This is a genomic window from Actinomycetota bacterium (assembly GCA_040881665.1).
Taxonomy (GTDB): Bacteria; Actinomycetota; UBA4738; order UBA4738; family HRBIN12; genus JBBDWR01.
In genome coordinates this window covers 574,391-801,585 of record JBBECT010000005.1, presented here as the reverse complement: position 1 = coordinate 801,585, position 227,195 = coordinate 574,391, and the positions used below count along the sequence as shown (strand labels likewise).

218 protein-coding genes, 2 tRNA genes, 3 pseudogenes and 1 riboswitch (2 of these 224 running past the window's edge) are annotated in these 227,195 nt (G+C 69.8%); of the genes and pseudogenes, 131 read left to right on the top strand and 92 right to left on the bottom strand.

Annotation, left to right across the window (positions count from 1 at the left end; translation table 11 throughout):
- Nucleotides 1-215: the start of an XdhC family protein gene (locus tag WEF05_09655; protein MEX1102147.1), read on the bottom strand. It extends 949 nt beyond the left edge of the window; 215 of the gene's 1,164 nt are visible here — the first part of the coding sequence; it begins with the start codon at nt 213-215; the stop codon falls past the left edge of the window.
- A 35-nt stretch (nt 216-250) separates the two neighbouring features.
- Here WEF05_09655 and WEF05_09650 point away from each other — a divergent pair, with 35 nt between their 5' ends.
- The 15 genes and pseudogenes from WEF05_09650 to WEF05_09580 all read left to right on the top strand — a co-directional run bounded on the left by WEF05_09650 (nt 251) and on the right by WEF05_09580 (nt 9,915).
- Complete coding sequence (locus tag WEF05_09650) at nt 251-736, top strand: hypothetical protein (protein MEX1102146.1); 486 nt, start codon at nt 251-253, stop codon at nt 734-736.
- Nucleotides 733-1,245: a (2Fe-2S)-binding protein gene (locus tag WEF05_09645; protein MEX1102145.1), complete on the top strand. Its 513-nt coding sequence runs from the start codon at nt 733-735 to the stop codon at nt 1,243-1,245. Before WEF05_09650 ends, WEF05_09645 begins: the two co-directional genes overlap by 4 nt.
- Nucleotides 1,242-2,066 (top strand): xanthine dehydrogenase family protein subunit M, encoded by an 825-nt coding sequence (locus WEF05_09640; protein ID MEX1102144.1) that lies wholly within the window; start codon nt 1,242-1,244, stop codon nt 2,064-2,066. The genes WEF05_09645 and WEF05_09640 overlap by 4 nt, the downstream gene beginning before the upstream one ends.
- 14 nt (nt 2,067-2,080) lie before the next feature.
- Nucleotides 2,081-2,581 carry a GNAT family N-acetyltransferase gene (locus tag WEF05_09635; protein MEX1102143.1) on the top strand — a complete coding sequence of 167 codons (501 nt, stop codon included), beginning with the start codon at nt 2,081-2,083 and terminating at the stop codon, nt 2,579-2,581.
- 239 nt (nt 2,582-2,820) lie between these two features.
- Nucleotides 2,821-3,708: a mechanosensitive ion channel family protein gene (locus WEF05_09630; GenBank protein ID MEX1102142.1), complete on the top strand. Its 888-nt coding sequence runs from the start codon at nt 2,821-2,823 to the stop codon at nt 3,706-3,708.
- A gap of 70 nt (nt 3,709-3,778) precedes the next feature.
- Nucleotides 3,779-5,050 (top strand): phosphodiester glycosidase family protein, encoded by a 1,272-nt coding sequence (locus tag WEF05_09625; protein ID MEX1102141.1) that lies wholly within the window; start codon nt 3,779-3,781, stop codon nt 5,048-5,050.
- Nucleotides 5,051-5,101: 51 nt separating this feature from the next.
- Nucleotides 5,102-6,001 carry a MoxR family ATPase gene (locus tag WEF05_09620; protein ID MEX1102140.1) on the top strand — a complete coding sequence of 300 codons (900 nt, stop codon included), beginning with the start codon at nt 5,102-5,104 and terminating at the stop codon, nt 5,999-6,001.
- Nucleotides 5,994-6,704, top strand: coding sequence for a hypothetical protein (locus WEF05_09615; GenBank protein ID MEX1102139.1), 711 nt, complete (start codon nt 5,994-5,996; stop codon nt 6,702-6,704). The genes WEF05_09620 and WEF05_09615 overlap by 8 nt, the downstream gene beginning before the upstream one ends.
- Nucleotides 6,671-7,189: pseudogene (locus WEF05_09610) on the top strand (VWA domain-containing protein). The gene WEF05_09615 and the pseudogene WEF05_09610 overlap by 34 nt, the downstream one beginning before the upstream one ends.
- Before the next feature lie 12 nt (nt 7,190-7,201).
- Nucleotides 7,202-7,498: a GNAT family N-acetyltransferase gene (locus tag WEF05_09605; protein MEX1102138.1), complete on the top strand. Its 297-nt coding sequence runs from the start codon at nt 7,202-7,204 to the stop codon at nt 7,496-7,498.
- A gap of 8 nt (nt 7,499-7,506) precedes the next feature.
- Nucleotides 7,507-7,755, top strand: coding sequence for a hypothetical protein (locus tag WEF05_09600; protein ID MEX1102137.1), 249 nt, complete (start codon nt 7,507-7,509; stop codon nt 7,753-7,755).
- Nucleotides 7,756-7,818: 63 nt separating this feature from the next.
- A complete protein-coding gene (locus WEF05_09595) occupies nt 7,819-8,262 on the top strand; it encodes a DUF6529 family protein (protein MEX1102136.1) in 444 nt (147 codons plus the stop codon).
- A gap of 1 nt (nt 8,263) precedes the next feature.
- Complete coding sequence (locus WEF05_09590) at nt 8,264-8,488, top strand: hypothetical protein (protein MEX1102135.1); 225 nt, start codon at nt 8,264-8,266, stop codon at nt 8,486-8,488.
- 51 nt (nt 8,489-8,539) lie between these two features.
- Complete coding sequence (locus WEF05_09585; GenBank protein ID MEX1102134.1) at nt 8,540-9,304, top strand: nucleotidyl transferase AbiEii/AbiGii toxin family protein; 765 nt, start codon at nt 8,540-8,542, stop codon at nt 9,302-9,304.
- Nucleotides 9,301-9,915 (top strand): type IV toxin-antitoxin system AbiEi family antitoxin domain-containing protein, encoded by a 615-nt coding sequence (locus WEF05_09580; GenBank protein ID MEX1102133.1) that lies wholly within the window; start codon nt 9,301-9,303, stop codon nt 9,913-9,915. The genes WEF05_09585 and WEF05_09580 overlap by 4 nt, the downstream gene beginning before the upstream one ends.
- A gap of 84 nt (nt 9,916-9,999) precedes the next feature.
- Here WEF05_09580 and WEF05_09575 read toward each other — a convergent pair whose 3' ends face one another.
- The 6 genes from WEF05_09575 to WEF05_09550 all read right to left on the bottom strand — a co-directional run bounded on the left by WEF05_09575 (nt 10,000) and on the right by WEF05_09550 (nt 18,808).
- Nucleotides 10,000-12,612, bottom strand: coding sequence for a phosphoenolpyruvate carboxylase (locus WEF05_09575; protein ID MEX1102132.1), 2,613 nt, complete (start codon nt 12,610-12,612; stop codon nt 10,000-10,002).
- Nucleotides 12,613-12,657: 45 nt separating this feature from the next.
- Nucleotides 12,658-13,236: a hypothetical protein gene (locus WEF05_09570; GenBank protein ID MEX1102131.1), complete on the bottom strand. Its 579-nt coding sequence runs from the start codon at nt 13,234-13,236 to the stop codon at nt 12,658-12,660.
- A 211-nt stretch (nt 13,237-13,447) separates the two neighbouring features.
- Nucleotides 13,448-14,809, bottom strand: coding sequence for a (Fe-S)-binding protein (locus WEF05_09565; protein MEX1102130.1), 1,362 nt, complete (start codon nt 14,807-14,809; stop codon nt 13,448-13,450).
- 38 nt (nt 14,810-14,847) lie between these two features.
- Nucleotides 14,848-15,927 (bottom strand): FAD-binding protein, encoded by a 1,080-nt coding sequence (locus WEF05_09560; protein MEX1102129.1) that lies wholly within the window; start codon nt 15,925-15,927, stop codon nt 14,848-14,850.
- Between the two features lie 4 nt (nt 15,928-15,931).
- The gene (locus tag WEF05_09555; protein MEX1102128.1) at nt 15,932-17,398 is read right to left on the bottom strand and encodes an FAD-linked oxidase C-terminal domain-containing protein; all 1,467 of its coding nucleotides are present in this window, start codon (nt 17,396-17,398) and stop codon (nt 15,932-15,934) included.
- A gap of 9 nt (nt 17,399-17,407) precedes the next feature.
- Nucleotides 17,408-18,808 carry a hypothetical protein gene (locus WEF05_09550; GenBank protein MEX1102127.1) on the bottom strand — a complete coding sequence of 467 codons (1,401 nt, stop codon included), beginning with the start codon at nt 18,806-18,808 and terminating at the stop codon, nt 17,408-17,410.
- Nucleotides 18,809-18,980: 172 nt separating this feature from the next.
- Here WEF05_09550 and WEF05_09545 point away from each other — a divergent pair, with 172 nt between their 5' ends.
- Nucleotides 18,981-19,724, top strand: a complete 744-nt coding sequence (locus WEF05_09545; GenBank protein MEX1102126.1) for a hypothetical protein — start codon at nt 18,981-18,983, stop codon at nt 19,722-19,724.
- A 37-nt stretch (nt 19,725-19,761) separates the two neighbouring features.
- On the opposite strand, the gene WEF05_09540 is transcribed toward WEF05_09545, so the two are convergent.
- Entirely contained in the window at nt 19,762-20,103 is a 342-nt protein-coding gene (locus tag WEF05_09540; protein MEX1102125.1) for a rhodanese-like domain-containing protein, read from the bottom strand.
- 83 nt (nt 20,104-20,186) lie between these two features.
- Here WEF05_09540 and WEF05_09535 point away from each other — a divergent pair, with 83 nt between their 5' ends.
- From WEF05_09535 to WEF05_09500, 8 genes are all read left to right on the top strand, one after another.
- On the top strand, nt 20,187-21,449 hold the full coding sequence (locus WEF05_09535; GenBank protein ID MEX1102124.1) for an MFS transporter: 1,263 nt from the start codon (nt 20,187-20,189) through the stop codon (nt 21,447-21,449).
- Between the two features lie 41 nt (nt 21,450-21,490).
- Nucleotides 21,491-22,438, top strand: a complete 948-nt coding sequence (locus WEF05_09530; protein MEX1102123.1) for a carbohydrate kinase family protein — start codon at nt 21,491-21,493, stop codon at nt 22,436-22,438.
- Between the two features lie 43 nt (nt 22,439-22,481).
- Nucleotides 22,482-23,426: a hexose kinase gene (locus tag WEF05_09525; GenBank protein MEX1102122.1), complete on the top strand. Its 945-nt coding sequence runs from the start codon at nt 22,482-22,484 to the stop codon at nt 23,424-23,426.
- 90 nt (nt 23,427-23,516) lie between these two features.
- A complete protein-coding gene (locus WEF05_09520; GenBank protein MEX1102121.1) occupies nt 23,517-23,750 on the top strand; it encodes an Lrp/AsnC ligand binding domain-containing protein in 234 nt (77 codons plus the stop codon).
- A 145-nt stretch (nt 23,751-23,895) separates the two neighbouring features.
- Nucleotides 23,896-24,315, top strand: coding sequence for a hypothetical protein (locus WEF05_09515; protein ID MEX1102120.1), 420 nt, complete (start codon nt 23,896-23,898; stop codon nt 24,313-24,315).
- 70 nt (nt 24,316-24,385) lie between these two features.
- Nucleotides 24,386-25,117 (top strand): pirin family protein, encoded by a 732-nt coding sequence (locus tag WEF05_09510; protein MEX1102119.1) that lies wholly within the window; start codon nt 24,386-24,388, stop codon nt 25,115-25,117.
- Nucleotides 25,118-25,244: 127 nt separating this feature from the next.
- Entirely contained in the window at nt 25,245-25,490 is a 246-nt protein-coding gene (locus tag WEF05_09505; protein ID MEX1102118.1) for a CopG family transcriptional regulator, read from the top strand.
- Nucleotides 25,487-25,822, top strand: coding sequence for a type II toxin-antitoxin system PemK/MazF family toxin (locus WEF05_09500; protein ID MEX1102117.1), 336 nt, complete (start codon nt 25,487-25,489; stop codon nt 25,820-25,822). Before WEF05_09505 ends, WEF05_09500 begins: the two co-directional genes overlap by 4 nt.
- A 5-nt stretch (nt 25,823-25,827) precedes the next feature.
- Here WEF05_09500 and WEF05_09495 read toward each other — a convergent pair whose 3' ends face one another.
- A complete protein-coding gene (locus WEF05_09495; GenBank protein MEX1102116.1) occupies nt 25,828-27,051 on the bottom strand; it encodes an FAD-binding oxidoreductase in 1,224 nt (407 codons plus the stop codon).
- A 75-nt stretch (nt 27,052-27,126) separates the two neighbouring features.
- On the opposite strand from WEF05_09495, the gene WEF05_09490 reads away from it, so the two are divergent.
- Nucleotides 27,127-27,888, top strand: a complete 762-nt coding sequence (locus WEF05_09490; GenBank protein MEX1102115.1) for a type II CAAX endopeptidase family protein — start codon at nt 27,127-27,129, stop codon at nt 27,886-27,888.
- Nucleotides 27,889-28,151: 263 nt separating this feature from the next.
- Nucleotides 28,152-28,721 (top strand): YbaK/EbsC family protein, encoded by a 570-nt coding sequence (locus tag WEF05_09485; protein ID MEX1102114.1) that lies wholly within the window; start codon nt 28,152-28,154, stop codon nt 28,719-28,721.
- A gap of 174 nt (nt 28,722-28,895) precedes the next feature.
- Here WEF05_09485 and WEF05_09480 read toward each other — a convergent pair whose 3' ends face one another.
- Nucleotides 28,896-30,926, bottom strand: a complete 2,031-nt coding sequence (locus WEF05_09480; GenBank protein MEX1102113.1) for a CocE/NonD family hydrolase — start codon at nt 30,924-30,926, stop codon at nt 28,896-28,898.
- Nucleotides 30,927-30,999: 73 nt separating this feature from the next.
- Nucleotides 31,000-32,610, bottom strand: coding sequence for a phospholipid carrier-dependent glycosyltransferase (locus WEF05_09475; GenBank protein MEX1102112.1), 1,611 nt, complete (start codon nt 32,608-32,610; stop codon nt 31,000-31,002).
- A gap of 35 nt (nt 32,611-32,645) precedes the next feature.
- Between WEF05_09475 and rsmI the strand changes: the two genes are divergently transcribed.
- The 8 genes from rsmI (at nt 32,646) to WEF05_09435 (ending at nt 40,678) form a co-directional block, all read left to right on the top strand.
- Entirely contained in the window at nt 32,646-33,479 is an 834-nt protein-coding gene (gene rsmI / locus WEF05_09470; protein MEX1102111.1) for a 16S rRNA (cytidine(1402)-2'-O)-methyltransferase, read from the top strand.
- Nucleotides 33,479-34,378 carry a hypothetical protein gene (locus WEF05_09465; GenBank protein ID MEX1102110.1) on the top strand — a complete coding sequence of 300 codons (900 nt, stop codon included), beginning with the start codon at nt 33,479-33,481 and terminating at the stop codon, nt 34,376-34,378. Before rsmI ends, WEF05_09465 begins: the two co-directional genes overlap by 1 nt.
- An 83-nt stretch (nt 34,379-34,461) precedes the next feature.
- Nucleotides 34,462-36,012, top strand: coding sequence for a methionine--tRNA ligase (metG, locus tag WEF05_09460; protein MEX1102109.1), 1,551 nt, complete (start codon nt 34,462-34,464; stop codon nt 36,010-36,012).
- Between the two features lie 551 nt (nt 36,013-36,563).
- Nucleotides 36,564-37,313, top strand: a complete 750-nt coding sequence (locus WEF05_09455) for a TatD family hydrolase (GenBank protein MEX1102108.1) — start codon at nt 36,564-36,566, stop codon at nt 37,311-37,313.
- 463 nt (nt 37,314-37,776) lie between these two features.
- On the top strand, nt 37,777-38,835 hold the full coding sequence (locus WEF05_09450; GenBank protein ID MEX1102107.1) for a septal ring lytic transglycosylase RlpA family protein: 1,059 nt from the start codon (nt 37,777-37,779) through the stop codon (nt 38,833-38,835).
- A gap of 28 nt (nt 38,836-38,863) precedes the next feature.
- Nucleotides 38,864-39,691 carry a 16S rRNA (adenine(1518)-N(6)/adenine(1519)-N(6))-dimethyltransferase RsmA gene (gene rsmA / locus WEF05_09445; protein ID MEX1102106.1) on the top strand — a complete coding sequence of 276 codons (828 nt, stop codon included), beginning with the start codon at nt 38,864-38,866 and terminating at the stop codon, nt 39,689-39,691.
- Nucleotides 39,688-40,593: a 4-(cytidine 5'-diphospho)-2-C-methyl-D-erythritol kinase gene (gene ispE, locus WEF05_09440; protein ID MEX1102105.1), complete on the top strand. Its 906-nt coding sequence runs from the start codon at nt 39,688-39,690 to the stop codon at nt 40,591-40,593. Before rsmA ends, ispE begins: the two co-directional genes overlap by 4 nt.
- 14 nt (nt 40,594-40,607) lie before the next feature.
- Nucleotides 40,608-40,678, top strand: a tRNA-Gln gene (locus WEF05_09435).
- A 33-nt stretch (nt 40,679-40,711) separates the two neighbouring features.
- Here the strand turns inward: WEF05_09435 and WEF05_09430 are convergent.
- Entirely contained in the window at nt 40,712-42,133 is a 1,422-nt protein-coding gene (locus WEF05_09430) for a calcium-binding protein (GenBank protein MEX1102104.1), read from the bottom strand.
- A gap of 37 nt (nt 42,134-42,170) precedes the next feature.
- The gene (locus tag WEF05_09425; protein ID MEX1102103.1) at nt 42,171-43,604 is read right to left on the bottom strand and encodes an alkaline phosphatase family protein; all 1,434 of its coding nucleotides are present in this window, start codon (nt 43,602-43,604) and stop codon (nt 42,171-42,173) included.
- 178 nt (nt 43,605-43,782) lie between these two features.
- Here WEF05_09425 and glmU point away from each other — a divergent pair, with 178 nt between their 5' ends.
- Together glmU and WEF05_09415 are read left to right on the top strand one after the other, a co-directional pair.
- Nucleotides 43,783-45,282 carry a bifunctional UDP-N-acetylglucosamine diphosphorylase/glucosamine-1-phosphate N-acetyltransferase GlmU gene (gene glmU / locus WEF05_09420; protein MEX1102102.1) on the top strand — a complete coding sequence of 500 codons (1,500 nt, stop codon included), beginning with the start codon at nt 43,783-43,785 and terminating at the stop codon, nt 45,280-45,282.
- Between the two features lie 19 nt (nt 45,283-45,301).
- Nucleotides 45,302-46,285, top strand: a complete 984-nt coding sequence (locus tag WEF05_09415; protein MEX1102101.1) for a ribose-phosphate diphosphokinase — start codon at nt 45,302-45,304, stop codon at nt 46,283-46,285.
- A 66-nt stretch (nt 46,286-46,351) separates the two neighbouring features.
- Here the strand turns inward: WEF05_09415 and WEF05_09410 are convergent, their stop codons facing one another.
- Nucleotides 46,352-46,987, bottom strand: coding sequence for a fasciclin domain-containing protein (locus WEF05_09410; GenBank protein ID MEX1102100.1), 636 nt, complete (start codon nt 46,985-46,987; stop codon nt 46,352-46,354).
- An 80-nt stretch (nt 46,988-47,067) separates the two neighbouring features.
- Nucleotides 47,068-48,666, bottom strand: coding sequence for a molybdopterin-dependent oxidoreductase (locus tag WEF05_09405; GenBank protein MEX1102099.1), 1,599 nt, complete (start codon nt 48,664-48,666; stop codon nt 47,068-47,070).
- A 164-nt stretch (nt 48,667-48,830) separates the two neighbouring features.
- On the opposite strand from WEF05_09405, the gene WEF05_09400 reads away from it, so the two are divergent.
- Both WEF05_09400 and pth read left to right on the top strand, forming a co-directional pair.
- A complete protein-coding gene (locus WEF05_09400) occupies nt 48,831-49,538 on the top strand; it encodes a 50S ribosomal protein L25/general stress protein Ctc (protein ID MEX1102098.1) in 708 nt (235 codons plus the stop codon).
- A gap of 72 nt (nt 49,539-49,610) precedes the next feature.
- The gene (gene pth, locus WEF05_09395; protein MEX1102097.1) at nt 49,611-50,204 is read left to right on the top strand and encodes an aminoacyl-tRNA hydrolase; all 594 of its coding nucleotides are present in this window, start codon (nt 49,611-49,613) and stop codon (nt 50,202-50,204) included.
- Between the two features lie 15 nt (nt 50,205-50,219).
- Here the strand turns inward: pth and WEF05_09390 are convergent, their stop codons facing one another.
- From WEF05_09390 to WEF05_09375, 4 genes are all read right to left on the bottom strand, one after another.
- Nucleotides 50,220-51,422: a serine hydrolase domain-containing protein gene (locus WEF05_09390; protein MEX1102096.1), complete on the bottom strand. Its 1,203-nt coding sequence runs from the start codon at nt 51,420-51,422 to the stop codon at nt 50,220-50,222.
- Nucleotides 51,423-51,425: 3 nt separating this feature from the next.
- Nucleotides 51,426-52,979 carry a hypothetical protein gene (locus tag WEF05_09385; protein MEX1102095.1) on the bottom strand — a complete coding sequence of 518 codons (1,554 nt, stop codon included), beginning with the start codon at nt 52,977-52,979 and terminating at the stop codon, nt 51,426-51,428.
- Nucleotides 52,980-53,081: 102 nt separating this feature from the next.
- On the bottom strand, nt 53,082-53,411 hold the full coding sequence (locus WEF05_09380; GenBank protein ID MEX1102094.1) for a multidrug efflux SMR transporter: 330 nt from the start codon (nt 53,409-53,411) through the stop codon (nt 53,082-53,084).
- Entirely contained in the window at nt 53,408-53,962 is a 555-nt protein-coding gene (locus WEF05_09375; protein ID MEX1102093.1) for a TetR/AcrR family transcriptional regulator, read from the bottom strand. The genes WEF05_09380 and WEF05_09375 overlap by 4 nt, the downstream gene beginning before the upstream one ends.
- Before the next feature lie 142 nt (nt 53,963-54,104).
- Between WEF05_09375 and WEF05_09370 the strand changes: the two genes are divergently transcribed.
- From WEF05_09370 to mazG, 4 genes are all read left to right on the top strand, one after another.
- Nucleotides 54,105-55,280 carry an ATP-binding protein gene (locus WEF05_09370; GenBank protein MEX1102092.1) on the top strand — a complete coding sequence of 392 codons (1,176 nt, stop codon included), beginning with the start codon at nt 54,105-54,107 and terminating at the stop codon, nt 55,278-55,280.
- A 119-nt stretch (nt 55,281-55,399) separates the two neighbouring features.
- On the top strand, nt 55,400-58,810 hold the full coding sequence (gene mfd / locus WEF05_09365; protein ID MEX1102091.1) for a transcription-repair coupling factor: 3,411 nt from the start codon (nt 55,400-55,402) through the stop codon (nt 58,808-58,810).
- On the top strand, nt 58,807-59,844 hold the full coding sequence (locus tag WEF05_09360; GenBank protein MEX1102090.1) for a peptidylprolyl isomerase: 1,038 nt from the start codon (nt 58,807-58,809) through the stop codon (nt 59,842-59,844). The genes mfd and WEF05_09360 overlap by 4 nt, the downstream gene beginning before the upstream one ends.
- 3 nt (nt 59,845-59,847) lie before the next feature.
- Nucleotides 59,848-60,672, top strand: coding sequence for a nucleoside triphosphate pyrophosphohydrolase (gene mazG / locus WEF05_09355; GenBank protein MEX1102089.1), 825 nt, complete (start codon nt 59,848-59,850; stop codon nt 60,670-60,672).
- Nucleotides 60,673-60,705: 33 nt separating this feature from the next.
- Here mazG and WEF05_09350 read toward each other — a convergent pair whose 3' ends face one another.
- Nucleotides 60,706-62,259 carry a glycosyltransferase gene (locus tag WEF05_09350; GenBank protein MEX1102088.1) on the bottom strand — a complete coding sequence of 518 codons (1,554 nt, stop codon included), beginning with the start codon at nt 62,257-62,259 and terminating at the stop codon, nt 60,706-60,708.
- 46 nt (nt 62,260-62,305) lie between these two features.
- Between WEF05_09350 and eno the strand changes: the two genes are divergently transcribed.
- From eno to WEF05_09325, 5 genes are read left to right on the top strand one after another with little or no spacing between them, the layout of a single operon-like run.
- A complete protein-coding gene (gene eno, locus WEF05_09345; GenBank protein ID MEX1102087.1) occupies nt 62,306-63,622 on the top strand; it encodes a phosphopyruvate hydratase in 1,317 nt (438 codons plus the stop codon).
- Nucleotides 63,619-63,954, top strand: a complete 336-nt coding sequence (locus tag WEF05_09340) for a septum formation initiator family protein (GenBank protein MEX1102086.1) — start codon at nt 63,619-63,621, stop codon at nt 63,952-63,954. The genes eno and WEF05_09340 overlap by 4 nt, the downstream gene beginning before the upstream one ends.
- 40 nt (nt 63,955-63,994) lie before the next feature.
- The gene (locus WEF05_09335) at nt 63,995-64,489 is read left to right on the top strand and encodes a S1 RNA-binding domain-containing protein (protein MEX1102085.1); all 495 of its coding nucleotides are present in this window, start codon (nt 63,995-63,997) and stop codon (nt 64,487-64,489) included.
- A 37-nt stretch (nt 64,490-64,526) separates the two neighbouring features.
- Nucleotides 64,527-65,975, top strand: coding sequence for a DUF501 domain-containing protein (locus WEF05_09330; GenBank protein ID MEX1102084.1), 1,449 nt, complete (start codon nt 64,527-64,529; stop codon nt 65,973-65,975).
- 12 nt (nt 65,976-65,987) lie between these two features.
- Complete coding sequence (locus tag WEF05_09325) at nt 65,988-66,737, top strand: peptidylprolyl isomerase (GenBank protein ID MEX1102083.1); 750 nt, start codon at nt 65,988-65,990, stop codon at nt 66,735-66,737.
- Here WEF05_09325 and WEF05_09320 read toward each other — a convergent pair whose 3' ends face one another.
- Complete coding sequence (locus WEF05_09320; GenBank protein MEX1102082.1) at nt 66,738-68,069, bottom strand: nucleotide sugar dehydrogenase; 1,332 nt, start codon at nt 68,067-68,069, stop codon at nt 66,738-66,740.
- Nucleotides 68,070-68,205: 136 nt separating this feature from the next.
- Here WEF05_09320 and WEF05_09315 point away from each other — a divergent pair, with 136 nt between their 5' ends.
- From WEF05_09315 to WEF05_09305, 3 genes and pseudogenes are all read left to right on the top strand, one after another.
- Nucleotides 68,206-69,153 carry an NAD-dependent epimerase/dehydratase family protein gene (locus tag WEF05_09315; protein MEX1102081.1) on the top strand — a complete coding sequence of 316 codons (948 nt, stop codon included), beginning with the start codon at nt 68,206-68,208 and terminating at the stop codon, nt 69,151-69,153.
- Nucleotides 69,154-69,181: 28 nt separating this feature from the next.
- Nucleotides 69,182-69,265: transfer RNA gene (locus WEF05_09310), tRNA-Leu, on the top strand.
- A gap of 112 nt (nt 69,266-69,377) precedes the next feature.
- Nucleotides 69,378-69,608 (top strand): annotated as a pseudogene (locus tag WEF05_09305) (tyrosine-type recombinase/integrase).
- Nucleotides 69,609-69,729: 121 nt separating this feature from the next.
- Here the strand turns inward: WEF05_09305 and WEF05_09300 are convergent.
- A complete protein-coding gene (locus WEF05_09300; GenBank protein ID MEX1102080.1) occupies nt 69,730-70,011 on the bottom strand; it encodes a hypothetical protein in 282 nt (93 codons plus the stop codon).
- 323 nt (nt 70,012-70,334) lie between these two features.
- Between WEF05_09300 and WEF05_09295 the strand changes: the two genes are divergently transcribed.
- On the top strand, nt 70,335-71,489 hold the full coding sequence (locus WEF05_09295; GenBank protein MEX1102079.1) for a DUF222 domain-containing protein: 1,155 nt from the start codon (nt 70,335-70,337) through the stop codon (nt 71,487-71,489).
- An 18-nt stretch (nt 71,490-71,507) separates the two neighbouring features.
- Here WEF05_09295 and typA read toward each other — a convergent pair whose 3' ends face one another.
- Nucleotides 71,508-73,334 (bottom strand): translational GTPase TypA, encoded by a 1,827-nt coding sequence (gene typA, locus WEF05_09290; protein MEX1102078.1) that lies wholly within the window; start codon nt 73,332-73,334, stop codon nt 71,508-71,510.
- Between the two features lie 125 nt (nt 73,335-73,459).
- Here typA and WEF05_09285 point away from each other — a divergent pair, with 125 nt between their 5' ends.
- A complete protein-coding gene (locus WEF05_09285; GenBank protein ID MEX1102077.1) occupies nt 73,460-74,158 on the top strand; it encodes a hypothetical protein in 699 nt (232 codons plus the stop codon).
- Between the two features lie 21 nt (nt 74,159-74,179).
- Here WEF05_09285 and WEF05_09280 read toward each other — a convergent pair whose 3' ends face one another.
- The 4 genes from WEF05_09280 to WEF05_09265 form a co-directional block, all read right to left on the bottom strand.
- Nucleotides 74,180-75,487, bottom strand: a complete 1,308-nt coding sequence (locus WEF05_09280; GenBank protein ID MEX1102076.1) for a DUF1501 domain-containing protein — start codon at nt 75,485-75,487, stop codon at nt 74,180-74,182.
- Nucleotides 75,488-75,510: 23 nt separating this feature from the next.
- Nucleotides 75,511-77,085: a DUF1800 domain-containing protein gene (locus WEF05_09275; protein ID MEX1102075.1), complete on the bottom strand. Its 1,575-nt coding sequence runs from the start codon at nt 77,083-77,085 to the stop codon at nt 75,511-75,513.
- Nucleotides 77,086-77,170: 85 nt separating this feature from the next.
- The gene (locus WEF05_09270; protein ID MEX1102074.1) at nt 77,171-77,623 is read right to left on the bottom strand and encodes a prepilin-type N-terminal cleavage/methylation domain-containing protein; all 453 of its coding nucleotides are present in this window, start codon (nt 77,621-77,623) and stop codon (nt 77,171-77,173) included.
- Between the two features lie 156 nt (nt 77,624-77,779).
- Nucleotides 77,780-78,610 (bottom strand): M15 family metallopeptidase, encoded by an 831-nt coding sequence (locus tag WEF05_09265; protein MEX1102073.1) that lies wholly within the window; start codon nt 78,608-78,610, stop codon nt 77,780-77,782.
- An 86-nt stretch (nt 78,611-78,696) separates the two neighbouring features.
- Here WEF05_09265 and WEF05_09260 point away from each other — a divergent pair, with 86 nt between their 5' ends.
- Together WEF05_09260 and WEF05_09255 are read left to right on the top strand one after the other, a co-directional pair.
- Complete coding sequence (locus tag WEF05_09260) at nt 78,697-79,710, top strand: YndJ family transporter (GenBank protein ID MEX1102072.1); 1,014 nt, start codon at nt 78,697-78,699, stop codon at nt 79,708-79,710.
- Between the two features lie 4 nt (nt 79,711-79,714).
- Nucleotides 79,715-80,617: a TIGR01777 family oxidoreductase gene (locus WEF05_09255; GenBank protein MEX1102071.1), complete on the top strand. Its 903-nt coding sequence runs from the start codon at nt 79,715-79,717 to the stop codon at nt 80,615-80,617.
- Here WEF05_09255 and WEF05_09250 read toward each other — a convergent pair.
- From WEF05_09250 to WEF05_09180, 15 genes and pseudogenes are all read right to left on the bottom strand, one after another.
- Nucleotides 80,614-81,745 (bottom strand): annotated as a pseudogene (locus tag WEF05_09250) (P1 family peptidase). The gene WEF05_09255 and the pseudogene WEF05_09250 sit on opposite strands and share 4 nt — an antisense overlap.
- An 11-nt stretch (nt 81,746-81,756) precedes the next feature.
- Nucleotides 81,757-82,581 (bottom strand): L,D-transpeptidase, encoded by an 825-nt coding sequence (locus WEF05_09245; protein MEX1102070.1) that lies wholly within the window; start codon nt 82,579-82,581, stop codon nt 81,757-81,759.
- A 196-nt stretch (nt 82,582-82,777) separates the two neighbouring features.
- On the bottom strand, nt 82,778-83,596 hold the full coding sequence (locus WEF05_09240) for a M23 family metallopeptidase (GenBank protein ID MEX1102069.1): 819 nt from the start codon (nt 83,594-83,596) through the stop codon (nt 82,778-82,780).
- Nucleotides 83,597-83,807: 211 nt separating this feature from the next.
- A complete protein-coding gene (locus tag WEF05_09235; GenBank protein MEX1102068.1) occupies nt 83,808-84,965 on the bottom strand; it encodes a PQQ-dependent sugar dehydrogenase in 1,158 nt (385 codons plus the stop codon).
- 4 nt (nt 84,966-84,969) lie between these two features.
- The gene (locus WEF05_09230; GenBank protein ID MEX1102067.1) at nt 84,970-86,277 is read right to left on the bottom strand and encodes a phosphodiester glycosidase family protein; all 1,308 of its coding nucleotides are present in this window, start codon (nt 86,275-86,277) and stop codon (nt 84,970-84,972) included.
- A gap of 138 nt (nt 86,278-86,415) precedes the next feature.
- Nucleotides 86,416-87,246, bottom strand: coding sequence for a PPK2 family polyphosphate kinase (locus tag WEF05_09225; GenBank protein ID MEX1102066.1), 831 nt, complete (start codon nt 87,244-87,246; stop codon nt 86,416-86,418).
- A 21-nt stretch (nt 87,247-87,267) separates the two neighbouring features.
- The gene (locus tag WEF05_09220; protein ID MEX1102065.1) at nt 87,268-88,557 is read right to left on the bottom strand and encodes a phosphodiester glycosidase family protein; all 1,290 of its coding nucleotides are present in this window, start codon (nt 88,555-88,557) and stop codon (nt 87,268-87,270) included.
- Between the two features lie 79 nt (nt 88,558-88,636).
- A complete protein-coding gene (gene sucD, locus WEF05_09215; protein MEX1102064.1) occupies nt 88,637-89,548 on the bottom strand; it encodes a succinate--CoA ligase subunit alpha in 912 nt (303 codons plus the stop codon).
- Complete coding sequence (gene sucC / locus WEF05_09210; protein MEX1102063.1) at nt 89,545-90,747, bottom strand: ADP-forming succinate--CoA ligase subunit beta; 1,203 nt, start codon at nt 90,745-90,747, stop codon at nt 89,545-89,547. Before sucC ends, sucD begins: the two co-directional genes overlap by 4 nt.
- A gap of 25 nt (nt 90,748-90,772) precedes the next feature.
- Nucleotides 90,773-91,732 carry a CoA ester lyase gene (locus WEF05_09205; GenBank protein ID MEX1102062.1) on the bottom strand — a complete coding sequence of 320 codons (960 nt, stop codon included), beginning with the start codon at nt 91,730-91,732 and terminating at the stop codon, nt 90,773-90,775.
- Nucleotides 91,733-91,734: 2 nt separating this feature from the next.
- Nucleotides 91,735-92,868, bottom strand: coding sequence for an aminotransferase class V-fold PLP-dependent enzyme (locus tag WEF05_09200; GenBank protein MEX1102061.1), 1,134 nt, complete (start codon nt 92,866-92,868; stop codon nt 91,735-91,737).
- Nucleotides 92,869-93,055: 187 nt separating this feature from the next.
- A complete protein-coding gene (locus tag WEF05_09195; protein ID MEX1102060.1) occupies nt 93,056-93,562 on the bottom strand; it encodes a peptidylprolyl isomerase in 507 nt (168 codons plus the stop codon).
- A gap of 82 nt (nt 93,563-93,644) precedes the next feature.
- Complete coding sequence (gene bcp / locus WEF05_09190) at nt 93,645-94,130, bottom strand: thioredoxin-dependent thiol peroxidase (protein ID MEX1102059.1); 486 nt, start codon at nt 94,128-94,130, stop codon at nt 93,645-93,647.
- Between the two features lie 11 nt (nt 94,131-94,141).
- Nucleotides 94,142-96,202: a thioredoxin domain-containing protein gene (locus WEF05_09185; GenBank protein ID MEX1102058.1), complete on the bottom strand. Its 2,061-nt coding sequence runs from the start codon at nt 96,200-96,202 to the stop codon at nt 94,142-94,144.
- Nucleotides 96,199-99,600: an AAA family ATPase gene (locus WEF05_09180; GenBank protein ID MEX1102057.1), complete on the bottom strand. Its 3,402-nt coding sequence runs from the start codon at nt 99,598-99,600 to the stop codon at nt 96,199-96,201. The genes WEF05_09185 and WEF05_09180 overlap by 4 nt, the downstream gene beginning before the upstream one ends.
- A gap of 106 nt (nt 99,601-99,706) precedes the next feature.
- Here WEF05_09180 and WEF05_09175 point away from each other — a divergent pair, with 106 nt between their 5' ends.
- From WEF05_09175 to WEF05_09160, 4 genes are all read left to right on the top strand, one after another.
- Nucleotides 99,707-100,381 carry a response regulator transcription factor gene (locus tag WEF05_09175; GenBank protein MEX1102056.1) on the top strand — a complete coding sequence of 225 codons (675 nt, stop codon included), beginning with the start codon at nt 99,707-99,709 and terminating at the stop codon, nt 100,379-100,381.
- Between the two features lie 22 nt (nt 100,382-100,403).
- Nucleotides 100,404-101,096 (top strand): response regulator transcription factor, encoded by a 693-nt coding sequence (locus WEF05_09170; protein ID MEX1102055.1) that lies wholly within the window; start codon nt 100,404-100,406, stop codon nt 101,094-101,096.
- A gap of 94 nt (nt 101,097-101,190) precedes the next feature.
- Nucleotides 101,191-101,892, top strand: a complete 702-nt coding sequence (locus WEF05_09165) for a response regulator transcription factor (protein MEX1102054.1) — start codon at nt 101,191-101,193, stop codon at nt 101,890-101,892.
- 403 nt (nt 101,893-102,295) lie between these two features.
- Complete coding sequence (locus WEF05_09160; protein MEX1102053.1) at nt 102,296-103,117, top strand: glycosyltransferase 87 family protein; 822 nt, start codon at nt 102,296-102,298, stop codon at nt 103,115-103,117.
- On the opposite strand, the gene WEF05_09155 is transcribed toward WEF05_09160, so the two are convergent.
- Nucleotides 103,082-104,572: a hypothetical protein gene (locus WEF05_09155; protein ID MEX1102052.1), complete on the bottom strand. Its 1,491-nt coding sequence runs from the start codon at nt 104,570-104,572 to the stop codon at nt 103,082-103,084. The two genes, WEF05_09160 and WEF05_09155, sit on opposite strands and share 36 nt — an antisense overlap.
- A gap of 195 nt (nt 104,573-104,767) precedes the next feature.
- Between WEF05_09155 and WEF05_09150 the strand changes: the two genes are divergently transcribed.
- The 19 genes from WEF05_09150 (at nt 104,768) to WEF05_09060 (ending at nt 124,159) form a co-directional block, all read left to right on the top strand.
- Nucleotides 104,768-104,968 (top strand): Flp family type IVb pilin, encoded by a 201-nt coding sequence (locus WEF05_09150; protein ID MEX1102051.1) that lies wholly within the window; start codon nt 104,768-104,770, stop codon nt 104,966-104,968.
- 138 nt (nt 104,969-105,106) lie between these two features.
- On the top strand, nt 105,107-105,526 hold the full coding sequence (locus WEF05_09145; GenBank protein ID MEX1102050.1) for a TadE family protein: 420 nt from the start codon (nt 105,107-105,109) through the stop codon (nt 105,524-105,526).
- Nucleotides 105,527-105,585: 59 nt separating this feature from the next.
- On the top strand, nt 105,586-106,878 hold the full coding sequence (locus tag WEF05_09140; GenBank protein ID MEX1102049.1) for a pilus assembly protein TadG-related protein: 1,293 nt from the start codon (nt 105,586-105,588) through the stop codon (nt 106,876-106,878).
- Nucleotides 106,879-106,911: 33 nt separating this feature from the next.
- Complete coding sequence (gene cpaB / locus WEF05_09135; GenBank protein ID MEX1102048.1) at nt 106,912-107,706, top strand: Flp pilus assembly protein CpaB; 795 nt, start codon at nt 106,912-106,914, stop codon at nt 107,704-107,706.
- On the top strand, nt 107,703-108,911 hold the full coding sequence (locus tag WEF05_09130; GenBank protein ID MEX1102047.1) for a hypothetical protein: 1,209 nt from the start codon (nt 107,703-107,705) through the stop codon (nt 108,909-108,911). Before cpaB ends, WEF05_09130 begins: the two co-directional genes overlap by 4 nt.
- Before the next feature lie 25 nt (nt 108,912-108,936).
- A complete protein-coding gene (locus WEF05_09125; GenBank protein MEX1102046.1) occupies nt 108,937-110,295 on the top strand; it encodes a CpaF family protein in 1,359 nt (452 codons plus the stop codon).
- Nucleotides 110,292-111,302, top strand: a complete 1,011-nt coding sequence (locus WEF05_09120; GenBank protein MEX1102045.1) for a type II secretion system F family protein — start codon at nt 110,292-110,294, stop codon at nt 111,300-111,302. Before WEF05_09125 ends, WEF05_09120 begins: the two co-directional genes overlap by 4 nt.
- On the top strand, nt 111,295-112,227 hold the full coding sequence (locus WEF05_09115) for a type II secretion system F family protein (GenBank protein MEX1102044.1): 933 nt from the start codon (nt 111,295-111,297) through the stop codon (nt 112,225-112,227). Before WEF05_09120 ends, WEF05_09115 begins: the two co-directional genes overlap by 8 nt.
- Nucleotides 112,228-112,500: 273 nt before the next feature.
- Nucleotides 112,501-113,976, top strand: coding sequence for a sugar transferase (locus WEF05_09110; protein MEX1102043.1), 1,476 nt, complete (start codon nt 112,501-112,503; stop codon nt 113,974-113,976).
- A 3-nt stretch (nt 113,977-113,979) separates the two neighbouring features.
- Complete coding sequence (locus WEF05_09105) at nt 113,980-114,429, top strand: UDP-N-acetylglucosamine--LPS N-acetylglucosamine transferase (GenBank protein ID MEX1102042.1); 450 nt, start codon at nt 113,980-113,982, stop codon at nt 114,427-114,429.
- 55 nt (nt 114,430-114,484) lie between these two features.
- Complete coding sequence (locus WEF05_09100) at nt 114,485-115,009, top strand: glycosyltransferase (GenBank protein MEX1102041.1); 525 nt, start codon at nt 114,485-114,487, stop codon at nt 115,007-115,009.
- Nucleotides 115,006-116,019 carry a sulfotransferase domain-containing protein gene (locus WEF05_09095; protein MEX1102040.1) on the top strand — a complete coding sequence of 338 codons (1,014 nt, stop codon included), beginning with the start codon at nt 115,006-115,008 and terminating at the stop codon, nt 116,017-116,019. The genes WEF05_09100 and WEF05_09095 overlap by 4 nt, the downstream gene beginning before the upstream one ends.
- A complete protein-coding gene (locus WEF05_09090; GenBank protein ID MEX1102039.1) occupies nt 116,016-116,981 on the top strand; it encodes a sulfotransferase in 966 nt (321 codons plus the stop codon). The genes WEF05_09095 and WEF05_09090 overlap by 4 nt, the downstream gene beginning before the upstream one ends.
- Nucleotides 116,978-117,901 carry a glycosyltransferase family 2 protein gene (locus WEF05_09085; protein MEX1102038.1) on the top strand — a complete coding sequence of 308 codons (924 nt, stop codon included), beginning with the start codon at nt 116,978-116,980 and terminating at the stop codon, nt 117,899-117,901. Before WEF05_09090 ends, WEF05_09085 begins: the two co-directional genes overlap by 4 nt.
- Nucleotides 117,898-119,235: an O-antigen ligase family protein gene (locus tag WEF05_09080; GenBank protein ID MEX1102037.1), complete on the top strand. Its 1,338-nt coding sequence runs from the start codon at nt 117,898-117,900 to the stop codon at nt 119,233-119,235. Before WEF05_09085 ends, WEF05_09080 begins: the two co-directional genes overlap by 4 nt.
- Nucleotides 119,232-120,476, top strand: a complete 1,245-nt coding sequence (locus WEF05_09075; protein MEX1102036.1) for a hypothetical protein — start codon at nt 119,232-119,234, stop codon at nt 120,474-120,476. The genes WEF05_09080 and WEF05_09075 overlap by 4 nt, the downstream gene beginning before the upstream one ends.
- Nucleotides 120,476-121,351 (top strand): sulfotransferase domain-containing protein, encoded by an 876-nt coding sequence (locus WEF05_09070; protein ID MEX1102035.1) that lies wholly within the window; start codon nt 120,476-120,478, stop codon nt 121,349-121,351. Before WEF05_09075 ends, WEF05_09070 begins: the two co-directional genes overlap by 1 nt.
- A gap of 7 nt (nt 121,352-121,358) precedes the next feature.
- Nucleotides 121,359-122,909 carry an oligosaccharide flippase family protein gene (locus tag WEF05_09065; GenBank protein ID MEX1102034.1) on the top strand — a complete coding sequence of 517 codons (1,551 nt, stop codon included), beginning with the start codon at nt 121,359-121,361 and terminating at the stop codon, nt 122,907-122,909.
- A complete protein-coding gene (locus WEF05_09060; protein MEX1102033.1) occupies nt 122,906-124,159 on the top strand; it encodes a hypothetical protein in 1,254 nt (417 codons plus the stop codon). Before WEF05_09065 ends, WEF05_09060 begins: the two co-directional genes overlap by 4 nt.
- A gap of 14 nt (nt 124,160-124,173) precedes the next feature.
- Here the strand turns inward: WEF05_09060 and WEF05_09055 are convergent, their stop codons facing one another.
- From WEF05_09055 to WEF05_09045, 3 genes are all read right to left on the bottom strand, one after another.
- Nucleotides 124,174-125,172: a glycosyl hydrolase gene (locus tag WEF05_09055; GenBank protein MEX1102032.1), complete on the bottom strand. Its 999-nt coding sequence runs from the start codon at nt 125,170-125,172 to the stop codon at nt 124,174-124,176.
- Between the two features lie 163 nt (nt 125,173-125,335).
- Nucleotides 125,336-126,964: a polysaccharide biosynthesis tyrosine autokinase gene (locus WEF05_09050; GenBank protein ID MEX1102031.1), complete on the bottom strand. Its 1,629-nt coding sequence runs from the start codon at nt 126,962-126,964 to the stop codon at nt 125,336-125,338.
- 219 nt (nt 126,965-127,183) lie between these two features.
- Entirely contained in the window at nt 127,184-127,378 is a 195-nt protein-coding gene (locus WEF05_09045; GenBank protein MEX1102030.1) for a hypothetical protein, read from the bottom strand.
- 150 nt (nt 127,379-127,528) lie between these two features.
- On the opposite strand from WEF05_09045, the gene WEF05_09040 reads away from it, so the two are divergent.
- On the top strand, nt 127,529-127,882 hold the full coding sequence (locus tag WEF05_09040; protein MEX1102029.1) for an LPXTG cell wall anchor domain-containing protein: 354 nt from the start codon (nt 127,529-127,531) through the stop codon (nt 127,880-127,882).
- A 119-nt stretch (nt 127,883-128,001) separates the two neighbouring features.
- On the opposite strand, the gene WEF05_09035 is transcribed toward WEF05_09040, so the two are convergent.
- A complete protein-coding gene (locus WEF05_09035) occupies nt 128,002-129,960 on the bottom strand; it encodes a DUF4012 domain-containing protein (protein MEX1102028.1) in 1,959 nt (652 codons plus the stop codon).
- Nucleotides 129,961-130,062: 102 nt separating this feature from the next.
- Here WEF05_09035 and pheA point away from each other — a divergent pair, with 102 nt between their 5' ends.
- Nucleotides 130,063-130,887, top strand: a complete 825-nt coding sequence (pheA, locus tag WEF05_09030; protein ID MEX1102027.1) for a prephenate dehydratase — start codon at nt 130,063-130,065, stop codon at nt 130,885-130,887.
- A 72-nt stretch (nt 130,888-130,959) separates the two neighbouring features.
- Complete coding sequence (locus tag WEF05_09025) at nt 130,960-132,558, top strand: PQQ-binding-like beta-propeller repeat protein (protein ID MEX1102026.1); 1,599 nt, start codon at nt 130,960-130,962, stop codon at nt 132,556-132,558.
- Between the two features lie 21 nt (nt 132,559-132,579).
- On the opposite strand, the gene WEF05_09020 is transcribed toward WEF05_09025, so the two are convergent.
- The 8 genes from WEF05_09020 to WEF05_08985 all read right to left on the bottom strand — a co-directional run bounded on the left by WEF05_09020 (nt 132,580) and on the right by WEF05_08985 (nt 138,903).
- Entirely contained in the window at nt 132,580-133,497 is a 918-nt protein-coding gene (locus WEF05_09020) for a rhomboid family intramembrane serine protease (protein MEX1102025.1), read from the bottom strand.
- 44 nt (nt 133,498-133,541) lie between these two features.
- The gene (locus tag WEF05_09015; protein ID MEX1102024.1) at nt 133,542-134,558 is read right to left on the bottom strand and encodes a hypothetical protein; all 1,017 of its coding nucleotides are present in this window, start codon (nt 134,556-134,558) and stop codon (nt 133,542-133,544) included.
- A 69-nt stretch (nt 134,559-134,627) separates the two neighbouring features.
- A complete protein-coding gene (locus WEF05_09010) occupies nt 134,628-135,071 on the bottom strand; it encodes a hypothetical protein (GenBank protein ID MEX1102023.1) in 444 nt (147 codons plus the stop codon).
- A 9-nt stretch (nt 135,072-135,080) separates the two neighbouring features.
- Nucleotides 135,081-135,647: a methylated-DNA--[protein]-cysteine S-methyltransferase gene (locus WEF05_09005; GenBank protein ID MEX1102022.1), complete on the bottom strand. Its 567-nt coding sequence runs from the start codon at nt 135,645-135,647 to the stop codon at nt 135,081-135,083.
- Complete coding sequence (locus WEF05_09000) at nt 135,632-136,417, bottom strand: SCO1664 family protein (GenBank protein MEX1102021.1); 786 nt, start codon at nt 136,415-136,417, stop codon at nt 135,632-135,634. Before WEF05_09000 ends, WEF05_09005 begins: the two co-directional genes overlap by 16 nt.
- Nucleotides 136,387-136,896: a DUF3090 domain-containing protein gene (locus WEF05_08995; protein MEX1102020.1), complete on the bottom strand. Its 510-nt coding sequence runs from the start codon at nt 136,894-136,896 to the stop codon at nt 136,387-136,389. Before WEF05_08995 ends, WEF05_09000 begins: the two co-directional genes overlap by 31 nt.
- Nucleotides 136,897-136,963: 67 nt before the next feature.
- Complete coding sequence (locus WEF05_08990) at nt 136,964-137,602, bottom strand: MSMEG_4193 family putative phosphomutase (protein ID MEX1102019.1); 639 nt, start codon at nt 137,600-137,602, stop codon at nt 136,964-136,966.
- Nucleotides 137,599-138,903, bottom strand: a complete 1,305-nt coding sequence (locus tag WEF05_08985) for an ATP-binding protein (protein MEX1102018.1) — start codon at nt 138,901-138,903, stop codon at nt 137,599-137,601. Before WEF05_08985 ends, WEF05_08990 begins: the two co-directional genes overlap by 4 nt.
- Before the next feature lie 116 nt (nt 138,904-139,019).
- Between WEF05_08985 and WEF05_08980 the strand changes: the two genes are divergently transcribed.
- From WEF05_08980 to WEF05_08935, 10 genes are all read left to right on the top strand, one after another.
- Nucleotides 139,020-140,060 (top strand): substrate-binding domain-containing protein, encoded by a 1,041-nt coding sequence (locus WEF05_08980; GenBank protein MEX1102017.1) that lies wholly within the window; start codon nt 139,020-139,022, stop codon nt 140,058-140,060.
- Nucleotides 140,061-140,146: 86 nt separating this feature from the next.
- Nucleotides 140,147-141,088, top strand: a complete 942-nt coding sequence (gene pstC / locus WEF05_08975) for a phosphate ABC transporter permease subunit PstC (protein MEX1102016.1) — start codon at nt 140,147-140,149, stop codon at nt 141,086-141,088.
- Nucleotides 141,088-142,041 (top strand): phosphate ABC transporter permease PstA, encoded by a 954-nt coding sequence (gene pstA, locus WEF05_08970; protein MEX1102015.1) that lies wholly within the window; start codon nt 141,088-141,090, stop codon nt 142,039-142,041. Before pstC ends, pstA begins: the two co-directional genes overlap by 1 nt.
- Complete coding sequence (gene pstB, locus WEF05_08965; protein ID MEX1102014.1) at nt 142,025-142,951, top strand: phosphate ABC transporter ATP-binding protein PstB; 927 nt, start codon at nt 142,025-142,027, stop codon at nt 142,949-142,951. The genes pstA and pstB overlap by 17 nt, the downstream gene beginning before the upstream one ends.
- The gene (gene phoU / locus WEF05_08960) at nt 142,951-143,643 is read left to right on the top strand and encodes a phosphate signaling complex protein PhoU (protein ID MEX1102013.1); all 693 of its coding nucleotides are present in this window, start codon (nt 142,951-142,953) and stop codon (nt 143,641-143,643) included. Before pstB ends, phoU begins: the two co-directional genes overlap by 1 nt.
- A complete protein-coding gene (locus WEF05_08955) occupies nt 143,633-144,364 on the top strand; it encodes a response regulator transcription factor (GenBank protein ID MEX1102012.1) in 732 nt (243 codons plus the stop codon). Before phoU ends, WEF05_08955 begins: the two co-directional genes overlap by 11 nt.
- Before the next feature lie 161 nt (nt 144,365-144,525).
- Nucleotides 144,526-146,709: a polyphosphate kinase 1 gene (gene ppk1, locus WEF05_08950; GenBank protein ID MEX1102011.1), complete on the top strand. Its 2,184-nt coding sequence runs from the start codon at nt 144,526-144,528 to the stop codon at nt 146,707-146,709.
- Entirely contained in the window at nt 146,706-147,644 is a 939-nt protein-coding gene (locus WEF05_08945; GenBank protein MEX1102010.1) for a CHAD domain-containing protein, read from the top strand. The genes ppk1 and WEF05_08945 overlap by 4 nt, the downstream gene beginning before the upstream one ends.
- On the top strand, nt 147,641-148,048 hold the full coding sequence (locus WEF05_08940; GenBank protein ID MEX1102009.1) for an NUDIX hydrolase: 408 nt from the start codon (nt 147,641-147,643) through the stop codon (nt 148,046-148,048). The genes WEF05_08945 and WEF05_08940 overlap by 4 nt, the downstream gene beginning before the upstream one ends.
- Complete coding sequence (locus WEF05_08935) at nt 148,045-148,518, top strand: phosphoglycerate mutase family protein (protein ID MEX1102008.1); 474 nt, start codon at nt 148,045-148,047, stop codon at nt 148,516-148,518. The genes WEF05_08940 and WEF05_08935 overlap by 4 nt, the downstream gene beginning before the upstream one ends.
- Here WEF05_08935 and WEF05_08930 read toward each other — a convergent pair.
- Nucleotides 148,491-149,315 carry a GNAT family N-acetyltransferase gene (locus WEF05_08930; GenBank protein MEX1102007.1) on the bottom strand — a complete coding sequence of 275 codons (825 nt, stop codon included), beginning with the start codon at nt 149,313-149,315 and terminating at the stop codon, nt 148,491-148,493. The genes WEF05_08935 and WEF05_08930 overlap by 28 nt on opposite strands.
- Before the next feature lie 52 nt (nt 149,316-149,367).
- On the opposite strand from WEF05_08930, the gene WEF05_08925 reads away from it, so the two are divergent.
- Together WEF05_08925 and WEF05_08920 are read left to right on the top strand one after the other, a co-directional pair.
- On the top strand, nt 149,368-150,333 hold the full coding sequence (locus WEF05_08925) for a magnesium transporter CorA family protein (GenBank protein ID MEX1102006.1): 966 nt from the start codon (nt 149,368-149,370) through the stop codon (nt 150,331-150,333).
- A 9-nt stretch (nt 150,334-150,342) separates the two neighbouring features.
- Complete coding sequence (locus tag WEF05_08920; GenBank protein MEX1102005.1) at nt 150,343-150,672, top strand: hypothetical protein; 330 nt, start codon at nt 150,343-150,345, stop codon at nt 150,670-150,672.
- Nucleotides 150,673-150,690: 18 nt separating this feature from the next.
- Here WEF05_08920 and WEF05_08915 read toward each other — a convergent pair whose 3' ends face one another.
- Nucleotides 150,691-151,143, bottom strand: coding sequence for a hypothetical protein (locus WEF05_08915; GenBank protein ID MEX1102004.1), 453 nt, complete (start codon nt 151,141-151,143; stop codon nt 150,691-150,693).
- 500 nt (nt 151,144-151,643) lie between these two features.
- Between WEF05_08915 and WEF05_08910 the strand changes: the two genes are divergently transcribed.
- Entirely contained in the window at nt 151,644-152,591 is a 948-nt protein-coding gene (locus WEF05_08910; GenBank protein MEX1102003.1) for a 4-hydroxy-3-methylbut-2-enyl diphosphate reductase, read from the top strand.
- Nucleotides 152,592-152,594: 3 nt separating this feature from the next.
- Here WEF05_08910 and WEF05_08905 read toward each other — a convergent pair whose 3' ends face one another.
- From WEF05_08905 to WEF05_08895, 3 genes are all read right to left on the bottom strand, one after another.
- The gene (locus WEF05_08905; protein ID MEX1102002.1) at nt 152,595-153,806 is read right to left on the bottom strand and encodes a TrkA C-terminal domain-containing protein; all 1,212 of its coding nucleotides are present in this window, start codon (nt 153,804-153,806) and stop codon (nt 152,595-152,597) included.
- A complete protein-coding gene (locus WEF05_08900; GenBank protein ID MEX1102001.1) occupies nt 153,799-155,034 on the bottom strand; it encodes a magnesium transporter in 1,236 nt (411 codons plus the stop codon). Before WEF05_08900 ends, WEF05_08905 begins: the two co-directional genes overlap by 8 nt.
- A gap of 141 nt (nt 155,035-155,175) precedes the next feature.
- Nucleotides 155,176-156,147 (bottom strand): Fe-S cluster assembly protein HesB, encoded by a 972-nt coding sequence (locus tag WEF05_08895; protein ID MEX1102000.1) that lies wholly within the window; start codon nt 156,145-156,147, stop codon nt 155,176-155,178.
- A 70-nt stretch (nt 156,148-156,217) separates the two neighbouring features.
- On the opposite strand from WEF05_08895, the gene WEF05_08890 reads away from it, so the two are divergent.
- A complete protein-coding gene (locus WEF05_08890) occupies nt 156,218-156,466 on the top strand; it encodes a hypothetical protein (protein MEX1101999.1) in 249 nt (82 codons plus the stop codon).
- Nucleotides 156,467-156,472: 6 nt separating this feature from the next.
- Here WEF05_08890 and gabT read toward each other — a convergent pair whose 3' ends face one another.
- Nucleotides 156,473-157,825 carry a 4-aminobutyrate--2-oxoglutarate transaminase gene (gene gabT / locus WEF05_08885; protein MEX1101998.1) on the bottom strand — a complete coding sequence of 451 codons (1,353 nt, stop codon included), beginning with the start codon at nt 157,823-157,825 and terminating at the stop codon, nt 156,473-156,475.
- Between the two features lie 284 nt (nt 157,826-158,109).
- Between gabT and WEF05_08880 the strand changes: the two genes are divergently transcribed.
- The 3 genes from WEF05_08880 to WEF05_08870 all read left to right on the top strand — a co-directional run bounded on the left by WEF05_08880 (nt 158,110) and on the right by WEF05_08870 (nt 162,743).
- Complete coding sequence (locus WEF05_08880; protein ID MEX1101997.1) at nt 158,110-159,657, top strand: PucR family transcriptional regulator ligand-binding domain-containing protein; 1,548 nt, start codon at nt 158,110-158,112, stop codon at nt 159,655-159,657.
- Nucleotides 159,658-159,855: 198 nt separating this feature from the next.
- Nucleotides 159,856-161,307, top strand: coding sequence for a gamma-aminobutyraldehyde dehydrogenase (locus WEF05_08875; GenBank protein MEX1101996.1), 1,452 nt, complete (start codon nt 159,856-159,858; stop codon nt 161,305-161,307).
- 8 nt (nt 161,308-161,315) lie between these two features.
- Nucleotides 161,316-162,743 carry an aldehyde dehydrogenase family protein gene (locus WEF05_08870; GenBank protein ID MEX1101995.1) on the top strand — a complete coding sequence of 476 codons (1,428 nt, stop codon included), beginning with the start codon at nt 161,316-161,318 and terminating at the stop codon, nt 162,741-162,743.
- A 41-nt stretch (nt 162,744-162,784) separates the two neighbouring features.
- On the opposite strand, the gene WEF05_08865 is transcribed toward WEF05_08870, so the two are convergent.
- Nucleotides 162,785-163,438 (bottom strand): DUF47 family protein, encoded by a 654-nt coding sequence (locus WEF05_08865; GenBank protein ID MEX1101994.1) that lies wholly within the window; start codon nt 163,436-163,438, stop codon nt 162,785-162,787.
- Entirely contained in the window at nt 163,435-164,400 is a 966-nt protein-coding gene (locus WEF05_08860; GenBank protein MEX1101993.1) for an inorganic phosphate transporter, read from the bottom strand. Before WEF05_08860 ends, WEF05_08865 begins: the two co-directional genes overlap by 4 nt.
- A gap of 210 nt (nt 164,401-164,610) precedes the next feature.
- Here WEF05_08860 and WEF05_08855 point away from each other — a divergent pair, with 210 nt between their 5' ends.
- From WEF05_08855 to WEF05_08840, 4 genes are all read left to right on the top strand, one after another.
- Nucleotides 164,611-165,717 carry an extracellular solute-binding protein gene (locus WEF05_08855; GenBank protein MEX1101992.1) on the top strand — a complete coding sequence of 369 codons (1,107 nt, stop codon included), beginning with the start codon at nt 164,611-164,613 and terminating at the stop codon, nt 165,715-165,717.
- A 63-nt stretch (nt 165,718-165,780) separates the two neighbouring features.
- Complete coding sequence (locus tag WEF05_08850) at nt 165,781-166,704, top strand: ABC transporter permease (protein ID MEX1101991.1); 924 nt, start codon at nt 165,781-165,783, stop codon at nt 166,702-166,704.
- Nucleotides 166,701-167,573, top strand: coding sequence for an ABC transporter permease (locus tag WEF05_08845; GenBank protein MEX1101990.1), 873 nt, complete (start codon nt 166,701-166,703; stop codon nt 167,571-167,573). Before WEF05_08850 ends, WEF05_08845 begins: the two co-directional genes overlap by 4 nt.
- A complete protein-coding gene (locus WEF05_08840) occupies nt 167,570-168,733 on the top strand; it encodes an ABC transporter ATP-binding protein (GenBank protein MEX1101989.1) in 1,164 nt (387 codons plus the stop codon). Before WEF05_08845 ends, WEF05_08840 begins: the two co-directional genes overlap by 4 nt.
- Before the next feature lie 50 nt (nt 168,734-168,783).
- Here WEF05_08840 and WEF05_08835 read toward each other — a convergent pair whose 3' ends face one another.
- Nucleotides 168,784-169,458 (bottom strand): alpha/beta fold hydrolase, encoded by a 675-nt coding sequence (locus tag WEF05_08835; protein ID MEX1101988.1) that lies wholly within the window; start codon nt 169,456-169,458, stop codon nt 168,784-168,786.
- Between WEF05_08835 and WEF05_08830 the strand changes: the two genes are divergently transcribed.
- Both WEF05_08830 and fdxA read left to right on the top strand, forming a co-directional pair.
- The gene (locus tag WEF05_08830; GenBank protein MEX1101987.1) at nt 169,457-170,428 is read left to right on the top strand and encodes an LLM class flavin-dependent oxidoreductase; all 972 of its coding nucleotides are present in this window, start codon (nt 169,457-169,459) and stop codon (nt 170,426-170,428) included. The two genes, WEF05_08835 and WEF05_08830, sit on opposite strands and share 2 nt — an antisense overlap.
- 163 nt (nt 170,429-170,591) lie before the next feature.
- Nucleotides 170,592-170,918: a ferredoxin gene (fdxA, locus tag WEF05_08825; GenBank protein ID MEX1101986.1), complete on the top strand. Its 327-nt coding sequence runs from the start codon at nt 170,592-170,594 to the stop codon at nt 170,916-170,918.
- A gap of 30 nt (nt 170,919-170,948) precedes the next feature.
- On the opposite strand, the gene WEF05_08820 is transcribed toward fdxA, so the two are convergent.
- The 3 genes from WEF05_08820 to WEF05_08810 all read right to left on the bottom strand — a co-directional run bounded on the left by WEF05_08820 (nt 170,949) and on the right by WEF05_08810 (nt 175,963).
- Nucleotides 170,949-172,898: a PAS domain-containing protein gene (locus tag WEF05_08820; protein ID MEX1101985.1), complete on the bottom strand. Its 1,950-nt coding sequence runs from the start codon at nt 172,896-172,898 to the stop codon at nt 170,949-170,951.
- Nucleotides 172,898-175,414 carry a PAS domain-containing protein gene (locus WEF05_08815; GenBank protein MEX1101984.1) on the bottom strand — a complete coding sequence of 839 codons (2,517 nt, stop codon included), beginning with the start codon at nt 175,412-175,414 and terminating at the stop codon, nt 172,898-172,900. Before WEF05_08815 ends, WEF05_08820 begins: the two co-directional genes overlap by 1 nt.
- 252 nt (nt 175,415-175,666) lie before the next feature.
- Nucleotides 175,667-175,963, bottom strand: coding sequence for an ATP-binding protein (locus tag WEF05_08810; protein MEX1101983.1), 297 nt, complete (start codon nt 175,961-175,963; stop codon nt 175,667-175,669).
- Here WEF05_08810 and WEF05_08805 point away from each other — a divergent pair.
- Nucleotides 175,921-176,376: a hypothetical protein gene (locus WEF05_08805; protein ID MEX1101982.1), complete on the top strand. Its 456-nt coding sequence runs from the start codon at nt 175,921-175,923 to the stop codon at nt 176,374-176,376. The genes WEF05_08810 and WEF05_08805 overlap by 43 nt on opposite strands.
- A 308-nt stretch (nt 176,377-176,684) precedes the next feature.
- On the opposite strand, the gene WEF05_08800 is transcribed toward WEF05_08805, so the two are convergent.
- The 3 genes from WEF05_08800 to WEF05_08790 all read right to left on the bottom strand — a co-directional run bounded on the left by WEF05_08800 (nt 176,685) and on the right by WEF05_08790 (nt 179,586).
- A complete protein-coding gene (locus WEF05_08800) occupies nt 176,685-177,824 on the bottom strand; it encodes a Coenzyme F420 hydrogenase/dehydrogenase, beta subunit C-terminal domain (protein MEX1101981.1) in 1,140 nt (379 codons plus the stop codon).
- Between the two features lie 99 nt (nt 177,825-177,923).
- Nucleotides 177,924-178,298: an iron-sulfur cluster assembly accessory protein gene (locus WEF05_08795; protein ID MEX1101980.1), complete on the bottom strand. Its 375-nt coding sequence runs from the start codon at nt 178,296-178,298 to the stop codon at nt 177,924-177,926.
- Between the two features lie 85 nt (nt 178,299-178,383).
- The gene (locus tag WEF05_08790; GenBank protein ID MEX1101979.1) at nt 178,384-179,586 is read right to left on the bottom strand and encodes a M20 family metallopeptidase; all 1,203 of its coding nucleotides are present in this window, start codon (nt 179,584-179,586) and stop codon (nt 178,384-178,386) included.
- Nucleotides 179,587-179,594: 8 nt separating this feature from the next.
- On the opposite strand from WEF05_08790, the gene WEF05_08785 reads away from it, so the two are divergent.
- Together WEF05_08785 and WEF05_08780 are read left to right on the top strand one after the other, a co-directional pair.
- Nucleotides 179,595-180,179, top strand: a complete 585-nt coding sequence (locus WEF05_08785) for a CoA pyrophosphatase (protein MEX1101978.1) — start codon at nt 179,595-179,597, stop codon at nt 180,177-180,179.
- 48 nt (nt 180,180-180,227) lie between these two features.
- Nucleotides 180,228-180,392, top strand: a complete 165-nt coding sequence (locus tag WEF05_08780) for a hypothetical protein (GenBank protein MEX1101977.1) — start codon at nt 180,228-180,230, stop codon at nt 180,390-180,392.
- Nucleotides 180,393-180,409: 17 nt separating this feature from the next.
- Here WEF05_08780 and WEF05_08775 read toward each other — a convergent pair whose 3' ends face one another.
- The 4 genes from WEF05_08775 to WEF05_08760 are packed head-to-tail and all read right to left on the bottom strand — an operon-like array spanning nt 180,410 to nt 185,029.
- Nucleotides 180,410-181,585 carry a PQQ-dependent sugar dehydrogenase gene (locus WEF05_08775; GenBank protein ID MEX1101976.1) on the bottom strand — a complete coding sequence of 392 codons (1,176 nt, stop codon included), beginning with the start codon at nt 181,583-181,585 and terminating at the stop codon, nt 180,410-180,412.
- Between the two features lie 50 nt (nt 181,586-181,635).
- Nucleotides 181,636-182,778, bottom strand: a complete 1,143-nt coding sequence (locus WEF05_08770) for a cystathionine gamma-synthase (GenBank protein ID MEX1101975.1) — start codon at nt 182,776-182,778, stop codon at nt 181,636-181,638.
- Nucleotides 182,779-182,793: 15 nt separating this feature from the next.
- A complete protein-coding gene (locus tag WEF05_08765) occupies nt 182,794-183,648 on the bottom strand; it encodes a DUF429 domain-containing protein (protein ID MEX1101974.1) in 855 nt (284 codons plus the stop codon).
- Nucleotides 183,649-183,655: 7 nt separating this feature from the next.
- Entirely contained in the window at nt 183,656-185,029 is a 1,374-nt protein-coding gene (locus WEF05_08760; protein ID MEX1101973.1) for a cystathionine beta-synthase, read from the bottom strand.
- Between the two features lie 96 nt (nt 185,030-185,125).
- Between WEF05_08760 and WEF05_08755 the strand changes: the two genes are divergently transcribed.
- Entirely contained in the window at nt 185,126-186,094 is a 969-nt protein-coding gene (locus WEF05_08755) for a response regulator (protein ID MEX1101972.1), read from the top strand.
- A 193-nt stretch (nt 186,095-186,287) separates the two neighbouring features.
- Complete coding sequence (locus tag WEF05_08750) at nt 186,288-187,298, top strand: response regulator (GenBank protein ID MEX1101971.1); 1,011 nt, start codon at nt 186,288-186,290, stop codon at nt 187,296-187,298.
- A 13-nt stretch (nt 187,299-187,311) separates the two neighbouring features.
- Here the strand turns inward: WEF05_08750 and WEF05_08745 are convergent, their stop codons facing one another.
- Nucleotides 187,312-188,481, bottom strand: a complete 1,170-nt coding sequence (locus WEF05_08745; protein ID MEX1101970.1) for a response regulator — start codon at nt 188,479-188,481, stop codon at nt 187,312-187,314.
- Nucleotides 188,478-189,692, bottom strand: coding sequence for an EAL domain-containing protein (locus WEF05_08740; GenBank protein ID MEX1101969.1), 1,215 nt, complete (start codon nt 189,690-189,692; stop codon nt 188,478-188,480). The genes WEF05_08745 and WEF05_08740 overlap by 4 nt, the downstream gene beginning before the upstream one ends.
- Nucleotides 189,693-189,930: 238 nt before the next feature.
- Between WEF05_08740 and WEF05_08735 the strand changes: the two genes are divergently transcribed.
- The 3 genes from WEF05_08735 to WEF05_08725 all read left to right on the top strand — a co-directional run bounded on the left by WEF05_08735 (nt 189,931) and on the right by WEF05_08725 (nt 194,331).
- Nucleotides 189,931-192,288, top strand: coding sequence for a PAS domain-containing protein (locus tag WEF05_08735; GenBank protein ID MEX1101968.1), 2,358 nt, complete (start codon nt 189,931-189,933; stop codon nt 192,286-192,288).
- 56 nt (nt 192,289-192,344) lie between these two features.
- Complete coding sequence (locus WEF05_08730) at nt 192,345-192,788, top strand: SRPBCC family protein (protein MEX1101967.1); 444 nt, start codon at nt 192,345-192,347, stop codon at nt 192,786-192,788.
- A gap of 52 nt (nt 192,789-192,840) precedes the next feature.
- A riboswitch (TPP riboswitch) is annotated at nt 192,841-192,930 on the top strand.
- Nucleotides 192,931-192,942: 12 nt separating this feature from the next.
- Nucleotides 192,943-194,331: a cytosine permease gene (locus WEF05_08725; GenBank protein MEX1101966.1), complete on the top strand. Its 1,389-nt coding sequence runs from the start codon at nt 192,943-192,945 to the stop codon at nt 194,329-194,331.
- On the opposite strand, the gene WEF05_08720 is transcribed toward WEF05_08725, so the two are convergent.
- Nucleotides 194,328-194,657 carry a cupin domain-containing protein gene (locus tag WEF05_08720; GenBank protein ID MEX1101965.1) on the bottom strand — a complete coding sequence of 110 codons (330 nt, stop codon included), beginning with the start codon at nt 194,655-194,657 and terminating at the stop codon, nt 194,328-194,330. The genes WEF05_08725 and WEF05_08720 overlap by 4 nt on opposite strands.
- A 115-nt stretch (nt 194,658-194,772) precedes the next feature.
- On the opposite strand from WEF05_08720, the gene WEF05_08715 reads away from it, so the two are divergent.
- On the top strand, nt 194,773-196,257 hold the full coding sequence (locus tag WEF05_08715; protein MEX1101964.1) for a leucyl aminopeptidase: 1,485 nt from the start codon (nt 194,773-194,775) through the stop codon (nt 196,255-196,257).
- Nucleotides 196,257-196,964, top strand: coding sequence for a PIG-L deacetylase family protein (locus WEF05_08710; protein MEX1101963.1), 708 nt, complete (start codon nt 196,257-196,259; stop codon nt 196,962-196,964). Before WEF05_08715 ends, WEF05_08710 begins: the two co-directional genes overlap by 1 nt.
- Nucleotides 196,965-196,987: 23 nt before the next feature.
- Here WEF05_08710 and WEF05_08705 read toward each other — a convergent pair whose 3' ends face one another.
- Complete coding sequence (locus WEF05_08705) at nt 196,988-197,794, bottom strand: methyltransferase domain-containing protein (GenBank protein MEX1101962.1); 807 nt, start codon at nt 197,792-197,794, stop codon at nt 196,988-196,990.
- 118 nt (nt 197,795-197,912) lie between these two features.
- On the opposite strand from WEF05_08705, the gene WEF05_08700 reads away from it, so the two are divergent.
- From WEF05_08700 to WEF05_08685, 4 genes are read left to right on the top strand one after another with little or no spacing between them, the layout of a single operon-like run.
- Nucleotides 197,913-198,692 (top strand): hypothetical protein, encoded by a 780-nt coding sequence (locus WEF05_08700; GenBank protein MEX1101961.1) that lies wholly within the window; start codon nt 197,913-197,915, stop codon nt 198,690-198,692.
- 14 nt (nt 198,693-198,706) lie between these two features.
- Nucleotides 198,707-199,321 carry a CPBP family glutamic-type intramembrane protease gene (locus WEF05_08695; GenBank protein ID MEX1101960.1) on the top strand — a complete coding sequence of 205 codons (615 nt, stop codon included), beginning with the start codon at nt 198,707-198,709 and terminating at the stop codon, nt 199,319-199,321.
- Entirely contained in the window at nt 199,318-200,289 is a 972-nt protein-coding gene (locus WEF05_08690) for a pyridoxamine 5'-phosphate oxidase family protein (GenBank protein ID MEX1101959.1), read from the top strand. The genes WEF05_08695 and WEF05_08690 overlap by 4 nt, the downstream gene beginning before the upstream one ends.
- Entirely contained in the window at nt 200,286-200,738 is a 453-nt protein-coding gene (locus tag WEF05_08685; protein ID MEX1101958.1) for an SRPBCC family protein, read from the top strand. Before WEF05_08690 ends, WEF05_08685 begins: the two co-directional genes overlap by 4 nt.
- A gap of 11 nt (nt 200,739-200,749) precedes the next feature.
- Here WEF05_08685 and WEF05_08680 read toward each other — a convergent pair whose 3' ends face one another.
- Nucleotides 200,750-201,058, bottom strand: a complete 309-nt coding sequence (locus WEF05_08680) for a hypothetical protein (GenBank protein ID MEX1101957.1) — start codon at nt 201,056-201,058, stop codon at nt 200,750-200,752.
- A 107-nt stretch (nt 201,059-201,165) separates the two neighbouring features.
- Here WEF05_08680 and WEF05_08675 point away from each other — a divergent pair, with 107 nt between their 5' ends.
- A complete protein-coding gene (locus tag WEF05_08675; GenBank protein ID MEX1101956.1) occupies nt 201,166-201,744 on the top strand; it encodes a phosphatase PAP2 family protein in 579 nt (192 codons plus the stop codon).
- A 44-nt stretch (nt 201,745-201,788) separates the two neighbouring features.
- Here WEF05_08675 and WEF05_08670 read toward each other — a convergent pair whose 3' ends face one another.
- The gene (locus WEF05_08670; GenBank protein ID MEX1101955.1) at nt 201,789-202,949 is read right to left on the bottom strand and encodes an Mrp/NBP35 family ATP-binding protein; all 1,161 of its coding nucleotides are present in this window, start codon (nt 202,947-202,949) and stop codon (nt 201,789-201,791) included.
- 165 nt (nt 202,950-203,114) lie between these two features.
- On the opposite strand from WEF05_08670, the gene WEF05_08665 reads away from it, so the two are divergent.
- The 3 genes from WEF05_08665 to WEF05_08655 all read left to right on the top strand — a co-directional run bounded on the left by WEF05_08665 (nt 203,115) and on the right by WEF05_08655 (nt 206,014).
- Entirely contained in the window at nt 203,115-203,798 is a 684-nt protein-coding gene (locus WEF05_08665) for a helix-turn-helix domain-containing protein (GenBank protein ID MEX1101954.1), read from the top strand.
- 134 nt (nt 203,799-203,932) lie between these two features.
- The gene (locus tag WEF05_08660; GenBank protein ID MEX1101953.1) at nt 203,933-204,556 is read left to right on the top strand and encodes a hypothetical protein; all 624 of its coding nucleotides are present in this window, start codon (nt 203,933-203,935) and stop codon (nt 204,554-204,556) included.
- 15 nt (nt 204,557-204,571) lie between these two features.
- Entirely contained in the window at nt 204,572-206,014 is a 1,443-nt protein-coding gene (locus WEF05_08655) for a PilT/PilU family type 4a pilus ATPase (GenBank protein MEX1101952.1), read from the top strand.
- Here the strand turns inward: WEF05_08655 and WEF05_08650 are convergent.
- Entirely contained in the window at nt 206,011-206,934 is a 924-nt protein-coding gene (locus WEF05_08650; protein ID MEX1101951.1) for an SPFH domain-containing protein, read from the bottom strand. The two genes, WEF05_08655 and WEF05_08650, sit on opposite strands and share 4 nt — an antisense overlap.
- Entirely contained in the window at nt 206,934-208,325 is a 1,392-nt protein-coding gene (locus WEF05_08645) for a nodulation protein NfeD (GenBank protein MEX1101950.1), read from the bottom strand. Before WEF05_08645 ends, WEF05_08650 begins: the two co-directional genes overlap by 1 nt.
- A gap of 178 nt (nt 208,326-208,503) precedes the next feature.
- Here WEF05_08645 and WEF05_08640 point away from each other — a divergent pair, with 178 nt between their 5' ends.
- Genes WEF05_08640 through WEF05_08630 form a run of 3 tightly spaced genes read left to right on the top strand, consistent with a single transcriptional unit; the run spans nt 208,504 to nt 210,896 of the window.
- Complete coding sequence (locus WEF05_08640) at nt 208,504-209,076, top strand: sigma-70 family RNA polymerase sigma factor (protein ID MEX1101949.1); 573 nt, start codon at nt 208,504-208,506, stop codon at nt 209,074-209,076.
- Nucleotides 209,073-209,840: an anti-sigma factor gene (locus WEF05_08635; protein ID MEX1101948.1), complete on the top strand. Its 768-nt coding sequence runs from the start codon at nt 209,073-209,075 to the stop codon at nt 209,838-209,840. Before WEF05_08640 ends, WEF05_08635 begins: the two co-directional genes overlap by 4 nt.
- Before the next feature lie 30 nt (nt 209,841-209,870).
- Nucleotides 209,871-210,896: an LLM class flavin-dependent oxidoreductase gene (locus WEF05_08630; protein MEX1101947.1), complete on the top strand. Its 1,026-nt coding sequence runs from the start codon at nt 209,871-209,873 to the stop codon at nt 210,894-210,896.
- Here the strand turns inward: WEF05_08630 and glpX are convergent.
- The 3 genes from glpX to pgsA form a co-directional block, all read right to left on the bottom strand.
- Nucleotides 210,884-211,894, bottom strand: a complete 1,011-nt coding sequence (gene glpX / locus WEF05_08625; protein ID MEX1101946.1) for a class II fructose-bisphosphatase — start codon at nt 211,892-211,894, stop codon at nt 210,884-210,886. The genes WEF05_08630 and glpX overlap by 13 nt on opposite strands.
- A 90-nt stretch (nt 211,895-211,984) precedes the next feature.
- Nucleotides 211,985-212,986 (bottom strand): NAD-dependent epimerase/dehydratase family protein, encoded by a 1,002-nt coding sequence (locus tag WEF05_08620; protein ID MEX1101945.1) that lies wholly within the window; start codon nt 212,984-212,986, stop codon nt 211,985-211,987.
- Nucleotides 212,983-213,594 carry a CDP-diacylglycerol--glycerol-3-phosphate 3-phosphatidyltransferase gene (gene pgsA, locus WEF05_08615; protein MEX1101944.1) on the bottom strand — a complete coding sequence of 204 codons (612 nt, stop codon included), beginning with the start codon at nt 213,592-213,594 and terminating at the stop codon, nt 212,983-212,985. Before pgsA ends, WEF05_08620 begins: the two co-directional genes overlap by 4 nt.
- Before the next feature lie 68 nt (nt 213,595-213,662).
- On the opposite strand from pgsA, the gene WEF05_08610 reads away from it, so the two are divergent.
- Together WEF05_08610 and WEF05_08605 are read left to right on the top strand one after the other, a co-directional pair.
- Nucleotides 213,663-214,484 (top strand): hypothetical protein, encoded by an 822-nt coding sequence (locus tag WEF05_08610; GenBank protein ID MEX1101943.1) that lies wholly within the window; start codon nt 213,663-213,665, stop codon nt 214,482-214,484.
- Entirely contained in the window at nt 214,481-215,542 is a 1,062-nt protein-coding gene (locus tag WEF05_08605) for an alpha-hydroxy acid oxidase (protein ID MEX1101942.1), read from the top strand. The genes WEF05_08610 and WEF05_08605 overlap by 4 nt, the downstream gene beginning before the upstream one ends.
- 77 nt (nt 215,543-215,619) lie before the next feature.
- Here the strand turns inward: WEF05_08605 and WEF05_08600 are convergent, their stop codons facing one another.
- Nucleotides 215,620-216,861: a right-handed parallel beta-helix repeat-containing protein gene (locus tag WEF05_08600; protein MEX1101941.1), complete on the bottom strand. Its 1,242-nt coding sequence runs from the start codon at nt 216,859-216,861 to the stop codon at nt 215,620-215,622.
- 369 nt (nt 216,862-217,230) lie between these two features.
- On the opposite strand from WEF05_08600, the gene WEF05_08595 reads away from it, so the two are divergent.
- From WEF05_08595 to WEF05_08585, 3 genes are read left to right on the top strand one after another with little or no spacing between them, the layout of a single operon-like run.
- The gene (locus tag WEF05_08595; protein MEX1101940.1) at nt 217,231-218,064 is read left to right on the top strand and encodes a PHP domain-containing protein; all 834 of its coding nucleotides are present in this window, start codon (nt 217,231-217,233) and stop codon (nt 218,062-218,064) included.
- Between the two features lie 59 nt (nt 218,065-218,123).
- Entirely contained in the window at nt 218,124-218,789 is a 666-nt protein-coding gene (locus tag WEF05_08590) for an HAD family hydrolase (GenBank protein ID MEX1101939.1), read from the top strand.
- Between the two features lie 31 nt (nt 218,790-218,820).
- Nucleotides 218,821-220,197, top strand: a complete 1,377-nt coding sequence (locus WEF05_08585; protein MEX1101938.1) for an NAD(P)/FAD-dependent oxidoreductase — start codon at nt 218,821-218,823, stop codon at nt 220,195-220,197.
- On the opposite strand, the gene WEF05_08580 is transcribed toward WEF05_08585, so the two are convergent.
- The 4 genes from WEF05_08580 to WEF05_08565 all read right to left on the bottom strand — a co-directional run bounded on the left by WEF05_08580 (nt 220,171) and on the right by WEF05_08565 (nt 224,456).
- A complete protein-coding gene (locus WEF05_08580) occupies nt 220,171-220,884 on the bottom strand; it encodes an adenylate/guanylate cyclase domain-containing protein (protein ID MEX1101937.1) in 714 nt (237 codons plus the stop codon). The two genes, WEF05_08585 and WEF05_08580, sit on opposite strands and share 27 nt — an antisense overlap.
- Nucleotides 220,885-220,958: 74 nt before the next feature.
- Entirely contained in the window at nt 220,959-221,417 is a 459-nt protein-coding gene (locus WEF05_08575) for a CBS domain-containing protein (GenBank protein ID MEX1101936.1), read from the bottom strand.
- 223 nt (nt 221,418-221,640) lie between these two features.
- On the bottom strand, nt 221,641-222,978 hold the full coding sequence (locus WEF05_08570; protein ID MEX1101935.1) for a metallopeptidase TldD-related protein: 1,338 nt from the start codon (nt 222,976-222,978) through the stop codon (nt 221,641-221,643).
- Complete coding sequence (locus tag WEF05_08565) at nt 222,978-224,456, bottom strand: TldD/PmbA family protein (protein MEX1101934.1); 1,479 nt, start codon at nt 224,454-224,456, stop codon at nt 222,978-222,980. Before WEF05_08565 ends, WEF05_08570 begins: the two co-directional genes overlap by 1 nt.
- A 178-nt stretch (nt 224,457-224,634) precedes the next feature.
- On the opposite strand from WEF05_08565, the gene WEF05_08560 reads away from it, so the two are divergent.
- Nucleotides 224,635-225,006, top strand: coding sequence for a cupin domain-containing protein (locus tag WEF05_08560; protein MEX1101933.1), 372 nt, complete (start codon nt 224,635-224,637; stop codon nt 225,004-225,006).
- Nucleotides 225,007-226,206 (top strand): amidohydrolase family protein, encoded by a 1,200-nt coding sequence (locus WEF05_08555; GenBank protein ID MEX1101932.1) that lies wholly within the window; start codon nt 225,007-225,009, stop codon nt 226,204-226,206. It abuts the gene before it with no gap.
- Nucleotides 226,207-226,231: 25 nt separating this feature from the next.
- Here the strand turns inward: WEF05_08555 and WEF05_08550 are convergent, their stop codons facing one another.
- Both WEF05_08550 and WEF05_08545 read right to left on the bottom strand, forming a co-directional pair.
- Nucleotides 226,232-226,501 (bottom strand): hypothetical protein, encoded by a 270-nt coding sequence (locus tag WEF05_08550; protein MEX1101931.1) that lies wholly within the window; start codon nt 226,499-226,501, stop codon nt 226,232-226,234.
- A 13-nt stretch (nt 226,502-226,514) separates the two neighbouring features.
- Nucleotides 226,515-227,195 carry the 3' portion of a PHP domain-containing protein gene (locus WEF05_08545; protein MEX1101930.1) on the bottom strand. Its footprint extends 201 nt past the window's final position, so only the last 681 of its 882 coding nucleotides appear in the window; the start codon falls outside the window, past its right edge; the stop codon is at nt 226,515-226,517.

The following is a 227,195-nucleotide window of genomic DNA, read 5'->3' as shown; positions in this document are numbered from 1 at the left end:
TCGTCGATCACGCGTCGCGCGACCTCCGCGATGTCGCCCTCGAGGCAGCCACCGGAGATGTTCCCGATCGGCGTTCCTTCCTTCGGGACGAGCAACCGCGCTCCGGGACGGCGGTAGGTCGAGCCACGGACGGCGACGATCGTGGCGAGCGCCATCGGCTCCCCACGGGCGGAGAGCTCCTCGATCGCGGCGAGCACCTCGGCGATCTCGCTCATGGAGGCGATGCTACGCGGACCGCTACGCTGAGGGTATGGAGCATGCTCCCGCCCCCCAACCCGACGCCCCTGCCGCGCCCCGACCTCGGTCGAACCGGGGGTTCTGGACCCTCGCGGGCGGGTTCCTCGTCGCGGCGATCGTCGTGGCCGTCGGGGCGGTCGTCACCCGTCCCGACCCGCTCTCCCGCGATGTCGCGACGAACCTGGATGCGGCGGCCGACGCTGCGCAGATCGTCCGCGACGAGCGAGGAACGTGGAGCGCCGCGACCCCCGAGGAGCTCGGCGTGGTCGACCTGCAGCTGCGTTTCGTCGAGGGCACGGTCGCCTCGAACGACCCGATGACGATCAGCGTCGCGGGAACCGACGGCCGATGGCTCGGCGTCGCGCGCGCGGACGACGGGGTGTGCAGGGCGATCGAGGTCGACGACACCGGCCGAACGCGCTCGGACCTGCCGCAGGTCGACCCCTGCTCGGCGAACGCCACGGCGGCGTTCCCGGGCGGAGGGGGGCTCGCTCGATGACGCGCGTCGCGGTCACCGTCAACGGGGAGCAGCGCGAGGCCGAGGTGGAGCCCCGACAGCTCCTCGTCTACTTCCTCCGGGAGGGGCTCGGTCTCACGGGGACCAACGTCGGGTGCGACACCTCCAGCTGCGGATCGTGCACGGTCCACGTCGACGACGAGGCGGTGAAGTCCTGCACGATGCTCGCGGTGCAGGCCGACGGCAGACGGGTCACGACGATCGAGGGCATGGCCGCCGGCGGGCAGCTCCACCCGATGCAGGAGGCGTTCCGTCGCAACCACGGGCTGCAGTGCGGCTATTGCACGCCGGGGATGGTCATGGCCGCGACGAGCTATCTCGAGGAGAACGCCTCGCCGAGCGAGACCGAGGTGCGCCAGGCCCTCGAGGGGAACCTCTGCCGCTGCACCGGCTATCAGAACATCGTCAAGGCCGTGCTCGACGCCGCCTCGCCCGAGCGCGTGGGGCGCGCGATCGGCGATGCGGTCAACGGCCCGGAGGGTGGCGCGTGATCCCCGCGGCGTTCGACTACGAACGGGCGGAGTCGGTCGATCACGCGATCGAGCTGCTCGGCTCCGACGAGGAGGCGAAGATCCTCGCCGGTGGTCACTCCCTGCTGCCGCTGATGAAGCTGCGGCTCGCGCAACCCTCGAAGCTCGTGGACATCTCGCGGGTCGACGGACTGTCGGAGATCTCCGACGAGGCGGACGCGATGGTGATCGGCGCACTCACACGTCATCACGACGTCGCGAACAGCGATGTGCTGCAGGCGAACTGCCCGATCGTCGCGCACACGGCGGGCGAGATCGGTGATCCGGCCGTTCGGCACGTCGGAACGATCGGCGGGTCGGTCGCCCATGCCGATCCGGCCAGCGATCTGCCGACGGTGCTGCTCGCGCTCGGCGCGACGATGGTCGTCCGCGGTCCGGGCGGCGCCTCGCGCGAGGTGGGCGCGGGAGACTTCTTCAAGGGCCTGTTCGAGCCCGATCTCGCGCCGGACGAGGTGCTCGTCCAGATCCGGGTTCCCCGGCACACGGGGGGATGGAGCTACCTCAAGTTCCACCGCCGCGCGCAGGACTGGGCGCTGGTCGGGGTCGCGGCTCTGGCCGCGAACGGTTCGGGACCGACGGTCGCGCTGACGAACATGGGCGACCGACCGCTGCGCGCGAGCGCCGTCGAGCACGCGCTGGGTGCGGGGGCCGATCCCGCGACGGCGGCGCAGCTGGCTGCCGAGGGAACGAGCCCGCCCTCGGACGCGTTCGGCTCGGCGGAGTACCGCCGGGAGCTGTCGAAGGTGCTCGTGCAGCGTGCGCTCGAACAGGCGATGGCGTAGCGAGCGGTCGGGAGATGCCCGTTCCCGCCGACATCCGTCCGCTGATCGTCGAGGACGCCGCTGCGTGCGACGCGGTCGTGGCGAGCCTGCCGTACCACTTCGGGAACGAGGACGGCCGCCGCCTGTGCGCCGAGGCGGTGCGTTCGCAGGACGGCCTCGTCGCGGTCGAGCGGGATCCGGCTGCAGGGGAAGGGGACGTCGTCGGGTTCCTCACGTTCGAGCGGCACTTCGAGGCGAGCGCGGAGATCACGTGGATGGCGGTCCGCGCGGATCGACGCCACGGCGGGGTGGGAACGGCGTTGCTCGACGAGGTGTGCGCGCGACTCGAGGCAGAGGGACGCACGCTGCTGCTGGCCTTCACGGTCTCGCCCTCGGAGCCCGACGACGAGGTGGACGGCTACGACGCGACCCGCGCGTTCTACCGGTCGCGGGGGTTCGAGACGGCGCGTGAGGTTCCCGAGCTGTGGCCCGACGACCCGGCGATCCTGTTGGTGCGGGTGCTGGGCGGCGCGTAGGCGCTCGGGCACGTGCGCGCTCCGGTCAACCGCCTGACGACATGTGGCCGGAGCATTCCGGTGGATCCAGTCAGTTCCCTTACACCGCGTCAGGGGACTGACCTGATCCCACCCCGCATAGGGCCGCGAGGTCGTCAGGGGACTGACGTGATCTGGCCACACACAGAGGCCTGAGGTCGTCAGGGGACTGACCAGCGCCTCGCCGGCCCACCCCGCGGAGAGCGTGCTTCAATACCTGCATGTTCGCCCAGCAGAACCAGACCCTCGTGGACGACGTCGAACGGCTCGTGACGAACGAGCAATGGCTCGCGATCGCGATCTCCGTCGTCGTCGCCACCGTGCTCACGATCGCCGCCCAGCTCGTCGTCCGACGTTTGCGCCGACGCATGGAGAACGTCGGCAGCGATTCCACCCGCGACCTCGCGATCCGTCGCGCCGGCACCGTCGGTCACGGTCTGTCCCGCCTGATCGTCGCCGTGATCTGGTTCCTCGCGGCCCTCATGATCCTCTCGGCGCTCGGGGTTAACCTCGCGCCGCTGCTCGCGAGCGCGGGTGTCGCCGGGGTGGCTCTCGGGTTCGGCGCGCAGTCGGTCGTCCGTGACGGGCTCACCGGCTTCTTCATCCTCGTCGAGAACCAGTTCGGCGTCGGAGACGTCGTCGCGATCGAGACCGGCAACGGACAGATCTCCGGCACCGTCGAGGAGCTGAGCATGCGCACCACCCGGGTGCGTTCCTACGACGGGACGATCCATACCGTTCCCAACGGGAACATCGTCTACGTCAGCAACCAGTCGCGGGGCTGGGCGCGTGCGATCGTCGACGTGCGCGTCGCCTACAGCGAGGACACAGACAAGCTCCGCGGTGTGCTCGAGGAGCTGTTCGGGGAGCTGCACGACGACCCCGAATTCTCCGACGCGCTCATGTCCGGACCCGAGGTGCTCGGCATCCAGGCCCTCGGGGAGACCGGCGTCGTCGTGCGGATCGTCGCCCAGACGGCGCCGAGCAGGCGCTGGGCGCTCGAGCGTCTCTTGCGCGAACGGGTCGCGACGCGCCTGGAAGAGCGGGGTGTGAAGGTCCCGACGCAGCCCTCGGCGCTCCGGACCGGCGGGGACCCGACCGCCCCTTAGCTCAAGTTCGCTAGGTCTTCCGGCCGACAACCTCTTCATGAGACGAGGGCGGGTCATCGCATCCCTGGCCGTGGCCGCCCTCGTGAGCGCGGCCCTCGTCGTTCCCGCCGGGGCCGATGACCCGGCGGCGCAAGCATCCACATCGCGCGCCCGGGTGGCCAAGTCGCGCTCGGTGACGCTCGCGCCGGGCCTCACCTTCACGACCGTGACGAAGCCCTCGATCCCCTTGAAGTACTACGTCCTCAAGGCTGAGCCACAGAAGGCTCTCTCGATCGACACCGCGATGGCGGGCACACAGTTCGGCAACTACGCGCGGCTGAGCTCGATCGGGTCAAACCACAACGCGATCGCGGGCATCAACGGAGACTTCTCCGACAGCGGCATGCCCGTGCACCCGTTCGCCGAGGACGGAACGCTGATGACCTCCGGCCTGAGCAAGGGCGCCAGCTTCGCGGTCTCTCGCGACGAGCTCGACTCCTACGTGAACAACCAGAACGTCGGCGTCGAGGGCCTCAACGTCCGGTCAGGCCGCGCGTTCGCGATCGACGAGTGGAACGCGGGCGATCCGGGCGGCAGCGACGTGTCGGCGTTCACCTCGAACGGAGGCAGCCGTCAAGACCCGCCCCGCGACGCCTGCGCGGCACGGCTGTTCCCCGACGGCGCGATGCGGTTCGGGGCCGGCGGCGTCGGACTCGTCCGCGACTACGAGGTCGATCGCGTGATCTGCGGGAGCTCGCCGGCCACCCTCGGCGGAGGGGTGCTTTTGACCGCCAGACGCGGAACGTCCGCGTCGAACAACGTGATCAACGACATGAGCGGCGGTGACCAGGTGCGGCTCACCTGGCGCGTCGCCGACTGGCGCAAGACGATGGACGTGATCGGTGGCGCTCCGCTGCTCGTCCAGAACGGACGCAAGGTCGCCGACGACGGTTGCGACTGGTACTTCTGCGACCGCAACCCGCGCTCGGGCGTCGGGGTCAAGGCCGACGGGACGGTGCTGCTGATCACCGTCGACGGACGTTCGAGCTCGTCGAAGGGCGTCACCCCGGAGGGGTTCGCGCAGATCTTCCTCGACCACGGGGCCCGCTACGCGGTGAACCTGGACGGCGGGGGTGGCGCGACGATGTGGGTGCGCGGTCGGGGGATCGTGAACCGCCCCTCCGACGGCGGGGAGCGACCGCTCACGAACGCGATCCTCGTTCTTCCCGGTAACGACAACGACGAGCCCAACCCCTCGCGCGTGGCGCGCACCATCGTCTCGAGGCGTGCCGCCGCCGACGCCGCCCGCGCCGCGATGCACGACCCCGGCTCGACCGGCGGTCTGCTCGACCTGCTCGGCTGAGCCGACGCACTCCCGCGGTTTCCGGTCCGACGCACGCGGTACGCTGGGCAGATGACGGATGGCGGAGCCGCGTTCGGGTCGGTCGAGGAGCTCACGCAGGCACTCGGGCACGAGCACTATCTCGCCGATCGGGGGCTGGCGACCGCGATCTACCTCGCGATCTCGCTCGACAAGCCGCTGCTGCTCGAGGGTGAGGCAGGGGTCGGTAAGACCGAGGTCGCCAAGGTGCTCGCTTCCATGCTCGGGCGGGACCTGATCCGCTTGCAGTGCTACGAGGGCATCGACGCGAACCAGGCGCTGTACGAATGGAACTACTCGCGTCAGCTGATCGCGGTCCGCGCGATGGACGCCGCCGATGCGACGACGCACGTCGAGGATCTGTTCGGTCCCGAGTACCTGGTGGAACGCCCGCTGCTCGCCGCGATCCGCGCCGGATCCCGCGCCGTGCTGCTCGTCGACGAGCTGGATCGTGCCGACGACGAGTTCGAGGCGTTCCTGCTCGAGATCCTGTCGGAGTTCGCCGTCACGATCCCCGAAGTGGGACGGATCGCCGCGGAGCGGCCGCCGATCGTGATCGTCACCTCGAACCGAACCCGCGAGCTCCACGACGCCTTGAAGCGCCGCTGCCTCTATCACTGGATCGACCACCCGGGTCTCGACCGCGAGGTGGAGATCGTCCGGGCCCGCGCGCCCGAGGTCGATGCCGCGCTCGCGCGCGACGTCGCCGGCGCGGTCTCGCGGCTGCGGGCGCTCGACATCGCGAAGCGCCCCGGCGTCGCGGAGACGATCGACTGGGCGAACGCGCTGACGTTCCTGGGTGCGGACCGGCTCGACGAGCAGACGGCCGAGGCGACGCTCGGCACCGTCCTGAAGGACCACGAGGATCAGGAGCTGGCCACCGCCCGCCTGTCGGAGGTGCTCGCTCCCGAGGCCGTCGCCGAGGATGGCTGACCCGGCCGACCCCGCCGCGGGCGCGTTCGCCCGGCTCGTCGGGTTCGGCCGCGACCTGCGGACGCGGGGCCTGCCCGTCGGCACCGGAAGGATCCTGATGTTCGTCCGCGCCGTGGGTGCGCTGTCGCCGGCGGGTCGCGAGGAGCTCTACTGGGCCGGTCGCGCCGCGTTGCTGGGGCGCCCGGAGGATCTCCCCGTATTCGACGAGGCGTTCGAGGGCTGGTTCCGGCCCGGTGTCGTGACCGAGATTCCGGCGGAGATGCTCCTCGCAATGCCCTCGACACCCGTCCCGGGCGATCTCGACGGGGGCGAGGATCCCGACGAGCTCCGAATGCGGTCGGGGCAGATCGCCGCGACGTCGCGCGAGGACGGGGGCGAGGACGAGGTCGACGACGACGATGATGAAGAGACGACGCTGCGGATCGTGGCGAGCGCCGAAGAGGTGCTCCAGCGACGTTCCTTCGCGGATCTTGACGAGGCCGAACGGCGGCGCATCGAGCTGTTGATCCGGCGGCTGGCAGTTCGGCTGCCGGCGCGCTCGAGCCGCCGCTACCGTCCGGCACCGAAGGGACCGCGCTTCGACGTTCGCCGCACGATCCGCCGGTCGCTCGCACCCAGGGGGAGCCGTTCGACCGGGCCCTTCGCGCGCGGGGAACCCGGAGCCGTCCGCTCGTTCTCGTTCTCGACGTGTCCGGATCGATGAGTCCGTACGCACGTGCGCTGATGCAGTTCGGCTACGCCGCGATGGCCGCGGGGCGCACGGTCGAGGTGTTCTGCTTCGGCACCCACCTCACCCGTGCGACGCGCATCCTGCGAGCGAAGGATCCCGACCGGGCGCTCCGCGAGATCGGCCGAACGGTGGAGGACTGGGAGGGCGGAACGAGGATCGGCGCCAGCCTGAAGGAGCTGCTCGACGGCTGGAGCCAGCGCGCCGCCCTGCGAGGATCGGTCGTGGTGATCTGCTCCGACGGGCTCGAGCGCGGAGACCCGCAGCTGCTCCGCGAGCAGATGGCGCGCCTGCGCCGCCTGGCGCACGAGCTCGTCTGGGTGAACCCGTTGAAGGGCAGCCCACGCTACGAACCGCTGGCGAAGGGGATGCAGGCGGCGCTCCCTTCGATCGACGTGTTCCTGCCCGGCCACAACCTCGAGAGCCTCGAAGAGCTCGCCACGGTGCTCGCAGAGCGATGACCGTTCGCCTGCGTGAGGCAACCGAGCCCGGACCACGATCGCGCGGCGGAAGTCCACGAGCTGTCCGTTGCGCCGGCTCGGTTCCGGCAGCGGATCGGGTCCCAGCTCCTTGCAGGAGTCGAAGCGGAGATCCAGGCTTCTGGTTTCTCTGCAGCCATCCTGTGGGTGCGCGAGGACGACCGCGGCGCGCAGGCGTTCTACCTGTCGAACGGGTGGACACCGGATGGGGCCGAGATGCAGCTCCGCAAGGATCGTGTGCGCACGTATCAACGATGGGGCAAGGCGCTGGAAACGGAGGCACGAGGATGACCCAGACGATGGTGGATATCGAGCGAGCATCGGCGACCCCTGCGAAGGCGAGCGGGCTCACGAGTGCGATCGCGTCGTCGGTGGGCGCGATGGCGCTCGGCGCGTTCGCTGCGGGCGCGGTGGCGATCGGGGCACTGGCGATCGGACGGCTCGCGATCAAGAAGGGCGCGATCGCCTACCTGGCGATCGAGGAGCTGGAGGTCGGCCGTCTTCGGGTGCGCGAGCTGGAGATCGACGAGGGTGACCCGCGGTCCTAGCCCGGAGCGGCATGGGACCGATCACCGCGGGGAACGACCTCGCCCGAGTGTGGAGGAGTGTCGGTGGAAGGGTTCTTCGACTCGCTGACGCAGGGCAACGTCACCCAAGTGAAGACCGTGCTCGCGTCAGTGATCATGGCGCTCGCCTTCTATCAACTGTTCCTGATGGCGATCGGGTACCGGAAGGTGAAGTCACGGCTGCTGAAGTCGGGGTCGGCCTCGTTCACCCACCGGGCGGTCGGGGACACGATCCTGGTGCTCGCGTTCCTCGTCGCGCTGATGTGTTTCACCTACTTCGACCTCGGCGACGGCGACGGCGACGAGACCCGCTTGACGATCCACGCGATCGCCGGAACAGGGACGATCGTCCTGTTCACCGTGAAGGTGATCGCGGTCCGCTGGGGCGCCAGGCTCCATCGGTTCCTGCCCCTGCTCGGCTTCACGGTGTTCGCCCTGCTCGCGGTGACGTGGTTCACGTCCGCGGGCGACGTGCTGTTCGGAGGATGAGATGACCCAACAGACACCCCCACCCGCACCCGGCGTGCCCTCGCGAACGGTCCAGGTCCTGGGTTCGCTCGCGGTCGCCGTCGTGATCGTGGCCGTGACGGTGCTGCTGGTCACGGCGCGGATCGGTGCCGATCCCGACTTCCTGGAGGACCGGAACGAGGACCGGCTCGAGCAGATCGAGGAGCAGCGCGAGGCACGCCAAGAGCTCCAGGAGGGGCAACCCTAACGATGCAGGAAGTTGCAGTTTAGCTCAATATCTGGCACCGTTAGATGCATCATGACAGAGAAGCATGATGATGCGCGGATCATCGAGTTCTTCCACCTGGCCTTCCTTCAGGTCCTTCCGCTGCGCCTGGACCAAGCTCGTTACGTCGTCAAAGGCGGCGTCAACCTCCGCTACTTCTTCGAGAGCCTTCGCTACTCACAGGATGTCGATCTCGACGCCGTGGCGATCGAGTCTTGGGCCCTCGGATCGAAGGTCGATGAGGTTCTTGCTTCCCCGGCGATCAGCCTTCTGCTCCGTAGCCGAGGCATTGTCGTGGAACAGGTGAGCAAGCCCAAGCAGACCGAGACGACACAACGCTGGAAGGTGCTGATCGCGGTGACGGGACGCCGGGTGCCGGTGCGCACCAAGATCGAGTTCAGTCACCCATCCGCGGACCCGCGCCGGATCCTGGAGGCGGTGCCTGATCGCGTGGTGGATCCGTACGGACTCCGTCCACCAACGATGTTTCACTACACGGCCGGGGCTGCCTTGGAACAGAAGGTGCGGGCTCTCGTCGGGCGCTCGCAGACGCAGGCCCGCGATGTCTTCGATCTCGAACTGCTGCTGCGCACGCACCGTGATGACATCAGCGTGGAACTGATGGATGAGGGGATCCTCGAGGTGGCCGTCGAGAGGATCTTCGAGTTGCCGGTCGACGCGTTCCGCGATCAGGTCCTGCCCTTCCTCGAGCCCGACATCGCGGCGCTCTACGACGACCCGGCCGCCTGGGAGCAGATGCGCAGGTCCGTCGCCCAACGGCTCACGGAGATCGGATGAAGGCGACGGACGCGCTCGGCGACCTGCTCACGATGCGGCGACCGATCGTCACGACGCGCGAGGCCGCTGCGCGACTCGGACTCTCCACGAGCCGCGCGAGTCAGATCCTCCGCTCACTGGAGGAGTCGGGACTTGCCCGCCGTCTCCGTCATGGCCTCTGGGTCCTGGAGAGGGACCTCGATCCGTTCAGCGTTCCGCCCTACCTGACGGCGCCCTACCCCGCGTATGTGTCCTACTGGTCCGCCCTCGCGCGCCACGGCATGATCGAGCAGATGCCCGGTCAGATCTTCGTCGCGTCGCTGGGGCGTTCGCGCCGCATCATCACGACGGTCGGCACGTATTCGGTCCATCACCTGGCACCGGAGCTCTTCGACGGCTACGAAGGCGCATCTGGCATCGGGTACCTCGCCACGCCGGAGAAGGCGCTGTTCGACTCGGTCTACCTGCGTGCCCCGCAGGGAGGTCCGATCCTGATGCCGGAGCTGGAACTTCCGGATGGATTCAAGGAAGGCAAGCTTGCGGAGTGGACCAGCCGCATCGCCCGGCCCCGCCTCCGAACGCTGGTGTCTCGCGGTCTGCACGAACTGATGGCCGGAGCCCTACACAGCTAGTCGAGCCCGGGTTGGGACTCTGGGAGAAGTCAGCTCGGCAGTTGCGGCCAACTGTCGTTCCCGTTCTCGCGAACCACGATGATCTCAGCCGGTGTTCTGCAGGCCGGCGGAGATGCCGTTGATCGTCAGGTGCACGAGCCGGCGGAGCTGCTCGTCGTCCTCACCGCGGTCGCGCGCGGCGCGGAGTTCACGCAGGAACCGCACCTGCAGGAACGACAGCGCGTCGACGTAGGGGTTGCGGAGCTCGATCGCTCGGCGGAGCACGGGCCGCGGTTCCAGCAAGGCCTCCTGCTGGGTCACGTCGAGCACCCACCGCTGCGTCCGCTCGAACTCCTCGCGGATCATCCGGGTCAGTTCCTCGTCCTCGCCAAGCTTCAGGTAGAGCTCGGCGATCGGCAGGTCGGCCTTCGCGAGGGACAGCTGGGCGTTCTCGAGCACGGACGTGAAGAACGGCCACGCCCCGTACATCTCCCGGAGCAGCGCGAGGTCGCCGATCGCCTCGAGTCCGGTGCCGAGGCCGTACCACCCGGGGAGGTTGCAGCGGTTCTGGCCCCAGGCGAACACCCACGGGATCGCGCGGAGGTGCTCCAGGTCCTCGCCGGGCGCGCGGCGGGCGGGACGGGAGCCGATCGCGAGGTCCGACAACTCGTTGACCGGTGTGACGAGCGAGAACGCCCGGGCGAAACCGGGGCGTTCGACGAGGGTGCGCCAGAATCGCTCGCTCGCCTCGCCCATCGCGCGCGCGGGTTCGTCGAAGCGGTCCTCGACGTCGGAGCCGGTGACGGCGTCGGGGGCCGAGACGGCGAGCACCGCGCTCGTGACCTGCTCGAGGTGGCGCAGCGCGATCCGGCGATTCCCGTAGCGCTCAACGACGACCTCGCCCTGTTCGGTGACCTTGAACCGGCCGTCGACCGAACCGGGGGCCTGGCCGAGGATCGCGCGCCCGGCGGGACCGCCGCCCCGTCCGAGGGCGCCGCCGCGGCCGTGGAACAGCGTCAGGGTCACGTCGTTGCGTCGCGCCCACGCCGCGAGATCGCGCTGCGCCTGGTACAAGGCGATGTTCGCCGCGAGGAAGCCGACGTCCTTGGTCGAGTCGGAATAGCCGAGCATGACCTCGACCCGCCGGCCGCGGGCGGCGAGCCACGCGGAGAACCGCTCTTCGCCGAGCAGTTCGTCGAGCACGGCGGAGGCGTTGCGCAGGTCCTCGCGCGACTCGAACAAGGGAACGACGTCGATCCGCAACGATCCGTCGGGAACCGCGAGCGCCGCGAGCTCATGCACGGCGAGCACATCATCGGCGCTGCGCGTGAAGCTCACGACGTAGCGACGACAGGCGTCCACCCCGAACCTACGCTGCAGGGCGGCCACCACGCGAAGCGTGTCGAGCACTTCCTGGGTCTGTGGCGAGGGAGCATCGGCCCTCAGTTCCCTGAGCGCCCGAGCGTGCACGGCGGCGTGGTCGCGGAGCTCGAGTGATGCGAGATGGAACCCGAACGTCTCGACCTGCCACACGAGGTGCTGCAGCTCGCCGTAGGCGAGACGGGCCGCACCACCGTCGGCGAGTGAACGCTGAACGATCCGCAGGTCGGCCAACAACGACGCGGGGCTCGTGTACCCGTCGGAGATCCCGCTGCGCGTGGGAACGAGCCGCTCGGCGGACAATGCGAGCTTGCGGCGGTGCGGCGCATCGGGGAGCTTGCGCGTCAACGACTTCGCGAGCGCGGGGAAGTCGCGAGCGTCCTCCTCGAGCGAGGTCAGCAGCTCCGGGCTCGGGGGCACGTCACGCTCGGAGGCCGACAGCTCGCGCGCGATCCGGCGCGTCGCGTTCTCGAGCCCGCGGAGCACGTGATCGGCGTGCACGTCGAGCACCCGGCGGGTGACCTCGGCGGTCACGCGCGCGTTCCCGTCGCGATCGCCGCCGATCCACGATCCCCACCGTAGGAATGCCCCGAACGCGGGCGGGCGCGTTCCCGCCGCCTCGGGTTGCAGCGCGCGGTCCAGCTCCCGGTAGAACGTGGGCGCGAGCGTGAAGATCGTCTCGTCGAACAACCACATCGCGGCGCGGACCTCGTCGAGCGGCTCCGGGCGGTCGCGGCGGAGCTGGTCGGTGTGCCACAGCGCCTCGACTTCCTCGTGCAGGTGGCGTTCGACGTCGGCCTGCTCGGCGGGCGCCAGCCGCGGATCGTCGAGCCGCTCGAGCTGGTCGGCGATCCGGCGGAGGGTCTCGACGACCGCGCGGCGCCGGGCCTCGGTCGGGTGGGCGGTCACGACGTTCGTGATCTCCAGCCGGTCGAGCAAGTCCCCGAGCGCGGCCTCGCCCAGCCTCTCGCGCAGACCCTCGATCGTCCGCTCGAGGGAGTGGCGCGGGCTCTCGCCGCGATGCGCTCGCTCGCGCAGCGTCCGCATCCGCTGGTGTTGTTCCGCGAGGTTCACGAGCTGGAAGTAGACCGTGAACGCCCGCGCCACCTGCTCGGCCCGGCCGACGTCGAGGTCCTCGATCAGCTCGAGCACGCGATCGCGCCGCTCCGCGCTGGCCACGCCGCGGAACGCGATCGCCGCCCGACGGATCCGCTCGACCTCGTCGAGCAGGTCGCGTCCGCCGGTCTCAGCGAGGACGTGTCCGAGGATCGTGCCGAGCAGACGGACCTCACGCCGAAGCGGCGCGGGGATCTCGTCCTTCGCGTGCGTGGTCGCCATGACCGCAGCGTAGCCGGGCCCTGGTCCGGAACGGAAATCCTGGGATCAGTCGATGCTGAACGTGTCGAGCACCTGATCGCAGCCCGCCAGGATCTCGGACCGCAGCGGCGGCTCGTACTGGCAGTTGATGAAGTACTGCGTCGTCCCGTCGAACACGAACACGACGCGGCTCTCCACGGGTTGTTGCTGCGGTCCGACCGCCTCGACGCCCTCGGCGACGAACGCCGGCGAGCCGTCCACGGTCCTTCGCGAAAGCTCGCCCGGCCACGAGGTGCCCGACTGCTCGACGAGTTGATCGAGCACTCCTCGGAGCTCGGGCTCGATCGTCGTCACGTTCTCCTCGTTCACCTCTTGGGTGAGGCGGTACGCGGTGACGAGCACGACGTCCGCCGTCAGCTCCTCGGTGTTCCCGTCCTCGGGGATCGGTCCGGCGCCGGTGGACCACAGTTCGTCACCGACCTGCGCGCCGACGGTCTTCTCGGAGGTCTCGACCCAATCCTTCGGATACTCGAACGCGACGCCGTTGTCCTCGTAGCTGCCCGCGCCGGCGAACAGGGCGACTGCGAGGACCACGCCGCCGATCGCCAGGACCGCGACCACCGCGCCGATGATGAGGAAGGCCATCATCGACTTGCTGCGCTTCCTCGGCGGCGGGGCCCCGATCGGACCGGTCGCCGGGGCCGGTGGCGCGTCCGCGGTCGGGGTCGGGGGAGCCGGCGGCGCTCCGCTCGGAGTGACGGGGGGCGGAGGGGGGCCCGACGGCGGATCGGGACTACGGTCCGGAGGGGTGGGATCGCTCATGTCGGCTCCCTGCTCATCGGGTGTGGGAGCCACCCTACCGACGCGCGTAGGCGCGGTCGAGCAGCTCGACCGGATGGAGGATCGAAACCGTCATCCCTCGTTCGCGGGCCGCCGCCGAAAGCTGCATCGCGCAGCCGGGATTGGCGCTCGCGACGACCGTGACGCCGGTCGCGGCGATCGCGTCGCCCTTCTCGCGTCGAAGGTCCCCGGACATCTCCGGCTCGAGCACGTTGTAGAGGCCGGCCGCGCCGCAGCAGCGGTCGTTGCCGGGGAGATCGACGATCTCGAGCCCCGGGATCGCGGCGAGGACCTCGCGTGGTTGCCGCTCGATCCCCTGCGCGCGGAGCGCGTGGCAGGCGTCGTGGTAGGCGACGCGTTCCACGTCCGGGTTGCGGTCGGGAGGCGCGAGCCGGGAGGCGGCGAGGAACTCCATCAGGTCGTGGGTGCGTCCCGCGAGCTCCTCCGCCCGCGCTCGGTCGTCGGTTCCGACCGGGAACAGGTCCGCGAGGTCCTTCAGATGGGCACCGCACCCGGCGGCGTTCACGACCAGCGCGTCGACATCGGCGAACGTGGCCAGCGTGTCGCGGGCGAGCGTTCGAGCGGTGTCGAGGCGCCCGTTGTGTGCGGGCAGGGCTCCGCAGCATCGCTGCGCTCGGGGCGCAACCACGCGCCACCCGTTGAGCGCGAGCACGCGGGCGGTCGCACGGTTGACCTCACGGAACCACTGGTCCTGGACGCAGCCGGTGAGGATCGCCACCGTTCCCCGAGGCTCGATGCCCGGCACCGGCTCCGTCGTCGCCGGAACGCGCTGGCCGCGTCGCACGCCGCGCGGAGCGAGGGCCCGGACGCGGCGGGGGAGCAGCGGTCGCACGAGCGGGGTCAGCGTCATCGCCAGCGACAGCAGCCACCGGCGCGGCAGCGCGATGTCGAGCCCGAACCACCGGAGCAGACGCGATCGGGCGGGACGATCGGGCTCGATCTGCGTGCGGGCGCGCTCCATCATCCGGCCGAACGGGACGTGCGAGGGGCACACGTCCTCGCACGCGCGGCAGACCAGGCACAGGTCCATGAAGCCGGCGAAGGTCGCGTCGGGTGACGCGAGACCTTCGTCGACCGCGCGCATCGCGGTGATCCGGCCGCGGGGAGAAGCCGACTCCTCTCCGGTGAGGCGGTAGGTCGGGCAGTGCGGCAGGCAGAGGCCGCAGGCGACGCACGCGTCGAGGTCGCCGGTCGCGGGGGCGTCGCCGGGGCGCCAATCCGACGTCGTCTGCATCTCGGGTCCGACGAACCGCGCCCCCGCGGGCAGCTCGGTGCCGAGGACGACGGCGGTCTCGACGAGGCGCTCGGTCGGGGTGGACCCGGGAACGTCGGGGGTGGCGGGGGTGGTGGGACTCATCGCGTCGATCGTCGCACAGACGCGCCCCCCACCAGCCCTCACCAGCCACCCCAGCCGCGTCCCGGCGCGAGGATCGCCTGCGGGTCGAAGGCGTTCTTCAGCCGTCGGTGCACCTGCGGCGCGGCAACGGGACCCTCGCCGAGCCCGCCGGGACCGCGCACGACGGGGGCGATGCCGCCCGCCGCCGCGACCCGCTCACGGAGTGCGGCGAGCTCCTCGGCGTCCTGCAGGCCCGCCCAGAGCAGACCGGTTCCGAGCGGCGCCGCCCATACCGTTCCGGCGCCGGGCACCAGCTCGGGAACGCGGGACGGCGCGACGGCGACCTCGGCGACGATCGGCGCCTCGTTCCATGGGCGCTCCGACGGGAACGACGGATCGCCGTCGATCACGTTCCCGTCCGCACCGCTGCTCGCGAGGACCTCGCGCACCCGCGCGGTCTGTTCGTCGAGCTCCCCGGGCCAGCCCTCCAGCCGGACCCGAACCCGCGCGGGTTCGGCCAGGACCGACACCGGGAGCGGAACGCCGTCGAGCAGCGCGGTCCCGAGCGCGATCGGCTCGACCGTCTCGGCGATCACCGTGCGGCGAGCCTTCGGGAGCGGGCGGAGCTTGAGCGCGACCTGGACGAGGACCCCGAGCGTTCCGAGCGATCCGTACAGCACGCGAGGCAGGTCGTAGCCGGTCACGTTCTTCACGGTGCGTCCGCCGCCGCGTACGAACCGTCCGTCGCCGGTCACGAGCTCGACCTCGAGCACCGTGTCGCGCAGGTGGCCGTGTCGGAGCATCCGCGGCGACAGCGCGCCCGCGGCGATCGTGCCGCCGACCGTCGCGTCGGGCGGTGCGTCGTGGGGCCACTCCTGCCCTCCTTCGGCGAGCGCCGCGTCGAGCTCGGCCAGACGCACGCCGGCCTCGACGACCGCGACCATCTCCGCCGGTTCGTAGGCGACGATCGCGTCGAGCTGGGTCGTCCACAGCTCCGCGTCGATCTCGGCCGGGTTCCCCTTGTCGATGTGGCGGCGCCCGCCGGCGACGAGCAGCCGCCGCCGGTCCGCCGCCGCACCGCGAACGGCCTCGACCACGTCGCCCTTCGACGCCGGATGCAGCAGCTCGGGTCCGCTCATCGGATCAGATCCACGACCCCTCGGGGAGCGAGGCCGCCGCCTCGGCCGCGTCGCTGCCACGGAGCACGGCGTGGTCGCCGCACCGCGCTCCCTCCGGGAGGACCTTCTGCGGGTTCATCAGCCGGCCGGGGTCGAACGCCGACCGGACGCAATCCTGCGCTGCGAGGTCGTCCGCGGTGAACACCAGCGGCATGAAGTCGCGCTTCTCGAGACCGATCCCGTGCTCACCGGAGAGCGCCCCGCCGGCATCGACACACAGGCGGACGATCTCGTCGGCCGCGCGGAGCACCTTGTCCATCGTTCCCGGGATCCGCCGGTCGAAAGAGATCAACGGATGCAGGTTCCCGTCACCGGCGTGGAAGACGTTCGTGACGATGAGCCCGTGACGTTCGACGATCTCGTACACCCCGGAGAGCACCTCGACGAGCTTCGTGCGGGGAACGACGCAGTCGTGCAGATGGTAGTGCGGCGCGATCTGGGCGACGGCTCCGAACGCACTCTTGCGTCCCTTCCACAGCAGCGCACGCTCGTCGGCGTCGGCGGCGATCCGGATCGTGCGTACGTGGTTCGCGGTCGCGGCGTCCTCGACGGCCCGCGACTGCTCGTGGACCGCCTCGTCGGTTCCGTCCACCTCGACGAGGAGGATCGCCGCGGCGTCCGTCGGATACCCGGCGTGGGCGAAGTTCTCGGCCGCGACGACGATCCCGTGATCCATCATCTCGACGGCCGCGGGCACGACGCCGCCCGCGATGATGTCGCTGACGGTGGCGGCGCAGTCTTCGACCGTCGTGAAGTCGAGCAGCATCGTGGACACCGCGGGCGGCAGCGGTGACAGCCGGACGCACACGCTCGCGACGATGCCGAGCGTTCCCTCGGAGCCGACGACCGCGCCGCGCAGGTCGTAACCCGCGGCGGCCGGTCCCTCGGAGCCGACCCGGACCAGGCCCCCGCCGGGCAGGACGACGTCGAGAGCGAGGACGTGGGCCGAGGTGACACCCGATGCGAGGCAGTGCGGGCCGCCGGCGTTCGTGTTCACGTTGCCGCCGATCGAGGAGGTCTGCTGGCTCGAGGGATCCGGCGCGTAGGTGTACCCGTGGGGCCGGAGCGCGTTCGCGAGATCGAGGTTGGCCAGGCCGGGCTCGACCCACGCGAGCCGGTCCTCGGGTCGCACCTCGAGCAGCTCGGTCATCTTGGAGGTCACGACGACGAGCGCGTCGCCGATCGGGGTCGCTCCGCCGGCGAGTCCCGTTCCCGATCCCCGGGGCACGACCGGCAGGCCGTGTTCCTCGGCGATCGTCAGGCAGCTCGCGACGTCGTCGACCGATCGCGGGAACGCCACGAGCGCGCATCCGCCTTCGACCATCGACGCGTCCCGCGCATACAGGCGGAGCGCGAGCGGGTCCGAGAGCACCTCGTCCGCGCCCAGCGCCCGTTCGAGTGCGGCACGGGCGGCTGCGACGTGGGTGTCCACGTCACGAGGCTACGCGCTGGACGGATCCTCGCGCCCGATGCGGCTGAGCACGATCTCGTAGCCACCCACGAGGGCGACGAGCACGAGCAGTCCGAGCCAGCCCAGCGGCAGGACCACGAGCAACAGCAGTCCCACGGCCACGCCCGCGAACTGCAGCACGGACAGGTGCTCACGGATCCACACACGGGTCGCCTCGTCACCCGCCCGCTCGCGCGCGCCGGTGAGCGCCTCGCCCGCGAACCTGCCCGCCTGGGCGATCCGTGCGCGGACCCAGACGGCCCACGGGTACGGACCGGTCACGAGCGCGACCAGGAGGACGACCAGCAGGAGCCACCCGATCAAGGTCGTCGCGTCGAGGAAGTCCTCGAGGAGGGTCTGGGCCGTCACGCGCACCGCAGCCCGCGCTCCCGGGTCGGCGATCCGATCCACGATCCGCTCCTCGGCGATGATCGCGAGGCGGCGCTCGATCACGATCACGGCGAGCAGCGCGGAGGCGAGCTGCACGAGCGTGCGCCGTCGCCGCCGCGACAACGCCAGCGCCCCCGCGACCGCGACGACGAAGACGATCAGCACCAGCCACAGGAGGCGCTCGGCCGTCACGATCGCATCCTGCGCCGCCTGCAGGGAGTCGTCGTCGAAGATCACGATCTCGCCGAAGTCCTCGGGGACGTCGACCCCCAACGCGGATTCGATCGTGGTGCGCATCTCGTCCGGCAGCGCGGCCTGGTCGAGCTGGGGGAGCGTGATGTCGGTGCCGACCAGGTTGGAGGCCGAGGTCTGGATCCGCTGCAAGGACGCGTTGATCACCGGCAGGAGGTTCAGGACCACACGCCCGTCGTTGGTCGAGACGACCTCGTTGTTCTCGCCGCGGAGCACCGCGACGAGCTGGTCGTGTGCGAAGCGGTTCGCCGAGACCCACAGCTGCTGGAAGGCCTCGCTGGCCAGGAGCTTCTCGACCTCGTCCTGGACGAACCCGCGGACGGCGCCCGTCAGCGGCCCCGCGAGGAACCGCGCCCTCTCGGGGAGCGCGTCGGCGAGCACCGGCTCGATGTTGAGCACCAGGAACAGCTCGCCGGTGATCCGTTCGGCGAGCTCGTGGGCGACCGCGGGATCGCTCCCGAGCGGGGTCACGATCTCGAGGTACTCCTCGGTGTCGAACGCGTTCCGGGACGCCCACACGGCCGGTCCCCCCGCGGCGAGAGCGACGGTCGCGAGGACGATCAGCACCACGACGGTGGTGCGGCGGAGCCTCCCTCCACGTCGCGCGACGTCGTCGGAGCGGTCGAGCTTGTTGCGGAGGGTGTCGCGCTCGGCGCGGAGGCGCTCCACCTCGGCTTCGAGGGCCGGATCGTCGGCCGAGGGCGCCGTCGGATCCGTCGCGTCGGGGCCGTCGTCGGGACCGTCGCTCATCTCGTCGTCCCTTCCGCATCGTGGGCTGCGCGCACCGCCGGTTCGGCGTGGCCGATCGGTTCGCGTGCTCGGGTCGAAGGCTCCCGTCCGTCCGGATCGACCCGGATCGGGCGTGCGATCTGCCGGGAGTCTATCCCGCGGTGCTTCACGGGCACGTCGTACCATCCGCCCTGTGTCGTCGCAAACGTCTGCGCCGCTTCCGTCCGAGGGGCCACCCGTCCGGGCGGCCGGGGTCGTTCGCGAGGCCCTGTCTATCTACCGGCGGCGCTTCGCGCGGGTCGCGGTCTCGGCCGTGCCCGTCTTCGCGCTGATCGGCGCGATGGGCATCGTCCTGCACGTGCTCGAGGGGGAGCACCTGGAGGACGTCGGCACCGCCGAGGTGGGGGGCGTGCTGCTGCTGGTCGTCGTGGCCGCTTTGATCCGTTCCGTCGGTTCCGTGGTGTACGCGGGCTTCCTCGAGCAGGCGGTCGGCGCGGACATCGACGACCAGCCGCTCCCCTCGATCACGGATGCGCTCCGGACGCTGCCGATCTGGCGGTTGATCGGAGCGGACGTGGTCGTGACGCTGATCGTCGCCGCGGCGACGGTGCTCGCCGTCGTTCCCGGCCTGATCGCCTTCGCGCTGCTCGGGATCGTCGGACCCGTGATCAACATCGAAGACCGTGGGGTGTTCGACGCGATCCGGCGATCGGTCGAACTGACCCGAGGACGGTTCTGGACGGCGTTCGCTCTGCTCGTACCGCTGCTCGTGGTCGAGCATGCGGCGGAGACCTGGTTCGTGCTCGCCGTCGACGGGACCCCGGTGCTGGCCGCGATCGGGTTCGGCGTGCTCATCGGACTGACCGTCGGAGCCACGCTCGGACTGATCGAGGTCGTCCTGGCGCACCGCCTGATCCGAGCGGATCGGGAGCGGTAGCGCCGGGCGGCCGCGGTGAGCGGCGGGCTCCCCGGCCCTACTTGACGGTGCCCGGCGAGCCGTCGGGTGCCGAGAAGGGGAGGCCCTCGGCCTCCCACGCCTCCATCCCGCCCTCGAGGTTGTGGGCGTCGAGCCCACGGGCCCGGAACATCATCGTGGCGAGCTCGCTCCGGTTGCCCGAGCGGCAGACCACGACGACGGGGCGGTCGGTGGACAGGTCGCCGCCGGCTCCCGCGAGGATCTGGTTGAGCGGGAGGAACCTCGCCGACTCGATCCGTCCCGCGTCCCACTCGTCCTGCTCGCGGCAGTCGACGAGCTGGATCTCGTCGAGGTGGTCGGAGACACCCTTCGGATGGGAGAGGTCTCGGTTCTCGCTCATGCGGGTTCGCCTCGTGTTCTCGCTGGTCGGACGCGGACTTGCAGGTGCAAATGCTACCAGTGGCCTCCTTGTAGGCTCCCGGCGTGTCCGACCCCTCCCGTGTTCGAACCGGCGCCGGCGCGCACGTCGGGAACGTATCCGGCGCGTCCGCGATCCACGTGCTGTTCCTCATCTTCGGCGTCGTCGCGTCGGCGTTCTTCCCGTTCTTCTCGCTGTTCCTCTCGGACCGCGGACTCACCGTCGACCAGATCGGGCTCGTCGTCTCCGCGATGGCGTTCGCCCGCGTCGTGTTCTCGCCGCTGTGGGGCCACGTCGCGGACGCCTCGCTCGGCCGGCGACGGGTGCTGCAGCTCGGGACGGGCGCGGCGGCGATCCTCGCGCTCGTGCTCTTCGTCCTCGGCGAGCAGGTGTGGGCGGTCGCAGCGGTATCGATCGCGATGGCGGGAGCGAGCTGCACGGCCGGGCCGACACTGGATGCGCTGGCGCTCGATCATCTCGGTGACGAGGGGATGGCCGACTACGGCAGGATCCGCGGGTGGGGATCGCTCACGTACGGGATCGCGAACTTCGTGTTCGGCGCGGTGCTCGAGCTGGTCGGGGTCGGCTGGTCGATGCCGTTCTACGCGATCGGGCTCGTCGCCACGGCGGTGTGGGCCTTCACGATCCCGGTCGACGCCCCCAAGCACACGTCGGGTGGCAAGCTCGGTGCGGTCGGAGATGTGTTCCGCGCGTCCCGCCGGATCGTGCCCTACCTGGCGGGGATCTTCCTCGTCGGCGTGGGGTTCGCGGCGGCGTGGAGCTTCCTCGCGCTGCGGATCGAGGGAACGGGAGGCGGACCGTTGCTCGTCGGGATCGGGGCGGGGATCGGTGGTCTCGTCGAGGTGCCGATGATGCGATGGTCCTCACGCCTGTCGCGCCGTATCGGCCTTCGGCGCGTCTACGTGAGCGGGTGCGTGATCTACGCGATCGGGTTCGTCCTCTGGGGGTTGATCGACGACCCGGTCATCATCTCGATGCTCACGGTGATCGAGGGGTTGGGGTTCGCGTTCATCTTCACGAGCGGGGTCGTGATCGTGGGCCGGCTCGTGCCGTCGTCGCTGTATGCGACCGGGCAGTCCCTGTCGCAGACGGTCTACTTCGGCATCGGCCCGATCGTCGGCGGCGCCGTCGGCGGGTTCGTCTACGGATACGTGAGCCCCACGGCGCTGTACCTGGGTGCGTCGGCACTCACGCTCGCGGGAGCCGCGATCGTGTGGGTCACGCTCACCTCACCGGCGTTCCTCGGGCCCGTTCCCGACGACGAGGCGGCCGCGGCCGCTCCCTCCGAGGGAACGGGCCACCCGTAAGGAGGCATCGCCGCGAGCGGCACGCGACTATCCTCGCGGGTGTGAACGACACGCCGGACCGTGATCTGGATGTCCTCGTGCTCGGTGATGCGCGACCCGACCTCTGGCTTCGCGGCGAGCACGCGGGCGACGTCATTTTCGATGACCGCGGCCGCGTGGTGGAACACGCCTCGCTCGAGCTCGGCGGAGGGGGCGCCGTCGCGTGCGTCGCGCTCGCGCGGCTCGGCCTGCATACAGCGTTCGTCGGCGCCGTGGGTGACGACGCCTTCGGGAGGTTCGTCCTCGAGGAGCTCGAACGCGAGGGGGTGGAGGTCGGCGGGATGCACGTCGCTCCCGATCGGGCGACCGGGGTGTCGGTCGTCCTCACGCGCGGGAGTGATCACGCGATCCTCGCGGCGCCGGGAGCCGTGGCGCAGCTGCGCGGCGAGCACGTCGATCGGAGGCTCGTGGAGCGCGCGCGGCACGTGCATGTGACGTCCTACTTCGTGCAGACCGGGTTGCAGGCCGACGTGCCGTCGTTGTTCGCGGCGGCGAAGGCGGGTGGAGCGACGACGTCGATCGATCCGAACGAGGACCCCACCGATCGATGGGAGGGGGGTCTGTTCGGCGCACTCGACCGTACGGACGTGCTGTTCCCGAACTCCTCGGAGGTCCGGCGCATCACCGGGATCGACGACGTCGACATCGGGGCGGAATCGCTCGCCGAGCACGGCACGACGATCGCCGTGAAGTTCGGGCAGGGGGGCGGCATGGTCGTGCATGCCGGCGGTTCGCTCCGCGTCGAGGCGGTATCGGTCGACGTCGTCGACCGGACCGGGGCCGGAGCGGCGTTCGACGCGGGCTACCTCTCGGGGATGCTGCGTGGCTGGTCGTCCGAGCGGTGCCTGCGGCTGGCGGTCGGGTGCGGCGGTCTGGCCGTACGCGCATCCGGGTCGACCTCGGCGCTCCCGACGATGGATCAGGCACTGGCAGCAGTGGGCGGGGCGTGAGCCGGCGACCCGGGAAGGTGTCCGCGAAGGGGCGGGTGCGCGCGTGATCGTCTGCCTGTCGGCGAACCCGTCGATCGACAAGCTCTTCGAGGTTGACCGTCTCGAGGTGAACCGGATCCACCGTCCCGCCGGGTTCGTCCAGACCGCGGGAGGGAAAGGACTCAACGTCGCCCGCGCGGCGAACGCGCTCGGCGGTGACGTGCGCGTCGTGACGCTGCTGCGCGGTCACGCGGGGAAGTGGATCGAGGAGGCCTTGGCGGCCGAGGGTGTGAAGGGTTCGTTCGTGTGGACCCACGGGGAGACCCGAGCCTCGCTGTCGGTCGCGGATCGCCGCTCGGGCAAGCTCACGGAGTTCTACGAGCACGGTTCGGAGATCCCCTCCTCTGCGTGGCCCGAGCTCGAGCAGGCGATCGCCGAGCTGTTGCCCGAGGCCGACTGGTTGACGATCTCCGGCTCCCTGCCACCGGGATCGCCCGCGGACGGATACGCACGGATCGTTGCGGAGGCGCGCGCCGCCGGCGTCAGGGTCGCCCTCGACGCCGCGGAGCAGCACCTGGCGAACGCGCTGGAAGCGCAACCCGACATCGTGAAGGTGAACCGCATCGAAGCCGCGGAGCTCGTCGGTCGCTCCACCCAGACGCGGGGAGGTTCCCTCGCCGCGGCGGAGGAGCTGCGCCGGCGCGCCGGCGGCGAGGGACATGCCGGGCTCGTCACGCGCGGCGCGAAGGGCGTGGTGCTCGTCGCGCCCGAGGGGTCCGCGCTCGAGGGAACGCTCTACGTCCGCGGTCGCTATCCCGTCGGCAGCGGCGACTCGTTCCTCGCCGGGCTCGTGGTGGGTCTCGCCGACGGTGCTGAGCTCGACGACGCGCTCCGCATGGCGCTCGGCGCTGCGTCCGCCAATGCCGAGCTCCCCGGCGCCGGCCGGCTGGACCCCTCCAGGGCGCGGGCTCTCGCCGTCGAGGCCGACGTGACCGCTCCCACGGGCTGACGCGTTCCGCGTGGCGCCCGGCGGCGAGCCCGGACTACGATGCCTTCAGGATCGTGCCGGTGCCGGTGACCGGTGCGGGAGGGGAGAGCCGTGATCGCGTCCTACATCCTGATCCAGACCGAGGTGGGCAAGGCCCATGCGGTGACGATGGCGGTCCAGGGCCTGCAGGGGATCGTCGGTGTCGACGGGGTCACCGGCCCCTACGACGTGATCGCGCGTGCGGAGTCGGCCGATCTCGACGCGCTCGCCAAGCAGGTCGTGCTCCCGATCCAGGAGGTCGAGGGCGTCACGCGCACCCTCACCTGCCCCGTGATCCAGTTCTGAGCGCGCCCGGGGGCCGGCGAGCGCGCCGCCGGTCAAGGCGCCCTCCACCTGCGTCGATGGGAAGGGGAACGGCCGCAGCGGGTCGCGCACGCGCGGCCGCGGAGGTGAGGTTCCTATGGATCGCGGACAACGAGGCGAGGTTTCGATGACGACCGTCGTCGTGCTGGCGCTCGTCGTCGGCGCGATCGCCGCCGCCGCGTTCGTGTTCATGGGGCGCACGGAGACCGATGCGGCCTCCGACGCGATCGAGGTGATCCCCGAGGCCGAGGCGGTCCAGGCGCAGGCGAACCTGGACACCGCGATGCGCGGGGCGCAGGTCTACTTCGCGGAGAACGCGTCGTTCGCGGGCTACGGCCCCGAGATCGCCACGCAGACCGCCCCCGGGCCGAGCTATACGACGGGTACACCCACCGGCGGAGGGATCGCGATCCGCGGCGTGTCGCCGACGACGATCGTGTTCGTGACCACGACCGCTTCCGGCGCTCCGATGTGCGTCGCGTCCACGGGCACCACGGTGACCCGGGGCACCCAGGACGCGCAGACCGCCGCCGGCTGCACGGGCTGACCCCGCTGCGCGCCTCCGCTCGGCCGATCCGGGTTGCGGAGCGACCGCCCGGTGCGAGAGTCTGACGGCCATGATCACGATCCGGCGCGACGGCGAGATCAGCGACGTGGAGGGTGGGTGGTTCCGCGCCCGCTGGCACTTCTCGTTCGACAGCTACTACGACCCCGCGTGGATGCAATGGGGAACCCTGCGTGTGTTCAACGACGATCGCCTGATCCCCGGTGCCGTCTGGCCGATGCATCCCCATCGAGACATCGAGGGGTTGACCTACGTCGTCGAAGGAACGTTCAAGCACGAGGACAACGTCGGTGGCGACGAGGGCATGCTTCCCGCGGGATCGGTGCAGCGGATGACGCTCGGCTCCGGCGCGTGGCACTCGGAGAAGAACGGCAGCGAGACCGAGCCGATGCGCTTCATCCAGCTGTGGATCATGCCCGACGAGCTCGGTCTGCAGCCCGGCGTCGAGCAGAAGGTGTTCACCGAAGCCGATCGCACCGACCGCTTGCTGAAGGCGATTTCGGGGTCCGGCGGCGACGCCGTGAGGATGCACCAGGACGCGAGCGTCTACGTCGCGCGCCTGAACGCAGGGACGACCGTGACGCACCGCTTCGAGCCCGACCAGGGCGCCTACCTGTACGCGATCGAGGGTTCGCTGCGTCTCGGCGACGAGGTCTTGGCCACGGGTGATGCCGCTCGGATCGGCGACGAGGACGCGATCACCCTGACCGCCGACGAGACGACCGAGCTGCTGATGGTCGAGGTCCGTCTGCGCGACGTCGACCTCGCCCTCGTTCGCCCCTGACGATCTCGCGCCGCGTGACCCGGCTCACAGCGGCGGCCGCCGCGATCGGGGGAGGATCTCTCCGACCCTTCTGTGGGACGTCCGGTGAGGGAACCATATGATGCGTCATATGCTAGACTCGCCGGGTATGGCGAGGAAGCAGGTGCTGGTGCAGCTGGACGACGAACTGGTCGTGCGGTTGGATACCTTGGCCGAGGCCGAAGGGGTCAGCCGAAGCGACCTCCTCCGCCGCGCCGCGACCGCCCTCCTGGATGCTCGCGACGAGATCGACGCCGACCGGCGACTCGTCGAGGCGTATCGACGGCAACCGCACGACCCCGAGCTGACGGACGCGTTCATGCGTGCGTCTCTCGAGGGCCTGCCGCCGTGGTGAGCACGCTCCCCGTTCGGCGCGGCGAGGTCTACTGGGCCGACCTTCCGAGCCCGGCGGGGCGCCGGCCCGTGCTCGTGCTTACGCGCGATGCGACGCTGCGGGTCCTCAACAAGGTCACCGTCGCCCCGCTGACCTCGATGATCCGCGGCCTTGACTCCGAGCTCGTGGTGGGCGGCGCCGAGGGTGTGCCGAAGCCGTCGGTGGTGAGCCTCGACAACATCCTGACGGTGCCGCGGCAGCTCCTCGACGGCGACGCCCTCGGGGCTCTCGGCGCCGAGCGGATCCCCGAGCTCGATCGCGCGTTGCGGTACGCGTTACAGATCCGGTACTGACGAGATCAGTCGTCGGGCTCGAGCGGGAAGGGCAGGGAGATGGGGTCGGCGGCGAGTGACGATCGTCCCGTCGCGTCGAAACGGTCCATGCCGTAGCGCTCGACGTCGTCGATCACCCTCGTCGTTCCCGCGATCGCCAGGTCGGCGGCGATCCGCGACACCGCCGGTCCCCACATCATCCCGTGCCCGCACGCGTTCGCGATCGTCGTTCCTTCGATCACCGCTCCGTCGGTGCGGTGCACCGGGCCGAGGATCGGCATGTGATCGGGCGTGTAGTCGATCGTCGCCGCCCATGCCTTGCGGATCCCGAGGCCGCCGGTGACGGGGACGAGCTTCGCCAGGCGGCGCTGCATCTTCCGCAGGTACAGCCAGTCGATCTCGCGCGCCTCGCCGGGCGTCTCGTCGGGGTTGCTCATCCCCCACAGCAGTCCGCCCTCGTGCAGCCGCCAGTAGATGCCGGCGCCGATGTCGAAGACCATCGGGAGCCGTTCCACCTCGAGATCCTCGTGCGGTTCGCTCACCGCGCATTGGTGGCGGGCCGCGCCCACGGGGATCGTCGCCCCGACGAGGGGGCCGACCTCGCGCCGCAGCGACGGGCCGCCGGTGAGGATCACGCGCTCGGTCGCGATCGTTCCTGCGCTCGTCCGCACGCCGGTGACCCGGTGGCGCCCCTTCCCGGCCGCGCGGGTCCGCAGCCCGAGGAACGCGGTGCGCTCGCGGAGGTCGACCTTCGCCTGTCGCATCGCGGCCGTGTAGGCGAGCACGTTCCGGGAGGGATCGATGCACCCGTCGGTGGCGACGTAGGTCCCGCCGCGATAGCCGGTGGGCGCGAGCGTCGGGTTGCGTTCGCGGACTCGGTTCGCATCGAGCCAGTCCACGTCGAGCCCGGCTGCGCGTTGCATCTCGATCCGCCGCTGCCCGCCGGCCACGTCGTCCTTGGTGACCGCGAGGATCAGGTAGCCGAGCTCGCGGAACCCGGAGTCGATACCGAACAGATCCTGCTGCTGCCGGTAGAAGGCGACGCTCTCGATGCCCAGACGCACGGTGCTCGGGGTGCCGCCCTGCTGGCGGACCACGCCCGCCGACCGACTCGAGGCGCCCTCGCCGACCAGGCCGCGTTCGAGGACCACGACCTTCTTCGCGCCGTTGCGCCGCGCGAACCAGGCGGCCCAGCCGCCGATCGTGCCGCCCCCGACGATCACGAGGTCGGCGGTCTCCTTCGTCGCCATTGCTCGTTCCCTCCCACGGGCCTCGCGGCCCCGCGGCTCTGCCGGCGGAGTGTAGTGCGGGCTTAGGCTTGCCGGGTGCGTTCGGTGCTGACCTTCGACGAGGCCGTTCCTCCCGCCCCGCTCCCGCCGCGACGGCTGGGCGAAGAGGTCCTCGTCGTGCTCGCTCTGTCGCTGCTGGCGAGCGCGGTGTTCGCGGCGATCAACCTCGTGACCGCTCCGGTGGCGGGGGTGACCGTCGCCTCGGTCAGCCAGGACGTCGTGTTCGCGCGGCAGCTGGCGAGCTTCGTGTTCGGCCTCGCTCCGGTGTGGCTCGTCCTCTACCTCGTCCGGCGCGACGGCGAGGGGGTCGGGGCGATCGGGATGGCGTGGAACCGGCCGCGGTTCGACATCGGTCTGGGGGTTGCGCTCGCCGTCGTGATCGGGGCAGCCGGGATCGGGCTCTACCTGGTTGCCGTCGAGCTCGGGGTGAACCGGTTCGTCGTTCCGGCCCCGCCGCTGGGGCACTGGTGGACGGTTCCCGTGCTCGTGCTGAATGCGGTCGAGGCGGGCCTGCTCGAGGAGACGATCGTCGCCGGGTACTTGATCACGCGGCTCCAGCAGCTCGGTGTTCGCACCCCGTGGGCGATATTCGGTTCGGCGGGGTTGCGCGCCTCGTACCACCTGTACCAGGGGTGGGGCGGATTCCTCGGGAACCTCGCGATGGGGTTGCTGCTGGGCTGGGTGTTCGCACGATGGCGCCGGACCTGGCCGTTGGTGATCGCGCACGTGCTGATCGACGTCGGTGCGGGGCTCGGCTGGATCGTGTTCCGCGACCGGTTGCCGGGTTTCGGGGGGTGAGTGCCCGGCCGGCGAACACCGCGCGGTCGCGAGGCGTGCCGGGTTCCCCACGAGCCGCAGACCGGATGCGTAGGTTCACGACGGTCCCCGATGTACGGTGCGGCGCGCCGCAACGCCCGATCGGGCGCGCACGGCGCGACCTTTGCCGCCAGATCCCGACCTTCGGCTCTGCATCGGAGTGGCGCGGACGAGTAGCATCCCGTCTCATCCGATGTGGTCGAGTCACACGGGCCCGGCGACGGGCTCAGGGGAGGGGGAGCACCATGTCGGCGCGACTGATGGAGTACCTGCAAGGTCGCGGTGTCACGTTCGTCGTGATCCCGCACCCCGACGATCCGGCCCAGCCGGATCGGGACAACCCGACGGCGTCGTCAGGGCGCCCGAGTCTGGTTGTCGCGGACGAGCGACGCGATCCGGCGCCGCGACCGACCCGGCCGCGCGGGTTCGCTCCCGACGAGGTCGTCAAGACCGAAGTGCTGGTCACCTCCCTGGGCCACGCGCTGATGGTGGTTCCCGAAACCACCGACCTCGACCTGGATCTCGCCCGCGCCGCGCTGCGCGACCCGGACGCTCGCCCGGCGGCCACGAAGGAGCTCGAGCGCTCGTTCCCCGAGTACGAGCCGGGCGCCCTTCCTCCCCTGGGGCTGTTCTTCCTCGCGCCGATGTACGTCGATCCGGCGGTCGTGCAGCGGAGCACGGTGGTGTTCCGGGCCGGGAAGCACACGCTGTCGATCGCGATGGCGACCGACGCGTTGTTCCGCGACGATCCGGTCGTGATCACACCGCTGACCGCCGCGTCGGCCGCGGCGGCATCCGACACCGAGACCGGCTGACACCTCGCTGACCGGCGTCCTTGTCGATGTCGGCGCCTGGTCCTACCCTTTGGGGTGGACGGAGGACAAGTGGCGGTGACGCCATCCCCGTCCGATACCCAAGACGCGTCCCCGGCCCGCTGCGCCGGGGACAAGCGTTTCCGGGGTCGTTTCCCCTCGCTCCTTCGGTCCGCTTCAGGCGTGGTCGCGGGGGATCCGGCGCCGCCACCGGCGGGTCCAGCGCTGCTCGCCGTTCTCGCTGACCACCAGGTCCATCTCGAGGTGGTAGGCCTCGCGGTCGCTCACGAGCTTGTGGGTCAGCTCGCTCGTCGCGGTCACCTCCGGCCACGCGATCTCGAAGCGGATGTGCCCTTCGGCCCGGGCACGGCCCGGATCGTCGTACGAAACGGCGACGTGGCCCTCGTAGATCTCGTCGACGCGGGGGCGATCGTCGGTCGCCTGCGTGACGCCGGAGCTCCCGGCCACCGCACGCGTCTCGCGCGCGAGCTGGTCGTGCTCGATGCGCCACCAGACCGCGTCGTCCCGGCCCTCCCCGTCGCCACCGCTGGCGTCGGTGCCGCCGGACGAGCCGCCGTGACGGCCGCCGACGTGCTGCTCGCGCCTGGGCTCGGCCATCGTCGGACGTTCCGAGATCGGGCTGGGTCCGTCGAGGACCGGCAGCGTCAGCATCGAGCCCACGCGGTCGATCGTGAGCGAGAGGGGCTCCGGCGGCGGCCAGGCGTTCGGCCAGTCCGTGCCGGCGAGATCGAGACGGATCCGGTGGCCCCGCTCGAAGATCCACGAGGTGACCTCGAGGGGGAACGAGATCCGATAGGGACGCCCGGGCTCGATGGGCGTGGGTTCCTCGCGCGAGTCGCGGTGCGCGAGGTTCAGCAAACCGCGCGTCACGAGTGAGGAGGTTCCGTCCGGGAACACGTCGCACAGCTTCGCGTCGAGGTAGGCGATCGGAGCCGACGAGGTGACGGTGACCTCGAGTGTCGGGTGGCCGAGGATCTCCAGCTCGTCCTCCAGCGGCTCCCAGTCGTAGACGAGCGAGAACGCTTCGTCGGCGCGCTGGTCGTCGGGCGTTCCCCACGGGAGGGCGCCGGCGCAGGAGATCCACGCGGTCCACCCGACGTCGCCCCGCACCTGCAGATCGTCGGGCCCCGTGTCGTTGCGCCCGGGCGCGCGCGCCTTCTCGAGCTCGAACTGAGTCTCGACGAGCCGCTCGAGCGGCCACCCGGGCTCGTAGCGCCACTCGCCGCGGTACTCCTTCAAGGTCGGTGACGGCCGCGTGGAACGTCTCGCGAACACGACGATCTCCGGCTCGCCGTCGATCCCGTTGTCGATGCCCTTCAGCCAGCGATCCCACCAGCGCAGATGCTCGACGACGATATCGATGTTCGGACCGGGGTCCGAGTCCTCGATCGAGGCGTGGGCCCAGGGACCCAGCAGCAGCCGCTTGGGACACGTGAGCTGTTGGATCGTGCGCAGCGAGTTGTTCCGGTACCCATCGGCCCACCCGGCGACGATCATCGTCGCCGCCTCGATCGAGTCGTAGTCGACGAGCAGCGACCCGTGCTTCCAGTAGTCGTCGAGCCGTTGGTGCTCGAGCCAGGTGATCAGCCACGGTTCGGTCTCCTGCACGCGCTGCTCCCAGACCTCGCGCCAGCCATCGCCGTAGACCGGCGGTGCGGGCGGCAGCGCGTTCATCGCGACCATGTAGGCCGGGTAGTCGATCTTGTCGAGCTGCTTCTGCGCGCCGCCGTAGTAGTGGACGTCGTCGCCGAACCGATCGTCTGTGGCGAAGATCGGGATGATCGCCTTCAACTGCGGGGGGCGGCGCATCGCGACCTGGATCGCGTTGAACCCGGAGTAGGAGGTCCCGTACATCCCGACGTCGCCGGTGCTCCAGGGCTGCTCGGCGAGCCATCGGATCACCTCGATCAGGTCGTCCTGCTCCCGCACCGGGTACTCGTCGACCGCGATGCCCTCGCTCGAGCCGGTGCCGCGGACGTCGATCCGGCAGACCGCGTAGCCGCCTTCGTCGGCGAGCCGTTCGTACTCGGGCTTGTAGCCGGAGGTGATGTCGTCCTTGCGGTAGGGAAGGGCCTCGAGGATCGCGGGCCACGGACCTGGATGAGCGGGGGCGTCGGGAAGGACGAGGTAGGCGGATAGCCGCACACCGTCGGACATGGGAATCTTGACGTGTTCGAGTGCCGGCATCAGCACAGCATCGTACCCGAGCGATCTGCGCTGAAGTCCCCCGCGATGACCGGCGGTCAGCGCACTCGTCGGGTCAGATCCAGTTGAAGTGCGCCCACGTCGTTCCGTCGAACCAGATCCGCAGCCGCCATGCCTGTTCGGTGAGTTCCCCGGCGGTCAGCACCGGCCAGAACCAGAGGAAGGTCGCGATCGCCGCGACGACGAGGAGCACGGCAACCGGCAGCAGCGGACGGATCCCGCGCTTCGCGTCGTCGGCTTCCTGCGGTTCGATCCGCCACGAGGCGAGCTCGCGGACGAGCCACACCACGGCGAGGACGAGGAACGGAGCGATCGGTGCGATGTAGAAGAGGAACTTCGGGCGCGAGATGAAGAACCACGGCAGGTACTGCACGCCGATCGCGACGAGGACGAACCCGGCGATCCAGTCGCGCGCACGGCGCCACGCGACCGCCATCGCCGGGATCGCCACGATGCTCGTCCAGAACACGACGGGGTTGCCGATCGCCATGATCTCGCGACGGACCCCCGACTCGTCGGTGTAGAAGTAGGCGACCGGGCGGGCGTTCGCGATCCATTGCCACGCGGCCGACAGGTAGCCGTGGATCGGCTGGCCCTTGTCGTCGAGTGGTTCGAGGCCACGGCTGAATCCGAGCATCTCCCGTTGCAGCGTGAACCAGCGGGAAGGGCTGAAGCCGAACTCCATGAAGTAGCCGGCGTAGGACGCGACGTAGACCAGGATCGGGACGATCGCGAACGCGAGGACGATCGTGAATCCCTCCTGCACGATCGCGCGGCGCACGGGATGGTCGGCCCACGCGCGGAACCGCCGGGTCCGCTCCCACAGCAACGAGAGCACGATGGCCGCGAGGAGCGCGAACGCCCCGGACCACTTCGTCGCGACGGCGCATGCGAGGGCGATGCCCGCCGCGAACCGCCAGGGGCGCCACAGCGGTGAGGGGACCGGTCCGGCGAACGCGGGAGCGAGCACCGGTTCCGTTCCGGGCGGGGGTGGTGGAGGTCGCCGGGGGTCGGCGCCGGTCGAGTCCCGGTCGGCATCCCAGAGATCGACGCTGCCGCCGGCGACCGGGAGGAGTCGGTCGTCGGTCGGCGGTCGGGGTCCGGACTCCTCCTCCCTCGCCGCGGCCTCCGTCCGCCGGTCGATCCACCGGCGGTCGACCACGAGCAGGAACAGCCCGAGCACGATCCAGAAGGTCAGGAGCCCGTCGAGCATCCCGATCCGCGACTGCACGAAGCTGAGGTGTTCGGTCGCCATCAGCAGGCCGGCCACCCATGCCCATGCGGCCCGACGCCACAACAGGAACGCGAGCCACGCGATCAGCATCACGGTGAGCGTTCCCGCGAACGCCGTCGCGGACCGCCAGCCGAAGGCGTCCGGACCGAAGACCCGCTGTCCGGTTCCGATCGCGAGCTTGCCCAGCGGCGGATGCACCCACGACCCCACGTCGTCGTACTTGTCGGCCCAGGCGATCTCCTGCTCGGAGGTGACGGCACACGTCTCGCGGTCGTAGCCGACGGCGAGGCAGCCGGCCTTGGAGTAGTAGACCTCGTCGAAGATCCGCCGGCCAGGGTCCCCCAGGTCGTGGAACCGGAGAGCCCCCGCCAGGATCGTGACAACCGCGATCGCGACGACGGGGTGGCCGAGGACGTGGCGCAGGCGCTGCATCGCGCACGATCGTACGCGCGTGGGACCATCGGAGGGTGAGCGGAACCCTGCATCTGGTGGGCACCCCGATCGGCAACCTCGGTGACATCGGCGAGCGGGCCCTGCAGGTCCTCGCGGCCGTCGACGTGGTCGCCGCCGAGGACACCCGCCGTACCGGACGGCTCTTGTCGCACTTCGGGATCCGGGCGCGCCTCGTGTCGTTCTTCGAGGGGAACGAGCGCGAGCGGACCGTCGAGCTGCTCGCACTCCTCCGCGAGGGGTCCGATGTCGCGGTCGTGTCCGACGCGGGCATGCCGGGGATGTCCGACCCGGGGTTCCGATTGGTGCGGGCGTGTGCCGACGACGGGATCGAGGTGCGCGTCGTTCCGGGACCCTCCGCGGTGATCGCGGCGCTCGTGGTGTCCGGATTGCCGACCGACCGGTTCGTCTTCGAGGGGTTCCCGCCCCGGAAGGCCGGCGAACGGCGGCGTCGGCTCGCCGAGCTCGCGACCGATCCGCGGACGCTCGTGTGTTTCGAGTCGCCGCACCGGGTGCGGACGCTGCTCCGTGATGCGCTCGTCGCCTTCGGCGACCGGCGCGCCGCCCTGGCCCGGGAGATCACGAAGGTCCACGAGCAGGTGCTACGCGGCCGGATCTCCGACGTGCTCTCCCAGCTCGGGTACGACGACCCGAAGGGTGAGATCGTCGTCGTGTTCGAGGGAGCGGCCGCCACCGAGGAGCCCGACCAGGACGAGCTCCTCGAGCAGGTGCGCGCGCTCGTGGAACGGGGCGAGCGCAAGCGCGCTGCGGCACAGCACGTGGCGCGCGAACGCGGGGTTTCGGCCAACGACCTCTACCGGGCGCTGCTGCAGGCCGATCAGAAGACGTGATGATCCCTCGCCCCGACCGCTCTTTCGGCGCCTCGTCGAGTCTGCCGCCACCACCTCCGGACGCGACGGCTCCGTGGGGACGGTTCTCCGCGCATCGTGCGGCCACCGGACGCGGTTCGGTTCCGCGACGGCCCGATCTGCCGCCGCGTCGCTCCCGCCTGGTGATCGCGTTCTTCACGTCGCTCGTCCTGTTGGTCGTCGCGACGGTGAGCTTCTTCGTGGTGCGCGAGATCCGCGACCACGGCGAGTACGCGTTCCTGGATCGGCAGGACGGCGTGCCGCTCGCGTGGGATCCGTGCACGCCGATCCGCTACGTCGTGAACGAGGCGCTCGCCCCCGAGGGAACAGGGGAGGACCTGTCCGAGGCGATCGCCCGGCTCGAGGAGGCGTCCGGTCTCGACTTCGTCGACGCCGGCCGCGTCGATTGGACGGTCGAGGAGTACCTGGGTTCCGGCGCCGCGATCCGGGCTGCGGACGGCGGTGTGACCTGGGCGCCGGTCCTGATCGGCTGGGAGGACTCCGCCTCGTTCCGCGACGAGCCGAACGCGTACGGGGGCGCGAACGTCCTTCCCGGAACCGGCGCCTGGCGGGACCGGTACGTGGGCGGGTTCGTCGTGATGAACGCGGACCAGTCGCTGCCGGCGGGCTTCGACAGCGACGGGAGCTGGGGTCCCGCGTTCCAGCACGAGCTGGGCCACCTCGTCGGTCTGGACCACGTCGAGTCCCGGCGCGAGGTGATGGCGCCCGCCCACTTCCCACCCTGGCCGACCGACTACGGAGAGGGCGATCGCCGGGGTCTGGCGCGGCTCGGCCGGATCGCCTGTCACGAGGGGACCCCACCGCCACCGGTCCCGTTCGCGGGAGAGGCACCGCTGTCGGATCCGGTCCCGGTCCGCTGACGGAGCGGAGGGGCGTGGCCCGCGGGCCCAGCCGCGGCGCGAGGTTCCCCGATCCGATGAGGGTGCCTCGGTAGGATGACCGGATGATGGCTTCCCCGGAGACGTTCTACGTCACGACCCCGATCTACTACCCGAACGACGTACCGCACATCGGGCACGCGTACACCTCGGTCGCCACCGACTTCGTCGCGCGCTACCACCGGATGCGGGGCGAGGATGTCTTCTTCCTGACCGGCACCGACGAGCACGGCAAGAAGGTGCCTCAGGCCGCGCAGGAACAAGGACTCGACCCACAGGAGTTCGTCGACCGGATGGAGCCACGGTGGCGCGAGGTCTGGGAACGCCTGGAGATCTCGAACGACGACTACGTCCGCACGACCGAGCCCCGGCACGAGAAGGCCGTGGTCGCGCTGCTCGAGGCGGTGCACGGCAACGGTCGCGACGACATCTACCTCGACACCTACGAGGGCCTGTACTGCGTCGCGTGCGAGGCCTACTACACCGAGGACGAGCTGGTCGACGGCCTGTGCCCGATCCACCACCGCCCCGTGGAGAGCCTCTCGGAGCAGAACTATTTCTTCCGGCTGTCGGCCTATGCGGACCGCCTCCTCGAGTACCACGCCGAGCATCCGGAGGCACTGCAGCCGGAGTCGAGGCGCAACGAGGTCCTCGCGCTGATCCGCGGGGGCCTGCGGGACTTCTCGATCTCGCGGACCTCGTTCGCCTGGGGGATCCCCCTGCCCTGGGATCCCGCGCACGTCTGCTACGTGTGGTTCGACGCGCTGACCACCTACCTGACCGGGGTCGGGTACGGCACCGACGAGAGGCGGTTCTCGCGATGGTGGCCCGCCGACGTCCACTTCATCGGCAAGGACATCCTGCGGTTCCACGCGGTCTACTGGCCGGCGATGCTGATGGCCGCGGGGCTCGAGCTCCCGCGGACGGTCTTCGCCCACGGGTTCCTCTTGGTGGGCGGGCAGAAGATGTCGAAGACGAACGCCACCGGCATCCATCCCTTCCAGCTGATCGATCACTTCGGGGCGGACGCCTACCGCTACTTCTTCCTGCGCGAGGTCTCGTTCGGGCAGGACGGGTCCTTCTCGTGGGAGGCGATGACCGATCGGTACACGGCCGACCTCGCGAACGGGCTCGGCAACCTCGCGAGTCGGGTGCTCGCGATGCTCGGCTCCTACTTCGACGGGGCCGTCCCCGAGCCGGGCGACGGCAGCGCGGCCGCGGATCTGCCCGCGGTGATCGCGGACGCCGCCCGCCGTTACGACGGGCACATGGACCGGCTCGAGCTGAACCAGGCGCTCGGAGCGGTCTGGAGCGTCGTCGACCGGGCGAACGGCTACCTCGTCGAGACCGAGCCCTGGAAGGTGGCGAAGGTGCCCGAGGCTCGCAACGAGCTCGCGGGAGTCCTCTACGCCGCCGCCGAGACCCTGCGGGTCCTCGCCGTGATGATCGCCCCCGTGATGCCCGCGACGGCCGCCCGCCTGTGGGAGCAGCTCGGGATCCCCGAGCCGATCGGCGACCAGCGCCTGCCGGCGGGAACCGAGTGGGGCGGGCTCGTTCCGGGGACGGCGACGACGAAGGGGGAGTCCCTCTTCCCTCGTCTCCCCGACGACGACTAGATCCGTCCTCTCCGTCCTCCCGTCGCGACCCGATGTCGAGGGTTCGCACGTTCCGTGAACCGTGGTCGAGGGTTCGGATCGAGACTTCTCCGCGCAGACCCCGTTCGTGGGCCGGTGTGGCCGCGATCTCCGCGGAGCAACTCTCGACCGGCACTCGATGCGGTGTTCTCATTCGTTCTTACACAGTTCTCCCCAAGGGGTCCGGGTGGTCGGGTCGAGACTTCGCACACCCACGACGAAACCTCGACCACGGTGGTTCAGGGTTGATCGAGGAACGCCTCCCAGACGTTCTCGGCGTTGCACGACGTGGGCGAACCCTCAGCCCGCATGTCCTGGGACAACGTGGCGGTTCCTGTACTGCGGCCTCAGGGTCCTCAGGGGTCGCGTTTCACGTGAAGCTCGCCCCGTGAAGTGACGGTGGACACCTTCACGTCGAGCGCTCCGGAACGCGGAAGGCTCGACGTTCGCTGCATCGAGCGGAGGTGGAGAGGGGGTAGATTCGGTGCTCGATGCGAGAGTCGAACCCTGAACCCGCGATGAACCGGGGAGCGGTGGACACCCATGCCCACCTGTTCCTCCTCGAGTCTGAACCCGGGGAAGTGGTTCAGGCGGCACTCGAGGCCGGAGTGGGCACGATCGTGTGCGTCGGCATCGATCCGGCGACCTCCCGGCGTTCCCTCGAGCTGGCCGACGCGCTCCCGGGCGTGTTCGCCACCGCCGGGCTCCATCCCCACGACGCCTCCGGGTTCGACCGCCGTGCCGGCGCGGCGATCGAGGAGCTGCTCCACGACCCCCGTGTGGTCGGGGTGGGCGAGTGCGGTCTCGACTTTTTCCGGTGGCACTCCCCGCGGGAGGACCAGGAGGCGGTGTTCCGCACCCACGTCGCCCTCAGCCGTGAGTCGGGCAAGCCGCTCGTCGTTCACTGCCGAGATGCGTGGGAGGCGACCCTCGACATCCTCCAGACCGAGCGAGCGGAGCGCGTGGTGCTCCATTGCTTCACGGGAGACGAGACGCTGGCGCGTGAATGCGTCGCGCGTGGGTTCTTCCTCTCGTTCGCCGGGAACCTCACCTATCCGAAGAACGGGTCGATGCGGACCGCCGCCGCCGAGGTCCCGTCCGACCGCCTCCTCGTGGAGACCGACTGCCCGTACCTCTCGCCGCAGTCACGGCGCGGGCGCGACAACGCTCCTGAGTTCGTCTCGCTGACGATCGAAGCGCTCGCGGAGATCCGAGGAACCAGTGTCGAGGAGATGACGAGGGTCACCGCGGAGAACGCGTTCCGTGCGTTCTCCCTTCCCTGAACGCGCGCGGATCCGCGTCGATCGCCGTCCCGTCGCGCATCCGGTGGAACGATCCGACGCGTCGAGGATCAACGCTCGGGTGCGAGGGCGGGTCGACGGTTCCACGTGGGACGCACCTTCCCCGTGCCCGACGGGTCGTGTTGGGGTCGATGGATCGGCTCCGGATGTGGGCGGCGTGCCCTCGGAGCGCGCCCGGAACCTCAGATCGCGGGTTCGAAGAGGTTTGGAACCCCCGTTCCAGGGAAGTTTGCACCCGAAGTTGAGGGTTTGATAGGGTCTCGGCCCGTTGGCCCCTTGAGGGCCCCAGAGACCACGAAGGTTCCGGTTCCGGCCACGCCGCTTCCCCCCGGAGCCTTCTTCCTAGCAGGTACTGCAGGAGGAAGGTTTGCGCGACGTAGCGACGTACCGGGTTCGGCCCGAGCGGGTCCGCAGGTTGCGGATGCGGCGGGCGACGAACCGGACCATGCTCGCGGTGGCGATCCTCGCCGCCGGCACGCTCTCCTTCTCGTTGTTCCGATCGCAGGGCATCACGCTCGTCGTGGAGGGACAGCCGCGCGCGGTCCCGACGATGAGTGGTTCGGTCGGGGAGCTCCTCGCGCAGCACGGGATCGATCCGGGCATCGCGAGCGACGTCACCCCCGAAGCGTCGACGGAACTCGCCGACGGCATGACCGTCGTGGTCGAGCTCGAAGGCGTGACCGCGGCAACGGATCCCTCGGACAGGGGGATCTGGGTGGTGGAAGGGTCGGGTGCCGAAGCGATGGAACTCATCGCCAAGCTCGCCACAGGCCCAGCCGGTTCCGGGGGCCCGGTCGGGCACTCGTCGATCTCGAGCGTGAACGTCGTGGTGCGGGGGAAGCACCGCGCCGTGGTGACGAACGCGACCGAGGTCGGCCAACTCCTCTCGGCCATGGGGATCTCGCCCGATCGTGACGACCGTGTCCTTCCACCTCCCAGCTCTCCCGTGACCGACGGCGGTACCGTGCGCTTCGCCGAGGTCGAGACCGAGACCCTCGAGGCCAGGGTCGAGGTGCCCTTCGAGACCGTCTCCCGGATCTCCTCCCACCTGTATCCGCTCGAGGAAGAGATCGCCCGCGAGGGGGTTCCAGGCGTCGCGGTGCGGGTCTTCGAAGTCAAGCTGGTTGACGGAAAGCGGGTCGGCCGGGAGCTCCTCTCGGAGGAGATCGTGCGGCAGCCGAAGGACCAGCTCCGTCTCGTCGGTCCCGAGTCGGCCGTCGACCCCGAGGGCACCGATCCCGGGGTCTACGTCCCGAGCGGGGTGCAGACGGGGGAGTCCACGTGGTACGACCCTCCGTGGTCGGGCCTGACGGCCGCCCACAAGACGCTGCCGATCGGCACGATGGTGACCGTCACGAACCTGGCCAACGGACAGAGCGTTCTCGTGAGGATCAACGACCGTGGCCCCTACGCGCCGGGACGGATCATCGACCTCTCGCCCGAGGCCTTCTCGGTCATCTCCGACCTGGGCTTCGGGGTCCTCGACGTCCGCATCAGCTGGTAGCGGGCCGGGCTCGCTCGGCCGCGCGGCCCTGCGCGACCTCGCGGAGCGCCACGGCATCCGTCCCACGAAGTCCCTCGGGCAGAACTTCCTGATCGACCCCAACCTCGCGCGCCGGATCGCGTCCCTGGCGGTCGTAGGCCCGGGGGAGCGGGTCGTGGAGGTCGGAGCCGGCCTCGGTTCCCTCACCCTCGCCCTGGCCGCCACCGGGGCCCGGGTGACCGCGATCGAGTTCGACCGCGCGCTGCTGCCCGCCCTCGAAGAGGTCACCGGCGAACTTGACAACGTCAAGATCCTCCACGCGGACGCGACCTCCCTCGACTGGAACGAGCTCCTCGGCGAGGATCGCTCGAGCCTGTGCGCGAACCTTCCCTACAACCTCGCGACCCCGCTGCTCCTCGATCTGCTCGCGGGGGTTCCCCAGCTCCGGGACTATCTCGTCATGGTCCAGCGCGAGGTCGGGGAACGCCTCGCAGCCGCCCCAGGGGAGGACGCCTTCGGCGCGGTCAGCCTGAAGGTCGCGTACCGTGCCGAGGCGTCGGTCATACGGCGGGTCCCGCCGACGGTGTTCTGGCCGCCGCCGAAGGTGGACTCGGTCCTCGTCCGCCTGACCCCGCGCCCCGCGCCTCCCGCGGAGGCGGCCGGCGTCGATCCCGGCCGCCTGCTCGCCGCGATCGACGGGGCCTTCGCCGAGAGGAGGAAGACGATGCGGAACGCGGTCCGACGGATCGCCGGGTTCGACGCCGCGCGCGCGGACGAGGTCCTCGCAGCAGCGGGCGTGCAGCCGGCGATCCGGCCCGAGCAGCTCGATCTTGCGGCGTTCGCCCGCATCGTCCGCGCCCTCGAGGAGCGCACGTGAGCGACCCTCGTCAGCGTCGCCTCGACGACGGATCGATCGTCCGCGCCGCCCCCGCGAAGCTGAACGTGTTCCTCCGCGTCCGCGGGGCGCGCGACGACGGCTACCACGACCTCGAGTCGCTCGTGCTGCCGCTCTCGCTCGCCGACACGGTGACGGTCGCCTCCGCGGACGCGCTCCGTGTGGACGTCCGCGGCGACGATGCGTTCACGAGCGCGGTCGATTCGGGCGGCATGAACCTGGCGCTCGTCGCCGCGCTCGCCCTCGGTGAGTCGTGTTCCGGCGGACCGACGGGCGCGACGATCACGATCGACAAGCGGATCCCGGTCGCCGCCGGCCTCGGCGGCGGCAGCGCCGATGCGGCGGCGGTGCTCCTTGCACTGCAGTCGCTGTGGGGATGTGGCCTCGATACCGAAGCGTTGCTGGAGATCGCGGGGCGGATCGGTTCGGACGTTCCGGCGATGGTGCTGGGCGACGCGGTCGTGATCCGGGGACGGGGCGAGCGGCTCGAACCGGTCGACGTCGTTCCCACGTGGTGGTGCGTGGTTCCGTTCGACTTCCCGACACGCTCTCCCGACGCGTACCGATGGTGGGACGATCAAGGAGGTGTCACCGGACCCGACCCGGCGCCCGCTCTGGATGCGATCCGCGAGGGCAACGTCGGCGAGCTCGGCCGGTTGCTGCACAACGATCTCGAGCCGGTGGTGGTCGCCCGCCACCCGGTGATCGGTCGGACGAAGGAAGCCTTGCTCGACGCGGGCGCGCTGGGCGCGGTGATGAGCGGGAGCGGTCCCACGGTCGTCGCCCTCGCGCGCACGGAGCTGCATGCGACGGAGCTCGCCGGTGCGTTCCCGGGCGCGATCGCGCTGTCGGCCCCGTGGTCCGGCGCGGGCTCCATGGGATGATGGCCGGCGAACGATCCGGGGTCGTCTAACGGCAAGACAGAGGCCTTTGGAGCCTTGGATGGAGGTTCGACTCCTCCCCCCGGAGCCGAGTTCCGCGCGGTGTCCTCCGATCAGCGGCTCATGGACCCGGCACCGAGGACTCGCAGTCGATCGCCTGGACCTCCCACGCGAGACACACGTCCGTGCCCGCGCCGCCGTCGAGCGCGTCCACGTTCATCGTGCCGTCGAGGAGGTCGTCACCCTCGCCCCCGACGATCGTGTCCTCGTTGAAGCCCCCGGCGAGTGCGTCGTCGCCGGAGCCGCCGTCGATCGAGTCGTTCCCGTCGTCGCCGTAGACCTGGTCGTTCCCGCCGCCCCCGAGGATCGAGTCGTCACCGGACCCACCGTGGAGGGCGTCCCTGCTCCCCCCGCCGGTGAGCACGTCCGCCCCGTGGTGGCCGAACATCGCGTCGGTTCCCGCCCCACCCGACAGCGTGTCGTCGTCCGCCGCTTGGCCGCCGGCCATCAGGAGATCGTTCCCGGCCGCGCCGACCATGGTGTCGTTCCCGTTCTTGCCGAAGAGGGCGTCCGAGCCACGCTCACCGAACAGCCGGTCCTCGTCGGCGCCGCCGTCGATCGAGTCAGCCCCCTCTCCACCGCAGATCGTGTCGGCGCCCGCTTCGCCGATCACCCGGTCGTTGCCACCGAGCGCGAGGATCACGTCGGCCTGGGCGGTCCCGGTGATCACGTCGTCCCCCTCGGTGCCCACGATCGTGGGGCGCATCCCGCGACAGCGCCGGGGCTCCGGATCGGAGGGCGCCGGCACCGGCTCGCAGTTCGCGGTCGCCTCCGTGGCGTAGCAGATGTCGGTTCCCTCGCCGCCATCGGAGCTCCCCGCATCCTGGCCGCCGTCCAGGATGTCGTCCTCCGTGCCGCCGGTGAGCGTGTCGACCCCGTCGCCCCCGTAGAGACGATCGGCGCCCGTCCCGCCGTCCAGCGTGTCGTTCTCCTCGTCGCCGATCAGGACATCCTGTCCCGCGTCCCCGCCCAGCGTGTCGTCCTCTCGCCGGGACTGGAGCACGTCCGCCCCGCCTCCGCCGAGGAGGATGTCGTTGCCTCCGCCGGTGTTGAAGGCCGCGTCGTTTCCGGGTCCGCCGAACAGCATGTCCTCACCCAGGTCGCCGCCGCCGCTCGTCATGATGTCATCGCCCGTTCCGCCGAGCTGGACGTCGGGGTGCATGACCCCGAACAGGGCGTCGACCCCCGGTCCACCGTCCATCTGATCGGCATCGCCCAGACCGACGATCGCGTCCGAACCGTCGCCGCCGCACAAGAGATCGTCGCCGTCGTACCCGATCAGCAGGTCGTTGCCGCCGAGCCCGACGATCACGTCGGGACCGTCCGTTCCGAACAGGCCGTCGTCGCCCTCGGTTCCCACGATCGTGGGAACGGCATCGAAGCATGAGGGATCGAGCCCGGCGAACGAGGGCGAACCCGTCGTCATCGTGGCAAGGATCGCCAGGACGGTGACGACGCCGGCCGCGCTCCAACGGGCGCGCACGACACTCCGACCACTCGTGCGCCCGCGTCGTTGCATCTCAGTTCGGCGGCCGGGGATCGAGGATGATCGGTGGTCGCGGCGGCTGTGTGAAGTCGAACCCCGCGGTGAGGTCGCCGAGGATGTCGACCTCCTCGCGAACGGTCGGACGGGAGTCGGGACGGCTCAGCGTGGCCGGGTCGAGCCGCTCACCACCGAGGAACCGGTCTTCGATCAACTTCAGGTACGAGTCGAACGTGTGCGTCTCGCTGTCGATGTATCCCTGCTTCGCGTAGGGACTTACGAGGAAGGCGGGCACGCGCAGCCCGTAGCCGTTCTCGTCCACCCGTGGCGGTTCGACGTGATCGTAGAAGCCGCCCCAGTCGTCCCACGTCACGAAGATCGCGGTCGACTCCCAATCGGGCCCCGACATCGCGGCGTTGATCATCCGCGTGACGTGCGCCTGGCCGGCGCGAACGCCGGTGACGGCCTGGGGGTGTTCGCTGGTCCTGTTCCCCGGGATGATCCACGACACGGGCGGCAATGTGCCCGTGCGGGCCGCGTCAAGGTACTCGTCGTGGCCGCGGATGTTCTCGAGCTGCTCGTTCTCGTTCACGGTGACGAACCCGGGCAGCGGATTCTTTCCGGCTGGGGTCTTGCCCGTATCGATCCGCGCCGCCAGTTTCTCCTCGCACCCGACGACGAAGCAGGTGCCGTTGCCCACGTAGTACGACCAGTCGACGCCCTGCTCGTGCAGCAGGTACGTGATGTCCGTCCAAGCGTAGACCGGCTCCTCGCCGTAGCTCCACTGCTCCGACGGAGCCTTCAGGTCGAGGTTCGACTCGCACGACATCGGGTCCTCGGGATCGCTGCAGAGGGCCGACCATCCCGACACGAGGAACAGGTGCGCCGGCAGGGTCCACGAGTCGGTCGGAGCGAACAGCCGGTCCTGCAGAACGAACTCGCGCGCATAGGTCCAGTAGTTCGGGACCTCGCGGTCGGTGAGGTAGGAGATCAGATCCGGTTGCCGCTTCGGCCCGACGAAGTCGTCGCATTCGGCCTCGAAGCGCTTCTCCTCGCCGGCGCACAGACGACGGCCATGGGAAGCAACCTCGATGAACCCGTCCATCGCCCCGTCGTTCACGGACGCGAGGGACGCCGGATGTGAGTGCGGGCCGCCCTGGTAGAACTGCTTGTTCGAGTGATACGGGCGAGAACATCGGTCGAGCACCGGGTCCGGGACGCACGTCTTGATGCGGCCCTGTTGGTTCACCGGGAAGCCGTCCGCGCCCGGGAACGTCCCGAAGTAGTGATCGAAGCTCCGGTTCTCCTGGACGATGAAGATCAGGTGGTCGAGTTTCTCGATCCCGGGAGGCGGATCCTCGGGAGCCCCCGCGGTCGCGGACGAGCCCCCTCCGGATCCGAGGGAAGCGGCCACGATCGCCGAGATCAGCACCGTGAGCACGATGAAGCCGGGGGGACGGCGGTTGCGCATCGCCGAAATCTATACTGGCGCTCGTCCCGTTGTGAAGGGGCAAAACGTCGATAGTTTCCGCTGGCCGGATGCCCGGTGAGTCGTCCGTGCTTGCCGCGGGAGCCTCCTGTCGGTACAAAGGGGTGCCCGGCCGGGGCCCCCACGATCCCCGTGCCGGACCGAACCGGGGACCTGACGCGTGCCGACGAACAAGCCAGCCCGCTCGCTCGCCGTGGTCGTGCTGGCCGCGGGCAAGGGCAAGCGGCTGAAGTCCAAGCTCCCGAAGGTGCTGCACCCGGTCTGCGGGCGACCCGCCCTGTGGCACGTCCTCCAGGCGGCCCGCAAGGCGCGGCCCAAGCGGATCGTGATCGTCGTCCACCACGGCGCCGACCAGGTTGCCGAGGCCGTCCGCTCGTGGAACATCACGCCCGAGCCCGTCTTCGTCGAACAGGGCGAGCCCCTCGGAACCGGCCACGCCGTGATGGTGACCAAGGACCAGGTCGACGACTGCTCCGACGTGATGGTGCTCGCCGGCGACGACCCGCTGATCGAGGGCGATCACGTCAAGGAACTGCTCGCCACCCACCGCCGGACCCGCTCGGCCGCGGCGATCATCACGACGCGTGCGGATCGCCCCACGGGCTACGGCCGCGTGATCCGGGTCGGCCACCAGCTCGTGGAGATCGTCGAGGAGTCCGACGCCGGCGAGGACATCCGCGGGATCGACGAGATCTCGACCCTGTTCTACGTGTTCCGTCGTGAGGACCTGTTCCTCGCTCTGCCGCTCGTCGGCACCCACAACCGGCAGAAGGAGTACTACCTGCCCGACACGCTCCCGATCCTGAACCACGAGCAGAAGAAGGTGTCGGTGGTCGAGTGCGACATGGGCGGGTGGAGCGGGCTCAACGACCGCGCCGGCGTCGCGCGCGTCTCGGCGATCATGCGCGAGCGGATCAACGCGCGGCTGATGGACGAGGGCGTCACGATCGTCGACCCGGCTCAGACCTACATCGACGTCGAGGTGAAGATCGGCGAGGACACGGTTGTGCGCCCCTTGACGTTCCTCGAAGGAACGACGCGGATAGGTGAGGGCTGCGAGATCGGTCCCTCGGCCCGGATCGTCGCCGGCCGGATCGACGACGGTGCCGAGGTCACCTTCTCGGTCGTCCGCGAGAGCCGGATCGGTCCGGGCGCCACCGTGGGGCCCTACGCGAGCATCCGTCCGGGAACGGTCCTCGACGCAGGTGCGAAGGTGGGCACGTTCGTCGAGGTCAAAGCCTCGAGGATCGGTCCGGACGCGAAGGTCCCGCACCTCAGCTACGTCGGCGACGCCCGGATCGGGAAGAACGCCAACGTCGGCGCGGGAACGATCACCGTGAACTACGACGGGTACGAGAAGCATCCGACGGTCGTGGGCGACGATGCGCGCGTCGGCTCCGATACGATGCTGGTGGCGCCCGTGAAGATCGGCAAGGGCGCCGCGACGGGCGCGGGATCGGCGATCACGAGGGACGTTCCCGCGGGCGCGCTCGGGGTGGAGCGTTCCGACCAGCGGAACGTCCCCGGCTACCGCTCCCGCAAGGACGCCGAGCACGATCGTGGTGTGCGCGCCGCGAAGGCCGCATCGACGGCGAAGGCCGCATCGAAGAAGAGGGGCACCACCCGGAAGAAGCAGTCCAAGGGCGAGCGAGGCAACTGACCAGGGGGAGAGCCGAACCGTGGAGATCGTGACCAAGAAGAAGCTGATGATCTTCTCCGGGACGACGCACCCGTCCCTGGCCGAGGAGATCGCCGGCCACCTCGGGGTGGAGCTGTGCGACGCGAAGCTGTCCCGGTTCGCCTCGGGGGAGATCTACTTCCGCGCGAACGAGAGCGTGCGCGGCTCCGACGTGTTCGTCGTCCAGACCCACGACGATCCGGTGAACGAGTCGATCATGGAGCAGCTGATCATGATCGACGCGCTGAAGCGGGCGAGCGCCAAGCGGATCACGGCCGTGGTCCCGTACTACGGCTACTCGCGCCAGGATCACAAGGGGATGGCCCGCGAGCCGATCAGCGCGAAGCTGATCGCCGACCTGCTGACGAAGGCGGGGTGTGACCGCGTCGTCTCGGTCGACCTGCACTCCGGTCAGATCCAGGGTTACTTCGACTTCCCGTTCGACCACCTCACGGCCCTGCCGGTCCTCACCGATTACCTGAAGAACGAGCTGATGCTCAAGCACGAGGACGACCTCGTCGTCGTCGCGCCCGACGCGGGCCGCATCAAGACCGCGGAGAAGCTGCGCAAGTACCTGTCTGCCGACCTCGCGTTCCTCTACAAGCGCCGCAGCCGCACCGAGGCCCACAAGATCGAGGAGATGGCGGTCGTCGGTGAGGTCGAGGGTCGCCCCTGCGTGCTCGTCGACGACATGATCGACACCGGGGGAACCGTCGCGAAGGGCGCGGTCGCGCTCGCCCAGCAGGGCGCCGGCCCGATCTACGCGGCCGCGACCCACGCGATCCTGTCGGGCAAGGCCGTCCAGAACCTCGAGGAGAGCCCGATCCAGGAGGTCGTCGTCACGAACACGGTGCCGATCACCGACGAGAAGACCTTCGGCAAGCTGAAGGTGCTCTCGATCGCCCCCGTGATCAGCGAAGCGATCCGCGCCGTGTTCGAGGACTCGAGCGTCTCCGAGCTCTTCCACGGCGACAACCAGGTGTGACAACGAAGGAACCCCTCGAGCCGAAGCCCGAGGGGTTCCTATCGTCGGTGCAGGTCGATCCGTCGATCACATCTCGGGCATCAGGATCCCGTCGATGATGTAGACGGTGGCGTTGCCGGTCTGCACGTTGCCGCAGATCATGTTCGCGGTGCCGTTCACGGTGAAGTCCTCGCCGCTTCCGGTCACCTCGAGGTCGTCGCCCTGCAGGGTGGTGTGGGTTCCCGCCAGGTCCTCGGGGGCGATGCGCCCCTCGATCACGTGGTAGGTCAGCACGGTGGTGAGCAGCCCCTTCGGGTCTTTCATCGCGGCCTTCAGCGTCTTCGGGTCGAGCGCCTCGAAGGCGTCGTTCGCGGGAGCGAACACCGTGATCTCCTCGGCGCTGTTCAGCGTGTCCACCAGGCCCGCCTCGTCGACGGCGGTCACGAGCGTCGACAGCGCGGGGTTGTTCGACGCGGCCGTCGCGACCGGGTCGTCCGCCATGCCGTCGAAGCTGCCCTGGCCGTCCTCGGGGACCGCGGCGCAGCCGTCGCCGAACGGCTCGGCCATCATCGGATCCATCGTCGACCCCATCGACTCTTCCATCGACGGCTCGTTGGCCGCTCCGGTGTCGGTGTCGTCGTCCCCGCTGCCGCAGGCGCCGATCACGAGCGTGCCCACCAGCAGCAATCCGACGACGCCGAACCTGTTCCGTGTGTTCCGCATCTGCATCACCTTTCCCTACCCCGTGCTTTCTCCGGATCCGGCTCCTCCCGATCCGGTGTTCCTGCTCGCCGCGTGATCGGTCAGGTGACCGTCACGACGACCGAGTGCCATCCCGTCGCCCCGTCGGGGAACGGTTCGGATCGCTCCGAGGTCTGTGTCTGTCCGTCGCCGTCGATCGCGCGAGCCTCGAGCGTGTGGTTGCCCGGGGTTGCGTCCCACGCGTAGGACCACTGCCGCCACGTGTCGATCGAGGGAACCTCGGCGAGCCGCGCCTGCTGCCAGTCGCCCTGATCGACGCGGACCTCGACTCGGTCGATCCCGACGTGCTGCGCCCACGCGACGCCGCCGATCGCGAGCGATCCGGCGGGCACCGAGGCGAGCGGGCGCGGAGTGTCGATCCGCGACATCGTTTCGATCGGCGCCTCCTCGGCCCAGCCGCGGCGCACCCAATACGGGTCGAACGCCTCGAACGTGCTCGCCTCGAGGTCGATGAGCCACTTCGTCGCCGACACGTAGCCGTACAGGCCGGGAACGACCATCCGCACCGGGAACCCGTGCTCGGGCGGGAGCGGCTCGCCGTTCATCCCGATCGCCAGCATCGCGTCGCGACCGTCGAGCACCGCGTCGACCGGCGTCCCGATCGTCATCCCGTCGATCGAGGTCGACACGAGCTGCGTCGAATCCGGCCGGATCCCCGCCTCCTCCAGCAGGTCCGCGAGGGGAGCGCCGATCCATCGGGCGTTGCCGACGTAGGGACCGCCGATCTCGTTCGACACGCACGTGAGCGTGACGTCGCGCTCGATCATCGGACGAGCGAGCAGCTGCTCGTAGGTCAGCTCGAGCGGGCGGTCGACCATGCCGTGCACCTTCAAGGTCCATTCGTCGGCCGGGAGCTTCGGCACGATCAGCGCGGTGTCGACGCGGTAGAAGTCGGTGTTGGGTGTGACGAACGGCTGCATGTCTCCGACGCCGATGTCCGACCCTGCCGGCAGCGGCCCCGCCGGACTCGACGGGGCCGGCAGCCGCACCGATGCCCGGGATGCCTCGACGTCGAACCGGCGACCGACCAACGCGCGACCCGCTCCACCGGCGAGGACCGCGACGCCGCCGACCGCGAGGCTCGTCAGCAGGAACCGCCGCCGGTCCGGGTTCGCGATCTCCCGCTGCGCGGTCGGCATCTCGGGTCCCGCAGCCGCCGCCGACGCGTCGTTGGCCTCGAGCAGTCTCGAGAGGGCGTATGCGCCCGCCGCCGCGCCGAGCACCACCGGGAGGACGTCCCACGGAGAGGCCGCCGGACGCGAGAGCGCCGAGGCGATCCCGATCGCGGCGAACACCGCGACACCCGTGTAGCCGATCGCTCGGCGACGGACCGCGCCGATCCCGAGCGCGACCGCCGCGACGGCGAGCACGAGAACGATGCCCGCGGTGAGCACGAGCTTGTCCTGTTCGCCGAAGGTGCGGATCGCGAAGGACTTCAGCCACTCGGGGGTCGCGTCGACCGCCACGCCTCCGACGGCGATCACCGGCGACGCCGACTCACCGACGAACGCGGCGATCAGCTCGGCCACGCCGAGCGCGACCGCGACGGTCAGAAACCCGATCGTCGCTCCACGTAGCGGGCGCCGCGCTCGCGCAGCCGCGCCGGCCACGTTCGGCGGAGGAGTCGTCTCTCGGTGCACGTGGTCTGATTCGCACTGCCGCCGTGGCGGGATCACTCTCGGGTCGGGACCCCCGCGGTTCGAGCGCCGCCGAGTGCCGGTGGGCTCCGTGCCTGCGCAGGTCCGTCACCTGGGGTTTCCGGTACCATGCCGCGCCGAACCCACGGACACGAGGTTGCTGAACGATGGCCGAACTGAAGCTCACCGCCGACAGGCGCGACGGAACCGGCAAGGGCGTCGCGCGCAAGCTGCGCTCGGCGGGCCGTGTGCCGGGCGTGCTCTACGGGCACGGGGTCGATCCGGTGCCGCTGTCGGTCGACGCGAAGGCCCTCTACCACGCCCTCCACACCGGAGCCGGGACGAACGTCCTGGTCGACCTCGAGGTCGCGGGTGACAAGCACCTCGCCCTGCCCCGTGAGATCCAGCAGGATCACATCAAGGGGCAGGTCGTCCACGTGGACTTCCTCGCCGTCCGTGCCGACGAGACGATCACCGTCGACGTCCCGTTCCGCGAGGAGGGCGAGGCCCCCGGCGTGAAGGAGGGCGGCGTCGTCGACCACCACATCTTCGAACTCCACCTGGAGTGCCTGCCGGCCGACGTGCCGAACGAGATCGTCGCCGACATCTCCCACCTCGCGCTCGGCGACTCGCTCAAGGTTTCCGACATCACGCCTCCCAAGGGCGTCACGATCCTCACCGACCCCGACGAGACGATCCTGGCCGTCGTCACCCCGGCCGTTCTCAAGACCGAGGCCGAGCTCGAGGTTCCCGGCGAGGAGCTCCCCGAGGGAGAGGTCGCTGCAGAAGCCGAGGCCGAGGGCGAGGCCGTACCCGAGGGCGAAGCCGTCCCCGCCGAGGGCGAGAGCGCCGAGTCGTCCGGCGACGAGAGCTGACCCGGCGCAACAGCGTCGAGCACGCACGTCTCGCGTCCCGGCTCCACGGCAGCCACCCGCTATCGTCGCGCCATGAACTCCGACCTCACCTGGCTCGTCTGCGGCCTCGGCAATCCGGGCGATCGGTACGCCCGGACGCGGCACAACCTCGGCGCGATGACGGTCGCCGAGCTCGCCTCGCGCGCCGGTGAGCGACTGAAGAAGGTTCGCTTCGTGAACGTCCACGCGGCGGACTTCACCGAGGGCCCGCATCGCGTGATCGTCGCCACCGCCGACGCCTACATGAACGAGTCGGGACCCTCCTACGCGTCGCTCGCGCGCAAGCGCGATATCGAGCCGGCGAACGTGATCGCCGTGCACGACGAGCTCGACCTCGCGTTCGGCGCGCTGAAGGTCAAGGTCGGCGGCTCCACCGCCGGTCACAACGGGTTGCGTTCCCTCGAAGGGGCGCTGCGAACGCCGGAGTTCCATCGTGTGCGTGTCGGGATCGGGCGCCCGCCCGGCCGCCAGGATCCGGGGGACTTCGTCCTGCGCCCGTTCTCGAAGGACGAGGCCGAACACGTTCCCGCGCTGGTCGACGACGCGGCGGACGCGGTCCTCTCGCTCGTGCGCGACGGGCTGGCGGCCGCCCAGGACCGGTTCAACCGCGGCGCCCTTCCCGACTGAAGGCCGAGCCGCGCCTCAGCCCTCGTCGAGCAGCAGCCCCTGGATCGTGCGCAGCGCCCGGTAGCCGGCCAGACCGCGCGGGTCACCGTTGGCAAGCACGAGTGAGCCTCGCCGATCCGCCGGGCGCAAGAACATCCGCGTCGAGACGCCCGAGTCACCGCCCGTGTGGCCGAGCACCGTGCGCCCGCGCATCGCGATCCGGTACCAGATCAGGCCCTGCCCGTATTCCAGGGAGGGAACCTGCTCACGCCGCATGTGCCTTGCCAGGTCGCGATCGAGGATCCGCACGCCGTGCGCCGACCGACCGAAGCCGACGAAGGCCGCGAGGAACCGCGCGAGCGACCGCGCGCTCGACCGGAGCTGGCCGTCCGGGTAGTCGGGGTAGCCGTACTGGCCGTAGGCGGTCCAGTCGTCCGGACCGTCCCAACGTGAGGGCATCGCGACCTTCTCGCGCCTGAGCCCGGCAAGGTGCCACGACGTCGCGCGCATACCGAGCGGATCGAAGATCCGGTCCTCACACCACGTGTCGAACGGCGTCCCCGAGGCTGCCTCGACGATGAAGCCGGCGAGCGCCACGCCCTGGTTGCAATAGCGGTAGCGCCGTCCCGGCCGAACGGGCTGGAACCATCTCCCGGACAGGTCGCCGTCGGACGTCAGGCAGCGCCGCAGGAACCCGCCGAGCGGAACGGGGGAGTCGCCCCGCGTGTAGAAGCGCGAGTACACCGACCAGTCGTCGCGCATGCTCGAGGTGTGGGTGAGCAGCTGCCGGAGCGTGATCGGATCGTTCGGATGCTCCGGGTTGCGCAACGACCACGGCAGCACGTCGTCGACGTCCGTGTCGAGGTCGACGAGTCCGTCCTGCACCGCCTGCATCGCCGCGACGCCGGTCACGGTCTTGGACACCGACGCGAGCATGAACGGCGTGTCCGGCGTTGCGCGCCGCTGCTTGTGGACGTTCGCGAATCCGAGCGCCGAGGTCCACGCGACCTCGTTCCCCCGCGTGACCGCGAAGGCCAGTCCGGGAACCCGCGCGACGTCCATCAGCTCGCGGATGCGAGCGCCCAGCCGCGGCCGCCGCGCCAGCTCGTCGTCCAGCCCGAGTGCGGTCGCCGCGCGCGTCAGCGGCAGCGCGAGCGCGACGGTTCCCGCCGTCCGCAGGACCGTGCGCCGATCGACCGGGAGGTCCGGCAGCGCTCCGATCTGGGATCGATCGCCCACCGGTCAGCCCAGCTTCGATCCGAATCGGTCACCTTGTTCGGCGGTCCCGGGCACTCCCGGCGAGTCCCGGGTCCAGGCCTTCGCTCCGACGCCTGTGAGTCCAGATCCCGATCCCAGGATCGAGACCACCGACCCGGCCCGGATCGCCCCGGTGACCGTCTCGCCTCCCGCTCCGACGACGAGGTCATCTCCCACCCCGCCGGAGAACGGGCCGCCGGTGAGATCCCACCCGAAGAAATCTCCGTCCTCAGCCTTCTCTGGGATGCCCGAACTGTCTTGATTCCACACAACCACGCTTGGATCGAGGAACACGTCTGGGTCACCCAGGCCCGAGATCACGAACACCGCCCCCGCCTGCTCGTGACCCGAGAAGCTCTCGAAGCTTGCTCCCACGATCTCGGTGGTTCCGTCCCCGTCGAAGTCCCCACCGCCGACACTGAAGCCGAACTGTTCGTACGCGCGCGCTCCGAAGCCGACCGGATTCGACGACTGCCTGAGCTCGTACTGATCATCGAAGATGCTGCCCTCGGGCCCGGCGATCCGTACGTCGATCATCCCGGCGAACTCCTTCTGCTCGACCTCAGCGCCGGGCACGCCGATCGCGAGATCCTCGTCGCCGTCGTCGTCAACGTCCCCGGCGAAGAGGTCGTGTCCGTAGCGCTGTCTTCCTCGGTCGGCACTCGGTGAGAGGAAATGGTTCCCTTCGACCTGAACGCCCGTGTCCGACCCGCGAAGCACCTGAACCGACCCGCGATCTTGACGTGCGTTGTCGTCCAGGGGGGCTCCGAAAGCGACGTCGTCGATGCCGTCACCCGTCATGTCGCCGGCCGCGACGCTCAGTCCGAAGTTGTCGCCGGGTTCGGGGGTCTCAGGGAGACCGTTCGTGGCTTGCGAGAACACGTGCGCTCCCGCACCCGTGAGGCCCTGCCCGGAGATGCCGTAGAGCACATATCCCGCTCCCGCGGCCGCCTCATTGGACACGCGCAACCCGGGCGCGCCCGCCGCGAGGTCCGACACACCGTCCCCGTTGAAGTCGCCGGCCGCGACCGAGAAACCGAGTCCAGCGAACTTCCGATCACCCGGAACTCCGGGAGAGCCGAGATGGAGCAACCCGGCGCCGTCGGTGGAGAGTCCGCTCGAGGAGCCGTAGAGGACGAGCACCGTTCCCGTGCGCCGGCTCTTCACGGCGTCGTTGGGCGTGCCGACGGCGAGGTCTCCGAATCCGTCGTCGTTGAAGTCACCGACAGTGATCCCAAGCCCGAACAGGTCGTCCGTCCCGAGCTTGCTCGGAACGCCGGGGGAGTCAAGGTTCCAGTTCTTCGCTCCTGCGACGCCGGGTCCGGCGGGCCCGCCCGGAAGGACGGTCACGCTCCCTGCGTTCTTGACACCCGCGACATCGTCATAGTTCGCGGCGATCACCAAGTCCGCGTACCCGTCACCGTCGAAGTCGCCGTCTTCGGGGGTAGCCGAGCCTCCGCCTGCGTCGGCAACTGGAGCGAGCCCGGCGAGCGCGACCAACAGGAGGGAAGTGAGGGTGACGGTTCCGCGCACTCGCATCTGGGCTCCCTTCGAGGTCGCGGGAATCTAGCATCGAGTGGTGCGAAAGTGCAACGGGCTCCCAGGACTCGGCCCAGCTGCGGGCCGTGGCGAAGGACGAACTCAGCGACCGCCTGCACCGGAGAGGTTGATCGTCAGGATGCCGACCAGGATCAGCGCGATCCCGCCGATCGCCGCGATCGGCAGCCGGTCGTCGAACAGGAACCGCCCGGCGACCGCGATGATCGCGATCCCGAACCCGCTCCAGATCGCGTAGACGACCCCCGAGGGAAGCTCACGCAGGATCAGGCCGAGCAACCAGAACGACAGCCCATAGCCCACGATCACGACGATCGAGAATCCGAGCCTCTTGAAGCCGTCGGAGGCGCGAAGGCTCAACGTCGCCGTGACCTCGGTCGCGATCGCGAACCCCAAGAGGACCCAGGGGTTCACGCCGGTTCCTCGGTCATCGCCTCGAGCCGTTGCAGCATCTTCGCACGGACCTTGGTGTCCACAGGCTCGACTCCGAGGACGTCGGCGAGCCACAAGCCGTCGGTGGCGAGCCGGGCGATCGTCGACGAGACGATGTCGACCCCCTCGGAATGGTCGGTGTCCATCCACCCGGCGCAGACCTCCCGCCAGGGTTCGAGCAGGTTCGGCCCTTCGCCGAGTGCAGCGACGAGGGCGAGCCACACGTCCGCGTCGCGGAGGGTGTCGGTTCCCGCACGTACGTACGACCGTGCGGAACGTCCGAGCGGGTTCTCGTCCGCCGCCGCGTGGGTGCGGACGGCGTGCGTGTAGTCGCCGACGAGCCGATCGACCATCGCCCGAAGCAGCGCGTCCTTCGACGGGAAGTGGTAGAGCAACCCACCCTTGCTGACCTCGGCGGCATCGGCCACCGCGTCGAGTGTCATCGCGGTGGTTCCTCGCACGCGCACGACCTCATAGGCCGCCTCCAGGATCCGAGCCCGGGACGCCGAGGATCGTCGTTCCGAAGGCGTCACTTCAGTGGTAGATGCCACCCACTAACTATACCGTCCAGACGGTATAGTCACAGAAAACTGTGCGTGGAACAGATTACTCAGCATACTGAGTAGATTTACTCAACGTGTTGAGTAAACTGTCGGGGTGATCTATCGGCGCCGCATGGTGGACCTCCTGGTGGAACGCCTGGCCGAACCGAGGCGCTTCATCCAGGTGCTGGCGGGACCTCGCCAGGTGGGGAAGACGACGATCGCGCGGCAGGCCACCCAGCAGGTTCGTGGACCGGTGCACGTTGCCTCCGCTGACGATCCGTCCGGGCGAGACCTGGCGTGGCTGCGAGCGCAGTGGACGATCGGAAGGACGATGGCCCGTGACGCGGGCGAAGACGGCGCCGTGCTGGTCCTGGACGAGGTGCAGAAGATCCCCGACTGGGCGAGCCTCGTGAAGCTGTTGTGGGACGAAGACTCCGCGTCGGAGCTGTCGCTTCGGACCGTGCTGCTCGGGTCCGCACCCCTCGTCGTCCAGCGGGGTCTCGGCGAGAGTCTGGCGGGTCGCTTCGAGCTGATCCGAGTGCCGCACTGGTCGTTCTCAGAGATGCGCGCGGCGTTCTCGTGGGACCTCGATCGGTACATGTTCTTCGGCGGGTATCCCGGGGCGGCGGATCTCGTCGACGACCGACGACGATGGTTCGCCTACATCATGGAGTCCCTCGTCGAGACCACGCTGTCCCGCGACATCCTGCTCCTGACGCGGATCGACAAGCCGGCGCTCCTGCGACAACTGTTCCAGCTCGCCTGCGCTTACTCGGGACAGATCGTTTCGTACCAGAAGCTCGTGGGCCAGTTGCAGGATGCGGGGAACACGACGACGCTCGCCCACTACCTGCGGCTCCTGGAGGGCGCAGGACTGATCGCGGGACTGCAGAAGTTCAGCGGGAGCATCGTTCGGCGACGCGGTTCGAGTCCCAAACTGGTCGCACTGAACGCCGCGCTGGTCTCGGCTCCGTCCGGCGTTTCGCTCCGTGACGCGCGGACGGACCCGGAGATGTGGGGGCGCCTGACCGAAACCGCGGTGGGAGCCCACCTGGTGAACTCAGGAGGGGGGGACGAGATCAAGGTGTCGTACTGGCGAGATCGCAATCGTGAGGTCGACCTCGTGCTCCACTCGGGGTCGCGGGTGGTCGGGCTCGAGGTGACGAGCGGTCGACGCAAGGACGCCCTACCGGGCCTGCGCGCGTTCACGGAGCGGTTCGAGGGGGCGACCACCTTGCTGGTCGGCGGCCAAGGCATCCCCGTGCAGGAGTTCCTCTCGCAGCCGGCCCGACACTGGGTCGCGTAGCACCGGTAGGGAAACAGCAGGCGTCTCTCGTAGGATGTTCTTCGGATAGGCCCGTCGCAGCTGCGGCGAGGCCTCTTCGTGGCGTTCGGGGTCGTTCGGAACGGGAGCGCACAGGCACGGTGAACCCACTGCTGGAACGGATCGCACGCTCGGAGCCGTACGAACGGCTCCTGCTCGATCGCGCCCGGCCGCTGCTGCGCCGCGCCGACGCCGGGCAGGACGCCGCGATCGCCGCCCTGGCCGTCGCGCTCGAAGCTCCCGTGCTCGCCGTGGCGCCGGGTCCGCGCGAGGCCGACGAGCTCGAGCACGGGGTGCGTGCGTTCCTCGGCGCGGATCGGGTCGAGATGCTCCCGGCGTGGGAAGCGCTCCCGAGTGAGGGGATCTCGCCGACCGCCGAAACCGTTGCCCGCCGCGCCCGTGCGGTGCACGCGCTGCGCGATGCGAAAGGACCGTTCGTCCTCGTCGCTGCGGCGCATGCGGTCCTGCAGGGGATCTCGCCGACCCTTATCGACACGCCGCCGTTGTCGATCGCCAAGGGTCAGGAGCTCGCGCCCGACGAGCTCGCCGACCGGCTCGTCGCGCTCGGCTACATCCGCGCCGACGTCGTCGAGCACCGCGGAGAGTTCGCGATCCGTGGCGGCATCGTCGACCTGTTCGCCGGCGCCGCCCGCCGGCCGGCCCGCTTCGAGTACCTCGGCGACGAGATCGAATCGATCCGCGAGTTCGTTCCCGCGACTCAGCGTTCCACGGACCTCGTCGACCTCGTCGAGGCCGGACCGGTCCGGGAGCTGCTGCAGACCGAGGAGCTCAAACGTCGCGCGGAACAGCTCGCGCCCACCCACCTCGATCGGTGGCGCGACCAGCTCACGCGGTTCGCCGACGGCCTGCAGTTCGAGGGGATGGAAGCACTCGCCCCGTTGCTCGTCCGGGATCTGCCACGTCCCGCGGACCTGCTGCCGGACGGCTCCTGGGTCGTGCTGACGAAGTCGCGCCGCACGATCGATAGAGCGGCCCAGGCGGTGCTCGAGGCCGACGCGATCGCCGAGGCGTCCGGCTGGCCCGCTGCCCCGCCGCTCGCCGATCTCGACGACGCACTCGGGGAGCGACCCCGGCTGGACCTGACCGAGTTCGCCGAAGCCGAGTCGCTCGGGTTCGAGGGATGGGGGAGCGCCGCACAGGGCAATCCGGCCGAGCTCGCCACGACCCTGCACGATCTCGCGAACGTCGGGTTCCGTGTCGTCGTCACCGCCCAGGGCCACGGGTCGCTCGAACGCTCGCGCGAGGTGTTGCACGACCGCGGTCTCGATCTGATCGAGGCGCCCGGCCCGAAGGGAGCCCAGGCGATCGACGTCGCCTCCGCCGACGGCAACGCGGTCGCCGTCGAGTGCGACCTCACCCAGGGGTTCCGCTTCGGGCCGGGCAAGCTCGCGGTCGCGACCGAGGAGGATCTGTTCGGCTCGCGCACGCACACCCGGAGCGCTCCCCGCCTCACCACCCGCCGCGCCGAGGACGTCGCGCTCGACCTCGAGCCCGGGGACCACGTCGTGCACCGCGTGCACGGGATCGGCACCTACGTCGGCATCACCCACCGGGAGATCGGCGACGCGGAGCGCGACTACCTGATCCTGGAGTACGCGCAGAACGACCGGCTGTTCGTTCCCACCGACCAGGTCGGGATGGTCGCGAAATACATCGGAGGAGAGGCGCCGCGCCTGCACCGGCTCGGCTCGTCGGACTGGGCGCGCGCGAAGGGGCGCGTGAAGCGCGCCGTCAAGGACATGGCCGGTGAGCTCGTCCGTCTCTACACCGTTCGGATGTCGGTGAAGGGTCACGCCTTCGCCCCCGACAGCCACTGGCAACAGGAGCTCGAGGAGGCGTTCGGCTTCGACGAGACGCGCGACCAGCTCACGGCGATCGACGATGTCAAGCGCGACATGGAGTCCTCCAAGCCGATGGACCGCCTGATCTGCGGCGACGTCGGGTTCGGCAAGACCGAGATCGCCGTACGCGCCGCGTTCAAGGCGGTAATGGACGGCAAGCAGGTCGCGGTCCTCGTTCCCACCACCCTGCTCGCCGAGCAGCACTACGTGACGTTCTCCGAGCGGTACGCGCCGTTCCCGGTGAAGGTCGCGATGCTGTCGCGGTTCCTGTCGAAGACCGAACAGGACGAGGTGATCGCCGGGCTCGCGTCCGGCGAGATCGACGTCGTGATCGGTACCCACCGGCTGATCGGCTCCGACGTGAGGTTCTCCGACCTCGGCCTGCTCGTGGTCGACGAGGAACAACGCTTCGGCGTTGCCCACAAGGAGCGCCTGAAGAAGCTCCGCGCGCACGTGGACGTGTTGACGATGACCGCGACCCCGATCCCGCGAACCCTCGAGATGGCGCTCACCGGGATCCGCGACATGAGCGTGGTCGACACGCCGCCGGAAGACCGTCAGCCGGTGCTGACGTTCGTCGGGCCCTACGACGAGCCGCTGGCCGTCGGCGCGATCCGCCGCGAGCTGCTGCGCGAGGGCCAGGTGTTCTGGGTCCACAACCGGATCGCGACGATCGAGCGGATCGCGGGCTTCATCCAGGAACAGGTCCCCGAAGCGCGCGTCGTCGTCGCGCACGGCCAGATGGACGAGGAGGACCTGGAACAGCGGATGGTCGCGTTCTGGGATCGCGAGGCCGACGTGCTCGTGTCCACCACGATCATCGAGAGCGGTCTGGACGTCCCGAACGCGAACACCCTGATCGTCGATCGCGCCGACCGCCTCGGCTTGGCGCAGATGTATCAGCTCCGCGGCCGCGTCGGCCGCGCGAAGGAACGCGCGTTCTCCTACTTCTTCTTCCCCCCGGTCTCCAAGCTGACCGAGGAGGCGCACGAGCGGCTCGCGACGATCTCCCAGCACACGGCGCTCGGCTCGGGCTTCAAGATCGCCCTGCGCGACCTCGAGATCCGCGGCGCCGGGAACCTCCTCGGCGCCGAACAGCACGGGCAGATCGCCGCGGTCGGCTTCGATACCTACGCCCGTCTGTTGCAGGAGTCGGTCGCCGAGATGCGTGGGGAGGAGCTCCCCGAGGAACGCGACCTGAAGGTCGAGCTGCCGGTCCGCGCGTACGTTCCGATCGGCTGGCTCGAACAGGAGTCCCTGCGTCTGGAGCTGTACCGGCGGATCGCGACCGCGCCCGACCACGACCGGCTCCACGAGGTGCGCGCCGAGGCCGAGGACCGGTTCGGCGCGCTGCCCCAGGAGGTCGCCACGCTGTTCTCGGTCGCGTCGCTGCGCCTTGCCGCCGCGCGCTTCGAGGTGGACGAGATCACCACGTATCGGGACCAGGTCCGGGTCAAGCCGTTCGCGATCCGCGACACGATGCGGCTCGACCTGCCCGAGCGGGTTCCCGAGGCGACGTTCCACGAAGTGACCCGAACGTTGAACCTCGCCCCGGAACGCGTCGCCGGCGCGGACCTGCCGTCGTGGGTCGAGGCCAAGCTCCGCGAGGCGGCGGGCGAGACCGAGGCCGTTGCTACGATGGGCGCGTGACCCCGCTCTCCGGACGCTCCCGAATGCTCGTCGCCGGCCTCGGCGCGCTCGTCATGCTGCTCACCGCATGCAACGAGGGCCGGCTCGAACCACCCGCGGCGAAGATCGACGACGCGGCGATCACCGAGAACCGGCTCGATGCGGCGATCCGGGAGTTCCGATTCCTCTCGGCGCTCAATCAGACGCCGTGCGGCCAGCCGATCGAAGGAGAGAGCCAGGCGGCCGCGTGCGCCCGCTTCACCTTGTCGAACCTGATCCAGGAGGAGCTGATCGCCTCGTACGCCCGCGAGCAACAGCTCGAGGTCGGTGCGCAGGCGATCACGGCGGCGATCGCCGAGATCGAGGGCCAGATCGGCGCCGATGCCGTCGCCGACCAGCTCGCGGCGGAGGGGCTGACCCCGGAGGACCTCCAGGCGTTCGTCGGCCGCCTGCTGCTGTTCCAGGAGGTGCAGCGCGTCATCAGCGACGAGGAGATCACCGACGCAACGATCCGCCGCTCGTACGAAGAGCGCTCCCTGGAGTTCACCCAGCTGCACGCGAAGCACATCCTCGTGGAGACCCAGCAGGAGGCCCTCGACATCGCCCGGCAGGCCACGCCGAACAGCTTCGAGGATCTCGCACGGGAGTTCTCGATCGAGCCCAACGTCGGCCAGAGCGGGGGCGATCTCGGCGAGCAGCAGGCCGCCTCGTTCGACCCGGCCTTCGCGAACGCCGCGGCCGCGCTCGAGCCCGGTGAGATCTCCGAACCGGTTCAGACCGAGTTCGGATGGCACGTGGTCCTGCTCGTCTCGGCGGACCGGGTTCCGTTCGGCCAGGTCCGCGACCAACTGCTCCAGGAGCTCGCACCGACCGTGTTCGCCGAGTGGTTCGACGCGCGGCTCCTCGACGCCGACATCGACGTCAACCCACGCTACGGGCGGATGAACCCGCAGACCCAGCTGGTGGAACCGATCCGCACGACCTCGACCTCCTCGCCGACGCCCTCCCCGGCCTCGACCGGCCCGGTCGACGTCGGCGCCCCGCCACAGGGGTAGCCGGTGGGCTCCGAGCCGACCGGCGCCCGGCTGCTCGAGCTCGTCCGCGTGATGCAACGGCTGCGTGGGCCGGACGGTTGCCCCTGGGATCACGAACAGACCCACCGGTCTCTCGGCAAGCACTTGCTCGAGGAGGCGCACGAAACCCTCGAGGCGATCGACACCGGCGACACCGGCGCGCTGCGCGACGAGCTCGGAGACCTGCTGCTGCAGGTCGTGTTCCACGCGCAGATCGCATCCGACGACGGTGCGTGGGACGTCGACGACGTGGCCGACGCAATCGTGACGAAGCTGATCCGGCGCCATCCCCACGTGTTCGGCGACGCCGAGGTGTCCGGCGCCGGCGAGGTCCTCACGAACTGGGAACAGATCAAGGCCGAGGAACGCGCCGCGGCCGTGGGCGACACCGAGATGGCACGCCAGCGCGTCGACGACGACATCCCGCCCACCTTGCCCGCGCTCGCCCGGGCGGGCAAGGTCCAGCGCCGCGCGGCAGGATCCGGCTTCGACTGGCGATCCACCGACGCCGCGATCGCCAAGCTTCGCGAGGAGCTCGACGAGCTCGAGTCGGCCGCCGACGGTGGGGATCGCGACGCAGCGGAGGCCGAGCTCGGGGACGTGCTGTTCGCCGCCGTGTCGGTCGCCCGCCGGCTCGACATCGACCCCGAAGGAGCGCTCCGCCGCTCCACCGCCCGCTTCGCCGACCGCTACGAACGGATGCGCGACCGCGCCGACGCCGAGGGAGTCGACCTCGCCGCGCTGGACGACGACGAACTGCTCGCGTACTTCCGTCCGTCACGAGACGCGGACAGATCGTCAGGCAGTTGACGCTCCTGCCCGTACAACACCCGGCCCAGATCGTCAGGCAGTTGACGCGCGCCCCGCCGCCGCCGACAGCACGCGACGCGCCGCGTGTTCCCACGTCCACTCTCGGGTGACGAACCCGCTCACCGCGCTCCGCAGGCGCGCGCGCTCACCCGGGGGCAACGCGAGCAGCGCCTCGATCCCGCTGCGGATCCGCCGCGCGGCGTCCTCGCCCGGCTCGAACGAGAACAGCCCCTCCCGGCCGACCTCGGACTCGAGCGCCTGCGCGACCTCGGCGAGGCCCGAGTGACGTGCGACCAGGGGCAGCGCACCCGCGGCCGCTCCCTCGGCGGCCACCATCGCGAACGCCTCCTTCTCGATCGAGGGAACGACGAGCACCTCGGACGCCGCGATCGCGTACGGCGCGTACCGATGGTCGAGCAGCCCGGTCATGTCGATGAGTCCCTTCACCCCAGTGGCCGAGCGAACCTCGTCGTCGGTCAGGGCGAGCGCCAGCCGCCCCTGCGATCGCAGCCAGCGGTAGCCCTCCACATCGCCGGCATCCAACGTCACGAGCAACGCCTCGATCCACTCGCGGAAGCCGCCGAATCCGACGACCAGGCCGCGCACCCGCCCCTCGAGCGGGCCGACGGACTCCACGAACGTCTCGACACCCTTCTCCGGGATCAGCTTGCCGAGCGAGGCGACGAGCGGCCCGTGGAAACCCGACAGACGTCGCAATCGTCCCGCCGCCTGCCGATCGGGAACGAACGGGTCGTACCGGGACCCGAGTGCGTCGATCGCGTCCGCGTCCCGGGCTTCGACCGCGGCACGCACCTCGGCGTCCAGATCCGTCCGGCGTCCGCGATCCGCGTCTCGGTCGCCGCCGAGCAACGTGGCCACCTCCAGCAGCGACCCCTGCCGCGGGCGCAGCATCCACCGCCGCGTGTCGACGCCCGGCGGGATCACGTGCAGCCGGTCCCCGATCCCCGGCGCCACCGCGCGGGCCCGCTCCAGCACGTCGCGCGACAGCCCGATCACCGCCCTCGCGTTCTCGAGGCCCTCGCGCGCGAGCCGCGCGTAGCGTTCCTGCAGATCGATCGCGTACACGAGGTCGCTGCCGTGCACCTTCGCCGCGTACGCGCCAGGCCCGAGCGCCCGCAGTCCGATCGGAGGGCCGGGTATCGCGTGCCCGACGATCACCACCTCGGATCCGTGCCACGCGACCGCCGCCCGAAGCGCCGCCGCGTTCGCGTCGAGGTAGCCCTCGAGCTGGTCATCGGTCAGGTCGACGAAGCGGATCGCCTCGTCGAACCCCTCGTAGGCGTCGTGGACGAACAGGGGGAGCATCCGTCCGATCCGGGGGCGCACCAGGGTCACGCGCCCGCCGCCCTCGTTCGGTGTCGTTCCCTCCACGGGCGCCAGCTCGTGCACGCCGTCCGCGTCGACCTCGCCTTGCGCGTCGACGAACCCCGCACGCTCCGGATGGCGTTCCTGGCACAGCAGCAGCACGTCGTGGCCGGCCGAACGCATCGCCTCGACGAGCTTGGCCGTATACACGTTCGATCCGCTGCCCTGCAGCAGCCACCCGTGCCACACGCAGACCTGCATGTCGGGTACCCAACCACGCGGATGCCTCCGGTACCATCAGCGCGTCATGCCCGAGATCGAGGCCCTTGCCGCACGCGAGATCCTGGACTCCCGGGGGAACCCAACCGTCGAGGTCGATGCGCTCCTCGGCGACGGTTCCTTCGGGCGCGCAGCCGTGCCTTCGGGAGCCTCGACCGGTGAGCACGAGGCCCTGGAGCTCCGCGACGGTGACACCGACCGGTTCGGCGGCAAGGGCGTCCGCACGGCGATCGGGAACGTCGAGAGCGTGATCGCTCCGGCACTCACCGGCGAAGAGGCACTCGACCAGCGCTGGATCGACCGGGTGCTGCTCGACCTGGACGGAACCCCCGACAAGTCCTCGCTCGGCGCGAACGCGCTGCTCGGTGTCTCGCTCGCCGTCGCGAAGGCTGCGGCCGAGTCCCAAGGGCTGCCGCTGTGGCGCGCGCTCGGCGGACCGAACGCGCACGTGCTCCCACTGCCGCTGATGAACGTGATCAACGGCGGCGCGCACGCCGGCAACGAGCTCGAGCTGCAGGAGTTCATGCTCGCGCCCATCGGAGCGGCCTCGTACGCGGAGGCGCTGCGGTGGGGGACCGAGGTGTTCAATGCGCTCAAGGCCCTGTTGAAGTCGAAGGGCCTGGAGACCGCGGTCGGTGACGAGGGCGGGTTCGCTCCGGAGCTGACCACCGCGCGCGAGGCTCTCGACCTGCTCGTCGACGCGATCGGCTCGGCGGGGCTCGAGCCCGCCGGCGAGATCGCGATCGCGCTCGACCCCGCCACCTCGGAGCTGTTCCGCGACGGGTCCTACCGCCTCGAGGGCGCCGACCGCACGATCGACGACATGGTCGAGTTCTGGCGTTCGATCGTCGACGACTACCCTGCGGTCGTGTCGATCGAGGATCCGCTCGACCAGGACGACTGGAGCGGCTGGGCGCACCTTACCGCCGAGATCGGCGGGCGCGTCCAGCTCGTCGGCGACGACCTGTTCGTGACGAACACCGAACGGCTCGAACGGGGGCTGCGTGAGCGCGTCGGCAACGCGATCCTCGTGAAGGTGAACCAGATCGGCACGCTCACCGAGACGCTCGACGTGATCGAGCTCGCGTCGCGCAACGGCTACGGCGTCGTCATCAGCCACCGGTCCGGCGAGACCGAGGACACGACGATCGCCGACCTCGCGGTCGCGGTGAACGCGGGCCAGATCAAGACCGGTGCTCCCTCGCGCGGCGAACGCACCGCGAAGTACAACCAGCTGCTGCGGATCGAGGAGCAACTCGGCGACGCCGCGCGTTACCTCGGCGGCGCGGCCGTCGCGCGGTCGGGCTCCCCCCGCTCGATCCCGGGAGGCGCCCCACCCGGATGAGTTCGCGCGCCCAACCACTTCCCCGTGGACGCTCCCGCCCCCGTCTGACCGCCCGGGCGGGCATCCTCTTCGCCCTGGTCCTGCTCGTGGGCGTGCTCTCGATCGTTCCGCTGCGGCAGTTCCTGGCCCAGCGGGGGGAGGTGGCGCAGCTGCAGCGCGACACCCGGATACTGCGCGAGGCGAACGCCGCCCTCGAGGACAAGATCGCCCGTCTGAACGACCCGAAGGAGCTCGAGCGTCTCGCCCGTGAGTGTCTCGGCATGGTCCGTCCCGGCGAGACCGCCTTCGTCACGGTTCCCAAGCACGGCGAGCCCGTTCCCACCGACTGTTGAGGGTCGGCCGCGACCGGATGTCCGCCCCCCGAAAGGCCGCTTGACGTGCTCCGAAGCAGGTGGGAAGGTCTCGACCGAGCACGAGCACGAGCACGAGCACGAGCACGAGCACGAGCACGAGCACGAGGACGTGCGACGAGCGCGCGTCCGCACAGCAGAAGAGGAGAGTGAGATCGCAGAACTCGAAGTCGGTGCGGTCGTGGAGGGGACCGTGCAGCGCATCACCCCGTACGGAGCGTTCCTCCAGTTCGACGGTGGCAAGGTCGGGCTCGTGCACATCTCCGAGATCGACCGCAACTACGTCCGCGACGTTCACGAGCATCTCCGCGAGGGTGACGTCGTCTCGGCCAAGGTCCAGGCGATCAAGGAAGACGGCAAGATCGATCTGTCGATCAAGGCCCTGCAGGACCCCCCGCCACAGCGCCAGCGTCGCGGTTCGGACCCGGGGTTCGAGTCGATGCTGAAGAAGTTCATGCGCAACAGCGAGGAGCGCCAGGTCGACGCGAAGCGCGCGACGGAGCACAAGCGCCGCTGACCCGGCTCTCCGCGTTCCCCGCGTCCCCACCGATCCCGTGAACGAGCTTCGCGCGAGCGATCTCGTCGCCGTCCGAGACCAGCTCGGCCGCGATCCGACGACGCCGTTCTCGGTCGTCGCGCGCTGCACCGGCGGGCATCCGCTCGTGATCCGCAATCGCGGGATCGACGCGAACGGCGACCCGTTCCCCACGCGGTACTGGCTGACGTGTCCCGACGCCGTGAAGGCGGTTGCGCGTCTGGAGTCGGGCGGTGCGATCGCCGAGCTGAACGACCGCGTCCACGACGACGAGGCGTTCGACAGGGCCCTCGAAGCGGCCCACCGCGCGTACGCCGACGAGCGTGGCGCCGAGCTCGACGGGGCGCAGGACTGGGGCGGGGTCGCGGGAACGCGCACCGGCGTGAAGTGCCTGCACGCCCACTACGCCTACCACCTGGCTGGCGGGGTCGATCCGGTCGGGACGTGGACCGCCGAGCGCGTCGAACCGATCCATCCGGACGCACCCGAGGCGCGCGTCGCGGCGATCGATCAGGGAACGAACTCGATCCGGCTCTTCGTGGCCGAGCCACGTCCGGGCGCCACCGCCCCCGGCCTCGTCGGCGAGCTCGCCCGCGACATGACGATCACCAGGCTGGGAGCGGGCGTCGACGCCACCGGCCGGCTCGACCCGGATGCCTTGCGGCGCACGGTGGACGTGCTTGCGACGTACTGTCGGCGCGCACGGGCCCTGGGTGCCCGGCGGATCCGCGTCGCCGCCACGAGCGCGGTGCGCGACGCCGAGAACCGGGACGAGTTCGCCGCCGCGGTCCGCGAGCACGCCGGCTCGGAGTTGGAGATCATCACGGGGGAACAAGAGGCCGGCTTGTCGTTCCTCGGCGCAGTACACGGCCTGCGCGAGGAGGTTCCCGACGCGGAGCCTCCATACGCCGTCCTCGACGTCGGGGGCGGCAGCACCGAGCTCGTCGTCGGCGACGCCGCACCCCGCGCGGCGATCTCGACGCAGACGGGGAGCGTCCGGCTGACCGAGCGCCACGTGCGCTCCGACCCGCCGACGGTCGACGAGATCCGCGCGATCGAAACCGACGTGGCCGAACACCTGGAGACCGCGGCCGGGTCGGTGCCCGTGGAGTCCGCGTCGACGCTGATCGTCGTCGGCGGGACCGCGACGACGCTGAAGGCGATGGAACTCGACCTTCCCCGCTACGACCCGGAGATCTTGCACCGCACCCGGCTCGATCGGGAGAGCGTCGAACACCTCCTGGAGCGTCTCGCCCGCATGACCGGCGACGAACGCGACGCGCTGCCGTTCATGGCGCCGGGGCGAGGGGACGTGATCGTGGCCGGCGCGGTGATCCTCGGATCGGTGATGCGTCGGTTCGGGTTCGCCGACGCCCTCGTCTCGGAGACCGACATCCTCGACGGCCTGGTCCTGGAGCAGCTTCCCGGTGTCGAGCCGGTTCCGCCCCGCGGTCCGGCGACCGCGTAGGATACGCAGCCGATGGGCAACAAGCGCACACGGGACCGCCAGCTTGCCAAGCAGGCAGCGCAGCGCCGGCAGCAGAGGAACATCGAGCGCCGCAAGCGCCAGGCGACGATCCTCACCGGCCTCGGCATCGGCCTGTTCGCGATCGTGATCGTGGTGCTCGCGTTCACGGTCGTAGGCGACGACGACCCCAGCCCGAGCGCCGCGTCGGCAGGCTGCCCGGATCGGACGCCGGAGAAGCCGGGCGGCGAGAAGGAGGCCTACCCCGCTCCGCCCCCGATGACGATCGATCCGACGAAGAGCTACTCCGCCACGATGGAGACGTCGATGGGCACGATCGAGCTCGATCTCCTCGCGTCCGGCGCGCCCGTGACCGTGAACAGCTTCGTGTTCCTCTCGTGCGAAGGCTTCTACGACGGGCTGACCTTCCATCGGATCGTGCCCGACTTCGTGATCCAGGGGGGCGACCCGGCCGGCGACGGGAGCGGCGGGCCCGGCTACCAGTTCGAGAACGAGCAGCCCGAGGGCGAGACCTACGACGGCGGCGGGATCCTCGCGATGGCTAACTCAGGCGTAGACACCAACGGCAGCCAGTTCTTCATCACCCTGGCGAAGAGTGATGCGCTCACGCCGGATCTGTACACGATCTTCGGGCGCGTCACGGAGGGTCAGAAGGTCGTCGACGAGATCGCGGACGTTCCCTTGAAGGGCGAGACGCCGGTCGATCCCGTCACCATCGATTCGATCACGATCACCGAGTCCTGATCAGAGGCGGACGACGTTGGGAGCGTCGAACCCGGCGGTGACGCCGCGCGTGTCGAACACCAGCCGAGCGACGTTGGTGAGCGCTCGCCAGTCGATCCCCGGGTGCTGGGTCAGGATCAACACGCAGTCCTGTTCCGCGACCACATCGTCGTCGAGGTCGACCGACCGCAGCTCGTCTCCGTTGCTGCTGATCTGCGGAACGAAGGGGTCGTGGAACGCGACATCCGCACCCTTGCGCAACAGGCGCTCGATCACCGCGAGGGAGGGGGACTCCCGCCGGTCGTCCACCCCGGGCTTGTAGGCGACCCCGACCGCCAGGATGCGCGAGCCCTTCAGCGGCTTGCCGGCATCGTTGAGCGCCTCGGCGACCCGATCGACGACGTAGGCCGGCATCCGGTTGTTGACCTCGTTCGCGTGCTCGATGAACGCGGCCCGGTACCCGAGTTGCTGACCCGCGCGCCACGACAGGTAGCTGGGATCGATCGAGATGCAGTGCCCACCCACGCCCGGTCCCGGCCAGAAGGCCATATAGCCGAACGGTTTGGTCGCAGCCGCCTCGAGGCTCTCCCAGATGTCGACCCCCAGCTCGCGTCCGATGATCGCGAGCTCGTTCACCAGCGCGATGTTGACCTGACGGAACGTGTTCTCGATCAACTTGGCCATCTCGGCCTCACGCGGCGTCGAGGTCGTCACGATCTGCTGCACGAACTGGCTGTAGAAGCTCGTCGCCATCTCGCGGCAGCGTTCGGTCACCCCGGCCACGACCTTGGGCGTGTTGTCGAGCCGGTGCGTCCGCTGTCCCGGATCGATCCGCTCGGGGGAGTAGGCGAGCGCGAAGTCCTTCCCCAGCGTGAGTCCGGACAGACGCTCGACGATCGGCCGAACGATCTCCTCGGTCGTCCCCGGGTAGGTCGTGGATTCGAGCACGACGAGTCGGCCCGGCCTCAGCGCGAGCCCGACCTGTTCCGCCGCGAGCTCCACCATCGACAGGTCGGGGGTCGAGTCCTTCAAGGGCGTGGGAACGCAGATCAACACCACGTCGGCCTCGCCCAAGGCCGACGGATCGGCGGCGAACCGTGCTTGGTCGAGGGCCGCGATCTCCGAGTCGGCGACATCGACGATCGTCGAACGGCCCGTCTCGAGCGTTCGGACCTTGTCCGCATCGGCGTCGTAGCCGACGACCGGGAAGCCCTCCCCGTGGACGGCGACGAGCAGGGGGAGGCCCACGTACCCGAGGCCGACGACGGCGACGACCGCCTCCTTCTCGCGGATCCGGGCGGCGAGCGCGTCGAGCGGGTCGGTCTCGAGGTCCTGGGGCAGGTTGGTCACCATCGTCTCCGGTATCGGCGGTGGAGGGCGGGTGCCTGAACGGCTCGCTCGATGCTATGCAGGGCACTGGGGGTGTTCAACGACCTCTCGCGGCCGAGCGTCCTTGCTCCCGGCGATCCGCGCGGCTAGCGTGCGCACGATGCGGGCCTTGATCACCGGCGGTGCCGGCTTCATCGGATCGAACCTGGCGCGGGCGCTGTCAGAGCGCGGCGACGAGGTCCGGATCTTCGACGACTTCTCGACCGGCCGCGCGGAGAACCTCGACGGACTCGACGTCGAGATCCACGAGGGAACGCTCGTCGATCCGGCCGCCGTCGGCCGCGCCGTCGCCGGGTGCGCGGTCGTGTTCCACGAGGCGGCGATCCCCAGTGTCGCCCGGTCGGTCGCCGAGCCCGTCGCGAGCCACGACGCGAACGCGACCGGCACGCTGAACGTCCTGCTCGCCGCGCGCGACGCGGACGTGCAGCGGGTCGTGTATGCGTCCTCGTCGAGCGTCTACGGGAACGCGAAGGTGCTCCCCGTTCACGAGGAGCTTCCCACCCGGCCGATCTCGCCCTACGGGGTGTCCAAGCTGGTGGGGGAACGCTACCTCGAGGCGTTCCATGCCAGCTACGGGTTGCCGACCGTCGCCCTCCGCTATTTCAACGTGTTCGGTCCCCGGCAGAACCCCCGCGCCGAGTACGCCGCCGTCGTTCCCCGGTTCATCGCCAAGACGCTGGACGACGAGGCGGTCACGATCTTCGGCGACGGGGAGCAGGTCCGCGACTTCACGTTCGTCGGCGACGTCGTCGGCGCGAACCTCGCTGCCGCCGAGGCGCCCGAGGCCGCATGGGGCGGAGCGTTCAACGTGGCCTACGGCGAGCAACACTCGATCAACGAGCTGATCGGCGCGATCCACGCCCTCGTGCCCGGCGAGCATCCCGCCCCGATCCACGACCCACCCCGCGCGGGCGACGTCCGTGCGAGCCAGGCCGATGCCAGCCTCGCGCGCGAGGTGCTCGGGTTCCGCCCCGAGGGGTCCTTCGAGGACGGCCTTCGCACGACCGTCAGCTGGTTCACCGAGCTCCACGAGGCCGGCGCGCTCTAGGGGTCACACGACCGCCTACGATGGGCGGGCCCGGGTGCCGGAATCGGTAGACGGAGGCGCCTTAAAAGCGCCGGCCCGAAAGGGCGTGCGGGTTCGAGCCCCGCCCCGGGCACGACTGGCTGGCCCTGCCACGAACTGCCTGCAACTGAACGCGCCTGATCACACGACGTTTCCAGTACGCCAGTTGACCCGATACAGCTGGACATGCGCCCGAACGCGCCCACCGTGCGCTCTCCAACGAGGAAGCGTGGAGCCGGATGCACGACTTGCGACACGGAGTGGCAACGGAGCTGCTCCGCGCAGGCGTTCCGATCCACGCGGTCTCCGCGCAGCTCGGCCACAGAGCAGGCGCACAGTCTGCCGTCAGTGCGGCCACGCTTGGGACCGTGGGTGCCGACCCTACCCCCGGGCAGTCCCCCCTGATCCTGGAGACGGCGAACAAGAGAGGAGGGTGACGAGGTAGAGACCTCGTCCACGGGCATGGGTGACATCCCGGATGCGTGCGAAGCGACTGCACGCGAAGCGCGATCAGACGACGCCGCGGCCAACGACGACTGCCCGGCGGGCGGGTCAGGGCTACCGAATGACGTTGTCCATAAGGGCGAATCCGCCGCCGGGCAGCGGAAGCCCGCACACGAAGCCGTCGCCGTTGAAGTCATACGCCTCCGCAGGATGGCCCTCTTGGGGGTCGGCCGTGATCCAGTTAGTCGGGCATCTTCCCATTGGGGGTCCCTTCGCTCCTTCTGGCGGTGCCGCCGACGCAACCCCGGGCAACAGCAGCGTCATGAACGCACCCGCGACCAAAGCAGGACCCAACCGCTTCTTCATGGTCGTCCCTCCAATCACCAGCGTCGGCATCGACAACCTGCGTTACAGAACGCACGACGCGCCGAGGGGCGCAACGTACATCTCGGTACCCTTGCGCGCAATGGGTCAGTGGATCCGTCTGTGTTGCTTCAACTTGAGGACGGTCACCCTGAACGACTCGACGATCACCGGGAACACCCCCGACGACGTGGCCAACAACTTCTGCCCGTAGGACAAGGAGCATCCGGCACGACAACGTCGCTAACGCCCCGGCCACGAGTGTTGGGTGTTCGATGCCGAACGGGAACGGCGATCTCCCTCTCGTGTGACGTGCGTCACAGACAGGGGAGAAAGCGCACGCTAGTGTCGAACACATGTTCGCTCCTGCGCAGCTCCGCTCCGTGCCCGACAACCCCGACGACGACCTGATCGCGCGCATCGATGTGGTACATGCACGCGTCGGCGCGGCCGAACGCGAGCTGCTCGAGCTGATCGCTCTGGTCGATGCCACAGACAGCTGGGAACGTCACGGCGCACGAGACACCGCCCATTGGCTCGCGATGCGGTACGGGATCTCGACTTGGAAGGCCCAGCGATGGATCCGCGCGGCGCACGCACTCGAAGACCTACCGCGAACCGCCGCCGCTCTGGCGACAGGACGGCTCGGCATGGACAAGGTCGTCGAGCTGTGCCGGTTCGCGACGCCCCGTACCGAAGTCAAGCTGATCCGCTGGGCGACCCGCGTCGCGGCATGGGCTGTCCGCTGCCGGGCCGACCGCGAGCGAGCCGTCGAGCAGACCGTGCGGGAGAACCACACCGCGCGGTCGCTGATCTGGTGGTACGAGCAGCAAGAAGGAACCTTCGCGCTGTCGGCCCATCTCCCTGCCGATCAGGGCGCTGTCGTGGTCGAGGCGATCGAGACGATGGCAGGGCGCGTCCCCGCCTTGCCGGGGGAAGACCACGACCCCACCGCGCCCGAACGTTGCGCCGACGCGCTCGTGGCGCTGTGTTCGTCCTCCCCGGCATCCGAGCCTGATCCCGTCCGCGCCAACATGGTGGTGCACGTCCGCGCCGACGATCTCGTCGGTTCCCGGGATCCGATCCGCGATGCGGCCGGCGAGCGCGCTGCTGGCGGCGAAGTCGAAGGGGGACCGGTCCTGCACCCCGAGACCGTCCGTCGGCTCGCCTGTGACGCCCGCATCCAGACCGTGATCGAGGATCGCGCGGGTGAGGTGCTCGCCGTGCGCGCGATGAGCCGTGAACCCACGACCTGGATGCTCCGTCAGCTGCAGTGGCGCGATAAGGGCTGCCGATTCCCCGGCTGCGGTGCCCGGGCGTTCACCCAGGCACACCACATCGTGTTCTGGAGCAGGGGAGGGGCGACCGAGCTGTCCAACCTGCTGCTGATCTGCTTCTTCCACCACCGCTTGGTCCACGAGCAGGGGTGGTCGATCCGCCGTGCTCCCGACGGCGAACTGACCTGGCTTCGTCCGGGCGGTGCGACCTATCGGGCGGGTCCGGCGCCGTGATCGACCGCAGAAGCTGGATCAGCTCGTCCGCCCGCGGCGTGACGCCTTCGCGCGCTCGTTCTGCCCGAGCAGAACCTTGCGCAGCCGGACGTTCACCGGCGTGACCTCGACGCTCTCGTCCTCGCGGAGGAACTCCAGCGCCTGTTCGAGCGAGAGCTCGCGCTTCGGGATCAGGCGGACGAGCTCCTCGGAGTTCGCCTGGCGCATGTTGGTCAGCTTCTTCTCCTTCGTCGGGTTCACGTCCATGTCGTCCGCGCGGGAGTTCTCGCCGACGATCATGCCTTCGTAGACGTCCTCGCCGGGGCCGACGAACATCGAGCCGCGCTCCTGGAGGTTCAGCAGGGCGAAGTTGGTCGTCGGACCGGTCCGATCGGCGATCAGCGAGCCGGTAGGGCGGGTGCGCAGGTCGCCGTGCCATGGCTCGTAGCCCTCGAACACGTGATGCAGCTGTCCGGTCCCGCGCGTCTCGGTCAGGAACTCCGTACGGAACCCGATCATCCCGCGGGCGGGGACGAGGTATTCCATCCGGATCCAGCCCGTCCCATGGTTGACCATGTTCTCCATCCGGCCCTTGCGCAACGCCAGCAGTTGCGAGACGACACCCAGGTACTCCTCGGGAGCGTCGATCGCCACGCGCTCGACCGGTTCCTGCACCGTGCCGTCGATCTCCCGTGTGACCACCTGGGGCTTGCCGACGGTGAGCTCGAAGCCTTCACGGCGCATCATCTCGACCAACACCGCGAGCTGTAGCTCGCCCCGTCCCTGCACCTCCCACAGTTCGGGTCGCTCGGTGTCGAGGACGCGGATCGAGACGTTCCCGACGACCTCCTGATCGAGCCGTCCCTTCAGCTGGCGCGCGGTGAGCTTGTCGCCGTCGGAGCCGGCCAGGGGCGAGGTGTTGATGCCGACCGTCATCGACAGGGAGGGCTCGTCGACCCGCACGATCGGGAGCGGACGCGGGTCCACCGGATCGGCCAGCGTCTCGCCGATCGTGATCTCGGGGATCCCGGCGACGGCGATGATCTCGCCCGGTCCGGCCTCCTCGGCGTCGACGCGGTCGAGGGCCTCGGTCACGTACAACTCCGTGATCTTCGCCTGATCGATGCTGCCGTCGACCCGGCACCAGGCGACCGCCTCCCCGCGACGGATCGTTCCGTTCAACACCCGGCACAGCGCCAGGCGCCCGACGTACGGGGAGGCGTCGAGGTTGGTGACCAGCGCCTGCAGCGGATGACCTTCCTCGTACGAGGGCGCGGGGATCCGCGCGAGCAGCGTCGTGAACAGCGGTTCGAGGTTCGGTTCGAGTGCGCCGGGGGTCGTTCCGCAGTGGCCCTCGCGGGCGTTCGCGAACAGGATCGGGAAGTCGATCTGGTCCTCGTCGGCGTCCAGGTCCAGGAACAGCTCCTCGACCTCGTGGACGACCTCGTCGGGCCGGGCGTCCTGACGGTCGACCTTGTTCACGACGAGTACGACCGGCAGCCGCGCCTCCAGGGCTTTGCGGAGTACGAACCGCGTCTGCGGCAGCGGTCCCTCGCTGGCGTCGACGAGCAGCAGCACGCCGTCCACCATCCGCAGGGCGCGCTCGACCTCGCCCCCGAAGTCGGCATGGCCCGGGGTATCGACGATGTTGATCTTCACGCCGCCGTGATCGACCGCCGTGTTCTTCGCGAGGATCGTGATGCCCTTCTCGCGTTCGAGGTCCATGGAGTCCATCACCCGCTTGGCGACGTCCTGGTTCTCGCGGAACGCCCCCGACTGCCACAGCATCGCGTCGACCAGGGTGGTCTTCCCATGGTCGACGTGCGCGACGATCGCGACGTTGCGGAGGTGGTCTCGGGTGGGCACGAACGGCGAGCCTACACGCCCTCGACGTGGCGCGAACGGCCCACTTGCGAGCCGGGTGCCGGGTTGGCACGGTCGAGGGGACAGATGCCCGCTCGACGGGGGGAGGTTCGACGATGAGGACGATCATGACGACGACGCAGCGAACCACAATGGCTCGCTTCGCGATCGCGGTCGTGGCGACCGCGCTCGTGGCCTGGCTCACGATCGCGATCGGCGCTCGCACGCCGGCAGGAGCGACCCACGACGGGGATGTGCTGCTCGGCCACTTCAACGCGACGAACTCGGTGACCGGCATCAGCAACCTGGATGCCGGAGAGACCGCGCTCGACGTCGATGCCGAAGGCAACGGCCCCGGCATCTTCTCGACCTCCGACAGCGGGTTCGGCATCCAGGGCGCGAGCACGACCAGCACGGGTGTGTTCGGCAGCGGCGTGAACGGCGTCCGCGGTGAGAGCATCACCGGCGACGGGATCCGCGGCGTCAGCGCGAGCGGCAACGGCGTCCAGGGGTTCACCTCCTGCTGCGGATCCAGCGGCGTGGGTGTCGCGGCGACCTCGGCGTTCGGAACCGCCCTCGAGGTCAACGGCCGTGCGACCTTCGACACCTCGGGGATCGCGACCGTGCAGGCCGGTCAGACGACCGTCGCGGTGACGACCCAGGACATCTCCGCGCCGACGTTCGTCCTCGCCACGATCCAGCAGCCTCGTCAAGGTGTCTGGGTCCGCGGCGTCGCCCTGAACAAGCCGTGCGCCGGCTGTTTCCGGATCGTGCTGAACCAGGCGCCCTCGAACAACACGAGGGTCGGCTGGCTACTCGTGAACTGACCGGCCTCGTGGGCCGGAAGGCTAAGTGACCCGCGCCTGGACCACGTTCAGCCGTTCGGACCCGAGGTCGGGGAATACGTCCGACAGCGACCCGGCGCCGCAGCGGTCCTCGAGGATCTCCGCGAGGATCCGGCGGTAGTCGGTCGTGCCGTTCAGGTCGCCGTCGATCAGGTCGTCGTCGGCGAGCCCGGGCCACTGTCCGTGGACCTGCCCGCCGCGGACCCCGCCGCCGAGCAGGAACACGAGCTGACCGAAGCCATGGTCGGTCCCGCCCGAGCCGTTCTCCTCGATCCGCCGCCCGAACTCGGTCAACGACACGAGCGTGACGCCGTCCATCTGTGTTCCGAGGTCCTGCGCGAACGCGGCGAGGGCGGTCGACAGCTCGTCGAGGTGGTCGACCATCCACCCGCCGTCCACGTCCCCCATCCCGGCGTGCATGTCCCAGTCGCCGTAGTCGACACACGCGACCTGAAGGCCGACCTGCGCCTTGATCAGTCGCGCCACATCTTTCAGAGCCCTGCCGAGATCGGTGTTCGGATAGACGGCGCCGTTGGCAGGAACGTAGGTCTGCTCCTGCAGATCGGCCGTGGTCGACATCGCCTCGAGCGCGACGTGCGCCGGCGCCGCGAGTGCCGCGCGCGCGTCCTGATACATCCGGCGCAGTGCGTGATCCCAACGGTCACGCTCGTTCTCGTCCCACGCCGCGTCGAGGCCGAAGCCGTTCACCGACCACATCGCCAGCTCGGGGCTGGGCCCGGTGAACGCGTGCGCCGGCATCGTGGAGCCCATCTGCACGCCCTGGAACGGGGTTCCCTCGCCGCGGCCGCCGAGCACGCGGTCGATCCACCCGGTGCGGGTCGAGGCGCCGGGAGCCGCGCGTTCCATCTCCTCCATCGCTTCGAAGTGGGAACGGTTCGGCTCCGCCTGGCCGACCGCGTGGACGAAGCCGAGTGTTCCGGCGTCGTACAGGGGCTTCAGCGGCGCCAGGGCCGGATGCATCCCGAAGGTCGCGTCCAGCTGCAGCAGGGCGTTCGCGGGGATCCCGACGTTCGGCCGCCGGTCGAGGTAGTCGGGGTCGGCGGCCGGAACGATCGCCTGCAATCCGTCGAACCCACCGCGCAGGGAGAGCACGACGAACACGTCGCCCGTGTAGACGGCGTCGGCGAACGCGTACCGCGTCGCGTAGGCCTCTGAGGCGATCGTCAGCGCGCCCGCGGCCCCGGCCGCCTTCAGGAACGTGCGGCGCGTGATCCCGGTGTCCTCGGGGCATCCGCAGTCCTGCGCGGTGCCCGCCGGAGCGGGCCCTTCGGTCGTCGTGGTCGCAGCCATCGTCGTGCTCCTTGTCGTCCGGGCTATCGGATCTGGTGGTAGGGGGAACCGAGTATCAATGCGACGAGCGAGGCGAACCGCCACTTCACGGCGGCGCTGTCCTTGGCGAGCGGGGTGGCATCGTTCACGTCGAGGAACTCGAGCACCGCCGACCGGTGCGCCGGCGCGAGCGTGCGGAACACCAGTCGCCGGGACAGCACGTCGACGAGCTTGCCGTGGGTCGCCGGCAGCTTCCTCGGCAGCAGATCGCGCAGCGGCGGACGGACGATCTTGTCCGGCCACCAGTGGGCGGCCAGCGCCATCGTGGCGTTCCAACGACCCACGAGCCCGCCGGCGGAGCGCCACGCGTCGGCGAAGTCCGGATAGCCGTCGGGCTGGGACCAGGCGAGAGGCGCGTGTCCGAGGCTCTCGATCATCCAGTACAGGTCCCGCAACCCGGCCTTGGAGTCGCCGGGCTTGATCCCGAGGATGCGGATCGTCGCCATCACGTCTTCGGTCGGCCGGCGGACTTTCTCGCCGATCGCGTCGGCGAACTCCGGCGACCGGAAGAGCGCCCGCAGCACCGGGGCGATCGCCGTGCCGTTGTCCAGGTAGAGCTGCGCGAGACGATCGACGAGCGCGGGCTGGGCGGTGTCGGAGACGAACCGCTCGCACAGCTTCGTGGCGATCCGGCGGGCGGTCACGGGGTGGTTCGCGAGGTAACGCAGGTAGGCGATCGCCATGTCCTGCCCGTCCGCCGCGCCGTTGGCGCGGGTGAAGTCCATCACCGTGACCGGTCCCGTGTGGTGCCAGCTCGGCTTGTAGACGAACGTGCCGTCGTCCCAGTTGACCGTGAAGCCGGTCATGATGAGCGCCGAGTGGCGCATGTGCTGCTCGGTGTAGCCCGCCTCGACGCCGACGGTGTGCAGCTCGAGCAGCTCACGGCCGTAGTTCTCGTTCGGCGACCATTTGTGCGACTCCGCGTTGTTCAGGTAGCGGAGCATCGCGGGATGCTTCGCCGAGGCGATCAGCATGTCCTCGTAGCGCCCGAGCGCATGCTTCCGGATCACGAGGCGGTCGTAGTCGTGGCGGTTGTCCCACACATTGTCGCTCGGGTTCGTGACGTTGAGCAGGTTCGACCAAAAGTCGACCATCACCTCGAACAGCTGGCGCTTGCTCCACGCCGCCCGCGCGATCGTGGCGGCGCCGAGCTCGAACATCAGGTCCCACGAGAAGTCGACCAGATCGCGGTTGACCTGCGGGATCGTCCACTTCAACCGAGGGAAGAAGCGCGCGATCAGCTCGTCGCAGGCCCGGTCGTCGATCGAGGCCGGGTTCAGCTGCCTGTCGAGCCACACGTTCCGCCCCTGTCTGCCGATCCCCTCGAGCATCCCCGGCGTGGCGCCGTAGGTCGCTCTCCGCAGCAGGTGCAGGTCCGGGTCGGCGGGAACGTAGCTCGTGTCCGCGGCGCCCGCCGGCGGTGCGGACAGGATCCCGCTCGCGACGACGGCGCCGGCCGCTCCTCCTACCGTGGCGGTTCGCAGGAACGCCCGCCGCGACAGTCGCGGCGATCCCCCTCGATCGTCGGTACGTTCCGCGAGCGCCGTCCGGTCCCCCATGGCTCCTGGTATCGGTCGCTCGGGGGAGCGAACTTGAGAAGACCGGGTGAGGCGAACGTGGTCACCCCGGGCTGCGGGGGTTGCTTCAGGCCGCGGACCAGACCTGGCTGTAGGACTGCGTGTCCGCGACGTCGCACGCCGAGCTGTCGGCGTAGGTCGTGCCGCCGTTGGGGACGTCGCGCAGGTAGTAGCACGTCCCCGACTGGCTCATCGACGACAGGAACAGGTCGTGCAGCGGAGCTCCGTGGACGTGGAGGTAGACGGGGCCCTCCGTCACGGGGATGTCGCCCGTCGCGTACGCGATCCCCGGCTCGATCGCGATGAGATCGGCGGGGTCCTCGGTGTAGAGCTGCGTCTCGGCGTAGTAGACCTTCTCGGTTGCGAACGCGTTGCGCATGTTCGCCTGCGCGCGCCGGTTCTGCGCCCGGACGCGGGCGCCGATGAACGTCGGGAGCGCGACGGCGATCAGGATGCCGATGATGAGCACGACGATCATGAGCTCGACCAGGGTGAACCCGTCCTCACGTCGCCGCTCCATGCTGTGTGTATCGGCCCGTTCCCTAACTCGCATTGAGTAGTCCGGGACGATCCGCGCCGCAGGGCCACCGCGAGTCGGTGCATCCAGGCAGGTGGCCGTGCACGGATCGCAGGAGGAGGTGCTCAGATCTACCGCACGGCGGGTAGGGCCGCGATCTCAGCTGCCGCCGGCCGAGAAGTGCATGTAGTCCTTGATCGTCGACCAGCGCCCTCCCCAGGACCAGCCGATGCGGTCGAACGAGCGGACCACGATGTCGCCCTCGCGGATCATCCCTCGTCGAGCGCGCATCCGGTTGCGGTACGCGAGCGCGGCCTTGCGAAGAACCGAGCCGTCGCCGCGCACGTAGGGGTTCTCCACAGGATTGATGTCGACCGCGAGACCGAACGCATGCTGGGACCACGAGTCCCCGTCGGTCACCGGGCGGCAGTTGAACCCGGCGGTCACGCTCCGGATGCGGTCGTAGGCGTACCGGTTCGGCCGGTACCGGGGCGGGAGCGCGATGTGCTTGATCGGGAACCGATGCCGGTAGAGCCGTCGGAACACGCCGAGGACCTCGTCCGCGACGCCACGATGCATCACGAGGGGTCCGCGCTTCGTGCTCCCGTCGAACCCGCGGTAGGTGACGCGGAGCAGACGAAGCTCGCGCGGCCCGACCGGGCATCCCGCGTGCCAGTTCGTTCCCACGATCTCCCTGCGGATCGCCCCGCGGATCGGAGCGATCGCGAATCGCGGACGCGCCGCGGGCCGAGCGTCGGTGTCGCCCGTCGAGGTGTGTGCGACGGGGGACTCGGGCTTCGCAGGGGAAGGCTCCGCAAGGGGAGGCTCCGCACGGGACGGCTCCGCCGGGGAGGGCGCCGCCGGGGAGGGCGCCGCCGGGGAGGGCGCCGCGGGGGGTGAGGTGTCGCGGGCGGCCTCCGCCGTCGTGCACGCTCCGAGCAGCAGGACCACCGCGAGCGCGTTTCCGATCGAGCGCCGGGTTCGTCGCATGCCCGTACCGACCTGGCCGCGGGGCGTGTGGTTCCCAACCCCTCTTCCGTGCTCACACCCCGTGCCCCTCAGGGTAGGGTTCCCGCGTGAGTGACGCGGCATCTCCCGGTCCGGTCGTCGCAAGCCCGCCGTCGGTGCCGGTGCTCGCGGGGGCGCTCGTGTGGTCCGTGCTCGCCCTGCTCTCCCTCGGCCCGCTCGAGGAGCGTCTCGGTCTGCTGGAAGTCGTGTTCCTGCTCGGACCGTGCGTCATCGTCCCGCTCGCGTTCGGCATGCTCGGGGATCTGCGCTCGGGAGCTCCGGGCGGGGCCGAGGCCTGGATCGCGATCGCCTACCTCTCGTGGCCCTTCGGCCTGGTCGCCCTCGTGGTGGCGATGCTCTTCGCGCCGGGGGTGCTGTCGGGGATCCTCGCCCTCGGCTGGCTCGCACCGACGGGGTTCGCCGCGCTCGCCGGCCTCTTCTGGATCGGTTCGAAGCGCTCCCTCCGGGCCTCCGTGCTCGCTCCGTCGGTGGCGCTGATCTACCTGTTCGTCGGTGCGGACTGGTTCGTCCTCTGGCGGTTCGGTCTGCAGCCGTTCGATCTGTCGGACGATATCGTGGCCCTGACCGCGACCCACTTCCACGTCGCGGGATTCGGAGGCATCGTCCTCGCGTGGCTCTTGGTGCGGGCGTTGCGACCGGGGACCCGCTCGTCCGCCGTCGCGAGCGCCGCCGCGGTCGGAGCGGTCGTGGGGATGCCGATCACGGCCGCGGGCTTCACGTTCGACGCTCCGTTCCTGTCCACCGTCGGGGCCATCGTGCTCGCGCTGTCGTTCCTCGCGGTCGCGGCGATCACGGCCGGCGGCCTCCGAGAGCTGCGGCTCCCGGCGGGAGGCAGCGTGTTGCTCGTGGTCTCGTCGCTCTCGGTCGTGGTGGGGATGGCGCTGGCCGTCCACTACGCCTTCGGGCAGTGGACCGGGACATCGACCCTCTCGATCGATCGGATGGTCCAGATGCACGGGGTCGCGAACGGGTTGGGCTTCGTCACCTTCGGTCTCCTCGGCTGGTCGATGGTCCGCGACGCGGTGTTCGCTTTCGCTCCTCCCGATCGTCCGGGCTCGTAGCGCGGTGGACGTCGCTCTGACCGGGTCCAGCGGTCTGCTCGGAACCGCGCTCGCGCCCGCGCTCGAGCGAGACGGACATCGGGTGGTGCGGCTGGTGCGGCCCGAGACCGAGGCGCGGGGGGGCGACACGCTCGCGTGGGATCCGGACGCCGGGACGATCGACGCCGCAGGGCTCGAGGGCATCGCGGCCGTGATCCATCTCGCCGGTGTCAGTATCGGCGATACGCGGTGGTCCGCGAAGGGCAAGCGAGCGATCAAGGAGAGTCGCGTCCGCGGAACCGCGCTGATCGCCCGCACGCTCGCGGGGCTGCAACGGCCGCCGTCGAGCCTGCTGAGCGCGTCGGCATCGGGTGCGTACGGTGATCGCGGGGACGAGGTCATCACCGAGTCCACCCCGCCGGGCACCGGGTTCCGGGCCGAGGTGTGCGCCGCGTGGGAGGCGGCGGCCGAGCCCGTGGCCGAGGCCGGCATCCGCCTCGCGCTGCTGCGCTCCAGCGTGGTGCTCAGCACCGAGGGTGGTCTCCTGCCGTACCAGGTGCTGCAGTTCAAGGCCTTGGGCGGAGGACGGTTCGGATCCGGCCGCCAGTGGACGAGCTGGATCTCGATCCACGACGAGGTTGCCGCGATCGTCCACGTTCTCGAGCGGAACGCGCTCGCCGGACCGATCAACGTCACCGCGCCGAACCCGGTCACGAACCGTGAGTACGCGACGGTGCTCGGCCGTGTGCTCCGCCGACCCTCGTTCTGGTGGATCCCGTCGCCTGCCCTGGAGCTCGTGGCCGGCCGCCAGCGGGCCCGTGAGGTGCTGTTGTCGAGCGAGCGGATCGTGCCGCGCCGGCTGCTGGACGACGGCTTCGTGTTCCGTCATCCGCACCTCGAGCCGGCGTTGCGGGAGCTCCTCCGCTAGTTCAGCAGCCCGGCGAGCCGGTCGTTCGGCAGACCGTGGACCGTGACCCCGTCGCGCCCGGTCATCGTCGCCCCGGCGACGAGCGCGTTCACGATCGCCTCCTCGGTCGCCTCGATCACGGCGTCGTAGTACTCGGTGATCACCAGGTCCGAGAGCATCTCCAGCGGGAGGCGCACCGGCTCCGCGCCGACCTTGTAGTTCGACAGACGGCCGGCGTTCCCGGTCGCGAAGCACAGGAACAGGTCCCCGCTCGTCATCTCGCCGACCCCGCCGGTCCGGGCGATCCCGAACCCCGCTCGCTGCGCCAACCGCTCGCACTGGTGCGGCAGCAGGGGTGCATCGGTTCCGACGACCACGATGATCGATCCGGCGCCCGACATGCCGGGCATCCCCGAGCCGGCCGCCGATGCGTCCGATGGGAGCGAGTCCTCCGGGAACGGCACCTCGTCGCGTCCGATCTCCTCGCCGACCCCAACCCCGTTGATCGTCAGGCGTTCGCGCCTGCCGTGGTTCGCCTGCACCAGCACACCGACGGAGAACCCACCCGCGGCCCCCGAGACGACGCGGGACGCAGTGCCGATGCCGCCCTTGAAGTCGTGGCAGATCATCCCGGTGCCGCCGCCGACCCCGCCCTCGGACGGCACCCCACCCGTCGCCTGTTCCAGAGCGTCGTGCACGTGGCCGGCGCGCACGTGCATCCCGTTGATGTCGTTGAGCATGCCGTCCCACGTCTCACCGACGACCGGCAGGCTCCAGAAGATCTCGCTCGCGCCTCGCCTGTTCACGTCGGCCGCGACCAGCGCGTCGCGGACGACGCCGACGCTGTGGGTGTTCGTGAGCGCGATCGGCGTCGTCAGCATCCCCGATTCCCGTACCCACTCGAGGCCGGTCATCTCGCCGTTGCCGTTGAGCCGGTGCGCGCCCGCGAACACCGGACGCGTTCCCACCTCCGCATGGGGGACGATGACGGTCACGCCGGTCCGGATCGGGCCGGATCCGACGTGCAGGGAGCCCTCACCTTCGATCAAGGTCGTGTGACCGATGCCGACCCCCGGGTACGTCGGTGATCGCGTTGAGCGGGCCTGGTGTGCCGTCCCCGATCTCGATCCCGAGCTCTCGTGCGCGCATCGCGGTCGATGCTACCGGGAGACGATCACCGGTGTGCCCAGGCGCAGGAACGGCTTCAGCCGCTCGAGCGCGGACGCCGAGACCCGCATGCACCCCGCGCTCGCCGCCTGCCCGATCGAGCTCGGAACGTTCGTGCCGTGGATCGCGAGCTGGTCGCCACCGCTCCATCCCGGGGGCAGGTTGGGCTGGATGCCCGAGATCCCGAACGCGAAACGGCCGAGCGAGCTTCCGGGGTCGAACGGGATCCGGTCGGTGACGAAGTAGCGCCCCGGCGGCGTGGGTGACACCGACGCACCGATCGCGCTCCGTGTGCGGAACACGACCTTGTCTCGTTTCTCGAGCGTGAGGCGCCGATCGGACAGGTCGACGTGGGCCTCCACCCAGGTCGTGCCGCGACGCAGACCGTCGAGCCGCATCCATCCGTCGCCGTTCCCGTAGGGAACGGCGAGACGGCCGAAGCGCCCGTCCTCACTCACCTGTTGTACCCAGGCCATCGTGGGAACGTCGTAGAAGCGCGACCCGTCGGGAACGGTGCCGACGATACGTCCTCCGCCCGGCCGGGACGTCAGGGCGAGGTCGCGTGGGACGCGAACGAACAGGTGTGGCTCGGGCTTCGGCCGGCGCTCGCGACCGTTGTTCGAGCCCTCAATAGGGACCACCGGGGAGACCGTCCGCGCCGGGGAACCGGCCTCGGCCACCTCGAGCCGCTCGGCCGGCGCTCGGTTCTCCGCGCGGGGCTCGGGACCGGCGGCGACGCCGGCCAGGGGTGCGCCGATCGCCGCCCCGACGGCGAGGACCGCCACGAACGTCCAGCTCCTGAGGACCCAGCCCCGCATCTCACCCACATCGGCGGGCGTCGGCTGTGGCTGAAGCGAGGCGGAGGGCCGGCGTGCTGACCCAGACCGACGCGTGGCCGGGGAAGAGGCGGCGCGAGGGTGCGGGAGAGATCCGGTTCGCTTCGCCCGACGGGGGACGGGCGCAAGGGGCACTGGGCAGCATCCTGCCTCATCGCACCCCGAGCTGGGAACCCCCCTATCCCGGACAGACCTGTGTGAGCGCGTCGTGGGGGTCGATCGCGCCGCCGCCGCCCGGATGCCATTCGAAGTGAACGTGCGGCCCCTGCGCGTTCCCGGTCGTTCCCACGTAGCCCACGACCGTCCCCGCGCGCACGGAGCCCAGGGTGCCGTAGCGCGACAGGTGCGCGTTCGCGACGTATCCCCGGGCCCCCGTCACGCGCACCGTCAAGCCACCCAGATCGCTCCGGCTCGCCGCCGCCACCCCGTCGAAGGGTGCTACCACCGGCGCACCGAAGGCGGCCGCGACGTCGTTGCCCTGATGCTGATGCGTGTGCCCGTCGTCCCAGCGTGCGGCTCCGAAGTCGTCGGAGATCGCCGTCGCGGCCTGCACGGGGCAGATCCCGATCGGCCGGAGGCGTGAGAGAAGGGCGGAGGTCGTGCGTGCCGTGGAGCGGAGCCGCCGGACCGCCGCGCGATGGCGCGCCAGGCGGGCCCGCGATCCTCGCCGTTGCGCTTCGAGCTCGTCTCGACGCCGAACGGCCGCTCGGATCCGCGGCTCGAGCACCGGCGCCTGCACGGGTGCGCGCATCGCGACCCTGCGGGCGTGCACGACGCGCGTGCGGACCCGCCGCGTGGCATGCGCGGCGCGCCGGGTCGACACCCTGAACTGCCTGCGCTCGATCCGTCGCTGCGTGCGGTGCCGATCGATCCGCTGCTCGATCCGCCGCAGTCGCGTCTCGGCGACGTCCGCCTGATCGGCGAGGGCCGTGTCGATGCCCGGAACCGCCAAGATGCAGATGAGCCCCAGCGCCACTACCCGTACACAACCACGCATACCCCGTCCGCCTCCTATCGGGGGATGAATCGGATCGTCCGCGACCGCCTCGCGAACCGTTCGGGGAGGTATCGGCAGGTCGGCACGCCGAGCTGAACCGTGACCGATCGCGGGGGGACGAGCGAGGGGAGGAACGAGGAGGAGGAGATCCTCGCACGGCGCTCAGATCGGTTCCGTGACGTGCGTCACGGAGGGGGAAACGGTGCCGGGCTTAGACCCCGAGGCGCACGCGGAAGATCGTCCTGCCGTCGGAGAAGTACAGCCGGCCGTCGATGCCGCGTTCGATCGAGAGGATCTGCCGGGTGTGCCGGTAGGCGGTCGTGATCGAGGCGATGTCGTCCCGTCCGGCGTCGAGCGCGACCCGTCGCAGGGTGCCGGTGTTGAAGTCACCCACGAACGCGGCGCCCTCGGCGCCCGCGTCGAGCGCGCATCCGTCGCAGAACGCGATCCCGGTCGGGGCGATCGTGGTCCGCCAATACTTCTCGGGAAGGATCCGCGGCGTCGGTCCGCTGTTGTTCGTGTTCAGCGGGCGGGCCGGAGGCGTCGAGCACTTCCCGTTCGGCCCCCACCCGTAGTTCGGGTTCTCGACGTCGACGATCAGGTTCAGCTCGTCGTTGCACTCGGGGCCGTTCTCGGTCTGCCACAGGTTCCCGTTCTCGGGGTCGAATCCGAGCCCGAAGGAGTTCCGGTGGCCGAACGACACGATCGCGTCGTTCTCCGGATCCGCGTCGCTCGTGAACACGTCGAGACCCGCCGGAGTGAGATCGCCCTCGGGGTCGGTCTCGGTGTCGTATCGGAGCACCTTCCCGCGCTCGAGGGCGAGGTTCTGGGCGAGCGTGGGGTCGAACCGCTCGCCGATCACGACGTACAGCAGCTCGTCGGAGCCGAAGAGGATCCGGCCGCCCACGTGCCCGCCGCCGGCCGTCGTGTCGAACTCCTTGACGATGCGTCGTGCGGTCCCGCTGCCGCCCGCGTCGGTGTAGCGCAGCACCTGCATCCGGATCGCGTTATCGCGCACGACCGTCGCGTAGACGTAGACCGACGGGGTCGCGGGGTAGTCGGGGTGCAGGGCGATCCCGAGGAGACCGAGCTCGTTGAACTGGCTGCTCGACAGCTTCGGGACGGTGGCGAACAGCGACTTGGTCTTCGTGGCGGAGTCCCAGCGCCGGATCTTCCCCGTGAGGCGCTCGGTGAAGAAGATGTCGCCGTCGGGCGCGAACGTGAAGGAGCTGACACCCGAGAGGTTCCTGACGACGCGCTTGGCCCCGTAGGGCGTCCCGGCCGAGGACGGGACGGCGGCCGCGACGAGCACCGTGCCGACGACGGCCGCCGTCAGCAGGAGCGCGACGGGGATGCGGCGGCGACCCATCGGGTCAGAGCCCGGAGGGTTCGGCGGCGGGGAAGGCGTCGGGCGGGGGCTTCACGAGGAACGCGTTCTCGCTGCCGCGCTCGACGATGTACGAGCCGTTCGTGCTGGGCCGGTTCACGACGCAGCCGATCGTCGTGATGTCCCCGTCCACGTTCTGGCAGGCGCCGGCGGGCAGGTTCGCCTTGCGCACCCACATCGTCGCCGAGCCACCGCCGTCGAGGTTGACGGCCTCGGCGACCCCGAGCTCCTCGTCCATGAACTTCGCGAAGTTCGCGAGCGTCAGTCCCTGGGACCAATCGGTGCCCTGTCGCCCGTCGACGACGACGTAGTAGATGCGGCAGGCGGCGGGGTCCCCTCCCGGCTTGCAGTCCGCGTTCATGCCGACGCCCGCCCGCGGGTTGGCGTCGCACAGGTCGTCCCCGACGTTGGGGTCGCAGAACACCTCGTCGGTCGGCACTCCGTTGGCCACGATGTGCTGGCGGCCGCCGATCACGTCGGCCGCGCCGACGGCGGCGGTTCCCCAGCGCAGGGCGATCGTGCCGCCGATCGGCAGCGCGGCGAGGGCCTTCTTGCCGGCGCCGCGGCGCTTGGCCGACAGGACGATCTGCTGTCCCGACGGGGCCGCCATCGCCTGCGTCTCGCTGCACTTGCGCTTGTTCACGGTGTAGGTTCGCGTGATCAGCTTCTTCCCCGATGTCCACCCGTGGTTGCCCGGAGCCGTCAGCAGGACCGAGCACGCGTTCGTCGGGGGCCGCTCCTGGAGACCGCCCTCGGGGGAGTAGGCGACGATCTCCCCGGCGCCGGGCTTGCCGCTGTTCCATCGCTTCACGTCGACGATCGTGGTCCCGCTCTTGTACGACAGCCGCGTCTTCGGGACGCCGATGTAGCCGCTCGCCTCGTCCTTACGGAATCCGAAGATCGTGCCGCCGTTCTGCAGGCCGCTGCCCCACATCTTGCCGTCCTCGATGAAGACGTGATCGGGGCGCTTGATGCCGAAGTCGCCGTTGATCGCACCCCAGGCGTTGTGGTCGGTCCCCATCTTCGAAACCTTCGCGCTCATCAGGATCTTGGTGCTCGCGGAGGCGACGTCGATCGTCGCATCGTTCCCGAAGGGCGCGATCGTCAGAACGAGCGGGCGGCTGGTGTTGCCGTTGTTCACCCACTTCATGCGGGTGAACGTGACGCCCGGCGCGACCGCCACGGGGCCGAGCTCGTTCGTAGCGGGATCGGCCGGGGCGGGCGCTGCGGGGAGGACGACCAGCGCCACCAGGGCGACGAGCATGAGCGCGAAGTATGAACGGGGGGTACGCATCGAGCGCACATAGTGGCGGAAGATCACCCGATGTGTCTACTGGTCCTTCGGTACCGACCGATGGACCTTCGGTGAACACCCGCTCGCTCTCCCGAATCCGCAGGTCAGCCGCCCAGTGCCCGCCCTCGCCGCCGGAAGCTAGTTCGGGGGCGCAAGCCGCCGGCGGAGGGCGTCGAGGTCGAGGTCGGGCTGCGGGTACCTCGGGTCCATCCGCGACAGCTCCTCCCGCAGCACCGTCGCGACGAGCCAGTTCCGGTACCACTTGTGGTCGGCGGGGATCACGTACCAGGGCGCCTCGGGGCTCGAACAGCTCGACAGCGCCTCCTCGTAGGCGTTCTGGAACGCGGTCCATCGCTGCCGCGCCTCGAGGTCCGCGTGGTCGAACTTCCATCGCTTGTCCGGCCGGTCCAGCCTCGCGAGCAGGCGCTTACGCTGCTCGTCGTAGGAGATGTGCAGGAACAGTTTCACGACCGCCGTTCCTGCCGCGACGAGCTCGGCCTCGAACGCGTTGATCTGCTCGAACCGTGGGCGCCACTTGCTCTCCGGTGCGAGGCCCCACACGCGCACCGTGACGATGTCCTCGTAGTGCGACCGGTTGAAGACCGTGACCTGCCCCGGACCCGGCAGCTCGGCGCGGATCCGCCACAGGAAGTCGTGCGCGAGCTCGTCCTGGGTGGGCCTCTTGAAGTTCGCGACCGCGATCCCGCCGGGGCTCATCGCGCCGAGGACATGCTTGACGGTGCCGTCCTTGCCGCTGGTGTCCATCCCCTGGAGCACGACCAGCAGCGACCGCTCGTGCTCGGCCCACAGGCGTTCCTGCAGCCCGCCGAGCTCGCCCACGAGATCCGGCAAGACGGTGCGTGCATGCTTCTCGTTCGTGCCCTCGGTCGAGCCCGGGTCGACGCCCGGCAGGATGTTGTTTCGGCCCCCATCGACCCGGAACCGGGCCGGCAGATCCTGGGTCTTCACGCGGGCGAGTCTACGCCGGTGCTACGGGGGGAGGGGAACGGCTTCGATGGTCGGATACAGATCGTCCCCGGCCTTCACCAACAAGCCGTTCTCGACCGGGCGCTCCTGGGGCGTCTGGTTCGTCCAGACCGGTCTGTTCACGAAGCAGCCGGTCGCCGTGGACTTGAACTGACAGGTCTCGGCGGGGTACGAGGCGTTGGCCTGGACCCACATCTCCGAAGAACCGCCGCCGTCGAGATTCACCGCGCCCCAAGCGCCGAGGTCATCCCTGAAGAACTGCGCGAGCTGCGACGGGTTCATACCGCTCGACCAGCCGTTCAGGCGTGAGTCCACGACGACGTAGTACACGCGGCAGCCAGGCGTCCGCTCCGCGCATGCTTGGTTGAACCCGACGGCGGTCCGGTTGTGCTTGCAGTACAGGGTGCTGTTGTTCGTGCACGACGTGAACGTCGGGATCGTCCCCTCGCGCAGCAGGACGGGCTGGCCGCCGATCGCGTCGACCGTTCCGGGCATGCCGTACGCGGTTCGGATCGTGACCGTCTCACCCTTGTCGAGCGCCTTGATCACGGCCTGCAGGCTCGCCGGTCCTCGGCGCGAGGTGATCACGACCTTGTTCTTCTCCGGGAGCGGATCCGCCCTGCACCGACGGGCCTGAACCGTGTAGTTCGTGAGTGTTCCCTTGCGGGCCCTCGCCCAGCGGAACGAACCGGCGACGGGGGCCAGTCGCGCGGAACACGCCCTGCCCGGCGGATCCTCGATCGACCCGCCCTCCGGAGAATATCCGGCGATCTCCGACTTCGCCGGGGCACCGCTGTTCCACCGCTTGATCACCGAGGTGTGGGTTTCGGTCTCCATCGAGACGCGGATCTTCGGGTCGATCGCGTAGGCGGCCGACTCGTCCTGTCGCATCCCGAAGGCCGAGCCTTTACGAGGTCCGGTCTGCCACAGGGCGCCGTCTTGGACGTAGAGGTGGTCCGGGCGGTCATTCGTGCTGTAGTCCCCGTTGATCGCGGCAACCGCCCCTTGTGCTGGACCCCAGGAGCTCAGGTAGTCCTTGCCCGGGAGCTTGGGTTTCGAGTAGCCGACGTCGATCGTGGCGGAGGTCGACGGGTCGATCTCGAGTACGTGGACCTTGGCCTTCGTCCCGTCGCTCTGCACGACGTCGTAGCGAGTGAACTCGACCCCCGGGGAGATCGTGACAGGGCCGACCAGCACCACCGTGCTCGCGGCGCCGGCTGTGCCACCCGACAGGCCCGCAGCGAGGACGCCGAAGGTCAGGCAGACCAGGAGGAGCCGTTGGGGGGTTCGCATCACTCGCCATGATGGCGGACCGTCCGGGTCGGTGTCGACCTCCGTTCAGCCGGGATCGGAGAGCGGGACCTCGAGCATCTCAGGCACCCGTGCGGGAGCCGTCGCCGAGCCCGACCCCCGACTCGGCGACCGCCTTCGCGACCGTCTCACCGATCTCGGCGGGGTTGCGCACCGTGTGGTGGCCGAGGGCCTCGATCGCGTCGAGCTTGGCCTGCGCGGTGTCGGAGTCTCCGGAGATCACGGCGCCCGCATGCCCCATGCGGCGACCGCGCGGCGCCGACACGCCCGCGATGAAGCAGACGAGCGGTTTGGTCATGTACTGCGCTGCCCACGCAGCCGCCTCGACCTCCTGCTGACCACCGATCTCGCCGATCATCACGACGATGTCGGTGTCGTCGTCGTTCTCGAAAGCCTGCAACACGGTCTTGAAGTCGGTGCCGTTGACCGGGTCGCCGCCGATGCCGACGCAGCTCGACTGTCCGAGTCCGAGCTTGGTCATCTGCGAGACGGCCTCGTAGTTCAGCGTCCCCGAGCGCGACACGACCCCGACGCGCCCCTTGGAATAGATGTGGCTGGGCATGATCCCGACCTTGCACTCGCCCGGCGTGATGATCCCGGGGGAGTTCGGGCCGATGATCGTCGTGTTCCGGCCGGTGAGATAGCGCTTGGTGCGCACCATGTCCTGCACCGGCACGCCGTCGGCGATGATGACCGCGATCTCGATCCCGGCCTCGATCGCCTCGAGCAGCGAGTCGACCGCGACCTGCGGAGGAACGAACACCCCCGACACCGAGGCCCCGGTCTCCCGGACGGCTTCGGCAACGCTGTTAAACACCGGCAGCCCCAGGTGGGTGGTGCCGCCTTTGCCGGGCGTGACGCCGCCGACGACCTGCGTGCCGTGCTCCATCGCCTCCTGCGCGTGGAACGTCGCGTGCTGGCCGGTGAAGCCCTGGATCACGACCTTCGAGTGCTTGTCGACGAACACGCTCATGCCGGTGCTCCTTCCGGGGCGGGTGCGCGGCGGGGCCCGGCGGTCGCGACCGCGTCGACGGCCTTGCGGGCCGCCTCGTCCAGGTCGGCCGCCTGGATCAGTGACATCCTGCTGTCGTCGAGGATCTTCCGCCCCTCCTCGACGTTGGTCCCCGCGAGACGGACGATCACGGGCACGTCGATCTCCTGGTCCTTGGAGGCCTGGACGACTCCGGTCGCGATCCAGTCGCATCGGTTGATCCCCGCGAAGATGTTCACGAGGATCACCTTCACGTCCGGGTCCTTCAGCACGATGCGGAACGCGTTCGCGATCTTCTCCGGGCTCGCGCCGCCGCCGACGTCGAGGAAGTTCGCCGGACGCCCGCCGTGGTGCGCGATCGCGTCCATCGTTCCCATCGCCAGGCCCGCGCCGTTGACGATGCAGCCCACGTCGCCGTCGAGCGCGATGTAGTTGAGGTCGTGACCGCTCGCCTCGACCTCCTTCGGGTCCTCCTCGTCGAAGTCACGCAGTTCCGCGACCTCGCCCTGACGGAACAGCGAGTTGTCGTCGAACCCGATCTTGCAGTCGAGCGCGATCAGGTCGCCATCCTCGGTCACCACGAGCGGATTGATCTCGGCCTGCAGGACGTCCTTGTCGCGGAACAGCCGGTAGAACTGCTTCACGATCTTGACGAACGGGCTCATGCGGTGCTGGAGTCCGATCGCCATCGCGAGCTTGCGACACTGGAAGTCGAGCAGTCCGGTCGCCGGGTCGACGACCTCCTTGTGGATCTTCTCCGGGTGCTCGGAGGCGATCTGTTCGATGTCGACGCCGCCCTCACCGGAGGCGATCACGACGATCCGCTGGCTCACGCGGTCGATCACGAGCCCGAGGTAGATCTCGCGCTCGATCTTCGTCGCCCGCTCGATCAGGACGCGCTGGATCAGCTGGCCCTGCTCGCCGGTCTGCACGGTCACCAGGCGATGACCGATCATCGCGTCGGTGAACGCCCGGATGTCGGCAGGCGTGTCGGCAAGCCGGACCCCGCCGGCCTTGCCGCGCCCGCCCGCGTGCACCTGCGCCTTCACGACCCAGCGGTTGCCGCCGATCTCCTCCGCCACGCGAACCGCGGCCTTGCCGGAGTAGGCCACCTCGCCGGGCGGCACGGGAACCCCGTAGGCCTTCAGCAGCTCCTTCGCCTGGTACTCGTGGATGTTCATCGTCCCGTCCTATCGCTCCCGGCCGCTATCGCGCCCGGAGCTGCTCGACCTTCGCGATCAGGTTCTCGGCCATGCGGGTCGAGGCCGCGTCGATCAGGCGTCCGTCGAGCGACACGGCGCCCTTGCCCTGCTTGGCGGCCTCCTCCATCGCGTCGAGGATCCGCCGGGCGCGATCGACCTCGTCCTCGCTCGGCGAGAACACCTCGTTCGCGAGCTCGACCTGCTTCGGGTGGATCGCCCACTTGCCTTCGCAGCCGAGCGCCGCCGCCCGCCGGGCCGCGGAGCGATACCCGTCCGGGTCTTCGAAGTCGCCGAACGGACCGTCGATCGCGCGCAGCCCGTACGCGCGGCACGCGGCCGTCATGCGGCTGATCGCGTAGTGCCACTGGTCGCCCCAGTGCCGCTCGCGCGCATCGGCCTCGTCCGGGTCGGTCAACACGCTGTAGTCGGGGTTCGCGCCCCCGATCTTCGTGGTGCGTGCCTGCACCGACGCCGCGTAGTCCGCGACGCCGAACACCATCGCCTCGAGCCGGTCGGGGCGGGCCTGTGCGATCGCCTCGACGTTCGCCATCCCGAGCGCCGTCTCGATCAGGATGTGCAGGTTGATCGGGCGCAGGCCCTTCGCGGTCTCGATCTGGTCGAGCATCGTCGCGACGAACTCGACGTCGCTCGGGTCTCCGACCTTCGGGATCAGCAGCGTGTCGAGCTTGTCGCCGGCCTGTTCCACGATCTCGACGATGTCGCGATAGCAGTAGTGGGTATCGAGCCCGTTGATCCGCACCGAGACGGCGCCGCCGGACCAGTCGAGCGTGTTCAGACCCTCGATCGCGTTCGCTCGCGCCTGCTCCTTGTCGTCGGGGGCGACGGCGTCCTCCAGGTCGAGGAAGACGACGTCGGCCCCCAGCGTCGGAGCCTTCTCGATCGCCCGCGTGTTCGACGCGGGGACGGCGAGCTCGCTCCGGTGCAGTCGGTCGCGTACGGCCATGGTCAGGGGAGGACGGCGTCGAACGCCGCGAGCACCCGATCCGCCGTCTCGCGGTTCGCGTTCACGCCCATCAGACCGACCCGCCAGATCGGCGGTGCCTTCGGACCAAGACCGCCACCGACCTCGATGCCGTGCTCCCGTAGCAGGCGGAGCTGGATCTGCTTGCCATCGATCCCCTCTGGAACCTTGACGGCAGTCAGCTCCACGAGCTGGTGGTCGGGGTCGGCGAGCAGCTCGAAGCCGCGTTTGCGGATCTGGTCCTGGAAGTAGCGCCCGGCGTCGGCGCCGCGCTGCCACCGGTTCTCCAATCCCTCGTCGAGTGCGAGCTTCACGCCCGTGTACAGGGCGTAGTACTGGAGGATCGGGATCGTGTGGTGATAGGTGATCGGCCGCTCGATCCAGTACCTCGCCAGCTCCTCGAAGTCGTAGTAGTAGGGGACCGGCGACTTGTGGCCGCGCATCCGCTCGATCGCCCGGTCGCTGATCGTGACCGGCGCGAGGCCCGGGGGACACCCGAGGGACTTCTGCGAACAGCTATAGCCGTAGTCGATGCTCCACGCGTCGGCCTCGACCTGCTGACCGCCGAGCGAGGTGACCGCGTCCACGTACAGCAACGCGTCCGAACCGCTCTCCTTCAGTGCGGTGGAGAGCTCGGCGAGGGGGAAGTCGATGCCCGTCGAGGTCTCCGCGTGCACGATCGACACGATCTTCGCGTCGGGGTTCGCCTTCACCGTCTCGACGATCCGCTCGACGGGGACGAGCTGTCCGAAGTCGGCGGTCAGCTCGACGACATCGGCACCCACGCGGTGGGCGAAGTCGTTCAGCCGGGAGCCGAAGAATCCCCAGTGGCAACTGAGGACCTTGTCGCCGGGCTCGACCAGGTTCATGAACCCGGCCTCCATCGCCGAGCTTCCCGAGGAGGACATCGCGAGCGTGAGCCCCTGGTCGCCGCGTCGCCACAAGGCGCGAAGGCCCGCGACGAGGTCGAGCAGGATGTCCCAGAAGTCCGGGTCGAGGTGGCCGTTCATCGGCAGCTGCATCGCCTGGAGCACCTTGGGGTGGACGTTCGACGGGCCGGGCCCGGCGAGCAGTCGCTCACCCGGGTTCAGCGCCGGGATGGTGGTGGTCTCGGCCATGACGGTTCCCCCTCCTAGGGTTGCGGCGAGCGGCTCGGGGCGCGAGGCGCTCTGCCTGTCAGCCTGAACGGTCGTTCAAACGAGGGCCGAAGTATAGGGCGTCGCCGCTGGTGAGCGCCAGTCTAGGAACCGACCTACGCTCAGCCCATCACCCCGGAGGGTGGAACCCGCTCCCCCGCAGGGGTGGCTAGGAGATCTCCACGCGCTCGAGGACGACGTCGTCCGCGGGCCGGTCCTGGGAGCCCGTCGGCGTTTTCGCGATCGCGTCGACGACCTCGTAGCCGTCGGTGACCTCCCCGAAGATCGTGTGCCGCCCGGTCAGGTGGGGCGTCGGGCCGGTCGTCACGAAGAACTGAGAGCCGTTCGTGCCCGGTCCCGCGTTCGCCATCGCGAGCAGACCGGGGCGGTCGAACGATGGTCCGTCGGCCGAGACCTCGTCCTCGAAGGTGTAGCCCGGCCCGCCCATCCCCGTGCCCGTGGGGTCGCCGCCCTGGATCATGAAGCCGTCGATCACGCGGTGGAAGGTCGTTCCGTCGTAGAGGGGCTCGCTCTTGCGCTCGCCGTCGCGCGGGTCGGTCCACTCCTTGGAGCCGCTCGCGAGGCCGACGAAGTTCTCGACCGTGACCGGTGCGTGGTCGGGCAGCAGCTCGGCGGTGAACGAGCCCTTGTTCGTGACGAAGGTGGCGGTGGTCATCGAACGGCCTTTCTGTCGGTGAACGCCTGGAGCCGGCAGCATAGTGCCTCGCGTTTCCTTCGCGATCGGGGATCGGGGCGAGCTAGTCGGCGGTCAGCTCGGTCAGGCGGCGGAGGGCCTTGGGGACCGTCTCCGCCGGGCTGACCTTGGGCCACGATCCGGCGATCACTCCCTCCTCGTCGACGAGGAACGCCGAGCGGATCACCCCGTCGTACTCGCGCCCGTACAGCTTCTTCGGCCCCCATACCTCGTAGGCCTCGGCGACCGCGTGATCCTCGTCGGCCAGCAATGGGAACCCGAGTCCGTACTTCTCGTCGAACGCGCGCTGCTCCGCCGGCGTGTCCGGGCTGATCCCGACGACGCCGACCCCGAGCGTGTCGAGGTCCTCCTTCGCATCGTGCACCGCCCGAGCCTGCGTCGTGCATCCGGGCGTGTCCGCCTCCGGATAGAAGTAGATCAGCAGCTTGTGGCCTCGGTAGTTATGCAGGGCGATCTGCTTGCCATGCTGGTCCGAGAGCGCGAAGTCGGGGGCAGGGTCCCCGATCGCGGGTGTCGTGGCATCGGCCATGGCGCCCGAGCCTATCGGGTATCCGCGAGCTGCTGTCGGAGCTGGTCGGGCTCGGTGACGGGCAGCGAGCAGGTGAAGCGCTCGCACACGTACGCGGTCGGACGGTCCCCCAGCTGCACGCGCTCCCGGAGCAACCCGACCGCCTCGATCGCGACGCGATCGCCCGGGTCGGCGACGGCCAGCACCCGGTTGGGACGGTAGGCCTCGTCCACGACCGCGATCAGCGCTCGAGTGGCCTCCGCGTCCGGTTCGCCGACGATCGCGATCTCGGGAGACCGCGACGCGTGCAGGTCGACGGCGCACAGGGCCTCGCCGAACCCGCCGGGCCAGCGCGCCATGTGGTCGCGAACCAGGCGCAGCGCGCCGAGGGCCGCTTCCTCGTATCGGGTTTCGCCGGTGAGCAGGGCGAGCCGCTGCAGCATCCGGGCGGCGACGGAGTTCCCGCTCGGAACCGCGTTGTCGGTCAGCTCCTTCGGTCGCAGCACGAGCGCGTCGGCATCCGCGCCGGTCTGGAAGAACCCCCCGCGATCGGCGTCGTTGAACAGATCCAGCAAGGCGTTCGCGAGCCCGCGCGCCTCGACGAACCAACGCACATCGCCGGTCGCCTCGTACAGGGTCAGCAGTCCGTCTGCGAGCAGGGCGTGGTCGTCGGAGAAGGCCGGGACCTGCGCGTTGCCCTCGCGCCACGAGCGCAGCAGCCTCCCGTCGTCGCGGCGAAGGCGCGTCGTGACGAACGTTGCCGCGCGCACCGCCGCGTCCACGTAACGAGCCTCGTCGAAGGCGCGGCCGGCCTCGGCGAGCGCTCCGATCGCGAGACCGTTCCATCCCGCGAGGATCTTGTCGTCGGTCGCGGGACGGACCCGCTCCTCGCGCGCCGCCAGCAGGATCGACCGCGCCCGCTCGACCTCGGCCGCGAGACGATCGACGGGGATCTCACGCTCGCGCGCGATCGCCTCCAGCGGCACCGGTCGCCAGAGCACGTTGGCGCCCGGACCGCCCTCGGGCCAGTTCCCCTCGGGGAGCGCGCCGAAGGTGAACGCGACCGTCTCGGAGGTGCGCGCCACGAGCTCGTCCCACGTCCACACGTAGAAGGTGCCCTCGACGCCCTCGCTGTCGGCGTCCTGTGAGGAGAAGAACCCGCCCTCCGCGTGCTGCATCTCGCGGAGCAGGAACTCCAGCGTCGCGGTCGCGACGCCCCGGTAGGCGTCGTCGGCGGTCAGCCTCCACCCCGACGTGTACAGGCGCGCGAGCTGTGCGTTGTCGTAGAGCATCTTCTCGAAGTGCGGGACGTGCCAGCGTTCGTCGACCGAGTACCGGGCGAACCCGCCACCGAGCTGGTCGTACATCCCGCCGGCGGCCATCCGGTCCATCGTCACGGTGGCCATCCGTCGGGCCTCGTCGTTTCCGGTCGCGGCGCGCCGCAGCAGCAGCTCCAGCGTCATCGGCTGGGGGAACTTCGGAGCGCCACCGAACCCTCCCCAGTCCGGGTCGAACGTTCGGTGCAGCGTCGCGAGGGCGTCGGTGAGCAACCGCTCGTCGAGCGGATCGTCGTCGGCCGTGAGCGCGTTCGCGCCGCCGATTGCCTCGACGACCGACGTCCCCTGCGCGACGAGCTCGTCGCGCCGTTCGGTCCACGCCTCGGCGATCCCGGTCAGCACCCGTCGGAACGACGGCATCGGGGGCCGGTCCTGCGGCGGGAAGTACGTGCCGCAATAGAAGGGTGCGCCGTCGGGCGTGCAGAAGGCTGTCAACGGCCAGCCACCATGGCCGGTCATCGCCTGCACAGCGTCCATGTAGATCGCATCGACGTCCGGACGTTCCTCACGGTCGACCTTGATGCTGACGAAGTGCTCGTTCATGAGCGCGGCCGTGTCCTCGTCCTCGAACGACTCGCGCTCCATCACGTGGCACCAGTGGCAGGCCGCGTACCCGATCGAGACGAGCAGCGGCTTGTCCTCTCGACGCGCGCGGTCGAGCGCCTCCTCGTCCCACGGTTGCCAGTCGACGGGGTTGTCCGCGTGCTGCAACAGGTAGGGACTCGTCTGCGTTGCGAGCCGATTGCCACCGCTCATCGCTTCATCCGTGGCGCATCACGGGCCGCGTCGGGCTCGCCCTGGAGCACGGATCGCTCGAGTGCTCCGATCACCGCGAGTGGCCATCGCGCATCCCCGATCGCGAGGAGCTGCTTCGAGCTGCCGAAGGCCTCGGACGCGTCGCTCCCGCGGCCGGAGAGCGCATAGGCCTGTCCGAGCGCTGCCGCGGCCAGCGCCTCCTCGATCGACACGTCCATCCGGCGCCACCGTTCGCGGACGTCCTCGAGCCGTGGGACCGCGTCGTCGAGCTCGCGCCTGAACAGGGACCGCATCGCCCATGCCGTCGCGATCGCGAGGCGGTGCCGCGGGGACGAGACGTTCTCCTCGGGGATCAGGAACCCGTCGATCCGGTCGATCGCTCCGATCTGGATCAGGACGCGGATCACCGACGGAAGGTTGTTCGCGCGGAAGTCGCCCGCGTCCTGCGTCGCCGACGCGAACTCGTCGAGGAACGCCAGCGCGGACCCTCGGTCCTCGCGTTGGGTCGCGAGGGCGGACGCGGCCAGCGCCGCCATGCCCACGTGCTCGGGCATCCCCGACTCGCGCGCGTGGGGGAGGAGTTCCTCGAGCTTCTCGCTTGCCTCGTCCGTCTGCTGGCGGAGCGTGAGGACGCTCACCTCGAAGGTGCGGGCGTACAGACCGATCTGGCTCCGGCCGTGCTCGGCGTCCCAGCTCGCCATGTCGCGGGCGATCGCGAGTCCCTCGTCCCACGCCAGCAGGTCGTAGAGGCACTCGAGCTGTCCCGCCTGCGACCAGCGGTGGTGCGCCGGGTAGCCGCGCTCGCTGCTGAACGCGTCGGCCGCGCGCCAGATCGGCACGGCGGTGCGCGGCCCCTCGTGGAGCCAGGTCTCGTACGCGAGGTTCCCCCACGCGATCGCGGCTTCGTCGCCGAACCCTCGCTCGAGCGCAAGGTCGAGCGCGTGCCGCAGATCCTCCAGACCGTCGGTATCGCCGAGCTCGACCCGGAGTGCGCCGCGGTACTGCAGCGCACGCACCTCCTCGGCCTCGAGTCCGAGTTCCTGCGCGAGGTCGAGCGCGCGCCGCGCATGTCCGAGCCCCTCCTCGTAGCGGCCGGCGATCAGGCATTGACCCGACAGACGCGATGTGGCGAGCACGAGCTCGGGTCCCGGCGCCTCGTCGGACAGCAGGGCGACGGCCTCCTGCAGCAGCGCCATCCCCTCGTCGCCGCGCGCCTGGATCCCCACCGCACGGCCGAGCAGCGCCGTCGCCTCTCCGACGGCGAGCCGGTCGCCCGCAGCGCGGAACCGCTCGATCGCCTCCCGGAACCGGCGGCTCGCGACCTCGAAGTTGCCGACGAGCTCGGCGGCGTTCGCAGCCTTCACCGACAGGCGAGCCCGGTCGGGATCCTCGTCGGGGAGCAGCTCCAGCGCCTCGGTGTAGGTCCGCTCGGCGCGGACCCCGTCGAGGCGCATCGCGCGATCGCCCGCCAACGTCAGCGCCTGGGCCGTCTTGGCTCGCAGCCCCGGGCGCGACGGCTCGTTGGCAGGGGTGAGCTCGAGGGCGCTTCGGTAATGGTGTGCGAGCGCATCCGCCTGATCGGCGAGGCGCTCGCCCGTGACCGTTTCGATCCAGCGCGCTGCCGCGAGGTGCTTCTGGGCGCGGTCGGCGCGCGGGATCTGTGACTCCGCGACATCGCGGACGATCGCGTGCCAGAAGGTGTACTCGCGCTGTCCGCGGATCCGCGACGTCCGGCGCGGACGCACCAGCTCCTTCCGCACGATCTCCCGGAGGCGATCGACGATCTCGTCCTCGGGCCGGCCGCCCATCGCCGCGAGCGCCGAGGGCCAGAACTCGCGACCGAGCACGGCGGCGTCGTGCAGCAAGGCCTTCGGTTCGGGCTCGAGCGCATCGATCCGCGCGGCGATCAGCGCCTGCACGGTCGGCGGCACGGGGATCGCACCGCCGGTCTCGCCCCGCTCGGCGACCATCCGTGCGAACTCCTCCGCGTACAGGGGGTTGCCGCCGGCACGGTCGAGGATCGCGGACGCCGCCTCGGGCGGAGGGGGCTCGTCGAGGGTCGCGATCAACAGCATCTGTGTCTCGGCGTCGGTCAGCGGCGACAGCGACACGGTCGAGGAGTTCCGCTTGCCGCCGCCCCACCCCGGTTGCTGGGCGAACAGCTCGGGCCGTGCCGCGCAGACGACGAGCAGCGGAACGCCGGCGAGCCGGTCGACGAGGCCGTCGACGAACTCGAGCATCGCCGCGTCGGCCCAGTGGATGTCCTCGACCACGAGGACGGTCGGTGCATCCGCCGCGAGCGCTTCCAGGAACCGGCGCCACGCGACGAAGGCCGACTCACGGTCTCCGCTCTCGTCGGTGCCGAGTCCGACCAAGGGTGAGAGACGGCCGGCGATCCATCCGGCGTCCTGGTCGTCGGCGAACACGGCGTCGACCGCACCACGGAGCTTCTTGCCGGCCAGCTCGGGGTCGTCGGACTCGAGGATGCCCGCCTCCTGCTTCACGATCTCCCCGAGCGCCCAGAAGCTGACGCCGTCCCCGTAGGGAAGGCACCGGCCTTTGCGCCAGCGGATCAACTCCGGGAGCTCATCGAGGTAGGAAGCAAGCTCGGCGATCATGCGGCTCTTGCCGATGCCGGGCTCGCCGGCGAGCGTCACCAACTGCACGGTCGCCTCGCGCACCGTTCGCCGGTAGGCGGCCTTCAGCAGGGCGAGCTCCTCGACCCGTCCCACGAGCGGCGTCGACTGGCGTCGGCGTGGATCGGTGCCGGGGAGCGAGCGCGCCGAACGGGGGATCCAGGCCATGCCTTCGGCCATCTCGTCGGGTGCGTCCCACTCGAAGTTCGGCGCGGCCGACTCGTAGGCGCGCGCTCCGACGAGGATGCCGTCGGGTGGGGCCTGGGACTGCAGCCGGTTCGCGCGTGCGACGACGTCGCCCGTGACGAGGGGAGCGTTGGTGTCCGGGCCGCCGAGCGCGACGAGCGCCTCGCCCGACTCGATCCCGATCCGCACCGACAGCTCCCGGTCCGGGTCGCCCTCGTTCAGGTCCGCGATCGCCTCCAGGATCCGCAGCGACGCCCGGATCGCCCGCTCGGGGTCGTCCTCATGTGCGACGGGCGCGCCGAACACCCCGATCACGGCGTCGCCGATGAACTGGTCGACGGTTCCCTGGATGTCCTCGATCTCACGCTTGAGCCGTGCGTGGAAGGTCCGCAGCGTGTCCTTCACGTCCTCGGGATCCGCGCGATCGCTGCGCTGGGTGAACCCGACGAGATCGCAGGAGAGCACGGTGACGACCTTGCGTTCCTCATCGCTGCCTCCGCCGATCGCGCTCCCGCACGCCAGGCAGAACCGTGCGCGATCGGGGTTGGACTCACCGCAGTTCGGACACGTGCGCACGGGCTGAGTCTAGGACTCCCTCACCCGGGCCCCCCACGCCGGGTGTCGGCCGAACGGCCCATCGACGCTCAGGTTTCGTGCCTCCGGCGCCGATGACCACACAGGGATGAACGAGCTGACGCGAGTGCTCGTCGTGGGAGACGACCGGTTGTTCGGTGGCGCCGTCGCGCGCCTGCTCGAGGACGGCCACGGGGTCGAGCTGCTCGCCGTCGCCGCCGGACTCGACGAGGCCGAACAGCGATGCCGCAACGGCGACCGACCCGACGTCGTGCTGCTCGACCTCGATCTGGACGGCATCGAGGGAACGGACGCCACTCGCGTGCTGCACGCGGCCGCACCCGAGGCGAAGATCGTCGTGACCGCCGAGATGCAGAGTCCCGAGCGGATCGCGCTGGTGCTCTCCTCCGGGGCGTGCGGGTTCGTTCCCAGTGCGAGCGAGCCCAAAGATCTTGCCGCCGTCCTGCGATGCGCCGCGATGGGGGAGATCGTGATGCCCGTGGGCGATCTCCAAGAGGTCGTCGCACAGCTCGATGCCCGCAGAGCCTCACGCGCCGAGGCCCGGGAGGGACTCGATCGGCTCACGGTCCGCGAGCGCGAGGTCCTCGGGGCGCTCGCGCGCGGCGGTTCCACCGTCGAGGTCGCCGAGGAGTACGGCATCAGCCGGCTCACCGTGCAGAGTCACGTGAAGAGCATCCTCGCGAAACTCGGTGTCCACTCGAAGGTCGAGGCCGTCACGCTCGCGTGGCGCCACGGCCTCGCACCCACGTCGCGCACCGCGTGATGGCGGGTAGCCTTGGCCCCAGATGGCGACTGCCCACCGGGTCCTGATCGTCGACCCGCACCCGATCGTCCGCGGTGTCGTGCGGACGGCGTGCGAGGCGACGGGGACCCTCACCGTGGTGGCGGAGGCCGCGGATCTGGCCGAGGCGACGACCGCCTGCGAAGAGCACGAGCCCGACCTCCTCGTGATCGATCCCGACCTGCCCGGAACACGCGAGTTCGAGGCGGTGACGGCACTGCGCGAGGTCCGACCGGAAGCTCGCATGCTCGTGCTCGCCGCGACCGTGAACGGGACGCTCGTGCTGGATTGCTTGCGCGCGAAGGTGGACGGCTGCGTCGCGAAGAGCGCCGGCGTCGGACCGATCGCGGAGGCGATCGAGACCGTCGCCTCGGGAGGCCGCGTGTTCCCTCCGGGGTTCGAACGCGACGCGGTCGCCGCCCTCGGGCGATTCGCGAAGGCAGCCCGCACGCAGAAGTGGGCTTCCGAGACCCTGACGCCCCGCGAGCTGGAGGTGCTCCGCTTGCTCGCCGAAGGCCTGACGATCCGGCAGGTCGCAACCCGCGCGAAGATCTCTCCGCGCACGGTCGAGAGCCACGTGACGAGGCTGTACCGCAAGCTCGGCGTCGCGACGCGGGTTCAGGCGATCGCACGGGCGGCTTCCCTCGGGCTGATCGAGCTCGACCCCTCGGACGGAACGGGCTCGGTCGGCCGGTGAGGTGGACTTCGGTCTGGAGCTTCCGCGCGCACGGGGGTACGCTGGGACGACGGGGCCGCCCGATCATCGTTCGCCCCGTGTCAGGTGGTCCAACGTGGTGAAGCGCGCCGGTTCGACCCGATCGTCACGGACAGATCGTGTCGACATCGCGTTGATCGACCCGCTGCCGGTCGTGCGCGCGGGGATCGCGATGCTGATCGATGACCGGCCCGACATGGAGGTCGTGGCCGAGGCCGGGGACGCCGACGAGGGGCTCCTGCAGATCGCCAGGCTGCGCCGCACGACGCTCGTCACACTCGTCGGCCTCGGGCTCGACGGAGATCACGACGCGTTCTGGCTGATCCGTGAGCTCCGGGAGCGCTACCCGTCGGTGGCGATCCTCGCGGCCGGTGCGAAGTCCGACCCGATCGCGATCTCCCGTGCCCTGTTCGTCGGCGCCGACGGCTTCATCGACAAGAACCTCGACCCGGTCGACTTCCTCGAGGCGCTGCGAAGCGCCCACCACGGTGAGATGGTGCTCGCCGGCCCGCCGGTCGATGTCGTGGGTGAGATCGCCGAGGGGATCGAACGCCGTCGCGAGGTCGAGGTCCGGCTGACCGCCCGCGAGCGCGAGGTGCTCACCGTCGCGGCCGAAGGTCTCACCGCGAAGCAGATCGGGGAACGGCTGGGCGTCCGCGAGCGGACGGTCACGACCCATCTCGGCCGCATCTACGGCAAGCTCGGCGTCGGCAGCCGGCTCGCGGCGATCCGCGCTGCCGCGCGCTCCGGCCTCGTCAGCGCCGGCGGGCTCGACTGACCGCGACCGCGGTGCAGCGGCTCAGCTCGATCCCACGTCGCCTGTCTGCCGCATCCCTGCTCCTGGTCCTCGGGGGTGTCCTGGCCTCCGCTTTCCTCCTGAAAGTGCCGTGCGCCGAGGGATCGTGGGAGGACGGTCGACCGTACGAGCGCTTCTGCTACACAGACATCCTCGCGCTCCACGAGACCCGAGGACTCGACGCGGGATCCGTTCCGTATCTGGACGAAGCGAACGAGTACCCCGTCCTGACCGCAAGCGTGATGTACCTCACGACGCTGCCGGCAGGAAGCGACGGTGGTTATCTCACGGCGAACGTCTTGGTGTTGACTGCGTGTGCGTTCGCAACCGCCCTCATCCTGATCCGGTTGACGGGTGACCGAGCGTTGTTGTTCGTCGCGTCGCCATCCTTGGTGCTCGCGGCATTCCTCAACTGGGACCTGCTCCCGTCTTCCTCTCGACCTGGGCGGCCTTGTGTTTCGTCGAGCGGCGGGATCGCGCCGCCGGGTTCCTTGCGGGTCTCGGGGTGGCGGCGAAGCTCTATCCAGTCTTCGTGTGCGTTGCCTTCGTCCTGGATCGGTTCCGAACGGGGTCACGGCGCGCCGCCGGGACGATCACGGGATGGGCGCTCGCCGCGGTGCTCATCGTCAACCTGCCGGTCGCGATCGTGGTCCCTTCGGCGTGGAGTCTGTTCTTCCGCTTCAACACGACCAGGCCTCCGAGTCCGGGCTCGATCTGGTTCGGTGGGTGCGGGCGAACGGGCACGGTGGCGTGTGTCTCCGACGACGTCGTCGGCGCGCTCTCACTCGCTGCCTTCCTCGTCGTTTCGGGGTTCGTGTTCGTTGCCAAGCGTCGCCGAGAACCCGAGTTCGCCGGGTGGACGCTGGCATTCCCATTGCTCGTCGCCTTCGTGTTGACCAGCAAGGTGTACTCGCCGCAGTACACCCTGTGGTTGCTGCCGTGGTTCGCCCTCGTGTTCCCCGATGTCCGCACATGGGCCGCACTGGCCGTCACGGACGTCGCCGTGCACCTCTCCGAACTCTCGTGGCTCGGTGAGCAATCGGGGTTCGGAGGCGCCTCGTCGACGACGTTGCGCGCCGCGGTCATCCTCCGCGCCGCTGCCCTGATCTGGTGCCTGGTGCGTTGGGTGCGCATGCCCGCACAGCCGGTTGCTGTCCGCAGGCGCTCCCTCTCACCCAGGTCCGAGCTCCTCGGCTCCACCGGATGAGCGGACGAAGATGACTCCATCCTGGTCCTCTGCGAGGGTCGTCCACGACGGGTCGTCGGAGATCCGCGACAACAACTCCGATCCCTCCCGGGGTTCGATCACCGCGTCGACGCCGTATCGGTCGAGAACGTCCTGCCACCCGTCCCTGCCGTTCACGACGAGCGAGTAGTCCTCCCATACTCGCTCGGGGAACAGCTCGATCCGCGAGTCGACGAACACCGGCAGGTGCGGAGCCTCCAACTCGAACCACGAAGCCCACGGCTGGGCGACGAACGTCCTCGTTCCCGGAGGAAGTCCTTCCCGGGCGCGCTCCGTGAGACCCAGCGGAGCATCCTTCGGGAGCCAGAACGGGGCATCGCCCCCGCGCACGGCACCCGGGAGCAACAGCAGAACGGCGATCAGCAGCCCACCGGCGGCCACGGCGTTCGGAAGCATGCGCTGGTCATCGGAGCGCTGGGGCGAGCGCCGGCGCACCTCGCTGGTATCCGTGGGTGCCATCGTGGATGCGATCGCCACCGGAGCTGCCAATGCCCACCAGAGCACGGATCGATACGCGGTGAGCCCGAGGACGAAGAAGGCACCGAGCCAGGCGACGGTGGGCCACGGCGTCGGGCGATCGCTCCGCGCGAGGTAGACGGCGACGGAGAACCCGGACACGAGGAACAGAGCTCCCCACGGGTCGCCCAACGTCGGCGGTTCCCACTCGGTGATGAGGTCTCGGATCGTGTCGTTCGTCGCGATCTGAGCTACGTACTCGACGAGCCGAAACCCGAACGGGTTCACGAACACCGCCACGACGCATGCTCCCAACACGAGCGCTAGGCGCCGGACCATCGGACGGTCCGTGCGGATGTCCGCAACGACGCAGAGTGCGAGCACGACCGCGACGAGGACCACGCTTCCATGCACGTTGGCCCACACGAGGACGATCCCCGGCAGAGCCCACAGGCGACCGGGATGTGCGTGCCTCGTGGCGACGATCCACAAGGTCGCCGCGAACAACGGAACCACCAGGAGCTGCGGGCGGATCGTGAGTGCCGGGAGCGCAACGAGGGATCCGGTCACGGTCAGCAGCGCCGCCGCTCGGTTCGAGACGCCGCTCGCGCGGCACGCCAGCACGAGGAGCACCGCTGTGGCCCCCACGAGCAAGGCTCGGAGCGCGCCGAGAGCCGCCCAGCCGCCCCAGCGAAAGACGGACGCCAGCACGATCTGTGCTCCCCATTGCTGATCGATCCACGGACGCCCGGTCACGGTGAACGTGAAGGCGTCGACCCGAGGGATCGAATGGGAGTCGAGCAGGAACTCACCGAGTCGAAGCTGATACGCGAGGTCGGGCGAGGTCGCCCGTCGGAGCAGGACGGCGATCACCGGCAGGGCGACCGCAACGACGATCCACAGCTGGGAGGTCGTGATCCCCAGGCGCGAACCCTGCCCAGCGTTCTTCGCGGCCGGCACGACCACATCGTAGGTCAGGCAGGTCTGCCTCACACGCCTGCGACGACTGCAGTACGCAGAACAACGTACGGGGGTACCGGGCAACTCGGAATTCAAGTTCTCCCCCCCTGCGCCGTAACTTGAAGCGCGGCAAAAAACATCCGGTGAGAGCACGCGTGAAGCTCACCTCGGGGCGAAGTGCAAGGAGGTGAAGGAATGCTGACCAGCCTGTTCACTCGAGTGAAGGTGTGGCACGACGACCTGCGCGGTCGTGCGACCGAAGAGGGCGGCGCGACCGCGGTCGAGTACGCGCTCATGGTGGCGCTGATCGCGGCCGTGATCATCGTGTCGGTGACGCTGCTCGGAAACAACGCGGACACGAAGTTCGACTCAGTCGCGGACGCCGTCGGCAGCTAGGCACGGAAACGTACGAGGGCGACCACGCCGGTCGCTCACTCCGGCGGGGAGCGGAGCGAGGGGCCGGCGGCGGCACCGACGCCGGGGCATCGTCCCCGGCGTTCCCAACTCGGCGGAGTTCGTAACAGGGGTGAACGCGTGAACGGAACGCGGCGGATCGCGGACCGGATCGAGGATGAACGTGGTGTGGCGGCGGTGGAGTTCGCGCTGATCGCCGGGCTGCTGTTCATGATCGTGTTCGCGATCATCGTCTTCGGCATCGTCTTCAGCCAGTACCAGACCTTCCAGTCCGCGGCGCGCGAGGGCGCGAGGGTCCGGGCGGTCGGCGGATCCGAGGCCGAGGCGCTCTCGGCGATCCAGCGAGCCGCCGGCTCCGACTTCGACGCGATCACCGGATCGATCTCGATGGGAAGCTGTCCTGACTCGGCCGACTCACCCGACGCGTCCGTCGAGGTGTCGTGGTCCCAGCAGTTCGAGATCAGCATCCCGCTCGTCCCGAGCACCACGCGCACGGCCACGATCTCGGGCAGTTTCCGATGCGAGCAGGAGTCGCCGTGACGCTCGGACGCCCTCTTCGGCAACGTTTTCGCCCGGAATCAGAGGACGGGGCCACCGCCGTGATCGTCGCGATCTCGATCTTCTCGTTGTTGGCGATGGTGGTCCTGGTCGTGGACGTCGGTGCCTTGCTCGTGAGCCGACGCGCGATGGTCCGTGCCGCGGACTCGGCCGCGCTCGCCGCGGCGCAGTCGTGCGCACGTGCCTCCGGGGACGCGGAGGCGCAAGCGGACAAGTACGCCGGCGCGAACGCCGAGGTCCTCGGCAACTCGGGGTCGGACGGAGGGATCATCGCCGAGCAGAACTGCGGCAACGGTTCCGGCTATGTCACCGTCCGGTACACGACCACCCAGCCGTTGTTCTTCGCAGGTCTGTTCGGGGACACCGAGGGCGGCGTGTCGGCCGAGGCGACGGCGGTGTTCGGCGGGGCTCGCGCCTCGAGGCCCGTGCCGTTCGTTCTCGTGACCGGATCGTTCTCGTCCGGCAACTGCTCGATCCCCGAGGGACCGGGGGACTCCATCCCGGTCGGGGAGGAATGCGCCTTCTGGTTCGACAACGGCGGCGGGGGGGCGGCCGGTTTCGGCAACGGCCTCTTCGGTTCCCTGAACCTGAACAAATGGGACGTGCCCATCTCGCAGAACTGCGCGAGCAAGGACCTCCCCGGCAATATCGACTACGCGGAGGCCGGCGGCTATCCGGAGAACCTGTCCGTGAACTACCCGGATCCCACCTGGGTGTGCTCGGGCGACGGCAATTCCGAGCCTCTCTACGGCGCCCTCGAGGCGAACGTGGGAAAGATCATCACGTTCCCCCTCACGGAGGACGAGGTTCCGACCGATGGGAAGTTCAACGTGGTCGGATTCGCATCAATGACGCTGCTCGAGGTGGTTCGGGCGAAGGATGGCGCCGCCGGGGGCGACGCCGGCACCTGCGTGTCCACCGACACCTTCCTCGGGCCGAACGCCCCGACGGTCGACCTCGCCACCCTCTCCGGGACGGATTGCCCGGGGACCGTGCCGGACGTGCTCACGGGCCTCGAGGTCCGAGGCTGCGGTGGAGCGGGCAACGCCCTGTGCGCGCTCGGATCGGACTACGACTACGACGAGTCGACGCACACGATCACCTGGCGCTCGACCGACCCCCCGACAACCAATCCTCCGCGCATCAGCTTCGTGTGGGAGACCTTCGGCGTCTGCGGCGCTCCAGCCGCGTCGAACGACAGCGGCCACTGCGTGCGTATCGCCTGGGCCGAGAGCACGTTCGGAAGTGGTGGCGTCGGTGGCAGGCCGTTCAACGAACTGGGCGTCCAACTGTGCGAGCTCGACATCTCGGGTTCGTGCCCCGAGCAGGAATAGCGTCGTGATGATGCACGAAAGGAGCAGCCGAACATGAAGTCACGGAGCCTGATCGTGGCGCTCGCCGTATTGCTGGCCGTCGGGGCCACGGCGGCCGTCTTCCTCTACGTCAACAACGTCCGTGAGGACGCCCGCACGGGTGGCGAGCTCACGCCCGTGATCGTGTCCACGGTCGACATCGCGGCCGGGACTCAGCTCGACGAGCTGATCTCGGCGGACGGGTTCGTGCAGCAGGACGTGCCGACCGACGCGGTCGTGTCGGGCGCCGTCACGAGCCTGGACGAGCTCCAGGGTCGCACGGCCGAGCAGGCGATCCTCGCGAACGAGCAGATCGCCTTGGGGCGCTTGTCGGACACCGGCTCGGACGTTCCCGGCGGCACGCTCGGTCTGCGCGAGGACTACCAGGCGCTCTCGGTCAAGCTCACGCCCGAGCAGTTCGTCGGGCGTGCTCTGCGCGGGGGCGACCGAGTGTCGTTCTACGCGTTCCTCGGTGGTCTCGCGCTCGCCGACCTCAGCCTGGAGGATCTCGCTCGCGGGAAGGCGCCGGGCGAGTCGGGCGGCGGCTCCATCGAGCCCGCCACCGTGATGGTTGTGCCCGACGCGCGGGTGCTCGCCGTGACCCAGGCACCCACCGAAACGGATCCCGCCGCGGCGGACGAGGGCGACGTGCAGGAGGAACAGATCGTGACCCTCGAACTGACGCCCGAGGACGCCATGCGTTTGATCACCTCGCAGAACACCGGAAGCGTGTGGCTCGGCCTGATCCGTCCGGGCGATGAGGTCACGAAGGTGAAGCCCGTCGGTATCGCCCAGGTGGTCGGTCGGTGAGCGAGCCCTCCGTCTACGCGGTCGGCACCCCGCCGTCGTTCCGGCAGACCCTGGCGCGCGCGCTCGAGGTCGAGCAGGACGCCGTCGGCTGGGCCCAGAGCGCGACCGCGGCCGAAGAGGTGCTGCTGACGGCGGCCGACCCGGTCGACGTGCTCGTGCTCTCCCACGAGGTGAAGGACCCCGACGCGCTCGGCCTGGCCGAGTTCGTGGGGCGTTCGGCACCGGGGACGGCGATCGTCATGGTGCGCGACCACACCTGGAACGGGCTGCTGCCGGCAGCGATGCGGGCCGGGATCCGCGACGTCGTCGACATGACCCAGGGCAGCGAGGAGCTGCGCGACGCCGTCGAGCGAGCGATCGACTGGGCGCAGAACCTCCGGTCGGCGACCGAACACCGCGAGGTGAAGGGGGAGCGGGGCAAGATCATCTCCGTGTTCTCCTCGAAGGGCGGCACCGGGAAGACCTTCATGGTGACCAACCTCGCGACCGCGATCGCGGAGCTCACCGGTGAGGACACCGCGGTCGTCGATCTCGACTTCGACATGGGCGATGTCTTCACCTACTTCGGGCGTGAGCCCGAGGCCACGCTCGAGGATCTGATGCTGCTCGGCGAGGGCGCCGACGCCCGGACGATCAAGGACGCGGGGCTCAAGCTCGGCGACAACCTCTACGGCTACGGCGCGCCGGTCGACCCGGCGGTCGAGACGCCGGCGGGCGAGACGATCGGCAAGTACCTGCGGGCGCTGCGCGACACGTTCGGCTACGTCGTGGTGGACGCGTCCGTGGACTACTCGGACTCGGCGCTGGTCTGCTTCGACGTCTCCGACGACATCTGCCTGATCACCGGCCTGGACGTCGTAGGCGTCAAGCACCTGTCCAAGGCGCTCGACACGCTGCTCTCGATCGGCTTACCGCGCGACCGGTTCCGCGTCGTGCTGAACCGGGCCGATTCGAAGGTGGGCCTGGACAGCGCGGACGTCGAACGTGTCATGAACATCGAGGTGGACGCGATGATCCCCTCGAGCGTGAAGGTTCCGATGTCGTTGAACCGAGGCATCCCCGTCGTGATCGACGAGCCGGACGCGCAGGTCTCCCACAGCATCCGAGCGCTCGCCGGCCGGTTCACCGGAAAGCCCGTCGGCGAGGACCCGACCCCCGTACCCGAGACCAGTCGGAAGAAGTTCCGGCTGTTCGCTCGCGGATAGGCCCGAACAGAGAGGAACCCTCCCCATGTCCCTCGCAGACCGGCTCGCGAAAGCCCAGCAGCGCGACCGCATCGCTGAAGTGCGTTCCCGTGTGCAGGAGCGCCTCGTCGAGGTCCTCGGACCGCGCCTGTACGACTCGACCCTTTCGGACACCGAGCTCGAGGGCCTGGTCCACCAGCGGCTGCGCGAGCTGCTCGACGAAGAGGAAGCGCCGCTCTCGGCGCAGGAGAAGCTGCTGATCGTCCGGCAGATCGGGGACAGCGTCCTCGGACTCGGGCCGCTCGAGCCATTCGTGCGCGACCCGGAGGTCACCGAGATCATGGTGAACGGCTGGGACACGATCTATGTCGAGCGCGCCGGCAAGCTCTACTGGACCGGCGTGAAGTTCCACGACGAACAGCAGCTGCGTCGCACGATCGACAAGATCGTCGCGAAGGTCGGGCGCCGGGTCGACGAGTCGAGCCCGTACGTCGACGCGAGACTGCCCGACGGCTCGCGCGTGAACGCGATCATCCCGCCGCTGGCGATCGACGGCCCCTCCCTCACGATCCGGAAGTTCTCCGCCGATCCGTACGGCGCCGACGACCTGATCGGGTTCGGGACGATGTCCTCGCCCGTCTCGCAGTTCCTCGACGCGTGCGTGCGCGGTCGGGTGAACATCCTCGTGTCCGGAGGAACGGGTGCGGGGAAGACGACGACGCTGAACGTGCTGTCGTCGTTCATCCCCGACGACGAGCGGATCATCACGATCGAGGACGCCGCCGAGCTCCGTCTCCAGCAGCCCCACGTCGTGCGACTGGAGTACCGGCCACCGAACATCGAGGGCCGGGGCGAGGTCGCGATCCGCGACCTGGTACGCAACGCGCTGCGGATGCGGCCCGATCGCATCGTCGTCGGTGAGGTCCGCGGCGGCGAGGCGCTCGACATGCTCCAAGCGATGAACACCGGCCACGACGGATCGATCTCGACGATCCACTCGAACTCACCACGTGACGCGCTCTCGAGGCTCGAGACCGTGGCGATGATGGCGGGGATCGAACTATCCAGCCGTTCGCTGCGCGACCAGATCTCGAGCGCGCTCAACCTCGTCGTCCACCAGTCGCGCCTCAAGGACGGCTCGCGCCGCTTCACCCATGTCACCGAGCTCGTCGGGATGGAGGGCGACGTGATCACCCTGCAGGACATCTTCCTGTTCGATTTCGCCGCCGGTATGGACGGCGAGGGCAAATTCAAGGGGTCGTTGCAGGCGACCGGTCTGCGTCCCTCGTTCCTGGACAAGATGGCCGAACGCGGCGTGAGTGTGAAGCCGGAACTGTTCGCACCGCCGGCGCCCGCGCAGGCCCAGAAGCCACGGCAACGCGCGAAGCAGAAGGAGGCGTCGTGATCGGCGCCGCCCTCAGCGGCACGCTCGGCCTCGTGATCGTCGTGGCCGTGTGCTTCGCGGCGTTCGGAATGCTGTTCTGGATGATCCTCGGGACCGGCCTCCGGATGCGGGAGGAACGGCGGATGGCCGCGCGGATGCTCTTGGCGCGCAGTGGGACTCCGCGGGATCCGGAGTCCGTCGACGATGACGAGGTCGATCAGGCGATGTCGTGGATCCCGACGTCGGTGGCCCATGCCGGCGGCAAGGTCGCGACCGCCGGCGGCTTCGGCGTGTCGCTCGACGCGAAGCTCGAACAGAGCGGACTGCCGCTGCGTGGCGGGGAGTTCGTCGTCGTGACCGTCCTCGCCGCCTTCGGCGGCGGTGTGCTGTCGGTGGTGCTCGGTGTTCCCGTGGTGCTCGCTGCCTTGCTGGCGGTGGCGGCGGGCGCGATCCCCTACGTGATCGTCCGTCGGGCGATCTCCAAGCGCGACACGAAGCTGCAGGAGCAGCTCCCGGACGTGTTGACGATCCTCGCGAGCTCGTTGCGCGCTGGACACAGCTTCCTGCAGGCGCTCGACACGGTCGCGAAGGAGATCGACGAGCCCGCGGCCGCGGAGTTCAACCGGGTGGTTGCCGAGATCCGCCTCGGGCGTGCATCCGAGGAGGCGCTCGACGCGATGGCCGAGCGGATCGGCGTCGAGGACTTCACCTGGGCCGTCCTCGCGATCAACATCCAGCGTGAGGTGGGCGGCAACCTCGCAGAGATCCTCGACACCGTCGCGATGACGATCCGCGAGCGCCAGGAGATCCGGCGCGATATCACGACGCTGACGACCGAGGGACGGTTGTCCGCGGTCGTGCTGATCGCGATGCCGTTCGTGATCGCCGCCTACATGGGACTGGTGAACCCCGACTACATCGGGCTGCTGTTCACGACGACGCTCGGGTGGGTGCTCGTCGCGGGAGCCGTCGTCCTCATGGGTGTGGGCGTGGTCTGGATGCGAAAGGTCATCGACATCGATGTCTAACCTCTGGTTGTTCCTCGGGCTCGGGATGACCTTCGCGGCCATCGTGCTGGCCGGCGTCGCGCTCGATTGGTCGATCTCGGACCGGGAGCGCGCCGTGAAGCTCCTCGAGTCGCAGGTCGGCGAGGGTGCGGGTGCCAACCAGCGTGAGGACGAGCTGGAACAGCCGTTCACGAACCGGGCACTGCTCCCCCTCGTGGGCGCGGCCGGTTCGATCGCGAAACGCTTCACGCCCGTCGAGGCGCGCGAGCGCATGGCCCGCAAGCTCGTGCTCGCCGGCAACCCGCCGGGGTGGGACGCCGAGCGCGTCCTGGCGTTCAAGGTGCTCGGGGTGATCGGCGGAGCGGTCGGGGGACTCATCCTCGCGGGCATCGCGGGGTTCTCGGGGATGATCGTGATCGCGATGCTCGTCCTGCTCGGGTTCGTGGGGTTCGTCGGCCCCGACGCGATCCTGGACGGCAAGGTACGGGAACGTCAGCGGGAGATCCGCAACGCCCTGTCGGACACCCTCGACCTGCTCACGATCAGCGTCGAGGCGGGTCTGTCCTTGAACGCGGCGCTGTCCCGGGTCGTGCAGAACACGCCGGGAACGCTCTCGTCGGAGTTCGCGCGGATGTTGCAGGAGATCCAGCTCGGGGTCTCGCGTGCGGACGCGTTCCGCAGCCTCGCAGAGCGGACCGACGTGGAGGAGCTGAACGCGTTCACCCTCGCGATGATCCAGGCGGATGTGTTCGGTGTCAGCATCGGCAATGTGCTGCGCACCCAGTCCCAGCAGTTGCGGATCAAGCGCCGTCAGCGCGCCGAACGCGCTGCACAGCAGACTCCCGTGAAGATCGTGTTCCCCCTCATCATCTGCATCCTTCCGGCGCTGTTCATCGTGATCGTCGGACCCGGCGTGATCCGCATAATCGACAGTCTCTTCGGGTAAGGTCGCAGAGACGCCACAGTAGGGCGGACAGGGGAGACGGCGCTCCCCGAGGTGACCGGTGTGACGACTAGCCCGAAAGACCTAAGTCTTTCGGTCCTGAGCTACTACGAACGGCCCAACCCTTCGCCGTATGGTGTAGCTCGGAGCGACCGCGTATCGTTCCATGCGAGGAGCCATCCTCCCTACGGAGCCCGCAGGTGACGGCCAGGGTTCGCGGACATCCGTACGGTCCCCGTTGTGTGGCGGGCGGTAGGGGAACGAGAGGGAGAGTCGTTGCAGGGACGCGTTGAAGACGTTTCCACATCGGGGATCGGCGTTGCCGAGCGGCTGCGCACCGCGATCCCTCGATACGACACCGCGCTGCCGTCCGCGCGAGAGCGCTACGGCGCTCTCTACCGCCGGATGGCGCTCACCGACGCCCTGTCGATCGCGCTGGCCCTCGGGGTCTCTTACCTGATCCGATTCGGCTGGAACTCTCCGGAGCCGGAGTTCGTGGCCTTGTTCGTGGCAGCGCCGCTGTTCTTCGCCGGCGTTTTCGCGCTGTTCCGCCTCTACGACGCACACCACTTCACCCCGGTCGAGGAGTTCCGCCGGATCATCCTGGCCGTGTCCCTCGGCGTGATGGGGTTCGCCACGGTCTCGTTCTGGGCGAAGTCCTCGTTCGCCCGCGGCTGGATCGCGCTGACCTGGGGATTCACCCTCGTGTTCACCCTGTTCTCGCGCCGTGTGTGGCACTGGTACATCGGCCGCGCCCGCGAGCGCGGCGACCTGCGGTTCCGCACCCTCATCGTCGGCACGAACGAGGAGGCAACGCACCTGCACGACCTGATGGACCGACCCGCGCTCGGCTACACGCCGATCGGCTTCGTCTCGACCTCGGATGTGCCGCCTGCCGATACCCCTGGGCCCGTCATGGGTGGGGTCAGCGACCTGCGCGAGGTGATCCGCGAGTCCGGGGCCGACTGCGTGTTCGTGGCCTCGAGCGCACTCGAGACCCAGGAGATGGGTCACGTCGCCAAGGCGGTGCGGCTCGAAGGCGTCGAGGTCCGCGTCACGGCGACCTTGCCCCAGGTCCTGTCGACCCGCGTGTCGGCGCAACCGCTGGGCGGGTTGATGTCGCTGTCGCTGCGTCCGGTGCGCCTGACGGGAACGCAGGCGATCGCCAAGCGGCTGTTCGACATCGCCCTCTCGAGCTTCGGACTGCTGCTCACCCTGCCCCTGTGGATCGTGATCGCGGCCTCGATCAGGCTTTCCTCGTCTGGTCCGGTCCTGTTCCGCCAGCGCCGGGTCGGTCAGCGCGGCAGGCCCTTCACGATCCTGAAGTTCCGCACGATGGCGGCCGACGCCGAGGAGCGGCTCGCCGCGCTGCGCGAGCACAACGAGGCGGACGGCCCGCTGTTCAAGTTGAAGGACGACCCCCGTGTCACGCGCGTCGGCAAGTGGCTGCGCAAGTGGAGCCTCGACGAGCTCCCACAGCTCGTGAACGTCCTTCGCGGCGAGATGAGCATGGTCGGCCCGCGGCCGCCGCTGCCCGAGGAGGTCAGCGAGTACGAAGACTGGCAGTTCGACCGGCTCGAAGTGCAGCCCGGGGTCACCGGGCTGTGGCAGGTCAGCGGCCGTAGCAACCTGTCGTTCGACGAGTACGTGCGACTCGATCTGTTCTACATCGAGAACTGGTCGCTCGCCTACGACCTGTTCATCGTCGCGAAGACGATCCCACAGCTGGTGACGCGCCGCGGAGCCTACTGACGGGTGCGGGTCCTCCTCGTCTGCTCGTCGGGGGGGCATCTGCTCCTCCTCCACCAGTTGCGCCCGTGGTGGAGCGCGCACGAGCGACGATGGGTGACCTTCGACAAGCTCGACGCCGGGTCGCTCCTCGCCGGTGAGCGGGTCGCGTGGGCCCATCACCCGACCCAGCGCAACGTGCCGAACGCCCTGCGGAACCTCCGGCTGGCCTGGCGCCTGCTCCGCCGTGATCGCCCGGACGTGCTCGTCTCGAGCGGCGCGGGGGTCGCGTTCCCCTTCTTCGTGATCGCCCGCCTCCGGGGGATCCCGACCGTCTACGTGGAGGCCTACGAGCGGATGGACGCCCCCTCCTTGACCGGGCGGTTGTGCTACCCGCTGAGCACCCTGTTCGTCCTCCAGTGGCCCGAGCAGAAGCGGTTCTATCCTCGTGGGCACGTGATCGGAACCCTGCTCTAGGAACGAGGCCCAGCGACCGAGGCCATACACACGAGGAGTGTGCGACCCCTTCCCCATGACCACCGTGTTCGTCACCGTCGGCACCGAGACCTACCCGTTCCAGCGGCTGATCGGGTGGGTCGACACCTGGGCCGGATCCGCGGCCGCCGAGGGGGCCCGGGTCATCGTCCAGTACGGGACCGCACGTCCGCCGGTCCACGCCGAGGGGCACGACTACCTGCCCTTCGACCGTGTCCGGTCCCTGCTCGAGGAAGCCGACGCGGTCGTGTGCCACGGCGGCACCGGCAGCGTGATGCTCGCGCGCGCCGCCGGCCGGCTGCCGATCGTGGTGCCCCGTCTGGGGTCTGAGGGCGAACACGTCGACGATCACCAGGTCGAGTTCGCGCAACGGCTCGCGGGACTCGGGAAGGCCGTCCTCGCCGCGAACGAGGCAGACCTGACGAAGCTGCTGGATGCGGCCACTTCCGGCGCCAGGTCGTTCCGCGCGGAGTCCGGTGACCCGAACGTCACCGAAGCGATCGCTCGATTCGCGAGCCTCGTCGACGGCGTGGTGCCCGGCGAAGGGGGGTCGGGGGCATGAGCACCGCCAGGGTGCGCGTGCTGTTCATCGGCGGGTGGGGGCGCAGCGGGAGCACCCTGCTCGATCGGTTGCTCGGCCACGTGCCGGGAGTGGTCTCGCTCGGCGAGGTTCGGGAGATCTGGCTCCGCGGCGTCGTGGAGGACCGCCCCTGCGGCTGCGACCGGGCGTTCTCCGCGTGCCCGTTCTGGACGGAGGTGGGCGAGCGCGGCTGGGGTGGATGGAACCAGCTCGACGTGCACCGCGCGATCGAGCTGCAGAACGAGCTCGACAAGCCGTGGATGGTGCCGTTGCTCGCGATGCCGGGCGCGGCGGCGAGGGTCCGTCCCGGCACCCGCTCGCAGGTCGACACGTACCGGGCGATCCTCGACACGCTGTACGGGGCGATCGCCGAGACCGCCGGTCCGGACACACGCGCGCTCGTCGACTCGACGAAGATCCCCTCGCACGCGTACCTGCTCCGCTCGGTCCCCCGGGTCGACCTTCGGATGCTGCATCTGGTGCGCGATAGCCGCGGCGTCGCCTACTCGTGGCGCAAGCTCGTGCAGAAGAAGGTGTCGAAGGGCGATCCGGCCTACCTGCCGCGGTACGGGGTCGCCGGGTCGGCGGCGCGGTGGCTCGTGTACAACGCCGAGACTTCGGCGATCGCGCGGCTCGGGGTTCCGTACGCGTTCATGCGCTACGAGGATCTGATCGCCGATCCCGCCGGGCAGACCCAGCGGGCACTCGCGCTCGCCGGGGTCGTACCGGCGGCAGAGGACCTCGAGTTCCTCGACGGCCGGGAGGTCGAGCTCGCGCCCAGCCACACGGTGGAGGGCAACCCGATGCGCTTCACGTTCGGCCGCCGGACCCTCCGCGTCGACGACGAATGGCGTGCGGCGCTGCCCGCCCGCGACCGCATCGCGCTCACCGGCCTCACCCTGCCGGGACTGATCCGCTACGGGTACGGCGTCCGGGGACGGAACGGGACGTCGGTCCCGACGCCTTCGAACCTGGAGCAGGGCGCACCGTGAGCGCCGGCGCCCCTGCCTCCACGCCGGTGCTCTACGTGGGTGGTGCGGGCCGGTCGGGGAGCACCCTCCTGGACCGGATCGTGGGCCAGGTTCCCGGAGCCGTGTCGCTCGGCGAGGTCGTGCATCTGTGGGCGCGGGGGGTGCGGGACGACGAACGATGCGGGTGCGGCGAGGCGTTCTCCGCCTGCCCGTTCTGGACGAAGGTCGGGGACCTCGCGTTCGGTGGGTGGGACCGGATCGACGTGAACGAGGTCCTGGCGCTGCAACGCGCGGTGGATCGCAATCGATACGTCCCCCTGTTGCTGGCGCCGCGGACCGAACCGCGGTTCCGGGCGGCGCTCGAGCGGTACGGCTCCTACGTCGGCCGCGTGCTTCGGGCCGCGCGGGACGCGAGCGGTGCCGAGATCGTGATCGATTCGAGCAAGCATCCCAGCGCGGCCTACCTGTACCGGGCCGTCCCCGAGATCGATCTCCGGGCCGTCCATCTCGTCCGGGATCCACGGGGCGTGGCGTATTCTTGGACGAAACAGGTGGTCAAGCCCGAGATCGTGGGCCGCGACGAGCTGATGCCCTTGTTCCGGCCGGCGACGATGGCCGGGTGGTGGATCGGCTTCAACCTCCTGTTCGACCTGCTTCCCGTGACGGGGGTCCCGACGATGCTGGTGCGGTACGAATCGCTGATCGAGCGCCCGCGGGCACAGACCGAGCGCGTTGTGCGGTTCGCTCGTCTCCGCGCCGGGTCCGATGCTCTCGACTTCGTGACCGAGGGTGCGGGTGCGGCCGCCGTCGAGCTCGCGAGCGACCACACCGTCGCCGGCAATCCGATGCGGTTCGCGACCGGGCGCATCGACCTCGAGCTCGACGAGGCGTGGCGTCGCGAGCTGCCGGAGGCCGACGCGCGGATGGTCTCGCTGCTGACCCTTCCCCTGCTGCGCCGGTACGGCTACCGGAGGGACCCGTGAGCGACGGCGACCGCTGGCCGCGGGTGACCGCGATCGTTCCGACCCACGACCGAGCCGAGCTGCTCGCACGGGCCGTCCGCAGCGTGCAACAGCAGGACTACCCGGGTGAGATCGAGATCCGGATCGTGTTCGACCAGCAGGAACCCGAGCCGCCACGGGTGCCTGATGTCGCCGGCCGCACGATCACGCTCTCGGAGAACGAACGCAGCCCCGGCCTGGCCGGGTCCCGCAACACGGGGGTGCTCGCCGCGACGAGCGAGTTCCTCGCGTTCCTCGACGACGACGACGAGTGGCTCCCCTCCAAGCTCCGGCTGCAGATCGAGGCACTCCGGGCCCACCCCGATGCATCGCTCGCCACGTGCGGCATCTACGTGGTCAACCGCGGGCGCGAGATCGTCCGCCGCCCGCCCGGGCCCCGGGTGACGCTCGACCACCTCACCCGGTCGCGACGGATGGAGGTGCATTCCTCGACCCTCGCGATGCGCCGCGACCGGCTCGTCGAGGAGATCGGTCTCGTCGACGAGGAGATCCCCGGGAGCTACGGCGAGGACTACGACCTGCTGCTGCGGGCCGCGAAGGTCGCACCGATCGTCGCGGTTCCCGAGCCGCTCGCGCGTGTCCACTGGGCGGGATCGTTCTTCGCCGACCGGTGGGGGACGATCGTTCCTGCGCTCGAGTACCAGCTCGACAAGCATCCCGAGCTCTCGCGGGATCCGCGCAACCTCGGACGGATGTACGGTCGGATCGCGTTCGCGCACGCGGCGTCCGGTGACCGGGACGAAGCGCGCCGGTGGGCGAAGCGCTCGATCCGGCTCGACCCCCGCCAGCCTCGCGGGTACCTGGCCTGGGCCGTGTCCACCGGTGCGGTGCGTCCGGCGTGGGTGGTCAAGGCGGTCAATGCGACGGGGAGGGGCGTATGAGCTCGGTCGGCCTCGCCGTCGGCCCGCGTATCGGCGCTCCCCGCCTGCCCTATGGCTGGCCCTTCTACGTTGTGTTCGTCGGGTTCGCTTTCTGGTGGGTCCTCGGGTTCGGGGTGTTCGTCTGGTTCCTGATGGGCGCCGCGATGGGGCTTTCGCTGGTGATGCGCGATCGGGTCGAGGCACCGAAGGGGTTCGGCGTGTGGCTGCTGTTCCTCGGCTGGATGCTGTGCTCGGCGATCATGCTGGGCGAAGCGGGGCGCCTCGTGCCGTTCGGGTTCCGGGCGTTGCAGTACATCAGCGCCACGCTGTTGCTCCTGTACCTGTACAACGCGCCGCGCGAGCGGATGTCGGACAAGGCGATCGTGATGTCGGTGGCGGCCCTGTGGTCGATCGTCGTGCTCGGCGGCTTCCTCGGGGTCGTGCTGCAGGGGTTCGAGGCCGCGAGCCCGACGGAGCTGGCGCTGCCCGGCGGCCTGACCTCCAACGACTGGGTCCGCAACATGGTCCACCTGGAGTTCGCGCAGGAGTCGGAGTTCCTCGGCTACACGGCGCCGCGGCCGAAGTTCCCGTTCGAGTACACGAACGACTGGGGGGCGGCGATCGCGCTGCTCACCCCGTTCGCGATCCTCGGGTGGAAGTACCTGCGCACGCGTTCGGCGCGCAACCTGGCACGCGTCTTGCTGGCTCTCGCGGTCGTCCCGGTGATCCTGTCGATGAACCGAGGGCTGTGGGTCTCGCTGTCGATCGGCATCCTGTACGCCGCGCTCCGGATGGCCCAGCAGGGGCGGGGCAAACCGCTCGGCTACCTGCTGCTCGGCGTGGCCGTGATCGGCATGCTCGTGCTCTTCAGTCCGCTGCGCGGTGTGATCGAGGCGCGGATCGCCACCGGCCACAGCGACGAGGGGCGCTCGACCCTGTACGAGGAGGCCGCGACGGGCATCGCCGCGTCGCCCCTGTTCGGGTACGGGTCGCCGCGCGACTCCGAAGAGAACTCGAACCTGCCGTCGGTGGGAACGCACGGGCAATTCTGGCTCGTGGCGTATTCGAACGGGATCCCCGGGATCGTCTTCTACGTGTCGTGGTACCTGATCGCGTTATGGAGGATGCGCCGCGCCCGATCCGATCTGGTCCTGTGGTGCCAGGTGGTGGTGCTGATCGCGACGGTGCAGCTCGCGTTCTACGGCCAGTTGCCCGCCCAGCTGATGATCACGATGGTCGCGATGGCGCTCGGACTCCGCGCCGTCCGTGACGAGACCGCGATCCTCGAGGAGGAACGCCTCGCCGGGCTGCGCGCCGAAGCCGGTCTGTCCGGTAGCGCGGCGGCCGGCTCGTGAGCGACGCCGGCGCGACGACGCCGGCCGCGTCGACGACGGCCGACCCTCTCCGGTGGCTCGCCTCCGTCCTCTGGCCGGCTGCCCGTGTGCGCGCGGAGCTGGGGTCGCCACGGGTGGGCACGACGGCCGTCGCGTCGTACGCGATCGTGCCACGAGCCTCCGCTCCACGCCTGCTCGTGCCGGCCGGTGCGCCGCGGGCCGCCTCCGCGTCGCTCAATCAGTTCAACCACGGGATGGGAGCGACGGCGCGGCTGCGCAAGTCGGCGGCCGGCGCGGCCTTCCGTCTCGGCGTCGGCGCGCGTCTGTCCGCCGGCACCCTGCACATCGTGCTGCGCGCGGATGACGGCGTGTCCGCGGCGGGGAACGACGAGGCGATCGAGCCGTTCCTGCGAGAGACGCTCGGTGTACCGGACGCGGTGCTGTCGATCACCCTCGGCAGCGTACGGCCCAACGCGAAGCCGGTCGTGCAGGTGCTGCGGCCCTCAGGTCGGGTCGTTGCGTTCGCCAAGGTCGCCTGGAACGAGCTCACGCGCGCCCTGGTTGACCGCGAGAACGAGGTCCTCCGCGCGTGGAGCGATGCGCCGCCCCGGAACTTCGACGTCCCGGCACCGATCGGTCTCGTCGCGTTCGGAGGGTTCCCGGTCGGGATCGTGTCGCCCGCCCCGCAACCCCTCGTGCGGCGGGGCCCGAGGGGCGTTCCCCTGGAGGTCGTCCGCGAGATCGCGGATCGCGAACGGACCACGCCGCGGAGGATCGTGGACGAGCCCGGCTGGGCGGACCTGCGCCATCGGATCGAACGTTCCGGAGACGGGTCTGTGCAGGCCCGGGCCCGAGTGATCCTCGACGCGATGGAACGCCACCTCGCCGGCACCTCGGTGCCGTTCGGCTCGTGGCACGGCGATCTCGCTCCCTGGAACACCACGTGGTGGCGAGGACGGTGGACCGTGTGGGACTGGGAGCGCGCCGCGGCCGGCGTTCCGGTGGGGCTCGACGCGGTGCACTGGGAGGTGCAGGTCGCCTCGCACGCGAGCGGCCGCGACCTCCCGCGTGCGCTCGGCCTCGCGCGCGGTGCCGTCGTCGAGGCGCTGTCCGAGCTGCGGGCAGGGGACCCCGACGCCGTGCTCTCCTGGTACTTCGTCGAGCGGCTCGCGCGCTACGAGGAGGCCCGCGCCGCCGGAACCCTTCCCCCCGGCGACCGTGCTCCCGAGGGGGCGCTCGCCGTGCTCGAGGGGCTCGCCTGATGGCCGGGCGAAGCGAGACCCGCCTGCCCGACCCGGTCCGCAAGGCCGCGAAACGCGCCGGCCAGCGTGTCGCTCTCGCGACGAGCGGGATGCGGGTGCTGCCGGACTTCCTGATCGTCGGCGCGCAGCGCGCGGGAACCACCTCCCTGTATCGCTATCTCGCCGAGCACCCGAACGTCGCGCGAGTCGTGATGGGCAAGGGCGCGCACTACTTCGACGAGAACTACCTCCGGGGACTCGACTGGTACCGGGGCCATTTCCCGACCCGCGGGACCGCCCGTCGCGTGGAGCGCAAGACCGGGCACCCGCTCGTCACCGGGGAGGGAGCGCCGTACTACCTGTTGCACCCCGCGGTTCCGGAGCGGGTCGCCGCGACGGTTCCGCAGGTGCGCATCATCGCGATGCTGCGCGACCCGGTCGAGCGGGCCTACTCCCAGTACCAGCACGAGAAGGCCCGCGGCTATGAAGACCTGTCGTTCGAGGACGCCCTGGCGGCCGAGCCCGAGCGGCTCGCGGGGGAGCGCGAGCGGCTGCTCGCCGATCCCTCGTACGAGTCGCAGAGCTTCCAGCACCACTCGTACGCGACTCGTGGCCTCTACCTCGACCAGCTGCGAGCCTGGGCGCAGCACGTGCCGTCCGAACGAACCCTGATCCTCGGCAGCGAGGAGTTCTTCGCCGAGCCGGACGCGGGCTTCGCGCGGGTGCTCGCGTTCCTCGGTCTGCCCCCGCGTTCGTTGGGCGAGTACGGCAAGCACAACGCGCGCCGCTACACCGACATGCCCCCGGCCGCCCTCGAGCGTCTGCTCGAGACGTTCCGCGAGCCGAACCGTGCGCTGTTCTCCTTCCTGGGGAGGGAGTGTGCCTGGCGCTCGTGACGATCGGGTGCCGGGCGAGCCGGCATCGGGCCATCGCGCCGCGGACCTGGCGACGCTGGCCCGCGGTGGCCTGCTGAACCTCGTCGGCGCGATCGCGAGCGGGCTGTGCGGTTTCGGCCTCGTCGTGGTCTTGACGAGGGGTCTCGGCGCCGAGCGTGTCGGCGCGTTCTTCGTCGGGGTCGCGCTGTTCCAGATCCTCGCGAACACGGCCGAGCTCGGGTCGGACACCGGGCTCGTCCGGATGATCGCTCGCCACCGAGCGCTCGAGCGCCCGGACGAGCCCCGCCGGACCCTGCCGATCGCCTTCGTCCCGGTCGCGCTCGTCGGCGTGATCTTCGGCGGCGCGATGATCGTGTTCGCACCCGAGCTCGCCCGGGTCTTCTCGCGGAACTCCCCCCCGGCGCTCGTCGAGCCCTACGTGCGCTGGTTCGGGGTGTTCCTGCCCGTCGCGACGCTCCTGACGGTCACCCTCGCGGCCACGCGCGGTTTCGGGACGATGCTGCCGACGGTCGTCGTCGACAAGATCGGCAAGCCGTTGGCCCAGATCGTCCTCGCGCTGATCGCGGTCGCGCTCGGCGGCGAGGCGCTCGGCGTGTCGCTCGCCTACACGGTGCCGATGTTCGCCGGCATGGTCGTGGCGGTGGGCTGGCTGGCGGCGCTCGTCCGCCGCTGGGAGGCCTCCCGCCGGGACCCGGTGCAGGTTCGGCGGCGTTGGAACGAGCTCGCGGGGGAGTTCTGGCGCTTCACCGCCCCGCGCGGCTTCGCCGGGTTCTTCCAGGTGGGCATCCTGTGGCTCGACACCTTGCTCGTCGCCGCGCTCGCGTCGACCACCGCGGCGGGCGTGTACGGGGCGGCGACCCGGTTCATCCAGGTTGGGACGTTCGCCAACGTCGCGATCATCCAGGCGATCGGACCGCGGCTGTCGGAGGTGCTCGCCCGCGACGAACACGGCCGTGCCCAGCACCTCTGGCAGGGGGCGACGGCGTGGCTGATGCTCCTCGTCTGGCCCTTCTACTTCACCTTGATCGTGTTCGGCTCGACGGTGCTGGGCATCTTCGGCCCCGGGTTCGCACGGGGTGCGACGGCGCTCGCGATCATCGCCGGCGCGAGTCTGATCGCGAACGGTGTCGGCCCGGTCGACATCGTGCTGCTGATGGGTGGCCGCAGCGGGTGGCAGATGGCCAACACGGTGATCGCTCTCTCACTGAACATCCTGCTGAACCTGTTGCTGATCCCGCCGCTGGGGATCGAAGGAGCGGCGATCGCCTGGGCCGTGAGCCTGCTCGCCAACAACCTGTTGCCGCTCGTGCAGGTCTGGGTCTTCGACCGGCTGCACCCGTTCGGGCGCTCGTGGCTCCGCGTCGTTATGGCGTCCGTCGCCTGTGTGCTCGTTCCTTCGGTCGCGGTGCGGATCGTCGTCGGATCGAGTGTGACCGCCTTCCTCGCCGCATCGATCGTCGGGTACTCGGCCTATCTCGCCGTCGTCTGGCGCTCGCGGCGTGTGCTCGAGCTCGATGCCTTCCGCGAGGCGATCAAGCGCCGGGGTTCGAAGGCGTGAGCGCGCCCGCGCCGGGGGACCGGCTCGACTGGCTCACCTCCGTTCTGTGGCCCACGGACACGGGGGGCCGCGCGATCGTGGGTGGCGACCGCGCCGGTGCTGCGAACGAGTCCTACCTCCTGGTCCCGGATCGGCGGCGGGCGCGCTTCCTCGTCCCGGCCCGGCCGCGCCGCGCCGCCGCGGCGAGCGTGCGGGCCTACAACCGTCTCCGGGATCCGCGCACCCGGTTCGCCCGCGCGGCTCTCGGGGCGGCGCTGGCCACCGGGATCGCTCCCGTCGCGTTGCGCGACCGGCTCACGGTCGTGTCCGAGGAGGGCGGGCCGAGCCTTCTCGAGCACCTCCGGACCGAGGTGTTCGGCGGCCGCGACGTCGTCGCGGCGATCGGCGTCGGGAGCCCCGGCCCCTTCCGCAAGCCCGTGCTGCAGCTCTTCTCGTCTCGCGGCGTTCCCGTCGGCTTCGCGAAGGTGGGATGGAACGAGGTGACCCGCGAGCTCGTCGCGACCGAGGCCGACCTGCTCGCGCGGTGCGGGCAGGCCGCGTCGTCGTCGTTCGCGACCCCCGAAGTGTTGCACCGTGGCCGATGGAACGATCTGGAGCTGTCGGTCGCCGCTCCGCTGCCCGTCGGGGTTCGCCGATGGCGGCCGTGGAGGGCGCTCCCGCCCCTGGACGTGACGCGGGCGATCGCCGACCTCGCCGACGGAGGTGCGCGCGACGAGACGCTCGCGGGTTCGTCGTACTGGACGGGCGTGCGCGAACGTCTCGCCGTCCTGCGCGCGCCGGAACGCTCGGGAGCGAGGCCGGCCCCGAGGGCTGAAGGGTCGCTCGTCGAGGTGGCGGACACGCTCGCCGACGCGATCGAGTCCCGCGCGGGGGACCGAACGGTCCGCATCGGCGCCTGGCACGGGGACTGGTCTCCGTGGAACTTCGCGCGCGACGACGGACGCTTCGTCGTGTGGGACTGGGAACACGGTGGTCTGTACGCACCGCTCGGGTTCGACGTCCTGCACTTCCACTTCCAGCTGGCGTTCATCGGGGACGGACGCGACCTCGACGTCTCGCTGTCGGAATCGGCCGCGGCGGCGGGCCCGGCGCTACGCTCCCTCGGGATCCCCGACCCTGAGGCCGTCGCCTCGCTGCACGCGCTCGAGCTCGTCCTTCGGTACGAAGGGGCACGCCGGGCCGGATCGGGCACCAACCCCCGGTTCCACGGTGCGGCCCTCGCCGCCCTTCGGGAGCGCGTCCCCCGCTGATCCGGGCGCGTTGGTCAGTGTCCGCGGGTGCGGAAGTACGCGCTGCGAGCCACCGAGCCGAACGCGGACAACGAGCGGGGACTCGAATCGACCCACCACGGATAGATCGAGTCCGAGTGGAAGTAGACGAACGCACGGATCTTCGGGAACCGCCGCTTCATCGAGGTCTTCGCCTTCAGGAACCACCGACGCTTCCGCCCGTCCTTGCGCCGGTCTTCCTGGACGCCGGTCTCGCCCACCATCATGGGCTTGTCGAGCTTGACACCCCACCGGTAGAAGTCGGTGAAGATCTCGGCGAAGCTGCGCCACTTCGAGCCGCGCTTGCCCGGGAACCAGTTGTAGCCGTCGGCGCACAACCAGTCGACGTACCGTTTCCCCGGATAGAAGCGCTGGGCGCGCCCCTCGGTGAAGGCCCAGCCGTTCGGGCACCAGCTCCACGCCGCGTTTGTCGCTCCGCGCCGGACGAAGATGTCGTGGACGTGCCGCCACGCCTTGATGTACTGGCTCGGGCTCGCGATCAGCTCCGGCTTGCCGTCCATCTCCCAGAAGAACCGGAGGATCACCGGCGCTCCGAGCTCCCGGACCGCGTCGGCACGCTGACGGATCATCGTGTCGTAGCGGCCGCCTGCGATCGCGCCCGCCGAGGTGCCGTTCCAGGAGATCATCGGGATACCCCCGCGCCGCAGGCTCCACGGCTCGCGCCAGGTCGGGAACGGCTTGTCGAACGCGTAGTAGAAGTGATTGACGTCGAGCTGGCGTCCGGTCTTGCGTTCGAGGTCGCGGATCGCGAACTTCTGCTCGTCCATGCTCCATCCGGTCCGGGGATTCACCCACGAGCCGAACAGCGACCCGCGCTTGGGGACGAGCCCCGCGACCCGCTCCCGGATCTCGACCCCACCCCGGCGGACCAGCTTCGCCTCCGCGCCGGTGATGCCCGACAGCACCAGGGCCGTGGTGAGCGCGGCGACGATCGCGACCGAGGGTGTGCGCCGACGTCGTTCGGTTGGGTTCATCACGATCCCCCTGCGGTTCCTCCCCGTGCGTCTTTCGGGGTATCGGCGTGCTCACACGGGCCTTGAGCAGGGGGGATGCGTGCCGGAGAGGAGGGAGCGGGATCGGTTGTACGGCAGTGGATAGCCTGAGAGAGGTCCGGTCAGAGGAGCGGGATGAACGGTCTCAGCGGCGCTTCGAGCGCGCGCCGCGGCCGGAGCGGGCCGACGACTCGGACCCGCTGCCGTTGCCCTCGGTCGGTGCCTCCGGATGCTGCTCGTACATCTCGTAGCTCTGGTAGCCGTACGAGCTCGGCGCCTTCGAGGGGTCGAAGTTGTTGAGGACGGCTCCGAGCACGGTCGAACCGATCCGATCGAGCTCCAGCCGGGCTTGCGCGATCGCGCCGCGAGGGGTGCTCTCGGAGTCGGTCACGAGGATCACGCCGTCGACATGCGGTGCGATCGCGAGGCTGTCGGCGACGGCCAGCATCGGCGGGCCGTCGATGATCGTGATGTCGCTGACCTTGCGGCACTCGTCGATGAAGTCCTGCATCCGGTGTGACTGCAGCAGCTCGGCCGGACGCTCGGGGATCGGTCCGGAGACGAAGACCCACAGGTTCTCGATCCCGGTATCGCGCGGGCCGATCCGGATCGTCTCGTCCTCCGCCGTGAGGATGTCCGACAGACCTCGCGAGTTCGGCAGCCCGAAGAACTGATGCAGGCGAGGGCGACGCAGGTCGGCCGAGACGAGGACGACCCGCTTGCCGGCGTTCGCGAGGCTGACGGCGAGGTTGGCCGCGGTCGTGCTCTTGCCTTCTCCGGCGAGGGCGCTCGTGATCAGGACCGTCTTGACTCCCTGCCGGCCGGCCATCGCGAGGATCGTGGTCCGCAGGGATCGGTAGGCCTCGGAGCTGGAAGCCTTCGGGTCGACGACGCTGATCAGCTTGGTCGAGCGGCGGTCGGTCCATCCATCGATCTGCGGAACGATCGCGAGCACCGGCGCGGCGAAGGCTTCCTCCAGATCCTGCCGGCTTCGCGCACGCTCGTCGGTGCGTTCCCGAAGGAACGCGAGCCCGATCCCGAGGAAAACGCCCAGGAACAGCCCGGCCGCGATGTTCAGCTTGTGATTCGGACTGCTCGGGTTCGCTGGGATCGCTGGCGTCCCGAGGACGCTGCCGGGGTTCGTGTTCAGTTGCAGGAACTGGATCGTCTGCTCCCACTCGGTCTCGAGCCCGAAGATCGCCTCCTCGGTCGTGGCGCTGTCCGCGGCGTCGTTCAGGTCTTCGATGACTTCCCTGAGGGTGGCCGTCGACGCCTCGATCCGCACCTTCCGGTCAGCCTCGGCGAGGGTTTGCCGGTATGCGAGGTAAGCGTCCGCAACCGCCTTCGCGCCGGCGGCCGCATCCTCCGGATCGGTATCGGTGTAGGTGATCTCCAGGATCTGCGACTCCGTTGGGAACGCGACGGCCGTATGACGCTGCACGTTCTGCGGGTCCGTGCGCAGGGTTCGGGCCGCGATCTCCTCGACCTCGGTGGAGCCGGCGATCTCCTTCTCGGTGTCGAGGTTGACGAGCTCGGCGACGCTGCTCGAGCCGAGCTCGCTCACGTCGACACCCGTCGGCTGCACGAGGACCGTCGCCTTGGATGAATACGCGGGCGTGCGGGTGAAGCTATAGGCGGCCGCCAGGCTCACGGCGGCGAGGATGCACAGGGCGATCGTCTTCTTCTGGTTGCGGAAGACCTGCAGGTAGGCGCGAAGGTCGATCGTGCCCTCAGGGGTCTCCGAGCGGCTGGTGCTGTAGTGCTCGGGGGGCATCCGGATCCTCTCGTCCCTCGGTCGTCACTCTACGCCGGCCCACGCCCGGGGGGTGACGGGAGCGTTCGACCTGGTCAGTGTACGGAGGGGTCCGTACGTGAACAACCACCCCCATGCCTGACGCCCGACGCCGGCGTGTGTGCTTCCCGTGGTGCTTCGGCATCCGGGCGAGCGACCTCAAGGGTGCGGCGGATCCGAAGCCGTCGAACCGACGCTCGGTCAGTGGCCGACAGGCTCGAGGACGCGGCACTCGGCGCAGGCGCGGCCGCCGGTCTCGAGGGTGTGCGCGCAGTCGGCTCGATCGGCCGCGAGGAAGGCCGTCGCCAGCCATCCTTCGGCTTCGTCCAGCTGCCCCGCGGCCACCGAGTCGGCGAAGGCCGTGGCGAGACGGTCGAGTTTCGTGTTCCTGCGCATAGGGTAGGTATCGGCTCGTGCCTGGGAGGGATTGACCCGGATGCCGGCGTTTCAGCCTTTCGGCCTATATCCGCTGGCAGGGGGGACGACCATCGTCGGTTCTATTGCCCCCACCTGGGTGCAACAGCTAGTATGCTCGGACTACGAGAAATGCCCGACCGGGAGGCGCCCCTCCGGGCGGGCGAGAAAGGCAGAAGGCATATGAAGCGGGCAACAGCAGTCATCGGTGCGATGGTCGTTTCGGCGACCATGTTCTTGATGGTGACGGCGGGAACCGCGACGGCCGCCTGCAACGATTACCCCCCGAAGCCCAACTGCGTTGAAGCGGCTGGCGACTCGAACAACGCGAACAACGCGAACAACGTCGTCAAGTCCGCGGGAGACACCGCCTTCACCGGCGGCGATGTCTCGATGTGGATGGTCCTTCTCGGGGTGTTGATCGTTGCAGGTGTGGCAACGCTGATGATCGCGCGCCGGCGTTCGGCCGCGACGCACAGCGAGTAGGCCGCCCGCACCCATCGATCGTTCGGAAGCCGGGTCTTCGCGACCCGGCTTTCCGCGCGTCCGGAGACGTCGGCCGGGTCCGATGTGGATGGGTCGCGCGGAAGGTTCAGACCGTGGGTTTATGAAACCCAGCGGGTGAGGTTGCGCCACCAACGACCCGGAACCGGTGCCGAGAAGTCAACGTCGACCTCGACCCGCGCTCCCGGCTCGCCCTCCCACACGGCGATCCCGTCTCCGAGTTCGACCCCGTCACCTGCGTGCGTGAACGCCATCCCGTCCGGCGGACGGATCTCGACACGCAGACGCGTGGGCTCCACCGTCGTCTGGTTCGCGAAGACGAGCCGGTAGGTCCCGCCCGACGAATTCCCGGTCCACGCGGAGGCTAGCCGGGTGTCGACCCCGAGCGTCTGTTGCTCGCCGGCGGGGATCGAGAACACGTCCCGCACGTACGGGATGCCGCCGAAGTCTCCGGTCGCGGCCGGCTCGACGTCGGCGCCGCCGCGCTGCAGCCGGTCGAGCGCACAGCCCGGCGCACAGAGCACGTCGACCAGTGCGAACGTCTCTCCGGCTTCGAAGCGCCCGTCGAACGGTCCGATCACGTACTTGGGGAGTCCGGACGCCGGCGCGCCGTTCGCGATCGTGATCTCGGTGCTGCCCCGCCCGGTGCCGTCCGAGAGCAGGTCCACCGTGTAGTTCACGGTTCGCGACTGGTAGTAGTCGACCTTGTTCCCGGCGCCGTTGTTCATCACGACCGCCAAGAAGTCCTCGCCCTCGGTGACGCGGAGGTCGCCGGCCGCCCCGACCGCCTGCAGACCCTCCTGCATCGTGGGGTCGGTGCTGTAGACGGTCAGGTGACCACCCGCCGCGGCCTCGCCGAGCGCGCGGATGCCGTCGATCCCCTCGCCACCCGCGAGGAACCGGAGGAACACCTCCTGGGCTGCCTCGCCGAGGACCGCCTTGCGCGTCGCCGGGTCCGGGTACTCGCTGTACGCCTCGTTCGCGGTGAACGCGACGACGTCCTCGGCTGTGAGCTCTACCCCGAGATCGCGCAGCTCGACCGGTCCGGTGACCTCGAGGAGCTTCGCGAGCGCGAACGGATCGACCTCGATCGCTCCGTCCAGCCGCTGCCCGGTCTCCGCTTCGTACTGCTCGACGATCCGCGGGCCCACGTCGCCGGCGAAATCGGGGGACAGGTTCACGTTCTGCCATGCGGCCGGGTCGGACAAGGTCTGGACGGGGAGGAACTCCCCGAACCGGAACCGCCCGTCGGCGACCGTCATGATCGAGTACGCGCCCAGGATGCCGCCGGTGCCACGCAGCTCCGCGGGACTCTCGGCGGCGACGAAGTAGCGAGCCGTTCCGTCGCCTCCGAGGAACGTCGGCAGTCCCTCGAGCAGCAGGCGGCCGGCGTGGACCGCGTCGTCGGCGCGGTCGACCCCCTCGGCCGCGTCGCGTCGCGCCTCGCCCAGCGGCCCGACGAGCAGGGTGGATGGAGCACCCTCGATCGCCTCCACCGCGGCGTTCGTGTGGACCTCCGCCTGCTCGGCTGCCGCCGAGAGCGTCGCGATCGGTGCCAGGGGCACGCGCCCGTTCTCCGGCGATAGTGACCCGAGCCCGTCCGGGAGCGAGGCGATCCCGTCGGTCAGGACCGTTCCCGCCGCCGCGAGCTCCTCGCCGGCGGTCGTGATGCCCTCGACCGCCCGCGGGGTGCGTCCGATCAGCGGAACGGCTCCGACGATCGTGTAGGCGGGACCGGACGCCGCACGCTTCGCGTCGGCGAACGCGTTCTGCGCCTCGGCGAACGAACGCCCGGCGACGCCGAGATCACCGTCCGTGACGGCGTCCTGCGCCCGGTCGAGGGCGTCGCGTCCTTCGGTCAGGCGTTCGCGGATCCCGATCGTCTGGATCGCGGCGAACACGGTAGCGAGCCCGAGGAGGACCACGAGCACGCCGAGCACCCACAACACGATGCGGCGGATCCGGCGGCGGCGGGCGGCGCGGGCGGCGGGGTCGCGACGCTCGCCGGGGGGGTCCCGACGTGCGTGCCCGTTCGTCGTCGCGGTCGGGTGCTCGGTCATCCGTGTCGCCTCGCCGGGAGTCGGCGTTCCTCCTCCGGCGCAGGTGGGAGGGCAAAGCCCGGCGACTGAGCGTAGCAGCCCCGTTGGTAGGCTTGCGCTCCCATGAAGGTGGCCTATCAAGGGGAACCCGGTGCCTACAGCGAGCGAGCGGTGCTCGCGCTGTTCCCCGAGGCCGATCCGTTGCCGTGCGAGACGGTGCGGCTCGTCTTCTCGCGGGTGACCTCCGGGGAGGCCGACGTGGGGGTCGTGCCGGTCGAGAACTCCCAGGCGGGCTCGGTCAACGAGACCTACGACCTGCTCCTGCGCACCTCGATGCTACGGATCAGCGGCGAGGTGGTCGTACGCATCGACCATGCGCTGCTGGCTCCGCCCGGGGCCCGCCTCGAGGACGTGAAGCGGGTGCTGTCGCACTGGCAGGCGCTCGCACAGTGCGAGGAGTTCCTCAACTCCCTCGGGGCGGACATGGTGTCGGTGCACGACACCGCCGGGGCGGCGCGGCTGGTCTCCGAGCACGGCGATCGCACCGAGGCGGCGGTCGCCAGCGTCGAAGCGGGGGAGCGGTTCGGTCTCGCGGTGCTCGCCGAGCACATCCAGACCCATCCGGAGAACTTCACGAAATTCGTCGTGATCGCGAACGGCGACGGCGTCGACCTCGGCGTGCCGGACAAGACCTCGCTCGTGATGGCAGTGCACGATCGTCCGGGGTCGTTGCTCGCCTCGCTCGCGCCGTTCGCCGCGCACGACGTGAACCTCACCAAGCTCGAATCGCGGCCGAGGCCCGGGGCGCCGTTCGAGTACGTTTTCTACGTCGACTTGGGTCGCTCCGCCGCGGACGCGGACGTCCGAGCTGCGCTCGAGGAGGCCGGCAAGCACACCTCGCTGCTGAAGGTGCTGGGGACCTACCCCGCCCGCCCGACGCCCGTCTAGCGGCGCGGATCGCGTTGCGTGCGGGGGCATCCGCCCAGCTCCGAACGCGACGCCCCCGCTACCATCTGCGGGATGCAGCAGCCCCCCACGCAGGTGCGGAAGCGGACGCGGCGGCCGCCTCCGTTCGGAACGGTCGTCGTGGTTCTGGCCGTGATCGCGCTCCTCGTGATCGGCGTCCGGGCCGTGCTCGGTGGCGACGACCCGGGGGACGGACCCCAGCTCGCCGAGGCGTTGGCCGATCCTTCGGCATCGGCGACGACCCCGCCCTCCGATGAACAGACGCCTCGGTCCGAGCCCGACCCGAACGTCGATGCCGCCGGCGTGCGGACCCCCGGACCGATCAACACCGAGGTCGAGGGGATCACGACGTTCCGGGGCAACGCGAGCCGCACCTACTACGGCGAGGGTCCCCTCCCGACGCGGCCGAGGGTCCTGTGGCGCTACCCGACGGCGGGCGGACTGTGCTCGCAATCGTCGAACCTGGGTGAGACGACGACGTGGTGCGGCACCGGATGGACCGGCCAGCCGAACGTGCTCGTCGACCGCAAGGGGAACGTCGAGGTCCGGATCGGCGCCTACGACGGGAACTACCACTTCATCGACGGGAAGAACGGCAAGGCGTTGAAGCAGCCGTTCCGCACCGGTGACCTTGCGAAGGGATCGGCGACCTCGGATCCGGACGGGTTCCCGCTGTACTACGCGGGCTCGCGCGACAACAACTTCCGGGTGATCTCGACCCAGGGCGGCAAGGCGACCGAACTGTGGTCGGTCAACGCCGACACGAGCGTGCCCAGCGGCGGTCTCTGGAACGACGACTGGGACGGGGCGGCGCTCGTCATCGACGACTACCTGCTCGCGGGAAGCGAGAACTCCTGGTTCTACGTCGTGAAGCTCAACCGGGACTACGACAGCGACGGCAAGGTCACTGTCGATCCCCGCATCGTGACGACGTTCCCCGGCTACGACGATGAGCTGCTGGCCCAGCTTGGGGACGATGACGTCTCGATCGAAACCTCGCCCTCGTTCCACGACGGAGTGGTCTACTTCTCGAACTCCGGTGGGCTCGTGCAGGGATGGGACATCTCCAAGATCCTCGCCGGCCGCAGCGACGACGCGCGGCGCGTGTTCCGCTTCTGGACCGGCGACGACACGGATGCCTCGATCGCGATCGACGAGGAGGGGATGCTCTACGTCGCGAGCGAGCTGCAACGGTTCAACGCCACGGCCGCACGGAACGGCCAGCTGATGAAGCTGGACCCGAACAAGCGGACCCCCCTCGTGTGGAGCGTCCCCGTCACCGAGCAGGGCGGCGACGGGCTCGGTGGTATCTGGGCCACCCCGGCGATCTACGACGGCATGGTCTACGTGAGCACGAACTACGGCGAGCTGCTCGGGGTCGACCAGGCCAGCGGGAAGGTGCGCTGGCGGATCAAGCTTCCCGGCCCCACCTGGTCCTCGCCGGTGCCGATCGACGGCGTGTTGCTGCAGGGCGATTGCGAGGGCGTCCTGCACGCCTACGACATCTCGAAGAACCCGCGGAAGCAGCCGAAGGAGCTCTGGGACGTCCGACTCGGGGGGTGCATCGAGGCCACCCCGGCGGTGTGGGACGGCAAGATCTACGTCGGGACCCGCGCCGGCGGCATCTACGGCATCGGCGACAAGCGCGGCTGAGCCAGCCCGAGGAAGAGATCGTCAGAGGACGCCGGGGAACTGATCCCGCAGCTGAGCGGTTCGAACCATCGCAGCGACGACACCGACGGCGAGCAGTCCGGCGAGTCCCGCGACCGTCACGATCGTCCGGGTCTGCCGCGGGCGGCTCGGGTCGGTGACCCACCCCGCAGCGAGACCGGCGACGAGTCCTCCGAGGTGGGCTCGCCAATCGATGCCCTCGATCACGAAGCCCAGCACCACATTGAGCACGACGAAGAACAGCGCCTGCTGCAGTTGTGCGTTCGCCATCATCTGTCCGCGTCGCCGGTAGGCATAGGCGATGAAGGCACCCGCGAGGCCGAAGATGGCTCCGGATGCGCCGACGCCGACGACCACCACGGGCCCGAGGACGTATGACGCCACGCTCGCGAGGAAGCCGGTGACGAGGAACATCGCGAGCATGCGGGCGCTGCCGAACGCGCGCTCGACCTGCGAGCCGAAGACCCACAGCACCCACGCGTTGAACGCGATGTGGAACAACCCCGCGTGCAGGAACATCGGTGTCACCAACCGCCAGTACTCGCCGGCCGCGACCGCCGGGGGGAACAGGCCGCCGATGTTCGCGAGCTGCTGGGGGTCGGGCCCGGTCGCCAGCGCGCCTGCGCCGGCGGAGACGAGCTCGAGGACGAACACGCCGATCAGGATCGCGAGCAGCACCTTCGTCACCGACAGCGACCAGGTCGCGGTGTCCCGGATCGCCTGGCCGGCGCCCTGACGGAACTCCTTGCGAGCGTCCTCGACGCACTCCGGACAGTGGAATCCGACGGGGGCGGGGATCATGCACTGCGGGCAGATCGGCCGGTCGCACCGCGTGCAGCGCACGCCGGTCCGCTCGTCGGGGTGGCGGTAGCAGGGTTCGAGGCCCGGCGGGGCAGGAGGGATCGGCGGGGTGGGCTCCATGGCGTCCATCGTACGGGCCGCGACGCGGTTCGCGGTGGCCGCGCCTACGCGGGCCGGGTGCCCGCCGGGAGCTTCGGGAGCCGCTCGAGCGCAGCCTCGACCTCTGCCGGGTCGAACAGGGCTCCCCAGCGATCGACGATCGCGCCCTTCGCGTCGATCAGGAACAGCCAGGGCTCGGTCAGGGTGTCGTTGCGGTAGAGCCAGTCGGCGGCGGCCTGGTTCAGCACCTGCTTCTCGAAGTCGCGCCAGATCTCGACGTGGATGAACGCTGCCCGGTCGCCGAACCGCCGCTGGAGGTCCTCGATCTCGTCGATGACCGGTCCGCAGAACTGGCTCTGGCAATAGGCCGGGGTCGCGAAGCTCACGAGTGCCGGGACCCCGTCGTCGACCGCGCCGGCGATCGTCCACTCGTGGAGGGCACGGTCGGGTACCTCCCCGAGCGCGTCGGCACGCGAGTCGAGGCCCCCGAGCGGGAACCCCTTCTCTCCGAGGACGTGGTTCTCGGTCCGCAGGGCGTCGTCGCCGACGGCCGGCAACTGGGCCTTCGGGATCACCGGGAAGGCGGCGGAACCGGTCGCCGCGCGACCGTCGTCGAGCCGGGCGGTCACGTCCACCTGCCAGAAGCCGGGATCGGCGAACACCGCCTCGGCTTGGTAGACGCCGCGTCCTTCGGAGGGGGGAACCAGAGCCGCGCCGCGGGACGGGTCGTCGGGGCCGCCGGGAGTCGGGATGAACCGTCCCGTCGTCTCGCCGAGTGGCTCGGGCTCGGTCGGCTCCTCCTCGGTCCCGAGGTAGGACAGCGTCATCTCGACCTCACCGAACGCCAGGAATAGGTTCTCCGGCTGCTGCAGGAGTCCGACCAGCAGCCGCTCCTGATCGCCGGCGACCACGTCCGCGCTCGCGACCTCGGCGTAGAGCTCGACCGCGTCACCCGAGGACGGGTCGGCTTCGGGTGACGCGTCGTCCCCGGTGCAGCCGGCGACCAGGGCGATCGCGAGCACGAAGGCGATCACCCGGCCCAGGCGAAACCGCGGCAGGTGGTGGCGCGTCAGGAGATGCATGTGCCCATGTTCCCAGGCGAGGGGGGTTCCGTCGCGCGCTGGATCGGATCCGCGTCGTGGGGTCAGCGCTCACCCGGAGCAGTCCGGTGCTCGGAAGCCGAGGACCTTCACGGCCGCCGAGATCGCATCCACGAGGTCGTGCACGTCGCTGCGGAAGCTCTCGGAGATCGGCTCGGCGAGCAGACCCTGCTCCACGAGCAGCTTGCGTTCGAGGAGCAGCGCTGCGGCGGCCCGGTCGTCGGTTTCGACATCCGCGGCGATCCGGTGGATCCCGGCATGGCTCTCGTCGTAGAAGATCGCGTTGACCGCGTCGCGCTCACCGCGACCGAGCCCGATCATCTCGCACAGACCCTCAACCGTTGCGTCGGCCTCGGCCTGGGAGACCGGTCCGATCGTCTGGCTCGGGGGTGTCGTCGGTTCCGGCTCCGCGTCGCCGTTGCAGCCGGCTGCGACCAGAGCGAGGACGGCCAGCACGCACGCGAGGCGCCGATGTCGGTGGACTCGGGGGAGCACGGCCCGAGCTTAGCGGCCCCGGCCGGCAGAGCCGGGAAGCCCGGCGTCCTGACCGAGTGCGGCGGCCTCGTGGTCGAGGAGGAACGCCTTGCGGTCCTCTCGGCCCGAGTACCCGCCGATCGAACCGTCGGCGGGAACCACTCGGTGACACGGCACGAGCAGCTGCACGGGGTTGCGCCGCATCGCGCTCCCCGCCGCACGGCCGGCGCGGGGGGAGCCGGCCCGGGCCGCGAGTTCGCCGTAGGTGGCGACGGACCCGAACGGGACCCGGCGTGCTTGTTCGAGGACCTGCCGCGCGAACCCCTCGATCGCGCCCAGGTCGGGTGCGACGGAGAACGAGCGGAGCGTTCCTTCGAAGTAGGCCTGAACCTGCTCTCGGAGGTCCCGGAGTGCGGCGGCGTCACGCGGGATGCGCAGACCGGTCTCGTCCTCGACCGCGGCGACGGGGTCGTCGTCGGAGAACCCGAGCCGTGAGATGCCCGACGGCGAGCCGATGGCGACGAGCCGACCCAGGGGCGTGGGGAACTCGCTCCACACGGGGCTCTGGATCGCGGCGGGCATCAGATCGCCGGCCATGGATAGGGAGGCATGTCGGTCTCCTCGACCGTCTGGTCCGCGGTAGGGAACGAGTTCGCCTCGAGGAGCCGCTCGGTGCGGTGCAGGGTCGCATCGACCTCCGGCGGAGCGAGGAGTTCGCCGAGCGAGGCGCGGAGCGGACCCGCCGCCAGGTCGTCGCGGAGCCGGAGCAGGTCCGTGCGCAGGACCTCGCCGAGGGGTTCGGCTTCGAACTCCCAGATCACCGTTCGCAGTTTCGGCTCCCTGTGGAAGCTGACGCCGTGATCGATCACGAAGATCCGTCCGTCCTCACCCAGGAGCGTGTGTCCGCCCTTCCGGTCGGCGTTGTTGATCACGACGTCGAACGCAGCGATCCGTCGGAATTCCCCCACGCGCTCGGCGACGAGCGTGAACGCGTGCTCGGCGGGGTCGAAGCCGCGGAACAGTTGCACCGATCCGGTGCCTTCCGGGCCGTCGCGCAGCACCGTCGGCGGCACCGTCGGCCACCCGAGCGCACGGGCGAGGCGGTAGGAGGCCACCTCGCGGGCCGCGAGCGATCCCTCGGGGAAGTCCCAGAGCGGGCGCTCGCCTCGGCGGGGCTTGTAGATCGCGAGCACCTCGCGATCCGTGTCGTCCTCGGAGCGCACCTTCGCGAGGTAGGTCGCGTTCGATGAGCGCGGCATCAGCCCGAGGACCTCGAGCACACCGGTCTCCAGGATGCGCTCGCCCTCGGCGGGCTCGAGCGCCGGGTCGGCGGCGGCTAGCTTCGGTGCCCGTTCATCGCCGGGCATACGTGCCCTTCGGGATCGATCGGGTTCCCGCAGTACTGACAGGTCGGGCGGCCCCGGGAGGCGACCTCCGAGCCGTGGCGCGACAGGGCGAGCATCTGCTCGCGGGTGGCCCACAGGCGGAGCTTGTCCGTATCGGGGGGGACGAGCTCCTCGCCCTCCTCTTCGTCGTCTCCCTCGACGGCCTCCTCGACCTCGAGAAGGATCATGTCGCGGTCGGGCTCGTAGCCGATCCGCAGGTTGCCGGCGCGGAAGCGTGGCTCCATCGGTTGCTCGAGGTCGAGCTCGTCCTCACCCGGACCGGTCCCGGTTTCATCGCCGACCTGTGCGAGCAGCTCCAGGATCGAGGCGGAGAGTAGCTCGACCTGCTGCTTCTCGAGCACGACGGTGACCAGCTCATCCTCACCGCGCGCCTGGAGGAAGAAGGTGCGCTCGCCGGGCTCGCCGATCGCACCGGCGGTGATCTTGTCGACCGGGTCCATTTCCACGGTGCTCAGTCTCCCACCTCGGCTCCGATCGCCGAGCGCCGGGTCGCTGCGCGCGACCGTGTCATCGTTGTCGGGTCCCGCCCCGTTTGCGCGGGGCGAGGGCGTCCAGGGTCCCGAGGTCGTTCACGCGCACGAGCCGCGGAACCCCGTCCCCGAGCGCGACCGCCGACACCGACGCCGGATCGATCACGATCCGCTGGAACATGTCCAGGTGCATGCCGGCGAGCTCGGCGAGCGCAAGCTTGATCGCATCCGCGTGCGAGAACGCGGCGACGACCTCGGACGGGTGCTCGGCGGCGATCGCGTCGAGCGCCCCGACGATCCGGGCGTGCGCCTCGCCGAACGATTCACCCTGCGGGAAGCGGACGCGCGAGGGGACCTGCTGGACGCGCGGCCACAGCTTCGTCTTCGCGAGCTGGCGAAGGGAGCGATCCGTCCACGCTCCGTACCCGATCTCGCCGAGATCCTTGCGGACGCGGACCGGCAGCGTCCGATCGGCGGCCAGTGGCTTCGCCGTCTCCCGGCAGCGGTCGAGGGGACTGGAGTAGATCGCGTCGATCCGCGTCCCTTCGAGGCGATCGCGCACCCGCTGGGCCTGCGCGCGCCCTTCCTCCGAGAGGCGGATCCCGGGCGTCCAGCCCACCAGGCGCGTGCCGGTCGCGGACGTCAGCCCGTGCCGGATCAACAACAGGAGCGTCACCGGGGAAGGATAGCCCCGTCCCCGCCGGCGGGCGCCGCGCGGCCGTCGCGACCGGTCCTCGCGGCATCGGGAGGGAACCGGATCTCGAAACGGGTTCCTTGGCCGAGCTCGCTGTCGACCGAGACGGCGCCGCCGTGGTTCTCGACGACGTGCTTGACGATCGATAACCCGAGTCCGGTGCCCCCAGAGTCGCGCGAGCGCGCGCGGTCGATCCGGTAGAAGCGCTCGAAGATCCTGGGGAGGTCCCGCGACGGGATCCCGATCCCGGTGTCGGCCACCTTCAGCACGACCTCGCCGCCGGCGCCCTCGACGACGGCGACGAGGACGTTCCCTCCGGGCTTGGTGTACCGGATCGCGTTGTCGACGAGGTTGCGGACGCACAGCGCGAGGTCGCGACGGGCGCCGCGGATCGGGGGGACGGGAGCGGCGTCGATCTCTAGCTCGACATCCGCGGCGCGCGCGGCGTCCTGGATGCGTGGCGTCTCCTCGCGAAGGAGCACGTCCAGCCGGACGTCGTCATCGATGTCGCTGCCCGTTTCCAGGCGCGAGAGGTCGAGCAGGTCCGCGACGATGCTCGACAGGCGGATCGCCTCGCGATCGAGTTGCTGTGCGAACCGGGGGACGACGGCCGGATCGTCCTCCGCGGCGATCCGGATCGTCTCCGCGGTCGCCTGGATCGACGCTGCCGGTGTCTTCAGTTCGTGCGACGCATTCGCGACGAAGTCGCGGCGGACGGCGTCGAGCCGCTTGGCCTCGGTGACGTCGCGGAGGACGAGCAGGACCGAGTTGCCTCCGATCGCGGGAACGGCGGTTCCGCGGAGCCACGCGCTCGGTGCCGTCATCTCGACCTCGACGGAGACGGGGCGCGACACAGACGCCGCGTGCTCCACCGCCTCACGCAGTGCCGGAGGGTGCAGCTGCGACGCCGTTGCCGGGCGGGTGCGGAGGTGGCGGTCGATCGCGTCGTTCGCGAAGACGACACCGCCGCCATCACCGTCGAACAGGAGGACGCCCTCCTGCATCGAGGACAGGATCAAGTCCCGGATCCGCTGCTCGCGTCGGAGCGCTCGCACCTGTCCTCCGAGACGTTCCCCCGCGCGGTTCACCGCTCCCGCCAAGGCGGCCGCGCCTGCGGGGCCGCCTTCGAGGGTTCGAGCCTCCGTGTCCGCGTCACCGAGCCGATCCACCGCGTCGGTCGCCGAGCGGAGCCGTCGTCCGAAGGCTCTGGTGGCGACCCACCAACCCGATCCCGCCCCCGCGATCGCGGCGAGCACGACCCCGAGGGCGGCGCTCAGCTCCATGGGGCGAGTGTACGGGGGCATCTGTGGGCGCTGCCGTTCACCTCCCGGTCACCGTTCACCCGGCGTTCACCTTCGGGCCAGGGTCTGGTCATCCGCCCTCCATAGCCTTCCGGTGGATGGAGGAGCTGTTCGACCAAGGAGGGACCATGCGCCACAGCAAGAATCTGTTCGCCCTGATCGCTGGGATCCTCGTGCTGTCGCTCGTAGCCGCGGCGTGCGGTGGGAGCGACGACGAGGCCGATGCCGGCGACACTGCCGAAGTCACCGGCAGCGTCAACGTGTCTGGATCCTCGACGGTCGAGCAGATCTCGTCGCTGAACGCGGAGAAGTTCGCCGGCGAGAACCCCAGCGTCGAGATCGCGGTGGACGGTCCGGGAACCAGCGACGGCTTCGAGCTCTTCTGCGCCGGCGACACGGACATGAACGATGCGTCCCGTGCGATCGACGACGAGGAAGCCGACGCGTGCGAGGCGGCGGGCGTGACCCCCGTCGAGCTGGAGGTCGGCCTCGATGCGCTGACGGTCGTGACCAATCCGGAGAACCCGGTCGACTGCCTGGCCCTCGGCGACCTGTACGCCCTGTTCGGCCCCGAGTCGGAAGGCTTCACGCAGTGGAGTGATGCCAACGAGCTCGCAACGGAGGTCGGCGGCAACGGCGGGCTTCCCGACGTGCCGTTGACGATCGTCGCGCCCGGTGAGGAGTCGGGTACCTACGGCTCGTTCATCGAGATCGCGCTCGCCGACATCGCGGAGGCACAGAAGCAACCCGACGATCAGCTCCGCAAGGACTACCAGGCATCGGGTGACGACAACGTGATCATCGACAACGCCGCGAACAACTCCTCGGGCCTCGGCTTCGTCGGACTCTCGTTCGCGCTCGGCGCCGGCGACACGGTGAAGGCCGTCGAGGTCGACGGCGGCGATGGGTGCGTGGCTCCGAGCGAGGAGACGGTCATCGACGGTACCTATCCGCTCGCGCGTTCCCTCTACATCTATCCCAGCGCAGAGAAGGCGGCCGTGAACGCTGCGGTGGCCGCGTTCGTCGACTACTACCTCACGGACGAGGGGCTGGCGTCGGTTTCCGAGGTCGGCTACGTGAGCCTGCCCGACGACCGCGTCCGGGCCACGCGCTCGGCCTGGGAGAAGGCGGTCGGCTAGACGCGTTCCACCGGTCGGGCGGGACCGGCCCTTCCGTGGGACGTGGGGTCCCTGGTACAACTCGCACAGACATCGGACGGAGGCACGTGGCGCAGGCGAGCATCGAGCGGGGCGGACTCACCCTCGAGGACCTCGGGGGGAATCGGAAACGCCATCGCAAGGAACGGGTCGTCCGCAGGGTCTTCCTCACCGCCGCCCTGCTGTCTATCGCGATCAGCGTCGCGATCGTCGCGTCGCTGGCCGGCGGAACGATCGACTACCTCAGCAAGGTCGAGTTCTCCCAGATGCTCGTGATGGACTGGTTCCCGCGCCGGAACGAGTTCGGCCTGCCGGCGATCCTCGCGGGCACCCTCGTCGTCTCCCTGATCGCGATGGTCGTTGCCGCGCCGCTGGGGCTCGGAGCGGCCCTGTACCTCTCGGAATTCGCGAAGTCGCGCTCGCGCAGGATGCTGAAGCCGATCCTCGAGACGCTTGCGAGCGTTCCAAGTGTCGTCATGGGGTTCTTCGCGCTGCGCTTCATCAGTCCCGACATCGTGCAGAAGCTGTTCGGCGGGGCGGAGTTCTTCAACTTCCTGGCGGCTGGGATCGGCGTCGGGCTGCTCGTCACTCCGTTGGTGGCTTCCGTGGCCGAGGATGCGATGCACGCGGTCCCGAGTGGGCTCCGGGAAGCCTCGTTCGGCCTCGGCGCGAAGCTGCGGACGACGAGCCTCAAGATCGTGGTCCCCGCGGCCGTCTCGGGCATCACGGCCGCGCTGATCCTCGGGATCTCGCGCGCGATCGGTGAGACGATGATCGTCGCGATCGCCGCCGGCGGGACGGGGGGGTCGGGGTTCAACCTCGACCCGCTCCGCGGGGGGCAGACGATGACGGCCGCGATCACCTCGCTGGCGACGGGGTCGGATCGCGCCGCCGGGAGCGGCGCCGCGGTCCCGAGCTTGTACTTCGTCGGGATGCTCCTGTTCTTCATGACGCTCGGTCTGAACCTGTTCTCGGAGCGCTTCGTCCGGCGTGTTCGGAGGCGGTACTGATGCAGGCCCGAGTAGTCGCCACCGGAAGCGCGGCCGCCCGCGAGGAGGTCCGACGCGCGCTCACGGGACGGCGCGCCGACTGGCGCAGCGTGGTGTTCCACGGCGTGCTCCTGCTCACCTTGCTGGTCGCGCTCGTGGTCCTGCTCGTGCTGCTCGCCGACGTTGCGCGCGCCGCGATACCGGTCCTGCAGGAGCGGGGTGGGGAATTCGTCTCCAGCGGAACGTCTTCACTGCCGGTTCGGGCGGGGATCAAGCAGGGACTGATCGGCTCGGCGTTCCTGATGCTGTTCGTGGCGGTGCTCTCGTTCCCGCTGGGGATCGGTGCCGCGGTCTACATGGAGGAGTACGCGAAGGACACCGGCTTCACGCGGTTCGTCAACACGAACATCCGCAACCTCGCGGGTGTCCCGGCGATCGTCTACGGGATCCTCGGTCTCGCGTTGTTCGTCGGGCTCCTGGGCGATGTGGTCGGTCCCGGCTCCGTCGCCGGGCGAAGCCTGCTGGCCGGCGGTCTGACGATCTCGATCATGGTGCTGCCGATCATCATCATCACGACCCAGGAGGCGCTGCGTGCCGTGCCTCGCAGCATCCGCGAGGGTGGCTTCGGCGTCGGTGCGACGCGCTGGGAGGTGATCCGCAGCCATGTGCTCCCGAACGCGGCGCCCGGCATCCTCACCGGCACGGTGCTCTCGATGGCCCGCGCGCTCGGGGAGACCGCTCCGCTGATCATGGTCGGTGCGGTCACGGGCTTCTTCGTGGCGCAGGGCGGACCGGGCGAGCAGCTGCAGGAACGGTTCACCTCGATGCCCACGTTGATCTTCGCGTGGACGAAGAAGCCGCAGCCGGAGTTCCAGGACCTCGCCGCCGCCGCGATCCTGGTCCTGATCCTCGCGGTGTTCCTGGTCAACCTGGCGGCCATCCTGCTGAGGAACCGATATGAGCGAAGGTGGTAGTCCGATCGATGTGAACGAGACCGATCCTCGCACCGAGGCACACGAGGCTCCCGCCGCCGTCGCCGAGGGCGCCGTGTTGGAGGTTACGCTGCATCTTCCGAACCACGACGAGGTGCAGGTGTCCCAGCCCCAGCGAGAACCCGTGTTCGACGTGCGGAATGTGTCCGTCTACTACGGGGACTTCCGCGCCGTCCGCGACGTGAACCTCGCGGTCGGCAACAACGAGATCACAGCGCTGATCGGTCCGTCGGGGTGTGGTAAGACGACCTTCCTGCGGACGCTGAACCGCATGAACGATCTGATCGAGATCGCCCGTGTCGAGGGAGAGATCCTGTACCACGGGGTCAACCTCTACGACGGCCACGTCGATCCGGTCGAGGTGCGCCGCCGGATCGGGATGGTGTTCCAGAAGCCGAACCCCTTCCCGAAGTCGATCTACGACAACATCGCCTTCGGTCCGAAGATCGCGGGGTTCAAAGGGGACATGGACGCGCTCATCGAGGAGTCCCTGCAGAAGGCGGCGCTCTGGGACGAGGTGAAGGACAAGCTGCACGAGTCGGGGATGGCCTTGTCGGGAGGTCAACAGCAGCGTCTGTGCATCGCGCGCGCGATCGCGACCCGTCCGGATGTGATCCTGATGGACGAGCCGTGCTCGTCGCTGGACCCGATCGCGACCGGGAAGATCGAGGACCTGATGCGCGAGCTCGTCTCCGAGTACACGATCGTGATCGTGACCCACAACATGCAGCAGGCTGCGCGCGTGAGCGACCGGACGGCGTTCTTCTCGGTGGAGGTCGGCCCCGAAGGGCAACGTACCGGGATGGTCGTGGAGTTCGACAAGACGGAGTCGATCTTCACGAACCCGAGCGACCAACGAACGGAGGACTACGTGACGGGACGGTTCGGCTGATGCCCCGCGAGCACTTCCACGAGACGCTCGAGCGGACCGAGATCGATCTGCTCGAGATGGGGGAGCTGAGCGCGCTCGCCGTCGAGCAGGCGGTCGCGGCGCTCGGCCACGACGACCTCGACCTTGCGGCGAAGGTGGTGGACGAAGACGACGCGATCGACGCGAAGTACATGTCGATCGAAGAGGGAACGCTCCAGATGCTGGCGTTGCAGACGCCGGTGGCGACCGATCTGCGGCTCGTGTCGACGATCCTGCACATCAACCTGCACCTCGAGCGGATCGGCGACCAGGCGGTGAACGTTGCGAAGACGGTGCGGTGGGCCCACGGCAAGCCGGGCGACGATCAGATCCGCGCGATGATCCAGGAGATGGGCGACCTCGTCGTGCCGATGGTCCGCACGTCGATGGAGGCGTTCCGCCGGCGCGAGCTCGAGCTGTGCCTGAAGCTTCCGGAGATGGACGATCCGGTCGATCGATTGAACCGGAACATGCACGGCGAGGTGACCCGTCTCGCCGACGATACGGACAAGCTCGACTGGGGCTTGCACATGTCCTTGGTGGCGCGGCACCTCGAACGTGTGGGCGACAACGCAGTCGACGTGGGAGAGCAAGTCGGCTTCCTGCTCACCGGCAAGTTCCGGGAGTTCACCGACGCCTCCCATCCCGTCGAGGCGAATCCGGATGCGGACTGAACCCGAGCCACAGGGCACGTCCCCGACCGGAGAGGCGGTCCTGCGGATCCTCTTGGTGGAGGACGAGGAGTCGCTCGCTGATTCGATCCGCTACAACCTCGAACGTGAGGGCTACGTCGTCTCGGTGGCGGGGGACGGGCACACCGGGCTCGCGCGGTTCCACGCCGAACCACCGGCGCTCGTGGTCCTCGATCTGATGCTGCCGGAGCTGTCGGGGCTGGATGTCTGCCGTGCGATCCGGGCCGAGTCCGACGTCCCGATCATCATCGTCACGGCGAAGGACGCCGAGGCCGACAAGGTCACCGGCCTCGAGCTCGGTGCCGACGACTACATCACGAAGCCCTTCAGCGTCCGGGAGCTGATCTCGCGGGTACGCGCGAACCTCCGCCGGTCGAGGATGCGGGCCGTGACCGTACCCGAGGATGTCCTCGTCGGCACGGCGGTCGAGATGGACGTCGTGCGGCACGAGGTTCGTGTCCGTGGCGAGGTGGTGGCGTTCCCTCCGAAAGAGTTCGAACTGCTCGAGGCGTTCCTGCGACGCGCGGGACGGTTGCTCACGCGGGAGTTCCTGATCGAGGAGGTCTGGGGTCCCGGCTACTTCGGTGATACGAAAACGCTGGACGTTCACGTGAAGCGGTTGCGCCAGAAGATCGAGGCGGACCCGCACCATCCCGTCCACCTGCTCACCGTCCGAGGGCTCGGCTACAAGTTCGTTGCCTGAGGTCGAGGGCTCGATCTCCTGCCGCCGGGTCACGACCGGCGGGTTCACCGCGGGTTCACCGCGGGTTCACCGCGGTCGCCTTGCGACTTGCGCCGCGGCGAACGTAGCATCGGGGTCCGCCCCGGCGGCCCCGGGGACCCGCACGGCGATCGGTGCAGTCCATGGCGACGTCCTCCCCAGGCGTGACCCCCGGCTCGACCTCCGGTCGAACCGCGGAGCCCGAGGACGAGCTCGCCCACCGGCTCGCCCCGCCTCGTGGCGCGGACGAGCTCGATACACCGCAGGACGAGGCTCATCCGGGTCCCCGGTTCATCAACCGGGAGCTCAGCTGGCTCGAGTTCAATGCTCGAGTGCTCGCGCTCGCCGAAGACGCGACGGTGCCGCTGCTCGAGCGCGTGAAGTTCCTCGCGATCTATTCCACGAACCTCGACGAGTTCTTCCAGGTTCGAGTTTCCGGCCTGCAGGAGCAGCGCGGGGCGGGTGTCACCGGAACGGCGGCTCCCGACGGGATGACGCCCGCCGAGCAGCTTGAGGCGATCCGCGAGCGGGTGCTGCAGCTCCAGGGTCGTGTCGACCGCACACTCGTGCAGGAGCTCCTTCCGGCCCTCGAGTCCGAGCGCATCAGGGTCGAACCGTGGTCGGCGCTGTCGACCGAGGATCGAATGTTCCTGTCCGATCAGTTCCGGGAATCCATGTTCCCGGTGCTCACGCCGTTGTCCGTCGACCCTGCGCACCCGTTCCCGTACATCTCCAGCCTGTCGCTCAACCTGGCCGCGATCGTCCGCGACCCGATGACCGGAGACCGGCGCTTCGCACGGGTGAAGGTTCCGCCGCTGCTCCCGCGGTTCTTCGCTATGCCAGACGGCGAACGGTTCGTCCCCCTCGAGCAGGTGATCGCGGCCCATCTCGACTCTCTGTTTCCCGGCATGGAGATCCACGAGCACCATGTGTTCCGCGTGACGCGCGATGCCGACATCGAGCTCGAGGAGGAGGAGGCCGACGATCTGCTCGATGCGATCGAGTCCGTGCTGCGGCGCCGGCGTCGCGGGGCGCTGCCGGTCCGTCTGGAGATCGCCCCCGACATGTCGCCCGAGGTCCGCGAGCTCCTGATCCGCGAGCTCGATCTCGAAGACTCGCAGGTCTTCGTGTCCCAGGGGTTGCTCGACCTCGGCGGCCTCTCGGCCCTGCATGCGCTCGACCGCCCCGATCTGCGGTTCGAGCCGTGGGCACCGGTCACGCAGGCGCGACTCGCCCGCGAGGAGGCCGGGCGGGTGGACCTGTTCAAAGTGCTGCGAGACACGGACGTGCTCGTGCACCATCCGTACGATTCGTTCGGGACCTCTGTCGAGGCATTCGTCGAACAGGCCGCCGCCGATCCGAACGTGCTTGCGATCAAGCAGAGCCTTTACCGCACCTCGGGAAGGGAGTCGGCGATCATCCGTTCGCTGTCTCGCGCTGCGGAGGCCGGTAAGCAGGTCGTGGCGTTGGTCGAGCTGAAGGCGCGGTTCGACGAAGAGGCGAACATCACCTGGGCGCGCGCCCTCGAGCAATCGGGCGTGCACGTTGTGTACGGCATGGTCGGTTTGAAGACGCACGCGAAGGCCCTCCTCGTCGTCCGCCGCGAAGGCGCGGGCATCCGTCGCTACGCGCACGTCGGCACCGGGAACTACAACGCGGTCACGGCACGGCTCTACGAGGACGTCGGCCTGCTCTCGGCCGATCCGGAGCTCGGACAGGATCTTTCGGAGCTCTTCAACGGCCTCACCGGCTACAGCCGTCAGCGCGACTTCCGCAAGCTGGTCGTCGCCCCTGCGGGGGTGCGGCCCACGATCCTCGAGCTGATCAAGCGCGAGGCGAAGGCTCCGGACGGAGAGATCGTGCTGAAGATGAACAGCCTCGTCGACGCGGACATGATCGAGGCGCTCTACGAAGCCTCGATCGCCGGGGCGAGCGTCTCGCTGATCGTGCGCGGCATCTGCTGTCTGCGCCCGGGTGTTCCCGGTATGTCGGAAACGATCCGGGTGCGCTCGATCGTCGGACGGTACCTGGAGCATTCCCGGATCTTCCGGTTCGGTTCCCGCGAGCGCGGCAGGGATCACTACATCGGGTCGGCCGACCTGATGCCGCGCAACCTCGATCGTCGGGTCGAGGCCGTCGCGCCGGTGACGGACCCGCACCTGCAAGTGCGCCTCGACGAGATCCTCGAGGTCTGCCGGGAGGACGACACCCTGGCGTGGGAGCTGGATCCGGACGCCGGATGGACGAAGGTGCCGACCACGAGAGGGGTCGACGCCCAGATGCGTCTGCAGGAGCTCGCGATGGAGCGGGCACGGGGCGAACGGTGAGCGAGCCGGACCGAGGAACGGGTGCGATCGTGGCCGGTGGGCCCCCGGTGCTCGTCGTGCCCGAGCTCGGCGACGATCCGAACGCGGCCGAGGTGCTGCGATCGTCGTTGCTGTCTGCCGCGATCGAGCTCGTGGGCGCCGACGAGGACCTGCGCCTGGGTGAGGACCCCGAGTCGGTGCATCGAGCGCGGGTCGCGATCCGCCGACTCCGTTCGGACCTTCGGACGTGGCGCGACCTGCTCGATCCGGCCTGGGGGTCGCGGCTGCGCGAGGAGCTTGGGTGGCTCTCCGAGGCCCTGGGGGCGGTCCGCGACGCCGATGTCCTGACCGACCGGCTGCGCGCGGCCGCGGCGTCCCTGTCCGAGGAGGACGCCGTCGCCGTCGAACGGTTGCTCGCGCGGCTCCGGGAACGTCGCCGGCACGCGCACGACGAGCTGCTCACGCGGATGCGGTCGAACCGCTACGCCCGCCTGTTCGACCGCCTGGTGGGACAGGTCGCGGACCCCGCCGTGCTCCCCGCGTCGGGAAACCCGGCGAAGGAGGTCGCGGGAGCCCTGATGATCGCTCCGTACGGTCACGTCCGCGCAGCGCTCGACGATCTGGGACAGGCCGCACCCGATGAGGATCTCCACGGCGCGCGGATCCGTGTGAAGCGCGCTCGATACGCGGCCGAGTCCTTGGTGCCGGTGTTCGGCAAGTCCGCCCGCCGGTTCGCCGCGGCGGCCGCGGAGCTGCAGGAGGTGCTCGGCGTGCACCAGGATGCGGTGATCGCCACCGCCTGGCTGCGTGAGGTCGGGACCGGGGCCCAGGCACCGGCGGCCTTCGTGGCCGGCGAGCTCGCCTCGATCGAGGAGACCGTTGCCCGTGAGGCTCGCGCCGCTTGGCCGGCAGCCTGGAAGCGGCTGTCCCGGAAGCGGATGCGGTTCTGGACGTGAGCGAACCGGAAGCGGTCGTCCATGCGGCGGGGGGGGTCGTCGTGTGGGACGACGGGCGTCGAGCGCGCATCGCGCTCGTGCACCGACCGCGCTACGACGACTGGTCGCTGCCGAAGGGCAAGCTCGACGGCGGGGAGACCCACGAGGCGGCCGCGCTCCGAGAAGTGCTCGAGGAGACGGGCCTGAAGGCCGTCCTCGGATCCGAGCTCTCCTCGGTCGAGTACACGGATCGGACGGGCCGGCGCAAGATCGTGCGGTACTGGCGCATGGCCGCGACGCCCGGCGAGTTCGTTGCGAACGACGAGGTCGACGAGCTGCGCTGGGTTCCCTCTTCCGACGCACTCGAGCTGCTGACCTATCGGCACGATCGCGAGCTCGTCCGCTCGCTCGGGGCGATACCGTGAGCGAGGACCGCGTCTACCTCGTCCGGCATGCCAAGGCCGGCAGCAGGTCGCGATGGGAGGGAGACGACCGCCTGCGACCCCTGTCCAAGCCGGGGGAGCTGCAGGCGCGAAAGCTCCAGCGTGCGTTCGCCACGATCGAGGTCACGCACGTGTCGTCCAGCTCCTACACGCGCTGTGTCGAGACCGTCCGCCCGATCGCGGAGGAACGCGGTCTGCAGATCGAGATCGAACCTTCCTTCGTCGAGGGCGCGGCGACCGCCGAAGCTCTCGATGTCCTCCGCGTGGTACCGCCCGGGACGGTGATCTGCAGCCACGGCGACATGATCCCCGCGGTCGTCGAGTACCTGGCTGCCGACGGGCTCGTGATCGACGGCACGACCGCGTGGCGCAAGGCGTCGACGTGGATCCTCGAGCGACGGGGCGGCCGGTTCGTCCGCGGCCGTTACGTTCCTCCGCCCGAGGAAGGCTGATACCTCTCCGGACCGAGCGTGCTGGCGATCCGCGTGAGTTCGTCGAACCCGAGCCGCGCATAGAGCGCGGCGGGACCGTTCGCGTCGACGAGCAGGTACACATGCTGCGCGCCACCGACGGCCGCCCGTCCGAGGAGGTGGCGCACCAGCGCAGAGGCATGACCACGTCGCCGCGCGTGCGGGAACGTCACCACGTTGTCGATGTAGGCGATCCCATCTCCGGGCACGATCGCGGCGATCGCGGCGAACCCGCCCGGACCGGCCGGATCGAGGATCCCGAAGAACCGCTTGCCGAGGGGTCGCATCCGTTCCTCGATCACGCGCAGTCGCTCGGAGACCTCGTCGTCATCGACGCCGAAGGCCAGATCCTGACTCCGCTGCACCGCGCCGAACTCGGGGCCATCCTGGTCCAGCTCCACGATGTCTCGCTCGTCGTGGTCGGCAGTCGCCGGGGACGTTTCCGTCGCCGCGCTCATGATCGCCTCCCATCGCACGGCATCTCCCCGGGTGCTGAGGTCGGTGAGCAGGTCGAGGGTCGTCTCGGGACGTTGCAGGACGACGTGGAGCCGGCGCGCCTCCACCGCCGCGAGGGCCGGCCGTGCGAGCGCCTCGACCGCAGGAAGACGGAGGCCGGGGTCGGAGACCTCGACCCGGGCGTAGTTGACGTCCCAGACCTGCGGGGACGAGGGATCGGTCACGATCGCTCCCCAAGGAGCCCGCCGGACCGTCGCGACGGCCGCGTCCATCGACGCCACGTGTTCCCAGACGCGCGCGAGGAGTTCGTCTCGACCGGCCATCCGGAGAGTCTAGGTTCCGAGGATGTTCCCGGGCCGGGGGTAGGCTCGGCACATGCTCACCGCCCACATCTTCCGGCGCGGGGAAGCCCAGGGCACCGTACCGATCGAACGTGTGCGCGAGGAGCTGGACCGCGACGATTCCACGCGGGCATGGATCGACGCACAGGAACCCGGTCCCGAGGACCTGGCCGCGATCGAGAAGGTCGTCGAGCTCCACCCGCTGACGATCGAGGACGCGCTCCATTGGCGACAACGATCGAAGGTCGAGTTCTTCGCGGACTACTTCACCGTCGTGCTTCGCGCACTCGAGCAGGACGTGCACGGCGAGTTGATCGATCGCGAGGTCCACGCGATCGTCCTGCCGAATCTGTTGATCACGTTTCGCCGGGATCCCGGAAGCCGGCTCCCCGCGGCGATCGAGCGGATCCGATCGCAGCGGGAGCTCGCGGTACAGGGGCCGGCCGCGTTCTTGTACGTGATGCTCGATGGGGTCGTCGACGAGTACCTGTCGATCGCCGAGAGGTTCGAGGAGGTCGCCGACGATCTGGAAGACCGGGCGTTCGACGACGCCACCGGCACCGGGGTGCAGAACGACCTGATCCGCGCCAAGCGCCGAGTGTCGGTCTTCCGACGGACGGTTGCGCCCGTCCGCGAGATCGTCGACATGATCCGCGACCGGCCCGAGATCAACTCCGAGAAGCTCGCTCCGTACTACCGTGACCTCCTCGATCACGCGCTCCGAACCCTGGAGTTCGCCGACAACGTGCGCGACGTGCTGCAGTCGGCGATCGAGACCCAGCGTGCGCAGGTCGCGAACAGGACGAACGTGATCATGAAACGGGTGACCTCTTGGGGGAGCATCCTGCTGGTGCCCACCCTGATCTCGGGGGTGTACGGGATGAACTTCCGCTACATGCCTGAACTCGACTGGCGCTTCGGGTACGCGATGGCGCTGGCGTTGATGGGCATCACCGCGTTCGCACTGCACCGGATGTTCCGCAAGCGTGACTGGCTCTAGACTGCGGTCATGTGCCGGGCGGTGAAGGTGCTGTGCGTGTCGACCGATCGCGGGTCGCTGTTGGAGCTCAAGCGTGCGTCGGTCTCGGCGGAGTGGGAGTTGACGTCCGGAGCGATCGATGCATCGGACGCACTCGTACAGCTGGACAACGATCGTCCGCATTTCCTCGTCGCGTTCGGACCGTTCGAGGAACTCGTCGCCACGGTGCGGGAGCGCTACCCGGCGATGCGGATCGTGACGGACCGGAACACCCCCGGGGCCGACGTCGTCGCCACCTCCCTCGAGGAGGTTCGCGACGCCTTGCTGGGAGCGCCGCGACCGGGGGGTCCGGTTCGCTGAAGGTTCGCGGGACCCGGGTCAGCCGCCCCAGGGACCCCATCCGTGCTTGTTGACCATGCGGATCGACACGATCACGTTCGCACGGCCGTTGAACGCGGACTTGCCGGGCAAGCCCATCTGCCGGGCTCGGCTCGGCCAGTACGAGCGAACGTGCTGGTAGACCCCGAGATAGGGGCCGGCCGAGTTGTACGCGCGGGGCTCGAACCCCGACTCACGGCGAGCGACCTTCATGGCCTTGCGAACGCCGCCACGGACGTGCCAGCGGCGAACGGCACACCGGATCGTGCGCTTGACCTGACGATCGCTCTTCTTCCAGTCGAACTTGCAGAGCTGCCGCGGAACGCGGCGGGCGGCAGAGGCAGACGGCGCGGTCGTGAAGGTCATGGTCGTGAAGGTCATGGCCGTCAACATGCCGGTGATCAACAACGCCGCGACGATGCCGCGGCGGGTGCGGGCGTGGGTCTTCTCCATAGCGTGGGTTCACCCCCGCGGTCGTTCGGGGCTGGCGACCCCGACGTCGCCGACCGGCACGGAAGTACCGGACGGCCCGCGGTAGGTCGTGGGTGTGCGCATCACCTCCTGAGGTGGCTCGGTTGCAGTTCCGTCGTGACCTAGGCTCGTCCGCCCACCCTTCCCTGCACCGGCGTTCGCCCGCGCGGCAGCCCACCTGGCCTCGGTGGGAGCCCACGCTGCGGCACGCAGGGGGAACGGAAGGGGTGTGCGGGGGGAGCGCGACGACCGTACCGACACCCACCGACATCCGACAACCGCCCGTCGGGAACCGTTGGGAACAGCGGCCGCAGATCGACCCGCCCGCAGTTCACGTCGCCGCAGGTCGCGCCCACGGTGACGGAGTGCCTGACCGATGGTCACATCGGGATGCGGCCGCACAGGTTCTCCACAGGGCCGGGCGGCGCCTGGGCGGGACGCCCGAGGCCGCTGCTCGCCCGGGCTGTCGGTACGATGGCTGCATGCCGACGAAGGTGATCATCGCGGCCCCCCGCGGGTATTGCGCCGGGGTCGAGCGTGCCGTCGATGCGGTCGAGAAGGCGCTGGCGAAGCACGGAACGCCCGTCTACGTGCGCAAGCAGATCGTCCATAACCTCCACGTGGTTCGCGACCTCGAGGCGAAGGGCGCCGTGTTCGTCGACGAGGTCGACGAAGTGCCGATCGGCGCGGTCACGGTTCTGTCTGCGCACGGGTCCGCCCCCGGGGTCTACGAGAGGGCCGAGCACCGGGACCTGGATATGATCGATGCCACCTGTCCGCTCGTAACGAAGGTGCACCTCGAGGCGCGGCGCTTCGCGGAAGAGGGCCAGACGATCCTGTTGATCGGCCATGCCGGACATGAGGAGGTCGAGGGCACCAGCGGCCAGGCGCCCGAGCGCACGATCCTCGTGCAGACGCCCGAAGAGGCCCGGACGGTCGAGGTCTCCGACCCCGAGCGGTTGTGCTACCTCACCCAGACGACCCTGTCGGTCGACGAGACGAACGAGATCGTCGCGATCCTCAGCGACCGGTTCCCCGCGTTGCAGGGACCTCCGCGCGAGGACATCTGCTACGCGACGACGAACCGGCAGGACGCCGTGAAGGAGGTCGCGCGGCGATCGGACGTCGTGCTCGTGATCGGCTCGCAGAACAGCTCGAACTCGAACCGCCTCGCGGAGGTCGCGACCGAGCTCGGCACGCCGGGCTACCTCGTCGACGACGAGACCGAGGTCGACCCGGCCTGGCTCGAGGGAGCGGAGGTCGTCGGACTGACGAGCGGAGCGAGCGCGCCCGAGTGGCTCGTCGACCGGATGCTCGCGTTCCTCGCCGAGCGTGGCGCGACCGAGGTCGAGGAGCTCCGGCTCGCCGAGGAGAACGTGCGCTTCTCGCTGCCGGCGGGCGTCCGTGGGATCCCGCTGGCGCCCGCGTAGTCCTCAGTCGTGTGCGCGCCGGTCGCCGTCTACGGGACCGTCAGTCGGCATCCCGCAGAGATCGGCGAGCTCACGTTCACCCTCCTCGGGACCGAGCGCGATCAGGCGGTCGCCGGCCCGCAGTCCGAATGCCGGTCGCGGGCGGTAGATCCACCGCCGCCCCCGCTGGACGGCGAGGACGAACATCCCGGTCTCCGTCTCGACGCGCAGCTCCTTGAGGGTTCGCCCGTCCGCCGGGGAGCCGGCGACGACCTGAGCCTCCACCGTGGTCTCCTCGGTCTCCTCCAGAGCCATCGCGACGACCGGATGCATCTGCTCGCCCTTCTCGACGTACCAGGTCATCTCGCGTGCGGCGTCGCAGATCGATTCGGTCGCGCTCGCGACGCGCAGCAGGCCGCGGAGCTCGTCGGGGCGCCGGGCCTCGGGCGCGGCGCGGAGCACCCAGGACTCGAGCTCGTCCTGGAGCACGTCGCTCTGGGCCTCGAGGGTTCCGACCTCCGCCGCGAGCGCCGGGTCCTGGAAGAGCAGGCACGAGTACGCGAGGCCCACGGCGGCTTCCGACGCGTCCTTCATCTCGACGAGGATGTCGACGGCCCGGTCGAGCTCTGACAGCACCGGCCCGTCCGGGTCGGGGGTCGGCAGCGGCGGAGCGCCGGCGAGTCCTCGGATCAGGTCGATGCCCTCCTCGGGTCCACGGAACAGGAGCACGTCCCCCTCGGCGATCATCGTGTCGGCCGATGGGGAGAAGTCCCAATCGGCTCCGCGACGGATCGCCATGATCCACACGCCGGTTTCGGTCGGCAGCGAGAGATCGCGCAGCGCCCGGCCGATCGCTCCCGCGCCGCGACGGGTCTTGACGCGACCGGAGACCTCGTCGGCATGCCGGAGGTCGGGCCGGAGCGCCTCGGGGATGCCGAGGTTCGCCTCGACGACCCGCGCGATGTCGGCCGCCGCCTCGCCGATCTTCTCGATCGCCGAGGCGATCTGCAGCACGCTCTCGATCGCCTCGGCATCCTCACGGCTGCGGGCGGCGAGCACCGCCATCGTCCGCAGGAGCCGGTTCGTCTCATACATCCGGTCCCGAAGACGTTCGACCTCGCGGGCGAGCTTCTCCTCCTCGAAGAAGACGGCCGCGTACGCGAGGTCGACCATCAGGTCGGACACGTCCTTCGCCTCGACGAGCAGGTCTTTGACGGATCTCGGTTGGTCATCCATAGGTTCCGGCTCCCAATAGTGACATAGCGAACAGCAGACAGAGCACGCCGGTCAGGTCCATGAAGCTGGTGATGAACGGGACGCTGTGGTTGTCCGGATCCAGCCCGAACCGTGCGGTCAGCACCGCGGCGTAATACCCCACGACGAGCACGATCGCGGTGGCGATGACGCCGGCGAGCATCGTGCCGCCGATCATCGTCGCCGCTCCCGGATGCGCCTTGCCCAGCAGGTCGCTGAACGCGACCCCCAGCACGCCGATCAAGGTGAAGACGACGACCGCGAACGCGACCACCAGGCCCGCGTCGACCAGAGCGGGTGCCTCGGGCCGTCCCCGCGGGGTGATGACACCGAGTTGGAGCTTGGAGGACAGCCGTGCCGCGAGGATCCCTCCGAGCGCCCCGGCCTGCGAAACGAACGGGGGAACGAGGATCAGCAGGCCGGGGAACAGCTCGAACCGCGCGAGCCGGCCCTCGAGGAGGGTTCCGGCGAGCACGTCGAGCAGCGTCGCGATCAACACGATGCCGACCGACTCGAGCAGGATCCGCCGGACGACCGCCGACCCCGTCGCGACGCTCCAGACGGTGAAACAGGCCGCCACGATCAGGCATGCGGCCCCGAGCCAGGCGTTCAACGCGTCGGGCCGAACGAGGAAGGTCGCGAGGAACAGGGCCGGGATCGCCACCATGTCTCCTACCGCGGTGATGATCGGCGTCGCGACGGTGTCCAGGTCATAGCCCCGGTGATACGAGAGCACGGCGAGACCGATCGTCACGAATAAGATCGCCGCCGACGCCAACGTCGCACCGATCACCGAGATCGTCAGCAGGTCCCACAGCGAGATCGACGTCTCGCCGAACGCGGTCGCCACGACCTTCGCGAGGACGGCGAGGTAGATCGACGACGCGAAGGTGAGGGCGATCGCGACTTCGACGTTCTGCCCGAGGACGCCGCGCCGTCCGCGCGCGACGTCGAACGTGCCGGCGTGGATCCCGGTCCCGAGGCGGGCCGCCATCGCCCCGAAGATCGTGCCTCGGAGACCGACGGAGGCGGGGATCAGGATCAGCAGGCCCGGCAGCTCAGCGAGCGTGTCGGTGATCGATCCGAGGAACAGTCCCGCGGCGAACGCGGCGGCCGTGCTCAGCAACAGCGCGATGGACCCTTGACGCAGCGTGCGACGCTCGGCCCGCAGCGTGCTCCAGATGCGCCGAGCGCGGTGTCGGATCGCCATGTGCGTCCATCCTGTCCTCCAGCCGGTGCTGCGTTTCGTCCCGTGCCGTGCGGCCGGCGCGGCGACCCATGGGTCGTCGTCGTGGCCCGTGGCAGTATCCGCCGTGTCTCGGTGCGGGGCAACCGTGTCGCGGGTGAGTCGTCAGGCTCCGGGTTCGGGAACCCAGTCCCGCGTGCAGAACAGCCAGAAGGCCAGACCGGCGTACGGTCCGTAGGAGCGGAACCGACGCTGGATCGTGGCGTCTTTCACCACGCGGCGGTGGCCCGCGACGCGTGCGTAGGTCGGGCGTGTCCAGGAGTCCAGGATCAGCCGGGAGTACCGGCCGAGAGTCATCATGATGTGCGCCGCCGCATACGGGCCGACGCCGGGCAACGCGAGCAGCAGGAGTTCGAGCTCGTCATCCGGGAGCTCATCGGGACGTGCACGCCCCCACGCCTCGAGATCGAGAACGCCCTCAGCGACCGAACGCGCGAGCTGGATCAGATAGGCCCCGCGATACCCCGCGCGTGCGGTCCCCCTGTAGAAGTCCTCGCCCGCCGCGGCCATCGCAGCCGGGTCGGGGAAGGAGCGCCCGTACGGACCCGCTGCTGCGGCGCCCGCGGCGGGGGTGCCCAGATGCGTGACGATCGCGTCGACCATGCGCCGGGTGCCCGACCAGGCGCAGTTCGTCGTGCAGATCGTCTTCACGACGTCCTCGAAGACCGTCGGCGAACGCAGCATGCGCCCGGCGCCCGACGCCGCCCACGCGAGATCGGGATCGGACCGCACCAGCGCATAGAAGGGCGCCAGATCCTGGTCCATCCGAAGGATGTGGCGCACACCATCGAGCAGATCCGTCCGGGTCGCCTCGCCGGGGGGTGGACCCGCCACCTCGACGACGCCGTGGGATCGTCGCCCCGGGCGGATGTGGACCCGACGAGGACGGCCGCGCCGGACCGGCAGGGTCGCCTCGAGGCTCCCGGAGGTCTCGTCGAGCCGCAGCGGTGGGAGGTCGCTGAACCCGTGGGAGTCGATCGTCCGTCGCAGATCCACCGGCTCGCCACCCGGACCACGCAGTGGGAATGCCAGTTCGACCGACGAGGAAGCCGATGCCTGCGTCGCGGATCGTCCCATGCGGCACAGGCTACGCCGTGGCCGGGACATGCCGCCGGGCTCCGCGCGAGCGGGCCGCTAGCATGCCGGCATGATCGGCTTCAGCGAACGGGCGATCGAAGCGCTCGCCAGATCCGCTGCGGCGGCCCGGCGGTTCAATCCCGACGCCCGGCTGCGGATCGCTCCCGATGCCGCAGGGGTCGCGCTGTCGATCACCGACGGACCCGAGCCGGGGGACGACACGGTCGAGCGGGACGGCTTCACGCTCTACCTGGCGTCCGGCCTGGACGGCACCCTCGACATCGCCGAACCGCACGACACCTTCGTCATCCGGGACTGAGCGGACTCACGCGGTCGCGGCGCCGATCGCTTCGCCGAGGACATCGAGTCCCTCGAGGAGCAGCCCCTCGTCGATCACGAGAGGGGGCAGCAATCGGATCACGTTGTCGTAGGTTCCCGCCCGGAGCACGAGGACGCCCTGCTGCATGCAGGCATCGGTGATGCGCGCGCAGATCGCCTTGTCCAACGGCTCTTTCGTGCTCCGATCGGCGACGAGCTCGATCGCGAGCATCATCCCGCGACCGCGAACCTCGCCGATCACCTCGTGTGCGGTCTCCAACTCGCGGAGCTTGTCCATGGCCGTGGCGCCGAGTTCGCGCGAGCGCTGCACGAGGTTCTCGGATCCGATCTGCTCGATCACTCCGAGCCCCGCGACGGCGGCGACGGGGTTGCCTCCGTAGGTGCTGCCGAGCCCGCCGACGTGCGCGGCGTCCATGATCTCCGGACGCCCGGTGATCGCCGAGATCGGCATGCCGCCACCGAGCGCCTTCGCGGTCGTCATCACGTCGGGCTCCACACCCTCGTGCTGGACCGCGAACCAGTCACCCGTGCGACCGAAGCCCGTCTGGATCTCGTCGGCCACGAACACGATCCCGTGCTGCGCGCAGAACTCGCGCAACGTCGGGAGGTAGCCGGGGGACGGAACGACGAAGCCGCCTTCGCCTTGGATCGGTTCGACGACGAGGCAGGCGATGTTGTCGGTGCCGATGTGCTTGGTCATCTGGTCGATCGCATACGCCGCCGTCCGGGAGGTCACCTCCTCCGGCGTGGCCGTCCCGCCGATCGGCCGGTACGGGTAGGCGAAGGGGAGCCGGTAGATCTCCGACGCGAACGGGCCGAACCCGCGCTTGTACGGCATGACCTTCGCCGTCATCGACATCGTGAGCAGGGTCCGTCCATGGAACGCGTGATCGAAGACCACGACCGCGTCGCGACGCGTGTGTTGCCGCGACACCTTCACCGCGTTCTCGACGGCCTCGGCGCCCGAGTTCATGAAGAAGGTCTTGGGGTCACCGCCCTCGATCGGGATCAGGCGGTTCAGCTGTTCTGCGAGCTCGATGTACGGCTCGTTCATCGTCACGCTGAAGCACGTGTGGGTCTCCCGTTCGGCCTGGCGAACGATCGCGTCGACGACGTAGGGAGAGGTGTGGCCCACGTTCAACACCGCGATACCGGTCGCCAGGTCGATGAACCGATTGCCGTCGACGTCCTCGACGATCGCTCCGGAGCTCCGCTCGGTCACCAGCGGCATGAGGTTGGCGACGCCGGAGGGGACGGCGCTCGTCCGGCGTTCGATCCATTCCTTCGTCCTCGGACCCGGGATCTCGGTGACGATCTTCCGCTCTTGAGGGATGTCCATGGTCTGCTCGCGCCTCCTCGGGCACCTGTGCGGCGTGCGGTTCGCGTGGGCCGGTGTATCGAGTTTCGCGGGACACCGCCCGCCTGTCGCCCGATGGGTGGACCAACCCGGTGTGCGCGGCTTGTCCATGTCGTCGATACGGCTCCGTCGGTGCCCGGGTGGTTCGGACGTCGGCGCAGAGGCCGGCGGCGCCGGGGTAGAGGCCGGGGTACCTGGACCCGGGGGAACGGGCGCCCCGTTGCGTCCGTCGGCAGATTTTGTCCATTCCGTACACTCAAGGGGCGATGACGGTCACGATCGAGGACTTCCTCCGCGCTCCCGACCTCGGCCTGCGGCTCACCGCCGGCGCCACCGGTGCCGACCGGCCGCTGCGGTGGGTACACGTGAGCGAGCTCGAGGATCCCACCCCGTTCCTCAAGGGAGGGGAGTTGATCCTGACGACCGGCATGGGCGTCGGGGCCACGCCGGCCAAACAGCGCGCCTACGTCAAGCGCCTCGCCGACGCGGGCGTGGTGGGACTCGGATTCGGCCTCGGTTTCTCCCACGACAAAGTGCCCAAGCCGCTCGCCGCCGCCGCTGAGGCGGCCGCGCTCCCGCTGATCGAGATCCCCTACGACGTTCCGTTCATCGCGATCACCGAGGCGCTCTTCACGCGGCTGGTTGCCGAGCAGTACGACACGCTCCAACGGGCGTTCGACGCTGAGCACGCGTTGACCCGCGCTGTGCTCGAGGGCGAAGGGGTGGAGGGGATCGCCGCTTCGCTCGCCAAGGCGGTGCACGGATGGGTGTTGCTCTTCGACCTGCACGGCATGCCGCTCGCGGAGACGTCCAAGGCCGCAGAGCAGCGGCGAGCTCGTGTCTGGGACGAGCTGCGCTCCTCCCGCCCCGAGGGGACAGGGTTCTCGATCACGCTCGTGGACCGCGGCCATCACGTATGGGTCCAGCCGGTGGGCGCGCGCGGCGGGATCGAAGCGTTCCTGGCGGTGGGCAAACCCGAGAGCCCGACACAGGTCGACCGTATCGTGGCAGGGCACGCGCTCTCGCTCGTGGCGATCGAGCTGGCGAAGGCGCGCGCGGTCGCCGACGCACGCCGCCGGCTGCAGGGGGACTTCTTCGACGAGCTCGCGAAGGGACTGCTGCATGAGCCGGAGGCCCTCCGGGGACTCGCGCGGTTCGGGTTCGCCCGCGGGGCGAAGGTCCGGGTCGTCTCGATCGAGGGCGGGGAACCGGAGGTCATCGCCAACGCGGCGGCGGACCTGCTGTCCCGCCGCACGGGTGCGTTCCTGGTCTCGCCCCACGAGGACGGCGTGCACCTGCTGCTCGCCGAGGACGGGGAACCCGAGTTGGAGTTGCTGGCCGAGACGCTGCGCGCCAAGGTGGGGGACGACCTCCGGCTGGGAGCGGGCGACCTCGTGGGCCCGATGGACACCGCCCGGAGCCTGCGCGAGGCGCGGTACGCCCTCCAGGTCTGCCGTCTCGAGGGGTGGCGCAGCGCGGGGTTCGGCGACCTCGGCACGTACCGCTTGCTGCTGTCGATGGCCGATCCGGATGCGCTCCGGGCATTCGCGGACTCCCTGCTTGCCCCCCTCGACGTCTATGACACGGCGCACGGTGGGGAGCTGCTCGCCTCGCTCGAGGCCTTCCTGAACAACAACGCCCGGTGGGAGACGGCCTCCACCCAGCTCTATGTCCATCGGCACACCCTCCGCTACCGGATGCGCAAGGTGGAGGAGCTCACCGGCCGGGATCTGACCTCCTCGTTCGACCGTATGGAGTTCTGGCTCGCGCTGCGGGCTCGCGAGCTGCTCGCGGCGGGTGCGCAGCAGCGGTAACGGGACCTCCCCCCGGCGTGGACACGGTCTCCATCGGGTCCTCCGGTCGTTGTCCCCTCCGTACAATCGCGCGCCCGGCGCGGTGGCCACCTCGCGGGGTGGTCCGTTCCGGGCCCTGCGGGGCATACTGGACGCTCGGCTTCCGGCCCGGCGCCGCCGTGGATCGGCACAACGCTCAGCACGAGGGGGATGTCGAGGATGGCCACGTCCGTCAAGACCCACAAGATGTTCATCAACGGGGAATGGGTTGACTCCTCGACCGGCGAGACCCAGGACGTGATCAGCCCGGCGAGTGGGCAGGTGATCGCGCAGGTCCCGAAGGCCTCCGCCGATGACGTGAACCGTGCCGTCGATGCTGCGAAGACCGCATTCGAGTCGACCTGGTCCGACGCCACACCGGGCGAGCGGCAGGCCGCGCTGCTGAAGATGGCCGACCTCGTCGAGAAGCACGGTGAGGAGCTCGGGCGGATCGAGTCGGAGAACGTCGGGAAGGTCTTCGCGCTGACGATGTCCGAGGAGATCCCCGTGATCGCCGATCAGTTCCGCTTCTTCGCGGGCGGCGCGCGGCTCCTCGAAGGCCGCGCGGCGGGCGAGTACATGAAGGGATTCACGAGCTTCATCCGGCGCGAGCCGATCGGGGTCGCCGGTCTGATCGCTCCGTGGAACTACCCGTTGTACATGGCGACCTGGAAGCTCGGCCCGGCGCTCGCGGCGGGCAACAGCATCGTGATCAAGCCCTCGGAGTGGACCCCGCTAACGCTCCTGCGCTTCGCCGAGCTGATCCAGGAGGCGGAGATCTTCCCGCCCGGCGTGTTCAACGTCGTGACCGGTGACGGCGTTCCCGCCGGCGACGCCCTCGTCCGCAACCCCGACGTCGGCATCGTGTCGCTCACCGGCGACGTCGACACGGGGAAGCTGATCAGCCGCAACGCCGCCGACACGCTCAAGCGCGTGCATCTTGAGCTCGGCGGCAAGGCCCCGGTGATCGTGTTCGACGACGCGGACATCGCGGCGGCGGCCGAATGGATTCAGGTCGCCGGCACCTTCAACTCCGGGCAGGACTGCACCGCTGCGACCCGGGTGATCGCCGGTCCGGGTATGTACGAGAAGCTGGTCGACAAGGTCGTCGACAACGTGAACGCGATGAAGGTCGGCGACATCTGGGACGACGAGTCAGCGATGGGGTCGGTCGTGTCGTCCGAACAGCTCGAACGGATCACCGGCTTCGTCGACCGCGCGAAGTCGCGGGGGATCACGGCGGCGACCGGCGGCCAGCGGATCGACCGCGACGGCTTCTGGTTCCAGCCGACCGTGCTCACCGGGATGGAGCAGGACGACGAGATCATCCAGAACGAGGTGTTCGGACCGGTGATCACGATGCAGCGGTTCGCCGACGAGGAGCAAGCGCTCGCGTGGGCCAACGGTGTCAAGTACGGACTCGCCGCGTCGGTGTGGACCCGCGACGTCGGTCGCGCGCTCCGGATGAGTCGCAAGCTCCAATTCGGCACCGTGTGGATCAACACCCACATCCCGCTGACGCCCGAGATGCCGCACGGCGGCTACAAGGAGTCCGGCCACGGCAAAGACATGTCGATCTACTCGATCGAGGAGTACACGAACATCAAGCACGTGATGGCGTCCCTCGACTAGGAGGCACGATGAGCGCGAGGCCCTACTTGGTGAACGGGTCGTGGCGAACGGGGGACGACTCCTTCGAGGTCCACAGCCCCTACGACGGCAGCGTCGTCGGTGAGATCGGGATCCCGACCGAAGCGGACGTCGAAGAGGCGACCGCGGCGGCGTCCGAGACGTTCACCGAGTCCCAGCATCTGCCCGTCCATGCCCGGGCCGACGCTCTCGACCACATCTCACGCCGGCTCGAGGATCGGATCGAGGAGAACGCGAGGCTGATCGCCGCCGAGGGCGGCAAGCCCCTGAAGTGGGCCACGGTCGAGGCGACCCGCGCGGTGTCGACCTACCGGTGGGCGTCCGAGGTGATCAGGCACGGCGACGACGAGCTCGTCCGGCTCGATACGGAGGCGTCCCTCGGGTCTCGGGTCGGCCTGATCCGGCGCTTCCCGTTCGGTCCCGTGCTCGGGATCTCACCGTTCAACTTCCCGCTGAACCTCGTTGCGCACAAGGTGGCGCCGGCACTCGGCGTCGGGGCGCCGATCGTGATCAAGCCGGCGAGCGCCACGCCGATCGGGGCGCTCGTGCTGGCGGAGCTGTTCGCCGAGACCGACCTGCCGAAGGGGATGATGTCGGTGCTGCCGGTCTCCTCGAAGGTCGCCGATACGATGGCGCGCGACGAGCGCTACCGGAAGATCTCCTTCACCGGATCGTCCGGTGTCGGCTGGTACCTCAAGGGTCTCGATCCCCGCAAGCACGTCACCCTCGAGCTCGGCGGGAACGCCGGAGTGATCGTGCACTCGGACGCCGACCTGGACCTCGCCGCCCAGCGCGTCGCGTTCGGCGGCTACTATCAGGCGGGTCAGAGCTGCATCAGCGTGCAGCGGATCCTCGTCCAGTCCGAGGTTTACGAGGACTTCGTCGCGCGCGTGGTCAAGCAGGTCGAGAGCCTGAAGGTCGGTGACCCGATGGACCCGACCGTCGACGTCGGCCCCGTGATCGACGCGGGTTCGCTCGACCGGATCGAGCAGTGGGTGAACGAAGCCGTCGCCGCCGGAGCCGAGTTGCTCACCGGCGGGCGGCGGGAGGGCACGTGCTATGTGCCGACGCTGCTCGCGAACACCACGCCCGAGATGAAGGTTCGCTGCGAGGAGGTCTTCGGTCCGGTCGCCACGATCACGCCCTACGAGACGTTCGACGACGCGCTCGCGGAGGTGAACGACTCGAAGTACGGATTGCAGGCCGGGGTGTTCACCAACGACATCAACCGGGCGTTCCAGGCGCATCGGACGATCGAGACCGGCGGCGTGATCGTGAACGACGTCTCGGCCTTCCGCGCCGACCAGATGCCCTACGGCGGCTCGAAGGACTCCGGCTTCGGCCGGGAGGGCCTGCGCTGGGCGATGGAGGAGATGACCGAGCCCCGCATCATGGTGCTCTCGCACGTCCCCCTCTGATCGGCCGTGGTCGCCGGCGGGAGACCGGGGGCCCGTGGGGGTCAGTGGCTCCGTTTCATCGACGCGTCCGAGAGGGCGTCCGCAGCCTCTCCCAATCGCAAGCCGACCACGTCGAGCCGGCGCAGGAGCTCCCGGCGCCGGAGCATCTCGGCGGTCACCGATCCGGTGAGGACCTCGACGACGGCCGTCTCATAGCCGATCCGCACGCGGTTGCCGCGCTTCTTCGCGGCGAGGGCCGAGCCCGTGACCGCGCCGGGCTCCGACGCGAGTGCGTCGACGGCATCGCGCAGCATCCACATCCCCTCGGTGATCGCGACGATGATCGTGCCCACCGACACGGGGGGCCGGACCTCGTAGAGCTCGAGCTCCCGGATGAAGTCCCGCAGGTTGTCGAGCACATCGTCGATCGACCGGGACAGACGGAACAGGTCCTCACGGTCGATCGGTGTCGCGAGGGACCGCGCGAGGAGCTCGATCAGCCGGTGACGCGCGTCGTCCCCGTCGTGCTCGGCGTCGGCGATCCGGCGATGCGCCTCCTCGGCGGGAACGCGACGCTCGACAAGGTCGCGTGCGATCGCACATCCGCGCAGCGTCGCGTCGATATGCGCCCCAAGAGCGGCGACGAAGTCGATGTCGGATCGTCCCGCGAGATCGCGGGCGAACCTCCGGAGCCGGGATCCGCGTGGCTCTTTCACGCCGTCACCGCTCCCAGCGCGAGCCCGACCACGAACGCAGCGGGCATCGTGATCGCCCAGGCGACCAGGAGCTGGGCGGCGATCCGCCATCGGACCCGACGAGATCCCTGGCTCACTCCGGTCCCGACGAGAGCGCCGAGCATCGTCTGGGTGGAGCTGACCGGCGCCCCGAGCAGCCCGGTGCCGATCACCGCCGCCGCGGTCGCGAACTCGCCGACGACCGTCTGCAGGGGTCGGAGGGCGAGGACCCCGGTGGCGACCGTCGAGGCCTGCCGTGGGAGCCCGATCACGGCGCCGGCTGCGAACCCTCCCGCGATCGCGAGCGACGGGAGCGGTCGGGCGAGCACCGGATCCGACGATGCGGCGAACAGGACCGCCGTCACCGCATACATCTTCTGCGCGTCGTTCACACCGTAGGCCACGGCCTGCGCACAGTACCCGACGATATGGCCACGACGCAGTCGGCGGGCCGCGGGGGCCGACGTGGCGCCTCGTAGCTGGACGAGGCGCATCGCGGCCAACGCGATCGCGAACCCCAGCAGGGGAGCGGCGACGGCGAGTCCCAGGACGAGTGCGATCGTTCCCCAGCCGACCTCCAGGCCCGCACCGACACCCGCCCCGGCGATCCCCCCGACGATCGCGACGGTCATGCTCGTCGGCAACCGGAGACGGATCAGGACTCCCACCACGAGCAGCGAGGCCGCCACCGCCGAGGCGAGCGCCGCCCGTCCACCCTGCTCGCCGAAGGACACCATGCGATCGGCCAGCGTGGTGGCGACCCGGGTTCCCACCACCGCCGGGACGAGAGCGACCGCCAGCGCCGAGAGGGCGATCGCCACCCCGGGAGCGAGCGCCCGGATCGACAGGCCGCTCGCGACGAGGGCGGCGCCGTCATTCGAGCCGTTGACCACGACGAACGTCACCGCCAGGGCGCCGACCAGCACGTCGGAGGGGTTCACCATCCGCGCGCGGGTGCACGCGCGTACCTGGGGGCAGCAGGCGCGTTCGTGCTGGCGTTCACGGGTTCACGCTCCTTCACATAGGCGCATCCCCGCAGCGTAGGGCACGGATTGTTACCTGTCGACAGTCTGCAGCTTGCCGTGCTAGCGTGCGGCGCTACGGCAGCTCCGGTAGGGCCCTTCGGGGCCTCGAGGCGGCACAAGGAGGGACACGTGGTGAACAAGCACCTGTGGAAGGTGGGCCCGATCGCGCTCGCGCTCGCTCTGACGATGGGCGCGTGTGGCGGCGACGACGACGACGAGCCGACCGACGCGGGCACGAGCGCCGCGCCGGCGGGACCGTTGACCGGCGAGGTCACGATCTTCGCCTACGAGGACACGCTCTTCCCGTTCATCCAAGAGCCGTTCCAGGAGGCCAACCCCGATCTCGAGGTCAACGGTGTCGCCTTCGGCGACGCCTCGGACACGGTCACGAAGCTGCGCGGCGGGTTCCAGGCCGACGTGGTCGAGACCTGTGCCGGTGAGATGAACCAGTTGATCCAGGGCGAGCTGTTGCAGCCGATCGACACGAGTCGAATCGAGACCTGGGATCAGATCTACGCCTTCATGAAGGACGGCGTCGACGTCGAGGTCGACGGTGAGTTCTGGATGGCGCCGACCCAGGGCGGCATCGACGGCATCGTCTACAACGCCGATCGGATCCCGGAGGGCACGATCACCGGCTACCAGACCCTGTTCGAGGGGGACTGGGAGGGCCAGATCGCGCTGGAGAACGACTCGACGGACTCGATGCCGATGGTGGCGGCCGCGCTCGGGTTCGAGAACGTGTTCGACCTTACCTCCGAGCAGATCGAGCAGGTGCGTGACTACCTGATCAACTCGGACCGCGTTCGGACCGTCTTCGACGAGGACGCGCAGCTGATCAACCTGATGGAGCAGGAGGAGATCCTCGCGGTGCAGGCCGGCCCCGAGCTCGTCCGCGTCCTGAACAAGGAGGGCGGCAACTTCGCGTTCGTCACCCCGGAAGAGGGCTCGGTGTCGTGGGTGTGCGGGCTGAGCATCTCCGAGAACGCGGAGAACCTCGACGCCTCGTACGCCTTCATCAACCACATGCTCGACCCGGAGATCCAGAACTCGGTCGCCGAGGAGCTCGAATACTGGGGCTCGAACCCGGCGATCCTGGACGTGGCCAGTCAGAAGACGATCGACAACCTGCGTCTCGACGAGGCCGAGGACGTCATCTCGACGGCTGTTCCCGAGACCACGCCCGAGAACATCGACGAGTGGGAAGACGCGTGGCGTCAGTACCTTGCCTCCTGAACGACGGCGATCGATGCCGGGTCGTGACGACCCGGATGCGCTGACGCCGGCGGGTTCCCAGCGGTGAGCGCGGGGCAGTCGACGGTCGAGGCGGGTGGGGCGCGTGCCCCGTCCGCCCGCCCGTCGATCCCTCGCGTCTTCTGGACGATCCACCGGCGCGAACGGCTCACGAAGGTCGCGTCTGCTCTGTTGCTCGCGTTCGGCGCGCTGATCCTGTTCGGGCCGTTCCTGTTGCTGGCGTTCCTCAGCTTCAACGACTCGCAGATCCTGTCGTTCGGCTTCCAGGGGTTCACCCTCCGGTTCTACGAGGAGGCCCTCTCGGATCCGGCGATGCGCGAGTCGCTGCGGAACTCCCTGCTCGTCGCCGGTCTGACGACCCCGATATGCGTGATCCTCGGGACCCTGGGAGCGTTCGGGATTGCTCGATTCGTCTTCCCTGGGCGAGGGGTGGTCGCGGGTTCGATGACGCTTCCGCTCGTGGTGCCCTCGCTGCTGGTGGGCGTCGGGGCCCTCGTGACCTTCAGCAAGATCGACATCCCGCTGTCGCTCTACACGGTCGGCGTGATGCACATCGTCGTGGGCTTCCCGCTCGTGATGGCGATCGTGATCGCGGCGCTCTACCGGTTCGATCGCTCCTTGGAGGAGGCCGCGCTCGACCTGGGCGCGACGCGCAAGGAACTGGTGTGGTTCGTGTTGCTGCCGTACCTGGTTCCGGCGCTGGCCGCCGCCGCGATCTTCGTGTTCGGGTGGTCGTTCAACAGCTTCACGGTCACCTTCTTCACGGTCGGAGGGGAACGGATGTTCACGGTATGGGTGTTCTCGCGCCTGCGCCAGGGCACGAACCTCCCGATGGTGAACGCGGTGTCGACCCTCGTCACGTTCGTGACGGTGATCGTCGTGTACTTCGCCTACTACCTTCTCCGGCGCTCCGCGATCCGCTCCGGGCAGGACGTCCGCAATCTCGTTGCCGGGGGTCCGCAGCAGTGAGCGCGCAGATCTCGAGTTCCGGTGTGGCGTTCGGCCGGCGAACGGCCGCGGCGGTCCTCGCGAGTCCGGTGCTGACGCTGCTCGCGTTCTTCGCGGCTCCCCTGATCTATCTGACGTGGGTGAGCTTCACGCACGCCGACATCACCGGCGACGGAAGCTTCACGCTCGACAACTACACGGAGGTGCTCGGGGAGCCCATCTACCGAAGCGTCTTCATCGACACGATCTTCATCACGGTCACGGCGATGTTGATCCTGTTCGTGGTGGCGTTCCCGATCGCGAGCTTCCTCGCCTTCCGAGCCGGCAAGTGGGAGATCCCGATGCTGCTGGCCCTCGTGTTGACCGACGAACTGAATCCGCTGATCCGGCTGTACGCGTGGCAGATCGTGATGAACAAGGAGGGGGTCATCAACAAGCTGCTCCAGGGACTCGGGGTCATCGAGCAACCGCTCACGATCCTGTTCACGAAGACCGCCGTGATCATCGTGCTCGCGACGGGATCCCTCGCCTTCGTCGTGATCCCGATCTACGCTGCGTTGAAGACGGTGAACCGCAGTTTGATCGAGGCCGCGCGTGATCTCGGAGCCAGCTGGTTCACGATCCTGCGGGAGGTGCTGCTCCCGCTCTCGGCGACGGGATTCATCGCGGCGATCATCATCGTGTTCGTCCCGATGCTGTCGGACTTCGCATCGCCGGCGGTCGTCGGCGGGCGAGAGGGGTACATGATCGCGTCCCTGATCGAGGAGGAGTTCAACGCTCGCGGGGACTGGGGGGTCGGATCGGCGCTGAGCTTCGTCGTGCTCGCGATCTCGTCGCTGATGGTGTGGCTGAGCATCAAGATCTCGAAGGTGGGGCGGTTGCAGGCATGACGACGACCTCCGAACCGATGACCGACGGTCCGCGTACGCCCGAGGAACGGGCGGCAAGCGAGGGAACGCCGCCGGCGCTCGAGCTCGATCACGTGACGAAACGCTTCGGCGAGGTCGTCGCGGTCGACGACGTGAGCCTGCGGGTGGCTCGTGGCGAGTTCTTCTCTCTGCTCGGGCCGAGCGGCTGCGGCAAGACGACGACCCTGCGCATGCTCGCAGGGTTCGAGGAGCCGAGCGACGGTCGCCTGCTGCTCGATGGGGTCGAGGCGACGCAGATCCCGCCCTTCAAGCGACCGACGAATCTCGTGTTCCAGAACTACGCGTTGTTCCCGCACATGAGCGTGTACCGCAACGTCGCGTTCGGCCCGCGCCGGGCGAAGCTGCCGAAGGACGAGATCGACCGTCGTGTGCGCGAGGCGCTGAGCACCGTGCAGATGGACGCACTCGCCGATCGGATGCCGAGCCAGATGTCGGGCGGGCAGCAGCAGCGGGTGGGGCTTGCCCGGGCCCTCGTGAACGACCCGCTCGTGCTCCTGCTCGACGAGCCGCTCGGCGCCCTCGACCTCAAGCTCCGCAAGGAGATGCAGATCGAGCTGAAGCGGATCCAGCGGGAGGTCGGCATCTCGTTCGTGTACGTCACGCACGATCAGGAAGAGGCGATGACGATGTCGGATCGGATCGCGGTGATGGACGGCGGACGCGTGGAACAGCTCGGTACACCCCGCGAGATCTACTTCCGCCCGACCTCGAGGTTCGTGGCCGACTTCATCGGGACCGCGAACCTGCTTCCCGGCACGATCGAACGCATCGGCGAGACGACCGACGTGCGCTATGCCGGCACCGTGCTCCCGGCGGCTTCGATCGGTGCTCCGCCGGACACGACTCCCGCGATCGGTGACGAGGTGGCGCTGATGCTCCGGCCCGAGTCGATCGACGTCCATCGCGAACGTCCCCCTGCGGGACACGTCGTGCCCACGACGGTCGAGGACGTGATCTTCCAGGGCACGGGCTTGCGGCTCGAGCTCCGCGGTCCCGACGGCGTGGCGATCGTCGCGATCGTGACGGTCGTGTCGGTCGAGGGGCGGGAGTGGCGGCCGGGCGACGAGGCGTTCCTGACGTGGGACGAGGGGCGCGCTCACGTGGTCGCCGATCGCCGCTGATCCTCCCTCGCCTTCGGACGTCGCGCTTGCGGGAGTTCGTCGGGCGGGAGTTAGTCGGACAGAACTACCGTCGACGCGAAGGCCCCGACCTGTTCGGCGGCGATCGGTTCCCGGCGCCAGTAGTAGTGATCGGTTCCCGGTGTGATCTCCACACGCGCGTCGCGGAGCTGCGCCCCGAGCGCGCGCAGCTCGTCCGAGGGACAGAAGATGTCGTGCTCGCCGGCCAGCAATAGGACCGGCGCCCGGAGCCCGCGCAGCGCGGGAGGATCTGGGAGCGGCGGGAGACGCACCCGCCGCGTTCCGAGCGGCAGGCCGATCGCCGCGAGCCCGGCGATGCGGGTGTCGTCCACGGCCAGCCGGAGCGCGACGTTGGCTCCGAACGACCAGCCGACGAGCAGTGTCCCGCCGTCGGTTTCGGTGCGGACGCGGTCGATCGCGGCACGTGCGTCATGCAGCTCGGCATGACCACCTCCATAGGTACCCGACGAACCCATCACCCCTCGGAAGTTGAACGACAGCACGGCGAATCCGCGACGCGAAAGATCGGAACGCAGTGCCCACAGCAGCGGGTGGTCCTTGCTGCCACCCTCCTTCGGGTGGGGATGGCAGAGGACGGCGCCGCCGCGGGCGGGTCCGTCTGCCGGGCGGCGCACCTCGCCTTCGAGCGAGACGCCATCGGCCGTGGAGAACCGGACGGGCTCCTGTGCGACGATGGACTCGGTCATGCCGCCCACCGTAGCCGACACCTCGACCGCCCGGGTCGCCGCGGCGATCCGCGACCCACTCCCGTGGGAGGAGTTCGTCCGCGTGGCCGGCACGCTCGAGGAGACCGGGTACACGGGGATGTTCCTTCCCGAGATCGCGGGCCGCGAGGCGTTCTCGACCCTCGCGGCGGCCGCGGAGCACACCGACCGCCTGCAGCTGGGGACCGGGGTGGTTACGACGACCTCGCGTCGCGCGCTAACGACCGCGATGGCCGCGGCCACGGTCCAGGAGATCTCGGGCGGCCGGTTCATCCTGGGATTGGGGACCGGTCCGTCGGGCCCGGGGGCGCTCGATCGGCTGCGCGACACGGTCGCGACGCTCCGGGGCCTGTTCGCCGGCGACCGGGTGGACTCGGCCGACGGGCCGGCGCGGTTGCGTGCGCCCCCCGCGGATCCGCCTCCGGTCTGGCTCGCCGCGCTCGGTCCGAAGGCGGCGCATCTGGCCGGTGAGATCGCGGACGGCGTCCTGCTGAACTGGTGCACACCCGAGCGCGTGGCCGCCGCGCGGCAGGAGGTCCGCAGGGGGGCGGAGTCGGCAGGTCGTGATCCGGCGCAGGTCGTCGTCGCGGTCTACATCCGGGCCTGCGTCGGACTCGAGGACGACGCCGCGATCGCGGTCCTGCGAACGGCCACCGCGGAGTACGCGGCGATCCCCGCCTACCGCCGGCAGTTCGAGCGCGCGGGCTTCGCGAATGAAGCGGCGGTCGCCGGTGCGGCGCATCGCGACCGACGCCCCCGAGATGTGCCGGAGTCCCTCGTCCGTGCGGTGACCGTGCTCGGCGACGCCGCTGCGGCGCGCGGAGCGCTCGCCGCGTACCGGGACGCGGGCGCCGACCTCCCGATCGTGTACCCGGTGGTGGCGCGGGATCGTGCTTCCTCGCTCCTCGGGACGCTCTTCGCGCTGGCTCCGGAGCCCGTGCTCGAACCCTGACCGACGGTCGCCGCGGTCGCGCTCACCAGGTCGTTCCGGCGTGGAGGGGTCGTAGACTGGATAAGCAAGGTTGACAACGTGTAAATCGTCCCCTGGAGGGATGAACGGCACGGACGGATCCGAACGACGAGGTTCGGCCGCACGGGGCCGGAGGGGAGAGCAGATGACGTACACGATCGCGGAACCCTGCATCGACGTGAAGGACCGCGCCTGTGTGGACGAGTGCCCGGTGGACTGCATCTACGAGGGAGCCCGCATGCTCTACATCCACCCGGATGAGTGCGTCGACTGCGGCGCGTGCGAACCCGTGTGCCCGGTCACCGCGATCTTCTACGAGGACGACGTCCCCGCCGAGTGGAAGCGGTTCACCCCGATCAACGCGGAGTTCTTCGAGGATGCCATCAGCGGGATCGGCTCGCCGGGCGGTGCCGCCCAGGTCGGGCCGCAAGCGACGGACCATCCCACCGTCGCGGAGTGGGCATCCGCCTGAGCGTCCAGCGTTCGCCCGCTCGCACCGGCCTCACGCCTCGCTCGCCTCGTCCCCCGCGGGAAGGAACACGCGGAACGACGCCCCACCGCCCGGCCGCTCCTCGACCCAGGCACGGCCGCCGTGCAGATCGGCGAACCGAGCCACGAGCGTGAGTCCGACGCCGACGCCGGGGGCATGGGTGGGTGCCTCCGGACCCTGACGGAACGCCTCGAAGATCCGGTCCCTGTCGGCCGGGTCGACCCCCGTTCCGTCGTCCTCGACGGCGATCACGGCGCCCGTATCCTCGCGAACCACCCGGATCCACACGTGGGTTCCGGGCGGCGTGTGGCGGGCGGTGTTCGCGAGGAGGTTCTCAACGATGCGCTCGATCTTCGGCGCGTCGATGTCGAGGACGACTTCCTCGGTTTCGACCGCGAGATCCCGTTCGGTGATCAGGTCGGACTCGGCCACGACGCGCCGTACGAGCGATCCGAGATCGACGGGCACGCGCTTGGGCGCCACGATGCCGCGGGACAGGCGGTCGAGGTCGAGCAGATCGCGAACCAACCGATCGAGTTTCCGCGCGTTCTTCGTGATCCGTCGCGCGAGGTCCTGCGCATCCCCGGGGTCGAGCTCCAGGTCGCTGCGTTCCAGGGTGACGGCGAGCCCGAGGATCGCGGCCAGCGGGGTCCGCAGATCGTGGGAGACTGCCTGCAGGAACGTGTTCTTCATCTCGTCGAGCTCGCGGAGGCGCTGCGTGGCCTGACGCTCGACGCCGAGTGCTTCGGCGAGTCGTTCCTCCGCGTTCTTCTGCTGGGTGATGTCGAGCATGAAACCCTGCCAGAAGCACGGCCGGCCCTCACCGTCCCGGATCACCCGCGCTTCGTCGCGGATCCAGACCGTGTGCCCGTCCTTATGGAGCATGCGGTACTCCCAGGAGATCTCGTCGCCGGTGGCGTTCGCCTCCGCGTCCTGGGAGAGGACCCGTTCACGATCGTCCGGATGCAGCAGTTCGCGCCACATGCCCGGGTCGGCATAGATCTCCTCCGGCGTGTACCCCACGAGCGTTTCGTTGAAGCCGCTGATGAAGGTGGTCTCGGACAGCGTGGGATCTTCCTCCCGGATCACCTGTGTGTAGATCGCGGCCGGGACCTGTTCGACGATCGCCCGGTACTTCGCCTCGGTCTCCGCGAGCTGCTCGGCGGTCTCCCGCTGCTGGGTGATGTCGAGCATGAACCCCTGCCAGTAAGCGGCCGTGCCCTCGTCGTCGTGTACCAGGACCGCTTCGTCGTGGATCCACACGAAGTGACCGTCGCGATGGCGCATCCGATACTCCGAGCGCCACTGGTCGCCGGTCCGGAGCACCGGCTCGGTCTCGGCGAGCATACGGTCGAGATCGTCCGGGTGAACCAGCGCATGCCAATAGCCGGGATCGGAGGCCCAGTCCTCGGGCGGTGTCCCGAGCATCGCCTCGACCTGCGGACTCACGAAGGTGACGCTGGCTCCCCACTCGTCGTCGGTCGGGACTTCCTGGTAGGTCACCGCGGGCGTGCGCTCGACGATCTCCCGGTAGCGGCGCTCGGCGTCGAGCAGTGCCTGTTCGGTGGTCTTGCGTTGGGAGATGTCGAGGATGATGCCCTGCCAGAAGGGGCGGCCGTCCTCGTCCCGGACCAAGGTCGCCTCGTCGAGCACCCAGATGAACGTGCCGTCCGCACGGCGGAACCGGTACTCGAGGCGGAACGGCTCGCCGGTCGCGTTCGCCTCCCGGTTGGCCGCGCGCACCCGCTCTTCGTCTTCGGGGTGCAGATGGTCGAACCAGAACCCCGGTGTGCCCGTCCACTCTTCGGCCGACACGCCGAAGACGCGTTCGACCGCGGGACTGATGTAGAAGTCGTCCGGGTTCGCGTCGACGGCCTCGGCGTAGAGCACGGCGGACAGGTGCTCCACGAGCTGACGGTAGGGCGCCGGGCGCCGGGTCGTGGCGGGGATCGCCTCCTCCATCAGCCCACCTCCTCGCGCCAACGGGTCCCGAGGTCGCCGTCGGGCAGCAGAACGCGGAACGCCGCTCCTCCGCCGTCCCGGTCCTCCACCCACGCGCGGCCCCCGTGGAGCTCGGCGAACCGAGCCACGAGCGTGAGTCCGACGCCGACCCCGGGGGAGTGGGTCGGTGCCTCGGAACCCTGACGGAAGGGCTCGAAGATGCTCGCCCGCTCGTCGTAGGGAACCCCATCGCCGGCGTCTTCGACCGAGAGGAGCACGCCCTCCTCCACGTGACGCGCGGTGATCCAGACCTGGGTCCCCCGGGCGGTATGCCGGGCGGAGTTCGCGAGCAGGTTCTCCACGATCCGCTCGACCTTGGCGGCGTCGAGCGCGGCGATCAGTGGTTCGGGGTCGACGTTCACCTGCACGGGGTGGTCGCGGAGCAGGTCGGTCTCGTCCACGAGGCGTCGGAGCAGGCCGCCGAGCTCCACGGGCTGGCGCGCCGGTTCGACGATCCCGCGGGAGAGTCGATCGAGATCGAGCAGGTCGGTGACGAGGCGTTGGAGCTTGCGCGCGTTCTGCGCGATCCGCGTTGCGAGCTCGCGTCCCTCGCTGGCGTCGAGCTCGAGGTCCTCGCGGCCGAGCGTGACGGCGAGTCCGAGGATCGCCGCCAGCGGCGTTCGGAGGTCGTGGGAAACGGCCTGGAGGAACGTGTCCTTCATCTCGTCCATCTCGCGCAGTCGCTGCGCCGCGTCGCGCTCGACCTCGAGGGCGTGGGCGAGCTGGTCCTCGGACTCCTTCCTCTGCGTGATGTCGAGCAGGAATCCCTGCCAGAAGCTCGGACCTCCCTCGTCGTCGGTCACGAGCACTGCCTCGTCGTGCACCCATCGCCACGTACCGTCGGCGGCGCGGAAGCGGTACTCCATGTTCACGGGAGCCGCGGTCTCGTTCGTGCGGGTGTCCTCGGCGGCGACCCGTTCGAGGTCGTCGGGATGCACCCGATCGAACCAGAAGTTCTTCGTTGTCTTCCACTCCTCGGGCGTGTAGCCGAAGATGATCTCTACCTGGGGGCTGATGTAGAAGTCGACCTCTCGCGCCACGAGTCCCTCGACGTAGGTCACCGCGGGCATGTGCTCGATCAGGGTGCGGAACCGCGTCTCCGCCTGCCGAAGCGCGCGCTCCATTCGCTTTCGCTTCGTGATGTCGATGAAGCACCCCTGCCAGTAGGAGGGGTGGCCCTCGTCGTCGCGCACCATGACCGCGTGATCGCTGATCCAGATCCACCTGCCGTCCTTGTGCCGGAACCGGTACTCGCTGACGAACTCGGAGAGCGAGTCTTCGGCTGCGAGGTCGGCGCGCTCGACGTCGGGGAGATCGTCGGGATGGATGTGGTCGACCCAGAAGTCGTCGTCCGCGAGCCACTCCTCGGCGGTCCAACCGAGGATCGGTTCCACTTGCGGGCTCAGGAACAGGTCCAATTCCTCGGTGACCGGCTCCGCGTAGATCACCACCGGGACGTTGTCCACGATCGCCTGCAGTCGTGCGCGGGTCTGCTCCAGCTCCTGCTCGGCGAGCTTGCGATCGGTGATATCGAGCAGGGCCCCTTGCCAGAGTTGGGGCCAGACACCGGGTGCCGTCACGAGGCGTGATTCGTCGCGCACCCAGATATGTCGCCCGTCCGCGGCGACGAACCGATAGTCCTGCCGATAGGGCCCGCCCGTGGTGATCACGTCCTCGCTGAGCTCGGCGACGGACGCCCGGTCGTCGGGATGCAGGATGTCGGTCCAGAACCCCTCTTCCCGCCAGCGGTCGGGTGTGTACCCGAGGAGATCCTCGATCTGCGGGCTGACGTAGATGAAGGTCGCGGTCGAGGCGCTTCCCTCCGGGACCACCTCCTCGTAGGTGACCAGGGGCGTGTGTTCGATCAGCGACCGGTACCGCAGGTCGGTCTCGTGCACCCGCAGATCGGCCCGCTGACGTTCGATCACGGCTCCGAGCACGCCGGCGGCGGTCCGGAGCGCATCGACCTCGGCCTGGGGCCAATGGCGTTCCGCGACGCAGTCGTCGAATCCGATCGTGCCCCACCAGGAATGCCCCTCGAAGACGGGCATGTCGACGATCGCCAGGATCCCCTGGCGCTCGAGCTGCGGTCGCTCGTTCGGTTCGAGATCCCTGGTGAGCGAGACGACCGGCTCCCCGCCTTCGAGCATCCGTCGCCACCGTCCGAACCCTGCCTCGTCCCACGGCTCGGCTTCGAGCTCGGCATCGCCGAGGAACGAGGTGATGCCCGGCGCGCACCACTCGAACATCTGGGTCGAGCGGAGGATGCCGTCCTCACCTCGGTGGTTGCGGAAGATGTAGGTTCGCGACACGCAGGCCGCCTGACCGAGGCGCTCGAGAACCTCGTCGGCCGCCTCGTGCCAATCCGGTGCCTCGACGAGACGCCGTGCCGCGAACGCGACCGCCTCGAGGATCGCGTCCCGGCGTTGCGGGGACGGCGGCGAGAGCGGTTCGATCTGAGCCACGTGTCTGGTCACGTCCTCCGGTGTCCATCAGGCGGTTCCCACGCCCGGTCCGCGCGCGCAGGCGGACGAGGCCCCTCTGAGGAGCCCCGGCGGCCCGCCTCGGGCCGTGCCTGAGGTATCGGCGTTCGGGCGGAGGTGTTGAACAGCGACGAACCCGGCGGCCCGACGGGTCGGAGGGTGATCGTGATCGCGCGGGGTTCTCGGCGGAATCGAGGGGGCGATCCGGGCCTGTGACCAGCGAAGATGCGGGGAAGCGACGTCGGGTCAGCCCTCGGGGAGCACGACCCGGAAAGCCGCTCCGCCACCGGGTCGATCCTCGACCCACACCCGCCCGCCGTGGAGCTCGGCGAAGCGTGCGACGAGAGCGAGGCCGGCCCCGACGCCCCTGCCGGCTCGGGCTCGCGGCCCAGGGTCGTCGTCCGCTCCGTTCCCGCCGGCGTCGACTCCTCGACGGAAGGCCTCGAAGATCCGCTCGCGTTCGCTCGGCGCGACGCCCGGTCCGGCGGCGTGACGTCCATGTGCAGGGGTCGACCTCCGAGGTCGATCGAACCGACGACCGATCCGAGGACCTCGGCAACAGCCGCCGGTTCGCGGTCGGGGGCGATCCCTCCTGCGGCGAGCCGTTCGAGATCCAAGAGATCGGTCACGAGCTCGGAGAGTCGCATCGCCTTGTCGGCGACGCGTTCGCCGAGATCCTGGATGTCCGCGGAGACCGCCTGCAGATGAACGTTCTTCATCTCGTCGCGCTCACGGAGCAGGTGCGCCGCGGCGCGCTCCGCGGAGAGCTGTTGTGCCAGGTCTTGCTCGGCGACGCGCCGTTCGGTCACGTCCACCAGCAAGCCCTGCCATCGTGGAAGCCCGAGTCCGTCGTCCACGAGGACGGCTTGGTCGTGCACCCAGCGGTAGGACAGGTCCTTCCCCTGAAGCCGGTACTCCATGCGGAAGGGCTCGTCTCGGCCTGCGGGCTGATGTAGAGCGTGCTCGAACCCGTCCCCTCGTCGGGGTGCACTTCCTCGCGGAAGGTCACGATCGGGGATCGCTCGACGAGGAACCGGAAGCTCTCGTCGCTCCCGAGGGGGGACGGATCCCGCTCGGCCCCCGTGCCCGTTCGGAGGTGTTCGTCGACCGATCCGCCGCCGCCGATCGGATCGGTTGGCTGCTGCATCGGGTCTACGGTCACTATGCACAGCCGGCTGCGCCGTGGGGAGGGTGATCGGGCCGCTTTGGTCCCAGCGTCCTACGAGAAAGCTCCGGGTGGGGGAGGCGTACGGGGGAACCCGGCCTACACCGAAGGGCCCGGCGTCGGCTCGGGGCGCAACCCCGGCCGGGCGTGGGACGAGGGCCCGTCGCCGGGCCAACGGGTGCGCTGCTTCGATGCGAGCTTGGTCATGAGCTCCATCGCCTTCGGATCCTCGGCGCCCGGTCGGGACTCCACGACACCGTCGGCGACGGCGCGATCGAACAGATCCTGCCCGCGTTCGGTACGGATGATCGTGAGGCTCCATCCATCGCTCTGTCCGATGCCGCCGAACGAGATATCCGCGTGCTCCGCGGCGAAGTCCGGGCACTTGAGACACCCGGGCCGGGTGAACCGATGCGCCTCCTTGAGTGGGTACGCGTGCTCCTGCCCGTCATCGGTATAGAACAGCAGCCGCCCTTTCACGTTGACGCGGACCAGCCGGTCGAGATCGATCCCGAGCTCGTTCTGCGCGATGTCGACCATCACGCCGTCGTAGGTGAAGGTCTTCGAGCACAGCAGCCCGAAGGTCCACGCGATCTTGCGACGCCACTTGTTCACGCGGCGGACCTCCATCGCCCCGGTGACGCTGGCCTGGCAGCTCATCCCGACGAGCGCGACCTTCGACAGCCCCATCTCGGCGGCCTTCAGCAGCGCGAGCGGGTTGGCCGAATAGGTGTAGCGCGAGCCCGCGGTCGCGAGGACCCCCTCGCGATCGGTAACGACGGTGGGCTCGGCGTCCCATTGGCGCTCCTCCGAGAGCTTCGAGGTACAGGCGCCGTCGATCTCGCCGTTGGCGAGCCCCCAGATCAACAGCGCCGAGACGGTGCCACCATCCTGTCCGCTCATCAGCTCGTCGGCCCCGGTCGCCCGGCTGAGCACGATGTCCCGGTACTGCCCGATCACCTCGTCCGGACTGCGGGTGCGACCGAACAGCAGCTCGTCGATCTCCGGTTCCCACTCACGGAACCGTGGACAGGCACGGGTGCAGATGTCACAGCCCTTGTCGCCGTGGGAGCACCCGGCCGGGCCCTCCTCCTGGAGCTGCACCGGGACTCCGTCCTCGTAGCCGAGCACGTGGAACGGGCACGCGACGATGCAAGCGGTGCACCCCGTGCACAGGCCGGTCGTCACCACCTCGTCGTAGAGGTTGCGCCACTGCGTCTTGTCCACGGAGGTGGGCATCGGTGGGCAGTCTACCGGGCGGTGTCCGCGTGCCGGCAGGGAGGGGGAACGGCTCGTGCAACGACCGGTGAGGTGTGCGTCCGTGCAGTGATCACGTGGTCACACGGAGAACGAATCGCCGCACGCGCACTCGTTGACCGCCTGTGGGTTGCGGATCTTGAGACCCCCACCCAGCAGCGCGTCGTCGAAGTCGAGGGTCGAGCCGGCGAGGATCGGGGAGCTGGCGGGATCGACCAGGACGCGAACGACTCCTTGCGCGATCACCTGATCGTCCGCCGCGGGGGCGTCCTCGAACCCGAGCTCGTAGGAGAACCCCGAACAGCCTCCTGCGATCACGCGGACGCGCAGCACGGGCGCGTCGCGACCTTCCTTCTCCGCGAGGGCGGCGATCCTGGTCGCGGCGCCCGGGGAGACCGCGAGCACCGGATCGGTGTCCGGGGGGTCGATCTCGTGCGTATCGGGGGTGGGCTGCATCCCCTCCATCCTACCTGCGAGGGCTGTGAGCGCCCGGCTTGCCGCTGAGTGCGCGGCGTCTCCGCGTGCGCGATCCCCCCCGTCCTCAGGTGCCGACGAAACGTACGAACGCCTGGGCGTAAGCGCGGGCACCGGCCACGAGCTCGTCGACCGCGACCTGCTCGCCGGCGGTGTGGGCGACGGTGAGCGAGCCCGGACCGAAGAGCACGGTGGGTATGCCGGCGTCGTTCGCATAGAACCGAGCGTCCGTGATCCCCGTGAAACCGACCCGCGCCGGCTCCGATCCGCGGACGTCCTGGACGGCGTCGCGCAGGACCCCGACGATCGGCGCGTCTGCCGGTATCTGCGCGGGTTCGCACCAGTCCTTGACGTCGATCGAGATGTCGAACCCCGGATGCCGGTTCGACAAGCCGTCGAGGACACGGTCGATCCCCGCGACGACGTCGTCGAGCGTCTCCCCGGGGATCGCGCGGCGGTCGACGTCGACCTCGCATCGGTCGGGAACGACGTTGAACGACCGGCCTCCTTCGATCGTCGAGATGTTGATCGAGGGTCGTCCGACGAGCGCGTGCTCGAGATCGGGGAGTGCGCGTTCCGCGGCGAGGACGAACCGCGCCATCGACGTGATCGCGTTGACGCCGAGTTCGGGGGTCGATCCGTGCGCGATCTTCCCGTAGGCAGTGGCACGGATCCACGCGCCGCCACGCTGCGCAAGACCGATCGCGAGTTCGCTGGGTTCGCCGACGATGCACGCGTCCGCGCGGAGCAGGCCGCGCTCGAGCAGGACGACCGTGCCGTGGACACCCAGGTACTCCTCGTCGGCGACGAGATGCAGGGCGAGCTCCCCCCCGAGTTCGATCCCCGCCCGGCGGATCGCGGCCGCCGCCGCGAGCGCCGCTGCGATCGGACCCTTCATGTCGGCCGCTCCGCGTCCCCAGAGGGCGCCGCCGTCCACGACGGCCTCGTACGGCGGATGCGGCCAGTGGCGCGGTTCCCCCGCCGGGACGACATCGAGGTGACCGTTGAACACGAGCCGCGGAGCGCCGGCGCGCGCGCCGCCGATCGCGGCGAGCACGCTCGGCCGGCCGGTCGGGGAGCGGATCGTCTCGGGTGCGGCGCCGAGCCCGTCGAGGACATCCGTCACGATCGAGGCCACCTCGTCCTCGGACCCGCCGGGGTTCTCGCTGGGGGCGCGGATCAGACGTCGCGCGAGATCGAGGACCTCCTCCTCGTCGACGGCCGCCGCCGCGGCGCGAGCGGCGGCTTCGACCGTGACCCCCTCTACCATGGCGCTCAATGTACCCGCGCGATCTGCGTCAGCGGCTCCGTGCGCGGCTCGAACCCGAGCCCGCCGCCGTTCCCGCACCCGGCGACCGGCTCGCCGCGGTGCTGATACCGGTGATCGACGCAGACGAGCCGTCGCTGGTGTTCACGCGGCGGGCGGACGGACTCCCGCGACACGCGGGCGAGATCTCGTTCCCCGGCGGTATGGTCGACCCCGGAGACGAGAGCGTCGTCATGACCGCCCTGCGGGAGGCGGAGGAGGAGCTCGGGATCGCGCCGGCGTCCGTGGAGGTCCTGGGCGCGACGGATCCGGTGCATACCTCGGTGAGCGGCATCCTCGTGGTGCCGGTGGTCGGATTCCTCCGCCAGCGCCCCGCGTTCCGCCCGAGCGCGGGGGAGATCGCGGAGGTGCTGGAGGTGTCGGTCGCGCACCTCGTCGAGGCCGAGTCGCAGATCGAGTGGGACACGCCCGGCGGGCGTTGGCGAGGGTGGGGCTACGCGCTCGAGGGCCGGACGATCTGGGGAGCGACCGGCCTGATGCTGCATGCGTTCCTCGCGCATCTGCAGGCCGCCGAGCGATCCGGCCACCCGAGATGACGCCGGCAGGCCCGGCGGGGCATCCTAGGCGCCGACAGAGGAGGCAGGATGCAGCGATGGGAGTACTTCGTCGCTCCGCTCTTGGAGCACAACCCGGGGGAGATACTGAACACCTTCGGCGACGACGGCTGGGAGCTGGTCTCGGTGACGCAGCAGGCGACGCCGGCCGGAGGAACGTCCACGATCGCGTACCTGAGACGACCGAAGGGCTGAGCCCGCCGCCGTGCCGGTCAGCTCGGACGGCGGCCGGCGCGACGCCTCGCGATCACCACCGCGAGCGTGGCTATCGCCACGACAGCCCCGCCCGCGATCCACACCCACGTCGCCTCCTCGGTGTCGGGACTGCGGTCCTGTGGCGCGGGGGTATCGGCGGGTTCCGTGGGTGTGACCGGCGCGTCGGCCTCGGGTTCAAGGTTCAGGGACACCCGGTAGATCCCGCCTGAGGTCGCGACGAGGAGCGCGCCGTCATCGTCGGTAACGTCGGTGATCCCTTCCGGCACTCGCGCGATGATCGTGTCGTCCGCGCCGGCGTTCCGGGGCGTCACCCGATGGATCGCCCCGGCGAAGTCGCCGAAGTAGACGGACCCGTCGTCGGTCACCGTGCACCCGGTCGGTACGATCACGTCGGGGTAGACCAGCACGGGGTCGACGAAGCGTGGCGCGCCTCCCCGGCCGAGGTGCAGAGGCCAACCGAGGTTCCCCGCGGGGGGAACCCGGTTGATCTCGTCGTCGCGGTCGGGACCGTTCTCGGTCTCCCATATCTCTCCTGTCCGCGGGTCGACGCAGATGCCGAACGAGTTCCGGATCCCCAGTGCGAACACGGGCGAGCCGGGGTCCGGGTTGTCGGCGGGGATCTCGCCCGTGGGCGTGAGACGGAGTATCTTCCCTCCGACGCTGCCGGGGTCCTGCGCCAGGTCCGGGTCGTGCGCCTCGCCCGTGATCACGTAGAGCATCCCGTCGGGTCCGAACGCGAGATCGCCTCCGTTGTGGTAGCCGGAGACGCTCGGTAGGCCCTCGAATACCGCCTCGGGCTCTCCGCCCTCTCGCGGGAACCGGACGACCCGGTTCCGCTCGCCGGCGTCGGAGAGGTAGAGGTAGACCCACTCCTCGTCCGGGTCGAGCGCGATGCCGAGCAGGCCGCGCTCCGCTCCGCCCGTCACGGGCACCTCGATCAGCGGCGCGTCGCGCAGCGACCCGTCGGGGTCGACGACCCGCACCCGCCCCGTCTCCTTCTCCGTGTACAGGAGGGTCCCGTCGTCGGTGCGCGCGAGGTTGGTGGGGAACGCGGCGTCGGCGACGATCGGATCCACCCGCGCTTCTTGGGCGGAGGCCGCTGTCGGTATCGCCGGCACCGCGACCGACGCGATCGCGAGCAGGGCACGCAGCGGGCGCGAGCGGTGATGCACGGGCCGAGCGTATCGCCGATCGCCGTGACACGAGCGGGCCGTGCGGCTCGTCAGCCCAGGGCGCGCTCGAGGTCGGCGACCAGATCGTCCGGATGCTCGATCCCGACCGACAGGCGCACGAGCTCCGGCGGCACCTCGAGGCTCGATCCCGCCACGCTCGCGTGGGTCATCGGACCGGGCACCTCGATCAAGCTCTCGACCCCACCGAGAGACTCGGCGAGGAAGAACAGGTCCGTACTCCGCGCGATCCTGGCCGCCTCGTCCGGGTTCGACGCCTCGAACGAGACCATCCCGCCGTAGTCGCGCATCTGGCGCGAGGCGACGGCGTGGCCCGGATCGGTCTCCAGGCCGGGGTAGAACACACGCGGCACCCTGGCGTGCCTGTCGAGGAACGCGGCGATCGCTCGCGCACCCCGGCAGTGCGCCTCGATCCGAATCGCCAGGGTCTTGATCCCGCGCAGCGCGAGGTAGCAGTCCATCGGCCCGGGGACCGCACCGATCGCGTTGACCCCGAACCGAAGCCGCTCGGCGATCTCGTCGTCGTCGGTCACGAGCGCGCCGCCGACGAGATCCGAATGCCCGCCCAGATACTTGGTGACCGAGTGCACGACCACGTCGGCCCCGAGCACGAGCGGTTGCTGCAGGTACGGCGTCGCGAACGTGTTGTCGACGACCAGCCGAGCGCCGACCGATCGGGACACCTCGGCGAGTGGGGCCAGGTCGACGACCTTCAGCAGCGGGTTCGTCGGCGTCTCGGCCCACACGATCCTGGTCGCGTCGCCCGCTGCCGATCGGACCGCCCCGAGGTCCGCGAGATCCACCGTGTCGATCGCGACCCCCCAGGGGCGCAGGACACGATCGAGGAGCCGATAGGTGCCCCCGTAGACGTCGTCACCGACGAGCACGTGGTCGCCGGGCTGCAGCAGGGTCAGCAGCAGCGTTGCCTCCGCGCCGAGGCCGGACGCGAAGCACAGACCGTGGCGTCCGCCCTCCAGCGACGCGATCGCGATCTCCAGCGCTTCCCGGGTGGGATTGCCGCCGCGCGCGTAGTCGAAGCGCAACGGGGACCCGACCTGCGGCTGGACGTAGGTGGAGGTCTGATAGATCGGGACGTTGACCGAGCCGAACCGCGGTTCGGGTTCCTGACCCGCGTGGATCGCTCGCGTCTCGAAGCGCAGCCCGTCCTCTCCCATCACGACGACGCTACCTCAGCGGAGCTCCGCGGGCAGTTCCCAGCCGCGCCGCCGGAGCTCCGCCTCGGCCGCGTCCCCCTCGCGTGCGATCGCCCACAGCAGCGCCTTGCGCTTCGTGGCGTGTCCGGGAGCGAACTCCGAGGCGGTGAGCGAGGCGCACCCGGGGTCACCGCACACGCACGGGGACAGTCCTGGCAGATGGAGCTGGTACTCGGGGTTCGGCGGAGCCACCGCCCGCCGGTACGGAGGTGGCGGGAGCGTCCGCGCGGGCAGGACGATCACGCCCTCCTTCGGATCGCCGGGGGCGAAGCGCTCTCCGTGGAGTGCGAACAATCCGGTCAGAGCCGCGAGGGCGGCGTCGACCTGATCGGCGGACTGCAGCTCCGCGGTTCGGACGCCACGCGCGCTCAGCACCGCTCGCCGGAAAACGTGCTTCGGCGATCCCGCCGGTGGTAGGGCGCCGGCAAGGACCACGGCAGACGCGTGGGGGAAGACCTCCATCGCCGTCCCGCGCACCGACCCGGTCGCGTACCGAGGGAACCCGGACCGCGCCGCGACTTCGAACACGCGGAAGCTCACCACCATCCACGAGAAGAAGGGATGGTCGCCGCGTGCCGGATCCGACGGGGTCCCGTAGGAGCCGATGCCGAACCGGCGAAGCTCCTGCTCGGTTCGGCGGGAACGGCCACCCGTCTTGCCCCATGACGGGGGACCGTCGATCGCGATCGCGTCGGGGGCGAGCGCGTCGATCTCCGCCGCGAGGTCGTCGATCGTGACACGGCGACGCTGCTCGAGCGGTTGCAGCGATCCATCGAGAAGCACGAGGTCCAACCCCTTTCGGACCCCGACATCGATCCCGAGCGCACGCATCCGCGCCTCAGGCGGTCCGGCGAGCGGCGAGGAACTGGAGCAGGTCGCTGCGTGTCAGCACGCCGAGGATCTGCGTCCGCTTCGACACGAGAACGGCCGGATGCTGTTCGAGCTCGGCGAAGGCCGCTTCGACGGGATGGTCGTACTCGACGATCGGGATCGGGGGACCCATGACCTCCGCGACGTCGGCCTGCAGGGCGTCGGGATCGCGGAAGATCCGATCGAGCAGTTCGCGCTCGCGGATCGACCCGACGAAGTCGGAGACGTCGGGATCGTCGTGGCGGATCACCGGCGCCTGCGAGATCGAGAACCGCTGGAGGAGGTCGACGGCCTGGCGCACCTTGTCGTGCGCGCGGACGGTCACGACGGTCGGGACGTCCGCGCCCTTGGCGGCGAGCACCTCCTCGACCCGGACGACCTCGGGGCGGTCGAGCATGCCGACCTGCAACAGCCACGACTCGCTGTAGAGCTTCGAGAGGTAGTTGCGCCCCGTGTCGGGGAGCAGGACGAGGATCGTCGTGTCCTCGGCGTAGTCGCGCGCGACCGTGAGCGCGGCGTGCACGGCACTCCCGCTCGACTCTCCGGCGAGGATCCCCTCCTGCCGGGTCAGTGCCCGGGCGGTCCGGAACGCATCGGCGTCCGACACCCGGACCCACCGGTCGACGACGTCGGGGTCGAAGGTCAGCGGCATGAAGTCCTCGCCGATCCCCTCGGTCAGGTAGGGGCGTGGTTCGTCGCCCGAGAAGATCGACCCCTCGGGATCGGCGCCGACCACGACGATGCCGGGGTCCTGCCGCTTCAGGAAATGGCCGATCCCGGTGATCGTGCCGCCGGTGCCGACGCCCGTGACTAGGACGTCGATGTCGCCGCCGGTCTGTTCCCAGATCTCCGGACCGGTGGTCTCCTCGTGCGCGCGCGGGTTCTCCTGATTGAAGTACTGGTTGGGTTGGAAGGCCCCGGGGATCTCCTCGGTCAGGCGATCGGCGACGCGGTAGTACGACTCGGGGGACTCGGGGGCGACGGCGGTCGGGGTGATCACGACCTCGGCACCGTACGCGCGGAGGAGCGCGACCTTCTCCTGGCTCATCTTGTCGGGCATCACGAAGATGCACCGGTAGCCGCGCAATGCCGCGGCGATCGCGAGGCCGTGACCGGTGTTGCCCGACGTGGGCTCGACGATCGTGCCGCCGGGGCGCAATGCGCCCGTGCGCTCGGCCGCCTCGATCATCGGAAGCCCGATCCGGTCCTTCACGCTGCCGCCGGGGTTCAGCATCTCGAGCTTGGCCAGGATCGTCGGGCGAACGCCGGCGGCGATGTGCGACAGCCGGACGACCGGCGTGTCACCGACGAGGTCGAGGATCGAGTCGTGTACCTTGCCCACGTCGCTCCCTCGTCGTCCCGCGTCCCGATCGGACCCGCCTGCCGTGCAACACTACGTCCCGAACCGCCGGTGTGCAGCAGGTCAGGAGAACCGTCGATGTCGGAGACCTCAGAAGCGGAAGGGACGCGAGGGGCCGACCGCGTTCTCGTCGTCGAGGACGATCCGTTCATCTCCCGCTTGCTGACCCTCGAGCTCGGGGCCGAGGGGTACCTGGTGGACTCGGCGGTCGACGGCCAGGAGGCGCTCGAGAAGGCGCTCGCGACCTTGCCCGACCTGGTGCTGTGCGATGTGATGATGCCGCGGATGGATGGGTTCGAACTGACCCGCCGTCTGCGGGAGGATCCGCGCACCGAGGGCACCACGATCATCATGATCACGGCGCGAGGCCTCGGCGCGGACAAGCTCGAGGGGCTCTCCTCCGGCGCGGACGACTACATCGTCAAGCCGTTCGACAACGAGGAGGTGATCGCGCGCGTCCGCGGCGCGCTGCGGCGGGGACGCTACCTGCGATCCCAGTCACCGCTCACCGGGCTGCCGGGGAACCTTCGGATCGAGGACGAGATCGAGGCCCGCATCGCTGCGGGAGAGGGGTTCGCCGTGCTCTACCTCGACCTGGACAACTTCAAGTCCTACAGCGACCGCTACGGCTTCGTCCGTGGCGACGATGCGCTGCGCGCGACCGGTGGTCTGATCCGGGATGCCGCCGAGGAGGTCGGTGGTGCGGGGTCGTTCGTCGGACACATCGGGGGCGACGACTTCGTCGTCCTGACCGAGCCCGGCCGGGCCGTGGCGCTCGCCGAGGAGGTGATCCGCCGCTTCGATGCATCGGTCGCCTCGCTCTACGAACCGGGGGACGCCGACGCCGGCTACCTCGAGTCGGAGGATCGGATGGGCCATCTGCAGCGGTTCCCGCTCCTGTCGATCTCGATCGGGATCGCCACGACGGACGTTCGTGGATTCGTGCACCGGGCCGAGGCCGTCGCTCTGGCGACGGAGCTGAAGAACCTCGCGAAGCGCACCCCCGGGTCGGCCGTCGCGATCGATCGCCGGGAGGGTTCCGGCTGATCCGGGCTCCGGTCTCGCCAGCGGAGCGAGCATCTCGATCCGCCGGCGGGGGACGGGGCCGATCGGCCGACCCCCGTTCAGCCGTTGCCTCACAAGGGTCCGCGACCGCCTACAGGGCGCTGGGTATCGTGCCGATTCCCGGGGAATGGACCGCTCGGATACAGGCGGTGCGTCGAGGGTCCGGAGAGGCGGCATGAGCGAGGCAGGCAACGGATCGGACGGCGGGCCGGGCGGGCGCGCGGACCAGCCAGGGATCGGGCAGAGCGAGGACGGGGGAGCCGAGCACGTCCTCGTCGTGGACGACGACCCGTTCATCGCCCGTCTGCTCGAGATCGAGCTGCGTGCGACCGGCTACGACGTCGCGGTGGCCGGCGACGGCAAGGAGGCGCTCGAGCGGGTGCGCGAACGTGTCCCCGCCCTCGTGCTGTGCGACGTGATGATGCCCAACATGGACGGGCTCGAGCTGACCCGCCGGCTGCGTTCGGATCCCTCCACCTCGGGCGTGAGCGTGATCCTGCTCACCGCCCGCGGGTTGTCCGCCGACAAGCTGGAAGGGTTCTCGGTGGGCGCCGACGACTACATCGTCAAACCGTTCGACACACCCGAGCTCCTCGCGAGGATCCGAGGCGTCCTTCGCCGGGCGAGGGAGATGCGAGCGCAGTCCCCGCTCACCGGGCTGCCGGGCAATGTCCGGATCCAGGACGAGATCGACGAACGCGTCACCGACGGCCGGCCGTTCGCGATCTTGTACACCGATCTCGACGCCTTCAAGGCCTACAACGACCACTACGGCTTCGCGCGCGGCGACCAGATGATCCAGTTCACGGCCGGGATGCTCCAGGAGGTCGCCACCGGCATCGCGGGGATCGACGCGTTCGTGGGACACGTGGGGGGCGACGACTTCGTCCTCATCGTGGATCCGCAGTACGCCCAGCCGATCGCGGAGCGCATCGTGCAGCGGTTCGACGCGGAGTCGGGTGCTCTGTACGACACGACCGACCACGCCCAGGGCTTCATCCAGCTCATGAGTCGTAGCGGCGAATCGATCCGGTTCCCGTTGCTGTCGATCTCGATCGGGATCGCGACGACCGACCGTCGTTCGTACTCCCACTACGCCGAAGCGGTCGCGATCGCGACGGAGATGAAGCAGTTCACGAAGCAGCAGGCGGGCTCATCGTGGGCCCTGGACCGTCGCACGATCTGAGGCGAGCTCTCCCTCAGGCGGCGCGCTCGTCCAGCGCCGGGAACGACAGGCGGAACGCGCTGCCTCCGCCGTCGCGGGCTTCCAGGTCGATCCGTCTGCCGTGTGCGCTCATGATCCGTCGCGCGAGGTAGAGCCCGATCCCGAGACCTTCGTGCGAGCGGGTCGTGCTCGCATCCGCCTGCGTGAACGCCCCGAAGATGCGTTCCCGCAGATCGCTCGGGATTCCCGGGCCGCGATCGAGCACCCCGATCCGTAGCTCCCCGTCGCGTGCGTCCAGCTGCACGCGTACCGACTCGTCCGACGGGGACAACGACAGTGCGTTCTCGAGCAGGACGACGAGGGCGCGCGTCCCCAGATCGAGGTCGGCCCAGATCTTCCGGTCCAGCTCGCGCCGGCCGGGGAGCTCGATCCGCTCGCTCGTCGAGCCGAACTCGGAAGCGGCGCGCTCGACGATTTCGCCGACCCGGACCGGGCGCGTCGACACCTCGACACCCTCGCGGTCGAGGCGCGCGGCGGCGGCCAGGTTCCCGATCAGGCGCTTGATCCGGTTCCCCGCACGGGACACCCCGTGCAGCAGGTCCTGCAGCTCGTCGGGAGTCATCTCACCCCCGTGCTCGGCGACCGTCAGCGCGAACCCCTGGATCGTGGTGATCGGGGTGAAGAGCTCGTGGGACAGGATCTGGATCAGCTCGGACTTCGTGCGGTTCAGGTCCTGGAGTTCGCGGGTGAGGGATTCGGAGCGTTCGAGCAGGTTCGTCAGCTCGTGGATCACGTCCGCCGTCACCTCCACCGACAGCGATCCCTGTCCGTGCATCGACCGGCGGATCGTGTAGAGGATCTCCTCGGCCGGCGTTCCCTTGACCATGTACCCGACCACGCCTGCGCGCAGCATATCGAGCACGGTTCGACGGTCCTCGTAGGCCGACAGGGCGACGACGTGGGTCTGCGGCGATTCCCGCAGGATCTCCTTCGTGGCACGAACTCCGCCACCCGCCGGCATCTTCACGTCCACGAGCGCGACATCGGGGTGATGGTCGCGCGCGACGTCGATCGCCTCGTCGGCGTCGCCTGCGGTCCCGATCACGTCCATGCCCGGGTCCGAGCCCACGAGGTCGGCGAGCGCCGCGCGCACGGCCGGCTCATCTTCCGCGATCAGCACCCGGATCCGATCCATCTCGTTCATCCGTCCACGGTAGCGCCGGTGGCCGTGTCCGCAAGGTCTGGCGCGTGCCCCATCGTGGTGAGGGGACCCGGCCGGGCCAGGAAGTACCCCTGACCGAAGCGCACCCCGAGGGAGAGGAGCGTGTCCAGCTCGGCTTGCGTTTCGATCCCCTCCGCGACGATCGCAACATCCATCTCCTCGGCGAATCGGATCAGCGCCGAGGCGAGCGCCCGCCGCGCCCGGTCCGTGTCGATGTCTCGGACGAGGCTGATGTCGACCTTGATCACGTGGGGATCGAGGCGAAGGGCGTGACGCAGGCTGGCGAACCCGGCGCCCGCGTCGTCGATCGCGACGCGGACGCCACGAGCGCGCAACGCCGCGAGTGCCTCGGTCAGCGTCTCGTAGTCCTCGACGGCTTCGTGCTCGGTGATCTCGACGACCAATCGGTCGGCCCGCCCTCTCGCGAGAACATCGAGCAGGCGCGGCGACGTTGCCGTCCGGTGGGAGAGGTTCAGCGACAGGTAGGCGCGGGCCGGAAGCAGTTCGGCGTGCGACAGGGCGAGACGGATCGCGGTCAGCTCGAGGTCGGTGCCGAGACCGACCGAGGCGGCTTCGTGGAACCAGACGTCCGGCGGCCTCGTCGGTTCCTCGGCGAACCATGCGAGTGCCTCCATGCCCTCGACCGTGCGATCGCGAAGATCGAAGATGGGCTGGAAGACGATCGACATCCCCTCGCCGTCGACGACGCGGCGGATCCGGTCCATCACCTGCGCGCGGGCTTCGGTCTCACTCGCCTGACGACGCAGCTGCGACGAGAGTTCGTGGACGACGCCGCCCATCACCTCCGCCGACAGGGATGTCTGGCCGCGGACCGCGCGGCCGATCGAGGCGACGATCTCCTCGGGGGCGGTGCCTTTCACGAGGTATCCGACCGCACCGGCACGGAGCATCTCGAGCACCGTCGTCCGATCCTCATAGGCGGAGAGCGCGAGCACGCGGGTCTGCGGCGACGAAGCGACGATCTCGCGCGCGGCGCGGGCGCCACCTCCACCGGGCATCTTCACGTCGACGAGCGCGACATCGGGAAGCTCGGCGATCGCGAGCTCGATCGCCTCGTCTGCGTCGGCGGCGGCACCGACGAGCTCGAGCGCGCGTTCCGCATCGATCAGGTCCGCCAGAGCGGCGCGAACCTCACCCTCGTCGTCGGCGATCAGTACGCGGATACCGTCCATCAGGCGTGCACCTTCATCCGTCCTCGTGGCCCGGTTGCGGCTGTGCACCGGCGGTGCCCAAGCGCTTCCTCCACAGGCATCGGCGACGCTCCAGGCTGCTTGAGGGCGACCCACGGGAAGGAGGAGCGGTCAAGGGCGTCGTCCCCGTGCCGATGCAGGGAGTACGCGGTGGTCCGCGGAACCCATGCTGGAACGCGGAGCCCATGCTGGGCCGCGGACGCCGTCCCGGAGGGGGACCATGATCGGACCGACCGCCATGACCGACGACGCGGCAGGCCTGCTCCGCGCCGTGGTGGAGGGCGCCTTCGAAGGGGTCGTCGTCACCGACACCCGCCTGGACGAGCCGGGTCCGACGATCGTCTACGTGAACCGCGCGTTCTGCGAGATGACCGGCTACGAGCCCGAGGAGGTCCTCGGACGGAATCCACGCATCCTCCAGGGACCGTTGACGCAACGGGACGTGATGACCCGCTTGCGATCGTGCCTCGAACGCGGTGAGCCGTTCGAGGGCGAGGCGATCAACTACAGGAAGGACGGCTCGACCTTCCGTCTCGAGTGGCGGGTGCTGCCGATCCGGGACGCGGCCGGAGCGATCACGCACTACTTCGCCGTCCAGCGGGACGTGACCGAGGAGCGGAACGCGGAGGAGAAGCTGCGTCGCGCCGCCCTGATGTACCGCGGGCTCGTGGAGCAGATCCCCGCCGTCGCCTACATCTGGGAGGCGGAGGAGCACCTCGAGGCGCCGGCCGCCCTCGAGAACTTCGATCTCGGCTACTACACCAGTCCCCGGATCGAGGAACTGATCGGCTACACGCGGCAGGAGTACGACGACCAGCCCTACCTGTGGAAGGAACTGGTCCATCCCGACGACCGCGACCGGGTGTACGTCGCCTCGGAGCACACCGAGCGCACCGGCGAACCCTTCGACGAGCAGTACCGGATCCGACACCGCGACGGTCACTACGTGTGGATCCACGACGTCGCCAGCCTGTTCCTCCGCGACGATTCCGGCTCTCCCTGGCTTCTGCAGGGCGTGATGCTGGATGTCACCGACCGCATGGAGGCCGAGCGTGCGCTCCGGGTGGTCGACGAGCGGTACCGAAGCCTGGTCCGCAACATGCCGGCCGTGGTGTACGTGGAGTCCGTCGACGGCGACCCGGAGCGCTTCTACATCAGTCCGCAGATCGAGACCCTGACCGGCTACACGCCCGAGCGGTTCGAAGATCCGTCGTTCTGGGAAACGATCGTGCACCCGGACGACGTCCGGCGCGTCGTGCACGAGGATGTCCGCCTCGCCGGAACGGTGACCTCGTATCGGGAGGAGTACCGGCTGCGGACCGCGGACGGACGGGACGTCTGGGTCCTGGACGAGGGACTGTTGCTCGACGGGACTGGGGATCGGCCCGTGTGGCAGGGCGTGATGCTCGATGTGAGCGACCGGAAGGCCGCGGAGGAGAGTCTCCGGGATACCCTCGAGCGCTTCCGAGCGCTCGCGGCCAACGTTCCCGTCGGCATCTTCCAGACGACGGTCGCCGGGGGCTGCTTCTACGTGAACGAACGGTGGTCGGAGATCACGGGGATGCCTTTCGAGCGCGCTCAGGGATCTGGCTGGGCCGACGCGCTGCACCCGGACGATCGAGACGGAGTCCTGCGGGCGTGGAACGAGGCGGCCGCCGCGGGCGGAGAGTTCGGCCAGGAGTACCGCTTCCTCCTGCCCGACGGAGCCGTCCGATGGGTCCTCGGGAGCGCGACGGCGGTTCGGGACGCGCGGGGGACGGTCACCGGCTACCTGGGAACGATCTCGGACATCTCCGAACAGAAGCGCGCCGAGGCCTATCTCCGCTCGTCGGTGAAGGATCTCGCGGGCTCGCTCGACGCGCTCCGCAACGCCGACCGCGAGCGCCGAGACCTGCTGAACCATCTCGTGCAGGTGCAGGAACAGGAGCGAGCCGCGCTCGCGGAGGACATCATCGACGATCCGATCCAGAAGATGGCCGCGATCGGCATGCGGTTGGAGACCCTGCGCACGGGCCTGTCCGATCCCCAGCAGCTGGGTGCGATCGATCAGTTGGGATCGGCCGTCGAGCAGGCGACGGATCGACTCCGATCGGTGCTCTTCGAGCTGCGACCGCGCGCGCTCGACCAGGACGGCCTCACGGCAGCCCTTCGCGCATACCTGAAGCAGGCCGTCCACGAGGACGCCCCCCGGTGGGACGTCGAGGACCGCCTCCTCGTCGAGCCGCCGCAACGGCTCCGTGCCGTCGCGTATCGGATCGCGCAGGAGGCGATCTCGAACGTCCTCGATCACGCGAAGGCCACCCACCTCACCGTCACCGTCGAGTCACGAGAGGATTGGCTCATCCTGCGCATCGCCGACGACGGCGTCGGCATCGATGCCGCCGCGCAACCGGGGAGCGATGCATCGCCCCCCGGACTCGGGATCACCGGGATGCTGGAGCGTGCCCGGCTCGAGGGCGGGTCGATGCGGGTCGACGGTGCCCATGGACGGGGCACCACGGTCGAGGTCCGGCTTCCGATGGCGGTCGACGACGCTTCCGTGCCGGTTCCCGGCGACGTGCCCCCGCCGGACCCCTAGGGCCGCGCCGCTCGAGCGCCGGTGTCCGGTTCGCAGGCGTGTGCCACGATCGACGGATGCGGCTCACGAGAGAGATCGGCCTTCCCGTGCCGGTCGAGACCGCCTGGAGCGCGCTGACCGACTGGGAGGCGCAGGCCCGATGGATGAAGGATGCCGACCGGGTCCAGGTCGTTTCGCCCCACGCGGCCGGCATCGGAACCTCGGTCGCGGTCAAGACGCGGGTGCTGGGCGTTCCGTTGTTCGTCGAACGCCTCGAGGTGACCGGCTGGGACCCGCCCCATCGCCTGACGATGGCGCACCGCAGCTGGATCGAGGGCGACGGCACGTGGGTCCTGATCCCCGCCGGGTTCGGGTGCCGCTTCCGATGGACCGAGGAGCTGGCCCTGCCTCCGCCCGTTGTCGGCGAGGTGATGCTTCGGATTTACCGACCGTTCATGGCGCGCCTGATGCAGGCATCGATGTGGGGGCTACGCGCGGACATCGAGCGGATCCCTCGCTGAACCCTCCCCCGTGCGCGGCGTAGACTCCGGGTGCGCCGCCGTGGACGCGGCGTCGGGGAGCTCGGGAACGACCGGGCTGAGAGGCTGGCTCGCATCGCCGGCGACCCGCGGAACCTGCTCCGGGTAATGCCGGCGGAGGGAAGGAGATGCAGCGGTGGCTGGCGTGACCGACCGCCTCGGGCGCCTGCTCGAGCGCGCCGCGCCCCGTGGTGACATCGAGCCCGTCCCGACCGAGGGCCGAGAGCTCTCCGGTCTCGATATGGGGGTCCTGTGGGGCGATCTTTCGGTGGGCATCCTCGTGCTGTTCACCGGGGCGCTGCTCGTGCCCGCGATGGCGTTGCCCGCTGCGATCGGCGCGATCGCCGTCGGTTCGCTGCTCGGTTGCCTCCCCCTCGCCGCCGTCGCCGCCGACGGCGCTCGGACGGGCCGGCCGACGATGGCGCTCCTGCGACCGGTCCTCGGCGAGCGCGGCTCCTACGTGCCGTCGGCGATCAATGCCGTGCAGCTGATCGGGTGGGCGGCGTTCGAGTTCTGGGCGATGGCGGGGATCGCGAACGCCGTTTCTCGCAGCGCGTTCGGCCTCGACATCTACGGGGCCTGGCTGGTCGTGATCGCCGCGGTGTGCATCGCTCTGGCGATGGCCGGACCGGTCGTGTTCGTCCGGCGCTGGCTCGAACGGTTCGGCATCTTCGTCCTGCTCGGCGCGGGAGCGTGGCTGACCTTCCGGGTGGCGACTTCCGGCGACCTGGGCGGCGCGTGGCGCGCTCCCGGGCTCGGGGGGCTCGGGTTCTGGGTGGCGGTCGACCTCGTGATCGCGATGCCCGTGTCGTGGCTCCCACTCGTGGCGGACTACGGACGGTTCGCGCGGTCTCCTCGCGCAGCGTTCGTCGGGACCTACGGCGGCTACGTGCTCGGCAACGTGTGGTTCTATGCGCTCGGCGCGCTGCTCGTGCTGGTCGCCGGCAGCTCGGCCACCGTGCTGGGGATCGGTGCGGCGCTGATCGCCCTCGGTGGAGGCGCCGTCGTCCTTCTCGCGCTGCTCGTGGGTGAGACCGACGGCGCGTTCGCCAATCTGTATTCGACCGCGACGTCGGTGCGCAACATCGGGCCCATCCTCCCGGGACGCCGGCTGACACTCGTCGCCGGCATCGCGGCGTTCGCCCTTGCCGCGGTCCTCGGTGAATCCGCGGAAACCTTCGAGCTGTTCCTCCTGACGATCGGCTCGGTGTTCGTTCCGCTGTTCGGCGTGTACTTCGCCCACAGGCTCGTGCGCCCCGGGCCCGCCCGGGCGTGGTGCGACCCAGGAGCGCTAACCGCGTGGGTGGTGGGGTTCGGCGTCTACCAGTGGTCGATCCCGAGCCCGCTGCCAGCGTGGTCGGCGGGCGTCGAATGGTTCTTCGCTGACCTGCTCGGGGCGCCGTTCCCGCTTTTCGGTGGGGCGCTCGGCGCGAGCATCCCGAGCTTCGTGGTTGCGAGCGCGCTCGGGATCGTGGCCTTCGGGCTGCCTCGTCGCACCCGAGTCATCCGACCGCCCCGAGGCTAGGCGGATCGGTCGGGCGGGGGTGCGGCCACCACGAGCACGACGGAGGGTTCCTCGGACGCGTTCGCCATCGTCAGGTCGCTCCCAGCCGGCACCGTGACCGACTCCCACTGGCGCATCCGCGCGCGCCCCTTGCCGACCTGTACGGCGACCTCTCCGGCGAGGACGACGAACATCGCGTCCGACCGCTCGTCGCCCAGCGGGCCGATCCGCTGGCTCTCCTGCAGGCAGATCACCTCCGACCACAGGTGTTCGGTCTCGAACAGATCGCGTCGGGCGGCCTCCTGGGAGGAGAAGTGGACGAGGGTGCGGATATCTGTCGTCTTCATGCACCCAGCCTAGTGGTGGTCGACTCGGACGGGACGGACCCGTCCCGGACGGGCTCCGGCGTGGTCGGTAGACTCCAGCGACCATCCCCGCCTCGCTGTTCGGAAGGAGCCGATCGTGGCCGAGTTCTCGTTCTCCACCGACGCCGCCGCAGATGTCCAGGTCGATCTGCTGGTCCTGCCGGTGTTCAAGGGACCCGAGGCCGGTCCGGGCGTGAAGCAGGCGGGCCTGGCCGAGGCGTTCGCCGAGGCCAAGCTCACGGGTGCCAAGGGCGAGACCCTGATGCACGTTCGGCGCGACGACGATCGGTTCGCCGCCGGCGCCGTGCTGCTCGTCGGTCTGGGCGATCGCTCCGAGGTCACGCCGGACGTCCTTCGCCGCGTGGCCGCGCGCGTGGCCCCCCGGGCGGCGCGGTTCGCGTCGGTAGCCACGACGCTGCCCCAAGCCGTACGCAAGCACGAGGAGGCCGTCGCGGCGGTGGTCGAGGGCATGCTGCTCGGCACGTACCGATTCGACCGGTACCGAACCACTGCGTCCGAGCCCGAGCCCGAGCTCGCAGCCGTGGAACTGCTCGGCGGTGGGTCCTGGAACGCCCGCGCATGCCGCCGAGCGGCCGACGAAGCGCAGATCGTGGCCGAGGCCGTCTGCTGGGCACGCGATCTGGTGAACACGCCCGCGCTCGATCTTCCCCCCGACGCGATCGCGCGCGAGGCGCAACGCATGGCGAAGGCCGAGGGTCTCCAGATCAAGGTGTGGAAAGAGGCGGAGCTCCGCAAGGGAAAGATGGGCGGGATCCTCGGGGTGGGCCAGGGGAGCGCGAACCCGCCGCGGATGATCGAGCTCCACTACCGGGGCGCGTCCGCGACCTCACGGCCCGTGGCACTGTCGGGGAAGGGCATCGCGTTCGACTCGGGCGGTCTTTCGCTCAAGGACGCGAAGAACATGGAGTGGATGAAGTCCGACATGGGAGGCGCCGCGTCGATCCTCGCGACGATGCAGGCGATCGCACGACTCGGTCTGAAGGTCAACGTCGTCGCGGCGATCCCGGCGTCGGAGAACATGCCGAGCGGTTCGGCGATCCGGCCCGGCGATGTGCTCCATCACCGGAACGGGAAGACCTCCGAGGTGATGAACACCGACGCCGAGGGACGGCTCGTGCTCGCCGATGCGCTCGCGTGGCTCGCCGAACAGGAGCCGGCCTGCATCGTCGACACGGCGACGTTGACCGGGGCCTGCATGGTGGCGCTCGGTGAGGACGTGATCGGCGCCTTCGGCAACGATCCGCAGCTCGTGCGCGAGGTGATCGCGGCGGGAGACCAGGCGGGGGAGCCGATGTGGGAGCTCCCGCTGCGCTCCGAGTATCGCCAGCTGATCGATTCGCCCGTGGCCGACGTGAAGAACACCGGACCGCGTTGGGGTGGCGCGATCACCGCGGCCCTGTTCCTCGAGGAGTTCGTCGACGACGTCCCCTGGGTCCACCTCGACATCGCCGGGCCGGCGTTCGCCGAGAACTCGGGCGATCTGTGGGGCTTCGGCGGAACCGGCGTTCCCGTTCGCTCCCTCGTCACCTTCCTCCGCCGCCGTGCAACCCGCCGGCGCTGATGGCTGTCGGTCCCGTCCTCGCGTCGTTCGCTCATCCCGACGACGCCGAGATCGCCGCCGGCGGAACCCTCGCGAAGTTCGCGGACCAGGGGCGCGAAGTGCATCTGCTCGTGCTCACGAACGGTGACCGGGGATCGAACGATCCGTCCACCGATCGCGCGGAGCTGGAACGGATCCGCGCCGAGGAGGTCGTCGACGCCGGCCGTGTCCTGGGGCTCGCCGGGGGACGCGTGCTCGATATCCACGACGGCGATCTGCGCAACACCGACGAGGTGCGGGCGGAGATCGTCCGTGAGATCCGCCGTGTCCGTCCCGAGATCGTGCTCACGAGCGATCCGACCGCCCGGTTCTTCGACGACAACTACATCAACCACCGCGACCACCGCACGGCGGGAGACGTCACGTTGGACGCGGTGTTCCCCGACGCGGGCAATCCGCTGTTCTCCTCCGAGCAGCTCGGTGCGGGGCTGGCCCCCTGGAGCGCGTCGCAGGTATGGCTCGCGTGGACCCTCGAACCGAACCACGACGAGGATGTCACGGGATACATGGCGACGAAGGTCGAAGCCCTCGCGCGTCACCGGAGCCAGGTCGAGGGCGACCTCCTCGGATACTTCGAGGAATGGCTGCCGAAGGACGCCGCAGCCGCGGGGTCGCGCATCGACGTCGAGCACGCGGAGTCGTTCCACGTGCTGACCCTCGAGGACTGAGCCCGTCCCACGTCCGGGCCCGCCTACGACTTCGTGCCGACGGCGAACCAGACGTCGCGGAAGTCGTTGAGCGGGTCGCTGAACCGGTCGGCGAACACCGATCGAACGTGATCGAGGAACGTGGCGAAGATCTGGTCGCCGAGCATCTGTTTGACGAACCGGCCGGTCGGAAGCGCGGCGCGACCTTCGATCCATTCTTCGAGACGGAACGTGAACCGGTACTCGCGCCGCTCGGTCCGCACCGAACGCATCCCGGCGTCGACGAACGTCTCCTCGAGCAACTCGCGGTCCTCGAACCGGGTCCGCCACGGCGACGCCTGTTTCTGGACGTCCCGGAGCATGTCGGGCCCCGTCCGTTCCTCGAGCAGCGAGCGCCAGCTGCGTTCCAGGTCGTCGATGTTCGCGCCCCAGGTCGCGGCCGCGACCCGGCCGCCGGACCTGGTGACGCGGAGCATGTCGAACAGCGCGGTGTCGTAGCGCGTGAAGTGTTGGAGAACGAAGGTCGATGTGACCACGTCGAACGTCGCGTCGCGGAACGGCAGGTCGATCACTTCACCGCCGACGAGGTGGAGGTCCGGCCTCACCTTCCGCCCGGTCACCAGCATCGGGAGGGAGACGTCGACCCCGATCGCGATCCCTGCGTGCCCCTCGACGACGCCGGCGGCGGCCTCGGTCGCCACGCCCGTACCGGTGCCGACGTCGAGGACGCGCTCACCGGGATCGACGCCCGCGTAGGTGACGAGGTCGGTCGCGACCATCCCGGTTCGCGGCGCGTGCACGCGCTCGTACACTTCCGCGACGTCGTCGTAGCTCCGCCAGCCGTTCACCATGGGACCCGCAAGCCTACCCGCTGCCCTCCCGTTCGATGTCGGACGCGGTGCGCCTCGGCGGCCGTGTCTCGCCGGTAGGCTCTACCGACATGACTCCTTCCCGCGACGAGGCGATCCGATGACCGGTTCCGCCGGTGTGATGGCGATCGTGCTCGCGCAGACCGTTGCCGGAGGCGCGGTGCTGCTGTGGGCGACGCCTCTGTGGACCGAGGTGAAACGCGGATTCTTCACCCTCACGGGGTCGATCCTCACGGCCGTGGCGATAGCGAGCTGGCTCGCGGCGGCGAACGGAGCGGTCGCCGGGAGCGCGGAAGGGGCCTGGGTCGTGCGGTTGGCGGCGGCGACCGCCGTCCTCACGCTCGTGTGGGTCGGCCTGCTCCTCGCCCGCCGGCAGGCCGCGGCTCGCGCCGTCGGGATCGTGGCCGCGGTCGTCGCGGTCGCGGTGCTGCTCCCGATCGCGCAGACCGCCCGGCAGGACGCGCCGATCGCCCTGTTCCAACTGCTCGCGGGCGCGTGGTTCCTCGGTGCGGTCACCGACGGTCTGCTCCTCGGCCACTGGTACCTCACCGATCGTGGGCTCTCGCGCGTGCCGATCAACCGGTACACGAACGTCCTGATCGGCGGCGTGATCGCCGAAGCCCTTGCGGTCATCTCCGGTGGGTTCGGCGGGGTGGGGGAGTCCGCGGATTTCAATCCACTGCTGACCGCGGGCGCGCTCGCACCGTGGATCGCGTTGGGCATGGTTGGGGTGACGGCACTTGTCGCCGGGTTCGTCCGCGCGACGTTGAAGGGGGAACGAGCGTCGGCCGTCCAAGCGGCCACCGGGTTCTTCTACCTCGCCGTGGTCACCGCCTTCACCGCAGAGGTCGCGGTCAAGACGCGGTTCCTGCCCAGGTAGGTCGAGGAGGGACCGTGGAGCTGGTCGTCACGCTCGCCGGCGCCGCGACGATCGCGCTCGCCTGGACGGCGATCCGCAGGGGCGCCGGCGTCTGGGCGACGATGACGCCGACCCTGGTCGCGATCGGTACGGCCGGGGTGCTCGTCCGTCCACCCGTGTTCAGCGGCTCGGTCGGTGCCGGCGTGGCCGCGGCGGTCGGGCTCGCTGCCGGGGTTGCCCTGTTCGCCGCGACGCGTTTGTTCATCGTCGTCACCGCTCGGTGGAGGGGGTTTCGGGAGGATGCGGACCGGGTCTATCGATCGACCACGGACCATCCCCTGGCGATCATCCTCGCCCTGACGGTGCTCTCGGTGACCTTCGAGGAGCTGTTCTGGCGTGGGCTCGTCCAACCGCGCTTCGCCCAGTCGGTCGCGCCGCTCACCGCGGCCGCAGGCACCTGGGTGCTCGCGGTCGCGGCGAACGCCGCCAGCGGCAGCATCTCGATCGTGTTGGGTGCTGCGGTCGGGGGTGCGGCGTGGGTGGCGCTGAGTGCGTGGAGCGGCGGCGTTCTCGCCCCCTTGTGCTGCCACCTCGTGTGGACGACCGCCATGGTCGTCGTCGGGCGCGGGGGCGAGGAAGCCACGCGATGACCGCGCTGCCCGATCGTGCCGCCGACGTGTTCGAGGCGGGAACGTTCTGCGCGATCGCCGCGTCGGGGCGATCGGGTCCGCACGTGACGCCGCTGGTCTTCGCGTGGTCCTCGGGAAGCATCTGGGTCACGACCGCGCGCGGTTCGGTGAAGGCGCGCTCCTGGACGCGCGACCCGCGCGTCGCCGGACTCGTGCGAGTCGGTGATGACGCCGTCGCCTTCACCGGTCGTGTCCGCACCTACGACGCGCTCGACACCTCGACCTGGCTGGCGTCGGTCGGTGACGCTCCGGATCTGGCGCGGGCGACCGCGCGCTTCAGCCGCAAGAACGCACGGTTCTTCGCGGGCTACGCGGTCGACGCGCGGCGTGTGCCGCTCGCCTGGACCCCACCCGGGCGGGTGTTCGCGCGGATCGAACTCGACGGCGGGGCGGTCGTTGCGCGGGACGAGGTGCGGGCGACCTGGGGCAGCTGGCGGGGAGCGGGAGGGTCGCCACTGCCCTCCCAAGCACGGTTCCGTGCGGGCTCGCGGACCGGCGCCGGCCCGCTCGACGGCCTTGCGTCCCCGATCGCGACGGGTCTGGGCCGCGGCGGCCAGGCGGCGCTCGCCTTCGCGGCCCCTCGTGGTCCGATCCTCCTTCCGGTGCGGTGGGCCGTGGACGAGCGGGACGTCTGGTCGGGTGCGCCTGTACCGATCCTCGCCCTCGCGGGTCTCGAAGCGTCATCCGGGATATCGGCGGCGGTGTGCATCGACCGCGGGAGCTCGTGGCGGGCGCGGGACATGCTCGGAGCGATGATCGTCGGTGACGCCGCGATCTACGCGACCGACCGGCTGACGTCTGGCGCGGGATCCGCGTCGCGCCATCTCGACGTGGCGGGTGTGACCTCGTCCGGCGGAGCGGTCGTGCGCATCAACCCGGGGCGGATCGTCTGGTGGTCGGGGTGGTCCAGCGGTACGGTGCGGCCGTGACCCGAGTCCGGTTCGCCGTCGAGGTCGAGGCCGCCTCCGCGAGGGCGTGGGAGGTGGTATCCGACCCCCGGAATCTGCCGCACTGGGACAAGCACATCGTTCGGGTCGAGGGTGTGGACGGGGGACTGGCCGAGGGGGTTCGGTACACGACCGTGATGAGCTTCTTGTCCGTCCAAGCGAACGTGCACTGCCGGGTGCGATCGTGGGATCCGCCGTTCCTGGCCTCGATCGAGCTCGAAGGTCTGCTCGAGGGAACGGTGGACACGACGCTCACCTCGCTCGAGGGAGGTGAGCGCTGCCGGCTCGAGCACGACGTCGACTTCCGGTTCCGTGGGGGACCGCTCGGCGCCTTCGCGGCGCGCAGTGTTCGCCTGGTGGGGGGTGCCCAGCTCGCGCTCCGGCACGGCACGCTCGCCCAGAAACGCGAGATCGAATCCCGGGCGCGCTGAGCGCCGATCCGTCAGCGGTCGTCCTGTTCGCGGACCTTCGCGCGGAACCGCCGCCCGGGCCGGCCCACGATGAAGCCGGCAACCGCGCCGGCGAGACCGACGACTACGATCACCCAGATCAACGGCGGCGCGAACTCGAACCAGAGGAACCGGAGCCGCGTCGAGTCGGCGTTCTGCACGGCGAAGAGGATCACGAGCACGACGATCGTGAGGGCGAGCACGAGCTTGCCCCCCCGCGAGCGCCGTTCGCGGCCGAGCGCTTGCCGCTCCCGTTCGTCCTGCTCCTCGGAGGAGCGCCGGTCCCTGTCGTCGCGTGCCATCGCCGTCCTCCCTCGCACCGGTTGGTTCGGTCGCGTGCTCGTTCGCGCTGGGCCGTCGGTCCTGCTCCGTGTGACGTCCGCCGCGGTTCCCCGGATGATAGGCCCCGATGGGTCGGTTCCTGCGCACCGCAGCTTGGACGGCCGCCGCGCTCGCGGTTGGCGTCGCTTCGTCCTCCCCGCGGGGCCGCGAGATCGACGAGACCCTCCTCAAGGCGATGAACGCCGAGCGCGCGCCGGCTTCCGATGCCGCATTCGCCGCGGTCACCGAGCTGGGAGCGCTCGCAGCCTCCGGCGCTGCGGCGGTCGTGCTGGCGGCCGCGGGGCATCGGCGGGCGGCGGCGAGAGGCGCCGCGGCTGCTGGAACGGCGTGGCTCGTCGGACAGGGGCTGAAGAAGCTCTGGGACCGCCCCCGCCCCTACCACGCGGATCCGGACGGAACGCGTCTGTTGATCGGGCGCCCGGTGGCGACATCGTGGCCGAGCAGCCACCCGATGGTGCTCTCCGCGTTCTCGACGGTCGCGTCGCGCGAGCTCGGTCTCGGGAACGGCGTGCGTGCGTGCCTCGGAGCGCTGTCGATCACCGTGGGCGTTTCTCGATCTGCGCTCGGCGTTCACTACCCCAGCGACGTCGCGGGTGGTCTGTTGCTCGGCCGCGCCGTCGGCTCGGCGATCTCGTCCCGTCCCTGACCGCCCCAGGTCTGCGCCCGGTCTCGTTGCGGACGAGCGAGCCGCTAGTGGACGTGACCGGCCGCCGCGGGACCCGTCATCAGCGTCAGCGGTTTGCCGACCTTGCTCTTCGACGCGCGGTGCAGGGCTCGTGCCGCCTCGGTCAGTGCCACGCTCGCCGGAGCTTCCGGATCGCGGACCACGATCGGCAAGCCCTCGTCCCCGCCCTGTCGCAGCGCCGGCACGAGTGGCACCTGCGCGAGCAGGGGCACCCGAAGCGTCTTCGCGGCCTCCGCGCCGCCGCCGGAACCGAACACCTCCTCGCGCTCGCCGCAATGCGGGCACGTGTAGTAGCTCATGTTCTCCACGACACCCACGGGCTTGAGGTTCGTGCGCTCCGCCATCTTGCCCGCGCGCTCGGCCACCTTGCGGGCGGCCTCCTGAGGCGTGGTCACGACGAGCATCTGGGCTCCCGGCAGGAACGACGCGAGCGAGATCGACACGTCGCCGGTCCCCGGCGGCAGGTCGGCCAGCAGCACGTCGAGATCCCCCCAGTAGACGTCGCCGAGGAACTGCTCGATCGCCTTGTGCAGCATCGGCCCGCGCCAGATCACGGGGGTTTCCTCGGGGACGAAGAAGCCCATGGAGATGACCTTCACGCCGTGGGCCTCGAGGGGAAGGATCATGTCGTTGAATCCCACGGGTTTGCCGGACACGCCCAACATCCGGGGGACCGAGAAGCCCCAGACGTCGGCGTCGAGGACACCCACGTTGAGTCCGTCGGCGGCCATCGCCGCGGCGAGGTTCACCGTGACGCTGGACTTGCCCACCCCGCCCTTGCCGGAGGCGACGGCGATCACCGTCGTGTCCGATCCCGTGAAGAAGGTTCGTTGTTGCTGCGGCGCGGCGGCGCCCGGTCCGCGGAGCTTGCCGACGAGCTCGGCGCGTTGCTGCTCGCTCATCGGGGTGAGCTCGAGCCGAACGTCCTCGACGCCGTCGAGCGGGCGAACGGCCGCGTTCACGTCGTTGGTGATCGTTTCGCGCAGCGGGCATCCGGCGATCGTCAACAGGACGTGGACGTACACGGTGGCACCGTCGATCCGGACGCTTTCGAGCATCCCGAGATCCTCGATCGGCTTGCCGATCTCGGGGTCGAGCACCTGCCGGAGCGCCTCGCGGACCTGTTCGACCGTCGTCACCTGGTCACCTCTGCCGCCGTCGGGGATCGGCCGTGCCGAACCGGGAACACGCACGCGATGATCCTGAGCGCGCCGCTGTGGTTACCCTGGTCGCCACGGTGGGGGCCGTACTTTTCCCCATGCTACTACCGGCGTACGGCTTCCCGGCCGCGACCCGACGGGGACGCACCGGGAGGACACAGGAGGAACGGTATGACCGACGCGGGCTCGATCGAGGTCCACAAGGCGCTCGCCGACGACACGCGCTTCCGCCTGTACCGCTACCTCCGGCTCTCCGGACGTCCGGTGACCGTCCGTGAGCTCGCCGCCCGGCTCTCGCTGCATCCGAACACGATCCGCCCCCACCTGCGACGTCTCGAGGAGGTCGGTCTCGTCCTCCGGGACACCCACCGCGGGACCGGCGCGGGACGTCCCCAGGCGGTGTACGAGGTCGTCGAACAGCAAGCCCACGAAGGCCGCGACTGGCGCCTGCTCGCCGAGATCCTGGCCGGGGTCGTCTCGGGCGAACGTCAGCGCATCCGAGCGGCGACCCTGGCCCGAGAGTGGGGCGCCTATCTCGTGGCGCGGGATGCGCCCAAACCCGGGGCGCGGACCCCGGCGGGACGCAACCTCGCCACCCTCCGGGAGGCGATGGATCGCGCCGGGTTCGAGCCGCGCTTCCGGCGGACCGGTGGGGGAACGGTTGTGATCACGATGCGCGACTGTCCGTTCCGCGACCTGCTGGACGAACATCGAGCGCTCGTGTGCGAGGTGCACCGAGGGTTGATGGAAGGGATGCTCGCCGAGGTTCGTCCTCCGCTGCAGATGAGCTCCTATGAACCGCTCACGGATCGAGCCACGTGCCGGCTGACGGCCGGGACCGCTCGTCCGAGCTGAGGGCCGGTCCGGCCGGGCCCGGCGAACGCCCGGCGCGCCTCGTGACCTGCTCGTGACCTGCGAGAACGGGCGGATAGGTCCGCATACCGCCGCGGGACTCAGGAGGTATCCGAGGCTGCCGATACCCCCACTGTATGGACGGGACCGTCATCCCGCTCTCCACCGTGCGCGCCCAGCGAGAGGCCGCACCCGCGCCGCGGGAGGAGATCGCCGTGCTCTCGCTGGAGCTCCATCCACGCGAGGGCGCATCCGGCGTGTCCGAGGAGGACCTGGCCGACGGTGTGCGCCGGAAGGTCCACGATCGGTGCATCCGCGCTGCCCTCGTCGTAGCCGGCCGCGCGGGCGGCGTCCTCGCGCTCGCGGGAACGTCCGCGCATCCCGTAGTCGAAGCCCGGTTCCACGGGGACGAGGCTGCGATCCGCGCAGCCGATACGGCGGTCGAGATCGCACACGCCGTTCGGGAAGCCCAGAGATCCGGCGAGCGATCTGTCGCCGTCGCGGCGGCGGTCGCGACGGGAACGCGAGCCCGGATACCGTCGGGGGTCGCCGTTTCGAGCGGCTCGCCGTGGCGCGTGGCCGACCGGCTCCGGGACCTGGCGCGGCCCGGAGAGCTGTTGCTCGGCGGTGCCGCGGCCGAGACGGCCGCCGGAGAGCTGTCGGCGACCGCAGCCGCCCGAACCACGATCGATCCATCGATCGGCACGGTTCCGGTGTGGCGGGTGCGGGTCGCGTCCCATCCCACAGAGATCGTCGAGTGAGGGGAGTCGTTCTGCATGCAGCACCCCGATGAAGCACGTCCGCGCCTGGACGCCGTCGCTCCCGGCGACGGCGTCCCGGGGCCGATCGCTGCGTCGCATCCGTCAGTGACCGCATGGGGCGAGGCGGCGGGTGTCGCGGAACCGGCGGCTCCTGTTGCCGACCCCCCGGTTCCTCCCGCCGGTGTGTCGGCTTCGGAGAAGGCGCCGATCGCGGACGCGGTCGCTCCTCACACGCAGCAGGACCAGGAGTCCCCCCTTCCGGACGCGGAGGAGCCGGCTCCCACGGAACGGTCGCCGGCGGCGACCGCCGACCTCGACGACGAGGGTCCGATCGCGCAGATCGAGCCGATGGGAGACGGTGTTCCCGGAGAGTTCAGCTCGTGGCTCAAGCAAGTGGCCGATCTCGAAGGATCGGATCTGCACGTGAAGGTCGGCTCGCCCCCGATGCTACGAATCGACGGTCGTCTGCGGAAGATCGACCGCACGGCGCTCACGCCCGAGGACACCGCCGCGATCGGGGACGCGATCATCCCCGAGGATCGCCGGACGCAGTTCGCCGAGAACGGTGAAGTGGACTTCGCCCACTCCCTGCCCGGCATCGGCCGGTTCCGCGTGAACGTGTTCAAGCAGCGCAGCTCGGTCAGCATGGTGTTGCGGCGCCTTCGCTTCGGCGGGCCCTCGTTCGACGAGATGGGCCTGCCCGAGGTGATGCGCACCCTGTCGGAGGAGCCGCGCGGTCTGATCCTCGTGACGGGACCGACGGGGTCGGGGAAGACGACGACGCTCGCGGCAATGATCGACTACCTGAACCGAACGAAGCCGGTGCACATCGTCACGGTCGAGGACCCGATCGAGGTCCTCCACCGGGACGATGTGGCATCGATCAACCAGCGTGAAGTGGGTCAGGACACCGGATCGTTCCTGACCGCCCTGCGCGCCGCGCTCCGCCAAGACCCCGACGTGATCCTGATCGGGGAGATGCGCGACACCGAGACGGTCCGTGCGGCCCTTCAGGCGGCGGAGACCGGTCACCTGGTCCTTTCCACGCTGCACACCGTTGACGCGACGGAGACGGTGAACCGTTGCATCGACTTCTTCCCGCCCTATCAGCAGAAGCAGATCCGGCTCACGATCGCCGGGGCACTGCGCGGCATCGTGTGCCAGCGGCTCGTTCCGACCGTCGACGGCGGCCGGGTTCCCTCCCTGGAGATCCTCGTGAACACCGGCCGCGTCGCCGAGCGCATCTCCGACGCCGACAAGACCCACGAGATCCACGACGTGATCAAGGACGGCGGCTACTACGGGATGCAGACCTTCGACCAGTCGCTCCTGCAGCTCGTGATCGACGGCAAGGTCTCCGTTGAGGAGGCGCTCGAAGCCGCCTCCTCCCCGCACGACTTCAAGCTCGAGCTGCAGCAAGCCGGCATCGAGATCCCCGAAGACGCTCGCGGCGTCTAGCCCCCTGCCGGGGATCCGCCGTCCTTGTCGGAGAACGACCGGCCGGCGAGCTCGGTGACTCCGGAGAGCAATGAGACGAACTCCATCGGGATCACGAACTTCGTGGACGCTGAGGCTCCCAGCTCCTTCAGCGCATCGAGGTACTGCAGGCTCATCGTGTTCGCGTCGACCGTGCTCGCGACGTCGTAGATCGTACGCAGGGCGAGCGAGAACCCTTCGGCTCGAAGGATCGCGGCCTGCCGTTCGCCCTCGGCGGACAGGATCGCCGATTCGCGGGATCCCTGCGCGTTGATGATCGCCGACTCCTTGTTGCCCTCGGCCACGGTGATCGCGGCCTGCTTCTGTCCCTCGGCCTCGGTGACGACCGCGCGGCGCGTCCGTTCGGCCGACATCTGCCGGGTCATCGCCTCCTGGACGCCCGGCGGCGGAACGATCTCACGGATCTCGACGTTCGTGACCTTCACGCCCCAGCGCTCGGTGACCTCGTCGAGCTTCGTCCGCAGGATCCGGTTGATCTCGTCACGACGCGCGAGCACGTCGTCGAGCGGGATATCGCCGATCACGGCGCGCAACGTCGTCGCGGCCAAAGCCTGCGCCGCGCCCGCGAAGTTCGCGACCCGGACCACCGAGTCCTGCGGGTTCACCACCTGGTAGAAGGTGATGAAGTCGACCGAGATCGGGGCGTTGTCCTTCGTGATCGAGTCCTGCCGTGGGATCTCGAGGAAGAACTCCCGCAGGTCGACCCGGACCGGGCGATCGACGATCGGGATCAGGAGCACGAGTCCCGGCCCTTTCGCTCCGATCGCTCGTCCGAGTCGGAAGACCACCAGTCGCTGGTACTCCGGGACGATCTTGACGGCGCTTGCGATCAGGATCAGGACCAACAGGACCACGATCCCGACGGCGATCAGGGTGCCGATCACGTCGCGCTTCCCTCCTTCTCGGTGTCCACCGTTCCCGCGTCTGTCGTGGGCGCCTCGTGCGCCTCACCGGTCAGCGACTCTGACGACTCTGCCGGCTCGACCTCGAGCCGGAGACCTTCCTTGCTGAGGACGCGGACCCGCGTTCCCTTGGAGAGCGCGCCGTGCGGAGCGCTCGCGGACCATTCCTCGCCGTGCACGTGGACCACGCCCGTGGGGGCGAGGTCCGTGAGCGCCTTGCCCTCGCGCCCGACGACGTCCCCGGGATCGCTGACCGGTGGCGCACCCCGGAGCTTCATCGCCGCGGTGAGCACGAACCCGAAGAACCCGACCATCGCCGCGGCGACGATCACGATCAGCACGGGCGACACACGGACGCCCGGCCCGTTGAACAGCAGAAGGCCGCCGACGACGAGACCGATGATCCCCCCGATGCCGAACACGCCGAACCCCGGGGTATGGATCTCGAGGACGAGCAGGACCGCCGAGGCGATCAGCAGCAGCACCCCGACGAGCCGCACCGGCAGCATGCCGAAGGCGGCGATCGACAACAGCAGCAGCACGAATCCGATCACGCCGGCGATCCCGAAGTGGGGCAGGAAGAACTCGAGGATCATCAGTCCGATCCCGAGCCAGAAGAACAGGAAGGCGAGGTTCGGATCCAACAGCGCGTGCAGGAAGCCGATGAACGGACCGAGCGTCTCGGTCGTGATCTGCGCGCCGGCGGTTTCCAGGGTCACGACCGCATCGCCCGCGACCTCGACCTGTTCTCCGTCGATCTCGTCGAGCAAGGTGGTGGTGTCTGCAGCGACGATGTCGATCACGTTGCGCTCCAGCGCTTGCTCGGCGGACAGGCTCACCGCGTCGCGAACCGCCTGTTCGGCCCAATCGGCGTCGCGGTCGTGCGCCTCTGCGAGCGCTCGCGCGTACGCGACGCTGTCCTCGACGGCCTTCTGGGAGGCGATCGCGCCCGAGAGCCCGACCGGCGTCGCCGCACCGACGTTCGTGCCCGGCGCCATCGCCGCGACAGGGCACGACAGTAAGATGTACATGCCCGCGGACGCGGCCCGCGCGCCCTCGGGAGCGACGTAGCAGACGACGGGGACGGACGTGTTCGAGATCGCCTGGACGATCTGACGCATCGACGAGTCGAGCCCGCCGGGCGTGTCGATCGTGATGAGAACGGCGTCGGCACGTCCCGGGGCCTGGTCGATCCGCCCCTCCACGTAGTCGGCGACGAACGGATCCACGACGCCGTCGATCTGCAGCTCGAGCACGGTCGACGTCGTCTCCGTGCCGCCGGGTTCCTGGGCGTGCGCCGGTGCGAGTGCAAGGCCGAGCACCGTCAAGAGCATGCCGAGGAGGAGCACCGGTCGCGGAGCGTTGCGCACGCCGGAATCATCCCACCCTTCCGGTGCCGTGGGGGGCAGAGCGGTCGCCACGCCCAGAACCGCAGCTCCAACGGGAGCGCATAATGGGAGCCACGGGCCGTCGCGCCCGACGGCGATGCGACCGTCGTTGCCGAAAACCGGCCGCCCCCACCCGTCCGTACGAAGGGGAGGAGACCGAGTGAACGCTCGGACCCAGGGACCGTTCCATCCACGGGAGGAACAGTTGTTGGTCGAGGGGATCCTTGCCGGGGACGAGGAGGCGATCCGGACCGTCTACGCGCGGTACGGGCGACCCGTCTACTCGATGGGGTTGCGCATCCTCGGCAACACCGAGGCGGCGCAGGAGCTCACCCAGGACGTGTTCCTCACCGCCTGGCGTAAGGCGGCGCGCTTCGACCCCGCACGCGGCCGGTTGTCCACCTGGCTCATGACGATCGCGCACAATCTGGCCGTCGATCGCCTGCGGCGTGAGCACGGTGTGCGCAAGCCGACCCTCGTGCTGACCGACGAGGTTCCCGAGATCGCGGGAACCGACGAGGAGGACGCGATCCTCGAGCGCGACGCGGCGCTCCGGGCGATCGAGGTCCTCACCGACGGCGAACGGATGCTCCTGGGGCGTGCCTACTTCCGCGGCATGACCGCCCGGGAGATCTCCGAGGCGGACGGGATCCCGCTGGGAACCGTGAAGACACGACTGCGTGCCGCGATGATCAAGGTTCGCCGGGCCAACGTGGACAAGGAACGCCCGTGAACTGTCTCGCGGTGCGGGACCGCCTCCCCGAGCATGCGCTGTCGTCCCTGAGCGCCCGCGATCGGTCATCGGTCGAACGTCACCTCGGCACGTGCGCCGCCTGCCGCAAGGAGGCCGAGATGCTCGAGGATGCCGGCGCGATCTTCGCGTTCTCGGCGCCACCGGTCGATCCTCCCGACGACCTCGGTGAGCGGATCGCGACGTCGGTTCGCCGCAAGGCCGTGAAGGAGTCCACGATCCGCCGCAGGATGCGCATCACGGCGGTCGCAGCCTTCGTCGCGGCGGCCGTGGCCGTCACCGGTTTCGGATGGGGCGCCGTGATGGCCGATCGCGCCGGCGATGCGGAGCTGCGTGCCCAGCGGGCCGATCGAGCACGGGAGACGGCCGCGGCGGCAGCGGCGTTGTTCGACGACGAGTTCGTCTCGGGACCGCGAGCGTCGGTCCGCTCGGGACAGCTCACCGCACCCGACGGCGGGCAGGGGGACGGCTGGGGTTTCGCGGCTTCCCGGCCGGGGCAGTCCGACGTGGCCTACGTCCGCGTGCTCGGGCTCCCGCCGACGACGGCGACGCCCCTTCGCGTCTGGCTCACCGACGGCGCGGAGCTCCGGCTGCTCGTCGCCCGCGTCGGTTCCCTCGATCCCAACGGCGGGTTCGAGCACGGGGAGCTGACCCGTCTCGACCTCAGCTCGGCCGCGATCCTCGTCGTGAAGGACGTCGACGGCGATAGCGTCCTCTCGGGGGAGGTCGTGCCGACCGAAGGGTGAGCCGGCTCGTCTGGCTCTAGGCTGTGCGGGATGCGCTTCGGACTCGCTCTGCCCCATTACGATTTCTCGCTGCCCGATCGCCGGTCGATCACCTTCGAGGCGTTGCGGGAGTGGGCGGTTCGCGCCGAACGGCTGGGGTTCGACTCGGTGTGGATCTCCGACCATTTCTTCCTGTCGCTCGCGCGCTACGGGGGGAAGGACGAGCCGTTCGGTTCGCTCGAGCCCCTCACCGCGCTCGCTGCGCTCGCCGGCGCGACCGAACGCGTGCGGCTGGGCACGCTCGTGCTCTGCGCGCCGTTCCGTCATCCGGCGCTGCTCGCGAAGGCGGCGACGACGATCGATCTCGCGAGCGACGGCCGGTTCGACCTGGGGATCGGATCCGGGTGGTACGCGGACGAGTTCGCCCGGTTCGGGCTGCCGTTCGGAGCGGTGGGGGAGCGCTTCGCGATCCTCGAGGAGCAGCTCGAGGTGCTCGGTCCGTTGCTCGCTGGGGGGCCGGTGGACCACGAGGGCCCCCGCTACCCGATGCAGGGCGCGTTGAACCGGCCCGAGCCCGCGCAGCGTCCGCGCCCGCCGATATGGGTGGGCGGCAAGGGGGGACCACGCCTGCTGCGTGCGATCGCGCGCTATGCCGACGGATGGAACGCCGTGTGGCGATGGTCGCCCGACGCCTATGCGGACAAGCTCCGCGACCTCGAACGTGTCTGCGAGGAGGTCGATCGCGATCCCGCAACCGTGCGTCGTTCGGTGGGCCTGTACACGATCGTGGGGGAGGACCACGCCGACCTCGAACGGCGGATCGAGCACCTGCGCACCTGGAGTCCGGGACTCGACACGACGGCGCGCGAGGAACTGTCGACCCACTACCTCGTCGGAACCCCCGAACAGGTGCGGGAGCGGATCGCCACGTTCGACGACCTCGGCGTCGAGGAGTTGATCCTCACCCCCGCGCAGATCCCGTTCGCGATCCCCGACGCCGACATGCTCGAACTGATCGCCGAAAAAGTCGTCGGACCGTTAGGCGCATCGGGCGAACGGAGCGATCAGCGCCGGTAGTCGCGTCCGGTAAATCGCTGAAGCTTCTCGACCTGGTGCTCGCCCTCGATCACGCGAACCGTGCCCGAGCGGGCGCGCATCACCATCGAGGTCGTGGTCACCGCGTCGTGCCAGTACTTGACACCCTTGAGCAGCGAGCCGTCGGTGATGCCGGTCGCCGCGAAGAAGACGTCGTCGCCCGAACACAGGTCGTCGGTGGTGAGCACGCGGTCGAGGTCGAATCCCTCGCCGATCAGCACCTCCCGCTCCTCGTCGGTGCGCGGGTAGAGGCGTCCCTGCATCGCGCCGCCGAGACACTTGAGGGCCGCGGCTGCGATCACGCCCTCGGGGGTGCCACCGATCCCGAGGATCATGTCGATCGCGGTGCGCCGGGGCTGCGCGGCGGCGATCGCGCTCGCCACGTCGCCGTCGCGGATCAGGTAGACGCGAGCGCCGGCGTCGCGGCACGCGGCGATCAGCCCCTCGTGACGGGGACGGTCGAGGATCATCACGCCGATCTCCTCCGGGCGCACGTCCTTGGCCTTCGCCACGCGCCGGATGTTCTCCTCGGGCGGCGCGGTGATGTCGATCGCATCGGCTGCCTCGGGACCGGTCGCGACCTTCTCCATGTACACGGCCGATCCCGGGAACAGCATCGACCCTCGTGCGGCGAGCGCGATCACCGCGAGCGCGTTCGTCTGGCCGATCGCGGTGAGGGTCGTTCCGTCGATCGGGTCGACCGCGACGTCGACCGCGGGGCCGTCCCCGTTGCCGACCTCCTCGCCGTTGTAGAGCATCGGCGCCTCGTCCTTCTCACCCTCCCCGATCACGACCGTGCCGTGCATCGACACCGAATCGATCATCAGCCGCATCGCGTCGACGGCCGCTTGGTCGGCCGCGATCTTGTCGCCGCGTCCGATCCATCGTCCCGCGGCCATCGCGGCGGCCTCGGTCACCCGGACGAGCTCCATCGCGAGGTTACGGTCGGGTCGCTGGTCCCGGGGGCTGGCGTCGGTCACGGATCCTCCTGGTCTGAGCGGTCGCTGGGGTGTTCTCCGGCGGTCGCCGCCGACGGTCGATGCGGGGCCGCGCGTCCAACGTGAACCATCCTAGTGTCCCGCTCGGAGGGCGGGTATCAGACCGTGCGAGGCGTACCAGACGAGGGTCCGGCGGAGGGTCTCCTCGATCGGGGTGTAGCGCAGGCCGAGCTCGCGTTCGGCGCGGGACCCGTCGTAGCGGTGTCCGTGCACGAGGGTGCGCGCAGCCTCGCTGCAGATCGGGACCTTGCGGCGGCCGACGGTGCGTACCAGATCTCCCACCCTACCCGCCGCGCGGACGGCGGCGCCGGGAACGATCCGCACGCGGCGCCGCAGCGGAACGATCTCGTCGGCCAGTGCCAACGCATCGGGGATCGTCAGCGCGGCCCCGCTCAGCAGGTAGCGCTCGCCGGTTGCGCCCTGCTCGGCCGCGAGCAGGTGCCCCTCGGTGCAATCGTCGACGTCAACCAGGCTCACCCAGGTGTCGATCGCGACGGGCAATCGCCCGTTCACCAGGTCGAGTAACAGACGCGCGGTTCCCCGGGTCCTGCCGGGACCCTGGACCGACGACGGGTTGACGCAGATGAGCTCGATCCCCAGCGTGCGGGCGCGGGCCAGGACCCGGCGCTCCCCCAGGGCCTTCGAGCGTTCGTAGTGCGAGAGGTAGGAGCCGCGGTGGGCGGAGTTCTCTCGGCCGACCGTGCCCGCGCGCTCGCCGATTGTTGCGGCCGACGAGGTGTGGATCACGCGCTCCACCCCGGCGCGGTGAGCGGCGATGACGACGCGGTCGGTTCCCTCGACATTCGCTCGGTACATCGGCGTCGGGTCGGGCAGACACATCGCGTTGACGCCGGCGACGTGGAAGACGCGATCCGTGCCTCGCATCCCGTTGGCGAGCGCCTCGCCGTCCTCGAGAGCGCCGCGGACAGGTTCGGCTCCTCGCGCCTCGAGCGCTGCGGCCGCCTCGTCGGATCGCGCGAGCGCGCGGACGGTGGCTCCGTCGGCGACGAGGCGAGAGACGAGCGCCCCCCCGACGAACCCGGAGCCGCCGGTGACGAAGACCGGAGCGTTCACGCGCGAGGTGCCGGCGGGCGGGATGGCGCGGTGGCGCGGGGTCCGCGGCGGAAGACGGCACCGAACCGCGTGAAGTACTCCACGGCCGACAACACCGTGATGATCCCGGCCGCCAGCATCACCCACTGGTCGAGGTAGCGGTCGCCGATCACGACGTCGGGTCGCCAGATTGCGAGGATGATCGCGAGGAACTGCGCGTTCGCCTTGAGCTTTCCCCAGATCGAGGGCTTGACGACCGTGCCGTCCCCGGCAGCGACGACGCCCCGGAGCCCGAGTACGACGAGCTCGCGAGCGACGATGATCGATGCGATCCAGATCGAGGCGCGGCCGACCGCAACGAGCGCGAACAGCGCGCCCGTCACGAGCAGCTTGTCGGCCGTCGTGTCGAGGAACGCACCGAGCGTGCTCGTCTGCGCCCAGCGCCGTGCGAGCAGGCCGTCGAAGAAGTCGGTGACCGCCGCGAAAGCGAACAGTCCTGTCGCGACGGCGGTCGCCCACTGTGGGTCGTCTTCGGCGAGGATCAGCCACATCACGATAGGGACCAGGAACACCCGAAGGATCGTGATGGCCTTGAGGAATGCCGCGGCGCGCTCGTCTGGGGTCCTCACGGTGGTCGCCGCATCGTAGCAGTGCTCTGGGTTGCCCCGTCGCTGCCTCGCGCGTAGCGTGTCCCGCCGTGGACCCGAACCAGCGCAACACGATCGTCGTCGTCATGGTGGGTGTCGCCCTCGTCGCCGGCGGCATCGGCTTCGCGGTCGGCCGATCGAGTGCTCCCGAACCCGCCGAGCGGGTGACGGCGAGTCCGGCGCTCACGCTCCCGCCGGTCGCTCCCGCGGGCGATCCGGTGTCACCGGCTCCGACAGCGGTTCCGGAGGGCGACGTCCTGTCGACCAGCGGCCGGATCCTCGCCCCGGGTGCTCAGCAGGTGCTCCCCGCCTCCGAAACCGCGGTGTGCACCAGCCTCGTCACACCGGGGACGACAGGCGACTGCGGCGAGGTGCAGGCCGGCGACGAACGGGTGGTGTGGGTGGTCGAATCGCGTGCGGTCGGGGACGGAGGGATCGCCTGGCAGGTCCGCGTGCTCACCTTCGTTGCCGATGCCGGTGGCTGGGTCGTTCGGCTCGAGGCGGGCGACGCCGAGGGAACGCGCTGGTCCGATGTCGGGGTGGCGTCCGCGGACCTCACCGGTGACGGCGGTCAGGAGCTCGTCGTGGGTTTCCGCAACGCCGGAACGGAGGAGGCGCTCGGCTACGACGTGGTCTCGATCACGCCCGACGGCGTCGCCGAGGTCCTCGCGCACGCGGGACCGTTGCTCGCGGGGTCGGTGACCGCCGACGGGGGGCTGACCGACTACGGTGCGGTGCTCGGCGCGGGAGAGGCGCCCTGCTGCCCCTCGACCTTCGAGCAGCGGATGTTCGCGTTCGGTGACGGTCTGTTCCGCGTCGCCGAGGCGGTCGACGTTCCCGCATCGACCGTCCCCGCCTCGCAGGCAGGGTGAGCGCCGACGGTCCCCGCGAGGGGGAGACCGCATCGCCCACCGGACCGTTCGTGACGGTCGACGACTACGAGGCGGCTGCCCGGGCCGTGTTGCAGCCCGAGCTGTTCGACTACTACGCGGGCGGGGCCGGAGACGAGTGGACCCTCCGAGAGAACCGCGCCGCCTGGGAGCGCTGGATGCTGCGTCCCCGGTTCCTCGTCGGCGTCACCGAGCGGGATCTGTCCACGGAGGTACTCGGAGCGCCGATCGCCTTCCCGGTGCTCGTTGCTCCGTGGGCCTACCAGTGGATGGCGCGCGAGGAGGGGGAACAGGCGACCGCTCGTGCGGCCGCAGCGGCCGGGACGATCATGGTCGTGTCGTCGACGACGGTCGAGTTCCTCGATGAGGTGGCGAACGCGGCCGCGGCGCCGAAGTGGTTCCAGCTGTACGTGTTCACCGACCGCGGCAAGACGGAGGAGATGCTCGACAGGGTCGTCGCAGCCGGCTACGAGGCGATCTGCCTGACGGTCGACTTCCCGGTCGCCGGCCTGCGGCACCGCGACACGCGCAGCGGGTTCCATATGCCCTACGGGCTCCCGGGCGATCCCCTCGTGTACGACCCGGCGCTCTCGTGGGACGACGTCGCCTGGATCAGGGAACGCACCGCGCTGCCTGTCGTCCTCAAGGGGATCCTCACCGGTGAGGACGCGGCCCTCGCAGTCGAGGCCGGTGCCGAGGGGATCGTCGTGTCGAACCACGGTGGACGTCAGCTCGACGGTGTGCCGGCCGGGCTCACGGTGCTCCCCGAGATCGTCGACGCGGTGGCCGGCCGGATCCCCGTGCTGGTCGACGGAGGCGTGCGCCGCGGGACCGACGTGGTGAAGGCCCTCGCGCTGGGTGCGCGCGCGGTCCTCGTCGGACGCCCGGCGGCGTGGGGGTTGGCGGTCGCGGGCGAGGAGGGTGTCGCGGATGTGCTCCGGATCCTGCGCGACGAGTTCGACAACGCGATGGCGTTGTGCGGGTGTCGCTCGGTCGGCGAGATCTCGCGGTCGCACGTGGCGCCCGCGTCCTGGGCGTGAGAAGAATACCTTCGGCCCCGGATGTTCGAGAGCCGCCGGGGAAAACCCCGGCGGCTCTCGGTTCGATCGGCCTCCGGCTACGCCGGCAGGTCACAGATGCCGTCGGGGCTTGCGGTCTCCCCGACGTTGCGCCGCCAGAAATTGGCGGTTCCGGCCGTGTGCGGGCCGGTGGACGCGTCGCGGCAATCGAAGTCGCCGTTGTTCAGGGACGTGTTGCGGCGGATCGAGTTGTCCGATGTTGCGGCGTCGAAGAGGATGCCGTTGACGTCGTTGTCGCGCAGTGTGTTTCCCCTCGCCTGCACGACAGCAGGAACCGCCGAACTCACGTCGATCCCGTTCGCCTCAGCGTTCAGCACCGTGTTGGCGATGATGTCGATATTCGACACACCGGTGCCGAACCCGTCGTCGCGAACCGAGACGCCCGAGAACGCCGGGTTCTGAAGCCGGTTGTCCTCGATCAGGACTCCATCGGACTGGCCACCCACGCGGATCGCCGAACCCTGCGAACCGTCATCTGCGTTCAAGTTGTCGACAGTCCTGTTCCCGAGGATCGAGAAGTCGGACGCCTCGAACAGATTGACGAAGTTCGCGTCGTTCGTGCTGCGATTGTTTTCGATGATCACGTCCGAGTTGTCGCTCGGCCCTGAGAACGCGAACAGCACGGCACCATTGAGGTGATCGCTGAACGCGTTGACGCGGACCAGGATGCCCTGGGCACCTTGGTCGGAGTAGATCCCGTTCCCGGATGCCGACCCGGCCTCGTTGTTGTCGGTGAACCTGTTGAACCGGACGATCGTTTTCCTGTCGCCGGCGGAGTGCAGGTACAGGCCGAACGTGTTCTCCGTGACGATGTTGTTCTGCACGTGGTAGCCGTCCGACAGGGGGCTCGTGGAGATACCCGCGTTGTCGGTAGCGTTCCGCACCGTGAAGCCGTCCAGCACGATCCTGTTCGCCTGGAGCGAGAACCCTGGCAGGGTCGCCGGTGGGTTGACCCGCGATTCCTGGCTCAGCGGCACTGCCCTCGTCCTGGCGTCGACCCCGGACTGCGCGCCGAGGATCGTCAGGTTCGGGGTCGAGACCGTGACGGACTCGGCATAGGGACCGGGACACACTTCGATCGTGTCGCCGGCCACGGCCGCGTCGACGCCGTCCTGGATCGTGACCTCGGCCGGCGTGACCGCGTCATCGCAGTCGCCGGATGACGCGAAACCGTCGCCGTCGACGACGATCGTCGTGGCGGCCTGGGCCGCGGGTAGCGATGTCAGAACCAATGCTGCGGCTGCTGAGGATACGAGCAGCCGGATAAGGCGATGCTTCATGGGCTTCCTCCCTGTTGTCGAGCCACGTCCATTCCCTGGCCCTTTCCCGGAGAACCGGTGGGCTCCCCGCCTCGACGTGGATCCCGATCTGCTCCTTGGGGTCCGAGTTCCCTGGCCATCCGGAAGGCTGGATGGTCGAAGTCATCGGACCCAGGGGGGACCCTACCCGTTCTGCCGTTCTGCAATCCAGCGACCTAGTTCTTTCGGGCCACTCAGGCACGGATCAGGTGTGCGGGCCTCAGATACGGGTTCCGTAGGAGGAAACGGCAGCTTGAGGGGTTCCGTCAGAAGCCTCCCTGTCGTTTCGCTGTCGGCTACCCCTGTGCACGGTGTGACGTCCACGCGGCGGCTCTGCGAGGATGCCGCGCCATGACCGGGATCGATCTGCACGTGCACACGAACTGCTCCGACGGGACGCTGACGCCCACCGAGGTGGTCGCCCTTGCGGCCGAGCGCGGCCTCGACACGATCGCGATCACCGACCACGACACGACCGAGGGACTCGACGAGGCGGCGACCGCCGGGGCGGCGGTCCGGGTCGAGGTCATCCCGGGGATCGAGTTCTCCACCGAGTACGAGGGGAGCAGCCTGCACGTGCTCGCGTACTGGGCCGATCCCGAGGCCCCCGAGCTCGTGGAGGAGCTTCGCCGACTCAACGATTCCCGGTTCCGCAGGGGAGAGCTGATGGTTGCCAAGCTCCAAGAGCTGGGCTACCCGATCACGTTCGAACGGGTGCGCGAGATCGCGGGGGACAAACTGATCGCTCGGCCCCATGTGGCGCAGGCGATGGTCGAGGTCGGGATCGTCCCCGACGAGAAGGCGGCGTTCACCGAGGAGTTCATCGCCGACGGTGGACGGGCCTGGGTTCCGAAGCACGCGTTGCACCCAGTGACCGCCCTCGAGCTGATCCGCAACGCCGGCGGCGTGTGCGTGATCGCGCACCCGGGCATGTGGAAGGGACAGGGGTCGGTTCCGGACGAGCTGATCGAGGCCATGGCCGAGGGTGGCATGGTCGGGATCGAGGTCGATCACCCCGATCACGACGCGGAGAAGCGCCGCCGGTACCGGGAGATGGGCGAGCGGCTCGGGCTCGTGATCACCGGATCGTCGGATTGTCACGGGGAGCGGTACGGCTTCCGGCTCGGTTCCGAGCGGACCGATCCCGGCGCCTTGGACGCGCTGCGTCGCGCGGCGGGACGCTGACCCGCGGTCCCGCACCGACCGGCGCATCGGACCGGGCGAGGGCTGCGTAGGATACGCTCGTGGGCGGATCGCTCGAGGTCGTGTTCTTCGATATCGGCGGGGTGCTTTACAGCGATGCCGTGTATCGGCGTGCCCTCTTCCTGGGACTGAACGATCTCGGTGCCGACGTGTCGCAGGAGGACTTCGACCGCGTCTACGAGGACCTGCGTTCGGGCCAGTCGGCATCGTTCCGACGATCGATCGCCGCGGCATTCCTCGGACCCGACCCGGACGTTGACGCGTTCCAACGGGCGACCGCCGTCCATTGGGCGTATCCGCCGGAGGCGCTCGAGCCCGACGTGCTGCCCTGCCTGGAGTCCGTTCACGGCCGGTATCGCCTGGGGATCGTCGCGAATCAGCCGAGCCACGTTCGCTCCGCGATGCAGCGCGACGGGATCGACCGGTTCTTCGATCTGTGGGGTGTCTCCGAGGATCTCGGGATCGAGAAGCCGGACCCGCGGATCTTCGCGATCGCGCTGGAGGAGGCCGGGGTTCCCGCGGACGGGACCGCGATGGTCGGCGATCGTCTCGACTACGACGTTCGCCCGGCGAAGGACGTCGGTATCCACACCGTCTGGCTGCTGCGCGGGGAGGCGCCGGCGAACCCGACGGCCGAGCAGCTCGGCGTTCCCGAGGCCCACATCGCGAGCCTGCGCGAACTGCCCGGCGTGCTGGGGTCGATGTGAATGCCCGCGCTTCGGTCCGGGGAGACCGCCGATGCGGATCCTGATCGTCGGCGGCGGATCGGTGGGGGTGTTCGCTGCGCGCACGCTCCAGGATCGGCTGTCTCGGATGGGCCATGAGCTGGTGCTCGTGAATCCGGAGAACTACATGCAGTACCAGTCCCTGCTTCCGGAGGCCGCCGCCGGGAACATCGAACCGCGACACGTGGTGGTGCCGCTCCGTCAGGCGTTGCGCAGGACGCGGCTGATCGTCGGTGAGGTGCAGCGGATCGATCACGAGCGCCGCATCGCGCGGATCCGCCTGATCGACGGGAGCACCCGCGAGCTCTCCTACGAGATCCTGATCCTCGGTCCGGGGTCTCGGTCGCGCACGCTACCGGTTCCCGGGCTCGCCGAGCGGGCGGTGGGGTTCAAGACCGTGGCCGAAGCGATCTTCCTGCGCAACCACATCCTCGGGTGCCTCGATCTCGCGGCCGAGACCTCCGATCCGCAGGAACGTCGAGCCGCCCTCACGTTCGTGTTCGTGGGAGCCGGATATGCCGGCGTCGAAGCGCTCGCGGAGCTCGAGGACCTCGCGCGCGCAGCCGCGCGCTACGTACCGACGGTGGAGCGCGCCCACATGCGGTGGATCCTCGTGGAGGCGGGGCCGACGATCCTTCCGGAGATCGGCGCGTCGCTGGCCGGCTACACGACGCGCGCGCTGCGTCGGCGGGGGATCGAGGTGTTCACCGACACGCGCCTGGGATCGGCGACCGACGGACGGATGGAGCTCTCGAACGGTCACTCGTTCGACGCGGGAACGCTCGTGTGGACCGCCGGCGTCAAGCCCGAGCCCCTCGCGATCGTGTCCGGGTTGCCGACCGACGAGCACGGTCGGCTCGACGTCGACGATCGGCTGCGCGTGCGCGGCGTTTCGGATGTGTGGGCCGCAGGCGACGCCGCCGCCGTCCCCGATCCGAACACGGCGAGCGGGATCAGTCCGCCGACGGCGCAGCACGCGACGCGACAGGGCAAGCGGATCGGCAGGAACGTCCTCGCGGTGTTGAGCGGGCGCGAGCCCGCGCCGTTCCGCTACCGCACGCTCGGCGCTCTCGCGTCGCTCGGTCGTTACAAGGGTGTCGCGCGCGTCCTCGGGATCCGCCTGCGTGGATTCCCGGCATGGTTCGTGGCGCGCTCCTACCACCTGCTGATGGTTCCGACGTTCAACCGCAAGGTGCGCATCGTGTTCGACTGGACGGTGGGCTTGTTCTTCCCACGCGACCTCGCCCAGCTCGGTTCGCTCCAGGCGCCCCGGGAGCCGTTCGAGCGTGCCGTCGGAGATGCGCGACTCGCGCCGCGCGGCGAGGGCGATGCGGATGACGCGGACGACTCGGCGAGCCGTTCCTCACTCGCTCGCGGCGAACCCCAGTAGGCAGAACGTCTCGCGACGCTCGCCGTGGATGTTCAGCTCGATCGTTCCCTCGGCGTGGACGGACGCGTCTTGGGTCACGTGGCCGAGTGCGTCCGCGGAGAGCAGGATCTGGCCGGGCCCGGCGTCCGCCGCGAGGCGTGAGCTGAGCGCGTGGAGGATCCCGACGGCGCGGAACGGCACCGGCGAGACGCCCCCGACGGCGAGGTCGACGACGCTTCCGGTATGGACCCCGGTTGCCGCATCCAAGCCTTCGCGCTCGCGTCCGTGGCCGTGTCCCGCTTGGACCGGCGCGTCGGCCGGATCCGATGCCCGCACGAGGTCGCGGATCTCGACCGCGGTCGCGACGGCGCGACGGGCGTGGTCGGTCTGCGCGAAGGTCGCGAGGAGCACCGGGGCCGTTGACGTTCCTTCGACCCGAAGATCCTCGGCTCCTCGCGCCAAGAGCGCCGCTGCCGCCCGATCGACGGCGGTCTCGACCGCCCGCCGCGCGCGTTCGGGGGGGACACGGGATCCGAGACGCTCCGCTCCCCGGATCTCGACCTCCACCACGCTCACCCGGCGCTCGGGTCCCAGCGGTGCCTGCACCGGCTCGGAGGCGGGCGTTCCCGGTCGTCGGCGCGCCCGTGTGCCGCTGCGACCGACGGGGAAGGCCACCACGTTCGATGCGTCGGTTCGCTCCTCGTCCACTTCATGGCTATCGGCATGCGCGGGTGCCGGACTGAGCCCGGGGAGCAGAGGGGCGGCCGCGTGACGCTACCGCGTCAGCTGGCGCTCGAACGGTTGATCTTGGCCGCTGCCGAGAGGGTCGTGTGGCTGCGGTGCAGGTCCGCGAGCTCGTGGCCACCGGAGATCTCCTCGACGGCCCAGGTGGTGAGGTCGCGGATCGACACGATCCCCACGAGCGCGCCGCGGTCGAGCACCGGCAGGTGGCGGATCTGGAGCCTCGCCATGTGCTCCGCGACCTCGCCGATGTCGGTCTTGCTGTTCACCGTGTCGAGCTCGCGCGTCATGCGGTTGCCGATCTCGATCGTTCGCGGGTCGAGGCCTTCGGAGACGACGTTGACCAGGTCGCGTTCGGTCACGATCCCGGCGAGCGCGTCGCCCTCGAGAACGACGACCGACGAGATGTGGTTGTCGTGCAGCAGCCGGGCGACGTCGGCGAAGGTATCTCCCGGGCGAGCCGTAACCACGTTCGCCTTCATGACCTCTGCGACCTGCATCTTTCCTCCTCGGAGACGGGGAAGTTGAGGAGTTCAGCGTACCGCTCCGCCCCCAGGTCCCGCCAGGTGCTTCCCAGGCCCAGCGTGCGGCCGAGGGAGGGGGAGCGGAAGGGCTCGAGATCGGGTTAGCGGGACCCTCCGAATCGGGGAGCCGATCGTGTCCACGACCCATGGCTCGATGCTGGTCATAGCTCGATGCGGGTTCGTTCGCGTTCGATGGGCGCTAAGAAGAAAACGTGAAGCGGTCGATCTTGAGCGCGGGCACGCGGCTGACCCCGAAGAAGAACTCCCCCGACAGCTCGGCACGCGTGCCGACGAGGCTCGTGTCCCTCAGAGCTTCGAGGATCGACTGGGTGAAGCGGAGGTTGGCGACCGGACCCACGACGCGGCCGTTCTCGATCAGGAAGGTTCCGTCGCGCGTCATGCCGGTGATCGTCGAAGCGATCGCGTTCACGACGTTGGTGTAGTGGAACCTGGTCACGAGCAAGCCTCGCTCGGTCGCGGCGATCATCTCCTCGACGGTCGACGAACCCGGTTCGAGGCACAGGTGCAGTGGGAGCGGGCCGTCGGGGTTCGGCGCCGGCAGGCCGTGCCCGGTCGACACCGTTCCCGCCTGCTTCGCCGTGCGCCGATCGTAGGCGCCCTGGCGGAACACCCCGTCCCGGATCAGGTCGAGCTTTCGCTTCGGAACGCCCTCGAAGTCGAACGGCGCTCCGATCGTCCCGGGATCGGTGGCATCGTCGACGATCGAGATCGAGGGGGCTGCGACCTGTGTGTCCTTTTTCCCCGACAGGCAGGACTCTCCCTCGAGCAGGCTCCGGCCACCGAACCCGATGAAGCCGAGGAAGTCCACGAGGGTGGAGGTGGCCGCCGGCTCGAGAACGACCTCGTAGGTGCCGGGATCGATCGGCTGCGGATCGGCGCTCGCGCCCGCCTTCCCCGCGGCTCGCGCACCGGCCGCGGCGCCGTCGACCCCGTCGATCCCCGGTGCGATCGCCTCGGCGAACCCGCTGCCGCCGTTCGGACCGGTCACGACGACGTTGAGTGCGGCCTGGGTGTGCGGTGCCCAGCACACCTGTCCCTCGGTGTTCGCGAGTCCGAGCTCGATCGCCCCGGTCTCGTAGGCGCCGGCCGCGTGCATCCCCGCTCCGCACCGGTCGACGACGGCGGCAACGGTTTCCGCTCGGTAGGCGGGACTCGCCTCCGCCGTCGTCGTATCGAGCGGGGCGGGCTCGGGGATCGGTGCCACCGGGGCCAGCCCCGGGAAGGCGGGGTCGGAACCGACCGCGTCGGTCATCTCTCGGGCGCTCCGCGCAGCGGCGACCGCGCCGTCGCGGGTTACCTCGTTCGTCTCCGCGACACCGATACGTCCGTCCCGCACGATACGGATCCGCAGGCTCGTGTCCTCCCGCGCCGTGCTCTGGTGGATCTGCGACGAGGCGAACCGGGTGTTCGCCGACCAGCTGTGCAGCAGGAGGGCCTCGACCCCGTCGACGCGATCGAGTTCGAGCGCAGGACCGACGATCTCCAGGAACGCATCGCGCCCGATCGCGCCCGGCATCAGCGGACCCCTGCACGCACGTTGCGGAACCGGGCGGGGCTCGTGCCGTGTCCGACGCGCGCGACCTGCCCGGGTTGTCCCTTCCCGCAGTTCGGCGTTCCCCACACAGTCCATTCCTCCGGTCCCGCCACCGCGTCACACGAGTTCCAGAACTCGGTCGTGATCCCCGCGTACGTCGGATCGCGGAGCGGCTCGGCGATAACGCCGTTGCGGATCCGCCAGGCGATCTCACACCCGAATTGGAAGTTCACCCGCTTGTCGTCGATCGACCACGACTTGTTCGTGGCCATGTAGATCCCGTCCTTCGTGTCCCCGATGATGTCTGCGAGCGATCCCTGGCCCGGCTCGAGGGAGATGTTCGTCATCCGGATCAGCGGCAGGTTCGACCACCCGTCCGCCCGCATCGTTCCGTTCGACGCCTCACCGATCGCCGGAGCGGTTTCTCGGCTCGAGATGAACTCCTGGAACACACCGTCGACCAGGATCGGCGTGCGATGCGCCGCCACGCCTTCGTCGTCGTAGGCGAACGATCCGAGCCCGCCGCGGAGCGAGGCGTCCGCCGTGATCGACACGAGCGGGCTCGCGTACCGAAGCCTCCCGCGGTCGCCGGGAGAGACGAACGAGGTGCCGGCGTAGGCCGCCTCCATCCCGAGCACCCGATCGAGCTCGACGGCGTGGCCGACCGACTCGTGGACCTGCAACTCCATCTGGCCGGAGTCGAGCACGAGGGTCGTGACCTCGTCGGGACAAGAGGGCGCCGTCAGGAGGTCGACCGCCTCGTGCGCCGTGCGCTCCGATTCGGAGAGCAGCCCGAGTGAACGGACGTGCTCGTAGCCCGCCCCGGCCAAATGGCCGCGGAACGAGTTCGGGAACGACCGTCGCTGGACCTGCCCGTCGGCGATCGCCGTGGCCTCGATGCCGCCCCCCGAATGCGTCACGGTCTGATCGATCGCCGCTCCGTCGGTGGATGCGAAGCACGTACGGCGTCGGTAGAAGTCCAGGACGCCCGAAGCGAAGGTCGTGCCGCGCACCTGCTGCATCCGGCGGCTCGCCTCCATCAAGAGAGCCACCTTCTCCTCGAGCGGGACGTCGAACGGGTCCTCCTGGCACGGCCCGTGCCAGTGGTCGGTGACCGGTTCGACGGGGGACAGCTCGACGGGATCGGCGGGGAGGAGCGAGGCCGCGCGCGCTTGCTCGACGGCGAGGGCGGCCGCGCGTTCGATCTCCTCGGCATCGGTGCGTGCGGTCGCGGCGAATCCCCAGCGTCCGGCGACGAGCACCCGGATCCCCACGCCCGAGGAGGTCAGCCGGTCGATGCCCTCCATCTCTTGGTTGCGGACCGTGAGGGATTCGGTCTCGTCGCGTCCCGCGCGCGCGTCGGCGTAGTCGGCTCCGGCGGCGGTGGCAGCATCCACCGCCCGTTTCGCGACGTCGAGCACGGGCTCCTCCTCGCCGTCGCGCAGACGCGAACGGCACACGTGGGGCGAAAGGGTATCAGCGCTCTGACCTGCGCTTGGGTGGGGAATCCGGCCGACCGTCACATCGGTCGTTCGGCCCACACACCGCGCCGGGTGAGCCCGCTGCGAGGCGGCGGCGTTCCGGGCGCTCGTGGGAAGATGCCCGTCCACATCGACGAGCACCGAGGAGGACGCACCCGTGCCGATCATCCGCTCCGACGACGCTCCCGGGTTCGAGCTGCCGGGCATCGACGTCACCGGCTACGCCGCGCCAGCACGCGGCTCGAAGGACTCGACGACCTACCGGCTCGACCTGCATCCGCGAGCCGAGCTGCCCAAGCACCGGCACGATCACGAGGAGATCGTCCATGTGCTGTCGGGGCCGTTCACCCAGGTGATCGACGACGAAGAACACGTGCTCCAGGCCGGAGACACCGCGATCATCCCCTCGGGTGCGCTCCACCATGGCTATGCGACCGACGGAACGGCCGCGCTGTACTGCGCGATGCCGGTGGGAACGGTGATGCAGCGCCTCGACGGCACCGAAGCCGTTCCGCCCTGGGCGAGCTAGATGGAGCTCTTCCTGGACGGTGTCACGCTCTTCGACGGGCGGACGCTGAGATCCAACTGCGGGGTCCTGATCTCCGAGGATCGCATCGAGTGGGTCGGTCCGCGTGGCCGCGCTCCGAAAGCGGCGGCTGCGGCGCACACCGAACCTGGCGAGGGAAGGACCCTGACACCCGGGCTGATCGACTGCCACGTGCACCTGACCTTCGACGGCACGCCGGATTTCGCGGGCGAAGCAGCCGACCTCACCCCGGCACTCGCGACGATCAAGGCGGTCAACAACGCCGCGCGGCAGCTGGCGCACGGGGTCACGACGGTCCGCGATCTCGGGGGTCCCTACAACGTCGTGCCGGACCTCGCGAAGGCGATCTCCGCCGGGCTCGTTCCGGGGCCGCGCACGCTGGCCGCCGGCCACGCCCTCACGGTCACCGGCGGACACGGGCACAACGTCGCGTTCGCCCGGGAGGTCGACGGTCCCGAGGCCTTGCGTAAGGCCGTGCGCGAGGAGATCCGTGCCGGTGCCACCGCGATCAAGCTGGTCGCCACGGGCGGTGTGCTCACGCCGGGGATCGGCCTGGAGTTCACCGCCTTCGACGTCGACGAGCTCCGGGCCGCCGTCGAAGAGGCGCACAAGTGGGGGCGCGTCGTCGCGGCGCATTCGATCGGCTACCACGGAACGGCGGGAGCGGTCGAGGCGGGTGTGGACTCGATCGAGCACGGCGCGCTGATCGACGCCGCCACGGCGAAACGCATGAAGGAGGCCGGCACCTTCACGGTCCCGACGCTCTCCGCGTTGCTCGGCATCGCGACGCACCCGGAGTCGGTTCCCGCGTATGCCGTCGAGAAAGCCCGGTCGGTCGTCGATCAGGCGCAGGAGTCATTCCGTCGCGTGATGCGCGCGGGAGTGCGGGTGGCCCTCGGGACCGATGCGGGCACCCCGCACAATCCCCACGGCAACGCACCTCACGAGATCGTGCGGATGGTGGAGTGGGGGATGACGCCTCTGAAGGCGATGCGGGCGGCGACGTCGGCCGCCGCGAAGCTGCTGCGGATCGACGATCGTGTCGGCTCGATCGCGCCGGGAATGCTCGCCGACATCGTCGTCTACGAGGGTGAGCCGCTGGAGGAGGTCACGACGATCCTCCAGCCTGCCCTGGTCCTGCAGGCCGGGCGGGTCGTCGCGGGAGAGCTCGGCCGCGGGTGAGCTCGTTCTTAGGCGTGGGAGCCGTTCAGGCGAACGCGTAGGTCTGTTCGCGGGAGTCGCAGGGATTGCCGCGTCCGAACCGGACTCGGCGGTCGGTGATGTCTGCGACCACCCAGAACACCGTCTTGCTCGTTCGGTCGCTTTCGGTCGCGTGCCGGCACAGGGACGGCGACGTCTCGTGGTCCGACAAGAGCTCCCGCATCGCCGCGACGTCGATCTCCCCGCGCCGCTCGTGCAGCAAGGCGCGCCCCCGTTCGTACCGGATCGCCGAGCCCTCCGAGTGCCATCGTGCCACGCTTCGGCCCCGCTCAGCGAGAGATCGGATGGGGGTGGGGCCGACGTTCCCGGAACCCGACGAGCTCCGTATAGCCGGCGTCATCGAGCACCTTGCGAAGGTCGTCGGCGCGATGCGCGACGTCGGGGAGGTCGTGGGCGTCCGACGCGGTGGTGACGGGCACACCGCGATCCCGGAATCGGGCGAGCAGCGGTGGCGCCGGATACGGTTCGTCCACGTACTCGTAGGCGGACGACGACACCTCCGTGGCGATGCCCGAGGATGCCGCGGCCTCGGCGATCCGGTCGTAGAACTCGTCGGGGATCGCGGGGCGAGGGTGGCCGGATGTCTTGATGTAGTCCGCGTGCGCGAGAACGTCGATCGCGCCCGACGCGGCGATCTCTTCGATCCCGCGGGAGTACTCGTCCCACGCGCGTTCGATCCCGCGGACGTTCCATTCCCGCTCATAGGCGGGTGAGAGGTCGGGGTCGTCATAGCACCACGCCCCGAGCCAGTGGACGGATCCGAGCAGCACGTCGAACGGGTAGTGATCGAGCACCGATGCGACCCTGTCCATCTTCCCCTCGAACAGGTCGACCTCGAGCCCGAGAACGATCGGCACGCCGGCACGTTTGGCTTCCAGCGCCGCCTCGACGTAGGTATCGAGCGAGATCTTCCCCTCCTCGTCCCACGCGCGGGCGAAGGGGTCGTGGAA

Bases quoted from the DNA above. Each gene is read 5' to 3' on its own strand.
- WEF05_09650 (MEX1102146.1), top strand. From the start codon at position 251: ATGGAGCATGCTCCCGCCCCCCAACCCGACGCCCCTGCCGCGCCCCGA.
- WEF05_09645 (MEX1102145.1), top strand. From the start codon at position 733: ATGACGCGCGTCGCGGTCACCGTCAACGGGGAGCAGCGCGAGGCCGAG.
- WEF05_09635 (MEX1102143.1), top strand. From the start codon at position 2,081: ATGCCCGTTCCCGCCGACATCCGTCCGCTGATCGTCGAGGACGCCGCT.
- WEF05_09630 (MEX1102142.1), top strand. From the start codon at position 2,821: ATGTTCGCCCAGCAGAACCAGACCCTCGTGGACGACGTCGAACGGCTC.
- WEF05_09620 (MEX1102140.1), top strand. From the start codon at position 5,102: ATGACGGATGGCGGAGCCGCGTTCGGGTCGGTCGAGGAGCTCACGCAG.
- WEF05_09615 (MEX1102139.1), top strand. From the start codon at position 5,994: ATGGCTGACCCGGCCGACCCCGCCGCGGGCGCGTTCGCCCGGCTCGTC.
- WEF05_09600 (MEX1102137.1), top strand. From the start codon at position 7,507: ATGGTGGATATCGAGCGAGCATCGGCGACCCCTGCGAAGGCGAGCGGG.
- WEF05_09590 (MEX1102135.1), top strand. From the start codon at position 8,264: ATGACCCAACAGACACCCCCACCCGCACCCGGCGTGCCCTCGCGAACG.
- WEF05_09585 (MEX1102134.1), top strand. From the start codon at position 8,540: ATGACAGAGAAGCATGATGATGCGCGGATCATCGAGTTCTTCCACCTG.
- WEF05_09580 (MEX1102133.1), top strand. From the start codon at position 9,301: ATGAAGGCGACGGACGCGCTCGGCGACCTGCTCACGATGCGGCGACCG.
- WEF05_09575 (MEX1102132.1), bottom strand. From the start codon at position 12,612: ATGGCGACCACGCACGCGAAGGACGAGATCCCCGCGCCGCTTCGGCGT.
- WEF05_09570 (MEX1102131.1), bottom strand. From the start codon at position 13,236: ATGGCCTTCCTCATCATCGGCGCGGTGGTCGCGGTCCTGGCGATCGGC.
- WEF05_09565 (MEX1102130.1), bottom strand. From the start codon at position 14,809: ATGAGTCCCACCACCCCCGCCACCCCCGACGTTCCCGGGTCCACCCCG.
- WEF05_09560 (MEX1102129.1), bottom strand. From the start codon at position 15,927: ATGAGCGGACCCGAGCTGCTGCATCCGGCGTCGAAGGGCGACGTGGTC.
- WEF05_09550 (MEX1102127.1), bottom strand. From the start codon at position 18,808: ATGAGCGACGGTCCCGACGACGGCCCCGACGCGACGGATCCGACGGCG.
- WEF05_09540 (MEX1102125.1), bottom strand. From the start codon at position 20,103: ATGAGCGAGAACCGAGACCTCTCCCATCCGAAGGGTGTCTCCGACCAC.
- WEF05_09515 (MEX1102120.1), top strand. From the start codon at position 23,896: ATGACGACCGTCGTCGTGCTGGCGCTCGTCGTCGGCGCGATCGCCGCC.
- WEF05_09510 (MEX1102119.1), top strand. From the start codon at position 24,386: ATGATCACGATCCGGCGCGACGGCGAGATCAGCGACGTGGAGGGTGGG.
- WEF05_09505 (MEX1102118.1), top strand. From the start codon at position 25,245: ATGGCGAGGAAGCAGGTGCTGGTGCAGCTGGACGACGAACTGGTCGTG.
- WEF05_09495 (MEX1102116.1), bottom strand. From the start codon at position 27,051: ATGGCGACGAAGGAGACCGCCGACCTCGTGATCGTCGGGGGCGGCACG.
- WEF05_09485 (MEX1102114.1), top strand. From the start codon at position 28,152: ATGTCGGCGCGACTGATGGAGTACCTGCAAGGTCGCGGTGTCACGTTC.
- WEF05_09480 (MEX1102113.1), bottom strand. From the start codon at position 30,926: ATGCCGGCACTCGAACACGTCAAGATTCCCATGTCCGACGGTGTGCGG.
- WEF05_09475 (MEX1102112.1), bottom strand. From the start codon at position 32,610: ATGCAGCGCCTGCGCCACGTCCTCGGCCACCCCGTCGTCGCGATCGCG.
- WEF05_09465 (MEX1102110.1), top strand. From the start codon at position 33,479: ATGATCCCTCGCCCCGACCGCTCTTTCGGCGCCTCGTCGAGTCTGCCG.
- metG (MEX1102109.1), top strand. From the start codon at position 34,462: ATGATGGCTTCCCCGGAGACGTTCTACGTCACGACCCCGATCTACTAC.
- WEF05_09450 (MEX1102107.1), top strand. From the start codon at position 37,777: ATGCTCGCGGTGGCGATCCTCGCCGCCGGCACGCTCTCCTTCTCGTTG.
- WEF05_09425 (MEX1102103.1), bottom strand. From the start codon at position 43,604: ATGCGCAACCGCCGTCCCCCCGGCTTCATCGTGCTCACGGTGCTGATC.
- WEF05_09410 (MEX1102100.1), bottom strand. From the start codon at position 46,987: ATGCGGAACACACGGAACAGGTTCGGCGTCGTCGGATTGCTGCTGGTG.
- WEF05_09400 (MEX1102098.1), top strand. From the start codon at position 48,831: ATGGCCGAACTGAAGCTCACCGCCGACAGGCGCGACGGAACCGGCAAG.
- pth (MEX1102097.1), top strand. From the start codon at position 49,611: ATGAACTCCGACCTCACCTGGCTCGTCTGCGGCCTCGGCAATCCGGGC.
- WEF05_09385 (MEX1102095.1), bottom strand. From the start codon at position 52,979: ATGCGAGTGCGCGGAACCGTCACCCTCACTTCCCTCCTGTTGGTCGCG.
- WEF05_09370 (MEX1102092.1), top strand. From the start codon at position 54,105: ATGGTGGACCTCCTGGTGGAACGCCTGGCCGAACCGAGGCGCTTCATC.
- WEF05_09350 (MEX1102088.1), bottom strand. From the start codon at position 62,259: ATGCAGGTCTGCGTGTGGCACGGGTGGCTGCTGCAGGGCAGCGGATCG.
- eno (MEX1102087.1), top strand. From the start codon at position 62,306: ATGCCCGAGATCGAGGCCCTTGCCGCACGCGAGATCCTGGACTCCCGG.
- WEF05_09340 (MEX1102086.1), top strand. From the start codon at position 63,619: ATGAGTTCGCGCGCCCAACCACTTCCCCGTGGACGCTCCCGCCCCCGT.
- WEF05_09325 (MEX1102083.1), top strand. From the start codon at position 65,988: ATGGGCAACAAGCGCACACGGGACCGCCAGCTTGCCAAGCAGGCAGCG.
- WEF05_09320 (MEX1102082.1), bottom strand. From the start codon at position 68,069: ATGGTGACCAACCTGCCCCAGGACCTCGAGACCGACCCGCTCGACGCG.
- WEF05_09315 (MEX1102081.1), top strand. From the start codon at position 68,206: ATGCGGGCCTTGATCACCGGCGGTGCCGGCTTCATCGGATCGAACCTG.
- WEF05_09300 (MEX1102080.1), bottom strand. From the start codon at position 70,011: ATGCCGACGCTGGTGATTGGAGGGACGACCATGAAGAAGCGGTTGGGT.
- WEF05_09295 (MEX1102079.1), top strand. From the start codon at position 70,335: ATGTTCGCTCCTGCGCAGCTCCGCTCCGTGCCCGACAACCCCGACGAC.
- WEF05_09285 (MEX1102077.1), top strand. From the start codon at position 73,460: ATGACGACGACGCAGCGAACCACAATGGCTCGCTTCGCGATCGCGGTC.
- WEF05_09280 (MEX1102076.1), bottom strand. From the start codon at position 75,487: ATGGCTGCGACCACGACGACCGAAGGGCCCGCTCCGGCGGGCACCGCG.
- WEF05_09275 (MEX1102075.1), bottom strand. From the start codon at position 77,085: ATGGGGGACCGGACGGCGCTCGCGGAACGTACCGACGATCGAGGGGGA.
- WEF05_09270 (MEX1102074.1), bottom strand. From the start codon at position 77,623: ATGGAGCGGCGACGTGAGGACGGGTTCACCCTGGTCGAGCTCATGATC.
- WEF05_09265 (MEX1102073.1), bottom strand. From the start codon at position 78,610: ATGCGACGAACCCGGCGCTCGATCGGAAACGCGCTCGCGGTGGTCCTG.
- WEF05_09245 (MEX1102070.1), bottom strand. From the start codon at position 82,581: ATGCGGGGCTGGGTCCTCAGGAGCTGGACGTTCGTGGCGGTCCTCGCC.
- WEF05_09240 (MEX1102069.1), bottom strand. From the start codon at position 83,596: ATGCGTGGTTGTGTACGGGTAGTGGCGCTGGGGCTCATCTGCATCTTG.
- WEF05_09235 (MEX1102068.1), bottom strand. From the start codon at position 84,965: ATGGGTCGCCGCCGCATCCCCGTCGCGCTCCTGCTGACGGCGGCCGTC.
- WEF05_09230 (MEX1102067.1), bottom strand. From the start codon at position 86,277: ATGCGTACCCCCCGTTCATACTTCGCGCTCATGCTCGTCGCCCTGGTG.
- WEF05_09220 (MEX1102065.1), bottom strand. From the start codon at position 88,557: ATGCGAACCCCCCAACGGCTCCTCCTGGTCTGCCTGACCTTCGGCGTC.
- sucD (MEX1102064.1), bottom strand. From the start codon at position 89,548: ATGAGCGTGTTCGTCGACAAGCACTCGAAGGTCGTGATCCAGGGCTTC.
- sucC (MEX1102063.1), bottom strand. From the start codon at position 90,747: ATGAACATCCACGAGTACCAGGCGAAGGAGCTGCTGAAGGCCTACGGG.
- WEF05_09205 (MEX1102062.1), bottom strand. From the start codon at position 91,732: ATGGCCGTACGCGACCGACTGCACCGGAGCGAGCTCGCCGTCCCCGCG.
- WEF05_09200 (MEX1102061.1), bottom strand. From the start codon at position 92,868: ATGGCCGAGACCACCACCATCCCGGCGCTGAACCCGGGTGAGCGACTG.
- WEF05_09195 (MEX1102060.1), bottom strand. From the start codon at position 93,562: ATGACCACCGCCACCTTCGTCACGAACAAGGGCTCGTTCACCGCCGAG.
- bcp (MEX1102059.1), bottom strand. From the start codon at position 94,130: ATGGCCGATGCCACGACACCCGCGATCGGGGACCCTGCCCCCGACTTC.
- WEF05_09185 (MEX1102058.1), bottom strand. From the start codon at position 96,202: ATGAGCGGTGGCAATCGGCTCGCAACGCAGACGAGTCCCTACCTGTTG.
- WEF05_09175 (MEX1102056.1), top strand. From the start codon at position 99,707: ATGAACGAGCTGACGCGAGTGCTCGTCGTGGGAGACGACCGGTTGTTC.
- WEF05_09170 (MEX1102055.1), top strand. From the start codon at position 100,404: ATGGCGACTGCCCACCGGGTCCTGATCGTCGACCCGCACCCGATCGTC.
- WEF05_09150 (MEX1102051.1), top strand. From the start codon at position 104,768: ATGCTGACCAGCCTGTTCACTCGAGTGAAGGTGTGGCACGACGACCTG.
- cpaB (MEX1102048.1), top strand. From the start codon at position 106,912: ATGAAGTCACGGAGCCTGATCGTGGCGCTCGCCGTATTGCTGGCCGTC.
- WEF05_09125 (MEX1102046.1), top strand. From the start codon at position 108,937: ATGTCCCTCGCAGACCGGCTCGCGAAAGCCCAGCAGCGCGACCGCATC.
- WEF05_09115 (MEX1102044.1), top strand. From the start codon at position 111,295: ATGTCTAACCTCTGGTTGTTCCTCGGGCTCGGGATGACCTTCGCGGCC.
- WEF05_09100 (MEX1102041.1), top strand. From the start codon at position 114,485: ATGACCACCGTGTTCGTCACCGTCGGCACCGAGACCTACCCGTTCCAG.
- WEF05_09095 (MEX1102040.1), top strand. From the start codon at position 115,006: ATGAGCACCGCCAGGGTGCGCGTGCTGTTCATCGGCGGGTGGGGGCGC.
- WEF05_09080 (MEX1102037.1), top strand. From the start codon at position 117,898: ATGAGCTCGGTCGGCCTCGCCGTCGGCCCGCGTATCGGCGCTCCCCGC.
- WEF05_09070 (MEX1102035.1), top strand. From the start codon at position 120,476: ATGGCCGGGCGAAGCGAGACCCGCCTGCCCGACCCGGTCCGCAAGGCC.
- WEF05_09055 (MEX1102032.1), bottom strand. From the start codon at position 125,172: ATGAACCCAACCGAACGACGTCGGCGCACACCCTCGGTCGCGATCGTC.
- WEF05_09050 (MEX1102031.1), bottom strand. From the start codon at position 126,964: ATGCCCCCCGAGCACTACAGCACCAGCCGCTCGGAGACCCCTGAGGGC.
- WEF05_09045 (MEX1102030.1), bottom strand. From the start codon at position 127,378: ATGCGCAGGAACACGAAACTCGACCGTCTCGCCACGGCCTTCGCCGAC.
- WEF05_09040 (MEX1102029.1), top strand. From the start codon at position 127,529: ATGCCCGACCGGGAGGCGCCCCTCCGGGCGGGCGAGAAAGGCAGAAGG.
- WEF05_09035 (MEX1102028.1), bottom strand. From the start codon at position 129,960: ATGACCGAGCACCCGACCGCGACGACGAACGGGCACGCACGTCGGGAC.
- pheA (MEX1102027.1), top strand. From the start codon at position 130,063: ATGAAGGTGGCCTATCAAGGGGAACCCGGTGCCTACAGCGAGCGAGCG.
- WEF05_09025 (MEX1102026.1), top strand. From the start codon at position 130,960: ATGCAGCAGCCCCCCACGCAGGTGCGGAAGCGGACGCGGCGGCCGCCT.
- WEF05_09020 (MEX1102025.1), bottom strand. From the start codon at position 133,497: ATGGAGCCCACCCCGCCGATCCCTCCTGCCCCGCCGGGCCTCGAACCC.
- WEF05_09015 (MEX1102024.1), bottom strand. From the start codon at position 134,558: ATGCATCTCCTGACGCGCCACCACCTGCCGCGGTTTCGCCTGGGCCGG.
- WEF05_09005 (MEX1102022.1), bottom strand. From the start codon at position 135,647: ATGGCCGGCGATCTGATGCCCGCCGCGATCCAGAGCCCCGTGTGGAGC.
- WEF05_09000 (MEX1102021.1), bottom strand. From the start codon at position 136,417: ATGCCCGGCGATGAACGGGCACCGAAGCTAGCCGCCGCCGACCCGGCG.
- WEF05_08995 (MEX1102020.1), bottom strand. From the start codon at position 136,896: ATGGACCCGGTCGACAAGATCACCGCCGGTGCGATCGGCGAGCCCGGC.
- WEF05_08985 (MEX1102018.1), bottom strand. From the start codon at position 138,903: ATGGAGCTGAGCGCCGCCCTCGGGGTCGTGCTCGCCGCGATCGCGGGG.
- WEF05_08980 (MEX1102017.1), top strand. From the start codon at position 139,020: ATGGAGGAGCTGTTCGACCAAGGAGGGACCATGCGCCACAGCAAGAAT.
- pstA (MEX1102015.1), top strand. From the start codon at position 141,088: ATGCAGGCCCGAGTAGTCGCCACCGGAAGCGCGGCCGCCCGCGAGGAG.
- pstB (MEX1102014.1), top strand. From the start codon at position 142,025: ATGAGCGAAGGTGGTAGTCCGATCGATGTGAACGAGACCGATCCTCGC.
- phoU (MEX1102013.1), top strand. From the start codon at position 142,951: ATGCCCCGCGAGCACTTCCACGAGACGCTCGAGCGGACCGAGATCGAT.
- WEF05_08955 (MEX1102012.1), top strand. From the start codon at position 143,633: ATGCGGACTGAACCCGAGCCACAGGGCACGTCCCCGACCGGAGAGGCG.
- ppk1 (MEX1102011.1), top strand. From the start codon at position 144,526: ATGGCGACGTCCTCCCCAGGCGTGACCCCCGGCTCGACCTCCGGTCGA.
- WEF05_08930 (MEX1102007.1), bottom strand. From the start codon at position 149,315: ATGGCCGGTCGAGACGAACTCCTCGCGCGCGTCTGGGAACACGTGGCG.
- WEF05_08925 (MEX1102006.1), top strand. From the start codon at position 149,368: ATGCTCACCGCCCACATCTTCCGGCGCGGGGAAGCCCAGGGCACCGTA.
- WEF05_08920 (MEX1102005.1), top strand. From the start codon at position 150,343: ATGTGCCGGGCGGTGAAGGTGCTGTGCGTGTCGACCGATCGCGGGTCG.
- WEF05_08915 (MEX1102004.1), bottom strand. From the start codon at position 151,143: ATGGAGAAGACCCACGCCCGCACCCGCCGCGGCATCGTCGCGGCGTTG.
- WEF05_08910 (MEX1102003.1), top strand. From the start codon at position 151,644: ATGCCGACGAAGGTGATCATCGCGGCCCCCCGCGGGTATTGCGCCGGG.
- WEF05_08905 (MEX1102002.1), bottom strand. From the start codon at position 153,806: ATGGATGACCAACCGAGATCCGTCAAAGACCTGCTCGTCGAGGCGAAG.
- WEF05_08900 (MEX1102001.1), bottom strand. From the start codon at position 155,034: ATGGCGATCCGACACCGCGCTCGGCGCATCTGGAGCACGCTGCGGGCC.
- WEF05_08895 (MEX1102000.1), bottom strand. From the start codon at position 156,147: ATGGGACGATCCGCGACGCAGGCATCGGCTTCCTCGTCGGTCGAACTG.
- WEF05_08890 (MEX1101999.1), top strand. From the start codon at position 156,218: ATGATCGGCTTCAGCGAACGGGCGATCGAAGCGCTCGCCAGATCCGCT.
- gabT (MEX1101998.1), bottom strand. From the start codon at position 157,825: ATGGACATCCCTCAAGAGCGGAAGATCGTCACCGAGATCCCGGGTCCG.
- WEF05_08880 (MEX1101997.1), top strand. From the start codon at position 158,110: ATGACGGTCACGATCGAGGACTTCCTCCGCGCTCCCGACCTCGGCCTG.
- WEF05_08875 (MEX1101996.1), top strand. From the start codon at position 159,856: ATGGCCACGTCCGTCAAGACCCACAAGATGTTCATCAACGGGGAATGG.
- WEF05_08870 (MEX1101995.1), top strand. From the start codon at position 161,316: ATGAGCGCGAGGCCCTACTTGGTGAACGGGTCGTGGCGAACGGGGGAC.
- WEF05_08860 (MEX1101993.1), bottom strand. From the start codon at position 164,400: ATGGTGAACCCCTCCGACGTGCTGGTCGGCGCCCTGGCGGTGACGTTC.
- WEF05_08840 (MEX1101989.1), top strand. From the start codon at position 167,570: ATGACGACGACCTCCGAACCGATGACCGACGGTCCGCGTACGCCCGAG.
- WEF05_08830 (MEX1101987.1), top strand. From the start codon at position 169,457: ATGCCGCCCACCGTAGCCGACACCTCGACCGCCCGGGTCGCCGCGGCG.
- WEF05_08835 (MEX1101988.1), bottom strand. From the start codon at position 169,458: ATGACCGAGTCCATCGTCGCACAGGAGCCCGTCCGGTTCTCCACGGCC.
- fdxA (MEX1101986.1), top strand. From the start codon at position 170,592: ATGACGTACACGATCGCGGAACCCTGCATCGACGTGAAGGACCGCGCC.
- WEF05_08820 (MEX1101985.1), bottom strand. From the start codon at position 172,898: ATGGAGGAGGCGATCCCCGCCACGACCCGGCGCCCGGCGCCCTACCGT.
- WEF05_08800 (MEX1101981.1), bottom strand. From the start codon at position 177,824: ATGCCCACCTCCGTGGACAAGACGCAGTGGCGCAACCTCTACGACGAG.
- WEF05_08795 (MEX1101980.1), bottom strand. From the start codon at position 178,298: ATGCAGCCCACCCCCGATACGCACGAGATCGACCCCCCGGACACCGAT.
- WEF05_08790 (MEX1101979.1), bottom strand. From the start codon at position 179,586: ATGGTAGAGGGGGTCACGGTCGAAGCCGCCGCTCGCGCCGCGGCGGCG.
- WEF05_08785 (MEX1101978.1), top strand. From the start codon at position 179,595: ATGTACCCGCGCGATCTGCGTCAGCGGCTCCGTGCGCGGCTCGAACCC.
- WEF05_08780 (MEX1101977.1), top strand. From the start codon at position 180,228: ATGCAGCGATGGGAGTACTTCGTCGCTCCGCTCTTGGAGCACAACCCG.
- WEF05_08770 (MEX1101975.1), bottom strand. From the start codon at position 182,778: ATGGGAGAGGACGGGCTGCGCTTCGAGACGCGAGCGATCCACGCGGGT.
- WEF05_08765 (MEX1101974.1), bottom strand. From the start codon at position 183,648: ATGCGTGCGCTCGGGATCGATGTCGGGGTCCGAAAGGGGTTGGACCTC.
- WEF05_08755 (MEX1101972.1), top strand. From the start codon at position 185,126: ATGTCGGAGACCTCAGAAGCGGAAGGGACGCGAGGGGCCGACCGCGTT.
- WEF05_08750 (MEX1101971.1), top strand. From the start codon at position 186,288: ATGAGCGAGGCAGGCAACGGATCGGACGGCGGGCCGGGCGGGCGCGCG.
- WEF05_08745 (MEX1101970.1), bottom strand. From the start codon at position 188,481: ATGAACGAGATGGATCGGATCCGGGTGCTGATCGCGGAAGATGAGCCG.
- WEF05_08740 (MEX1101969.1), bottom strand. From the start codon at position 189,692: ATGGACGGTATCCGCGTACTGATCGCCGACGACGAGGGTGAGGTTCGC.
- WEF05_08735 (MEX1101968.1), top strand. From the start codon at position 189,931: ATGATCGGACCGACCGCCATGACCGACGACGCGGCAGGCCTGCTCCGC.
- WEF05_08730 (MEX1101967.1), top strand. From the start codon at position 192,345: ATGCGGCTCACGAGAGAGATCGGCCTTCCCGTGCCGGTCGAGACCGCC.
- WEF05_08720 (MEX1101965.1), bottom strand. From the start codon at position 194,657: ATGAAGACGACAGATATCCGCACCCTCGTCCACTTCTCCTCCCAGGAG.
- WEF05_08710 (MEX1101963.1), top strand. From the start codon at position 196,257: ATGGCTGTCGGTCCCGTCCTCGCGTCGTTCGCTCATCCCGACGACGCC.
- WEF05_08705 (MEX1101962.1), bottom strand. From the start codon at position 197,794: ATGGTGAACGGCTGGCGGAGCTACGACGACGTCGCGGAAGTGTACGAG.
- WEF05_08700 (MEX1101961.1), top strand. From the start codon at position 197,913: ATGACCGGTTCCGCCGGTGTGATGGCGATCGTGCTCGCGCAGACCGTT.
- WEF05_08690 (MEX1101959.1), top strand. From the start codon at position 199,318: ATGACCGCGCTGCCCGATCGTGCCGCCGACGTGTTCGAGGCGGGAACG.
- WEF05_08680 (MEX1101957.1), bottom strand. From the start codon at position 201,058: ATGGCACGCGACGACAGGGACCGGCGCTCCTCCGAGGAGCAGGACGAA.
- WEF05_08675 (MEX1101956.1), top strand. From the start codon at position 201,166: ATGGGTCGGTTCCTGCGCACCGCAGCTTGGACGGCCGCCGCGCTCGCG.
- WEF05_08665 (MEX1101954.1), top strand. From the start codon at position 203,115: ATGACCGACGCGGGCTCGATCGAGGTCCACAAGGCGCTCGCCGACGAC.
- WEF05_08660 (MEX1101953.1), top strand. From the start codon at position 203,933: ATGGACGGGACCGTCATCCCGCTCTCCACCGTGCGCGCCCAGCGAGAG.
- WEF05_08655 (MEX1101952.1), top strand. From the start codon at position 204,572: ATGCAGCACCCCGATGAAGCACGTCCGCGCCTGGACGCCGTCGCTCCC.
- WEF05_08630 (MEX1101947.1), top strand. From the start codon at position 209,871: ATGCGCTTCGGACTCGCTCTGCCCCATTACGATTTCTCGCTGCCCGAT.
- WEF05_08600 (MEX1101941.1), bottom strand. From the start codon at position 216,861: ATGAAGCATCGCCTTATCCGGCTGCTCGTATCCTCAGCAGCCGCAGCA.
- WEF05_08595 (MEX1101940.1), top strand. From the start codon at position 217,231: ATGACCGGGATCGATCTGCACGTGCACACGAACTGCTCCGACGGGACG.
- WEF05_08585 (MEX1101938.1), top strand. From the start codon at position 218,821: ATGCGGATCCTGATCGTCGGCGGCGGATCGGTGGGGGTGTTCGCTGCG.
- WEF05_08575 (MEX1101936.1), bottom strand. From the start codon at position 221,417: ATGCAGGTCGCAGAGGTCATGAAGGCGAACGTGGTTACGGCTCGCCCG.
- WEF05_08570 (MEX1101935.1), bottom strand. From the start codon at position 222,978: ATGCCGGGCGCGATCGGGCGCGATGCGTTCCTGGAGATCGTCGGTCCT.
- WEF05_08555 (MEX1101932.1), top strand. From the start codon at position 225,007: ATGGAGCTCTTCCTGGACGGTGTCACGCTCTTCGACGGGCGGACGCTG.